Origin of the sequence: Paludibacillus litoralis (assembly GCF_037646705.1) — a bacterium.
In the GTDB taxonomy this organism is placed as follows: domain Bacteria; phylum Pseudomonadota; class Alphaproteobacteria; order Rhodobacterales; family Rhodobacteraceae; genus Pikeienuella; species Pikeienuella litoralis.
This window is the reverse complement of sequence record NZ_JBBHER010000002.1, coordinates 1-230,686: the sequence shown is the minus strand read 5'-3', so window position 1 is coordinate 230,686 and position 230,686 is coordinate 1. Positions and strand designations below refer to the sequence as shown.

Here is a 230,686-nt window from a genome sequence, read left to right as displayed (position 1 = left end):
GACGCCGAACGTCATTCTGTTGACGCCATTGCTTGCGCCGGTCGCCAGTTCGATCGGGCTCGATCCGGTTCATTTCGGGGTGATCTTCGTGGTTACGCTCGCCATCGGCTTCGTGACGCCGCCTGTCGGGCTGAACCTCTTTGTCGCCAGCTCCATCTCACGAACGCCGGTCATGACGATCGCCGGGCGCGCCGCGCCGATGATTGTAGGCCTTTTCGTCAGCCTGATGCTGCTCGCGTTCATTCCCTGGTTCTCGACCGCGCTGCTGTGATCGCGCCGCCGGCCCGGCGGCGCAAGACGTCGGGCGTCGAGGGTCAGCGACCGAACCAGTCGATCAGCGCAGCCGCCACTTCGTCAGGGGATTCCTCGGCGATAAAATGACCGCCCGGAACCTCGACGCCGCTCACCTCGTCGCAGAGCGTCCGCCAGTAGGCGACCGGATCGAACCGGCGGCCGAACTTGCTCTCCCTTCCCCAGAGGGAAAGAAGTGGGGCGGCGATGCGCCCGGCGGGGCCGTCCTCGGCGTCGGCGGTCACGCCGGCCCTGTAATCCTCGCAGGTTGCGTGGATTGAGGCCGGATCGCGGAACGTGCGGATGTACTCCGCGAAGGCTTCCTCCGAAAGCCACCCCTCGCGGCGCCCCCAGGATTCGAGCGTCCATCGGAGAAAGAACTCCGGGTCGGCGCCGATCAGGCGTTCCGGCAGGTCGCAGGGTTGCGACAGGAAGAACCAGTGATAGGTGTCGCGGCCGAAATTGGAGTCGACCTTCTGGAACATGTCGGGCGCGAGCGTCATCGGGATGATGTCGAGGATGGCGACGCGAGAGACGTGTTCCGGATGCGCCTGGGCGATACGCTGGACGACCCGGCCGCCGCGATCATGACCAGCAGCCATGAAGCGCTCAAAACCGAGCCTCTCCATCAGGCCAATCATGTCTTTCGCCATTCTCGCCTTGGAATAGGCCGCATGGTCGCCGCCGCCCTCGGGCTTCCCGCTGTCTCCGTAGCCGCGCAGGTCGGCCGCAACCACCGTGAAGTGTCGTGCGAGCGCCGGCGCGACCTTGTGCCAGCAGACATGCGTTTGAGGATACCCGTGCAACAACAGAACGGGTGGACCTTCACCGCCGACACGCGCGTGAATCTCGCAGCCGTCAACTTCTGTGAGGGTGGATTCGAATCCATCGAAAAGCGGCATTTGTCACCTCTGTGGGTCGATCAGCACTTTGAGATGTCGCTCCGGCGTGTCGCGCAGTTCGCCGTAAGCTTTCGCGAAATCTGACAGTGCGAAGGCGCCGGTTATCATCACCTCCGACGAAATCGCGCCAGCCTCCAGCAACCTGGTGGCTTCGACGAAATCCTCACGCGCGTAGTTTCGCGACAGGATCAGCGACAGTTCCTTTCGGTAGGCCGCCGTGTAGGGGATCGGCGGCTCTTCGTCGCCATGCGGAAAGGCCAGCAACACGAGCGCGCCGTCGATCCGCAGCGCCGCGACGCCGGCGGTGAGCGTCTCGGGAACGCAGACATTGTCGAAAACGATGTCGAACGGCTCATCCGCGAACGCGGACAAGTCCTCAGCGAGGTTCCCGCCCTTGGCGAGGAGGAAACCGTCGAGCCCGAGCGCCTCCACGGCCGCCCTGCGCGCGGGCAGCCGGTCAACCGCAACCACCTGCGCGGCGCCCGCGGCGCGCGCCGCCTGGGCGATGAGCAACCCGATGACGCCGGCGCCGATGATCGCGACGCGGTGTCCCGGCTGGAGCCGCGCCCGCCGGAGCGCGTGCGCCGCGACGGCGGTCGGCTCAATCAGCGCGCCGGCGTCCCCCCGCAGACTCGCCGGGACCGGCAGCAAATGGTCGATCGGAACCACCATTTGTTCGGCAAAGGCGCCGCCGTCGCGATGCACCCCCCATACTCTGAACTCTGGGCAGAAATTCGGCGCGTCCTTGCGGCAGGCGGCGCAATGGCCGCATCCCTGAGTCGGATAGATCGTGACCCAATCGCCCACCTGGTGGCCCGCATCGGCTTCGATCTCTTCGATCCGCGCGACGAATTCATGACCGGGCGTCATCGGAAAGACCGCCATCCGGCTTTGCCCCCGGATCGTGGCGATATCAGTGGCGCAGACGCCAGTGCGATGGATCCGAAGCAGCGCCGAGCCTTTCGCCATTCGGGGCGCCGGCCGGTCGACAACGTCGAAATCGTTCGGAGCGCGAAGTAGCAGCGCCTTCATGTACGATCCTCCGGTTGGTTCGCGGGCACACCCGCCGCCGACACGCTAGTGGATGGCGTCGTCGCAGGCAAGAAATAATAGTTGTTGTTACAACTACTAATTTCATCTAGAAAGTGACGGGAGATTTTCGCCGAATCCCGGCCATTATCGGAGGTGCCGACGTGCCGGCCTTCACCGTCCTCGCCATCCACCATGTCAAGGCGGGCATGCGCCCCAGTTGGGCGAAGCTTGCGGCAGTCAACGCGGAAGCGGCAAGGAGCGAGCCGGGCTGTCTTCAGTTTGATGTGGTTCTATCCGATGAAGAGCCGAATACGGCGTTTCTCATCGAGATGTATGTCGATCGGGCGGCGTGGGACGCCCACTTTCAGCAACCCTATTGCAAGTCCTTCATGAGCGCGATCGAGACAATGCTTGTCGATCGCACCAGAATGCTCGGTGGAAGGGTCGAGATATGAGCGCGCCGCCCAAGGCTATTGTCGCAGGCGCAACCGGCCATGTCGGGTCGGGGCTGATGGAGCAGCTCGCGCGCGAGGGTGTGGCGGCGCTTGGCGTCACCCGCAGCGCGCGGCCGGGGACGGCGAACGCGCATGTCGCGATTGACCTTCTCGATCGGGGAGCGGTGCGCGCCGCGCTTGCAGACGCGCTCGCCGATGTGACCCATGTCTTCTATTGCGCGCGCGCCCCTTTCCGGGACGGCGGCGGCGAAGACGTCGCGGAAAATGTCGCGATGTTGCGCAACCTCGTCGAATCGGCGGACGACATGGCGCCGCTGCTCTCGGATGTTCATATCGTCGAGGGCGGGAAATGGTACGACTTCGCGTCCGGCTCCGCCGCGACGCCCGCGCGGGAGGATCAGCCGCTCCCGGCGGCGCGAAATTTCTATCACGCGCAACAGGAATGGCTGCAGGATTTCCAGTCGGGGAAACGCTGGCGCTGGACCGCGTCGAGACCGAGCTATGTCTGCGCCGTGCGGCCAGGGCATGGCCGAAATCTGGTGTCGACGCTCGGCGCCTATGCGGCGATCCGCCGTGAAGAGTCCACCGTGCTCGATTTTCCTGGCGACGGGGCGGCGTTCCATGCCTTGACGGAAGTGACCGAGCGGAATCTGCTCGGGCGATCCATCCTCCATCTGACCTCAGGCTCCAGGGCGCGGAATGCGGCCTTCAACGTCACCAATGGCGATCATTTCACCTGGGCGGAGTTCTGGCCGCGGCTGGCCGCCAGGTTCGGGATGACGCCAGGCGAACCCCGCGCGCGCGCGTTGGCGCCGTGGATGACGGAGAAGGCCGGCCTCTGGACCGATATCGTCAGAAAATCGTCGCTCCAGCAGCTTCCGCTCGACGCCGTCGCGCATTTCCCGTTCGCGGATTTTCTCTTCGGCCAGAAACATGACGTCGCATCGAATACGGACAGACTGCATGACGCCGGGTTTCCTGACCGAATTGACAGCCTCGCGATGCTGGAGGCGATGCTCGATGAATATCGCGCTCTTCGAATCCTGCCGTAACTTCAGCCCATGATCGTCCATACCGCTCATATCGTGTGTCGGCCCGAGGCCATGGAGGCGTTCAAAAATCGCCTGATGGCGCATGCGCGAAACTCGATGGAGCGCGAGCCCGGCTGTTTGTCGTTTCGCTTCCATCAGAGCGCCGAAAATCCGGCGTTGTTCCTGCTCTTCGAGACCTATGTCGATCAGGCCGCCTTCGACGCTCATCGGGCCACGGCGCATCTGGCCGAATTCAGAGCGGACACCGCCGAAATGGTGATCTCACGCGACTGGTGGTTCTGGAGCCAAGAGCTGGGCGGCGCCGACGAAGCCTCGCCGGGCCGCTAGCGGACGGCGTGGCGCATTTCACGTCGCGCGCCACGCCCCGCCTGCGAAGGCTTACGCAAAGACCAGCAGACGCTCCTCGGTCATCGCCCTTACCGTGTCGCGCGGACTTTCCCTGCCGTAGCCGCTCCCGCCCAGCCCGCCATAGGGGAGTTGGTCAGGGCGAAACGCCGTCGCGCCATTGACGATGATCGAGGCGCACCGCAACTCTCGAACCGCCCTCAGGGCGACGGCGTGGGCGGCGGTGAACAGGCCGCAATTCAGGCCAAGGCCGGTGCCGCGTATCCAGCCGAACACTTCGTCCAGGTCGCGGTAAGGTCGGAGCGCAATGACCGGACCGAACACCTCGCGGCAGACGACCTTCATTTCCGGCGTGACATTCGTCATCAGCGTCGGCTCGACCATCGTGCCGTCGCGCCCACCGCCGCATAGCACCTTCGCGCCGGCCTCACGTGCTTCGGCGAGCCATGTGGAGATACGCTCGGCGGCCTGTTCGTCGATGACCGGTCCGATATTGGTCTGGGAATCGGCCGGATCGCCGAGCTTCAGCGTCTTTGTGAACGCGAGGATGCGCGACGTGAAATCCTCTGCGACGTCTTCATGAATGAAGAGGTTCTGAACGGACGCGCAGCTCTGACCCGCGAGACGAAAGCCGGCTTGCGCGCATATCGGGACCGCCTTTTCGATGTCGGCGTCGGAATGAACGATGGTCGGCCCCACGCCGCCGAGTTCGAGTATGCAGCCACGCGTTCCGGCGGCCGCCTTGATCTCCGCGCCGACGCCGGCCGACCCGGTGAAGGATATGAAATCGACCCGCGGATCGCGCACGAAGGCCCGGCCAAGCTCCGCATCGCCGTGCAGAAGGCCGATCGCGCCGGTGGGGAACCCCGCGTCCACGCAGACCTGCGCCAACAATTGCAGCGTGTATGCCGCCTGCGGCGGCGCCTTGATCACGATTGGGGCGCCAGCCGCCAGCGCCGGCCCGATCTTGTGACATGCGAGGTTGACCGGCGCGTTGAACGGGACGATTCCAGCGACGACCCCAACCGGGAAACGAAGGCCGATCGCGACCTTTCCAACGCCCAACGCGCTGCCGTCCAACGGAATGTGACGCCCTTCGATGCGGATCGCTTCCTCCGCGCAAAAGCCGAGGACCTCGACGGCGCGCGACAATTCCTGGTTGGCGTCGCTGATGGCTTTTCCGGTTTCCCTGCTCATCATGCCGGCGATTTCGGCCTTTCGCTCGTCCAGGAGCCCCGCCGCGCGGCGCAGGATGCTGGCGCGCTCATACCCCGGCAAGCCCGCCACGACCGGCCGCGCCGCCACCGCAGCGTCGAGCGCGCGATCGAGATCGGCGAGATCGGCGAAATTCACCCTAGTGGCGACCTGACCGCGGAACGGTTCGCGCCATTCGAAAATTCGCTTCGACAAGACCCATTCGTCGCCGATCCTGGACATCGCCGAGTTGGCGCTTTCCAGGTTGGCCGGAGCGTTTTCAGTTTGCACGGGCTTTCCTCAAGATGCGTATCGGGGACTGGTCCGATCGATTGTGGCTGATGGTGGCGATCATTGCTACGGCCGCCAGGGCGCTACAGGGAGGCGGGAGCCGGACCGGGCTCCCGTGGCGGCGGATCGGCGCGCGGTCTCACAGCACCTCCGCCTGATCGTTGTCGAGGGCGACGTCATAAGCCTTGGCGTGGATGCTCATGAACGCATCGATCAGATCGCGGTCAGCCTCGTCCGAAGCCGACTTGATCCCCCATCCACGAGGGTCGGCGCGAACATAGGCGCCGCAGAAATGCACGCCTATGACGGAATCCGCGGTGAGCGCCGCACGCAGATAGCGGATGTAGGCGTCGCCGCGGTTTTTCTGCTGCGGCGGCTCGAAATATTGCGGAGGCATCACGGCATCGCAAAGCAGTATCGGCTTGCCGCAGCGCTCTCGCCAATTGCGGAGTTGCACCCTTTCCTCGTCGAAATTCCCTCCGGACTGAACCGAGAGAACATCGACATGATCCTTCATCGCAAGGAGCGCCGAATCTGGCAGCGCGCGGCCGCAGAGGAAGCGATCACCCAGCAAAAGGTGGTTCGGATCATAGCGGCGGATCGCGGCGGCGGTTGTTTTGAAATAGTAGTTTGCGATGGCGGCGATCCGCGCATCGGCGTCGCTGTAAAAGGCGCCTTCCACGGATCGCGCCCAGTGACGCGAATGAACTTCACCCGACCAGTCAGGAACGTCAGAAAAGAAATAGCCGATCAGGTTCGGGTCATCCCGCATGCTTCCGGCATAGGTTCGGGCGAGATGGTCGCAGTGGTCCTCAAAATATGGATCAAAAACATCCGGGTAATGCATCGAGTCGCCCAGGGCGCTGATCGATCCATCATAGTAATATGCGTTGTTCACGAAATTCAGTGAATGACAGTACGGCATGCCCGCCCACTGATAACGTTCGTGCTCCCATGGCCGATCATGAAGGAGAGCGAAATTGGCGCCCCAGCCGCGGCGCGGATCTGGCGCGTCCACCCGCTTCAGCGGATCTTGCGGCGCGTATCGCTGCGCGACTTCCTGGGTCCAGCCGATCGAGTTGAACCCCCATGACCTGAGATCCGGAGCGACCGCATCGCGAATCCAGCCTTCGTCGCCGCCATATTTGGCGAGGAAGTCCTTTAAGGTCTCCGGCCCGCGCAGGGCGCCGCTGGATATATGATTGAGGCCCAAAGAAAAGAATGCATTGCCCTCGGGGGTGATGAACCACCACCGGCCCGCGAGATTCTCAATCCTGAAAAATCCGGTCGCATGCGATCCCAGTTTTTTCGAACCACCGAAACGGTCAAAGCCGCCAGTGCTCGATCCGCCGTCTCCATCTGTCATGCGTCGATGCTTTCGCGGGCTGACCGGCAGGTCGAACGGGCGCGAACCACGGGCGGCGCCGCGCCGATTTTCATCGCTTCGTCCGAGCTTTCGACATTCCTCATCCAGACGAATCTTCCTCTGCGCGTATCCCTTCGGCGGGCCATTAGAGGATATGAGTGGTTGTAATTGCAACGTCTATTTGACGGCCAGCCCACAAGGCTGCGCATGGAGGCGGCCGGCCTATCGCATCGGCGGAAGCCGGCGCATTCGCGAAGGAACCCGGCGAGGCGGCGCACGCCGGCCATCGGACCGCCAAATCAGGAAATTGGAGAAAGGCGCCCGCCGTTTCACCGGCGGGCGTTGCCTAACGCAGTCCGGTCTTGTCCCTGAACGAGGACGCCTGTTCCGGCGAAAAGGTTCGCAGACGCAAATCGCGAAGATAGGGGCCGAACACCGCGTCAATCTGATCGCCGAACCGGACGTAGATCTCCGCCATATAATAATCGTGCCGGAGCAGGGACTCCGCCATGCGCACGACCGCCCGATTGCGGGTGTAGGACGCGGTCATTTCGTCTTCGATGACCGCGGTCAGCATCTCGTCATGATCGATCGCCAGGGTGAACAGATTGTCCGCCGACCCCATGCGAACGCCGTTGCCCTCATGCAGATAGACGCTGCAGTTTTCACCAAAGTTGAATTCGTCCGCGTCGCCGCCAAACAGGATGATGAATATCTCGACACCCCGTTCGGCGGCGGCGCGAAGCGCCTTCGCATGGACGCGCAGAACATCGTCCGCCGCCTTCACCCAGATCGAGACCTTGCTCGCATCGAGCAGAGAGTCGATCTTGTCGCGGACGCTGGTCTCGCCGTGCAATGTCCAGACGTAAGTATCGTTGGCGGCGGGCGTCAGCTTGGATAGTCGCCGCACAAGATCATCGCAAAGGGCGAGCGTCGTTCGACCGATGTGATCTATGTGTTTGTCGGGCGCCGCGGCGATATACCGGACCGGGCTTTCGCTCACAGGAAGAACAGCGCCCCGCTGCGACAGAGCTTCGAGCGCATTATAGGTGTTGGGACGCGGGACGCCGCTGGCTTTCGCGACCTCATACGCAGTCGCGGGGCTTTGCAAAAGCAGCTGAAAGTATACCCGCGCCTCGTATTCGGTGAATCCCAGGCGTTTGAGGTCGACCAGAAGGTCATCGGGCACGGATTGTCGCGCAACCACAGTCATACCCATAACGCATGTCTCCCAAGTTTCAGGCGCCGTCTTCGCGCCTCCCTTCACTGTAGCTCCCCGCAAGACGATCGGCGATGAAATCTTCGTAGTATCGGAATCGCGACAGCGCCGACACCGCCTGAGGCAATTCGTCGTAACAGGGGACCCTTCGCGCCGTCGCGGCGGACCGGAACGTTCGCCTCCATGCATCCACCTCTTCGCTTCCGTCGGAGCGCAGGGCGAGAACAAGATGTGGCGCCGCTGTCGCACTGGATCCGATCTTGAGCAATGCCTCGATCAGATTCGGCATGAAATTCTCAATGTGGCGATAGCCCATGATCACCGGCAGGTTGAGATGCGCGATAACGGCGTGCGGTTTGGCGTGTCGGCGCACGATTTCGAGTATATGGCCGGCGATGCGGCCCTGCTGTTCCTGCAACACGCTCGCGGGAAGGTCGATCGGATTGACAACGCTCGCACCGGGCGGCAGCCGCAGTTCGGCGATCTCGGCGAGCGCGGCCGGCGGCATTCCCGTGAGGCCGAAGCCTGCGCGGGCGACGGCGTCCGACGCCAGAACGCTGGTTCCGCCGCCGTTTCCAAAGAGGACGATTCCCGCTGCGGACGACGTGGGCTTCGGCGTCAGCCAGGCGCAGGTCTGCAATGTTTCAAGAAAGTCGTCGAGCGTGAAGGTGAGTATGGCGCCGGTCTGACGGGCCAGCGCCTCCCACGCGCGGCCGCCGCCGGTCATGGCGCCCGTATGCGAGGCGGCCGCCGCTCCGCCGAGCGTCGTCAGGCCGCCGACCAGCAAGACCACGGGCTTGGCGCCTGCGTTCGCGTCAAGCAGGGCGCGAAATCTGGCGCCGTCCTTCACGTCTTCGATGTAGAGGCCTATCGCGCGCGTCTCGGGGTCGTCGAGAAAGTAGTCGAGCATGTCTACCGGCGTGACGTCGATGCTGTTGCCGAGGGTGACGAGGCCGCTAAAGCGAAGACCGGACGCCTGGCCCCGGCGCAGGATGTCCATGCCGAGCCCTCCGCTCTGCGCCGCCACCCCGACGTCGCCCGGCTCGAGACGCGCGCCCTCCATGAAGGTGTATCCGCCTCGCGGCGAATGCGTGCCCATGCAGTTCGGACCGATCAGGCGCACCCCCGCCGACTTCGCCGCGCCCAGAAGCTCTCGCTCCCAAGCCGCCAGATTGTCCGGGGCGATGCTGGCCATGACTTGCGCGAAAGCGACGCGGCCGCGCGCCGCCGCGAGAAGTTCGGGCACATGCGCCGCAGGAATCGTGATGTAGGCGTAGTCGACCGGACGCGGCGTTTCGGCCAGCGACCGGTAGGCGGGAACACCCTCGATGGTTTCCGCCCTCGGGTGAATCGCGTAAATCTCGCCGCGAAAATTCCAATGCCGCAACAGCCGGATGAAACGGTTGCCCGCAGTGACCTGCGACGCCGACGCGCCGGCGACCGCGATCGTTTGCGGATTGAAAAGCGCTGCGAAGCGCGCCTGCGCGGCGCCCGGGTTCTTGCGATCCTGCATCACGCCACGCTTCCGATAACCATGCGCGCATCCACGGCGACGATTCCAGCCGGACTGACGAAGATCGGGTTCAGATCGAACTCCCGAACGATGTCCGCGTTATGTGTGAAAAAGCCGTCGGGCCCGCCGAGGACGATCAGCGCGTCGACCAGCGCGTCCATCGCGACGGGTTCTCGCCCGCGCGCTCCGGCGAGAATCGGATAGACCTTGAGCTCCCGCAACATTCTCTGCGCGTCGTTTCGACTGATCGGACAGAGACCGAACGCAGTGTCGTCGAGGATCTCGGCGAAAATTCCGCCCGCGCCGAGCATGAGCATCGGCCCGAGTTGCGGATCGATGACTCCGCCGATCACAATCTCGACGCCGGGCGAAGCCATCTCCTCCACGAGGTATCCGGTGACGGCTATTTTTGAGCTTGCGAGGCGCGCGGCGATTTTCTCTCTGGCCTCCTCGACGCTGGCTGCCGATCGCAGGTGGAGGCTGACCGCGCCAATGTCGCTCTTGTGCAGAGGAGCGCTCGCCAGCGCCTTGAGCGCGAACGGGGCGGATAAATCCCGGAGGCGCGGGGAGATTTCCTCCTCTTCGCCTACGCGCACCCCCCTTGGTACGGCGATGCCGAGACGGACGAGGACGTTTTTCGCATGATATTCGTCGAGCGCCGAAGCGCCTCCATCCCGCGCGACGATGATGTCGCTCCGGAGACGTCTCCATGCCGGGGGGTGCGGATCGCTCATTGCGCCACCTTCTCAGTAGCTGGTCGGCCAGTTGGCGAGGTGATGGCTCCCGACGCCGTTGGTCGGGCCGCCACAGTGGATGTCCAGCGCGCTGGTGATGAATTTGCTCGTGTCCCGCGGATCCAGAACCGTATGGCTCTCGAAAAGGGCCGCCAACGCATATGCGGAGCTATCGTTCGATATCTCCTTCACCAGCCGATCAAAGCGTTCCGGGTCGTCTTCGCGTTTGAGGCCGTAGAGAACATTGACGCCGACATGCGGATCCATGAACCCGAAATCGGCTGAGGGCCAGGCTGCGGAGGCGTCGGAATTGCGCCCGCCGCCCATGTTCAGATAGGCCTGCCCGTAATTCTTGCGCAGCGTGATGGCGATGCGGGGAACGGTGACGAGAGAAAGCGCGTTCATCCAGTTCATGATGCGCCCGGGCGCCCAGCGTTTCTCGCCGTCGACGCCGATCAGGAAGCCGGGCTGATCCACCAGAAAAACGAGCGGAATGTTGAAGGAATCGCAGTGGACCACGAAGCTGGTCGCCTTGCGCATCGCATCGACGTCAATCGCTCCGCCTCGAACCATCGGGTTGTTGGCGATGACGCCGACAACCCGGCCGCTGACGCGCGCCAGCGCCGTCACGATCGACCTGCCGAACCGGGGCTTCATCTCGAAGACGCTTCCCTCATCGACGATCGCAGCGACGACTTTCCGGGAATCGTAAACCTGGGAGCGGCCTTCGGGCAGAAGGTCGAGAATGGCTTCGCGCGCGCCGTCGGAGCGGACCGGAGCATCGGTGGACGGCGGAACCTCCCCCTGATGTTGCGGCATGTAGCTGAGATAGCGCTTGACGACCGCCAGCGCTTCTTCGTCGCTCGCTTCCGCATAGTCGACGAGGCCGGTCTTCTCCGTATGCAGACGCCAGCCGCCGAGCTCCTCGGGATCGACGGTCTGATTGATCGCGATGGAGGTTACGCGCGAACTCGCGACCGCCATCGTCGCGCCTTTGCGCATCACCGTGAAGTCAGACAGGCACGCGTACCACGTCGACGAGCCATAGCAGTCGCCCAGAAGCGCGGAGACCAGCGGCATTTCGCGGCATCGGCGGAACTCGACCGGGTCCTGCCCGAGGAGCGCGCGGCCGCTCGCGCCCATGCGGTCAGGCATCCGCGCGCCGGCGGATTCGCCGAGGCACACCATCGGTATGCCGCGCGAAACCGCGACGTCCTTGATATGCTTCACCTTCTTGCCGTTGATGACGCTCGACGACGCGCCCAGAACCGTGAAGTCGTTCGAAACGACCGCGACGGGCCGACCGTTGACGCGCCCGAAGCCGGCGATCTTGCCGTCCGCCGGGGTTTTCTCCCGCATCTCCGGGCGGTGCGACGTGGCGAAAAGGCCGAACTCGGTGAAACTGTCCTCATCGAGAAAGCAATCGAGGCGCTCACGGGCGTTCAGCACGCCGGCCTTGCGGCGCGCATCGAGTTTCTCCGGATTTCCCATGGCGAGCGCCTTGGCGCGCCGGCGTTCGAATTCGTCCAATGATGCTCTGAAATTCGCGCCCTGCGGATCGCCCTTCATGTGCCTCGGTGCCTCCCGTCATATTTCGTAGGTGTTATCGCTACTACTCTTTGATTCGACTGTCCACAATCCCGTAGAGGGCTTTGTCAGCCGAAACCGGCTTGAGCACCGGAGGCCCGGCGCGCAGCCGCGCCGGATAAGCGCATGCAGATCCTTCTGAAATTTCAAAAGCCCGGCCATCACCCGTCTGACCATGACCACGCAACTCCGGCTCCCGCTATCGTCGCGGGGCCTCCTCCACGGGAGGAGAATCGGCGTGAGCCGCGAGACGATCCGATTCTGGGGGACCGGGTTCGGCCCGATGTTCGCCGCCGAGATCCGTCGCAAACGCGCAAACGCGATGCGCGCGTTCCCCAACTGGCGCTGGCGCGCCGTCGATCACGATGGAGAGACGCTCGAGGTCGTGGCGACCAGGCGTCGAGACAAGCGCGCCGCGCTCAGGACACTTGGCGCAGGGGGCAGGCGGTTGACCGGCCGCTGGCCGAACAACCGGACCGCAAGCTCCCTCCAGCTTTATCCGACGACGCGCCCGGGCCGCGCGATCACTCGTTCTGAGCGGGCCGGGCGAGGCGTCGCGGCCCGATGGGCGGCGTGACGAAGCGGCGGCGCGCCTTCATCTCTTCGAGGTGACGAAGGCGTTGAACTTCTGGAAAAAGAGGATCGCTACGGGGGACGCGCAGCGGTGGCGGTTGTAGAATGTCTGCGCATCCGCCTTGGCCGAGGCCTCAGCTTCAGCGCCCTGAAGGGTCCCCTGAAGCCCGGCCGCCATACCGTCTCCGAACGCGTCGTCTCTCCCGTCGCTGCCGCGTTTATGCGCGTCGAAGAGGGGGCCGAGGATCTTCTGAAGGGCGTCGACCGAGCCGAGCGCCACAAGCGCGCCGCGCGCCCGCGGCCCGACGAGAACCTGGCAGGCGCGATCCTCCGCGTTGATGAACATTGTCGCGAACGTGCTGAGGTAGAACCCGTACGGCGCCGGGTCCACGCCCCTGGTGCGCCCTTCATAAATCGCGGAGAGGAGATTTCCTTTCCGGTAGCCGGTTTTCGGAAACGGAGACTCCGCGGCGCCGCGGGACTCGTCGCGCGTCGTCGATCGCGCTCTGGCGCCCTTCTCCGCCTTCTCGATGCGGTTCAGGAAGTCCTTTGCGCTTTTGGAGCCTTCTTTCATGGCGGCGAGAACCAGCGCCCTGCCCTCCTTCGGGTTCGCCTTCGTTCCGGTTCCGAAATAGGTTCTCACGCCGAGTTCCGCGGTCGCGTCGGCGATGTCGGCCTTGTGCGCCTTCTGGAAATAGCTGAACGCCTTGCGCTCGTCCTTCAGGTCGTCGCCGGCGTAGGCGTAGAGATAGCCAAGATAATAGTTCGCCCAGTTCAGCTCCTGCTCTCGGGCCCTCTCGAGCGGTTTGACCGCCTTCTTGAAATTCTTCTCCACGCCCCAGCCGTAGATGAGCGTCATCCCGTAATAGAGATTTCCGTAGGCGAAGTCGGCGGCCGAGGCGCGTTCGAAATAATCGTGGGCGCGGGGCAAATCGGCGGCGACGCCGGTTCCGTAAAGAAGAATGCGCCCGGCCGCATAGTAACCGCCGGGATGGCGTTTTGCGCCGTCGAGGGCGAAATTCAGGGCTTCGCCCGGGCCGAGCGCGCCGCTCCCGTTCACCGACTGATCCGCCGCGACGATGCCGGCGATCCAGTTCCCGGCGCGCGCCGCCTCGGCCATCTCCCGATAGCCGTCGTCCGGCGTCGCGCCTGGCCAGTCTCCAAGGGCCATGAAGCTCGTCTTGAGATAGGCTCCGAGCGTGTCGCCGTCATCAGCCAGCTCCGCGATGATCTCCCGCGCCTCCCGCTCCCCGCCATTGTTCTGAAGCGCGCGCGCCAGGGCGATCCGGACGGAAGGCGACGCGCCCGGCAGCGCCGCGGCGCGCCGACAGATGTCGATCGCATCCGCTTCGATCTCGTCGGCGGGGACGCCGTTCCGGTAGTCCGGCGCGAGCTTGCGCACCTCGGGGTCATAGACATGCCCCGCCCAGGCCAGGCAATTGTCATGATAGGCCGCGAGGCGCAGCCGCTCCTTTTCCGCTCTCGTCGAGGCGATGCGGAAAAACGGGGTGAAGCCGGCGGTTTTCATCTCGTCGAAGCTGTCGTCTTCGAAAGCGGCTTCGATGATCATGCGGGCCTGGATGGCGGTCTTCGCTTTCACGGCGCCATCGCTTCCGACTTCGACGCCAAGGTGGGGAAGCGCGGCTTTCGTCTCCGCGGAGAGCGAAAGCGCAGCGATGGAGATCTCCCGCTTTCCGGTCATTCTCGCGAAAAAGCCGTTCCAGGGATCTCCGCCCTCATCGCGAAACTGCATGAAGAGGAGGCCATCCCTCCCCGGAATCTCGTGGAAGGAGATCGTGAGCCCGCCCGAGCGGTCCCCCTCCGACGACAGCAGATAGCCCGCTTGCTGGAGCTTGAGGACGCCGACCTCATCCCCCGCCTTGGACTTCTTCGGAAAGCCGCCTTTTCCGAGCACGACGACGAGGGCGTCGTCGCCGGCCAGCGCGACGCCTTCCGCTGGGTCGAACGGAGGTTCGTCGAACTGAATAAAGCAGGCCGACAGGATCAAGGAAAGAAAGAGCGCGCAGGCCAAACGCGCGAACGGCGCAAAAAAGTCCATGATCCGCCCCACCCCCCGATGGCCAATCCAGTAAAGGTAAACGAGAATCAACGATTCACCAAAACAGAAGCGCGGATTTCCACACGCCCAGGCGCCCACCATGGTGTCCGCGCGCGCGCAATAAGGGCTGAACACGTGATCCGGCAGGCGGTTGGCGCGCATGGGCCGCCTGAGATTTTCCGCCGGATTCAATTCGGACGAGCGCGGCGATGGCGGTGTCCGGGGGGGATCTCTGAGATGGCGAGCTTGCCGGGGGCGCGCCAGCCGGCCTTACGCCCCGCCCCTCGTCGGAAGCAAAGACCGGATCAGAGCCAAGCCGAAATCAACCAGGTCAGACCGCGCGATGCCCGCCTCCGCCGCGCCTCGGGGCTGATGCGCCGCGATGTGGATTTCGGAATCCGACTAAGACTCATATGACCTTGTGTCGGGGACCGCCCGCCACGTAAGCCTTTACAGACACCCGCCACAGGATACGCTCCCGAATGTGTCGGCGTATGGTGGAGGTGTTCAGACGGGTTCGATGTTCAGCTTCATTCACACATCCGATCTTCATCTCGGAAAGCGGTTCGGGCGCATGCCCGAGGCGCTGCGGGGGCGCCTGACCGAGGCGCGTCACGCCAGCATCCAGACCCTCGCCGAGCTCGCGAAGACCGAGGGGGCGGCGGCGGTTCTCGTCGCCGGCGATGTCTTCGACGCCGAAACCCCGTCGCCTGCGGTCGTGCGTCAGGCGCTGCGCGCCATGGGCGCGGCGGCGGATATCCGATGGGTCCTTCTTCCCGGCAACCACGACTCCCTCGCCGCCGATCCGCTCTGGTCCTCGATCGGCGCCCAAAGGCCGGACAACGTCATTCTCGCGCTCACGCCGACGCCGATCGAAATCGCGGCGGGCGTGGTCATCCTCCCTGCGCCCTGCACGGCGCGGCGCCCCGGGCGCGACCTGACGGAATGGATGTCCGACGCGGAGGTCGACCCATCGGCGATCCGGATCGGCCTCGCTCATGGAGCGGTCCAGAGCTTCGGCGAGGACGGCGCGTCGGACGTGATCGCGCCGGACCGCGCCGAGCGGTCCGGGCTCGACTATCTCGCGCTCGGGGATTGGCACGGGCAGATGCGGATCGGCGAGCGCACGTGGTATTCCGGAGCTCCGGAGCCCGATCGTTTCAAGCATCGCGCGCCGGGCCGCGCCCTCGTCGTGAGCATCGGCGAGCGGGGCGCGCCGCCGGTGGCGGCGCCCGCCGACACCGGCGCCTTCGACTGGAGAACGTGCGACGTCTCTCTCCAGCCCGGCGCCGACGCCGGCGCCCGGCTCACGGACTCGCTGCCGGAGATCGGCCGCCGGCGGCAGACGCTCGCGCGGGTCGTTGTCGAGGGGCGCTGCAGCCTCGCGGAGCGGGCGGCGCTGATCGGAGCGAGCGCGGCCGTCGAAGCCGATTTCGCCTGGTTCGAGCTTCGCGAGGACGATCTTGGGCTGGATTACGAGGTCGACGATCTCGACGTCATCGACAAGGCGGGCGCGCTGCGGGAGGCGGCGGAAGCGCTGCTGGCGGACGCCCGCTCCGACGCGCTCTCCGCTCCAGAGCGCGAAGCGGCGAAGGCCGCGCTCTCCCGGCTCTACGACTACGTGACGGAGGCGTCGTGAAGCTCAGGGCGCTCAGGCTCTGGAATGTGCGCCGCTTCGCCGGCCGCGGCGTCGCCATGGAGGAGATCGGCGACGGCGTGAACGTGCTCACCGCGCCGAACGAGCACGGCAAATCGACAAGTTTCGATGCGCTGCACGCGCTCTTCTTTCAGGCGCACACCAGCACCGCGGCCGCAGTGCGCCAGCTTCGCCCCTATAGCGGCGGCAGTCCGGTGATCGAGGCGGACGTGGAGACGGACGCGGGGCTTTTTCGCCTGCGAAAGCAATATTACGCGGGCAAACGCGCGGCGGTGACCGATCTCTCGGCCAACCGGCTGATCGCGCAGGCGGACGAAGCGGAACGCTGGATCGACGCGCTCGTCGCCGGCGGCGCCGGCGGCCCGGCGGGTCTGCTCTGGGTCCGGCAGGGCGTCACCGAGATGGGGGGCGGGACGAGAGGCGAGCAGGACGCCGAACGCCGAGCCCGCGAGGATGTTCTGACGTCGGTCGCGGGCGGCGAGGTGGAGGCCCTCACCGGCGGGCGCCGGATGATGCGCGCGCTTGACCGATCCGGCGAGGAGCTTGGGCGCCTCGTGACCAACACCGGGCGGCCGAAGGCCGGCGGCCCCTACGCGGCCGCGATCGACGAGGCCGCCAGGCTTTCGGGCGAGGAGGACGCGCTGCGTCTCGATGTCGAAAACCTCAGGAGCGCGCTCGATGAACGCCGCGCCAAGCGCGAGCGCCTCAAGCGGTTGACCGACCCGGAGACGCTGGCGGCGCAGAAGATGGAGATGGACCGCGCGGCGGCCGCGTTGACAGCCGCGGAGGCCCACGCGTCGAAGCTCTCCGAAGCCGAAAAATCATCGCAGCTTGCGGCGGCCCGGCATGACGCCGCGCATGGCGCGCTCGAGACCTACCGCGCCGCGCTGGCGGCTGCGGCGGATCAGGCCGCGGCCGTCTCCCGGCTGGAGCGCGCGCACGCGGAAGCCGTCGCCCGGCTGGACGCCGCGCGGAGATCGGAAGAGCAAGCCGCCGCGGAGCAAGCCGCCGCCGAAAAGGCCGCCGGGAGGACGCGCGCCGCATACGCGACCGCGCAGAAGGCGTCTCTCGCCGCCGAGGCCACGATCAATTTGAAGGCGCTGAAAGAGAACCTGAAACACGCCGAGGAGGCGCGCCGCCGCGTCGAAGAGGAGACGGCCGCCTTCGAGGCGCTGAAGGCGCGCCCCGAAGACATCGACGCTCTGGAGAGCCTCGAGCGCCGGATCGGCGCGCTTCGCGCCGCCGCCGAAGCGAAAGCGGCCGTGATCGAGATCGCCTATGAGAAAGGCGGGGAGGGGCGCGTGCTGGAGGGCGGCGCGCCGCTCGCCGGCGGCGCACGACGCGTCCTGACCGGCCCGGTCACGCTGGAGATGGCGGGGATCGGGTCCATGATCGTCTCTCCCGGCGGGGGCGAAGACGCCGGAGCCGCAGTGAGCGCGCTCGTCAAAGCGGAGCGCGACCACGCCGATCTCCTCGAACTGCTCGATGTCGAAAGCCTCTCCGCCCTGCGCAAGCGACAGCAGCTCGCGGCGGTGAAGGCGGAGGCGGTGAAGGCGGCCCGGGACGAGCTTCGCGTCCGGGCGCCCGAGGGTCTGGAGGCCCTGCGGGCCGAGGTCGGGCGAATGTCGAAGAAGGCGGAGGCGGTCGATCCGGAGGCCGGAGACCCTGACGCGCTCGCGCGAGAACTGGATGAAGCGGCGGCGACGCTCGCCGGCGCTCAGGCCGCGAAGGACGCGGCGACCGCGGCGCGCGTCACCGCGAGCGAGGCCTGTATCCGCATCGAGGCGGCGCTCAAGGCGGCGCGGGCGGAGATCGACAGGACCGACGCCGTTCTGGGCCCCGCCGACATGCGGGAGCAGGAACTGGAGACGCGCCGCGAAGCCGCGCGCGGCGCGGCGCGCGCCGTGGAGGCGGAGACCGCGCAGGCGGCGGCGCTGCGCGCGGCCGCTCCCGATCTCGAGAGCGCCGCGGCCGCCGCGAGGCGCGCGGCTTCCGTCGTCGAGCGGACGCATGCGGAATCTCAGGCCCTCCGCGTCGAGATCGAGGGCCTGTCCGGCCGGATACGGACGCGGTCCGAAGACGCCGTGGAGGAGGTCTACGAAGAGATCAGGGGCCGCCGCCAGGCGGCGGAGGAGCGCGTGCGCCTCTTCGAAGCCGAGGTCGCCGCGTTGACGCGGCTGCGGCGCGCGCTGACCGAAGCGCGGAGCGCGGCGCGAGATCAGTATTTCGGCCCGGTGATGGCCGAGCTCAAGCCGCTGCTCGCGCTTTTGCTGGAGGAGGCGTCGATCACGTTCGACGACGCGAGCCTTCTGCCGCAATCTCTGGAGCGGAAGGGCCAGGCGGAAGACGTCGGCGATCTTAGCGGCGGCATGCGTGAGCAGCTGACGGTCCTCACTCGCCTCGCCTTCGCCCGGCTTCTCGCGCGGAACGGCGCGCCGGTTCCGGTGATCCTGGACGACGCGCTCGTCTATTCGGACGATGACCGGATCGAGAAGATGTTCGACGCGCTGCACCGGCAGGCGCGCGACCTGCAGATCATCGTCTTCACCTGCCGCCAACGCGCATTTCAGGCGCTGGGCGGCCAAGGGCTGCGGATGATCGACTGGAGCCCGGAGCCCTGAGGCCGGCGGTCACGGGCGGGCTCTCGCCGCAGCGCGTCATCGGGCGCCTCCCGCCCGCCGAGGCGGCGGAAAATTCCGTGCGGCGCGGGAGCAAACAAGAATGGCTGCGGAGCCGTCTCCGGAGCGCCCGTGCGGCTCAGGCCGCCGCCTCACTCTCCATGAAGGGGCGGATCACGGAGAAGCGGAGGTTGATGACGGATGGCGCGCTCGCGCAGATCCTTGACCGAAACGAGAAGCGCCAGAAAAATCACGAATGAAATCAGCCCGAACCCGACAATCATCGCCGCCGACCACGACGCCGCCGCGAGCGAGAAAAACGTCGCCGCGGTGATAATCGCGATTCCAACAGCCGTGCCGATACGCTGGCCGGTCTGCATGATGGCCCCCGAACTCCCCGCATAATCGAGCGGCACATCCTCGAGCGTCAGCGTCTGGTTGGGACTGATGACCATCCCCTGCGCCAGCCCGACGAAGGACAACGAAACCATGAGCCACCAGACGCTCACACGGCCCGCCTCGTGCATGATGACCACGACAATGCTCAGCCCGAGGCCGAGCAGCGCCAGAAGAAGGCCGCCAATGACCAGCTTGCGGCCAAGCCGCGAGACCCGGCTTCCGGCCCAATAGGCCGCATAGGCCGAAAGCAGGGCGGCCGGAATTCCGAAGGTCCCGGATTGCAGCGCCGTTTTTCCACCGCCCTCCTGCACATAGAGCGCGACCAGCACCCAGATGCTGGTCATCCCCATGAAATAGAGCGCCATGATCGTGATGCCGTTGGTGTAGCTGCCGGTCGAGAAGATCTTGAGATCGACCATCGGGCTCAGGCCCAGACGGACATAGCGCCGCTCCCATCCGACCCAGAGGCGAACCAGCAGGAAACCGAGCGGCAGCAGCAGCCAGAGAGCCGCGTCGCCGCCCCCTTCGACAAACGGGAACAGGATCGCCAGCACGGCCAGCCCCAGGAGAAGCGCGCCCACCGGGTCGAGCGAACGCAGACCGCTTCCCATTCGAGGCAGGCGCTTGATCAGGGGGCGCGGAAACCACAACAACCCCAGGACGATGGCCGTGGCGCCAATCGGGACATTCACGAGAAACGTCAACCGCCACCCCAGTTCGGGTCCGCCAAGCTCGATCAGAAAGCCGCCGAGGACGGGGCCGACCGCCACCGAAAACCCGACAGCCGCGCCGAAATACCCGAAAGCGCGCCCGCGCGCTTCGCCCCGAAAATAGTGCTGGATCATCCCGAGCCCCTGCGGGTTCAGCAATCCCGAGCCGATCCCCTGCACAAACCGGGCGATATTGAGCCATGTGGCGTCAGGCGCCAGACCAGCCGCGACCGAAGCAGCGGTGAAGACGCCCGCGCCGACAAGGAACAGCCCGCCACGGCCCATGATGTCCCCGGCCCGCCCGGCGGCCACCAGAACGACGCCGAAGGTCAGCGCGTAGCCCGACAGCACCCATTGCAGATCGGATTGCGACGCGCCGAGGCCCAGCCGGATCGAGGGCAAGGCCACGTTCACGATGCTGACGCCAACCAGCGTCATGAAAATCGAGACCAACAGCACGAAAAGGATGCGCCACCTTACCGGATCCGTCTCCGGATCCGCGTCCAACCCTGTGGAAATATTCGCGCTCGCATCCGACGAAACCATGATTCATAACTTTCCGTGTGCGAAACCAATGAGTCATGTACCCCATGCCTCATCCTATTCCCATTCGCCAGGCTCAGAGCCGGGTCAAAAATCCACTTTACCTGGCAATACTTTACAATCCTCCGCGGCATGAAGCGGATGCCGGCGAAGCAGGCTCAGGCGGCTGATCTCTCGATTCCGGTCTCCCGATTTGCGGACGAACCGCGGCGACTTCCGACCCATGTGAAAATACGCTCAACACTTCGCCTCAACACGAAACATCAAAGCCCTGAGCGGCGTCGGAGCGTTCAGTCATGCGGCGGGGCGGTGAGATCATCGTGAAACGCGGTCCGCGCTCAGATTGACATATCAGTCAACAATGTTTACCAAAATATAGTCACCTTTCGCTGAGGCTTCCTCCACAATGACTCCAGATTCGAGCCGCAGTGGGCCCCCGAGCGCCGGTTCCGACGCCCTTCTCCGCGTCAGGGATCTGGTCGTCAGATTTCCGATTCCCGGCGGGCATCATACGGCGGTCGACGCCGTAAGCTTCAACGTGAAGCCTGGGGAGATTCTGGGGCTCGTAGGCGAATCCGGCAGCGGCAAGTCGGTGACCGCCACATCCCTGCTGCGCCTGATCGACCCGCCAGGCGAGATCGCCGGCGGCAGCATCGAGCTCAGGGGCACGGACCTGCTCTCGCTGAGCGAGCGGCGAATGCGGCCGTATCGGGGCGGCGATATCTCGATGATCTGGCAAGACCCGATGGCGTCGCTCAACCCTGTTCGAAAGATCGGCGGCCAACTGGCGGAAGCGGTCCGTCTGCACTGGCGGCGTGTCGGGACAGGGCGCGCGAGCGACGCCGCGGTGCGCGAACGCATTCTGGCGGGACTTCGCGCGGTCAACCTCCAGGATCCGGAGGAGAGGGTGCGCGAATATCCGCACCAGCTCTCCGGCGGCATGCAGCAGCGTGTTATGATCGCGATGAGCCTGGCGTGCGATCCCTCGCTTCTGATCGCGGATGAGCCGACCACCGCGCTCGACGTGACCATTCAGGCCCAGATTCTGGAATTGCTCGTGCGGCTGCGAAACGAGCGCGACATGGCCATCATCCTGATCACCCATGATCTCGGGGTCGTCGCCGAGACCTGCGACCGGGTCGCCGTGATGTATGCGGGGCAGATCGTCGAGCAGATACAGGCCAACAGGCTGTTTCGTCGCCCCCGCCACCCCTACACGGTCGGCCTGCTCGATTCCATTCCACGACGCACGACCCGCCGCGGCGAACTCAAGTCGATCCCCGGCGCCGTTCCGGAGGCCGGGAGCCGCGTGACCGGCTGCCGCTACCATGCCCGCTGCCCGCGCGCGATGCGGATCTGCCGCGAGGTCGCGCCGCCCGCCGTCGAGATGGACGACGGCGACAGTGTTCGGTGCCATCTCTATGGTTGAAGACGCGGCGATCAATGCGCGGCCCCTTCTGGAGGTCGATGGGCTCAAGAAGCATTATCCGATGCGTCGGAGCCTTGCAGACGCGCTGCGCGGCAAGCCCAGGCGGATGCTGCGCGCCGTCGATGGCGTCAGCTTCGACGTGGCCGAGGGGCAGACGGTCGGCATCGTCGGCGAGTCGGGATGCGGCAAGTCGACCGCCGGGCTGGCGATTCTGCAACTGCTCGCGGTCGATGGCGGCGACGTGCGTTTTCGCGGCCGCAGCATCGTCGGTCTCCCCGCGAAGGAAAACCGGCGTCTCAGGCGACATATGCAGATCGTGCTGCAGAACCCGTATTCCTCGCTCAACCCGAGGATGAAGGTGGCGGACATCGTCGCCGAGCCGCTTCGCGCCTTCGGGGTCGGAACGCCGGCGGAGCAGGCGGAGCGCGTCGCCTGGCTCCTCGAGAGAGTGGGGCTGACCGCCCGTCACGGCGAGCGGCGCCCGCACGAATTCAGCGGCGGCCAGCGCCAGCGGATCGGGATCGCCCGCGCGCTTGCGCTCAACCCGGCGCTGATCGTCGCTGACGAGGCGGTGTCCGCGCTGGATGTCAGCGTGCAGGCTCAGATCCTCGCGCTCCTCCTCGAATTGCGCGAGGAGTTCGGCCTGACTTATCTGTTCATCTCCCACGACCTTTCGGTCGTTCGCTACATCAGCGATCGAATAATCGTGATGTATCTTGGCCGTATCGTCGAGACCGGCCCCGCGGACGACGTCTATCTGTCGCCGAGCCATCCCTACACGCAGGCGTTGATGTCGGCCATTCCAGACCCTGACGTCGAGAGCAGGCCGCGCCGGATCGTGCTCGAGGGAGAGCTGCCAAGCGCTGTCGAGCAACCCTCCGGTTGCCCGTTCCACACGCGCTGTTTTCGCGCCGAGCTTCGGTGCCGCGAAGAGGTTCCCGCCTTTCGCGACCTTGGCGGCGGACACGCCGCCGCTTGCCATTTCGCCTGAAGGAGACGGTAGATGACCTGGTCAATTCTTGCAAAGGACCCCGAGACAGGCGCGCTTGGCTGCGCGGTCACGAGCTGTTTCTTCGCCGTCGGCGCCATGGTGCCGCATGTCGAGGCGGGAGTGGGCGCCGTCGCGACGCAGGCCATCGTCAACCGCGCCCTTGGCCCGCGCGCGCTTCGGCTTCTCTCGGACGGCGAGACCCCAGATGCGGTCGTCAAGCGCCTGTTGGATAGCGATCCTGGCGCGGACGTGCGCCAGCTTCATGTCCTGGCGGAAGACGGCGCCACCGCCGGCCATACCGGCGGGCGCTGCCCCTACTGGTCGGGCCGGGTCCAGCGACCGGGCGTCTCCGTCGCGGGCAACACACTGGCGGGCGAGGAGGTGGCGCAGGCGACTCTGGACGGCTTCCTGAGCGCCTCCGGCGGTTTCGGCGAACGGTTGATCGCGGCGCTGCAGGCCGGCGAACGCGTCGGCGGCGATTGCCGAGGGCGGCAATCGGCGGCGCTTCTGGTCCGGGGTCGCCCCGGCCATCCGGACATCGACATCAGGGCGGACGATCACGCCGCCCCGCTCGACGAGCTGGAGCGGCTCTTGCGCGTCCACGTCCATGACTTTCTGCCTGTCGCGCGCCATTTTCCCGGCGTCGCGGGAGAGCATGGCGCCTTCGATGCGGCCACGCTCGAAGCCGCCCGCTCGGAGCGGCTTGAGAACCGACGGCGCAACCTCACGCCCAGCCACGGCGCGATCCGCGCGGCGCAGTCCGCGCCGAAAGCCATTCGCTGACGACCACACCGAAGACAGGAGCTCAAGAGCATGTCTAAACCCAAGAACTCTCCCCTCATTCCGTCTCGTCGCGAGGTTCTCAAATACGCCGGCGCCGGCGGCGCGGTCGCCGCGGCGGCCGCGCTCCCAGGTTTCTCGACGCGGCCGGCCTTCGCGGCGGAAACCGGCTTCGACGAGTTCCGCATCGGCATCTGGAGCGGCATGCCGAATCTCGATCCCGAGCAGACCAATATCCGCACCTGCATCGTCGCGCAGAACTGGTTGTTCGATCCTCTGGTTTTCCGCGACGGGGAGACGAACGAGCTCAAACCTTATCTCGCTCATGAATACCGCTTCATCGGCGACAACACCTGGCGCTTTCATCTGCGCGAGGGCGGCAAGTTCCATAATGGCGAAGCGCTCGACGCTCACGCCGTCAAGTTTTCCGTCGACCGGCGGCTGGCCGAGGAGACCGGCTCCCCGTATCGCCAATCCTTCTCGGAGGTGGTGGAGGCGAAGGTCGTCGATCAATACACGGTCGACTTCGTCTGCAGGTCGCCATTCCCGATGCTGCCGGCCTTCATGCCGACCCTCTCGATCATGGCGCCGGAATACTACAGCTCCCACGACAAGCAGCACCTGGCCTTGAACCCCGTCGGATCCGGCGCGTTCCGGCTGGTCGAGTTCAAGCCCGACGACGTGTTGCGGGTCGAGCGCAACGACGACTATTGGGGCGAGATGCCCGTCATCCGCAGCGTCAAGGCCACGGTGGTCGAGGAAGACGCGACGCGCATCGCAGCGCTTCTGGCGGGCGACCTGCACATCGCGCCGCGGCCGGTGATGGAGGACTTCGAGCGCATCAATTCGCGCGACGGCACGATGGTTTCAACCAGCATCGGCAACCGCATCGTGCTCGCCGGCCTGAATTACGACATGGAGCCGATGGGCGACAAGCGCGTGCGGCAGGCTCTCAACTACGCCGTGGACGCCGCGCTTCTGAACGAGGTCTATCTTCAGGGAACCGGCGAGACGATGGCGAGCGTCCTTCCCTCGACCGTCCCCGGGCATGATCCCTCCCTCGAGCCCTATCCCTACGACCCCGAAAAGGCGAAGGCGCTTCTGAAGGAGGCCGGCTACCCCGACGGCTTCACCACCACGATCGAGGTCAATCCCGGATGGCTCATCGCAGGCACCGCGGTGACCGAGGCGCTCGCGAACTTTCTGAAGGAGGTCGGCATCAAGGCGGAGCTGCGCGTCTACGACGCCGGCACCCTCGCCACCCGGATCACCAGCCGGAAGGCGGGCCCGATCTACATGCTGTCATGGGGCGGCAACAGCACCTTCGACGCCGACAGCTATATCGGCACCCTGCTCCACGAAGGCGCCTTCTCCTGCAACCACATGCCCGAGGTCGGAAAGCTCATCGAAGCCGGCCGCAGCACCGCGGACCAGCAGGAAAGGGCGGAGATCTACCAGGAAGCGTGCAGAATCGCATATGAGGAGGCGCCGTGGATCTTCATGTACCTGCAGGCCAACACCTACGGGATATCCACGAACCACACGTGGCGGGCGCGACCGGACGAGATGATCCCGCTCCACTATGTGAAGCCGGCCTGATCATCAGATGACCGCCTACATCCTGCGGCGCCTCATGCACGCGATTGTCGTGATATGGGGCGCTGCGACGCTGGTCTTCGTGATCCTCAATTTCGCGCCCGGCGATCCGGCGGTGAATCTCGTGGGAGAAAACGCGACGGACGAGCAGTTTCAGCTCGTCCGTCAATCGCTCGGCCTCGATCTGCCGATGCACGAGCGCTACCTGCGCTACATGGGCAACCTCCTGTCGGGCGACTTCGGCACCTCCTGGTTCGTCGGTCAGCCGACGTTCGACATGCTGGCCGAGCGCCTGCCCAACACGATCGAACTCACGCTTGTCTCGGCGATCGTGTTCGTGCCCCTCGCGGTGCTTCTGGGGGTCGTTTCAGCCGTCTGGCGCAAGACGCCGCTCGACTATGGCGCGAACTTTGTCGCGCTCTTCGGCGTTTCGACGCCCAATTTCTGGCTCGGCGTCATGCTGATCCTGTTCTTTGCGGTGCATCTGCAATGGTTGCCGTCGATGGGGCGAGGCCCCGCCATCACGGAGGCGTTCCGGGCGCTCTTACAGGGCGACGGCGCGCCGCTGATGGAGTGGGCGCGCCATATCATCCTGCCCGCGATCACGCTTGGCACCTTCCTGATGGCGCTCGTCACCAGGCTGACCCGCACCGACATCATGGAGAACCTGCGCAAACCCTATGTGAAGGTCGCGCGGGCCAAGAGCATGAGCCGTAGCGGCGTCATCGTGCGCCACGTCCTGCCGAACTCGCTGATTTCCGTGGTCACATTCGTCGGCCTTGAAGTCGGCGCGCTGCTCGGCGGCGCCGTTGTGACCGAGACCGTTTTCGCCTGGCCGGGAATAGGGCGGTTGATGGTGGAATCGATCATGCGGCGCGACTACCCGGTCATTCAGGCCGGCGTGCTTCTGGTCTCCTTCATCTTCGTCTTCGTGAACCTTCTCGTCGATCTTCTCTATCTCTGGCTCGACCCGAGGATCAGGCTCAAATGACCGACGCCTCCCTTCCCGCCTCCGCTGGACGGCGGCGCGGCCCGTTCGCGGCGCTGGCTCGTGAACTGCGCGGCAACTTCATGGCGCAATTCGCGCTCGCCGTGGTGGCCATCCTGATCGTGACGGTCCTCTTCGGGCCATGGATCGCGCCACATGACCCCAACGGCTTCGCGCTCGTCCACCGCAACAAGCCGCCAGCGTTTCTCGAGGGCGGCTCCTGGACCTATGTGCTCGGAACCGACACCCACGGCCGCGACGTGCTGAGCCGGATCATCTACGGGGCCCGCGTCTCGCTCGGCACCGCGGTGGCCGGCGTCGCGATCGCCGTCGTCATCGGCGTCACGCTCGGGCTTGTCGCGGGCTTCTTCAGCGGGGTGTGGGATACGGTGATCATGCGCTTCGTCGACGTGCTCCTGTCCATCCCCATCATTTTGATGGCGCTTCTCGTGGTGGCGATCCTGGGGCCGAAGATCGGCAACATCATCGCGGTGATGGGCTTCACCGGCTGGATCTGGCACGCGCGGATCGTGCGCGGCAACGCCCTGCGCATCCGCGAAGAGCAGTTCGTGCTGGCGGCGCGAAGCTGCGGCACCCGTCCGTTGGCGATCATGTGGCGGCACGTCTTGCCGAACCTTCTCGCCCCGGTCGTCATCACGGCCAGCATGCAGATCGGCTACATGGTGATACTGGAGAGCGGCCTCGCCTTCTTCGGCATCACCGGGACCACATTGTCATGGGGCTGGGATATCGCGTTCGGGCGACAATACCTGGCGACCGCATGGTGGGTCGCGACCTTCCCGGGCCTCGCGATTTTCGTGACCGTCCTGGCCTTCAACCTGCTTGGCGACGTGCTGCGCGATCTTGTCGACCCGCACCGCCGGTCGGCTGCGACCTGAGCGCCTGAGCCGAAGGGGATTGAAAGTCCCGGACGGCTCTGACGCCCTTGATGGAGGTCCAACGGCGGCGAAGCGATGTCAGGCGGGCAAACCCGCGCTCGAAGCGCTCTCGTCTCGCCCAGACGCGCAAAGCTCGGCCGGGCGTCGATCTGGAGTTGGCGATGTCGATCATCTTGACCGACTCGACCCGCATTTGGCGGCGTCGGCGATCAGCCTCCCGAATAGGTCGCCAATTATTTGACGTCAATTTTCATTTTTGAATCACACGACCTTATGATAGACACCTCTACCCTGAGCCGAGCGCGGGGGGGATCCGCACGGAGGAGACGAAAAGAGGGGGTCGGATGATTGCTCGGAAACTGTGCGCGGCCGCGGCGCTCGCCGGATTCGCGTCTCTCGGCGTCGCCGAAGCGCAGGACGCCGTGGCGGCGGCGGACATGCGCGCGCGGCAAGAGGCGCTCTATGACGCCATGCTGCGCGCGCCCGACGATCTCGACATCATGTTCCAGCACGCGCTCGTCTCGGTGGAGCTTCGGGATTTCGAGGCCGCGATCACCACGCTGGAGCGGATGCTGATTTTCAATCCGGGCCTCGCGCGCGCCAAGGTCGAACTCGGCGCCGCCTATTTCCGGCTCGGCGCCTATGAGAACGCCCGCTATTATTTCGAAGACGTGCTCGCCAACGACGACCCGCCCCCCGAAGTCGCCCGGCGGATCGACGTCTTTCTCTCCCAGATCGACAGGCGGACGCAGACCAGCGGCTTCTCGGCCGTCGCCACCTTCGGCGCCAGTTACTCCTCAAACGCCAATCTCGGCCCGCCCGACCCCAGCGTCCTCGTTCTCGGCAATCCGGCGCTGCTCGATCAGGATTTCGTCGAGGCCGACGATCTCGGCTTTCGCAGCACCCTGCAGGGGCGCCATTTCATCGATCTCGGCCGCCCGAACGACGATGTCTGGCTGACCGATCTTTCGGCCTTCTCCCTTCACTACCTGGAGGAGACCCGCGGCGACATCGACAGCGTGGCGCTCGCCACCGGGCCCCGGCTCTCGCTGGATGAGAAGCGGTTCGGCCCGAAGCTGCGGCCATTCCTCTCGGCGGAGCTCGTGCGCTCCGGCAACGAGCTGCTCTATTACGGCGCCGGGCTCGGCGCCGAATACAGCGACACCCTGAACGACCGGGTGAACGTCTTCGCGGCCATCGAATCGAAATGGCGCGAATATGACGATCGCGACGATTATGACGGGCACAACCACCGCGCCGCGTTCGGCGCGTCCTATTCCCCCGATGAAGCGAACACGCTCTCCGCGTTGGTTTTTTTCGACACCGATCAGGCGCGCGAGGATTACAACACCAATTACGAGACCGGCATCCGGCTCGCCGCCATTCATCGCTATGACAGCGGCCTCTCCCTCACCGACCGGCTCTGGAGCGTCTCCGGTTTCGCCGGCGCCACCTGGCGCTGGTATGAGGACCCCGATCCGGTGGTCGATCCGACGCGGAAGCGGAAGGATATCGACCTGAGGGCGGGCGTCAGCCATGTCTTCCATATAAGCGGCGGCTGGTTCATCCAGGCGGAAGCCGATTATCTCTACCGAGACAGCAATCTGCCGAATTTCGACATCGAGAATTTCGGCGCGGCCCTTTCCGTGGGCCTCACTTTTTGACGCGCCCCCAACGGCGCGGAACAACGGCGCGAAACGACAAGGGAGGGCGGGCCATGACCACGGCGAAGACCCTGAATTTCACCGCCGCGGCGCTCACGGCGTTCCTGGCGGCGCACGCCTCCGGCGCAGCGGCGAACACCGTCGGCGCGGTTGCGGCGGTCAACAGCGATGTCGAAGGCACGCCGCCGGCGGCCACGCCGACGCCGCTCACCCTCGGCGACGACCTCGTGCTCGATGAGCGGATCGAAAGTTCGAGGATCGGCTCGGGGCAGTTCCTGTTTCTCGACCAGTCGTCGCTCACCGTCGCGCCGAACAGCAACCTGGTTCTCGACCGCTACGTCTACGATCCCGCCTCCCAGACCGGCGAGTTCGGCGTCGCCATGACCCGGGGCGTCCTCCGTTTCATCGGCGGCAAGATCTCCAAGACCACCGACGCCGTGGTGCGGACGCCCACGGCGACGATCGGCATCCGCGGCGGCATGTCGATCATCATCGTCGGCGCCGACGGCGCGACCCGGGTGATGCACATCGCCGGCGAATACACCCGGGTGACCACGGTCAACGGCGAGGAGATCGTCATCTCCCGCTCGAACGGCGTCGCCGAAGTCTCGGTCGGCGGCGTCATCACCTATCTCGGGGTGGCGGACCGGCTTCTGATCCGGGAGACGACGCTCGCGCTGATCGGGCGCGGCGAGGCCGGGCAACGCGTCCGTCCCGAAGATCCCGACGTCATCGCCAGCAACCTGCCCGGCGTCAACTCGGAGGCGAAAGGCGCCTCCAGCGACGAGCCGGTCTCGACCTCGGGCGAGAGCGAGAGCAACTTCGGCGAGTCCGACCGGACCACGGAGCGGACCGACGTATCGGTGACGACGCCGATCGACGACGACGCGACCGCCGACCTGCAGGACGATCAGACGACGACCCCTCCGGTCACGCCGCCAGTGACCCCGCCCGTCACCCCGCCGGTGAATCCGCCCGTCAATCCGCCGGTCACGCCGCCAGTTAACCCGCCGGTGACCCCACCCGTCACGCCGCCAGTGACCCCACCCGTCACACCGCCGGTGACCCCGCCCGTCACGCCACCGGTGACCCCGCCCGTCACGCCGCCGGTGACGCCGCCCGTCACGCCGCCGGTGACCCCACCGGTCACCCCGCCAGTCACGCCGCCGGTGAACCCGCTCACGCTGCTTCCCGGCGTGACGGGCGGGGCGTCCGTCGACGATGAGACGTTCGTCTTCACGGAGGTCTTCTCCGGATCGCGCGTCGGAGTGACCGCCAATGGCGAGACTTTCGTGATCCCGACCGCGCCTGGTTTCTTCGATTTTGGTTTCGATGAGGGCGCCTCGCCGCGCGGCGCCATCGCCGGGCGCGGGTTCTTCGACCCCGAGGGCGAGTTCACCTACGCCACCTACGATACGATGGGCGGCGGCGCCGGAGCGTTTCTCAGCGGCGCGATCAGCGGCCCGTTGCTCGACGCCGCCGGAGACGACGTCATGACGCGCGCCTACACCATCTCCCCGGACCTGCTCACCGGCGAGGCCGCGTTCTTTCCCGCCCTGGGCGGCCTGTTCACGAGCGACGGGTTCAGCGATCTCACCCTTGTCGGCAACTCCGGCGGCGCGGCGACCGGCGGCGCCGCGAAGGCCGGGGCGGCCTTCCTGCAGGTCCGCGACACCGGCAACGGCCAAAGCTCCGCTTTCGGCGTGTTCACCGCCAATGTCGGCGCGGCCGGGAAGGGAACGCCGGCGTTCAGCGGCGCTTACGAAGGCTCGGTCTACGTCGATGGCGGCCCCGTCCGCCTCATCACCCCGATCACGACCGTCGAGGACGGCGACGGCGGCTCCGCCTTTGGCCCCGACGCGCAGCATTTCGCGCTTTCGAACAGCTCCAATTTCGGCGACAACACCGGCGACCCGAGCCTCTTGATCAACACGGATGGATCGACCGTCTCGTTCACCAACCACAGCGTCGCCTCGCGCAACGCGGTCGACAGTCTCACAATCGCGGACCGCATGACGCTGCCCGCTTCGAACTTGACCGGCTACGCCGCGACCACCGGGCTCGATCTCGGGACCGGTGTGGAATATGCCGGGTATAGCGGCGGCTCCTTTGGCGCCCTGATAAACTTCAACCCGGCGACCAACTCCGTCACCGCGGATCTCAGTCTCGACAACTTCTTCGACAACGCAGGGTCTGAGGGATCTCCGCAGATCTTCGATCTTTTCGTCCAGTTCGGCGGCGAGGACGACAAGAGCCTGATGATCGACGACCGGCGGTTCGCCGCGCGGGACGCGACCAACGGGCAGAGCAGCGCGAATTTCCAGACGTCCGTCGGCGGCGATCCGAACGTGTTCCGCGGGGCGCTGGCGTCCGCCGCGCTCGTGGGCGATGGCGGGATCTTCCCGGCCGGCGTCACGCCGCGTTCGGAATACCTCACCTGGGGCTGGTGGGCGGGCGAGGCGACCGCCGACCCCGAAAGCGCGCTCATCGCCTGCCAGAACGCGTGCAGCCCGATCACCAACGACCAGCGCTTCCATCTCGGCGCCTTCGTCGCCGGCGACATCACCTCGGGCATCCCGACCAGCGGCGTCGCCAGCTATGACGGTTTCGCCGTCGTCTCCGCGATCGTCGACGGCTCGAACGTGATCGACGGCGCCGACTTCAACTTGCAGTTCGACTTCGGCCAACTGGTCGGCGCCGCCACCTTCACCGACCTTCTCGGCTCGAATGTCGCCGTCGACGTCGGCCCCGGAGACGGAACCGCCATTTCCGGCACCAATCTGCAGGCCGAGATCATGGGGCGCGCCGGCACGCTCAGCATGCAGGGCGACTTTTTCAATGGCCCCGGCGGCGACCCGGCGCGGGCGGCGGCGGGCTCGCTCGAAGTCAGGACGGACGACAATTCGATCATCGGCGCCGGAATCTACGCCGGAGACCGGCTCCCGACCCAGGTCGGGAATCCTTGACAAGACATTGGCGCGGGCGCCCGCGGGCCTCACGGCCCCGCCGCCCGGGCCGATGTCTCTTTTCAGCCGGAGGCCGGCGGCGTAGGCTGCCGTTCTTTTCCGTGCGAGCCATCCCATGTCCTTGACCAAACCCGTCCTCGGCCTCAGCCACTCTCCCGTGCTGGCCACGCCCGACGCCGACTCGCTGAAGGGCTGGATCCGCGCCAACGGGATCGACGAGATCGAATGCGTCACCCCCGATCTCGCCGGGATCGCGCGCGGCAAGGTCATGCCGGCCTCGAAATTCATGCAGGGCGGGGATGTGCGCCTGCCGGTCTCCATCCTGATCTCCACCATCAACGGCGAATACGCCGATGTCTCGCGCCATGATTTCGAGACGGACAGCGACCTCACGCTCCGCCCCGATTTCTCCACCGCGCGGGCCGTCCCCTGGGCCGGGGACCCTTCCCTCGTCATCATCCATGATCTCGCGGACAGCGAGGGGCGCCTCGCCGGCGCCGCGCCGCGCCAGGTGCTGCGCCGCGTCGTCGAGCTCTACGCCGCGAAAGGGCTCCGCCCCGTCGTCGCGCCCGAGATCGAATTCTACCTGACCAAGAAGAACACCGACCCGGATTACCCGCTGGAGCCGCCCGTCGGCCGCTCCGGCCGGCAGTCCACCGGAAGCCAGGCGTTCTCGCTCTCCGCCGTCGATGAATACGAGCGGGTGATCGAGCATATCTACGACTACGCCGAGGCGCAGGGGCTCGAGATCGACACGATCATCCAGGAATCCGGCGCCGCGCAGCTCGAGATCAACCTCGTCCATGGCGACCCGATCGCCCTCGCCGACCAGGTCTTTCTGTTCAAGCGCCTGATCCGCGAAGCGGCGATGCAATGCGATTGCTACGCCACCTTCATGGCCAAGCCGATGGAGAACCAGCCCGGCAGCGCCATGCATGTCCACATGTCGGTGGTCGAGATCGCCAGCGGGCGGAACATCTTCTCGGACGCGGCCGGCGCGCCCACGCCCGCGTTTTATCATTTCATCGGCGGCCAGCAGCGGCATTTCCCCGCCGCGATGGCGATCGCCGCGCCTTATGTGAACTCCTATCGCCGGCTCATCGCCTATCAGTCCGCGCCGATCAATCTCGAATGGGGGGTGGACAACCGTTCCGTCGGCATCCGCATGCCGAGATCCGGCCCCGAGGCGCGGCGGGTGGAGAACCGGGTCATCGGCTCCGACGCCAACCCCTATCTCGCCATCGCCGCCGCTCTCGCCTGCGGCTGGCTCGGCATGGAGGAGAAGGCCGAGCCGCGCCCCCGGGCCACCGGCGACGCCTATCTGATGAAGCGCGACCTGCCTGAAAGCCAGCTCGAGAGCGTGGCCCATCTCGAAGACAACACGGCGCTCCGCGGCGTCCTTGGCGAGGAGTTCGTGCGCATCTATTCTGCGGTGAAGCGCGCCGAGCACGCCGAGTTCATGCGCGTGATCAGCCCGTGGGAGCGCGAGCATCTTCTGCTGAACGTCTGAGAAGCGTCGCCCCGGCGCCGGCTTCGGAGACACGAAATCAGAACCACGGCTCCTAGGGCCTCCCCTCGACGGCGCAGATCGAAGGCGCGGCGCGCAATCGCCTCCGGCCGGCCTTCCCGCGGCTCACGAGTCGCCGAGCTTCGAGCGGATGAACGCGCCCGCCCGGACCAGCGCCTTGTCGGCTTCCGGGATCAAACCGCAGAATATCTGCATCGCATGGGGCGTCCTCGCAAACCATTCGAGCCGGACATCGCCGCCCGCCTCGCGCAGTTTTTCGGCCATCTCCGCCGCCTCATCCTCCAGAAGTTCGATCCGGCTGGCCTGGATCAGGACCGGCGGCGGCGATGGAATGGCGGCCAGTAGAGGCGACGCCGTGGCCGCCCCGGCGTCAGCGGCGGAAACGTAGAGATCCCGCGCCTCCGCGACTCTCGACGCCGGCAGCATCGGGTCTGACCGGGCGTTGCGGCGCAGACTTTTCCGGCTGAGCGTCAGATCGATCCATGGCGAGAAGGCGGCGATGCAGGCCGGGTCCGGAAGCCCCGCCTCCCGCGCCGCGATCAACGTCGCAAACGCCAGCCCGCCGCCGGCGCTGTCTCCGGCGAAGGCGATGCGGCCCGCATCATAACCGGCGTTCAGAAGCTCCCGATAGCAAGAGAGCGCATCCTCGACCGCGCCCGGCCACCGCGTTTCCGGCGCCAGCCGATAAGCCGGAACCAGCGCCCGCGCTTCGGAATGGCCCGCAAGCCGGGCCGCAAGATGGCGATGCGTCGCCGGAGAGCCCATCATATAGGCGCCGCCATGAAGATAGAGCACGACCGAACGCCGGTCCGGCCGCCCTCTGCTCACCCATTCGATCGGGATATCGCCCGCCGGCCCCCTGATGCGGTCGGCGAACAGGTTCGCATCCGGCGGCGTCCGGAAAATCCGCGCCGCCGCCCTCTCGAACGCGGCCCGCGCGTCCATCGGGCTCTTCATCCGCGCAAGGCGCGGTTTCTCCACCAGCCGCAGGAAAAGCGATATGCCGGCGAGACGAAAGGACATCAGCCAGATCGGGCCGCGGCGGCGCGCCGGCGTTCGATCGCATCCCAGATCAGCCCGGCGGCGTTCACGCCCTCGAAGCGCTCAAGCTCCTGAATGCCGGTCGGCGAGGTGACGTTGATCTCGGTCAGGAGCCCGCCGATCACGTCGATCCCCACGAAAATCTGGCCGCGCTCGCGCAGGAGCGGTCCGATCCGGGCGCAGATCTCAAGGTCGCGGTCGTCCATCGCGACCTTTTCCGGCCGGCCGCCCACATGCATGTTGGAGCGGGTCTCGCCGGCCGCGGGCACGCGGTTGATCGCGCCCACCGCCTCGCCGTCCACCAGAATCACGCGTTTGTCTCCCTCGGTGACGGCGGGGAGGTATTTCTGCGCGATCAGCGGCTCGCGGTTCATGCCGGCGAACATCTCATGCAGGGAGTTCAGGTTCCCGTCGCTCTGGGTCAGCTTGAACACGCCAACGCCGCCATTGCCGTAAAGAGGCTTCAGGATCATGTCGCCGTGGCGTTGGCGGAACGCGCGGATATGTTCGAGGCTCCGCGCGATCATCGTCGGCGGCGAGAGATCCGCGAAATCGAGCACAAGGAGCTTTTCCGGATAATTCCGCACCCAGAACGGATCGTTCACCACAAGCGTCTTCGGATGGATCCTCTGAAGAAGATGCGTGTTGGTGATGTAGCTCATGTCGAAGGGTGGATCCTGCCGGAGCAGCACGACATCCATCGTCGCGAGATCGCGCAGCTCCCGCTCGCCAAGCGAGAAATGATCGCCCTTCTTGCGCCGCACGGTCATCGGCCAGCCATAGGCCGCCACCCGCCCCTCGTCATAGGCGAGATCCTCGACGTGATAGTAGAACAGCGAATGCCCGCGCGCTTGCGCCTCCTCGGCGAGCCGGAACGTGCTGTCCGCGTCGATATCGGCCTTTTCGATCGGATCCATCTGAATGGCTACGCTCAGGCTCATCTCGTCCTCCTCCCCCTCTGCGGCGCGGCTCAGCCGGCGACCCGCCGATCGTCGTGCTTCAGCAGCACATGGCTGACGACCTCCTTCACGCCGTCGATCCGGCTGGCGTGGCGCGTCACCCGCTCCAGCTCGGCTTCGCTCCGGGCCACGCCGATCACATGGACCACGCCGTCCACCGTCTCGATATTGTAGTTCACGCCGCTGATATGCTTGTCGGCGAGGATCTTCGCGCGAAGCTGGGTCGAAATCCAGACGTCTCCGCCATAGGAGAGCGCGCCCGAATCCTCCGCCACCGTCACTTCATTGATCAGCTCGACCACATCCGGGGTCGACCAGACCAGCTCCGCCGCGCGGATCCTCTGCTCCGGCTTCGGCACGGTCCCGGTCAGGAGCACCCTGCCCTCCACCACCTCTGTCGAGACGTCCGCGAACAGGCCGTAGTCTTCATTCAGGAGCTTGTTGTCGATCGTCAGCTGGATTTCCGTATCGGTCAGCGCCTGTCGGGTGGAGCGTTCCTGCGCCACCGAAATACCGGTGGCCGTCAGCGCGCCGCCGACAATGGTCGCCCCCACGCAACCCGAAAGAGCCCACCCCATTATCAGCGCCGCGCCGGTGGCGCGCGCGAGCCCGAAGTTTCCGCTCATGTCTCGCCTCTAGCCTCATATGCGGGCGTTTCTGATGATCTCCGCCGTTCCGTCCGCGCCGACGATGGCGAGGTCGAAACGAAGCGGGATGTCGCCCGTTCCGCTCCGCATCATATACATCCCCGCCGCCGCCTCCAAGCGCCGCCACTGCCTTTCTCCCACAGGGTCTTCTTCCGGCGTTTTCACCCGGCGCTTGACCTCGACGAAAACGATCGTCTCCGGCTCGCGGATGATCAGGTCGATCTCGCCGGCCGGGCACCGCCAACGCCGCGCGAGGAGCGCGGCGCCTTCGGCGACGTAGAGCCGCGCGACGCCGGCCTCGGCCGCCATCCCGGCGCGATGGTTCGCCGCGCCGCGCCGCGCGCGGCCCTCGCTCATCTCCTCTCCTCGCCAGCGAGGGCGAGGGCGCGCGCATAGACCGAGCGACGCGGCAGATCGAGCGCGGCGGCGACCGCCGCGGCCGCGTCCCGGACGCCCATCTCCCGCAGCGCCGCCTTGAGCGCCGCGTCAATCTCTTCTTCGCTCGCGGGCGCGGCGAGCGGCGGGCCGACGCAAACGACGATTTCGCCTTTGGGCGGCGGCCCCGCGTAGATGTCCGCAAGCTCGGCCAGGCTTCCGCGCCGCACCTCCTCATGCATCTTGGTGAGCTCCCGGCAGACCGCCGCGCGCCGCGCCCCGCCGAAGACCAGAACCATATCGGCCAGGAGCGCGCCGAGCCGGCGCGGACTCTCATAGAAAACCAGCGTCGCCGGCACGCCCTTGAGGGCGGCGAGATCGGCCCGCCGCGCCGCCTGCTTCGGCGGTGAAAACCCGGCGAACATGAACCGGTCGGTGGGCAGCCCGGCCACCACCAGCGCGGTCAGCAGCGCGGACGCGCCCGGAAGCGCGGTGACGGGGAGCCCCCGCGCGATCGCCTCCTCCGCCAGTTTCCAGCCGGGATCCGCGATCAGCGGCGTTCCCGCGTCGGTGACGCAGATCACGCTCGCTCCGGCCTCGATCCGCGCAAGCAGGCCCGGGCGCGCCTCCCGCCCGTTATGATCGTGGTAAGCGATCAACGGTCGGCCGGCGCGGGCGACGCCGTGGATCATCATCAGCTTCAGCGCGCGCCGCGTATCCTCCGCCGCGATCACATCCGCCCTCGCGAGCGCATCCAGCGTGCGGAGCGTCACGTCGCCGGAGGCGCCGATCGGCGTCGCCGCCAGATAAAGCCCCGCCGGCAAACCGGGCGCGCGCGCCCCGTCGGAGGCTGCGGGCGACGTGGCCGCGGCGGGCGCCGCTCGTTTACTTTGTCCGGTCCGGGCCATAGTCTTCCCTCCTCTTCGCCACCCCCGCCGCGCCCGGCGGGGCCCACCGCCGGACCGGCCGCGGCCCGTCAGAATCAGGAGATCCAGATCATGCGCCAGAGCGCAACCGCCATGACCGAATATTTCATCCGCCGGGCGCGCGGTGCGGTCCGCGCCGCCGCGCTTCTTGTCGGCGTCGCCGCTCTGACGGCCTGCGCCTCATCGCCGTCGTCCCGCGTCGGGGCCAGCGCCCGGACGGGCGGCGGAGGCGCATCCGCCCAGCCCTCGGCCCCGATCGTCAATCCGAACGGCCCGGTCATCATCGCGCTTCTCGCGCCGACGACGGCGCCCAGCCCAGGCGCGAGCCAGGTGGCGCAGGACCTCACCGCCGCCGCCCAGATCGCGCTTTCGGAGCACGCGCCCGCCAACTTGACGATGAAGATCTACGACACCAATGGAAACGCCGCCGACGCGGCCGTGGCGGTCGGGCACGCCGTGCGCGACGGCGCGGCGCTGATCCTCGGCCCGCTTCTCGGCGAGTCCACCGCCGCCGTCGCGCCCGTCGCGGCGCAGGCGGGCCTGAACGTCATCTCATTCTCGAACGACGCCAGCGTCGCGGGCGGCAATGTCTGGGTGCTCGGCCAGTTGCCGGGCGACGAGATGCGGCGCCTGTTCAGCTACGCCGGATCGCAGGGCGTGGGCTCGATCGCGCTTCTTCATCCCCAGGACCGCTACGGCCAGGCCGTGGCCTCGGCCGCGCCGGAAGCGGGGCGGAGCGCCGGGGTCAGGGTCAGGCCGATCCTCGGCTATCAGCGCAGCTTTGAAGGAATCGAAGGCTCGAGCCAAGCCAACGCGAGTGAGATCCGCGCCTCGGGCGTGGACGGCGTTCTGATCACCGACACCGGCGACGCGCTTCGCTCGGTGGCCGCGTTTCTCGGCTATCACGACGTCTCGCCCCGCCAGTACCGCTATCTCGGCCTGAGCCGCTGGGACGACCCGGCCAACGCCTCCGAATCCGTATTGCAAGGCGGCTGGTATGTGAGCGCGGATCCCGAACGCCACGCGGCCTTCGCCGACAAGTTCGCCGCGATGTTGAACCGGCGCCCCTCGCCCCTCGCCACCATCGGGTATGACGCGGTCGTCGCGGCCGCGGACATCGTGCGCGCGGCCGCCGCCGGCGGCCCGCCCGCGTTCAGCGCCGCCGCGATCACCGCCAGCGCGCATGATGGCGCCACGGGCGTGTTCCGCCTCACCAGAGACGGGCTGAACCGGCGCAGCTTCGCCGTCATGGAGATCACCAAGGATGGCCCGATCAAGCTCGATCCCGCGCCAACAAGCGCGCCCGGCGCCTGACGAGCGCGTGGGTCCGACCGGCGCCCCGGGGGAGTCTGAACGATGAAGGCCGCCACCCCTCAGCCCGCCGCCGAGACCGAACCGGACCGCGTCAGCGACGCGCCCCCGCGGCGCCCGACGCGCGAGACGCTCGCGCTCGCGCTCGCGGAAGCGGCGAAGGCCGACGACCCGCGCGCCGCCGCGATCGCCGTGTTGACGGAAAACCTGTCCGAGGGGCGGCGTTTCGCGCGGATGCTCCTTGGCGGCGCGCGCGACAGCGGCCCCCGGACCGCGCGCGCGCTGGCGGAACTGATGGACATCATCGTGACCTGCACGCTGGATTTCGTGGCGGAGACGCTCCATCCCGACCACGAGGAGACCGGAGCCGGGGCCGAGCCTATCGCCGTGGTCGCGACGGGCGGGTACGGCCGGGGCGAAATGGCGCCCTATTCGGATGTCGATCTTCTTTTCCTCACGGCGCGCAGCAAATCGCCCCGGGTCGAGCAGCTGATCAAGGCCACGCTCTATATCCTCTGGGATCTGAAACTGAAGGTCGGGCACGCGGTGCGCAGCATCGCGGAGTGCATGCGGTATTCGAAAAGCGACATCACGGTCCGCACCTCGCTGCTTGAGAAGCGGTTTCTCTGGGGCGATCCGGCGCTGGCGAACAAACTGCGCGACGAGCTGCGCAAGGAGCTTATCCTTTCGACCGGGGCGGAGTTCGTCGAGGCGAAACTGGCGGAGCGTGACGCCCGGCACGCCCGCAACGGCGGCTCCCGGTATCTGGTCGAGCCAAACATCAAGGAGGGCAAGGGGGGCCTTCGCGACCTTCAGACGCTCTTCTGGATCGCCAAGTATATCTACGATGTGGAGGAAGTGTCGGCGCTGATCGAGAAGGGCGTGCTGAAAGCCGACGAGGCCGAGATCTTCTCCGCCGCTTCGACCTTTCTCTGGACCGTCCGTTGCCATCTGCACGACGCGGCCGGCCGCGCGCAGGAACAGCTTACATTCGACTTTCAGGTCGAGATCGCGGCCCGCCTCGGCTTCGAGCCGCAAGGCGGCAAACGCGCGGTCGAGGTCTTCATGCAGCGGTATTATCGCCACGCGAAGGACGTCGGAGACCTCACCCGGTTCTTCTGCGCGGCGCTCGAGGCCGATCAGAAAAAGGCGCGCCCGAGTCTTGGCGCGCTCATCCGCGCCTTCTCGTTCGGGGGGGCCAGAGTCGATTCCGCGGGCCTTTTCCTCCGAGGCGGGCGGATCGACGTCCGCGACGAAAGCTGGTTCGACAACGACCGGCTGAATATCCTCAGGCTGTTTGAAGAGGGGTTGAGGACCGGCGCGCTCATCCATCCGAACGCGCACCGGATGGTGGCGCGGAAACTCCACCTGATCGACGATGAATTCAGGGCGAACCCCGAAGCGAACGCGATTTTTCTCAACATGCTGGTCGGCAGCTCCGATCCGGAGCGCGCCTTGCGGCGGATGAACGAAACCGGCGTTCTCGGCGCCTTTGTGCCGGAATTCGACCGCATCGTCTCGCTCATGCAGTTCAACATGTATCACCACTACACGGTGGACGAGCACACCATTCTCGCGATCGGGAGCCTGCAACAGCTGGCGGCGGGCGAACTGGTCGACGAGCTGCCGGTGGCGAGCGACATCCTCGCCAGAGGCGTCGACATGCGGGTGCTGACGCTCGCGCTGTTCTTTCATGACATCGGCAAGGGCAGCCTGCGCCCGCATGAAGAGGTCGGGGCCGAGATCGCGGCCAGCGTCTGCCCCCGGCTTGGCCTGACCGAAGACCAGACCGAACTGGTCGAATGGCTGGTTCGGCATCATCTGATCATGTCCGACACCGCGCAGAAGCGCGACATCTCGGATCTCGCCACCGTTCGGGCCTTCGCCGAACAGGTGCGGAGCGTGGAGCGGCTGAAGCTGCTTCTGGTCGTCACCGCGCTCGACATTCGCGCGGTCGGCCCGAATGTCTGGAACAACTGGAAGGCGCAGCTCTTGCGCACGCTTTACAGCGAGACGCTCAGCGAGCTCGGCGTCGGCAGCGAAAGATTGAGCCGCGCCTCCCGGGTCACCGAAGCGAAAGAGCGGCTCCGCGCGCGCCTCGTCGCCTGGAAGCCAAACGAGATCGAGGAGTGGCTGGGCCGGCACCAGCCGCCTTATTGGTCGAGCCTCGACATCGACACTCTGGAGCGCCTGGCCGAGATGGGCCGCACCGCAAAGCCGGAAAACGTTCATTCCCGCTTCGACAATGACGATGCGCGCGGCGCGACGCGGTGTTGCCTCTACCTTGCCGATCATCCCGGCCTTTTCGGCAGGATCGCGGGCGCGCTCGCGCTGACGGGCGCGTCGATCCGGGACGCCCGCTTTTTCACCGCATCGGACGGCATGACGACCGCAGTGTTCTGGATTCAGGATCAGGACGGCGCGCCGTTCGAGGCCGAGCGCCACGAGCGGCTGAAGAAATCGATCCACCGCGCGCTTCGCGGCGAATTCGTCGCCCGCGACGCGTTGAAGCCGAAGCGGGAGCTGAAACGGCGGGAGCGGCCATTCAACGTGCCGACGACCATCACCTTCGACAACGACTCGTCGGATCTCTATACGGTGATCGAGGTCGACACCCGTGATCGGGTCGGGCTTCTCTATGATCTGGCGCGGGTGCTGGCGGGGGCGAATCTCAACACCGCTTCGGCCGTCATCATCACCTATGGCGAACAGGCGGTGGACAGCTTCTACGTAAAGGATCTCTTCGGCATGAAGGTCCGCGCCGCCGCCAAGCAGAAGACCATCGAAAAGAAGCTCCGCGACGCGATCCGCCGCGCGGCGGACGAGGCAGAGGACGCTACGTGAGCGCAGACCTGGCGCGGCCGATCCGGCTCCTGCGCGCCTTCGCCACCGTCGGCTCCTGGACGATGGCGAGCCGGGTTCTCGGTTTCATCCGCGATGTGATGATCGCCGGGCTGCTTGGCGCGGGGCCGGTGGCGGAGGCGTTCTTCGTCGCCTTTCGCCTGCCCAACATGTTTCGGCGCTTCTTCGCCGAAGGCGCGTTCAACATGGCCTTCATCCCGCTTTTCTCCAAGAAGCTGGAGAGCGGAGAAGACGCGAAAGCCTTCGCGGAAGACGCGATGGCGGGTTTGATCGCCATATTGCTTCTGCTCACGCTTGCGGCGCTCCTCCTGATGCCGGCGCTGATCTTCGCGCTGGCGGCGGGGTTCGCCGACGATCCGGAGCGGTTCCGCCTCGCGGTTCTCTATGGCCGCATCCAGTTCCCCTATCTTCTCTGCATGGCGCTGACCGCGCTTTTTTCCGGCGTTCTGAACGCGCTGGGTCGGTTCGCCGCGCCGGCGGCGACGCCGCTTCTGCTCAACATCATCCTGATCGGGGCGATGGCGGTCGCGGCGCTCGCGGCGGCGCCGGTCGGCTCCGCGCTCGCGCTCGGGGTGCTCGCCGCCGGATTCGCGCAGGTCTGGCTGGTGGCGCGGGCGGCGCGGCTCTCGGGGTTCGAGCTGAAGCTCCGCCGGCCGCGCTGGTCGCCGGAGATGAGCCGCCTCGTGGCGCTCGGCGTGCCCGGCGCGCTGGCTGGCGGCGTGATGCAGATCAACCTCCTGATCGGCACGGCGATCGCCAGTTTCTTTTCCGGCGCGGTCGCGTGGCTTTCCTACGCCGACCGGCTTTACCAATTGCCGCTTGGCGTCGTCGGCGTCGCCATCGGCGTGGTTCTTCTGCCGGAGCTTTCCCGCCGGGTGCGGGCGGCGGACGAGGCCGGCGCCCGCGCCGCGTTCTGCCGGGCGACGGAATTCTCGATGGCGCTGACGCTGCCGGCCGCCGCGGCGCTGGTCGTCGCGGCGGGGCCGTTCGCCTCCGTCCTTTTCTCGCGCGGCGCCTTCAGCGGCGAGGACGCCGCGGCGGTCGCGGCGGCGGTCGCGCTTTTCGCCTTCGGCCTGCCCGCCTTCGTCATGCAAAAGGTGGTTCAGCCCGCCTATTTCGCCCGCGAAGACACGAAATCCCCGCTGCGCTTCGCCGCGGCGTCCGTCGCGCTCAACACCGCGATCTCTCTCCTTGGCGCGCCGCTCATCGGTTGGCTGGCGATCCCGATCGGCACCACGCTGGCGGGCTGGCTGAACCTCGCCCTGCTCTGGCGCGGCGCGCGCGGCTTTGGCGACGCGGTCCGGCCGGACGCCCGCCTTCGGCGCCGGCTTCCAAGGCTGGTTCTGGCGAGCGCGTTGATGGCGGGCGGGTTGCATCTCGCGATCGGCGCGCTCGCCGACGCGCTGATCGCGCCCGGCGTTCGTTATTTCGCGCTCGCCGGCGTCGTGCTGCTCGGAGGAGCGCTCTACGCCATCCTCGCCTTCGCGTTGGGGGCCCTCGCCATGGCCGACCTGAAAACCGCGCTTCGGCGCTGACGCCGGGTTCAGCCGCCGCGGCGCGCCTGCTTTTTGGCCAGTTTCACCTTTCGGGCCCTCGCCTGCCCCAGCCGCCTTTTCGGTCCGCCGCCGCGCGGCCCGGCGCGGCCCGGCTTGCCAAAGCCTTCCGCCTCCAGCAATTCAAACAGAAGACCGCCGGTCAGGGGCGTCGCCTCCGCCAGCCGCACGCGGGCGCGGGCGCCCATGGCGATGGTCTTGCCCGAGCGCTCCCCGACCAGCGCGGCGCGCGCCTCGTCATGCCGGAAATACTCCGCGCCGAGCGACGAGATCGGCACAAGCCCGTCAGCGCCGCTCTCATCCAGCTTCACGAAAAGCCCGAACCGCGCGACGCCGGAGACCCGGCCTTCGAACTCCGCCCCGACCCGATCCGCGAGAAAGGCCGAAAGATACCGGTCGATCGTGTCACGCTCCGCGTCCATCGAGCGGCGTTCGGTCATCGAGATATGCTCGGCGATCTCGGGCAGGCTCGCCGCCTCCTCCATGGTCTGACCATCGTCGCCCCAGCGATGCGCGGCGATCAACGCCCGATGGACGATCAGATCGGCGTAACGCCGGATCGGCGAAGTGAAATGCGCGTAGGAGCGGAGCGCGAGTCCGAAATGGCTGAAATTTTCGGGCGCGTAATAGGCCTGCGTCTGCGCGCGGAGCACCGCGAGATTGATCAGCTCCGCGTCAGGCGAGCCGGCCGCCGCGTCCAGAAGCGCGTTCAGATGGCGCGTCTCCAGCACCTGCCCCTTCGCCAACCGGTAACCAGCCTCCTCCGCCAGCGTGCGCAGCGCGTCGATCTTCAGCGGGTCCGGCTCTTCGTGAACGCGGTAGAGCAGCGGCCGGCGCTTCTCCTCCAGCACCGTCGCCGCCGCGACATTGGCGAGGATCATGAACTCCTCGATCAGTTTGTGCGCGTCCAGCCGCTCACGCACCCGGACGGCGGTCACCTTCCCCTCAGGCGAAAGCTCGATCCGGCGTTCCGGCAGCTCGAGATGCAGGGGCGCCCGCCGCTCCCGCGCCGCGGCGGCGGCGGCGTATGCGCCGTAAAGCGGCTTCAGGACCGGCTCGACCAGATCCGCCGTCACCTCGTCCGGCGCGCCATCGATCGCGGCCTGCGTCTGTTCATAGGTCAGCGAGGCCGGCGAGCGCATGACGCCGCGATGAAAGCTCCGCCCCCGGAGCGCGCCCTCGGCGGAGAGAACCATCCGCGCCGCGATGCAGGGCCGGTCGGCGCCCGCATGCAGCGAGCAAAGATCGCCCGAAAGCGACTCCGGCAACATCGGCACCACGCGGTCGGGAAAATAGGTGGAGTTGCCCCGCTTCTTCGCCTCCCGGTCCAACGCGGAGCCGGGGCGGACGTAATGCGCGACATCGGCGATCGCCACCCAGACGATCCAGCCGCCCTCGTTCTCCTCATCGGGCGCCGCGCAGACCGCGTCGTCATGGTCGCGCGCGTCCGACGGGTCGATGGTGATCAGCGGCAGATGGCGGAGATCTTCGCGGCCCTTGAAATTCTTCAGCGGCTTGACCGCCGCGGCCTCCTTCAGCGCGGCTTCGGGGAACTCGGTGGGAATGCCGTGCGTGTGCACCGCGATCAGCGATACCGAGCGCGCCGCTCCGGGATCGCCCAGCCGCTCCACCACCCGCGCCCGGCGCAGGCCGAACCGGGGGCCGGGCAGCGCCTCGACCTCGACCAGCTCGCCGTCCCGGGCGTCGCCCGGTTCGGTGATCAGCATCTCGTCCTGCCTGCGGTCGACCGGGACAAGCCGCCCGCCCTCTTCTCCGATCCGGTAGATTCCAAGCGCCCGGCGCGCGCCGGAGGCGATCTTGCGGATCATCCGCGCTTCGAATGTTCCGGCTTCGCGCTCGCTCGGCGCGAGCCGGGCCAGAATCCGATCGCCCTTCGTCAGCGCCGGGTCGCCTCTCTTTTCGATGATGACGATCCGCGGCGGAGGGCTCTCATCCGACCAGTTCTCGGGCGCGGCGAAAAGATCGCCGGAGGCCCCCGTCGCCTCCACCACCAGCATTCCGACCGGCGGCAAGGCGCCATCGCCACGGAAATGTTTCCGGCCGGTCTTCTTTATCGCACCCTCACCTTGCAACTCGCGGATGATTCGCTTCAACTCGACGCGCTCTGCGCCTTTGATGCCGAAGGCTCGAGCGATATCGCGTTTCGACGCCCGACCGGGATTCTCACGGACCCAGGAAAGGATGTCGGATTTTGTGGGGAAATCGCTCATGCGGCGAGATATGAACGAGGCCGTGCGCGAGGTCCAGTGTCGCAATTCGGCCAGCATCCACGTCTCTTCAACAAATTACAGGGCCCAATCCTCTGACGGAAGAGGAGCCGGCGGCCATGTTGATTGAGATCGACGCGCCGTCCGTCATCCTGTTCGCCGGCGTATCCGTGGTCATCGCGCTTGGCATGGGGCTTGCGTTCGACAGGCATATCCGGCGCGATCCGGCCATCCATTGGCTGAATGGAGCCAACCTGTTCTATCTGGTCGGCGTCGTCGCGATTCTGATCCGACCGGAGGTCAATCTCAGATACATGCCGCTGCTCGCCGCGGCGGGCGCATATGGCGGGATGTGCTGCGCCTTCTTCGCGGTCCTTCGGACGGAGAACAACAAGCCGCCGATCGCGGCCCTGACGCTGACCGGGCTCGCGAACCTCGCCGCGCAGGCGGCGCTGGCCGGCGCGCCGACGGCGATGTTGACGACAAGCTCGGTGATCAATGGCGCGCTGACCTTCTACATGATGGTCACGGTCTGGCGGCTCATGCGTCGTCGCGGCCTGCAGATCGCCATTCTGGTCACCCTGCCCTTCAGCGCCTTTTTCTGCGGCTATTCCCTTCGTCTCATCAGCCTCATCGGCGCGCCGGATACGGAATGGCCGCTGGTCCTCACGGTGCTCATCGTCACGATCCTCGCCTGGTCGGCGGTGGTTCTTCAGCTTGGCGTGATCGCGATCCGGGAACGTCAGGCCCGGCGCGAACTCCGCGACGCGCTCACCAGGGTGGAGGCGGCGGCGGAGGCGAAGTCCCGGTTTCTCCTCGGCGTCAGCCATGAGCTTCGCACGCCTCTGAACGGGGTGATCGGCCTCTCCGAGCTGATCCGGACCGAGGCCCTCGGCCCGACATCGGCCGCCTATCGGGAATTTGCGGCCAACATTCACGAGAGCGGCCAGCGGATGCTGGATCTCGTCACCGATCTTCTCGATATCGCCGCGATGGCGACCGGCGGCGCGAAGCTGACGAACACCTCCGTCGATCTCCCCGCAATCCTGCCCGAAATCAAGAATCGCTTCAAACTGGAGGCCGCGAGCCGCAATGTCCGGTTCCGGGTCGAGGCCTCCGCCGACGCGCCGCTTCACGCCGCAGGCGATTCCGACGGGCTGCGCCGGATGCTTTCGCATCTCGCCGAGAACGCCATCAAATACGCGGCCGAGAACGGCGAGGTTCTGGTTCGCCTCTCCCGCGCCGAAAATGGCGGCGCCACATTCACGGTGATGGATGACGGCGTCGGCATGACGGAGCCGGAGATCGCCGTCGCGCTTGAGCTTTTCGGCCGGGTGAACGGCGTGGAGAACGCCGAAAACGGCTCCGGCGTCGGATTGACGCTGGCGCGCGAGATCGCGCGGGCTCACGGCGCAGGATTCACGATCGAGAGCGCGCCCGGCCGAGGGACGACGATCACGATCGACATGCCTCCCGGCGCCGGGGGGGACGGCGCGGCGGCGGCGATTGAATCGGAAGCCCGGCAAGGGCCCCGGGACAGGATCCTCCCCGCCTGAGCCGAGGGCGGCGCGCATCCGACGCATCGCCCTTTCCTCCCCCTCCGCGCCCGGATATACGCGCCCCATGACCCGCGCCCACAACGCCCCGGACCTTCCGCCCGAAATCGCCCGCCGCCGGACATTCGCGATCATCTCGCATCCCGACGCCGGCAAGACGACGCTGACGGAAAAGCTGCTGCTGCATGGCGGCGCGATCAACATGGCCGGACAGGTGCGCGCCAAGGGCGAGGCGCGGCGGACGCGCTCGGATTTCATGAAGATGGAGCAGGAGCGCGGCATCTCCGTCTCCGCTTCGGCGATGTCCTTCGAATTCGGCCCCTACTGGTTCAACCTCGTCGACACCCCGGGCCACGCGGATTTTTCCGAGGACACATACCGGACGCTGACCGCGGTCGACGCGGCGGTGATGGTGATCGACGGCGCGAAGGGCGTCGAGAGCCAGACCCGGAAGCTCTTCGAGGTCTGCCGCCTCCGCGACATGCCGATCCTCTCCTTCTGCAACAAGATGGACCGGGAAAGCCGCGATCCGTTCGACATCATCGACGAGATTCAGGAATTGCTCGCGCTCGACGTCGCGCCGGTGTCCTGGCCGATCGGGGTTGGGCGGGAATTCCTCGGCGCCTATGATCTCGTGAACGACCGGCTGGAGCTGATGGACCGGGCCGAGCGCAACGTGAAGGGGCGCTCGGTGAAGATCGTCGGGCTCGACGACCCCGCGCTCGAGGCGCATGTGCCCGCCGGCCTGCTCGCCACGCTTCGCGAACAGGTGGAGCTGGCGCGCGGGCTCCTGCCCGCATTCGACCGGCAGGCCTTCCTTGACGGGACGATGACGCCGCTCTGGTTCGGCTCCGCGATCAACTCCTTCGGCGTGAAAGAACTTCTGACCGGCCTTGGCGAATTCGCGCCGCCGCCGCAACCTCGCGCGAGCGACAAGCGCCAGATCTCGGCCGACGAAAGCAATGTCACCGGGTTCGTGTTCAAGGTGCAGGCGAACATGGACCCGAAGCATCGCGACCGGGTCGCCTTCGTCCGGCTATGTTCGGGCCATTTCAGGCGCGGCGCCAAACTGCGCCATGTCCGCACGGGCAAGCAGATGGCGATCTCGAGCCCGATGCTGTTTCTCGCCAACGACAGGGAGATCGCGGACGACGCCTGGGCGGGAGACATCATCGGCGTGCCCAATCACGGCCAGCTCCGGATCGGCGACACGCTGACCGAAGGGGAGGATCTGCGCTTCGTCGGCATCCCCTCCTTCGCGCCGGAGCTTTTGCAATCCGTGCGCGCCGGAGACCCGATGAAGGCCAAGCATCTCGACAAGGCGCTGACCCAGTTCGCCGAAGAGGGCGCGGCGAAGCTCTTCAAGCCCGAGATCGGCGCAGGGTGGATCGTCGGCGTCGTCGGCCCGCTTCAGTTCGACGTGCTCGGCAGCCGGATGGAGATCGAGTATGATCTTCCCATCCGCTTCGAGCCGACGCAATACAACTCCGCCCGCTGGGTCCGCGGCGAGGACTCGGATGTCGAGGCGTTCATCAAGGCCAATCGCGGCCAGATGGCGCGCGATCATGACGGCGACCCGGTGTTTCTGATCCGGATCCAGTGGGACATCGACCGCGCCGGAAAGGACTTTCCGAATGTCGAGTTGACCGCGACCAAGGAAATGATGGTCTGAAAACGCGTCCGCCGGGAGCCAGACCAGCTTGGTTCAAGTCTCCACGCCTCGCGCCTGTTCTTCTTCTGGAGTCGACCGCCTGCGACACCATGAAAGGCCTCGCCCAAGCGCGCGAAAGCACGGCCGACGACGCAAAGAAAAATCAAGAACCCCTTCCCCCGGGACCGCCCATTCCGGCGCCTGTTTCTGCGCCGCCGAAATGGCGTATGGGCGCCGCGGAGTTCGCATTCGTTGACTCTTGGCCACATAAGAGTAAATTGCGCCGAATAAGAAGGATGAGCGCCAATACGGGCGCTCGGGACCGCGTTGAAAAAGCGGTCGTCAAACCGCCAAACCAACGCGAAAGGCCCATATGACCACCTTCTCAGATTTATACCTCGATCCCAAGGTTCTTCAGGCTGTCACCGAAGCCGGATACGACACGCCGACCCCGATTCAGGAACAGGCGATCCCTCACGCCCTGATGGGGAAGGATGTGCTCGGCATCGCCCAGACCGGCACCGGCAAGACCGCAGCCTTCACCCTGCCCCTGATCTCGATTCTCGCGCAAGGCCGGGCGCGGGCGCGGATGCCGCGCTCCCTCGTGCTTTGCCCGACGCGGGAACTCGCCGCGCAGGTGGCCGAGAACTTCAAGATTTACGACAAGTATCACAAGCTCACCATGGCCCTCCTGATCGGCGGCGTCAGCTTCAAGGATCAGGACAAGCTCATCGATCGCGGCGTCGACGTCCTGATCGCGACGCCGGGCCGGCTGCTGGACCATTTCGAGCGCGGCAAGCTGATGATGACCGGCATCGAGATCATGGTGGTCGACGAGGCCGACCGCATGCTCGACATGGGGTTCATCCCGGACATCGAGCGGATCTTCAAGCTCACCCCCTTCACCCGGCAAACGCTGTTCTTCTCCGCCACCATGCCGCCGGAGATCACCCGCCTGACGCAGGAATTCCTCAATAATCCGGTGCGTGTCGAGGTCGCGCGGCAGGCGACGACGGGCGAGAACATCACCCAGCGCATCATCGAATGGAAAGCGTCGTCGAAAGAGAACTCGGACCGTGAGAAGCGCGATCTTCTGCGCGCGCTGATCAACGCGGAAGGCGAGAAGCTGACCAACGCGATCGTTTTCTGCAACCGCAAGTCCAATGTCGATATCGTCGCCAAGAGCCTCGCGAAATACGGCTATGACGCCGCGCCGATCCACGGCGATCTCGATCAGAAGGTGCGCACGCGCACCCTGGACGCGTTCCGCGCAAACGAGCTGAAGATCCTCGTGGCGTCGGATGTGGCCGCGCGCGGGCTGGATATTCCGATCGTCAGCCATGTCTTCAACTTCGACGTGCCGATCCATTCGGAAGACTATGTCCACCGGATCGGCCGCACCGGGCGCGCGGGGCGCCCGGGCGACGCGATCACCCTCTGCCTGCCGTTCGAGGAAAAGTACCTCGAGAAGATCGAAGAACTGATCGGAACCAAGATCGAGCGAGCCAGCCCGCCTGAAGGCGCCGTTCGCGCCCATCGCGACGACTCGCGCTCAGACGCACGGGGCGACGAAGGCCGCAAAAGCCGCACGCCCCGGCGGCGCGCTCAACCCAAGGAAGCGGCTCCGGCCGAAGACGCCGCCCCCGCGGCGCCCACCCCCGCGCCTGAGCCGGCCCAGAGTTCAAGCCCTGAAAAGACCGCGGTGGCGGCGGAGCCGAAACGCGCCGCCGAGCCGAAGCGCGCGGCCGCGCCTCAGGCCGGAAAGCCGGCGGCCAGACGCGGCGGCAATGGAAACGGCGACAGGGGCGCCCCGGTGAAAGGCCTTGGCGATCACATGCCGGCCTTCATGACGATCCCGCTGCCGCAACTGAATTCGGCGCGCGCAAAGGCCAAGGACGACGATACGGAAGCGGCCGCCTAACCCCCGCGATCGCCCAGAGGACCGTCATCCGGCGGGATGTCCGGATGGCGCGTTCATGTCGCAGGCGCGTCGGCGGCTTTGAGCGCCGCCCGCGCGCGCGAGCCGTATGGACATCCTCATGAAGCGGAGAGAGCCGGCGCCGGTGGCGGCGGCCATGGCCTTCGGCCGTCCCATCGCGTGGGAAACGGGGCGACCCCGCATTCAAGGAACGTCAGGCCGGCGGCGCCCGAGGAGAACGTCCGCCCCATGCGGCTCCACCGGACGGCCCGAGAGCCGAACCCATATCCCCTGCGCGCACTCCGCGCGTTTCATGCGTCCCTCTCATGGCTCGCGCAGCCGGCATAACAAGACGATGAGCGAGCCATGAATTCTCCGAGGCCTCGGGCGCAATCGCGGCGGCGTTCCATATGTTTTTCAAATATTTCGCCTTGGAATCCATCATCCGGGCGATCTGCGCGCGGCCGGGCCGAAACCGGCGCTTTCGCATCCAGCGTTGATTTTCGTCGGCGACCCTGCCCTAGTGATCAAAAGGGGATGAACCCTGAACAATGGGGAGCAAGCGCCGCATGGCCCGCGTGATGATCGTGGAGGATGAGCCGCATATCGTCGAGAGCCTCACCTTCCTTTTCACAAGGGAGGGATTCACGGTGACGGCGTTCGACGACGGCGACGCGGCGTTCGCGGCGCTCGGCGCGGAGGCGCCGGATGTGCTGGTTCTCGATGTGATGCTGCCGGGATTGAACGGGTTCGAGCTTCTCCGCCGGATCCGCGCCACGCCGCGCATCGCCGCGCTCCCCGTTCTCATGCTGACGGCGAAAGGGCAGCGCCGCGACCGGGAGATCGCAGAGAGCGCCGGCGTCGACTGGTTCATGACCAAGCCGTTCTCCAACGCCGAACTGGTTGCGGCCGTGAAGGCGCTGCTGGTGTGAGCCCCCCGCCGGAAGACAATCCGGCGGAGGATGCGGCGGCCCGACTGACCGCAGGCGACAAGGCCGCGTTTTCGGCGGCGCGCGCCCATGACGCGGCGCTGGCGCTGCCGCTCGCCGGGCTGCTGCTGTTCTCGGCGCCGGTGCTCGAGCTGTTCGTCACGGATATCGCGGTGTTCGGCGCCCCGTTGATCGTCGTGTATCTCTTCGGCGCATGGGGCGCGATGGTCGTCCTCTCCTGGGCGCTGTCGCGCAGGCTGGCGCGCGCGGAACGGCGCCAGAACGCGGGAGAGGGCGGCGCGTGACCATCGGCGCGAACATGATCCTCTCCGTCTCGCTCGGATATGTCGCGCTTCTTTTCGGCCTCGCCTGGTGGGTGGACCGCAGGGCCGCGCGGGGCGGCGCCGCCTGGCTCCGCTCCCCCATCATCTACACGCTCTCGCTCTCCGTCTACTGCACCGCCTGGACTTTTTACGGGGCCGTCGGCTCCGCCGCCCGGAACGGGCTGGAGTTCGCGACGATCTATCTCGGCCCGACCGTGGCCTTCATCGGCTGGTGGTGGCTCATCCGCAAGATCGTCCGGATCGGGCGCATCCACCGGATCACCTCGATCGCCGACATGATCTCGTCGCGTTACGGAAAATCCGGCGCGCTCGCCGCCTTCGCCACCATCGTCGCGGTGACGGCGACCACCCCTTACATCGCGCTCCAGCTTCAGTCGCTGACCCTGAGCTATGAGGTCATCACCGGCGGCGACGCGAGCAAGGATCGGCTGATCGCCTTCGTCGCGGCGCTCGGGCTCGGGCTCTTCACCATTCTGTTCGGAACCCGCTCGCTCGATGAGAACGAGCGCCATTACGGCGTCGTCGCGGCGATCGCGCTTGAGGCCGTGGTCAAGCTCACCGCGCTGATCGCGGTCGGGCTCTATGCGGTCTATTCCGTCGCCGGCGGGCTGGAGGCGACCTTCGCCGGCGCGACGGCGGAAAGCCTCCGGCTCGACCAGACGTTCGGATCCCGCTGGACGGTCCTGATGTTTCTCTCCGCGACGGCGATCATCTGCCTGCCGCGGCAGTTTCAGGTGACGGTCGTGGAGAACACCGATGAGCGGCACCTCTCCACCGCGTCGTGGATGTTCCCCTGCTATCTCCTGCTCATCTCGCTTTTCGTCGTGCCCATCGCGGCCGTCGGCGCCGTCGTCGCGCCCGAGGGCGCCAATCCTGACCTCTACGTGCTGACATTGCCGCTGATGCGCGGCGACAACGCGCTGGCGACCGTCGCTTTCATCGGCGGGTTTTCGGCCGCCACCTCGATGGTGATCGTCTCCACCATCGCGCTCTCGACCATGGTCTCCAATCATATCGTCGCGCCACTATCGGTCCGGCTGATGGCCGGCGCCGGCATGGAGCGGTCAGGCGACGTCAGAAGCGCGCTCCTCATGTCCCGGAGGGGCGCGATCCTCGGGATTCTCGCGCTCGGCTACATCTATTTCCTGATGACGGGCCGGTCGGACGCGCTGGCGTCGACCGGGCTCATCGCCTTTTGCGGCGTCGCGCAATTCCTCCCTCCGCTGGTCGCCGGCGTCTTCTGGCGGGGGGCGACGCGGGCCGGCGCGGCCGCCGGGCTCACCATCGGTTTCGCGCTCTGGCTCTGGACGCTTTACCTGCCGAGCTTCGATGGCGTCGTCGCGTTCCCCGCGTCGATCATGACGGACGGCCCCTTCGGTCTCGGATTCCTCCGCCCCTACGCGCTTTTCGGCGCGTCCGCCGCCGACCCGCTCGTCCATGCGACCGCATGGAGCCTCGGCGCCAATGCGACCGCGCTGGTCCTTGTCAGCCTGTTCAGCCGCATGAGCCCGCTGGAGAGATTGCAATCGGCGCTGTTCACCAACGCCTTCAGCGCCGAGCCGACGCGCGCGTTCGGTCTGGTGCGCCGCTCCGCGGCGTCCTCCGATCTCTACATTCTCGCGCAGCGCATCCTTGGAACCAGCGCAGCCACCTCGGTCTTCCGCGCCGCCGCCAATCGCCAGGGCAAGGTGGACGGATTGCCCGACCCGACTCCCGCCTTCATCTCCAGTCTGGAGCGCAATCTCGCGGGTTCGGTCGGCGCCGCCTCCGCCCACGCGATGGTCAACCGGATCGCGGGCGGCGAACGGATTTCGATGGCCGACCTGGTCGACATGGCGGATGAAAACGCGAAGCTCCGCCGGGCGACGGAGGCGCTCCGCGCGAAAACCGCGGAGGTGGAGCAGACCGCGCGCGAGCTTCGCGCCGCCAACGAGCAATTGAAGACGCTGGACGCGCGCAAGGACGATTTTCTCAGCCAGGTCAGCCATGAATTGCGCACGCCGATGACCTCGGTCCGCTCCTTTGCGGAGATACTGGAGCGCAACCCGGAACTCGACGCCGCGCAGCGCGGCCGCTTCGCCTCGATCATTCAGGGGGAGAGCATCCGCCTCACGCATCTGCTGGACGAGATCCGCGACCTCAGTTTCCTCGACGACCCGCGCGCGGCCGAACACCGCCCGATCGACGCGGAGGCGGCGCTCGCGGCCGCCGTCGAGATCGCCATGGCGCCCTACCGCCCGGAGGATGCGGAGCTGATCTGGACCGTGCGCGCGGGGCCCGTGCTGATCCTCGCGGACCCTGACCGCCTCTCGCAAGTGTACATCAACCTCATTTCGAACGCGATCATCCATAACGACAAGCCCCTTGCCCGGATCGAGCTTCGAACATCGGTCGAGGACGGCGCCTATCGTCTGGACATGATCGACAACGGCCCCGGCGTCGCGCCCGAAGACAGGGAGCGGATCTTCGAGACCTTCTTTCGGCGCTCCACCGCCGGCTCCGCCGGGCTCGGCCTGCCGATCTGCCGAAAATTCATGCGCCTTTTCAACGGCTCGATCGAACTCGCGCCCACGACGGGCGAGGGCGCGCACTTCATTCTCAAGGCGCCGCTGGCCTGAAGCGCGGCGCCGTCATACTCACGTCCGACCTTGCGGCCATGCGGCCAATGCCGCTTTAATCGGCCCATGATAGAATCCTCCAGCACTTCCGACATCGGCGAGCGCCGCGCCCCGGGCCCGGTGCGGCGGCCATGATGAAACCGCTCGAAGGCGTTCTCGTCGTCAGCCTCGAGCAGGCGGTCGCGGCCCCGATGGCGACGCTCCGTCTGGCCGAGGCGGGCGCCCGCGTCATCAAGGTGGAGCGGCCGGAGGGCGATTTCGCGCGCGGCTACGACAAGGCGGCGAACGGCCAGTCCAGCTATTTCACCTGGCTGAATCAGGGGAAGGAGAGCGTCGCTCTCGACCTGAAAGCGCCCGAGGACCGCGCGATCATGGCGCGAATGGTCTCACGGGCGGATATTTTCGTTCAGAATCTGGCGGTCGGCGCGGCCGGACGGCTCGGTCTCGGCGCGACGGAGCTTCGCGCCGCCGATCCGCGTCTCATCGTCTGCGATATTTCCGGCTTCGGCGCGGAGGGGCCATATGCGAAGCGGAAGGCCTATGATCTCCTGATTCAGGCTGAAAGCGGCCTCGCCTCCATCTCCGGAGGGCCGGGAGAGATCGGCCGCGTCGGCGTCTCCGTCGCCGATATCGGGGCCGGGATCACCGCCTTCGGCGCAATCTCCGCCGCGCTGGTCCGGCAGGCGCGGACCGGGCTCGGCGCGCATGTGGAGGTTTCGCTTTTCGACGTTCTGGCCGAATGGATGACGGTGCCGCTCCTCCATCACGCCTATCTCGGCAAAGCGCCGGGGCGGGTTGGCCTCGCGCATCCCTCCATCGCGCCCTATGGCGCGTTCGCCGCGGCGGATGGCCGCCTGATCCTGATCTCCGTGCAGTCGGACCGGGAATGGCGGGCGCTCGCGCGGGAGGTGCTGGGGCGCGAGCGGTTGGCGGAGGATCCGCGCTTCGCGACCAACGACGCCCGCGTCGCCAACCGGGCGGAGACCGACGCCGCCGTCGCCGCCGCCTTCGGCGCGCAGAAGTTCGAGGCCATTCGCGCCGCGCTGGATGACGCCCGGATCGCCTGGGGCGAGGTGAACGATGTCGCCGGATTCGCCGCGCATCCGCATCTTCGCCGCGTCCTCGCCACGTTCGGCGACAGCGGCGCGGAGCTCCCCGCCGCCGCCGCGCGGGCCGATTGGGCGGCGCCCGGCCGAGCGCCGGCGCTGGACGAGCACGGCCCTGCGATCCGGGCGGAGTTCGGCGCGTGAGCGCGGAAGACCTCATCGGGCGCACACGCGCCGCGCATGACCGGATCGACGCCTGGCGCGCGGGCGCGCTTCACGCCGCGCTCGATCTTCCCGGCCCGCCGCCGGCGGCGGGCGCACCGCTGCCTGCGTTTCAGCACTGGATCTATTTTCTCGAAGCCGCGCCTGGGCGCGCGCTCGGGCGCGACGGGCACCCCGCGCGGGGCGGCTTCATCCCCGATCTCGGCCTGCCTCGCCGGATGTGGGCCGGCGGCGCGCTGACCTTTCACCGGCCGCTCCCCATCGGCGCCGAGGCCGAGAGGAAGACCACGATCGAGGCCATCGCGCGCAAGACCGGCCGCTCCGGCCCGCTCGCGTTCGTCACGCTCCGGCATGAGATTTCCACGGCCGGCGCGCTCGCCGTCAGCGAGCGGCAGAATCTGGTCTACCGCGAAGACCCCGCGCCCGGGGCCGCGCCGACGGCGCCCTCCCCCGCGCCGACGGACGAGACCCGCAGCCGCGTCTTCCGCCCGGGGCCGGTCGGGCTCTTCCGGTATTCCGCGCTCACATTCAACGGCCATCGAATTCACTATGACCGCGATTACGCGCGCGATGTTGAAGGCTACCCCGGCCTCTTGATCCACGCGCCGCTGATCGCGCAGGTGATGCTGGGTTTCGCCGAGGAGGCGCACGGCCCCGCCGCCGCTTTCAGCTTTCGCGCCCGCGCGCCCGCCTTCGATTTCGAGGAGATCACGATCGCCGCGAAAGACCGGGATGGCGGCGCGGCGCTCTGGGCGCGCGGGCCGGACGGCCGGCTGGTGATGGAAGGCGAGATGACGAGCGCGGGTTAGCGGCCCGCTCCCCTCGCGCCGGATCGATCGCCGCACTGACCGTTTCCCCACGCCGAACGCGCCGTTCGGCAGCAGCCGGGTGGCGCTTCGCTGGCGGCGGTTTATGTCTTCGGCCGGAAGGAGATTGTTTCATGGGTAAGCTCGTCAACGGCGAATGGCGCGACATCTGGTATGATACGAAGGCCACCGGCGGCGCCTTTGAGCGGCAGGAATCGCAATTCCGGAACTGGGTGACGCCGGATGGCGCGCCCGGCCCATCCGGGGAGGGCGGGTTCAACGCGGAGAGCGGGCGCTACCATCTCTACGTTTCCTACGCCTGCCCGTGGGCGCACCGGACGTTGATCTTCCGGCAGTTGAAGGGGCTCGCGCCGCATGTCAGCGTCGATGTGGTCGACCCGGACATGCTCTCCGAAGGCTGGACGCTGGACGGGACCTTCCCCGGCGCGACGGGCGATACCGTGCTCGGCAAGACCCGGCTTCACCAAGTTTACACCGAGGCGGACCCGCACGCGACGACGCGCGCGACCGTCCCGCTGCTCTGGGACCGGAAACGGAGGACCATCGTCTCCAATGAGAGCGCCGAGATCATCCGCATGTTCAACTCCGCCTTCGACGGGATCACCGGAAATCGGCTGGATTTTCATCCAGCCGCGCTCCACGCCGAGATCGCCGCGCTGAACGAGCGGATCTACGACACCCTGAACAACGGCGTCTACCGCGCCGGATTCGCCACCGAACAGGCCGCTTACGACGAGGCGGTGAACGCGGTGTTCGGAACGCTGGACTGGCTGGAGGAGCGGCTCGCGACGCGCCGGTATCTTCTTGGCGACCGCATCACGGAGGCGGACTGGCGCCTCTTTCCGACCCTGGTCCGGTTCGACCCGGTCTATGTCGGCCATTTCAAATGCGACCGGCGGCGGCTCGTCGACTATCCCGCGCTCTGGGCCTACACGCGCGATCTCTATCAGCATCCCGGAATTTCCGGGACGGTCCATTTCGACCATATTCGGCGGCACTATCTCTACAGCCACGACACGATCAATCCGAACCGGATCATCTCCACCGGCCCGATCATCGACTGGGCCGCGCCGCATGGCCGGGAGCGGCTCGCGGCGTAGGCCCCCGCGCGCCTATCTGGCGATGAAATCGAGCACCGCGTTCAAGAACGCGCGCGGCTGATCCGCATGGATCCAGTGCCCCGCCCCCTCCAGCGCCTGAAACTCCGCCGCCGGGAAGCGCGCGAGAATCTCCGCGTGATGCTTCGGAAGCACGTAATCCGAATCTTCGCCGTGAAGCATCAACACCGGCCCCTCGTACACGCCTCCGATATCGGGGTAGCCGCTGATCGCCTTTATGTTCGCGCTCAGCGCGTCGAGATTGATCGACCAGCGCGGCGTATCGCCCAGAATCGCGCTCTGCGCCAGAAAGGAGCGGACCGGGACGGATCCGATATAGACGCCGAGCGCCGCCTCGACCTCGGCCCGGCGCGCAAGCGGCCCGAGATCCACCGCGCGCATCGCCTCGATCTCCACCATCAGATCGCGCGTGTGCGCATAGGGGACCGGCGCGATATCGGCGACGATCAGCCGCTCGACCAGTTCGGGCCGGGTCTCCGCCAGCACCATCGCCGCCTTGCCGCCCATCGAATGGCCGAGAACCGAGGCGCGCCCTCCGTTCCTCTCGATCACTCCGGCGAGATCACCCGCCATGGCGAGATAATCATGCGCGTCGGCCCAGGGGCTGTCGCCGTGATTGCGCATGTCGACAACGAGCACGCGCCGCTTCGCCGCCAGCCGCTTCGCGATCGCGCGCCAGTTGCGCGCCGAGCCGAAAATACCGTGCGCGATCACCAGCGGCGGCGCCTCCGTCTCTTCCACCGCGGGATATTCGGTTGCGGCGAGTTCGATCATTCCGGCTCTCCTTGCGGTCTGTAACATCATGCGCCGACATGCTAGGTCAACGGGGTTATTCCTTTCCAACGGCATGATTGCAAACGGGATCGGCTGGCGAAACGATGTGGCTCAAGGCGATCTTCGCGCGCGAATTCGGGTTTTCCGACGTTCAGTCGAACTATAGCCGGGTCTACGCCTGGATGGCGAACCAGCTCGGCCACATGACGCTGGGCATGGTGACGACGTTCTTTTTCGTGTGGATCGCAGACACGATCAGCTCGACCGCGCGGCTGATCGTGGATTGGGACGGACGGCCGCGGCAGGCGACCGGGGATTGCGAATTCGCCATCGCCTGCGTTGCGAACAACTTTCTTCTGTTTCTCGCGTCGTTCATCGTTCTCGCGGCGATCGCCGCGGTCTGCGGCCTCGGCGTCTTTGGCCGGGCCGTCGAGATTTCGCCGAATATCGCCGCCCGCTACCGCGCCATCGCGCTCCGGGCGCGGCGCGCGATGCATGGCGTGCTTTTCGGTCTCGCGGTGATTGCGCTCGCCTATCTTCTCTTCAAAGCGATGGCCGCGCCGACCCCCGCCGCCGCGGAGACCTATATCGACCTTATCGGCGTCGCCGCCGCCGCCTTCGCGATCGGCGCCGGGATCGTGATGCTCTGCAAGGATATCCGGTATTTCACCTGCGCGCTGATCGCGGTTTTCGGCGCGTTCTGGATCGCGACCTCCGGCGCCGGCACGGACGAGGTCGCGCGCCGCTGGACCGCCGTCGCTCTGGCGGCGCTGTTCTTCGCCTATGCGATGCGCGCCACCGCCTTCGGGTCCGACATCCCTGAAAAGCTCGGCGGCATCGAACGCGTCATTCAGGCCGGCGTGATCACGATCATGGCGGTGTGGTTCGTTTTCGGCACATGGAACGGGCTGGAAGGGGATTGGCCGATGGCCATCGCGGCCGCCATCGCCTCATGCGCGCTCTGGTGGGTGAAGGAGTTCGGCTCCGACCTGCCCAATGTCCACAAGGAGATCGCGGCTGCGACCGCGCGCCGGCCGCGGGGCGTGCTCGGAGAGAGCGCGCGGGTCGAGGCCGATTATCTCGACGACGCGCGGATGGATGCGCGCACGGACGGGATGTTCTATTTCGCCGGGGCCTGGATTGGCGCGGGCGTTCTCTCCGACACGCCGGTGATGACCGCCACGTCATGGGTATCGGGCTCCGAAGTGATGGGGCTTCTGGTGTTCCTCGCCGTGTTTCTCGGCCTCGGCAAGCCCTGGGCGTTCCGCCAGCAGGCGCTCGATCTCGCCGGTCTGAGCATGGCGAGCCGCCTTGCGGTCTTCCACGCGGCGCTCAGGATCGTGACGATCCCCGTCGAGCAGCCGCTGGAGATGGGGCGCGCCGAGCGCGGCCCGGCCGCGCCCTATCTGCCGGAGCCGCTCGATACGCTCCGCGACTTCGCGCGGGGGACGGGCGACCCCGGATTCGACCATCTGGTGATCTTCGGCGCGCTCGGCTCCGGGCGCTCGCCCCTCGGCCGGGCGCTCGCCTCGGAAGCCGCGCTCGCGGACCTGCCGACCCTGGCCGACTGGCTGGGCGAAAAGGCCCGCGCCCGCCGCACCGCGCGCTACCTGAACGCCGTGCGCCTCGTCGATTTCATGCGCGATATCTCCGTGCGCGAGGATATCGTCGCGACGCCGCCCGCCGATCTTCTGATCGACCGCGAGACCGGCGCGGTGACCCGCCGCAAAGGCGCTTACGACGAGACACGATATGAGCGCGAAGCCGCCGCCACGCTGGTGGTGATCGACGACGTCGAGCCCGGCGGCGGCGTGACGCCGCGCGCCATCGTCGCCAATCTGGCGATCGAAGATGGGCAGGCGTCGGTCTGGTTGATCTCTGACAATCGGTTCGATCCGACCGACGGCTGCGCCGATCAGGCCGACATCGACCGATGGGAGCCCGACTATCGGGAGGTTGAGGATGAACTGGCCGCGATTCGCGCCGCCCTGACCGTGAACGGGCGGGTTCCGCGCCTCGGCGTCGGATTCACGCGACGCTTCGCATCGCCAGCGCGCCGTTGAGCGCGTCGGCCATGTTGCGCCCCGCCCGGCTCGGCGTCGCGCCGCCAATCCCGACGCGGCGCCCGAACCGCCACCAGAGACCGGGCGACCAGCCGCGCCCGCGCGGCGCTTTCAGGGTCAGCACAAAGCCGGAGGACGGTTTGAAGAGGGCGAACCCGCGCTCGACCTTCTCGATCTCGTCGAGCCGGCAAATCTCCCGGCCGGAGTCGTCGACAAGGCGTCCCCCATCGAAGATGACCCGCGCCGCATCGGTCAGAAACAGCGCCCGGCCGAGCCCGATCAGCGCCACCATGAACACCGCCATGAGGATGACCGTCGCAAGCGAGCCGCCGATCGCCGTGAAGCCGATCACCCCGCAGAGCAGCGTCAGGCAGAAGAGCGTGACGAGGATCGCCCAGCGCATCGCTTCGGGTCGGCGGATCTCGATCGTCTGAGCCAGCTCCGTCTCCGGCGAATATTCCACCCGGCGTCTCCTTCGATCGTTGCGCAAGCACGCGAGCATCGGCGCCGCGGAGGAAATGTCCAGTCCTTGTCATCGACCGCGGATCACAGCATCGTCTCCCCGCAACGCAAGGAGAGCGAAATGATCGAAGGGCCAGCCACATTAACCATTCGTCGCCCTGACCGGCGCCCGACCGCCAGCCAGATCGCGGCGTTTCAGAACACGCCGTCGAGCTTCGTCGCGGATGCGATGTACGGCTCCGGCGCGCTTCTCGGGCTTCGGCCGCTCGGCGACGGGCTGGATATCCGCTGCGTCGCCGCCGGTCCGGCGCTGACCGTGGATTGCGGGGCGGGCGAAATTCTGGCGCTGATCGCGTCGCTCGCCTTCATCCAGCCGGGCGATATCGTGGTCTCCGCCTTCGGCGCCCATCAGGGCGCCGCCGCGGCGGGCGACCGGGCGACGGGAATGATGAAGAACGCCGGCGCCGCGGGATTCGTGACCGATGGGCCCATGCGCGACTATGCGGGCCTTGTCGAGGTCGGGCTCCCGGTCTGGTGCACGGGCCTGAATCCCGCCTCGCCGGTCTCCAACGGGCCGGGCCGGATCGGCCTGCCGATCCAGATCGGCGGACGCGAGGTCGAGACCGGCGACATGATCGTCGCGGACCGCGACGGCGTCGTCGTCGTTCCTTTCGAGCAGCTGGACAGCGTGCTCGCCCAACTCGAAGTCGTCCGCCAGCTGGAGGCGGATCTCGACGCCGAAGTCGCCAAGGGGCTCAAGCTGCCCGAGTCGATCGCCGAGCTGCTCGCCAGCGACAACACCCGCTATGTCGACTGACGGCGATGGCCGCGGGCTGACGACAAACCGCGCCGGGGCCGTCAGGCCCCGGACGACTCGCCGAGATCCATGGTGAAGGCGTCGATATCGCCTTTCCGCTTCTCGAGCATTCCGCCGAACGTCTCCCGAAGCGTGATCGCGAGCGAGACCCCCTCGAACACCACATCCGAAAGAAGCGGCTTTCCGCTCCGATCCGTGACCAGCCATTCAAGGTCGACCGGCTCCGCCGAGGCCCGCGTCAGCTTGCTCTTGACCAGAATTCCCTTCGCGCCGGCGTCGACCGCGCCCGAGACGATGATATCCTCACCGTTATACTCGTCGAAACGGTTCTGGTAGGTGCGCGAGATATAGCCTCTGAACGCCTTCTGATAGGCGTCGCGCTGCGCCGGGCTCATTTCCCGCCAGGTGCGGCCGACCGCGAATTTGCCAACGGCGTCAAGCGCGCTTTTCCGCTCCAGAAGCGCGAGAAACTCCGCCGCCCCCTCGGCGCCGTCGCGCCCGTCGTTTATCAGCTTGCGCAGATCTTCGATCACGCCGGTGACGAAGCGCTCCGCATCGTCCGTCGAGAGCGCCGAAGCCCGGACGGCGCGGAGCGCGAGAAAACCGCCGCATGCGAGCGCGAGCGCCCCCCGCCGTGAAAGATCCATCATCTTCATCTGCGCCTCCACGCGCCGGACGCCCGCCTCACTCAGCGAATATGTCCGGCAATTCATCCACGTTCGTCTCTCCGGCGACCTGCCGTCGGCGAGATTGAACATACCCGCTGCGAATCGAAATATAGCTATCTTCGGATTCGTAGAGGAGCTGATCCACAAGCTCCGCATTCTCGTAGCGGCTGTTCACGGGGTCCATGCCCAAACGGCCGTATTCCAGCGTTGTGACCGTAGCCGGCGCGTCCACGACGCCGAACGTGATGAGGATGGCCGGATCGAGCAAGACCTGACCGACGAGTCCGACCGCATCGCGTGACGTTCTCGGCCCGAAGATCGGAACCTCATGATAGACGCCCTCCTCGGCGCCCCACGCCGCGAGAGTGACGCCGAAATCGGTCTGCGTATGCGGCAGCCCGAATTCCGTCGCCGGATCGAGCAGCCCGACCGCGCCGATCGTGGTGTTGAGCGCGAACCGCGCCAGCGCGGCGCCCGCCTCCTCTAGATCGCCCTGCAACAGACGATTGAGAAAAATCCTCGGCAGGCTCAGATAGTTCAGCTCATTGCTGACCAGGAATTTGACCAGATCCGGCGTGAACAAGTCATATCCCTCCGCCACCGGCCGCAGGAGGAGGGTGTCGACGTCCTTGTTGAAGGCGTGGACCGCTCTGTTCGTCTCTTCATAGGGATCGGCGATCAGTTCTCCGTCCACCGCCGGCGCAGCGACGCAACCGGCCGTGAAAAGAGCCGTGACGCCAAACGACGCCCGGAGTGCGGTTCGCAAACAATCGCTTTTCATCCACGTCTCTCCAGACCTTTTAACGTCACCCATCAAATTCGCGCCCGCCCTATTGCCCCAGCCGCCGCCGCCGCGCAAGTTGCGCCGTGATTCGCGGCTGTGATCATGATCACAGTGTGCGCAGCGACGTTCCGCCACGGCGCAGCGATGTACAGTAAGCGCACCATACACGAGTCGGGGGCAGGCTCAGTTAACATCCCGAGTGTTATAGAGGCGTTATGTCAGACACAGAGTCCACCGCCGGCCGGCGCGAATTACGCGGCGCGCTCTTCGCCTCCAAGCGGCTTCTGGCGGGCGTCGGCGTGTTCAGCGCGTTCGTCAACATCCTGATGCTGACGGGGCCGCTCTTCATGCTGCAGGTCTATGACCGGGTGCTCGCCTCGAACTCGGAGGCGACGCTGGTCGCGCTTTTCGGGCTGGTCACGGCGCTTTTCCTGTTCATGGGCCTTCTGGACTACGCGCGCACCCGCGTGCTGGCCCGCGCCGGCGCGCGCTTCCAGGATCTGTTGGACAAGCGGGTGTTCGACGCCGTTCTTCGCCGCGCCGTGGCGCCCTCGGAAAGATCGCGGCCGCAGAGCGGGTTGCGTGATCTCGAGACCATCCAGCGGGTTCTCTCCTCGCCGGCGCCTTTCGCCATTTTCGACATGCCATGGGCGCCGATCTTCATCGTCGTCATCTTCATTTTCCACTGGCAGCTCGGGGTGCTGGCGATTGTCGGCGGCGCGCTTCTTCTTGGCATCACGATCCTGAACGAATGGGCGTCGCGCAAACCGATGGCGGAAAGCCAACGCGCTTCCGCGCAGTCCGAGGCGTTCTCGGAAGCGCTTCGGCGCGAGGGCGAGACGGTGCAGGCGCTCGGGATGCGCGGCGCCGCGCTCGGCAAATGGCGCAAGCACCGGGAACTCGCGCTCGACTCGAGCGTGCGCGCCTCCGACAGCACGGGAAGCTACGCCACCACGTCGAAGACGCTGCGGTTCTTCCTCCAGTCGGCGATGCTCGCGCTCGGCGCGTGGCTGGCGATCCAGCATATCATCACGCCCGGCATGATGATCGCCGGCTCCATCCTCCTCGGCCGCGCGCTCTCGCCGGTGGAGCAGGCGATCGGCCAATGGTCCAACATTCAGCGCGCGAAGGACAGCTGGAACAATCTCTCGGATTTGCTGGCCCGGACCCCCGCTCAGCGGCCGCGGACCCCGCTCCCGGCCCCGAAAGGGCGAATCGACGTGCAGAACCTTTCGATCGTCGCGCCGGGGGAGCGGGAGCCGACGCTTCGCGGCGTCAACTTCAGCATCGAGCCGGGCTCCGCGCTCGGCGTGATCGGGCCTTCGGCCTCCGGGAAATCGACATTGGCGCGGGCGCTGGTCAATATCTGGAGGCCTGCGCAAGGCGTAATTCGCCTCGATGGCGCCGCGCTCGACCAGTTCGACGACGACACGCTCGGCAGGCACATGGGCTACCTGCCCCAGGACGTCTCGCTGTTCGAAGCGACCGTGGCCGAAAACATCGCCAGACTCGATGATGAGATGGACCCCGAAGCGGTGGTGCTGGCGGCGAAACGCGCCGGCGCGCATGACATGATCCTCCATCTGCCAAACGGCTATGACACGCCGGCGGGCCCGTCCGGGGGCCGGCTCTCCGGCGGCCAGCGCCAGCGGATCGCGTTGGCGCGCGCGCTCTATCGGGATCCGGCGGTTCTGGTTCTCGACGAGCCGAACTCCAATCTGGACGCAGAGGGCGAACAGGCGCTGGTCACCGCCATCATCGAGGCGAAAAAGCGGGGGCGCACCGTCATCATCATGGCGCACCGGCCGAGCGCCATCGCCGCGTGCGATCTTCTCCTGATGGTGGAGCGAGGGCAGCCGCGGGCGTTCGGCCCGAAGAACGACGTGTTGCGTCAGACGACCGCCAACCATCGGCGCCTGGCCCAGGAGCGGCCTAAACCTCCGGCCGAGAAGCCGGTCGGCGCCGTGAAGACCCAACCCACCCCCACCGCGAGTAAAGAAAATGACTAGAGCGGTGACCGACAACGCCGAACTTCGCCGGGAGACCGCGCGCCGCTGGTCGGCCAACCGTCATCTCTGGCTGGGCGTCCTGACCCTTGCGGCGCTCGTCCTCGGCGTCGGGGGCTGGTCCACCTTCACCTCGATCTCCGGCGCCATCGTCGCGCAGGGCAAGCTGAAGGTCGAATCCGAACGTCAGGTCGTCGAGCATCCCGAAGGCGGCGTCGTGAAGGAAATCCTCGTCAGGGAAGGCCAGACGGTCGCCGCCGGCGAGCCGCTGATCCGCCTCGACGACAAGCTGATCCGCGCCGAACTCGCCATTGTCGAGGGCCAGCTCTATGAGCTGATGGCCCGGCGCGGGCGCCTCGCCGCCGAACAACTCGACCGGGAAGAGCCGGTGTTCGACGAGGAATTGCTCGCCCTCGGCGCCACCGACCCCAAGATCGCATCGCTGATCGAAGGCCAGCGGCAGATGTTCATCGCCCGCGCCGTCACGGCGAAGAGCCAGATCCAGCAGCTCCGCGAACGTCAGGCGCAGGTCCGCGAGGAAATCGTGGGCGCGGAGGCGCAGCAGGAAGCGATGGTCAAACAGCTCGAATTCGTCGAGCAGGAGCTCAACAACCTGAAAGAGCTGCAGAAGAAGGGCCTCGCGCAGGCGAGCCGCGTGCTCTCGCTCGAGCGTGAAAACGCGCGGCTCCTCGGGCAGCGGGGCGATCTGATCGCCAATATCGCGCGCCTTCGCGGCCAGATCTCCGAAATCGAGATGCAGATCCTCGGCATCGGCTCCACAACCCGGGAGGCGGCGATCACCGAGATGCGCGACAACGAAGCCCGAGAGAACGAATTGCGCGAGAAGCGAAATTCGCTTCTCGAGCGGATCGACAGGCTGGAGATCCGCGCGCCTCGTCCCGGCCGGGTCATCGGCATGACCGTCTTCGCGCTCCGGAGCGTCGTCCGGGCGGCGGAGCCGATTCTCTACATCGTCCCTTCGGACGCCGGCCTGATCGTCGAAGCCGAGCTCGAGACCAGCAACATCGACCAGGTCTATCCCGGCCAGGCCTCGCGTCTTCGGTTCTCGGCCTTCTCCGCGCGGACGACGCCCGACGTCGCCGGCAAAGTCATCCAGATTTCGCCCGACGCGTTCACGAACGAGCAGATCGGACGGTCCTATTATCTCATACAGTTGAAGATCGACCCGGGCGAACTCGACAAGCTCGGCGATGTGGAGCTGATCGCCGGCATGCCGGTCGAGGTCTATATCCGGACCGGAGACCGGTCCCCGTTCTCCTATCTCACCAAGCCGTTCACCGATTATTTCAACAAGGCGTTCCGCGAGGATTGACCCTTCGACGCCGCGGCGTCGAAGGCTGGACAAAAACTCTCCGAAGACTGTTAAGTGAGACCGCGTTTACAGAGGCAGGGGGAGCGAACCAATGGTGGATCAAACGAACAGAAAGCTCCGTTCGCGGATCACGACGGATGGGATCGATCGCGCGCCGCACCGCGCCTTCATGCGCGCGATGGGGCTGGACGACGCCGCGATCGCGCGGCCGATGATCGGCGTCGTCAGCCAGAAGGGTGAGCAGACTCCCTGCAACATGACCCATGAATCGCAGGTGCGATACGCCAAGGACGGCGTCCACATCGCCGGCGGAACGCCGCGCGAGTTCACCACCATCTCGGTCTCCGACGGAATCGGGATGAACCACGAGGGCATGAAATTCTCCCTCGTCAGCCGCGAGCTGATCGCCGACAGCATCGAGGCGGTGATGCATGGCCACGCCTATGACGGGCTGGTCGGGTTCGGCGGCTGCGACAAGACCCTGCCCGGCGTGATGATGGGCATGGTCCGCTGCAACGTGCCGTCGGTCTTCATCTATGGCGGCTCCGCGCTCCCCGGGCGGTTTCAGGGGCGGGACGTCTCCGTCCTCGACGCCTATGAGGGCGTCGGCGCGGTGCAGGCCGGGCGGATGACGGAGGCCGAGCTTCAGGTGATGGAGCATTCCTGCCTGCCGAGCATCGGCTCCTGCGCCGGGCAGTTCACCGCCAACACGATGGGGATGGTCTCGGAGGCGCTCGGCCTCACGGTTCCCAACGTGTCGATGATTCCCGGCGTCTATTCGGAGCGCATCATCGCCTGCAAGCGCGCGGGCGAACTGGTGATGCGGGCGATCGAGGGCGGCGGGCCGCTCCCGCGCGACATCGTCACCCGGAAGGCGCTGGAGAACGCCGCCGCCATCGTCGCGGCGACCGGCGGCTCCACCAACGCCGCGCTTCATATCCCGGCCATCGCGCATGAGGCCGGCATCCGGTTCACCATGGCGGACGTGGCCGAGGTGCTCCAGCGCACGCCGTTCATCGGCGATCTGAAGCCCGGCGGCCAGTATCACGCCAAGGACGTTTTCGACATCGGCGGCGCGCTGGTCGTGATCCGCGAGCTGATCAACGCCGGCTACATGCATGGCGACACGCTGACGGTCACCGGCCGCACCCTCGCCGAGGAAGCCGCCGGCGCGCCCGCCCCCGACGGAAAGGTGATCCGCCCGCTCTCGAACCCGATCATGAAGAGCGGGGGCGTCACCGTGCTGAAGGGCAATCTTTGCCCCGATGGCGCGCTCCTGAAGGTCGCGGGGCTGAAATCCCATCGTTTCGAAGGAACCGCGCGCGTTTTCGAGAGCGAGGACGAGGCCATCGCCGTCATCTCCAAGCGCGACTACCAGAAGGGCGAAGTGCTCATCGTCCGGAACGAAGGGCCGAGAGGCGGCCCCGGCATGCGGGAGATGCTCGGCCTCACCGCGGTGATCTACGGCCACGGCATGGGCGAGGATGTCGCGTTGCTGACCGACGGGCGGTTTTCCGGCGCCTCCCGGGGCATGTGCATCGGCTACGCGTCGCCCGAGGCCGCCATCGGCGGGCCGATCGCCCTGGTCGAGAACGGCGACCGGATCACCATCGACGCCGACGCGTCGACGATCACGATCGCTGTCTCGGATGCGGAGATGAAGGCGCGCCGCGAGCGGTGGACCCCGCGCGAGCCAAATCATCCCGCGGGATTGCTGGCCAAATACGCCGCGACCGTCGGCCAGGCGCATGAAGGCGCCGTGACTCACGCCGGCGGGGCGGTCTGGCCTGAAAAGCCGCACTGGTGAGGCCGCGCGCCAGGGAAAGAGACCGATGGTGAAGGAAACTCCCACGCCGAGGCTCGGCTATATCGGCCTCGGGCTGATGGGCGCGCCGATGGCGCGGCGGCTGCTCGCCGCCGGCTATCCGCTCACAGTCTGGAACCGGACCGAGGCGAAGGCCGCGCCGCTGATCGCGGCGGGCGCGCGAGGCGCAAGCGGCCCGGCGGGCGTCGCCGCGGACACGGATATCGTCTTCACCTGCCTGACCGACACCGCGGCGATGGAGGCCGCCGTCTTCGGCCCCGGCGGCGTCGCCGAAGGCGCGCGAAAGGGCGCCGTCCTGGTCGACTTCTCGTCGATCTCGCCCGACGCCACCCGGGAGATGGCCGCGCGGCTGGAGCGGGAGAGTGGAATGATCTGGATCGACGCGCCGGTCTCCGGCGGCGTTCCGGGCGCGGAGAAGGGCGACCTCGCGATCATGGCCGGAGGGCCGGAGGCGGCGTTCGAGCGCGTGAAGCCGGTCGTCCTCGCCATGGCCGCGCGCTTCACGCTGATGGGGCCGAGCGGCGCCGGGCAGACCACCAAGCTCTGCAATCAGGTGATCGTCGGCTGCACCATGGCGGTGCTGGCGGAGGCGACCCGGCTCGCCGTCAACGCCGGGGTCGACGCCGCGCGGCTGCCGGAGGCGCTCAGCGGCGGTTTCGCGGATTCGGCGCCTCTGCAGCTTTTCGTGCCGCGGATGGTGGCGGCGATCCACGAGCCGCCGCTCGGCCACGCCTACACCATGCTGAAAGATCTCGATTCGGTCGCGGCGCTCGCGCAAGCGACGAAAACACCAACGCCCTTCACCGCGCTCGCCGCGGCCCAGTTCCGCCTCCTGACGGCGCGGGGCGGCGATGAGGCGGACGCCCTGAAAATCTATCAACTGTCGGCGCCGACGCCGCTCTGACCGCGTCCGGCGGCCCCGACGCACGACCAATACAAGGGAGACGAGAATGCACATGACAAGAATGACGGCGATCGCCGCGGCCCTCGCGGCCACATGGGCGATGGCGGGCGCCGCGTCGGCGGCGGACGAGGTCGCCACGCTCCGGGTCGGCACCTGGCTGCCGGCGCATCATCTGATCGTCGCGGGCATCATCAGGCCCTGGGCCGACGCCATCGAGGCGGAGACCGACGGCTCGCTGAAATTCGAGATCATGACCTCGCCGCTCGGCCCGCCGCCGGCGCAATTCGACCTGCTGCTCGATCAGGCCTTCGATGTCGGCTACGGGGTCAGCGGCCACAATGTCGGCCGCTTCACCATGACCCAGATCATGGACCTTCCCTTCGCCTCGCCCGATCCGTGGTCCGGCTCCGCCGCGGCCTGGGCGACCTATGAGCGGTTCGGGTCGGATTATCACGAGCATGAGGGCGCGCATGTCGTCGGGCTCTTCACCCATTCGAATCCGAGCATCAACATGGCCAAGGGCCGGATCGAGAAGATCTCCGATCTCGAGGGGCGGACGATCCGCGTCGGCGGCGGGGTCACCGGGCGCATCATGAGCCAGCTCGGCGCGACGCCGGTGCAGTTGCCGCCGACCGAGGCGCAGACCGCGATGTCGCGCGGCGTCGCCGACGGCATCACCTTCCCGCTCGAATCGATCGATTTCTTCGGCATCACGCCGGTGATCACCTCGATCACCCGGATTCCGGGCGGGCTCTACACCGATACGTTCTGGATCGCCTTCAATCAGGACAGCTGGGACGCGCTCAGCCCCGAGCAGCAGGCGGCCGTGACCAAGCATAGCGGCATGGCGATCGCCCTTCTCGCCGGCTGGGCCTGGACCAATGGCGACGCCGTCGGCGAAAAGGCGTTGAAGGAGGCCGGGGTCGAGTTCATCACCCTGTCCGACGAGGAGGTCGCCATCGCGCGCGACCGCCTGTCCGACATGGAGGCGGAATGGCTCCAGGAGGCGGAGGCGCGCGGGCTCGACGGCCAGAAAATTCTCGACTACTCCCGCGCGATCGTCGCCGCCTATCGCGCCGACAAGGTCGTGAACAAGGCTCAATAGGCCGCGACGAACGGCGCAGCCCCGTCCCGCGCCGTTCCCGCCATCCGCAAAAGGCGAACACCCATGAAATCCGGGATGAATCCGCTCATCTCCGCTCTCGACCTCGGCTTTCTCGTACTCGCTTGGGTCGCGGCCGCCTTTGGCGCGCTGATGATGTGCGTCACCTTCGCGGATGTCGTGATGCGCTACCTGTTCAGAAGTCCGATTCCCGGCTCGTTCGAGATCACCGAGATTTCGATGGGCCTGATCGTCTTCTTCGCCTTGCCGCAGATGGTCCGGAGCCGGGGCAATATCTGCGTCACGGTCCTCTTCGACCGGTTCTCCCCGCCGGTGCGACGCTACGCGACATTCGCGACCGAGCTTCTCGGCGCGGCGATCTCGGTCTTCATCGCCTGGCGGATGTGGCTCTATGGCGCGCGTATCCTGCGTTACGGCGAAATCACGATGGAGTTGCGCATCCCCAAGGGGCTCATCGCGCAATCGATGGCGTTGCTTCTCATCGTGACCGCGCTGGCCTTCATCCTTAGCGCGCGCGACGCGCTTCGCGGAGAAACCGGCGCCCGCCCGGTGGGGCCCGGCCTGTGAGCGGCGTCTGGGAGATCTCCGGGCTGGCCTTCGCCGGGGTTTTCGGCCTGATGATGCTCGGCATGCCGATCGCTTTCGCCATGCTTCTGATCGGGCTCGGCGGCATCGCCGTCGGCGTCTCGACGCGCACCGCGCTCGGCATGATCGGGCAGATGCCGTTCAACGCGACCATGTCCTATGAGCTTTCGGTCGTGCCGATGTTCATCCTGATGGGCGCGCTGGTGACGCGCGCGCGGATGTCGGAGGATCTGTATCGACTTTGTCACGGCTTCGTCGGGCATCGGCGGGGCGGGCTGGCGTCGGCCACCATTCTCGCCTGCGGCGGCTTCGCCGCGCTCAGCGGCTCCTCCATCGCGACCGCGGCGACGATGGCGAAGGTCGCGGTGCCGGAGATGCGCCGCTACGGCTATTCCGACGGGCTCGCCGCGTCCTCGGTGGCTGCGGGCGGCACGCTCGGCATCCTCATTCCTCCTTCGGTCATTCTTGTGCTCTACGGCATCGCGACCGGCACGGATATCGGCAAGCTGTTCATCGCCGGGATCGCGCCGGGACTCGTCGCCGTCCTGCTCTACATGGCGGCGGTCAGCATCGTCGCGCGGCTCGACCCGGCGGCCGCGCCGGCCGCCCCGCGCGTCCCCTGGCCGGCGCGGCTCAGGAGATTCCGCAGCGTCGGCCCGGTTCTCCTGCTGTTCGTCCTGATAATCGGCGGGCTCTATCAGGGCGTCTTCACTCCGACCGAGGCGGGCGGCGTCGGCGCCTTCGGCGCGCTCCTGTTCGCGCTCTGGCGGCGCGCCCTCCCTTTCTCCGGCCTCATGGACGCGCTGGTGGAGACGGCGACGACGACCGCGAGCCTCTTTCTCGTCCTGATCGGCGCGCTGGTCTTCTCCAATTTCATGAACCTGATCGGGTTGCCCGCGGCGCTCTCGGACCTGATCACATCGCTCAACCTCACGCCGCTCACGGTGATCCTGATCATCTTCCTGATCTATATCGTCCTTGGCATGTTCATGGAGAGCCTCTCGATGATCCTGCTGACGATCCCGATCTTCTTCCCGATCGTGGTCGGGCTTGGCTACGATCCGATCTGGTTCGGCATCTTCGCCGTGATGGTGACCGAGCTTTCGCTGATCACGCCGCCGGTCGGGCTCAATCTCTTCGTCATCCGGGGGGTGATCGGCGATGTCTCGATCGGGGCGATCTATCGCGGCGTCATCCCGTTCATCATCGCCGACCTGGTGCGGGTCCTGCTGATCATCGCGTTTCCGGCGCTGGTCATGTTCCTGCCGCTCTCGTCCGGCTGAAGCCCGGGCTCAGAACGGAAGGCCCGCGTAATTCTCCGCAAGCACCTTCTGCGCGGCGCGCGAATGCTCCAGATAATCGACCTCGCTCTCGCGAATGCGCTGATCGAAGGCGTCCTGATCGGGGAAGCGATGCAGCATCGTCGTCATCCACCAGCTGAAGCGCACCGATTTCCAGACCCGCGCGAGCGCGCGCGCGGAATAATCGTCGATCCCCTCATCGGACTTGTCCCGATACCGCCGGACCAGCGCCCGATGCAGATAATGCACATCCGACACCGCGAGGTTCAGCCCCTTCGCGCCGGTCGGCGGCACGATATGCGCGGCGTCCCCGACCAGAAACAACCGCCCCCAGCGCATCGGCTCCGCGACATAGCTTCGAAGCGGCGTGATCGATTTCTCGATGGTCGGGCCGGTTATAAGCGTCGCGGCCGCCTCTTCGGGAATCCTGCGCTTCAACTCGTCCCAGAACGCGGCGTCGCTCCATGACGCCGGGTCGTCGCCGAGCTCGGTCTGGATATAGTAGCGGCTCAGATGGGCGTGCCGCATCGAACAGAGCGCGAAGCCCCGCTCGTGATTCGCGTAGATCAGCTCCTCGCTCACCGGCGGCGTCTCCGACAGCACGCCAAGCCAGCCGAACGGGTAGATCCGCTCATACTCCCGCAACACCGCCTTCGGGATCGTCTCCCGGCTCACGCCGTGCGATCCGTCGCAGCCGATCACGAACTCGCAATCGACCCGATGCTCGGCGCCGTTCTTCTGATAGGTGACATACGGCGCCTCGGTCTCGACCCCATGGATCGCCACCCCGTCGACGCTGGCGATCACCACCCCGCCCATGGCGTCCCGCGCGGCGTAGAGATCCTTGGTGACCTCGGTCTGGCCATAGACCATGACCGGCCGCCCGGTGAGCTCCTTGAGCGGAATCCGGATGCCCCGGTTCTGCGCGGCGATGAACACGCCTTCATGGATGAAGCCCTCGGCGTCCGCCCGCGCGCCGACGCCCGCCTCGCGCAGGGTCTCCACCGTTCCCCATTCCAGAACCCCGGCGCGGATCCGGTTCAGGACATAGGCGCGGGAGCGCCGCTCCAGAACAATGGTGTCGATCCCGCTCCGGTGCAGCATCTGGCTAAGCAGAAGGCCCGAAGGCCCGGCGCCGATTATGACGATTTCCGTGCGCATGCGGCCCCCACTCTCAGGCGCCGCCAAATGTCGCCCTGGCTGCAATGAAGAAGAAGTCGATTATGGCGATGCCAAACGCCGCGCGCAACCAGGCGAATTTCCGCAGAAGGATCGTCGCCATCGCCTGATTGCTGCGCGCGACCGAGATCATCAGTTGCGAGACCTGCGCGCTTTGCATGAAGTCCGCATAGCTGTCGGCGGAGACGCCCTTCGCGGTGAGGGCGGGCCAGGAAAACCGTTCGCTGGCCGCAAGCCTCGTCCGGAGCGCGCCGCCGGCGTAACGCGGGAAAAGAACCACCATGCAGGAAATCAGCGCCGCCGCGTGCAATGCGATGGCGACCAGTTGATCGCCGCCCCCGCCGGCGACGAAGCTCGCGCCCGGCCCCCGCGTGGCGAGCAGCCCGATGATCGCAAGCAGCGCCCCAGCCTTCGCGTCGGCGAATTGCGTCTGCGCCACCATCGCCTGATTCTGGCCAAGGAGAAAGGCGAGCCGGACCCGCGCGGCCTGATCGATGGAGATCCCCTCGCGCGAGGTGATGTCGCGGTCCAGCGGCACATCTTCGAGTGGCCTGTCGATCACGGCCCGCCCCTTTCGCGGAAACTCGTCTGAATGACTGCGGGACTGAAACAGCATCATCCGCTCAGGGCAAGATTCGATCCGCTCGTCAGCGGAGAATCGGCCCGCCCAGCACCCGCACGCCGCCGCTTCCTCCGTCTATGACAAGGCAGGAGAGCGGCCCGCCATACCCCGCGCCGGTGTCGATGGCGATCCGGTTTCCGTGGTCCTCGACCGCCTCGACCGGCGTATGCCCGTGAACGACGACGGCGCCGTGGTCGGCGGCGCTTGAGAGGAACTCGTCCCTGATCCAGATCAGGTCGTCCTCGTCCTGCGCGCTCAACGCCACGCCGGGGCGCACGCCGGCGTGGACGAAGAACCACTCCCGCCAGAACCAGTAGCGCCGGAGCCCGGCGAGAAAGGCCAGATGGCGCGCCGGCACCACCTCTCGCGCGGCGCGGTGAAGGGCGACGCCCCGCTCCGCCGTCGCGCCGTCGGGCAGGGTCAGCCCATAGGAGCGAAGCGTGTCGAGCCCGCCGATCCGCTCGTGAAGCCACCAGAGCTCGGGGTCGAGCTGGTGGTCCCGGCCGCCGGGCGCGATGAGATACCGAAAGAACATCCGGTCATGGTTGCCCATGAGGTTGATCCAGGGCTCGCCAGCGTCGGCGCCCGCGACGAGGCGGGCAAGGACGCCGGCGCTGTCCGGCCCGCGGTCGACATAATCGCCGATATGGACGATGACGTATTCCGTCACCGGACTCGCCGCCAGATCCCGCTCGATCCGGGCGTGCGCGTCGAGGAGAAGATCAAGTTGGCCGTGAACGTCTCCGATCGCGTAAACTCGATCGGGCCCGCTCATGCGCCGGCGTAGACCTGAAGCGTCTCCACCTCCAGCTCGCCGTCGAGCCGATTCTCGATCGCCCGCGCCGCCGCCTGCGCGCCCGCGGCTGTCGTGTAGTAGGGCGTTCTCATCGCCAGCGCGGTCCGGCGGAGGCTGGCGCTGTCCCGGATCGATTGCGGCAGGTCGGTGGTGTTGAAGACCAGCGCGATCTCGCCGTCCTTCATCATGTCGACGATGTTCGGGCGCCCTTCATAGACCTTCTTCACCACCGTCGCCGGGACGCCGTTTTCAGAAAGATACGCCGCCGTCCCCGCCGTCGCGGCGAAACTGAAGCCGAGCTTCGCGAGGCGGCTCACCGCGTCGAGAATGGCGGGCTTGTCCGCATCCTTCACCGAGACGAAGACCCGCCCCTCTTTCGGCAGCGCGACGCCGGCGGCGATCTGGCTCTTGAGGAAGGCCCGGGCGAAGCCCTTGTCGATCCCCATCACCTCGCCGGTGGAGCGCATCTCCGGGCCGAGCAGCGTGTCGACGCCGGGGAACCGGGCGAAGGGGAGCACCGCCTCCTTCACCGCGACATGCGCGGGATCGCTGGTCGGAAGGTCGAAGGCGGAGAGCTTCTCGCCGGCCATCAGCCGCGCGGCGATGGCCGCGATCGGCGCGCCGATCGCCTTCGCCACGAACGGCACCGTGCGCGACGCGCGCGGGTTCACCTCCAGCACATAGATCTCGTCGCCCTTGATCGCGAACTGGACGTTCATCAACCCGACGACGCCGAGACCGCGCGCCATCTCCGCCGTCTGGCGCTTCAGTTCCGCGATCACCTCCGGCGAAAGCGAATACGGCGGCAGCGAACAGGCGCTGTCTCCCGAATGGACGCCAGCCTCCTCGATATGCTCCATCACGCCCGCGACATGGACCGCCTCGCCATCCGAGAGCGCGTCGACATCGACTTCGACGGCGCCGGAGAGATAACCGTCGATCAGAACCGGGCTCGAGCCGGAGACGACCACCGCCTCGCGAATATACCGCTCCAGCTCCGCGTCGGCGCGAACGATCTCCATCGCCCGCCCGCCCAGCACATAGGAGGGCCGGATCACCACCGGATAGCCGACCTCATGCGCGACCGCGAACGCCTCGTCGCGGCTATGGGCGATGCCGTTTTCGGGCTGCTTCAGGCCGAGCTTGCGCAGAAGCTGCTGAAAGCGGGAGCGATCCTCGGCGAGGTCGATGGCGTCGGGCGTCGTGCCCAGAATGGGAATTCCCGCCTCCTCCAGCGCATTGGCGAGCTTCAGCGGGGTCTGGCCGCCGAACTGCACGATGACGCCGTGAAGCTCCCCCGCCTCCTGCTCCACGCGCAGGATCTCCATCACATGCTCGATGGTCAGCGGCTCGAAATAGAGCCGGTCGGAGGTGTCGTAATCGGTCGAGACCGTTTCGGGGTTGCAGTTGACCATGATCGTCTCATAGCCCGCTTCGGTCAGCGCGTAGCAGGCGTGGCAGCAGCAGTAATCGAACTCGATCCCCTGCCCGATCCGGTTCGGCCCGCCGCCAAGGATCACGACCTTCTTGCGGGTCGAGGGGCGCGACTCGCATTCGACGACGCCCATCGCGTCGGCCTCGTAGGTCGAATACATGTAGGGCGTCTGCGCCTCGAACTCCGCCGCGCAGGTGTCGATCCTCTTGAACACCGCCTTGACGCCGAGGGCGAGCCGGCGCGCGCGGACCTCCGCTTCGTCGAGGCCGGCCAGCGTCCCGAGGCGCGCATCCGAGAACCCCATGCCCTTCAGCGTCCGCATCGCCGCGGCGTCGCTCGGCAAGCCGTCGGCCCGCACGCCCTCTTCCGCCGCCAGAATCTCGCCGATCCGCTCAAGGTACCAGGGGTCGTATGCGGTCGCGGCGCGGATATCGTCCTGGCTCAGGCCTTCACGCATCGCCTGCGCGATGACGCGGATCCGGTCCGGCGTGGCGCGCCCCAGCGCCGCCATGATCGTGGCTTTCCGCTCATCCGCCCCGCTCGCCTCCGTCAGCCCGTCGATGGCGATCTCATCGAGGCCGGTGAGCCCGGTCTCCATCGAGACGAGCGCCTTCTGGAAGCTTTCGTTGAAACTCCGTCCGACCGCCATCGCCTCGCCGACGGATTTCATCGACGTGGTGAGGTCGTTGGTCGCGCCCGGGAACTTCTCGAAAGTGAAGCGCGGGATCTTGGTGACGACGTAATCGATCGTCGGCTCGAAGCTCGCCGGCGTCACTCCGGTGATGTCGTTGTCCAACTCGTCGAGCGTATAGCCGATGGCGAGCTTCGCGGCGATCTTGGCGATCGGAAAGCCCGTGGCTTTCGAGGCGAGCGCCGAGGACCGCGAGACGCGAGGGTTCATCTCGATCACCACGAGCCGCCCGTCTTCGGGGTTGACCGCGAACTGGACGTTGGAGCCGCCGGTCTCCACCCCGATCTCCCGCAGCACCGCGATCGAGGCGGACCGCATCATCTGGTATTCCTTGTCGGTCAGCGTCAGCGCCGGCGCGACGGTGATGCTGTCTCCGGTGTGAACGCCCATCGGATCGATGTTCTCGATCGAGCAGATGATGATCGCGTTGTCCGCCTTGTCGCGGACCACCTCCATTTCGAACTCTTTCCAGCCGAGAAGGCTCTCGTCGATCAGGATCTGGTTGACCGGGGAGGCGTCCAGTCCGCCTGCGCAGATCCGGAGATAATCCTCCCGGTTATAGGCGATGCCGCCGCCGGTGCCGCCGAGCGTGAACGCCGGCCGGATGATCGCCGGCAGGCCGATATCGTCCAGCGCGGCCATGCAATCTTCCATGGTCTCGGCGATGGTGGCGCGCGGATTCTCCAGCCCGATCCGGTCCATCGCCTCGCGGAAGAGTTTCCGGTCTTCGGCCATGGCGATGGCCTCGCGCTTCGCGCCGATCAGTTCGACGCCGAGCCGCTCCAGCACGCCCGATTCCGCCAGGCTCATGGCGGTGTTGAGCCCGGTCTGCCCGCCCATGGTCGGCAGCAGCGCCATCTTCTCGCCCGGATGGCGCTCCTGTTCCTGCCGGATGATCCGCTCGACCACCTCCGGCGTGATCGGCTCGATATAGGTGGCGTCGGCGAGGGCGGGGTCGGTCATGATCGTCGCCGGATTCGAGTTGACCAGAATGACGCGATATCCCTCCTCGCGCAGCGCCTTGCACGCCTGCGCCCCCGAATAGTCGAATTCGCACGCCTGGCCGATGATGATAGGTCCCGCGCCGATGATGAGGACGCTGTGGATATCGGCGCGTTTCGGCATGATGGGCTCCCGCAATGATCGGACTCGCGATCCTCATGTGGGATCGCGCCGGTTTATAGGGATTGCGGGTTGCAGCGCAAGGCGGCGCGCCATGCGAACGCCGCGGCGCGCGGGGGCCCCGGATCAACCAGCCGCCGCGCCGCCCCCACCCTGTTCGCGCAGGCGCGCCTGATGGCGGAGCGTCCCCTCCCCGGTTTCGCCGCCGCCGCGGCCACGCCGCCCTCGCTGATCGACAGGTCGATAAGGACGGCCGGTCCGGGTCGATCCCGTCCTCCATGACGCCTGAACAGCTTTCGATTGTGCCTGATTCCCATATCGCGCAATTTGAGGTCACGCCCCGTGATAAGGTCGCGCCGCGTGCAAAGAGGCATTTCATCAAGAAGGACCGATTCCCATGGGACTGAAAATTATCGGCTCCGGTTTTGGCCGGACAGGCACGATGTCCACCAAGATGGCCCTCGAACACCTCGGCTTCGGTCCGTGCCATCACATGATCGAGGTGATGAGGAACCCGGCTCAACCCGCACACTGGGCCGCGCTCGCCGACGGGCGTGACGTCGACTGGGAGGAGGTCTTCGCAGGCTACGCGAGCCAGGTCGACTTTCCCGGCGCCGCGGTCTGGCCGGCGCTTTCGACTGCTTTTCCCGACGCCAGGGTGATCCACACCGAACGCCCCGAAGAGGACTGGTGGAGCAGCTACTCCACCACGATCGGCAAATTCTTCGCCAATCGCGAAAGCATCCCGCTGCCGCCGCCCGTCGCCGCGATCTTCGAGACGATGGACAAGCTCCTCGTGCGCGACACATTCGGCGGGCTGGATCGCGACCGCTCGATCGCGGCGTACCGCCGGAACAACGAAAAGGTCCGCGCGACCATCCCGGCGGAACGCCTCCTGGTCTTCACGCCCACAGATGGATGGGAGCCGATCTGTCGGTTCCTTGGCGCGCCCGTCCCGTCGACCGACTTCCCGCGCAGCAACGCGCGCGATGAGTTCTGGGCGGTTTTCGGAGGCGAGCCCGAGGCGACCTGAAACGGCGCCCTTTCGACGGTCATCGAGCTGAAGCCGCCCCTGGGCGCCGATGGATCAGGCCCGGCCCGGCCCCGGGCGCGGGCCACCGCTTTCGAGACATGTCTTCTCTTTTCGGCCGCTACACGTCAGAATGGCGACCCCACTCTGGAAAGGAACGAATGGCAGATCCTGCCGCCGCACTCGTCGCCGCCGACCCGCTCCTGATAGAGGCGTCGGCCTTTCTTGGCGCGACCGTGCTGGCGGTGCCGCTTTTCAAGCGTCTCGGCCTCGGCTCCATTCTCGGATATCTCGCCGCCGGCGCGCTGGTCGGGCCGTTCGGCCTGAAGCTCCTGCCCGATGTGCTGGCGGTGCGCCATATCTCCGAATTCGGGGTCGTGCTGCTGCTTTTCGTCATCGGGCTGGAGCTTCAGCCGCGACGGCTCTGGCGGCTCCGGGCGGAGATATTCGGTCTCGGCTTCGCGCAGGTGACGCTGACGGCGCTGGCGCTGGCGGGGCTTGGCTGGCTGGTCGGCGGCTCATGGGGCGCGGCCGCCGTCATCGGTCTCGCGCTCGCGCTCTCCTCGACCGCGTTCGGCATCCAGATCCTGCGCGACCAGAAGGCGCTCTCCACCCCATATGGCGACCGGGCGTTCTCCATTCTTCTCTTTCAGGACATCGCCGTCGTTCCCATCCTCGCCCTCACGACCGTGATCGGCGGCGCGAGCGCGGGGATGACGTTGAACGACGCCTATGTCGCGATCGCCGCGCTGCTCGGGCTGTTTCTGGTCGGGCATTTCGGGCTGAAACACGTCTTCCGGCTGATCGCGCTCGTTCGGGCGGACGAAGTCTTCACCGCGGCGGCGCTTCTCGTCGTCGCGCTCGCCGCGCTGGCGATGCAATGGGCCGGGCTCTCGATGGCGCTTGGCGCCTTCATCGCCGGCGTCCTCCTGGCGGGAACGGAGTTTCGCCACCAGCTCGAAAGCGACATCGAGCCGTTTCGCGCGCTTTTTCTCGGGCTTTTTTTCGTCGGCGTCGGCATGTCGGTGGACTGGGGCGTCGCCGCGGCCTGGTGGTGGCTGGTGATATCGGGCGCGCTGGCGCTCTTCGCGGTGAAGATGGCGGTCCTCTTCGGCCTGACGCGGGCTTTCGGCTCGGGCCGTGAAGATTCGCTCCGGATCGCAGCGACGCTGGGTCAGGCCGGCGAGTTCGGCTTCGTCGTCTTCGCGCTCGCCGCCTCCGACCGGCTCATCACCTCCGAGGAGGAAAGCGTCCTGACGATCGCCGTCGCGCTCTCCATGGCGATGACGCCCTTCGTGGTGAAAGGCGTCGAGCGTTGGCTGGCGCGCGTCGCGCAGAAACGCGAGGACGACGCCCTCATCAAGGAGAACGGAGAAATTCCGCCCGCCAGCATCATCGTCGCCGGATTCGGGCGTTTCGGTCAGGTCGTCGCCCGGATCATGCGGATGCGCGGCTATTCCGTGACGCTGATCGACAATGCGCCGCGCCGCATCCGCCTCGCGCGGACCTTCGGCTCCGAAGTGTTCTACGGCGACGCGACGAAGCCGGACGTGATGAAGGCCTCGGGCGCCGAGACGGCGGAGGCGATCTTTTTCTGCATCAACGACCGCGAGGGCGTGAAGCTCGCGGTTCAGCGGCTGAAGCATCGCTATCCGCATGTGACGTTCTTCGTCGCGGCGTATGACCGGTTTCAGGAGCTCGAGCTGCGCGCCGCCGGCGCCGACTACGTCATCCGCGAGACCCGCGAAAGCGCGATCTCCCTCGCCTCCGACTGCCTCCGGGCGATGGGAGACGAGGCGGCGGTCGACGAGATCATCGAGGAGTTCCGCCGGCGCGACGCCGAGCTTCTGCGCCTTCAGGCCGAGCACGGCATGGAGGAAGGCGCGGAGAAGATGCGCATCCGCTACGAAGTGACATGAGCGGCGCCGCGCCGCCAGCCCGGCCATCGGCCCGGCCGGGAGGTGACGGATGACCGCGATCCAGGCGCTGGACTATCTCGGCGTCGCGGTCTTCGCCGCATCCGGCGCGCTGGTCGCCAGCCGGAAGCAGCTGGACCTGATCGGCTTCGGTCTACTCGCCACTCTCGCCGGGATCGGCGGCGGCACGCTCCGCGATCTCCTGATCGCGCGCCCGGTGTTCTGGGTGAACGACCAGGGGTATCTCGCCGCTTGCCTCATCGTCGCGCTGGCGGTCTACCTCTATTGCCCGTTCATCGCGCAGCGCTATCGGTGGGTTCTCTGGGCCGACGCGCTCGGCCTCGCGGCTTACGGCGTGCTCGGCGCGGATATCGCGCTGAAGGCGGGCGTCGGCCCGCTGGTCGCCATCGTCATGGGGGTGTTGACCTCGACATTCGGCGGCATCGCGCGCGACCTGATCGCGGGCGAGCCTCCCGTCGCGCTCCAGCAGGAGATACACGCCACGGCCGCCCTTGTCGCCGCCGCCGCCTTCGTGGGATTGACGCTGGCGGGGGTGGGCGCCCTCATCGCCTTTCCGCTCTGCGCCCTCGCCGGGTTCGCCCTTCGCGCCGGCGCGATCCTGCGGGGATGGGAGCTTCCACGCTATCGGCCCCGGCCTGGCGGCGAGCATTGAGGCGCCGGCCTTCGCTTGACTCGCATCGCCGCGCGCCATAAATCCCGCGCCACGCCTCCGCCCGTTAGGACGGAGGATTCACTGGCGTTTGCGGCCGTCGAAAGGCGGACCCTGTCGTCCGGGACAGCCCCGGAAGAGGAAAACGCCTCAATGCTGCAGCGGCGATTTCGCGCCGCATGATATTATGGAGACCGCCGGTGACCAAGCGCACCTCAGCGAAATACAAGATCGATCGCCGGATGGGTGAAAACATCTGGGGCCGCCCGAAATCCCCGGTCAATCGCCGCGAATACGGCCCCGGCCAGCATGGGCAGCGCCGCAAGGGCAAGATGTCCGATTTCGGGCTCCAGCTTCGCGCCAAGCAGAAGCTGAAGGGCTATTACGGCGACCTGACCGAGAAGCAGTTCCGGAAGATCTACACCGAAGCCGAGCGGATCCGCGGCGACACCGGCGAAAATCTCGTCGGCCTGCTCGAGTCGCGCCTCGACGCCGTCATCTATCGCGCGAAATTCGCGCCGACCGTCTTCGCCGCCCGGCAATTCGTCAACCACGGCCATCTTCTCGTGAACGGCAAGCGGGTGAACATCCCGTCCTACCGCGTCAGGCCCGGCGACGTGGTCGAGGTGCGGGAGAAATCGCGCCAGCTCGTCGTCCTGCTCGAGGCCGTGCAGCTTCCGGAGCGTGACGTTCCGGAATACATCTCCGCCGATCACTCCAAGATGACCGCGACTTTTGTGCGCATGCCCGCGTTCTCGGATGTGCCCTACCCGGCCGCGATGGAGCCCAATCTGGTCGTCGAGTACTACGCGAAGAACTGATCCAATCCAAACCGATGACAGGGCCCTTCCGATGGAGGGGCCCTGCGCGGACGACGGTGCGAAGCAGCCCGTCAGCCCGCCAAACCTTGGCTCACAACCCGATCAAGCGATTGAACGTCCGGGACGGCTCTGATTCCGTTGGGGAAGATCCAACGGGAGCGGAGCGGCATCGGGCGCGCATCGGCTTGCGATCGAGCCGCCGCCGCCCCCGCCTCAAATCCGCCTGCGCGGCGCGCCGATGAGCGCCGGGCGATCGGCGGCGCCCGTTCACGCCCTCAAATCAGGGCCGCCGATGGAAGGGCAACCCGGAGGCCCACGCATCGCCGCGCCCCGCCGCCCGGCCGCCTATCTGTAGATCAAGGTCGGCAGCCACATCGTCAACGCCGGGACGAACGTCACCAGCAGAAGGACGATGACCAGCGGAATGAGGAAAGGCGCCGTCGCCACCACGCAGAGTTCGAACGGCACCTTGGCGACCCGCGAGAGGACATAGAGCACCAGACCGACCGGCGGCGTCAGCAGCCCGAGCATCAGGTTCAGCACCATGATGACGCCGAAATGAACCGGATCGACCCCCATCTGCGTCGTGATCGGGAGAAGAACCGGCACGAGAATGGTGATCGCAGCCACCGTCTCCATGAAGCAGCCGACGATCAGCAGGATCACGTTGACCAGAATGAGGACGAGAAACGGATTGTCCGAAACCGAAAGGATCAGGCTGGCGAATTGCTCGGGCACACGGTGCGCGGTCAACAGCCAGGCGAAGATCGACGCCGCTCCGACGATGAACAGGATGACGGCGGTCGTCTCGATCGTGTCGAAGGAGACGCGGACGAAGCGCTTCCAGGTCAGCGTCCGATAGATGAAGAGCCCGAGGACCATCGCCCAGGCGCAGGCGGCGATCGCGGCCTCCGTCGGCGTGAAGACGCCCGTGAGGATGCCGCCGACGATGATCGCGGGCGTGAGAAGCGAGAGAAACGCCCGGACGAAGGTGCGCGCCAGCGTCGGGAGATGAAACGGCTGGTCGCGTTTGAACCCCTTCCGCCGCGCGTACCACGCGACCATCAGCATCAGCGAGACCGCCATGATCAGACCGGGAATGAAGCCCGCGGCGAAGAGCTGACCGATGGAGGCGCCCGCGATCACGCCATAGATGATCATCGGCAGCGAGGGCGGGATGATCGGGCCGATGGTCGATGAGGCGGCGGTGATCCCGACTGCGAAGCCCACGTCGTAATCCGCGTCCCGCATCGCCTTGATCTCGATCGCGCCGAGGCCGCCGGCGTCGGCCACCGCCGCGCCCGACATGCCCGCGAATATGACCGAAGCGCCGATATTGACGTGGCCGAGCCCGCCGCGCATCCAGCCGACCAGCGCCTTGGCGAATTCGAAGATCCGCTCGGTGATCCCGGCGGTGTTCATCAGGTTGCCGGCGAGAATGAAGAACGGAACCGCCAGAAGCGGAAAACTGTCCACGCCGTTGATCATCCGGTGCGCGACGACCATCGCGGGCACGGAGCCGGACGCGATGATGAAGATCGCCGACGAACCGGCGAGCGCGATGGCGACGGGAACCCCGACGATGATCATGCCGAAAAGCATGACGAAGAGATATGCGATGTCCACGAACGGGCGCTCCTAGTCGATCGACTTGATGGTGTGGGCGTATTTCTCGGGGTCGATCAGCGGGCTCGACCCGGTTCGGAGGTTTCGCCACGCATTGCGCAACGCATAGAGGGTCATCACCGCGAAACACGCCGCGACCCCCCAGTAGATCAGGGACTTCGGCACGTCGATCGAGACCATCATCTGCCGCGTGCGCCCGGCGAGGATGATGCAGAACCAGGTGAGAGCGCCGAAAAAGACGATGTTGACGACGTCGATCGCGGCCTGACAGACGCGCCGGACCGGACGCGGAACCCATCGATAGAGGAACTCCACCGCGATGTGGCTGCGGGTCCTTACCGCCATGATCGAGCCGATGAAGGTGACGGCGATCAGCAGGAACCGCGCGATCTCCTCGGTCCAGCCAAGACTGTCGTTCAGCACGTAACGGGTGAAGAACTGAAGGAAGACGACGAACGCCAACACCCAAAATACAAGGAGAACGAGATAATCGTCCTTCTTGACGTCGGAGATGTCGATCTCCTCCTCGAGGTCATTCAGATCATTCATTTCCGTTTTCCCGAAATCGCGAAACAGACGACCGCCCCCGTCTGGCGGCTGGCGAGGGCGGTCGGCATGAGGCGCGCCCGCGCGCCCCATTCCGTCAGAAAGACGCCGAGGCGTTCAGTTCACTCAAGCGCCTGAAGACGGTCATAGGTTTCCTGATCCCAGGTCGCCATGTCGCCGTTATGGAGCTTTTTCGTGGCTTCGATGAACGGGCCGCGATCGACCTCGTTCACGGTGACGCCCTGTTCGCGGAACCACGCGACCAGTTCCTTCTCCTGCTGGATGATCTGATCCGTCGAGCAGACGGCGGCGTCCTGAAGCACGCCGACAAGCGCGTCGCGGTCGGCTTCATCCATCATGTCCCAGCGCGGGCCGCCGATGATCGTGAGAAGCGCGTCGGTGATATGCGCGGTCAGGTTGATGTCCGACTGCACCTCGTAGAACTTCTTCGCCTTGATCGTCGGCAGCGGGTTCTCCTGCCCGTCGACCGTCCCTTGCTGAAGCGCGAGATACACCTCGGCGAAGGCGATCGGCGTCGGATTCGCGCCGACCGCGCGCGGGAACATCATGTAGAGCGGCGCGTTCGGCACGCGGATCTTCATGCCCTGCATGTCTTCCGGCTTCAGGATGGGCTTGTTCGACGTGACATGGCGCGCGCCGTAATAGGTCATCGCGACGATGTGGTTGCCGCTCGCGTCGGCGTAGCCGTCGGCCAGCTCCTTGAACAGATCGGACTTCCGGTATTTGTCCCAGTGATCGAAATCGCGGAACATGAACGGCGCGCCGCCAATCGCGACCGGGCCGTAGGCGCGGCCGGCGAACAGCTGGCCCGTGTAGATGATGTCGACGGTGCCGAAGCCCAGACCTTCGTTGATGTCGACCTCCTTGCCGAGCGACGAAGCCGGGAAGACGTCGATGCTGTAGCGCCCGTCCGTCGCGCCCATCAGCGCGTCGCTCGCGGCGACGGCGCAGGTGTGATAGGGCTCGCTCGACTCGTAGACATGCGCGAATTTCAGCACCGTTTCCGCATTCGCCGACAGCGGCAGAACCATCGCCGCCGCTGCGGCCGCGACCGCGAGACGGGCGGCTCCACGTTTTGTAAATGGCGTCATTCCGTTTCCTCCAAGTATTGATTATCCGGGGTGTCGTCTTTTTGTAGGGCTGAACATCAGCCTAATGAAAAGGCCGCGCTCCGCAAACAAAATCTGCGCCGCCGCTCTCAGCGTCGCCGCGCGGGAAGCGGAATCAGCGTCATCAGAATCGACGCCACCACCATGGTCAGCGAAAGCGCCTTCTGCCAGGTGACCGGGTCGCCCAGAAGAACCATGGACGACACCACCCCGACGACTGGCGCGGTCAGGGTCGAGAGCGCCGCGACCGTCGCGCTCATCCGTCCGACCAGGGTCGTGAAGAGCGCATAGCAGACCACCATCGGGCCCAGCACATGAAAGACCATGGTCCAGAGCACCGGCGCGCTCGGCCATGTCTGCCGCCACGGCGGCTCGAACGCGAAAACGAGCGCCCAGCAACAGAGCGCGGAGACGACGAAGAACCAGACCGTCCGCGCCAGCGGCGACAGGGTCCAGGCGCGGGCCTTCAGCGCGATATTGCCGAGCGCCCATGAGAACGCCGCCGCGAACATGATCGCGGGGCCGAGCGGGGCGGCCGCCAGAGCGGCGAAGCTTTCCGACGCCAGCACCACCAGCCCCGCCATCCCGAGCGCGAGCGCCGCGATCAGGCGCGCGCCCAGCCGCTCGCCCAGAAAGACCACCGCGAGCCCCGCGGTGAGCGCCGGCATCGTGTAGGCGATGATCGCCGCTTTCGAGGTTTCCGTCAGCAGCTGCCCAAGCGATGTCAGGGCGTTGAAGCCGAAGACCATGAAAAAGCCGGTCGCCGCCAGCGCGACCCGCTCCCTGCGGGCCGGGCGGAGGTCATGTCCCAGAGCCCGCGCGACGGCCACGAGCATCAGGGCCGCAAGCGTGAAGGCGACCGCGCGGATGGTGATCGGTGGGATTTCGGTGAGCATGAACTTCACCGCGGGCCAGTTCAGCCCCCAGAGAAGCCCGATCAGCAGAACGAAAAGAATGGTTCCCCGGCCGGCGCGATCCGTCATCCCGGCGCGCGCCCCCGCCCGGCCGCCGGCGCCCGGCTCGCGCGTTTCGTCTTCATCCGCCACCGCCCCGCATTCGGCGTCTCCGATCACTCGCGCCGATTGGCGGGGCTTCCCGGTGCGATGTCAAGCCGCGCGGCGCCGCTCATGTCGGTTCGGGCGCGCCGAAAACGCTGCGCGGGTCAGGCCGGGCGCGCGCCCGCCGAAGCGGTGCGTTTCGCGACCGGACCGAGCCGGACTCAATCGTCGCGGTAGACTTTCTCCCTCCGCTCGTGGCGCTCCTGCGCTTCGAGGCTCAGGGTCGCGATCGGCCGCGCATCCAGCCGTTTGAGGCTGATCGGAACGCCGCTGTCCTCGCAATACCCGTAGGTGCCCTCCTCGATACGCCGCAACGCGGCGTCGATCTTGCCGATCAGCTTGCGCTGGCGGTCGCGGGTTCTCAACTCCAGCGCGCGGTCCGTCTCCTCCGAGGCGCGATCTGCGATATCAGGGATGTTGCGCGCGACTTCGCGCATGTCGCGCACGGTTCCGCGGCTCTCGTCGTAAATCGACTCCTTCCACTTCTTGAGCTTGCGACGGAAATATTCCTTGTGCCGCTCACACATGAACGGCTCGTCCTCCGACGGGAAATAGTCAGAGGCAAGTTTGACATGCTTGTTCATGGTTCCATCGTCCCCAACACATACACGGCGAAATGGCGCCGCTCAGGTCTCGCGGGCGCGTTATAGGGTGAATTCGCCGAGAATGTCACCCAAAACTCTCCCCCCGGTAAATCAATTTTCCTTCAACGCTGCGAGGCGTTAGAACCCCTCCCTGAGACAGGAAGGAATCAGAAGTGCGATTCGACGGAACCAGAGACTACGTCGCCACCGGCGACCTCACCGTGGCGGTGAACGCCGCGATCACGCTTGAGCGGCCGCTTCTCGTGAAGGGCGAGCCGGGCACCGGCAAGACCGAGCTGGCGCGACAGATCGCGAAGGCGCTCGACCTGCCCTTGCTGGAATGGAATGTGAAATCGACCACCCGCGCGCAGCAGGGGCTTTATGAATATGACGCCGTCAGCCGGCTCCGCGACAGCCAGCTCGGCGACGACCGCGTCGGCGACGTCGCCAACTACATCCGCAAGGGAAAGCTCTGGGAGGCGTTCGAAGCCGACGGCAAGGTCGTTCTCCTGATCGACGAGATCGACAAGGCCGATATCGAGTTTCCGAACGATCTTCTTCAGGAGCTCGACCGGATGGAGTTCTTCGTCTACGAGACCGGAGAGACCATTCGCGCGAAGCAGCGCCCGATCGTCATCATCACCTCGAACAACGAGAAGGAGCTTCCGGACGCGTTCCTGCGCCGCTGCTTCTTCCACTACATCCGCTTCCCCGACGCCGACGTGATGCAGGAGATCGTCGACGTTCATTACCCCGGCATCAAGAAAAGCCTGGTCCACGCCGCGCTGACGCAGTTCTACGAGCTTCGCGAGACGCCCGGCCTGAAGAAGAAGCCCTCGACCTCGGAGGCGCTGGACTGGCTTCGCCTGCTGATGGCGGAGGAGCTGTCCGCCGCCGACCTGAAAGGCGACTCGACCGACGCCCTCCCCCGGCTTCACGGCGCCTTGCTGAAAAACGAGCAGGACGTTCATCTGCTCGAGAGGCTGGCGTTCATGAACCGGAGACGCCAGAACCAATAGCGTGGAATGGAGCGGCCGGCGCTCGCGTCGCCGGCCCGGGCGCCCCCGTTCCGCAAGACGCCCCTCCATTCGGCGAAGGCGCCTCCACGTCGAGCAGAGCGCCATGCGCGACGCCGAACCGAAACAACCTTCGGGCGCAAAAGTTGAAACACCGGGCTTTTCCGTTGGTCGGGCGGGGATACCGCATTGTGCATCAAGAACATATAAAGGTATGTTTCTTTCAAACCAGAAAACGGGGAGGTTTCATGCGTAGTCTTGTGTATGCGGCGGCGCTATCCATATGCGCCGGCGCCGCCCAATCGGCGACGTTCGAGCCGCTGACGCCAGGCCCGCTTGGAATCAATTCCGGAACGCAAATCAGAGGCGGCGTAACGGTTCTTGATCCGACGCGTCAGGAGCGCTTCAACACCGTTTCGACCGGCGCCCAGAACGCCGAGCGGACGCTCCTGGACGGCGCATTCAAGAACCGGGCCAGTCTCGCGACCGGCGAGGTGGGCGCGTTTCTGGGCGTCACCCCCAGCACGAGTTTCGCCGGCGCGTCGACCGATGCGGTTCTCTTCGACGTCCTGAGCTTCGATTTCGGGGGCGCGACAAGCGGAAACATCAGCTACGCGGTCGACTATGACGGCGTCCTCTCCAACACCGATGACGGAGCGGGTTCCGACAACCTCGTCGCGGGGTCCACCTCGATCAGAATATTCGACGTGACCGACCTCGCTTCGGCCTTCCTGGTGTTTGGTCAGGTGGGGAGCCTCGGCAATCTCGTCGCTCCGAATTCGATCGGAGAGTACGATTTCGACCTGGACGAGTTCGTTTTCGAGAATCTCGTCTCGAGCACCAGCGGCGGCCTCGCCGTGGTTGGGGCCGGGCTCGAGGACGATGTCGCGAGCGGCGATTTCGGGATCGGCGGCGCGGATCGTTTCATCGTCGATGGAAGCGGCGCCGCGACCCCGTTCGAAGGCGTCCTCACGGACACCTTCTTCGCCGAGGAAGGCCGCACATATGCGCTTTCCCTCTCGTCATCCGTGTTCACCAGCGGCGATCAGCCGAGCATCGGCGACCTGTTCTCGACGTCGGCGCTCTCATTTTCCGCCGATCCGGGCGCGACGATCTTCAGCGCATCCGGCATGCTGCCCGGGACGGCCGCCGCGCCAGGCGTCGGCGCGGTGCCGCTGCCCGCCTCGGGGGTTCTTCTTCTCGGCGCGCTTGCGCTCCTTTCGGGAGGCTTGGTCAAGCGTCGCAGGGAAGCCGCGTAGATCGCAGAACGGTGTGACCGGCCGGACGGGGCGCGCTCCCGAAGAACGAATGGACTCTTCACCTTCGGGAGCCGCCGGGCTCCCTGAGCCGGAGAACCTCGACCTGACAGGCCGCGCCTGATGGAGGCTCTGCTCGGTCCGCTGCAATACGCGATTCTGCCGGTCTTCGCCTTTCCGGCGCTCGGCTTCGTTCTGGGGCTGCGCGGCGCGTTCAGCCGGACGGCGGCGGAGGGGACGAACACCTTCGTCGTCAGCGTCGCGGTTCCCTGTCTCCTCTTCCGGCTGATCGCCCTCGCCGATCTCTCGAAGATCGACTGGCCGGTTCTCATCGCCTATGAGGGCAGCCTGATCGCGCTCTACGCGCTCGGCTATCTCATCTGCCGCCACGTCTTTCGGCTCGCGCCGCTGGAGGCGCTGCTGGTCGGCATGACCGGCGCCTTTCCGAACCACGTCTTCTTCATCCTTCCCATCGTCGAGACGCTCTACGGCCAGGGCGCCACGCTTCCGGTGGCGACGACGGTCGTGTTCGACACGATGATCATCTTCGCCGGGACGATCATGATTCTGGAGGCGATGACCGGCGGCGCCGGGCCGCTGGCGACGCTGGGCTCGATCCTGAAGAACCCGCTGATCATGGCGATCTTCGGCGGCTTCGCGGTGAACTGGGCGGGGATCGGGCTTCATGACGGGCTCGAGCGCTTTCTCGCCCTCGCCGGCGCCGCCGCCGCGCCGGGCTCGCTCTTCGCGCTCGGCGTCATCCTCTCCGGCGCCGATCTGCGCCGCGTCGGCGGGCCCGCATGGTCGGCGACCATCCTCAAGACCTTCGTCCACCCGCTCTGCGCGCTCGCGCTTTTCGGGACGGTCGTTCCGGTCTCGCCCGAATGGGAGGACCCGGCGCGCCTCGTCTTCGCCGCGCCCTGCGGCGCGATGGCCTTCATCCTCGGCCTCCGCTACGGAGTTCCGGTGGACAGCGTCGCGAAGGCGGTTATTCTCTCCACCGTGCTGTCCGTCTTCACCGTCTCGCTGCTCGCCTGAGGTCCCATGCTCAAGATCCGCCCGCTCGAAGCCGCCGATCACGCCGAATGGCGCAGACTCTGGACGCTCTATCTGGAGTTTTACGAGACGAGCGTTTCCGAGGAGGTCTATGAGACGTTCTGGCGGCGCCTGCTCGGCGACGACCCGCAGGATTTCCACGGCCTGATCGCGGAGAAGGACGGGCGCGCGGTCGGGCTCACCCATTACCTTTATCATCGTCATGGCTGGAAAGTGGAGAATGTCTGTTATCTGCAGGATCTCTATGTCGAGCCGGACACCCGCGGGACCGGCGCCGGCCGGGCGTTGATCGAAGCGGTGTACGCGGCCGCGGACACGGCCGGCTGCCCCTCGGTCTATTGGCTGACGCAGGAGTTCAACCATACGGCGCGGAAGCTTTACGACCGGATCGGCGCGCTGACGCCGTTCATCAAATATCAGCGCTGATCCCGCCTTGAGCGCGGGCTTTGCGGCGATGAGTCTCCCCTCCCGCCGCGGAACAGCCCTTGCCGAAGCCGCCCGGATCGGTCAGGGCTGACGCGCACCGAGTTCAGGAAGGACCATGTTTCCGTGCTTGCATTGATTTCATTCGTCGGCGGCCTGATTTTCGGCTGGAGCCGCGCCAGGCGCCGTGGCGGCGGGATCGCCGATCGGGCGCAATACGCCATCGGCCACGGAATCCTGTTCGGGCTGATCGGGCTGGCGGTGGCGATCCTGATCGTCAGGCTCCGCCTTTTTGGCTCGGCCTGAATCAGATAGGCTGCCGCCATGTTCAACCGTTTCTTTCTCTCACTCCGCGACGCGAAGGTGCCGGTTTCGCTCCGTGAGTATCTCATGCTGCTGGAGGCGCTCGACAAGGGCGTCGCCATGTATGACGTCGAGGCGTTCTATTACCTCGCCCGCGCCGCGCTGGTGAAGGATGAGCGCCATATCGACCGCTTCGATCAGGTGTTCGCGACCTGCTTCAAGGGGCTGGAGGGCGCCAATCTCGCCGAGGCGGTGGCCGAGGTCGATCTGCCCGAGGAATGGTTGCGAAAGCTCGCCGAGAAGCATCTGAGCCCCGAGGAGATGGCGGAGATCGAAAGCCTCGGCGGCTGGGACAAGCTGATGGAGACGCTGCGCCAGCGCCTCGCCGAGCAGGAGAAGCGCCACCAGGGCGGCTCGAAATGGATCGGGACCGCGGGCACCTCGCCGTTCGGGGCCTATGGCTACAACCCCGAAGGGGTCCGGATCGGCCAGAAGGAGAGCCGCCACCGGCGGGCGGTGAAGGTCTGGGACAAGCGGGAATACCGCAATCTCGACGACACGGTGGAGATCGGCACCCGCAACATCAAGATCGCGCTCCGGCGCCTGCGCCGCTGGGCGCGGGACGGGGCGGAGGAGGAGCTGGACCTCGACGGCACGATCCGGGCGACGGCGGAGCACGGCTATCTGGACGTGAAGACCCGGCCCGAGCGGCGGAACGCGGTGAAGGTGCTGCTCTTTCTCGACAATGGCGGCTCGATGGACGGCCATGTGAAGATCGTGGAGGAGCTGTTTTCCGCGGCCTCGTCGGAATTCAAGCACATGGAGCATTTCTACTTCCACAACTGCCTCTATGAGGGCGTCTGGAAGGACAACCGCCGGCGCTGGGAGCAGCAGACCCCGACCTGGGAGGCGCTGCGGACATACGGGCCGGATTACCGCGTGGTCTTCGTCGGCGACGCGGCGATGAGCCCCTATGAGATCGTGCAGCCCGGCGGCGCGGTCGAGCACTGGAACCCGGAATCGGGCGAGACCTGGCTCCGCCGCGCGCTCGATCACTGGCCGAACAGCGTCTGGATCAACCCGACGCCGGAGAAGCACTGGCGCTACACCCATTCGACGCAGATCATCCACGAGATCTTCGGCGGGCGGATGTATCCGATGACGCTTCGGGGGATCGAGTCCGCGATGCGGGAGCTGACGCGCTGACCACCCGCCTCTGGGCGCGCGGCGTGCGTTATCGCACGCGATAAGGGGGTCAACCCATTGATTTATATAGATTCCCCGTGCGTTACGTTTTTTGACGCGCGCCAGAAGGCCCTCCGGCGGCGGCGCGGAGGGGGGGGTTGCGGTCGCCGCGCCCCCCGATATCGCGCGCCGGATTTGGCGTGTGGACAGGGCCGGCGTTCTGGTTGGAGAGGTGTGGGGCGTTGTGGCCCTAGCGTCGGGTTCAGGCGTGTTCGCAAGCCGCGTTGGTCGGCTTGGGATGTAGGGTGGCTAGTGCCGCGAGTGCGGTCCGTGGCTGCGAAGAGCGGAGATTGGTTGTTCGCTGCGCCTCGCACGAATGTAAGCAATACGCAGAAATAACCCCTCACAAATGATCAGTACAATTAATTAATTAATGAGGTACTTAGATTGAACAGCCATCGAATGAAGAATTCATTTTGACTTTATAACTTTCAAAACAGAACTTTTTTGTCTACATTATCTCGAATCTCTGGCTCAGAGGCGGACGGAAACAGGTATTTTTCCAGCTTCGATTTCGATTCCACCGATATAACATCACCATAATTTTTCAATATATTCATATAGAATGATCGCACATCTTTATCGCTAATAATCCAGTTCACTTGAGAGTTTAAATCTAAGCTCTCCGAAAGGTCTTCGACTTGTGATTTCGAGAAATCACTATATGCTGAAAGTGATGCAATTACCGAATGCGTCGTTGCAAATGATTCACTACTGGAAAGACGCTCAATAAGCCTATTAACCTCAACATCACCAGTAAGATTGATGTGCGGAAATTTTACCTTTAAGAAATCGGACAGTGACTTAAAAAACTCTATGCGTGACTTTTTCTTCTCTTTCCATTCATCTGATAGAAATGAATTTATATTATTATTATCTATAGGAGAGCAATAATCTCCGTCACCAGAAATAAATATTAAATCCTCCCCATCCGGAACCCCCTTTAACATACTCTCCCAATTCAACTCATCTCCAAGAGTAACCTTTTTCTTTCCCGGAGGGTTTCCCATACGAAATCTTTTTAATGCAGAATGATACGTGTTATCATCCAACTCTATATTATTTGATTTATCGAGAAGATCTTTAATTACCGAATCCGCTGCAAGTGATGACCTTTGCACATCATCCATCGCCTTAGAATATAACTCCGAGTGCCTTTTATTGGCATCATTCATTAGACTTCTGATCTCCTTGTATTGACCGTACTGCTTACAAAATGCAGGAAAAGAAACCTTAAAATTTACCCTCTTAAACTCTCTCATTGATTCACTTACTTTTCCGTCTCTATTTCTTTTAATTTCTTCTCTAAGCTGATTACAGGAGAATAAAATCATCTCTTTTTTCTCAAGAAGGTCGACTAACTTATTAAGTTCCTCAATATCTCCTCCACTTAAATGATAAAAATCTAGAAAAATATTTGCGTCTATGAACAGGTTCATTTCGAATACCACCAACTTTATCCCATATGAACAATACGATCATATTCACATCGGCTCAACCACCTAGTGTGCAGAACCAGTAATCATAATGTGGGACAAATGGCCGCTTCTATCTGCTTTCAAGGCTTCTCTGCTCTCGGTTCGATGAACGATTATAGCCCGCAAGCAAACCCCGCAAACGGCGGCCCCGTCTCGATAGCCGCCCTCTGCGCGCCGCCGCCCTCCCCGCGCCGCGCTCAGCCGATCCCGTCGCCGCCCGAACGCTCACCTACTTGCCCCCGATCCATCAGGATGTGATCGAGGAGGACGCAGGCCATCATCGCCTCGCCGACCGGGACGGCGCGGATGCCGACGCAGGGGTCGTGGCGGCCGCGGGTCCGGATCTCGGTCTCTTCGCCCGCCTTGTCCACCGTGGCGCGGGGGGCCATGATCGAGGAGGTCGGTTTCACCGCGAAGCGGGCGACCACGTCCTGCCCGGTGGAGATGCCGCCGAGAACGCCGCCGGCGTTGTTGGAGGTGAAGACCGGGCCGTCGGCGCCGGCGCGCATCTCGTCGGCGTTCTCCTCGCCGGTGAGTTCGGCCGCGCCCATGCCGGCGCCGATCTCGACGCCTTTCACCGCGTTGATCGACATCATCGCCGCGGCGAGATCCTGATCCAGCTTGGCGTAGATCGGGGCGCCGAGCCCGGCGGGAACGCCGGAGGCGGTGATCTCGATCACGGCGCCGATGGAGGAGCCGGATTTGCGGATCCCGTCGAGATACTCGGCCCAGAGCGCGGCGGCCTTCGCGTCTCCGGTCCAGAACGGATTGCGCTCGACCTCGGCCCAGTCCCAGCCCTCGCGGCTGGCGGCGTGGGCGCCCATCCGGACCATGGCGCCGCGGATGCGAAGATCGGGGAGGAGCGATTTCAGCGCCGCGCGGGCGACGCCGCCGGCGGCGACGCGGGCCGCGGTCTCGCGCGCCGAAGCGCGCCCGCCGCCGCGGGGGTCGCGGACCCCGTATTTCACCCAGTAGGTGTAGTCGGCGTGGCCGGGGCGGAACTTGTCCTCGATCTCGGAATAGTCCTTCGAGCGCTGATCGGTGTTGCGGATCATCAGCTGGATCGGGGTTCCGGTGGTCACGCCTTCATAGACGCCGGAGAGGATCTCGACCTCGTCGGGCTCGCGGCGCTGGGTGGTGTACTTGTTCTGGCCGGGTTTCCGGCGGTCGAGCCAGTGCTGGAGCATTCCCGGCTCGAGGCGGATGCGGGGCGGGCAGCCGTCCACCACCGCGCCGAGCGCGGGGCCGTGGCTTTCGCCCCAGGTGGTGACGCGGAAAAGGCGGCCGAAGGTGTTGAAGGACATGGCGGAGCGCTCCTTTCCCACGGGGATGTAGCGGAGCGGCGAAGCGAAGGAAAGCGGCTCAGCCGGCGACCATCGCCTCGGCGCGGGTGAGATCGACGGAGACGAGCTGGCTCACGCCCTGCTCGGCCATGGTGACGCCGAAGAGCCGGTCCATCCGGCTCATGGTCACGGCGTGGTGGGTGATGACGAGAAAGCGGGTTTCGGTCAGCTCGGTCATCTCGTCGAGCAGGTCGCAGAAGCGGGTGACGTTGGAATCGTCGAGCGGGGCGTCCACCTCGTCGAGCACGCAGATCGGCGAGGGATTGGCGAGGAAGACGGCGAAGATCAGGCTGAGCGCGGTCAGCGTCTGCTCGCCGCCCGAGAGGAGCGAGAGCGTGGAGAGCTTCTTGCCCGGCGGCATGCACATGATCTCGAGCCCGGCCTCCAGCGGATCGTCGCTCTCGACCAGCACCAGCCGCGCCTCGCCGCCGCCGAAGAGATGCTGGAAGAGCGTGCCGAAATTCTCGTTCACCTCGTTGAAGGCGTTGAGGAGCCGCTGGCGGCCTTCGCCGTTCAGCTCGCCGATCGCATGGCGGAGACGGGCGATGGCGGCTTCGAGATCGGCCTTCTCGGCGGTGAGGGCGGCGTGCTCCTCCTCGGCGGCGGCGGCGTCCTCCTCGGCCCGGAGATTGACCGCGCCGAGCCCGTCGCGCTGGCGGCGGAGGCGGGCGATCTCGAGCTCCATCGCCTCGGCGTCCGGCAGGGCCTCCGCCGGGCCGATCCGGGAGAGGAGCGCCTCGGGCGCCACGTTCAGCTCCTCGTGGATGCGGGCGACGCTTTCAACGAGCCGCTCGGCGGCGGCCTCGCTCCGCGTCTCGGCGCGGGCGCGGGCCTCGCGGGCGGCGGAGGCGGCGCGCTCGGCCTCGCGGGCGGCGGTCTCGGCGGTGCGGGCGGCGGTCTCGGCTTCGGCCAGCGCGTCGGCGGCGGCCTTGCTCCGGGTCTCGGCGCGGCGGATCTCCTCGGCGAGCGCCTCGCGCCGCCCGGCGAGCTCGCCCGGGATCGCGGCGGCGGCGGCGCGCGCGGCCTCGGCCTCGGCGGCGCGGGATTCGAGATCGGCGATGCGCCGGGCCGCGCTCTCGCGCCGGGCGCGCCAGCTCGCGCGCTCCTTCACGGCCTCCGCGAGGCGGGCTTCGCGGGTCTCGCCGGCGCGGCGGAGATCGTCGGCGGCGCCTCTGGCGGCCATCATCTCGGCGCGCGCGGCGCCGAGGGTGAGCTTCGCGGCCTCCGCCGCGTCCCGCGCCGCGTTCGGGTCGGCGACGGCGGCGCCGGCCTCGATCGCTTCGGCCTCGGCGGCTTCTGCGGCGCGGAGATCTTCGGCGCGGCGGGCCCGGGTGGCGGCCAGCGCCTCGCTCCGGCCGGTCGCCATGTCGAGATCGGCCTCGGCTCTCGCGGCGGCGCGGGCGGTCTCGGCGGCGGCCTGATCGGCGGCGCGGCGGGCGGCGCGGCGGGCCTGATCCTCGGCGGCGGCGGCGTCGAGCCGGGCCTTCGCCTCGGCGTGGGCGGCGGCGGCCTTTTCGGCGGCCTGGGCGGCCTTCGCTTCGGCGGCGCGCATCTCGGCGAGCTGGTTGCGCCGGCGGAGCCGCTCGGCCGCGGCGGAGGGCGCGTCCGCCGCCAGCGCGCGGTAGCCGTCCCAGCGCCAGAGATCGCCCTCGACGCTGACCAGCCGCCAGCCGGGGCCGAGGCCGGCCTGCATCGCCGGCGCGGCCTCGCGGGGGGCGATGGCGGTGCGGGCGAGCCGGCGGGCGAGCGCGGGGGGCGCCTCGACATGAGGGCCGAGCGGCTCCGCGCCCTCGGGCGGGGCGCCGGCGGGCCCGAGGGCGGGAAGCTCGGCCCAGCCGGAGCCGGAGTCCGCCATCGGGGCCTTCAGATCGTCGCCGAGCGCGGCGCCGAGCGCGGCCTCGAAGCCGGGCGCGACCGAGATCCGGTCGAGAAGCGCGCCCTTCGCGCCCTCGCTCCGCGCCAGCAGCCGCTCCAGCGCCGTCGCCTCGGCGCGAAGCGCGGCGAGCTCGCCCGCGGCGGCGGAGGCGGCGGCGCGGCTCTCTCCCTCAAGGGTCTGGGCGTCGGCGCGGGCGGCCTCCGCCGCGCCGAGCGCGGCCTCCGCCGCCGCCGCCGCCGCCGCCGCGGCTTCGGCGGCGCGGGCCGTCGTCTCCCGGCGCGCGCCGGCCTCGGCGAGGCGCGCGCCATGCGCGGCGGCCTCGGCCTCGGCCTCGCCGGCGGCGCGCCGGGCGCGGGCGGTGGCGGCCCCGGCCTCGGCGACGCGGCGGCGCGCGGCCTCGGCCGCGGCGGCGAGGCGGGCGGCCTCGGCGGTCAGCCGGTCGGCCTCCTCCTCCGCGATCCGCAGGCGCTCTCCGGCGGCCCGCGCCTCGTCCGCCGCCGCGGCCGCGGCCTCGTCATGGCCGGCGCGGGCCGCGATCAGGCTCTCCTCCTCCGCCGCCAGCCGGTCGATGACGGCGGCGGCGTCGGTCTGCAATTGGGCCTCGCGCTCGCGGTCGGCGGCGATCTGCGCGACGCTGGCGGCGAGACGCTCGAGCGCGGCCTCGGCCTCGGCGGCGCGCTCGGCGAGGCGGTCGCGCTCGACATGGAGGCGCTGGAGGATGGCGGCGGCGGTCATCTCCTCGTCGCGGGCCGGGGAGATGGCGGCGGCGGCGGCGTCGCGGGCGGCGCCGGCGGCGCGCGCGGCGCGCTCGGCCCGGCCCGCCTCCCCCGCGGCTTCGGCGAGCGCGCGCTCGGCGGCGACGCGGGCGGCGTCCGCCTCGCGCCAGCGGAGGAAGAGGAAGCCGGCCTCGGCCCGGCGCAGCGCCGCGGCGACCTCCCGGTAGCGGGCGGCCTGGCGCGCCTGACGCGCGAGAGAGGCGATCTGGGCCGCGAGCTGATCGATCACGTCGCCGACGCGGGCGAGATTGGCTTCGGCGGCGCTGAGCTTCAGCTCGGCCTCGTGGCGGCGCTGGTAGAGCCCGCCGATGCCGGCGGCGTCCTCCAGAATCACCCGGCGCTGGGTCGGCTTCGCGTTGATCAGATCGGAGATCTGCCCCTGCCGGACCAGCGCCGGCGAATGCGCGCCGGTGGCGGCGTCGGCGAAGAGCATGCGGATGTCGCGGGCGCGGACGTCGTCGCCGTTGGCCTTGAAGGCGCTGCCGGCGTCGCGGGTGATCCGGCGGATCACGTCCAGGGTCTCGTGGCGGTTGAAGGCGGCGGGGGCGCGGTGGGCCGAATTGTCGATCGTGAGCGCGACTTCGGCGAAATTTCGCGCCGGACGGGAGGAGGCGCCGCCGAAGATCACGTCCTCCATGCCGGCGCCGCGCATGGCTTTCGCGGAGGTCTCGCCCATCACCCAGCGGAGCGCTTCGAGGAGATTGGACTTGCCGCAGCCGTTCGGCCCGACGACGCCGGTGAGGCCGGGCTCGATCCGGAGCTCCGTCGGATCGACGAAGCTCTTGAAGCCATGCAACCGGAGCTTGGTGAAGATCACCCGCAACCCCTCTCTCGCCACGCCCTATTCGGGTACGGGGCGACGGGGGCGAGGTCAAGCCGTTTGACGCTTGATCTGGCGGCCCTGCGCGGGCGCGGACCCAGATATGGCGCCTGATTCAGGCGAGCGGCCGCGCCTCCTCGACCAGCATGATCGGGATTCCGTCACGGATCGGGAAGGCGAGTCCGGCCGCGCGCGAGACCAGCTCGCCCGTCTCGCGGTCATAGTCGAGCGGCTTCTGCGTCACCGGGCAGACGAGGCTCTCCAGCATCTTCCGGTCGACGCTGGCCGGCGCGGAGCCGGCCTCGCGGCGGGGGGCGTCTTCGGTCATTGCAGCGCTCCGTCCTCTCCATGGCTGGCGATGGCGAACTCCATCAGCGCGATCAGGCTGGCGCGCCGGTCGCCGAGCATCTCGGCCTCCAGAAGCGCCTGTTTCTCCTCGCCCGAGAACGGGCAGAGCATCGCCAGGGAATTGACCAGCATCTCCTCGTCCGCCTCCTTCAGGCTGTCCCAGTCGGTCGAGAGGCCGGCGGCGGCGAAATAGCGCTTCAGAAGCGCGAGAAACGCCGGCCGGTCGAAGGCGTCGTCCCGCTCGCGCGGGCCGAGATCGCGCGCCCACGGGGTCCAGTCGGGGCGGACCCGGCGGTAAGGGGTGAAGCCCTCGATCTCCTCGACCGGGCTGAAACGGCAGATTCCGGCCAGAATGACCAGATAGCGGCCGTCCTCGGTCTCTGAAAAGCTGACGATCCGCCCGGCGCAGCCGACCGAGCGCAGCCCCGGCTCGCCGCGAAACTCGTCGACCGCGGCGTCATCGGGCTGAATCACGCCGAGGAGCCGCCGGTCGGTCTTCAACACGTCGTCGATCATCGCCAGATAGCGCGGTTCGAACACGTTGAGCGGCAACCGGCCGCGCGGCAGCAGCAGCGAGTCCGCCAGAGGAAACACCGGCAGCGCGTCGGGCAGATCCGCAAGGCCGAAATGGCGGGACATCAAGCCCTCATGCGAAGATCATCGAGGAGAGCCGCCGGCGGCCTTTCAGCGCCAGAGCGCTCTTTTCGCCGAGGCTGTCGAAAATCCGGAACAGCTGCGCCCTCGCGGCGCCGTCATCCCATTCGCGGTCGCGGCGGAACAGCTCCAGCAGCTCCTCGATCGCGCCCTCCTGATCGCCGGCGCCGAGAAGCGCCAGCGCGAGGTCGAAGCGGGCCTGATGATCGTCGGGATCCGCCGCCAGCTTCTCGCGGAGCGCGTCCGCCTCGCCGACGCCGGAGGTCTGCTCGGCGAGGTCGAGCTGGGCGCGGACCGCGGTGAGCGCGGGGTCGTCCCGGATCGCCTCGGGCGCGGCGTCGAGCGCGGCGCGGGCCTGATCCGCCCGCCCGGCGGCGGCGAAGGCGCCGGCGAGGCCGGCGTGGGCGCGCGCGTTTTCCGGCGCGGCCTCGACCACGGCGGCGAAGGTCTCGATCGCGTCGGCGACGGCGCCCTCGGCCAGCATCGCGTCGGCGGCGTCGAGCGCCTCGGCGAGGCTTTCGGCTTCGGACGCGCCGGCGCCGCCCTGGGCGGCCACGCGGTCGACGAAGGCCTTCAGCTCGGACGGGGGCAGCGCGCCCATGAACCCGTCGATCGGCTGGCCGTCGACGAAGGCGAACACCGCCGGGATCGACTGGACGCGAAGCTGCGCGGCGAATTGCGGGTTCTGGTCGATATCGACCTTGACCAGCTTCACCTTGCCGCCGGCGGCCTTCACCGCGCTCTCCAACGCGGGGCCGAGGGTCTTGCAGGGGCCGCACCATTCGGCGTGGAAGTCGACGATGACCGCGGCGCCCTTCGACGCCTCGATCACATCGGCCATGAAGCTGGCGTCGGTTCCGTCCTTGACCAGATCGCCGGCGGGGGCGGGCGCGGCGGCGCCAGATCCGAGATTGAGCATGTCCGCTTCTCCATAGGTTTGCCACGACATAGTGCGTGAGGGGGCGAAAGGACAATGCTTCAGCCGGTCTTTTCCTCCCGTGCGGCGGCCAGACGCTCCAGCGCGTCGAAATCCACCTCCTCCGCCTCGCGGCCGATCCGGGCGAGGAAGGCGCGAAATCCGGCGGCGGAGATGGCGAAGGTCGCCTTGTTGTGAAGCGGATGAAAGTTGAGCGGCTCCCGCGCCATCATGCCGGCGTCGAGGATCAGGCGCACCCGGCGCGCGGAATCGTTGATCAGCGCGAACGGCGTCACCGAGCCGGGCGCGACGCCGAGCGCCTCTTCGAGAAGCGGCGGCGGCGCGAAGCTCAACCGGCGCGCGCCGATGGCCTTTTCGAGATCGGCGATCCGGATCCGGCGATGGTCGAGGCAAGAGACCAGCGTGAGCGCGCCCTTGCGGTCCTTCAGGAACAGGTTCTTGGTGTGCGCGCCGGGGAGAGCGGCGATCTCGGCGCGGCTCTCCTCGACGGTGAAGAGCGGCTTGTGGCGATGCGCCCGGACGGCGATCCCGGCGTCGAGAAGGAGAGCGGCGAGCTTTTTCTCGCCGGCGGATTCGGCTGGGGTCGGCGCGGCTTCGGTCATGAGCTTCCTTTCGATGCGGCGATTGCGGGCTCAAGAGAAACGCGCGGAATCGCGCTTGCCAAGAGCCGACGAATCCTTATAACCCGCGTCTGTCTGATGACGCGGGCGTAGCTCAGGGGTAGAGCACAACCTTGCCAAGGTTGGGGTCGTGAGTTCGAATCTCATCGCCCGCTCCATTTTTGGAATCAGACCGCAAAAGGCCAGCCGGGCGATCCGGCTGGCCTTTTTGGTTTTGAAAACGCTTGCGCGCATCGCGGGAGGCGGCCGCATGAGCGGCATATCCGGCCTCGCCGCCCGGGATGCCCGGCCCCGGCCCGATTCGGGCGGAGGGGGCCGGGCGCGGCGCCGGCTCAGGCGCGCCTCAATCGACCAGTTCGTATCTCACCGTGGTGACGACGCGGATGCGTTTTCGCCGCTCGTTCCGCTCGGTGTAGTCGCCGTCGGCGGCGGAAATCTCGACCACGCCCTGATTGGCGCCGACGATCCGGCCGACGGCGGAGCCGCTGTCTTCGGCGAAGCGCCGCGCCGCGTCGCGCGCGTTTTTCGTCGCCTCCTCGATCATGTCGGGCTTGATCTCGTTCAGTCCGGTGAAGGTGTAGACCGGGCGGGCGGCGCTGTCGTAATCGCCGCCGCCGAGCAGGACGCCGCCATCCAGCAGTTCCGCCGTCCGCCCGCTCAGCGCCTCGATCACCCCGGCGTCGGCGGAGCGCATCCGCACCGCGCCGGCCGAGACGTAGCGCGCCTTCTCGACCTGGCCGCCGCCGGGCTGCTGCAGGAACGTCCGCTCGATCGAGAGCGTGAACGGCTCGACGCTCATCGCCTCCGGCGGAAGGCCGCCGTCGCGGCCAAGGGCCAGAACCGCGTCGCGCGCGCCGATCGCCTGTTCGATCGCCGCCTCGCGCGTCTCGCCGACGCCGCGAAACGGCGCGCGCCAGGTCGCCGCGTCCGCTTCGACCACCCGCTCCGCGAGCCCCTTCACGGTGACGACCCGCTCCGGCGCCCGCGCCTCGATCAACGCCGCGCCGAGAATCCACGCCCCCAGAGCGGCGCCGCCGCCAAGGCAAAGCCCCGCGAAGCCGAGCCCCGCGCCCACACGCCCATCCGCCATGTTCAGCTCCTCTCGTCCGCTCTTACGACGGACGGAACCCCATCCGTCGCGCGGATACGCGGCGCGCGCGTCAAGATTTCGCGCAATTGGGCCTGAACGGGCGGGAGCGAGGCGGCGCGCGCCGGAGCGCGCGCCGGTTTCATCGCGTCGTCAGACGCTCAAAGCGCCGCCGAAAGCGCCTGAATCGCGGCGACATAGGTGGACGGGATATAGCGTTCGTCATCCGCGACCGCCGCGTAGACCGCCTCCATCGTCGACGAGATCTTCTTGTAGGCCGCCGCGTCGATATAGCCGGCGACGCGCATCGCCTCGACGATCGAGCCCATCGCCATCGTCGCCTGCTCGGCGGTCTCGTAATCGGCGAAATAGCCCTTGGTTCCGCGCGCGATCAGCACGTCCATGACGCCGCGCATCTCCGCCGCGTCGATCTTCTTCGCCGCGAGCGCGTTCACCGCGGCGCGCGCGGTCGCCTTCGTCTTGGCCGCCGCCTCCAGCACCGCCTCGCGCGAGGTCTGGCTCGCCTTGTGAAGGGCGAGGATGTCGGCGCGCATCGCCTCGACCATGTCGGGCCCGGCCATGGTCAACGCGATCTCCAGCATCAGCATGTTGGCGTCGTTGAACTTCGGAACGCCCGGGGCGAGGCCGACGCCGGGACGCGGCGACCAGGCGGCGGGGAACGCCCCACTCGCATCCGGCAGCGCGTCCGACATCGGATGATGGCAGGCGTGGCAGTCGAAAAAGGCCAGTTCGGGGAAGAGCCCGCTCGGCGAATATTTCGGGTCGGTGAGCAGATCCATCCGCCGCTCGACCATCAGCGCCTGCCCGATCGCCCAGGTCCGGACCCCGTCGACCACTTTCTTGCGCTTGCGGTAATCGTCGTCGACGACGAAATGCGCCGGCTGGAAATCGGTGAAGCTGTCCATCTCGAAGCTGATCCGCGGATGGCCGGCGCCCATGATCTGATGGGTCGCGAAGCGGGTCTCGTCGCCGAGATGGCAGTCGAGGCACACGCCGGCGCGGACGATCGGGTCCTCCAGCGGCACGAGGCCGTTCTCGACGTTCCGCTCATGCGGCGATCCGCCGATATGGAGCCCCATCCATGGCGCGGCGCCCGCGCCGTGGCACGCCTCGCAGCCGACGCCGTCGGCCAGCACGAACTGGGGGCCGCGTTTCTCTTCGGGCACATTGTCGGCGTGGCAATCGAGGCAGATCTTGGCCTCATGCGCGTTCGGCAGGCCGAGATTGCGCGCGATCCTCTGCGAGCGCGGCTCCATCAGCACTTTATAGGCGGTGGCGTGGCTGTCGTATTTCTGCCAGGTGACGTATTCGTTCAGGAGAACCGGCGATGAGGACGACGCGACCTGCCCATGGCACCCGCTGGAGCCGCAGCTTTTCACTCCGAGATGCACGTCCTGAGCGGCGGCGGGAGGCGCCAGCCACCCGAACCCCATCATTAAGGCAGCTATCGCGCCAAGCCTCACCATCGTTCCCTCCTTCGTCGCAATTGGCCGGGTGACAAGCCCCTACACCCCAAGCCGCTTTCGTGTGACGATACGGGTTGCGCGCCGATACGCCAAACTCGAATATGGCCGCAAAGTGGAAAAAGGACGCAAATTCCGCGATGGAGACGCCAGAATCGCCGGTTGACGCATGCGTTCGGACGCTGGTGGAGGCGCGCGCGCTCAGCCCGGAGGACGCCGCGCGCGCCCGGAAAGCCGCGCGCGGCGGGGAATCCGCGCTCGCGGCGGCCTGCCGTCTCGGCCTGATTCCCGCCTCCAGGGCGGCGGCGGCGGCGGCGGAGGCGCTCGACCTTCCGCTCATGAGCGACGATGCGGTCGCGGCGCTGCCCGGGCCGCCCGACGCGGGAGCCCCGCAGCGCGGGTTCGTCGCCGCGCATCAGCTGGCGCTGGCCCCGACGGAGGACGGCGGCCTCGTCGCGGCGCTCGCGGATCCGTTCGACGACCATCTCCGCCGCGCGATCTCGATGGCGACGGACCGGCCGGTCGCGTTCAAGGTGGCGACGGCGGCCGGGATCGCCGCCTGGCGCGCCGCGCGGCTCGCCCCGCGCCCGAGCGCCGCCCCCGCCGACGCGGCGCCGGCGGCGGCGGGCGCGGCGGTCGAGGCGATCGACGCGCTGCTCGAGACCGCGGCGCGGCTCGGCGCCTCCGACCTTCATCTGGAGCCGGCGGGCGAGGGGGGCGCGGGGCGGGCGCGGGCGCGCGTCGACGGCGCGATGCGGGTGATCGGCGCGCTCGACGCCGCGACCTACCCCGCCGCGCTCGCCCGGGCCAAGGTGCTCGCCCGGCTCGACGTGGCGGAGCGGAGGCTGCCGCAGGACGGGCGGGCGCGGCTGACCCTGGCGGGGCGGCGCATCGACCTTCGGCTCTCCACCGCGCCGGCGATCGGCGGCGAGACGCTGGCGATCCGCCTTCTCGACCCGGAAGCGGCGCCGGGCGACCTCTCCCTCCTCGGCTTTCCGGCGGAATACGCCGATGTCGTCGCCGCGGCGAGCGCCGCCCCGCACGGGCTCTTCCTGCTCACCGGGCCGACCGGCGCCGGCAAGACGACGACGCTCCACGCCGCGCTCTCCGGCCTCAACAGCGCGGAGCGCAAGATCATGACGGTGGAGGACCCGGTCGAATACGCGCTGCCGGGCGTGGTGCAGATGCAGGTTCGCCCCGAGATCGGCTTCGATTTCGCGCGCGCGCAGCGGGCGATGCTGCGCCACAATCCGGACGTGATGATGGTGGGCGAGATCCGCGACCGGGAGAGCGCGTCGATCGCGGTTCAGGCGGCGCTGACCGGGCATCTCGTGCTCTCCACGGTTCACGCCAATTCCGCCGCCGGGGCGGCGATCCGGCTTCTGGATCTCGGGGTCGAGCCCTTTCTCCTCGCGGCGGCGCTGATCGGCGCGGGCGCGCAGCGGCTCGCGCGGCGGCTCTGCCCCGATTGCGCCGAGCCGGTCGCGCCCGACCCCGCGGCGCTGGCCCGGATCGGCGCGCCGCCGGCCGGCGACTGGCGGCGCGCGCCGGGATGCGCGCGCTGCGGCGGAACCGGGGTCCGGGGCCGGGCGCCGGTGGCGGAGGCGTTTCTCGCCAGCCGGGCCTTCAGCGACGCGGCGCGCGGCCCCGCGCCGTCGGAGGCCGCGCTTTCGGCGCTGACCGGCGCGACCTCCCTGCGCCAGGCGGCGCTGACGCTGGCGGCGTCCGGGACCATCTCGCTCGAGGAAGCGCTCCGCGTCGCGCCGCCGCCCGCCGCATGAGCGCCGCGCTCTATCGATACCGGGCGACGGCGCCGGGGGGCGGGCGCCGCCGCGGGGTCCTGAACGCGGGCTCCGAAGCCGAGGCGGCGCTGATGCTGGAGCGGGCCGGCCTGACCGCGCTCTCGATCTCGCCGGGGCGCGCGCCCTCGCGGCCGCGCGCGCGGCTCCCGCACCGGGCCGCCGCCATGCGCCGGCTCGCCTCGCTGGCGGCGGCGCGGGCGCCGCTCGACCGGGCGCTGCGGCTCGCGGGCGGGACCGAGAGCGCGGGCGGGCTTTTCGCCGATCTCGCCATCGCCGTCGCCTCGGGGCGCCCGCTCTCCGAGGCGATGGCGGCCTGGCCCGCGGATTTCTCCGAAGCCGAGGTCGCGCTCATCGCCTCGGGCGAGACGTCGGGCGAGCTCGCGCGCGCGGCGGACGCCGCCGCGACGCTGGTGGAGCGCCGCGTCGCCGGGCGGGGCGCCGTCGCCTCCGCGCTGGCCTATCCCGCCTTCGTCCTGATCGCGGCGCTTCTGGCGCTCGCGGTGTTCGTCGGCTTCGCGCAACCCCGGTTCGAGGAGGTTCTCCGCGCGGCGGGCGCCGAGGTCTCCGGCGCGACGGCGTGGTTCTTCGCGGCCTCGCGGGCGCTTCGCGAATGGGGCGGCCCGCTGCTCGCTGGTCTCGGCGTCCTCGGCGTCGGCGCGCTGATCCTGTCCGGCGCGGAGGCCGGAAAGCGGCGGCTGGCGGGGGCCGCGCTCCGCGCGCCGCTGATCGGCCCGCTGATCCGGGACCGCGCGCTCGAATCCTACGCCGGCGCGCTCGGCGCGATGCTGGAGGGCGGCGCGCCGCTGCCGGACGCCGCGCGCCTCGCCGCGCGCACGCTCGGCGCGCCGCGGCTGGAGGCGGCGGGCGCGGCGGCGGCGCGCATGGTGACCGAAGGGCGCCCCTTCTCCGCCGCGCTGGCCGAGAGCGGGCGCTTCCCCGAGACCTTCGTCGCCTTCGCCGAGATCGGCGAGGAGACCGGCGCCCTCGCCCCGCTGATGACCAGCGCCGCGCGCCATTTCGGCCAGGAGGCGGAAAGCCGGGCCCGGCGGCTCTCCGCCGTCGCCGCCCCGGCCGCGACCGCGATCCTCGGGCTGTTGATCGGCGTCGGCGCATACCTGATGATGACCGCCGTGCTCGACGTCTACGACGCCGCCCTCTGAGGATCGCCCGGATGCGCTTTTTCCCTCTCGCCCTTCGCCGCCGCCCGCGCCGCGCCCGCCGCCGGAGGGACGCCGAGGCCGGCTATTCGCTGATGGAGATCCTGATCGGCCTCGCGATCATCGCGCTTCTGGTCGGCGTCGCCGGGCCGCGCGTCTTCGCGCTTTTTGAACGCGGCAAGGAGAAGGTCGCGGTGATCCAGATGGAGCAGATCCAGGCCGGCCTCGATCTCTACCGGCTCGACATGCGCCGCTATCCCAGCACCGAGGAGGGCCTGCCGGCGCTGATGTCCCGGCCGGCGGTGGGCGCGGAGCGCTGGTCCGGGCCCTATCTCGACAAGGCGTCCGGCCTGATCGACCCCTGGGGCGCGCCCTATCGATATGTGCTGACCGGAGCCGGGGCTTATGAATTGAGCAGCTATGGCGCCGACAACGCGCCGGGGGGCGATGGCGAAAACCGCGACATCAAGGCTGAATGACCCCGAGCGCGGGGCGGCGCTGCTCGAAGCGGCGCTGGCGCTCGGCCTCGTCGCGTTCATCGCGGCGGCGGGGCTCTCCGCGTTCAGCGGGGCCGCCCGCACCGGCGCGGCGGCCGAGGCGCGGCTTCTCGCCCTCGCCGACGCGTCGAGCGCGCTGGAGCGGGCGTCGGCGCCGACATTCCTCGCCGAGGCCCTCCTCGCCGGCGGCGCGGAGCTGAGCGGCGACGGCTGGCGCGTCGAGGCCGCGCCCTACGCCAACGAGGGGGCCGAAGAGGGGATGGAGGACGGCCCGCTGGCGCTGATCCGCCTCACCGCCAGCGCCGGGCCGCCCGAGGCGCCCCTGGTCACGCTCACAACGCTGCGGAGCCTGCCGCGATGAGGCCGGCGGAGCGCGGCGCGGCGCTTCTGGAGGTGCTGATCGCCGTCGCGCTCACCGCGCTGCTGGCCGGGGCGGCGGGCGGGATCGTCCGGTTCGGGCTCGGCGCGCTCGAGCGCGCGGGCGCCGCGTCGGACCGGGGCGCGGAGGCGCTGGCGCTCCGGCGCGAGATTTTTGAGATGCTGGCGCGGATCGACCGGGAGACGCCGGAGGCGGCCGCGATCTCGGGCGACGCGGACGCCGCGACATGGCGGGGCGTCGTCCCCGGAGCGGACGGCGAATGGCGGAGCGGAATCTGGCGCCTCTCCGGGCGCGGGCTCGCCCTCGAACGGTGCGAGACGCTGCGCGGCCCCTGCGCGCCCGACCCGGCGGCGCGAAAGAGAGAGGCCGCCGCCCGCTTCTCCTATGGCGACGGCGCCGGGGGCTGGCGGGACGACTGGCCGGCCGGCGGCGCGCCGGAGCTGATCCGGCTGCGCTTCGGCGCCGGCGCGCCCCTGGACGAGATCGTCGTCGCGCCCCGCGTGCGCGGAGCCGCCAGATGAGGCGCGAGCGCGGCGCGGCGTTTCTGATCGCGCTCGGCGCGCTGGCGCTGATCTCGGCCCTCGCGGCGGCGGCGCTGTCGCTCGCCTCGGGGCCGGCGACGCGCGCGGCGGCGGCGGTGGAGCAGGCGGCGGCGACCCGGGCGGCGGAGGCGGCGCTTCACCGGCTTTTCGCCGCGGCGGCGAGCGCGGAGTTCAGGGCGGCGGCGCCCCTGGACGGCGCGGTGATCTCCACGACGTTTTTCGGCGCGCGAATCGATTTTTCCGCGCAGGACGCCGGCGGGCTGGTCGATCTCAACGCGGCGCCGGCGGCGGTTCTCCACCGGCTGCTGACGCTGACCGGCGCGCGCGGCGCCGACGCCGACGCCATCGCCCGCGCATGGGTCGGCGCGCGGAGCGCGCGCGCGGGGCGCGCCGGCTTTCCGACCCCCGAAGCCGCCGTCGCGGCGCTGCCCCCCCGGCTTCGCCCGGCGGCGGAGGCGGCGATCGGCCATGCGACCACCTGGTCGGGGCGGGCCGCGGTCGACCCATGGGTCGCCACCGCGCCCGCGCTCGCGGCCTCGGCCGATCTGACGCTGGCGGAGGCGCAGGCCTTCGTCGCCCGCCGCGCGCTGGAGGGGCGCGCGACGCCGCCGCCGCCGGGCGCCGATCTCGACGGGCTCGCGGCGTCGGACGGGCGGGTGGCGCGGCTCACCGTCCGGGCCGAGACCGAGGGCGGCGGGCGCGCCGCGCTGAGCGCGGTCGTCCGCGTGACCGAATCGCCCCGCGCCCCGGTCGCCATTCTCGCCTGGCGATAGCGCGGCCCCGCCCGATCCACCATGGACAGAGCCGTCGCCCCGCCTATCATGGCCGCCGCCGCGACAGGACGACGCCGCGGAGCAAGACGGAGCGAGCGAAAGAAAGGCGACGCATGGGCGGGCCCGAGCGGATCGGCGACTTTTTCATCTGGATCGGCGAGACCATGGCGGCGTTTCGCCCCGCCCGCGCGCCGCGCCGCGCGCTTGGCGTCGCGGGGGAGGAGGCGCTGCTCTATCGATTTGAAGCCGGACGCTACGCCCCGCTTCGCCCCGCCCGCGCGGGCGACGCCGCGCCGCTGCTTCTCTCATCGGAGCAAGCCTTCGCGATGCGGCTGATCATCGACGCCGAGGCGGCCGCGCATGGGGCGGGCCCGGCCCGGCTGGAGGCCGCGCGCCGCTCCCCCTTCCCGCTCGCGGAGGCCGACTGGGCGCTCAGCCGCGCGCCGGAGGCCTGGGTCGAGGGGGCGCCCTGGCGATTCGCCGCCGCGCCGAAGCGCCGGCTCGAGTCGCTCCGCGCGACGCTTCGCGCCGCCGGCGCCCGGCCCGGCCCGGCGTTCACCCTGCTCGAAGGCGCGCCGCTTCGGCTCGCCCCCGGCGGGCCGCGCGCGCCCCGCGCCCCGATCTGGGCCGGCGCCGGCGCCGCGCTCGCCGTCGCCGCGGCGCTGCTTTCGACCTCGCTCGGCGCGACCCGGATCGAAGCCGCGGCCGAGGCGCGGCTCGCCGCCGCCGGAGCGCTGCTGGACGCCGCCGAAGCCGAGGCCGCCGCCGCCAGCGGGCTCCGCGACGCGAAAACCGCCCCGATCCGCGCCGCGGCGGCGGCGAAGGCGCTCCTCGCCGCGCATCCGCCGGCGGCGGCCGCGCTCGCCGGCCTCTCCGCCGCGACGCCGGACGCCGCGCACGCCGTCCGCGTCTCGATCCGCCCGGCCCGCGTCGTGGGGGAGTTCATCGCGCCCGACGCCGCCCAGCTCGCCGCCCAGCTCGCCGCCGCGCCCGGTTTCAAAGCCGCGCGGCTCCAGGGCGCCGCCCGCGCCGAGGCGAGCGGGCTCCAGCGCGCGACGATCGAGCTGACGCTCGCGCCCGAGTTACGATGAGCGCCGCGCCCCCCTGGCGCCGGCGCGCGCCCACCAGCGCCGGCGCGCGGCTCGCGGCGCTCGGCGCGCTCGGGATCGGGTTGCTCTTTCTCGCGGTCTTCGTCGCGCGCCCGCTCGTCGAGCGGGTGGACGCGGCCCGGGAGCGCGCGGCGCGGCTCGATCTTCGCGCCGGCGCGCTCATCGCCGCCGCGCAGGCGCGAAAGGCCGAGGCCGGGCTGGCGGAGACCGATCGGGCCGCGCTCGCCGCCGCGACCGAATGGCTCGCCCGGAACGCGCCGATCCAGGACGAGGGCGCGGCGACGCTCGAGCTTCTCTCCTCGCTTCGGCTGCTCGCCGACGCGGCGGGCGTCGAGCTGAGCTCGGCCGCGCCCCTCGACGCCGGCCGCGCGGATGGCGGCTTTTTCGCCGGCGACGCCCCCGCCGCGCCGCATGTCGCGGCGGCGGAGGCGCGGATCGCGGCCGACCACGCGGGCCTCGCCCGGTTTCTCATGGCGATCGAGGCGGCGCGCCCGCCGCTTCGCGCCGCCGCGCTCGACATCACGGCGAGAAGCGCCGCGCCGGTCGATGAAGACGCGCGCCTCACCGTCAGCGTGATCGTCGGCGCGCTCTCGCGCCCCAGGGCCGGGGACTGACGCGATGCGCCCGGGCCCGCTCGCCGCCACCCTTCTCGCGCTCTCGATCGCGGCCGGCTTCAGCTGGATCGCCGCCCGCCCCTGGACGCAGGCGCCGGGCGCGCCGCCGCCGCCGCGCCCCGCCGCCGCGCCCGAAGCGCCGGACGCCCCGCCCCCGGCGCCCGCGGCGCCCCCGCAAGCGACGGATCTTTCCGATTTCACGCGCCGCCCGCTTTTTTCGGCCGCCCGCCGCCCGCCGCCGCCGGAGACGCCGGGGATCGCGGTCGAGGCGCCCGCGCCCGATCTTCTGTTCGGGCGCTATGAGATCGCCGGCGTCGTGGTGCTCGGCGAGTCCGCGCTGGCGCTGCTCAGGGATTCCGACGGCAAGCTCATCCGGCTGCGCGCGGGGGACCGCATCCCGGCGGGCGGCCCCGGCGCGGGCGAGGCGAGGATCACTGAAATATCGCTCGATTCCTTGACCTTCACGCATCAGGGAGCGACGGTCACCGCGCCGGTCAGACGCGAGGGGGCGAAGACGGAATGATCTGGGTTTTCACGGGCGCCGCCGGCCCGCGTCGTCTACTGATCCTCGGGGCCGCGCTCACGCTCGGCGCCTGCGTCGAAGGCGAGGGCCTCGCGCCGCCATTCTCGAGCGCGGGCCATCTCGGGGCCGGGCCGCCCTCGGCCGCGCCCGCCGCGCCGCCGAACGCCGCCGTCATCTCCGAGGCCGGCTCCGACTGGGCGAAGGGCGGCGCGACGCTGCTCGGCCAGTCCCGCGCGGCGGCGCCCGGCGGCGCGCTCCTCGCGGGGGATCCGCCGCTGGCCGGCGAGCCGGCGAGCCTCGCCATCGAGGACGCGACGATCGCCGACGCCGCCGCCATCGTGCTCGGCGAGGCGCTGAAGCTGCCTTTCGTCGTCGATCCCGGCGCGACCGGCGTGATCAGCTTCCGGACCGCGGCGCCGCTTCCGCCGAACCAGCTTCTGTCGGCGTTCCGCACGGCGCTGGAGGCGCGCGGCCTGTCGCTTTTCCGCGCGGACGGCGTCTGGCGCGTGGCGCCCGCCGGCGCCGTTCCCACGGCGGCCGGCGACACCGAGATGATCCCGCTTCGCTTCATCGCGCCTGAGGAGGCGGCGAAGGCGCTCGAGCTGGCGATGCCGGCGGATCAGGTGCGCGTGATCTCGGGCCCGGGCGGAAACGCCGTTCTCGTCAGCGGCTCGACCGAAGAGCGGGGCCTCGCGCGCGCGACGATCGCCGCGCTCGACATCGACGCGCTGGCGGGAAATTCGGTGATGCTGGTCGGCCTCACCCATGCGCCGGCGGCCTCGCTCGCCGCCGAACTCTCCGCGATCTTCGGCGGCGACGCCTCGCCCGGCGTGCGCGCCGACGGCGGGCCCGGCGGCGCGCCGGGGGGCGCCCCGATCGAGGCCGGCGGGCTCCGCATCGTGCCGCTGGACCGGCTCGGCGCGGTCATGCTCTTGGCGCGCGACGGCGCGACGCTCGACCGCGCCTTCTCCTGGGTTCGCCGGCTCGATCAGCCGCGCGCGGCGGAGGCGCGGCGGCTCTTCGTCTACCGGGTCCAGAACCGGCCGGCGGCGTCGCTCGCCGAATCGCTGAACGCGCTCTTTTCCGGCCAGCCGGTGGAGGGGGCCGAGGCGGCCCCGGTCGACCCCGGCGACGACGCCCCGCCGCGCATCGTCGTCGACGCGGAGAAGAACGCGCTGGTGATCTCCGCAGAATCGCGCCAGTTCGACACGCTGGTGGATCTGATCCGCCAACTCGACAGCGCGCCCCTGCAGGTGCTGGTGGAGACCACGATCCTCGAGGTCACGCTCGGCGATTCGCTGCGCTATGGCGTGCAGTACGCGTTCTCGGTCGGCTCTCTCTTCAATGGCCGCGACGGGGCGGTGACGCTGACCGACACCAATGCGAACATCACCCCGGATTTCCCGGGATTCGCCTTCACCATCGGCTCCAATCTCGGCCCCGAGGCGATCATCGAGGCGCTGGACAGCGTCACCAGCCTCACCGTCGTCTCCTCGCCCAAGCTGCTGGTGCGCGACGGGCAGACGGCGGTGCTCCAGATCGGCGATCAGGTGCCCATCGTCACCCGCACCGCGGAAGGGTTCGATGACAACGCCCGCATCGTCAACGCGGTCGAATACCGGGACACCGGCGTCACGCTTCAGGTGACGCCGCGGGTCAACTCCGGCGGTTTCGTCTCGCTGGAGGTGGAGCAGGAGGTCTCTTCGGTCACGGCGACCACGACATCGGGCATCGACAGCCCGACCATCAGCCGCCGCTCCGTCACCACCGACGTCACCATCCGGTCCGGGCAGACGGTGGTTCTCGGCGGCCTGATCCAGGACTCCTCCTCCTCCGGGCGGAACGGCGTGCCGGTGCTGGACGAGATTCCGATCCTCGGCGCGGCGTTCGGCCGGCGGGATCAGTCCGCCGGGCGAACCGAACTGCTGGCGCTGCTGCGCCCGCATATCCTCTCGTCTCCCGAACAGGCGGAGGATCTGACGGCGCGGCTCCGGGCCGAGTTCGACGCGATCTCCCGCGCGAGCGATGTCCAGCTCAGGACGCCGGGGCGCACGAAGCTGCCGAATTTCAACACGGCGGACTGACCGGGCCGCCGGGGATCAGGCCGCGGCGCCCTCGGTGAACTGGAGCCGCGCGAGGCGGGCGTAGAGGCCGCCTTCGGCGACCAGCGCGTCATGCTTGCCGATGGCGGCGATGCGCCCGGCCTCCATCACCACGATGCGATCCGCCTGTTTCACCGTCGCGAGCCGATGGGCGATGACGATCGTGGTCCGGCCTCTGGCCAGCGCCGCCACCGCCTGCTGCACCAGGCGCTCCGATTCGGCGTCGAGCGCGGAGGTCGCCTCGTCGAGCAGGAGAACCGGCGCATCGCGGAGAATCGCGCGGGCGATGGCGATTCGCTGTTTCTGCCCGCCGGAGAGCATCACGCCGCGCTCGCCGACGAAGCTGTCATACCCTTGGGGAAGCGCGGCGATGAATTCATGCGCGGCGGCGGCGCGGGCGGCGGCCTCCACCTCCGCATCCGTGGCGCCGGGGCGGCCGAAGCGGATGTTCTCCCTCGCCGACGTCGCGAAGATCGCCGGCTCCTGCTGAACCAGCGCGATGCGCGCCCGCAGCGCCTCGGCGCCCACGGCGGCGACATTGACGCCGTCGAGAAAGACGCCGCCCCGGTCCACGTCGTAGAACCGCTGAAGCAGCTGGAAGACCGTGGTCTTCCCCGCCCCCGAAGGGCCGACGAGCGCGACGGTCTCCCCCGGCTGAATGGAGAGGTCGAACCCGTCCAGCGCCGCGACCTCGGGGCGTTGCGGGTAGCGAAACGAGACATCGTCGAAGCGGATCGCGCCCTTGATCGGCGTCGGCAACGGCGCCGGGCTCGCGGGCTCGGCGACCGGATCCTCGGCGCTCAGCAGATCGATCAGCCGCTCGGTCGCGCCGGCGGCGCGCTGCAATTCGCCCCAGATCTCCGCCAGCGCCGCGACCGCGCCGGAGACGAGCACCGCGTAGATCAGGAATTGCGCCAGCTCGCCCGGGGACATCACGTCCGCGCGCACGTCCCGCGCCCCGATCCAGAGCACGCCGACGACGCCGGTGAAGACGAGGAAGATGACGATCGCCGTCATCCAGGCGCGGACCGCGACCCGCCGGCGCGCGGCGCCGAAGGCCTGCTCGGTCAGGTCGCCGAAGCGCGCCCGGCTGGCGCCCTCCCCGGTGAAGGCCTGCACCGTTTGCGCCGCGAGCAGGGTCTCGGACGCCTGCGCCGCGCTTTCGGCGATCCGGTCCTGGCTCTCGCGGCTGAGCCGACGGACCTTGCGGCCGAGAATCAGGATCGGCGCCACCACGAGGGGGACGATCAGAAACGTGAACCCGGTCAGCTTCGGCGAGGTCCAGACCATCAGCCCCATGCCGCCCACGAGCATCAGCGCGTTGCGGAGCGCGATCGAGACCGATGAGGAGATCACCGAGAGCAGGAGCGTCGTATCGGTGGTCAGCCGCGAGATCACCTCGCCGGTCAGGACTTTTTCGTAAAATCCCGGGCTCATGCCGATCACGCGGTCATAGACCGCGCGCCGGATATCGGCGATCACCCGCTCGCCCAGCCGCGTCACGAGCCAGTACCGGAGCGCGGTGGCCACGGCCAGCAGCGCCGCGATGGCGATGGCGGCGGCGAAATACTTGTCCATCAGCGCCGCGCTCTCCTCGGAGAACCCGTCGATCACCCGGCGCACCGCGAGCGGCAAGATCAGGCTGAGCGTCGCGGTGGAGATCAACGCCGCGAGCGCCCCGAAGACCCAGATCCGATAGGGCGCGAGGAACGGCGCGAGCGCCTTCAGAGGCGCCACCGTTTTCGATTTGTCGCGTAATTCGGCCATGCACCCTCCTCGGACGCGCCGATGTAACCGGGGCCGGGCGGGCGCCGCAAGGCGACGGGGCGCCACGCCGCCGCGGAAGGCGGCGCGGCGTGCGCGTTCAGGCCAGCGCAGGCGCGTCGCCGGCCGCGATCATCGCTTTCAGAATGGTCGCGGCGCCGGCCTGCCGGGAGACGGCGTTCGGGTCGTAGACGCCGTCCTTCACATATTTTCCGGACGTGTACTGGGTGGAGAAGCTCCAGAGATACGGGCTGGGCGCGCGCCGATAACGATAGCCGAACCCGTTGAACCGCTCGATCTCATAGAGCGTCCGGGCGAGGGTCCAGTCCTCAATCCGGTGCAATCCATGCCCGCGCAGCGCGTCCGCCGCGCTCTCCTCCCAGGTGAACGGCGGCGTTCCGGTCGCGGGCCGCCCGGCCGGCACCCGCCGCGTGCGCGCCGTCAGCGGATCGCCATTGTGAAGATGGCGTGAGAAATCGAATCCCGCCTCCAGCCCGTGAAGAACCCCGACCACCGCCCAGGGCGCCCCGATCTCGGCCTCGATCGCCTGATAGGCCGCGCGCCCCCGGAGCACGCGGCCGACCACGGCCTCGATCTCCCGGCGATGCGCGGGGCGCGGGCGGGCCGCATGAAACATCGCCTCGTACTCCGCGGCGATCTCGGAGAATTTGGTGGAGCGAATCACGGTTGGCGCAGGCTCTGGCGCCGCGTCCTCCGGCGCGTCCTCCGGCTCCGGCGCCGGCGCGCCCTCCACCGCGCGGCGGGCGGCGGCGAGCCTGTCGGCGGCGGCGGCGCGAAGCGCGCGGCGCGCCGCCGCCCGGTCCGCGTCCGGCGCCCGCGGGTCGCGGGCCAGCGCATTGATCTCGGCGGGCTCAAGCCCGGACAGGTCCGCGCGCGCGCTCATTCGTCGCCCGTCGCGGCGTCCGCCCGCGCATCGAGATAGGCCGAATACTCGGCGAGCGCCGCGCCGGCCGGGGCCGGGGCCGCGGCCCGCTCCCACGCCGCGAGAGCGCGCTCCGCCTCGGCGACGAGCGGCGCGAGCGCCGCCGCCTCCTCCGGGCTCAACGGCGCGCCGGCCGGGTTCATCAGCTCTTCAAGTCCGGTCGCGCCATATCCCGGCGCGGCGCGCGCGAGCAGCGCGCGGAGCCGCGCGTCCGCGGCCGCGACCGCCGCGCCGGCCGCGCGCGCCTCCGGCAGGCCGCGGCCCGCCGTCGCCGCGAACACCGCGTCGACCGCCGTCAGCCAGCGCTCGTCCGCCTCGGCGAGCGCGTCGCCCCGTGTGGCCGACGCGAGAGCCATGAGCGGCGCGAGCCCGGCGCGAAGCGCCTCCGCATCCTTCGCCAGATCGGCGCAGCGCGCGCGCAGCGTCTCCACCTCGTAGCGCGCGTCGCAGGGCGCGCCCGGAATCGCCATTCCGCCCCAGGCCGCGGCCAACGAGTCCAACGCACGCATCCCGGCGTCCCGCGCGTCCGCGGCGCTCGGCGCGGCGAACGGCGCCGTCGCGACGGCCGGCGACGGTGGGACGCAGGCCGTCAGAGTAAGGAAAGCCAGCGCCGCGCCCGCGGCGCGGCGAGTATGTTGCATGTTCATCTGATGTCTCCGCTTGCCGGATCGCGCTCGCGACCCCTGAGCAGGGAGAGTGTTAGCAAGAAGTTCTTAGAATTCGATTAAACTTGCTTCTATCCAGACGGTGTTGCGCGCGCCGCCTCGCCCCGCCCGGCCCGATCCGCTATACCCCGCGCGAGTCAGCATCGGAGGCCCACATGGCGCGCATACTCATCACATCGGCGCTGCCCTATATCAACGGGATCAAGCATCTCGGCAATCTCATCGGCTCGCAGCTGCCGGCGGACGTCTACGCCCGCTTCATGCGCCAGCGCGGGAATGAGGTTCTGTTCATCTGCGCGACGGACGAACATGGCACGCCGGCCGAGCTCGCCGCCGCGAAAGCCGGCGTTCCCGTCGCCGAGTTCTGCGAACGCATGTGGCGGACCCAAAAGGACATCGCGGACGGGTTCCGTCTCTCCTTCGATCATTTCGGCCGCTCCTCGTCCGAGCGCAATCACCGGCTGGTCCAGCATTTCGCCGAACGGCTCGCCGGCGCGGGCCTGATCGACGAAGTCTCCGAGAAGCAGGTCTACTCCCGCGCCGACAAGCGCTTCCTTCCGGACCGCTATATCGAGGGAACCTGCCCGAATTGCGGCTATGAGCGCGCGCGCGGCGACCAGTGCGAGAACTGCACCAAGCAGCTCGACCCGACCGACCTGATCGAGCCGCGCTCCGCCATCTCCGGCTCCACAGATCTCGAAGTGAGAGAGACGAAGCATCTCTATCTGCGCCAGTCCGCGATGCGCGAACATCTGAGGGAATGGATCGACAGCCAGAGCGGCTGGCCGATCCTCAGCACCTCGATCGCGCGGAAATGGCTGGACGACGGCGAGGGGCTTCAGGACCGCTCGATCACCCGCGATCTCGACTGGGGCATCCCGGTCAGAAAGGGCGAGAAGCCCTGGCCGGGCATGGAGGGCAAGGTATTCTACGTCTGGTTCGACGCGCCGATCGAATATATCGGCGCGACCGCGGAATGGGCGGACGCGCGCGGAGAGGACGACGCCGCATGGCGGCGCTGGTGGCGCACCGACGAGGGCGCGGACGACGTTCGTTACGTGCAGTTCATGGCCAAGGACAACATTCCATTCCACACGCTCAGCTTCCCGGCGACGCTGATGGGCTCGGCCGAGCCGTGGAAGCTGGTCGACTACGTCAAGGGGTTCAACTGGCTGCTCTATGAGGGCGGGAAATTCTCCACCAGCGAGGGCCGGGGCGTGTTCATGGATCAGGCGCTGGAGATCCTGCCGTCCGATTACTGGCGCTGGTGGCTGCTGTCGAACGCGCCGGAGAGCGGGGACGCCGATTTCACCTGGGAGAGTTTTCAGGCCGGCGTCAACAAGGACCTCGCGGACGTTCTCGGCAATTTCGTCTCCCGGATCACCAAGTTCTGCCGCGCCCGCTTCGGCGAGACGCTGCCCGAGGGCGGCGCTCCGGGGCCGGAGGAGGAGGCGCTCGCCGCGGAGATCGACGCGCGGATGGCCGATTATGCAGCTGCGATGGAGGCGATCGAAATCCGCCGCGCCGCGCAGGCGCTCCGCGCGATATGGGCCGCCGGGAACGAGTATCTGCAAAAGGCGGCGCCCTGGACCAGGATCAAGACCGACCCGGAGGGCGCGGCGATGACGGTCCGGACCGGGTTGAACCTCGTCCGGCTCTATGGCGTCATCTCGCAGCCGTTCATTCCCGACGCCGCCGGCGCGATGCTCGCGGCGCTGGGGCTCGGTCCGGATCAGCCGTGGCCGCGAAACGCGGCGGAGGCGTTGTCCGCCCTTCCGGCCGGACACGCGTTCACCGTGCCCGACGTGCTGTTCGCCAAGATCGACGACGAACGGCGCGCCGAGCTGGAGAAGAGATTCGCCGGCGCGCATTGAGCGCGCGGGCGCGGCCGCCCGCGGGATCGGCGCTCACGAGACCGGGAAGCCGGCGGATCTGGCGCCCGTGGGCGCGGAGGCCTATTCTCTCGCCCATGGCCCATGACGGACTCATAGAAGATATCGAACGCTGGCTGATCGACACCTCGCTCGGCGAGCCGGATATCGAGCAGCTTTTCGACGCGCTCTGCGCGCGCCTGCTCGGGGTCGGCCCGCCGATCCACCGCGCGGTGCTGACATGGCCGACCCTGCATCCGCTTTTTCAGGCCGAGCAGATATTCTGGAAGCCGGATGACGGGGCGAAGCTCCTGCAATACTCCCACGCCAACCGGGCGACGGAGAGCTGGCTGAAGAGCCCGTTCCACTATGTGCTCACCCACCGTCTGGATTGCCTGCGCCGCCGGCTCACCGGCCCGGACGCCCTGCTCGACTTCGAGGTGCTGGAGGAGTTCCGCGCTCAGGGCTTCACCGACTACCTGATGACGGCGTCGGAGTTCCGCATCGGCGAGGTCGCGCCTTTCGCCGAGCGCAACACCGGCATCATCGCCTCCTGGGCGACCAAGCGCGAGGCCGGATTCACCCGGGGCGACCTGGACGCCCTGAACCGGATCCAGAGGATCTTCGCGGTCGCCTGCCGGGTGGCGATCCAGCGCCGCGTCACCGCCAATCTCGTCAACACCTATCTCGGCCCGACCGCCGGCGCGAAGGCGCTGGCGGGAAATATCCGCCGCGGCGACGGGGCGCGGATCCGGGCCGTCGTCTATTATGCGGATCTCCGCGGCTCCACCATGCTGTCGGAATCCATGCCGGCGGACGAATATCTGGAGTTCCTGCGCGGCTATTTCGATTGCGCGGCGCAGCCCGTGATCGACGAAGGCGGGGAGATCCTCGATTATATCGGCGACGCGGTGCTCGCGATCTTCCCGATTGAGAGCGAGTTCGGCGGGCAGGCCGCGGTGCGCGCCGCCACCCGCGCGATGGAGCGGGCGCTGGCGCTCCGGCGCGAGGCGATGGAGCGGGCGCCCGAGCCCGAGATGCGGTTCTGCGTCTCGCTGGCGGCGGGCGAGGTGATGTTCGGGAACATCGGCGTGCCGTCGCGGCTCTCCTTCTCCGTCATCGGCTCGGTCGTCAACGAGGTCGCGCGGATGGACGACGCCTCGAAGGCGCTCGGCCGGTCGGTTCTGGCGACGCGCGACATCGCTTCGGTCGATCCCGATTCCTGGGTCAGCCTCGGCGAGCGGAGCCTTCCCGGCATGGCGGCGCCGAGCGAACTTTTCGTTCGCCGGTGCGAGCTCGACGCCTTCGAGCCCACCCCGATCACCCTCCCGCGGCCGCCGGCGGTCAGCGCCCGAGCGAACGGATCCGTTCCAGAAGCCACGGATCTTTGACGCCAAGCTCGAAGGCGCGGCGGAAGCGGCGATTCGCCTCCTCCGTCCGGGCGAGCCGATCAAGGAGGAGGCCGGACGCGACGAACGGCGCGCCCCATTCCGGGCTGAGGGCGATCGCCTGATCGAAATCGGCCAGCGCGCCCGCCGGATCCGTGGCCTCGCGGGCGCGGGCGCGCTGAAAATAAGCGCCGGAATCGCTCGGATCTCCATGGATCACCGCGGTGAAATCCGAGACCGCCGCCGCGCCGCGCCCGAGCGCGATCAGGGTCAGGCCGCGGTTGAACCGCGCGTCCACGTTCTGGGCGTCGAGCTGAACGGCGGCGTCGAATTCGGCCAGCGCCGCCTCGGACCGCCCGGCCCGAAGATGGAACGCCCCCCGCGCGAGCCGCACGTCGATGCTCGACGGCGCCAGCGCCAGCGCGCGGTCCAGATCCGCGGCGGCGGCCGCCTGATCGCCGAGATCCTCCTCCGCCTCGGCGCGCCCGATATAGAGCTCGACCCGCTCAAGCCCGGTCGCGGCGGCGGCGGCGAACGCGTCCCGCGCCGGTCCGGGCCGACCCGCGCTCAACAGCGCGTCGGCGAGATTGAGATTCACGGCGAATTCCTGCGTTTTCGACAGCCCCCCCTGCGAGAGCGCGCGGCGGCAATGATGGATCACGTCGGCCACGGGCGCCGAAAGCGAACCGCACCGCGCCAGCGAGCCGTCCTGCGCGGCGCCCGCCGTTGGCGCGGCCGCGAAGCCCGCGACGACGAGGGGAGCTATGAATTTCAATCTCATATCATCGATGATAGCGCGCGGCGCCTTCAACGCCAATCGCTCCGTCGTCGCCCGGGCCCCGCCATGCGCGGCGCCCATGGAAAGCTTGCGCGCGGCCCCGGCCTCCCGCATGCTTTCGTCGCGGGCCTGACGCGCGGGCTTGATCGCCGCAAGGCGGGACATTCACTGGCGCTCACAAGATGGGGAGACAAAGATGGCGGGCGAATCCGACAAGTTCGAGGTTTATCAGGACAAACGCGGCGAATGGCGCTGGCGGCGCAAGGCGTCGAACGGGCAGATCGTCGGCGCGGCCTCCGAAGGCTACACCAGCAGAGCCGACGCGGAGGCGAATATGAACCGCGGCCCGAATCCCAAGGACAAGTGGGAATTTTACGAAGACAAGCGCGGCGAGTGGCGCTGGCGGCGCAAGGCGTCGAACGGGCAGATCGTCGGCGCGGCCTCCGAAGGCTACACCAGACGCGCAGACGCGGAAGCCAACGCCGCGCGGCAGGGATGGTCCGCCTGAGCGCATCGACGTCGACAGCGGCGCGCCTCGACGCCGATTTCGAATGAGAGAGGCGCGCCCACGCTTCATGCGGATTGCGAAACCGGCGCGCGCCGGCCTATACGGGCGCAACCCAACCGGAGCCGCACCGGAGCCGCCATGACCCGCCTTTCCCTTCGCCGCCCAGACGACTGGCATCTGCATCTTCGGGACGGCGCCGTGCTGAGGGCGACGGCCCCCGAAAGCGCGCGCGACTTCGCGCGGGCCATCATCATGCCGAATCTCGTCCCGCCGGTGGTGACGGCGGCGGACGCGCGCGCCTATCGGAGCAGGATCGGAGCGGCGGCGGGCGCGCGCTTCGCGCCGCTGATGACGCTTTACCTCACCGAGACCACCGACCCCGAGGACGTCGCCGCGGCGCACGCCGAGGGCCTGATCGCCGCGGTCAAGCTCTACCCCGCGGGCGCCACCACCAATTCCGCCTCCGGCGTCCGCGACTTCGACAAGGTGCGCGGGGTGCTGGAGCGCATGGCCGAGATCGGCCTGCCGCTCTGCGTCCATGGCGAGGTCACCGACCCCGAGATCGACATCTTCGACCGGGAGGCGGTGTTCATCGACCGGGTGCTCGACCCGCTCCGCCGGGCGATCCCCGGCCTTCGGGTGGTGATGGAGCATGTGACCACCAGCGACGGCGTGGATTACGCCGACGCGGGGGGCGACGATCTCGCCGCGACGATCACCACGCATCATCTGATCATCAACCGGAACCATCTCTTCGCAGGCGGGATCCGGCCGCATTATTATTGCCTGCCCATCGCCAAGCGCGAACGCCACCGCCTCGCGCTCCGCGCCGCGGCCACGAGCGGGCGGCGCGGATTCTTCCTCGGGACCGATTCCGCGCCGCATATCGACCCGCTGAAGCTTTCCGCCTGCGGGTGCGCCGGGGTCTTCTCGGCGACGAACACGCTGTCCTGCCTCGCGCATGTCTTCGAGGAGGAGAACGCGCTTGACCGGCTGGAGGCGTTCACGTCTCTCAACGGGCCGGCGTTCTACGGCCTGCCGGTGAACGAGGAGCGGATCGAGCTTGAAAAATCGGCCGATCCGGTCGACTACCCGGCCCGTATCGAAACCGGGGACGGGCCGGTCACGGTGTTCGACCCCGGCTTTCCCCTTTTCTGGCGGGTGGTGAGGTAGCGCTATGTTTCAGAACAGCTTTCCCGACGATGAGCTGATGGCGCGGCAGACCGCGCGGATGCTGCTGGAGGTGGAGGCGGTGCATTTTCGCAGCGCGGACCCGTTCCGGCTCACCTCCGGCCTGCTCAGCCCGGTCTATATCGATTGCCGGAAGCTGATCTCCTATCCGCGGATTCGCGGCGCGCTGATGGATTTCGCCGTCTCGAAACTCATGCGCTCCGCCGGGTTCGAGGCGTTCGACGCCGTCGCCGGCGGCGAGACGGCGGGCATCCCCTTCGCCGCCTGGATCGCGGAGCGCATGGCGCTCCCGATGCAATATGTCCGAAAGAAGCCGAAGGGGTTCGGGCGCAACGCGCAGATCGAAGGCGTGATCGAGGAGGGCCAGCGGGTTCTCCTCGTCGAGGATCTGACGACCGACGGCGGCTCGAAGCTGAACTTCGCCGAGGCGATCCGGGCCACGGGCGCGCGCTGCGATCACACGCTCGTCATCTTCTTCTACGACATCTTCGACGGCTCGACCGAACGGCTCGCCGACGCGGGATTGACGCTCCATCATCTCGCGACATGGCGCGACGTGCTGGCGGAGGCGCGCGCGGGCGCCCATTTCGACAAGCGCACGCTCGACGCGGTCGGGGACTTCCTGTCCGACCCGATCGGCTGGTCCGAGGCGGCGGGCGCGCCCGAGGCCTGATCCCGCCCGCTGATATTCCCCTTGCCCTCGGCGCGCTTCTCCGGTTCCTTTGTTCCCACGGGAGCGGAGGGGGCGATGACGACATTGATGCAGGGCTTTCCACCGGCGGAGGCCGACCGCGCCACGCTGGCCAACTGGCGAACGGGGCCTTACTGCGCCTGGGCGTTTCATCATGTGCGCGAACTGGTGCCGAGCGCCGAGATCGAGAACGATCCGGACGACGTCTGGCGGCTGGAGCCGGGGCGGATCGATCTTTCCGGCGTCGATCTGGAAAGAGCGATGGACGCCACCTCGACCGACGCGGTGGCGATCATCCATGAAGGCCGGCTCGCGCATGAGGTCTACCGGAACGGAATGACCGCGCGCGCGCCGCATATCCTGATGTCGGTCTCGAAATCCATGCTCGGTCTCGTCGCCGGCTCGGCGATGGAGCGGGGGGAGATCGGCGAGGACGCCCTCGCCACCGATTACGTGCCGGAACTGGCTGAGACCGCCTATGCCGGCGCGACGATCCGCAACCTTCTCGACATGCGCGCCGGCGTGAAATTCGATGAAGATTATCTCGCCACCGCCGGCCCGATCATCGACTATCGCTTCGCCGCGAACTGGAACCCGACCCCGCCGGGCCGGGAGGCGGGGGATCTGCGCTCCTTCATGAACAAGATGCAGGACTCGGACGGGCCTCATGGCGGCCGGTTCCATTACGTCTCTCCCAATACGGATCTCCTCGGATGGATCCTGGAGCGGGCGACGGGCCTGCGCTACGCCGATCTCGTCGCGGAGCGGCTCTGGCGGCCGCTCGGCGCGGAGCGGCCCGGCTACATCACCGTGGACCGGATCGGCGGCGCGCGCGCGGCCGGCGGCGTGTGCCTCACCGCGCGCGACCTCGCCCGGGTCGGCATGATGATGGCCGATGGCGGCGTGCGGGACGGGCGCCGCGTGATCCCCGAATCCTGGATCGAGGACATCGAGACGGCGGGCGACGCCGACGCCTGGCGAAAGGGCGATTTCAAGGATCTCTTCGGCGATATCGACGTCGCCTATCGCTCCAAATGGTATATCCGGCTGGGCGAGACGCCGCTCATATTCGGGCTCGGCATCCACGGCCAGTATCTTTTCATCGACCGCAGGCGCCGACTCTCGATCGCGTGGTTCTCCAGCGGGCATGAACCGATCGACGAGGGCAAGATCTTGAAGGTGATGGATACTGTGGAAAAAATCAGAAAGGCTGCGTCATGAACGATCTTTGGCGGTTTGGCGCGGCGGAGACCGCGCGCATGGTGAAGGCGGGCGAGGCGACGGCGGTCGAGGCAACCCGCTCCGCGCTCGGCCGGATCGACGCGGTGAACCAGAAATTGAACGCGGTGGTCCGGCGGATGGATGAAGAGGCGCTGACCGCGGCGGCGGCCGTCGACGCGGCGCGCGCGGCCGGGGAGCCGCTCGGCCCGCTCGCCGGGGTTCCGGTGACGGTGAAGGAGAATGTCGACCAGGTCGGCCATCCCACCACCAACGGGCTCCGGACGCAGCGCGACCTGATCGCCACGGAGGACAGCCCCGTCATCTCGAACTTGAGGCGCGCGGGCGCGATCATCATCGGGCGGACGAACACGCCTGCGTTCTCGCTGCGCTGGTTCACCCGCAATTCGCTCCACGGCGCGACGCTGAACCCGTGGAACCCGGCGCTGACGCCGGGCGGCTCCTCCGGCGGCGCCGCCTCCGCGACGGCGGCCGGCATCGGCGCGATGGGGCACGGGACGGATATCGCCGGCTCGGTCAGGTATCCGGCCTATTCCTGCGGCGTTCAGGGCGTCCGCCCGACCCAGGGCCGGGTGCCGGCCTGGAACCCCTCGGCGCCCGACCGCCATATCGGCGGCCAGCTGATGGCGGTCTCCGGCCCCCACGCCCGCAGCATCGAGGATCTGCGCCTGACGCTGACGGCGATGGCCCAGCCGGATCTTCGCGACCCATGGCATTCGCCCGCCCCGCTCGACAGCGGCCCCTTCGCGCGCCGCGCCGCGCTTTGCGTCGCGCCGGAGGGCATGCCGACGGATCCCGCGGTCGAGGCCGCGCTTCGCGACGCCGCCCAGCGGCTCAGCGACGCCGGCTGGGAGGTGGAGGAGACGCCCTGCCCGCCGCTGCGCGAACCGGCGCGGCTCCAGCTCCAGCTCTGGCTCGCGGAGATGCGCCTCGGCGGCGGCGCCGCCGTGGCGAAGGAAGGCGACAGCGACGCCATCCATGTTTTCGCCGAAATGCAGAAGCTCAGCCCCGACCCGACGAAGGAGGACATTCTGAGCGCGCTGCAGAAGCGGCTCACGCTTCTGCGCGAATGGCAGACGTTCCTCGCCGAGCGGCCGGTGCTGATCTGCCCGGTCTCGGCCGAGCCGCCCTTTCCGGTTCAACTCGATATCGAGGATTTCCCGCGCGCGCTGGAGGCGCAACTGGTGCAGGTCGGCCTGCCGCTCATGGGGATTCCGGCGGTCAGCGTCTTCACCGGCTTCACCGAAACCGCGCATGGGCGCGCGCCGCTCGGCGCGCAGCTGGTCGGCGCCCGGTATCGAGAGGATGTGCTCTTCGCCGCCGCGACCGAAATCGAGGCGAGAGGGCCGAAAGTGGAGATCGCGGAGCCCTGAGCGGGGCGCGGCGCGCCAGCCCTTCTTCCGCCTCCCGCCATGCGCGGCGACGCGCAGCGAAAAGGACATGAGATGAAGGACTTCGAAGGCCGCATCGCCCTGGTCACAGGATCGGCCACCGGGCTCGGCCGGTCCATGGCGATCAAGCTGGCGGAGCGCGGCGCGACCGTGATCGTCAACTACACCCGAAGCGAAGCGGAGGCGCGGGAGACGGCGGAGACCATCGCCGCCGCCGGCGCCGGCGTCGCGATCGTCAAGGCGGACGTCTCGACGAAGGAAGGCTGCGCGCTTCTTCACGAAGCCGCGGCGCCCTTCGGCCGCCTCGACATTCTCATGAACAACGCGGGGATCACCCGCCACGCCCGCAATCACGGCGACCTCGACGCGCTGTCGAAAGACGACTTCATGGCGACCTACGCGGTGAACGTCGTCGGCCCGTTTCTCGCCCTGCAGGCGTTGAAGCCTCTGCTCCTCGCCGCCCACGCCGCGACCGGCAGGGCCAGCGCGGTTCTCAACACGTCATCCATCGCCGGCACGACGGGCATCGGCTCCTCCGTCGCCTACGCGGCCTCGAAAGGCGCGCTGAATACGATGACGCTCAGTCTCGCGCGGGGGCTCGCGCCGGCGATCCGGGTCAATTCCGTCTGTCCGGGGTTTATCGGCACGCGCTGGTTTCAGGACGCGATGGACGAGAGCGCCTACGCCGCCGTGGTCAAGCGGGTCGAGGCGACGACGCCGCTCAACGCCGCCGCCGGCCCGGACGATATCGCGGACGCCGCTCTCTTTTTCGTCTCCGACGCCGCGCGCCACGTGACCGGCGAGTTGCTGCATGTCGACGCCGGACTTCATCTCGGCTTCTCCTCCCTCAAGGCGCGCTGAACGCGCGCCCGCCATATCGGCGCCCGGCCGGATTTGACGCGCCCCGGCCCTCGACAGAGCGCCGGACGGCGACTAAATCGTCACTGGGTCCAGGGTTCAGGATCTTAAAAACGGCAAGGAGACATTTCATGACCCTTCGCATCGGCGACATCGCCCCCGACTTCAAGGCCGAGACGACGGAAGGCCCGATTCAATTTCACGAATGGCTCGGCGATAGTTGGGCGCTCCTCTTTTCGCATCCCAAGGATTTTACGCCGGTCTGCACCACGGAACTTGGGCGGATCGCAAACCTGAAGCCCGAGTTCGACCGCCGCGGCGTGAAACTGATGGGGCTGTCGGTCGATCCGGTCGAAAATCACGCGAAATGGGGACAGGACATCGCCGATGTCTGCGGCGCCGCGCCGAACTATCCGATGATCGGCGACACCGACCTGAAGGTCGCCAAGCTTTACAACATGCTTCCCGCCGGCGCGGGCGAGAGCTCCGACGGGCGCACCGCCGCCGATAACGCCACCGTCCGCACGGTCTATATCATCGGCCCGGACAAGACGATCCGCCTCATGCTGATCTATCCGATGAGCACCGGCCGGAATTTCGACGAGATCCTGCGCGTGATCGACGCGATGCAGCTCGCCGCCAAACACAAGGTCGCGACGCCGTCCGACTGGAAACCGGGCGAGGATGTGATCATCTCCCCCGCGATGTCCAATGAAGACGCGGAAAAGACCTTCCCGGGCTACAAGACCGTGAAGCCCTATCTGAGGACGACGCCGCAGCCGAAATGAGGGCCGCCTGTCGCGGATGGCGATCGGCGATCGCTCCGCGCGGCCGCGGTTGACCGGGGCGGGGAAGGCGCTTCCCCGCCCCGGCCCCATCGGCCCGCATCTCGCGGCCGCGGCGAGACGCCGGCCGGGCGCTTTCAGGACCGACGCCCGAGGCCGCCCCGCGGCGGTCAGACCGAAAGCGAGCCGGTCTGCATCATTCCCGAGGCCAGATAACCGCCGTCGACCGCCAGGACATGGCCGTTGACATAGCGCGCCTGACGCGAGGCCAGAAAGACGATGGCGGCCGCGATATCCTCGGGATCGGCCAGAAAGCCGGAGGGGATCATCGGGATCAGCGAGGCCCGCGTCTCATCGGTATAGACCGCCTCGGTCATCGCGGTCACCGTGGCGCCGGGCGCGACCGCGTTGGCGGTGACGCCGTGGCGGCCAAGCTCCAGCGCCATCTGCCGGGTCAGCCCGGCGATGGCGGCCTTGGACGTTCCGTAGGCCGTGCGTCCGACCCCGGCGCGAAACCCGCTGATCGAGGAGAGATTGACGATCCGGCCATAGCCGGCGGCCTTCATGCCCGGCGCGGCGCGCTGGCCGCAGAGGAAGCTGCCGGTGACATTGACCGCGAACACCCGGTTCCATGTCTCGACGTCGAACTCGTCAAAGGGTTCGACCCTGAGAATGCCGGCGCTGTTCACCAGGATCGAGGCCGGCCCGCGCCAGGCCTCGACCCGGTCGAAGGCGGCGCTCACGGACGCCTTGTCCTGCACGTCGATCTGAACGGCCAGAGCCTCGCCCCCGGCCTCGCGAACGCCGGCGGCGGTCTCCTCGACCGCGGCGGCGTCGATATCCGCGACCGCCACCGGCGCGCCCATCCGGGCCAGCGCCGTCGCCGCCGCGCGGCCGATCCCCGACCCGCCGCCGGTGATCATGGCGGCGCCTTTTTCAAGCGAAAACATCGGATCTCCCTCCCTCATCGGATCACGGCGCCATCATCTGCGGCAGCCAAGTGATGATCGCCGGAAATGCGAAGAGGGTCGCGATCGTGACGAACTCCATCAGGACGAACCAGAGCGCCCCCCTGAATATCTCCGGCAACGGCGTCTCCCGGTCGATCCCGGCGATGACATAGACGTTCAGCCCCACCGGCGGCGTGATCAGGCCGATCTCGCACATCTTGACGGTCAGAATGCCGAACCAGATCGGGTCGAACCCGAGCGATATCACCGTGGGGAACATGATCGGAATCGTGATGACCATCATCGAGAACGCATCGAGGAACATGCCCATCGGCACGAAGACGAGGAGCAGCATCGCGACGATCAGATACGGCGGCAGGCCGGACTGGACCACCGCCTCCGCCAACTGGTTCGGAACCTGGATCAGGGTCAGGAAATAGCTGAAGATCGCGGCGCCGATGATGGTGAAGAGGATCATCACCGTCGTGTCGATGGTGGAGCGGAAACTGTCGACGATCCGGCCCATCAGCCCCGGCCAGGAGGCGCGGTGCGCCAGCAGCATGAGGAACGCGGCGAACGCGCCGAGCGCGCCGGCCTCGGTCGGGGTGACGAGGCCGAGATAGATCCCGCCCATGACCACGAGGAAGAGAACGGCCACCTGCCACGCCTTGCCGGTTTCGCTGAGCGCGTCGGCCCAGGTCGCGCGCGCGGAGACCGCCTTCCGCGCCTCGCCGCGCCGGGCGATGAAATAGATCCCGATCATGAACATGGCCGTCGTCAGCAGACCGGGGAGGATGCCGGCGATCAGCATCGCGCCGGCGGAGGTTTCGGTCAGCGCGGCGTAGAAGATCAGGAGGACGCTGGGCGGAATGAGAACCCCGAGCACGCCGCCGGCGGCCACCGCCCCGGCCGCCAGGCTGCCGGCGTATCCGGCCTTTTTCATCTCCGGGATCGCGACCGAGCCGACGGTCGCCGCCGTCGCCACGCTGGAGCCCGAGGTCGCGGCGAAGCCCGCGCTGGTCAGGATCGCCGCCATCGCCAGACCGCCGGGCAGATGGCCGACCCATCGGCTGGCCACGTCGAACAGCTTCTTGCCCACCTGGGCGTGCTGCGCGAAACTGCCCATCAGGATGAACAAGGGAATGATCGTCAGGGTGTAGACGGCCGTCGTCGCATAGGAGATCGACTTGAGCCGGGTCATCAGGAAGTGGAGATCCTCGACCATGACGATCCCGGCCGCCCCCGACAGGGCCAGCGCGGCGAAGACCGGCGTTCCAAGCCCCATCAGCAGAAAGATCAGCGCCACGGAGAGATAGGCGGCGATGCTGGGATCCATCACGGTCTCCTCGGTCAGGCGACGCCGGTTCCGGGGCGCGCGCGCCGCTCCGGTTCACCGAAGAGAAGGGTCTGAATCGACTGGATCGCCATCTGGATGCAGGCGAACCACAGCCCGATCGCCATGCTGGCCTTGGTCCACCAGATCGGAATCTTGACGTATCCCCAGCGGAATTCCCAGATCGAGATGGAGTAGATCGCCTCGTTCGTCGCCGGGAGCGCCAGCATCAGCAGCGCCAGCGCGCCGATGGCCCAGGCGACGCCCGTGACGCGGGCGCGGGCGGCGCCGGAGAGTCTGTCGGTCAGGACGGTCACGCGGATATGCGCGTCGCCGCGCTGCGCCCAGCCGGCGCCGAGGAAGACCAGCATCACCAGAGCGAGCTCGGTGAATTCGAACACGCCGGAGATCGGGTTGCCGGTGACGGCGCGCACGATCACGTCCAGCGTGGTGCCGAACATCAGAAAGGCGAGAAACAGCATGGCGACCGCGCCGAGCACGTCGGACACGATGGTGAGGATCCTGTTCAGAACCCGCATCACCCGGTCTTTCGTCTCACGCGGCCGCCGCCGTTCATCAGGACGCCTGGCTGATTTCATAGGGCCGCTTCAGCGTGCCCTTGGGGTCGTGTTTGGCGATCGCCGCGTCGACCAGCGACTGCATCTTCTCGCCGTCGATCCCCGCCGGTTTCGCCGTGTCTTCCAGCCATGAGTTGACCTGAGCGGGCTGCACGATCTTCTTGGCCATCGCCTTCTGATCGTCCGGGATCGTGCTGAGCGTCACGCCCTCGGCCTCGGCGGTCTTGACGTATCGCGCCAGCACCTCCTCGTAGATCGCGCTGAACTGGCCGCCATAGATCTCGCTCACGATCTCGTCCGAGACCTTGCGCACATCCTCGGGCAGCCCGTCATAGACCTGCTTGTTCATGATCGTGGCGGCCGGCGCGTGCGGGCCGTCGCCGATATCATAGAATTGCGGCGCGATCTCGTGGAGCTTGTAGGCGATCGCGGTCACGAAATCGAAGCCGTAGACCCCGTCGAGAATGCCGCGCTCCAGCGCCTGATAGACCTCGGGCGCCGCCATCGGGATCGCGGCGCCGCCAAGCCCCTCGACCACGTCGGCCGACACGCCATAGGCCCGGATCCGCTTGCCCTTGATCTCCTCGATGGAGCTGATCGGCGTGCGCAGGATCATCGGCGCGTAGTTCCAGTTGGTCCAGTAAAGCACCTTGGAGCGATGGCGCTCCTCCCATTCGGCCCTGAGCGGGTCGAACTGCTCGTAGACGTCGCGGCAGACCTGTTGCAGCGCGTCGGCCCGGTTCATGCGGAAATACCATTCCAGCCCGCGCGTCACCGGCAGTTCGGCCTGATAGTAGCCCGGCGAGATCAGGGTGATCTCCGAGGTTCCGTCACGCGCGGCGGCCAGATGCTCGCCCACCTTGTTCAGCGAGCCCGACCAGTAGCGGCGGATGGTCACCTCGCCCGCGGTGCGTTTCTCCAGCTCGTCCAGATACCAGCGGTCGATCCAGGAGGGGCCGGCGGAATCGGAGACGTAGCTGTCGAATTTCAGCGACGTCGCCGCCCGCGCCAGCGACGGCGCGCCGAGAAGCATGGCGCCCGAAGCGGCGGCTCCCGATTTCAGAAAAGTCCTGCGTTTCATGTCGATCTCCCCTTTATCGGGCGTCCGCACCTCAGAGCGCCCTGGTTCCTCCCGCGCGGCTCACGCCCGCCGTTCCGATTTCGAAAGCAGCGCGGCGCGTTCCCGCAGATTGGTTTTCAAGACCTTCCCGTAACTGTTCTTCGGGAGATCCTGCACGAAATGATAGTGTTTCGGCTTCTTGAACGACGCCATGCGGCTCCTGCACCAGGCGTCGAGATCAGGGGCGGCGCAGGACTTTCCCGCGCGGGGCACGATGAAGGCGACGACATCCTCGCCCCATTCCGCGCTCGGCGTTCCGATCACCGACACCTCGAACACGGCGTCATGCGCCAGAAGCGCCTCCTCCACCTCGCGGGGATAGATGTTCGAGCCGCCGGAGATGATGACGTCCTTCGAGCGGTCGGTCAGGGTCACGAACCCGTCCCGGTCCATCGACCCGAGATCGCCGGTGCGCAGCCAGCCGTCCACGATGGTCTCGGCGGTGGCCTTGTCGTTGCGCCAGTAGCCTTTCATCACCGCATCGCCCGCGGCGACGATCTCTCCGGTCTCGCCGGGGGCCACCTCGCGCATCTCGGAGTCCACCACCCGGACCTGCATGCAGGCCTGCGCGAACCCGACCGAGGCGCGCCGGGCGCTGGCCTCGGGGTGCGTGGTGTCGGCGACGAGGTCGCGGGGCAGCACGGTGATCGTCATCGGGCTTTCGCCCTGACCGTAGATCTGGACGAAGCGCGCGCCGAACCGGCGCAGCGCCTCATCGATATCGGCGAGATACATCGGGCCGCCGCCATAGATGATCGTCTTGATCCCCGCGCCGTCATAACCGGCGTCGGCGGCGTAGGCGATCAGGCGCTTGACCATGGTGGGCGCGGCGAAGAACACCAGATCGCCGAGGTCCCGGGCCAGCCCGGCGATTTCCTCGGGATCGAAGCCGCAGGACCGCGGCACGACATGGACGCCGCCCGCGCGGATGATCGGAAAGTGATAGAGCCCGGCGCCATGCGAGAGGGGAGCGGCGTAAAGCGCGTTGTCCCGCGGCGAGACCGTGTCCACGTCGATCGCATAGGCGAGGGACATCGCGACGAGATTGCGGTGGGTCAGCATGACCCCCTTCGGCCGCCCCGTCGTGCCCGAGGTGTAGAACAGCCAGGCGACCTCGTCAGGGTCCATCGCGGCCGGCGGGGCCATCGGCGGGGCCTCCCGCGCGGCCCTGGCCAGATCCGCGCTTCCGATGCTCAGCTCGACGCAGCCGCCGATCAGATCGTCCTCATCGGCGTAGAGCCGCCCGGTTTCGGTGATCGCGACGCTGGCGCCGGAATCGCCGATGATCCACGCGGCCTCGCGCGGGTGCAGCTTGTAATTGATCGGCACGACGATGGCGCCGATCCACAAGACCGCGTGCAGCGCCTCCAGATAGTCCGGGCGGTTGCCGACGAACAGCGCGACCCGGTCCCCCCGGCCGACGCCGAGCGTGTCGGCCAGATAGCGCCCCATGGCCGCGCTTCGCCGCGCGAAATCGCCATAGCTCGCGTGCAGGTCGGCGCCGAACCGGATCGCTGGGGCATCCGGTCGGACCAACGCGGTCTGATGGAGCCAGCGCGAGATATTCATCGCTTCTCAGCCCTTTCGCGCTTCCAGAACCGAGACGTAATTGGCGACCGCCGCCCCGCCCATATTGCAGATCAGCCCCAGATTGGCGCCCGGTTTCTGAATGCCGCCGGCCTGATCGGTCAGCTGGCGGTAGGCGAGCACATGCATGGAGACGCCGGTCGCGCCGACCGGATGGCCCTTCGCCTTGAGTCCGCCGGAGAGGTTCACCGGCAACGCGCCGTCGCGGTAGACCGCGCCCTCCTCCAGCGCGCGCGCGCCCTGCCCTTTCGCCGTCAGCCCCATCGCCTCGTACATCAGCAGCTCGGCGATGGTGAAACAATCGTGCACCTCGGCGAAATCGATGTCCTTCAACGTGACGCCGGCCGATTTGAACGCCTCGGCGAAGGCCCGCTCCGGCCCCTCGAAGGCCAGGAAATCGCGGCTCGACATCGGCAGAAAGTCGCTCACATGCGTCGCGGCGCGAACCGCGACCGATTTTGGGAAATTCGCCGCGTTCTCGTCCGTCGTCAGCACCAGCGCGGCGGCGCCGTCGGTGACCAGGGAGCAATCGGTCAGCCGCAGCGGCGGCGCGATCTCCGGGTTGGAGTTGGACACCGTGCTGCAATGCTCGAAGGAGAACTCCTTGTGCATCTGGGCAAGCGGGTTGGCCATGGCGTTGGCGTGATTCTTGACCGCGATCCGCGCCATCGCGTCCAGCGGGTCGGCGTAGCGCGCCGCGTAATCGCGGGCCGCGACGCCGAACACCTGCGGAAAGCTCAGCGCCGCCTCGTCCGCGTCGTTCTGATAACCCGCGCCGGCCAGCGCCGCGGTCACCTCGCGGGTCGAGCGGTTGGTCATCTTCTCGGCGCCGACCACCAGAACCGTGCGCGCCCCGCCCGCCCGGATCGCGTTCATTCCGGCGTGGATCGCCGCCGAGCCGGACGCGCAGGCGTTCTCCGCCCGCGCCGCCGGCTTGAACCGCAATTCGGGATACGCCTGATGGATCAGCGACGACGCGAAGCCGTCCGAGACCAGACCCGAGTTGAAGTGCCCCAGGAACACCGCGTCGATATCCGCCGGGTCGACGCCCGAGTCCTCGACCGCTTCACGCGCCGCGGCGACGATCAGCTCCTCGAGATTCTCATCCAGCCGCCCAAATTTCGTGTGGCCGCCGCCGACGATCGAGATTCCGGTGCTCATGGTATTCTCCTTGTACTTGCCGAACTGGATGACGCGGCGTCAGACAAGTGATATCCGTGAAACCACGCAATGCAACATCTAGTCCACAACATGACGGGCGTCCATATTCGACATGTTCACCGCCCAGGAGCGGCGACGCTGGACGGATGAGCGATGGGCGGCCTCGGCGACCGGCCCCTCCCGCGCGACCACTTCATCCAGCGATGGGCGCGGCCCTGCGCGAACGCGCGCTCAAGCGGGCCGAGGGGGCCATGACCGGCGCGTTGGACCGGCTTTCGCGGGGCCGGTCATGACGCCCGCAAGGCGGCCTCGACGCGTGTCCGGAGGTCGGGCGGCAGGGCGTCGATCGCGCGCGCCATGGCGAGCAGATCCCGCCGCGCGCCATGCAGCTGATCGATGAGCGAGATCACCACTTCGAGCGCGGTTTCGTCCATCTCGAAATCTTCGGACAAGTCGCAGAGAAGCTCCAGCCTCGCGATGTCTATGCGGCGAAACACATAGCCGCCGCCCTCTTTTTGAGGCTTGACGAACTCCACTTCGATGAAACGGACGAGTTGGCTGCGGGTCAGTCGTTCGACTGTGGTGATGACTTCATCTTCTGAAAATCGGTCCTTCATGTCCCGGCCCCTTTCAACAGTTCCGACCGCGGGTCGAACGGATGGGTCTTGCGCCATTCGGTGAGGAACTCGCGCAGGCCGTCATCGGTTTCGGGCGGAGCCACGATCCTGAGTTCGACCCGCTGGTCGCCTTTCGTCTTCCGGCCCGCGCGCGCGACCCCGCGGCCGCGCAGGCGCAGAACCTGGCCCGAACTGGCGCCCTCGGGGATCGTGAGCTTGACGGGCCCGTCGATCGTCGGCGCCGTCACCTTGCCGCCGAGCACCGCCTCGTCGATGGTGATGGGCAGCGCGATCACAATGTCGTCACCCTCGCGCCGGAACACCGGATGGGGGCGCACCGAAACGGTGATCAGCGCATCCCCGGCCGGCCCGCCGCCGAAGCCGGGACGCCCCTTGCCGCGCAGCCGCAATGTCTGGCCGTCATCCGTGCCCTGAGGGATCTTGACCGCGAGGCCCTGGCCGTCCGGCAGGGTGATGCGGGTCTCGGCGCCGCGCGCCGCGTCCAGAAACGGCACTTCGAGGGAATAGCGGGCGTCGGGGCCGGGGGCGGAAAACCCTCTGTCGCCAAACTCGTCGCCGCCGGCGGCGCGCGCCCGGTTGCGCAGGATCTCGGCGAAGATATCCGCAGGGTCGGCGTCGCGGCCAAACCCGCGCGTCTGCTGATAGACGTTGTCCGGGGCCTCCGCGAAATCGCGATAATAGTGGCGCTGCGGGCGCTCCGCGCCCAGCCCGTCAATTTCTCCGGCGTCATAGCGCGCGCGGGTTTCGGGGTCTTTCAGCACCTCGTAGGCGGCGGTTATCTTCTTGAACCGCGCCTCCGCGCCGGGATCGTCGGGGTGAATGTCCGGATGGCAGGTGCGCACCAGTTTCCGGTAGGCCTTCTTGATGTCGGCCGCCGTCGCCGCCTTGTCGAGGCCCAGCGCTTCATAGGGATCATTTTGCATTCAGGACTTTCTCCGCCATGACCAGAACCGGGCGTCTCGCCACCCCGCCGCAATTTCCCGACCGCGCGTGATCGATCCGGCCTCCGCGGCCGCCGGTCGGATGCGCCATGCCGCGCAGGGCTCGCCTTACCACAAAACCTCCGCCAGATTCGCGCCTCTTATCAGGTTTCCGCGCCGTCGTCATTGGGAGGGCCGGGCCCGTTTCCGGCCAGATCGGACGCAGACTTCCATCTGCGCGGATCGATGTGGATGCGGTCTTTGTTCGGCGGCCGGCGCCGGCGGGAGGCGGAGATCCGCCGGCCTTGCGCGGGGCGGTGTCGTAAAACTGTAACGCAACTGTCACGAAAGCGTAGCGTATGGCGACGAGACAGGCCTCGGGATCACCATGGAGGTGGTCAGCGAACCGAACCTGACAGGAGTCACCATGCCACTTGCAAAGCTCACAGCGTCCACGCTGGTCCTTGCAGTCGTCTCCGCCACGGGCGCCGCCGCCCGCGACACCGTGCAGATCGCAGGGTCGTCCACCGTGCTTCCCTATGCGGCCATCGTCGCCGAAGCCTTCGGCGAGAATTTCGACTTCCCGACCCCGGTGGTCGAATCGGGAGGATCTTCCGCCGGGCTCAAGCGCTTCTGTGAGGGCGTCGGGGAGAACACGATCGATATCGCGAACGCCAGCCGCGCCATCAAACCCTCCGAGATCGAAGCCTGCGCCGAAAACGGCGTGACCGACATCATCGAGGTGCGCATCGGCTATGACGGAATCGTCTTCGCCAGCGACATCAACCGCGACGGCTTCGCCTTTACGCCCGCCGACTGGTACCTGGCGCTGGCCGCCGAGACGCCCCGCGACGGGGCCATGGTCGCCAACGCCAGCGCCGCCTGGAGCGAGGTGAACGCCCGGCTGCCCGATCAGCCGATCCGCGCGTTCATCCCCGGCACCAAGCACGGCACCCGGGAGGTGTTCGAGGAGAAGGTGCTGCTCGAAGGCTGCAAGGAAGCAGGCGCGATGGACGCGATCATGAAGATCAACGGGGGCGACGAAGACGCCGCTGAAGCCGCCTGCATGAAGGTGCGCGCCGATGGCGTGTCCGTCGATATCGACGGCGACTACACGGAGACGCTGGCCCGCATCGAGGCGGACGCCAACGGCATCGGCGTGTTCGGCCTTTCCTTCTATGAGAACAACACCGCCAGACTGCGGGTTGCGACCATGTCCGGCGTCGTCCCGACCACTGAAAGCATCTCCACCGGCGATTACCCGGTGTCGCGGCCGCTGTATTTCTACATCAAGGCGGCCCATCTGGACGATGTTCCGGGGCTGCGGGAGTACGCCGCGTTTTTCGTCAGCGACGAGATCGCCGGGCCGGACGGGCCTCTGGCCGAATACGGCCTGGTCTCCGACCCGCAGCTGACCGCGGCCCAGAACGCGGTCGCGAACCACACCCTGTTGGGCGGCATGTGAGACAGATCGCGGGGCCGGCGCGATCCGGCCCCGCGATCGCCAACGGGAGAGCCGCTCAGATGTGGATCTTGAACGCCGTCTTCTCATTGCCAGCGCTGGTGATCGGCCTCGCCGTACTCGGGCTTTTCGGCGCCAGAACGCGCGCGCGCGTCGCCGCGGGCGGCGACATCCGCGCCCTGGCGGCCCTGCCCCGGGCGCATGGAGCGAACGCCGCTCTCAGCGTTCTCGTCCCCGCGGCCGCCAGCTTCGCGGCGCTGTCCCTTCTCGGGCTGATCGGACACCGGCAGGGCGTTGAAATCCTCTCCGCCCGGTCCGTGTTCTGGATGGTGCTGGCCGTCGCCGCGATCGGCTGCCTCGGCGCGATCCTGCGCTCCTCGACCGGCTTTCGCGCGCGGGCGGCGTCCGAAGTCTGGATCAGGCTGCTGCTGGTCGCCGCCTCCACCATCGCGATCCTGACCACCGTGGGCATCGTGTGGTCGATGCTGTTCGAAGCGGCGCGTTTCTTTCATCAGTATGACTGGCGCGATTTCTTCTTCTCCACCGACTGGGCCCCGAACTTTCGCGGCGACAGCGCTCTCGGCGTCCTGCCGCTGCTGTGGGGCACTCTCTATGTCAGTTTCATCGCGCTGGCGTTCGCGGCGCCGGTGGGCCTGTTCGCCGCGATCTACCTGTCCGAATACGCCGGACCGCGGATGCGCGGCGTCGCCAAGCCGCTGATTGAGATACTCGCCGGAATTCCGACGATCGTTTACGGGCTCTTCGCCCTGATCACCGTCGGCCCGGTCTTGCGCGACTATTTCGCGCAACCGCTGGGACTGGGCGACGGCGCCTCGTCGGTCATGACCGCCGGCCTGGTCATGGGCGTCATGCTGATCCCATTCGTCTCCTCGCTGTCGGACGACATCATCAATGCGGTGCCCCAGGCGATGAGAGACGGATCCTACGCGCTGGGCGCGACCCGGTCGGAGACCATCCGCCAGGTGGTCATCCCCGCCGCCCTGCCCGGCATCGTCGGGGCTCTGCTGCTGGCGACCAGCCGCGCCATCGGCGAGACGATGATCGTCGTTCTGGGGGCCGGGGCCGCCGCCCGGCTGTCGTTGAACCCGTTCGAGGCCATGACCACCATCACCGTCAAGATCGTCAGCCAACTGACCGGCGACACCGATTTTGTCAGCCCCGAAACGCTGGTCGCCTTCGCGCTCGGGCTGACGCTTTTCGCGATCACGCTCTGCCTGAACGTGCTGGCGCTGGCGATCGTCCGCAAATACCGGGAGCATTACGAATGACCGTCCCGCCGAAGTCCCGTCTGGAGCGGGACGCCCGCATCCGACGCCGCAACGCCGCCGAAGCGCGCTTTCGCGCCTGCGGGCTCGGGGCGATCGCGATCGCGGCGCTGGCCCTCGTGATGCTGCTGACCTCGGTCGTCTCCAGCGGAATCAATTCATTTCGCCAGACCTACATCACCCTGGAGATCGCGTTGCCCGAGGCCAGACTGGACAAGTCCGGGCTGCGCGATCCCGCCGTCATGGCGAAGGTCTCGACATTTGGCTACGCGCCGCTGCTGCGGGACGCGCTGCTGGCCACGATAGAGCGGCTGGGGATCGCCAACCCGCTGTCCAAAAAGGACGTCGGCGGGATCATCAGCAAGGAGGCGGCGGCGACCCTGCGCGATCATGTGCTGGCGAATCCCGAGCTGATCGGCGGCGCGGTCGCCATGGACGTCCTGGCCGAAGGGCGGATCGACGGATATTTCAAGGGCCGCGTGACGCTGGAGAGCGCCGCGCTGGACGGCAACACCTCGCCAGAAGTCCTGCGTGTCGCCCAGCAACTTGCCGATCACGGCGTGATCGAGACCCGCTTCAACTGGCGGTTCCTGACGGCGCCCGACGCCAGCGACCAGCGCCCGGAAGCGGCCGGGTTGGGCGTCGCCATCCTCGGGTCGCTCTACATGATGCTGGTGGTGGTGGCGCTGGCCCTGCCCATCGGCGTCGCCACCTCGATCTATCTGGAGGAATTCGCGCCAAGGAACCGCTTTTCCGACCTGATCGAGGTGAATATCAGCAATCTGGCCGCCGTGCCGTCGATCGTCTTCGGGATCCTCGGCCTGGCGATCTTCATCAATTTCGCCGGGTTGCGGCAGTCCTCGCCGCTGGTCGGCGGGCTGGTGCTGAGCCTGATGACCCTGCCGACGATCATCATCTCGACCCGCGCGGCGCTGAAAGCGGCGCCGCCCTCGATCCGCGACGCCGCGCTGGCGGTCGGAGCCACCAGGATGCAGGCGGTCTTCCACCATGTCCTCCCGCTCGCCGCTCCCGGCATTCTGACCGGCGCCATTATCGGCCTCGCGCAGGCTCTCGGAGAGACCGCGCCGCTGCTGTTGATCGGCATGGTCGCGTTTGTGCGCGAGTATCCGGCCCCCTACAGCGATGAAGCGGGGCTGTTCGGCGAGGCCGCGACGGCGTTGCCGGTGCAGATCTTCAACTGGACCCAACGGGCCGACCCCGGATTCGGCGAACGCGCCTCCGGGGCGATCATCGCGCTGCTGGTGTTCCTGGCGCTGATGAACGCGGCGGCCATCCTGCTGCGCCGCCGATTCGAACGGCGCTGGTGAGGATGAATCGGATCCTGACTCAGGGCTGACCCGGATCACGCGGCGCCGGTTGCGCGCCCGGGCGGCGGCGGACGATCCGCGCCGCCCGGGCGAGCGCGCCGGCCTTCGGGGATCGCGGCGTCAGCCGACGCGGTTCCCCGCCGCGTCGATCAGCAACGCGCCATCCTCTTTCGCCAGCGGGCCGGGAGGCAGGCGGTCGAGAAGATCCAGCACGACCTCGCTCGGGCGGCAGAGCCGGACGCCCTTCGGCGAGCAGACGATGGGGCGATTGACCAGAACAGGGTGCTCCAGCATCGCCGCAAGCAGCGTCTCGTCGCTCACGGAAGGATCAAGCAACCCCAGCTCCTCCGCCGGCGATTTCGATGTCCGAAGGGCCGTGCGGGGGGTGAGACCGGCGGCGGCGAACAGCGCCAGAAGCTGCGGGCGGGTCCAGCCCGTGTCGAGATAGGGGATGACCACCGGCGTCTCTCCCGACGCTTCGATGATCGCCAGCACGTTGCGCGATGTGCCGCAGGCCGGATTGTGATGAATGACGATGGTCACGACGCGTCTCCTTCAGGTGAACGCCAACGCCTGGTCCTGCCGGCGAAGGCGACGAGCGAGAGGGGCGCCTGAGCCAAGCCCGAACAGGCGGGCCGCGCCTCCGCCTCCCGCTCAAGGACGGTGGAGGGGGCGATCAAGGCCCGAGACGCGCTTCTAATATCCATAAACCATGGAATATAGATATACCGACCCCCGGTCAAACCTCGATCGGCCCGGAAGCCGCGCATGAGGCGGACGGCGATGCGCATGGCGCCTTGTGGGAGCCGTCATCCCGCGCCATCCTTCGACGCTCAAGATACCGCCAACTGCTTGCGAGGCCCCGATGCTGACCCGCGACGAATGGATGAAACAGGACCTTGTCGGGCTCGCCGCGCTGGTCGAGACAGGCGCGCTTTCGCCGCGCGAGGTGTTGCTGACCGCCATCCGCGAGATCGAAGCGGCCAACCCGAAGGTCAACGCGGTCGTCGTCCAGTGTTTCGAGGAGGCGCTGGCGGAGCTCGACGCGCGCGAGGCGGCGCCGCGTTTTCTCGGCATGCCCTATCTCGCCAAGGATCTGCACGCGCCGGTCCGGGGCTTGCCGCTCGCCAATGGCAGCCGACGCTTCAAGGATCAGGTGTTCGATTTCGATTCCACCATGTTCGCGCGCATCCGCGCCGCCGGATTCGGGATTCTCGGGCGCACGAACTCGCCGGAATTCGGCCTTTCGATTTCGACCGAGCCCGAGCTCTGGGGGCCGACGCGCAACCCGTGGAGCCCGGAGCGGAGCGCCGGCGGCTCCAGCGGCGGCGCGGGCGCGGCTGTCGCCGCGGGCATGCTCCCGGCGGCGCATGCGACCGACAGCGCCGGCTCGATCCGGATCCCCGCCTCCTGCAACGGCCTCGTCGGCCTGAAGCCGACGCGCGGGCTCAATCCCTTCGGCCCGCACCGGGGCGACCCCTCCCACGGGATCAGCCATGAGCACGCCCTCACCCGCTCGGTCCGCGATTGCGCCGTCCTGCTCGACATCACCGCCGGCCCGGATGTGGGCGCGCCCTATTTCACGCAAAAGCCCGCCAGTTCGTTCGAGAGCCTGATCGAGCGGCCGCCTTCGAGCCTCCGCATCGGCTTCACCACACACACGTTCGATGGCGGCGACGCGCATCCCGAATGCGTGGCCGCGGTGGAGAAAACGGCGGCGCTTCTGGCGGAGATGGGCCATCGGGTGAGCGAAGCCGCCCCGAACTTCGACGCCCCGCTTCTCGCGGACACGATGATCCGGATCCTGATCGCCTCTCTCGCCGCGATGTTTCCGGCCGACGAAGCGGGGGACGACGCGGGCCTCGAGCCGCTGACCCGCGCCGCCATCGCCTTCGCGAGAGAGACCTCCCTCGCCGAGCATCTTGCGCGGACGGTGGTGATGAACCGCGAGGCGAGGCGCCTTTCGGCATTCTGGGAGGAGTTCGACATTCTCGTCACGCCGACCATCGCGTCGCCGCCGATCCCGCTTGGCGCGCTCGACACCAGCGTGGGCGATCTCGACCTGTTTTTGAAGGCCCTTTTCGACGTCTCCCCCTTTGTGGCGCCGTTCAACACCACCGGCCAGCCGGCGATCAGCCTGCCGATGCACATGACGCCGGATCGGCTCCCGGTCGGGGTTCAGCTCGTCGGGCGATTCGGACGGGACGATACCCTCCTCAGCCTCTCGCGGGCGCTGGAGATCGCGGCGCCATGGCCGACGCTGTCGCGGGCGGTCTAGGCGCCCGTCCTCCATATCCGAATGCGCGCCCGCGCGGCCCCGGCCAGCGTTATGTCCGACCGTGTCTCTGGGCGCGCCCGGCGTCGAAGCGCCCGCCACGGCGCAGCTCGCCCCCCATGGGCCTTTCGGGCGCAGAGGTCCGTGATGAACGCCGCGCATCTGGCGTTCTGGTCCAAGCTGTGGCAAGTCAGAGCGTAGCAGGCATCGATCAGGACAGTATTCATGAAGTTGGCGATGATCGGCACGGGCTATGTCGGGCTCGTTTCAGGCGTGTGCTTTTCCGATTTCGGCCATGACGTGATCTGCGTCGACAAGAACCCGGCCAAGATAGAAGCGTTGGAAAAGGGCGAGGTTCCGATTTACGAGCCCGGCCTCGATGAGATGATGCGCCGCAACGTGGCGGCGGGACGTCTGGAATTCACGTTGGATCTGGCGACCGCGCTGAAAGACGCCGATGCGGTTTTCATCGGCGTCGGCACGCCGACCCGGCGCGGCGATGGCCATGCCGATCTGAGCTATGTCTACGCCGCCGCCAGGGAAATAGCCGAAAGCCTCGATGGCTACACCGTGGTGGTGACCAAATCGACCGTGCCTGTGGGCGCCAACCGCGAAGTGGCGCGGATCATCCGCGAAACCAACCCGGACGCCGATTTCGACGTCGCCTCGAACCCCGAATTCCTGCGCGAGGGCGCCGCGATCGAGGATTTCATGCGCCCTGACCGTGTCGTCGTCGGCGTCGAGAGCAACCGCGCCCGCGACATGATGGCCCAGATCTACCGCCCGCTGTCTTTGCGAAACGCGCCGGTGCTCTACACCAGCCTGGAGACCGCGGAGATGATCAAATACGCCGCCAACGCGTTTCTGGCGACGAAGATCACCTTCATCAACGAGATCGCCAATCTTTGCGAAAAGGTCGGCGCCGATGTTCAGGCTGTGGCCGACGGCATGGGCCGCGATGGGCGGATCGGCTCGAAATTCCTGCATGCCGGGCCGGGATATGGCGGATCGTGCTTCCCGAAAGACACAAACGCGCTGGCCAGAATCGGTCAGAAACACTCGGCGCCGCAACGCATTGTCGAGGCGGTGATCGAGATCAACGAGGCGCGCAAGCGCCAGATGACCGAGCGCATTCTTGAAATGCTCGATTTCTCGGCCAACGGGAAAAAGATCGCGGTCTTCGGCGTGACCTTCAAACCCAACACCGACGACATGCGCGACAGCCCGGCCCTGACCATCGTGCCGGCGCTGGTGGGCGCGGGCGCGCGGGTGCATGCGGTCGATCCGCAGGGCCGCAAGGAAGGCGAGGCGCTGCTGCCCGGCGTCACCTGGGAGACGAACCCCTACGACGCGGCCAAGGGCGCCGACGCGGTTGTCATCATTACCGAATGGAACGAGTTCCGGGCGCTGGACCTGGCTCGGCTGGCGTCGGTGATGACGTCGCCGAAAATGGTCGACTTGCGCAACATCTATAGCCTGCAGGAAGTGGCCGACGCCGGCTTCACCTATCGCTCGATCGGGCGTTGAGCCGCGGGCTGGCGCGATCCGGACAGGCGCGGCGCAAACAGCCCGACCCGCGACAAATTCTGGGGAGATAAGAGGGGCGGGGAAGCCGGCTCGCGCCGACTTCCCCTTGATCACCGCCACCCAAGTGGCCGTTGTTGGTATCCCGTAGGGGAATCGAACCCCTGTTTACGCCGTGAGAGGGCGTTGTCCTGACCGCTAGACGAACGGGACGCAATCAGCAGCCGCTCATCTAGAAAAAGAACTGCGCCGCGTCAAGGGCGATCGCGCCGTCGCCGCCCGTTTCACCATGAAAATCGCGAAACCCGTCGCTCAGCGCCGCTCGATCAGCGTCTCGCCGATGGCGGCGCCGGTCTTCGGGTCGAACACCCGCAGCCGTTCCTGACCGGCCGGATCCCGAGTCGCGATCGAGAGGCCGCCCGCCGCAGCGCCGACGGCGACGATCTCCTCGCCGACAGGCAGCGCGACCCGATCCGCGTCGATCTGCGCGATGGCGGGGCGCTCCGGCTCCATCAATATCCGGATGACAAGCGTCGCCGCGATGGTTACGACCCCGATGACAAGCGTCGCCATCATGATGACGACCATGCGCCGAAGAGTTCGGAACTGCGGCGGCTCGGCCCAATTCCGAGATTCGGCGCTCTCTCTGGGGTTGACCGACGGCATGATTGACGACACCTCCGAAGACATGATCCGCCTCACCGTCCCGGAGGATAGCCGCGGCGGGCGGTTGGACCGCGCGCTGGCGGAGCTCGCGCCCGAGGGGCTCAGCCGCACCCGGATCGCGGCGCTGATCCGCGACGGCGCGGTGGCGGAAGACGGCGCGACGGTCACGGACCCCGCCGGCAAAGTCAAGCCGGGGCGAACCTATGAGCTGACCCTCCCGGCGCCCGAGGCGCCGGTCCCGCAGCCTGAGGCGATCCCGCTGGACGTGATCTTCGAGGACGCGCATCTCATCGTGGTCGACAAGCCGGCGGGGATGGTCGTCCACCCGGCGCCCGGCTCCCGGAACGGCACGCTGGTGAACGCGCTCCTGCATCATTGCGGCGCGACGCTTTCGGGCATCGGGGGCGTCCGCCGCCCCGGCATCGTGCACCGGATCGACAAGGACACGTCCGGGCTTCTGGTCGTCGCCAAGACCGATATCGCGCATCACGGGCTTTCGGCGCTGTTCGCCGCGCATGACCTGACCCGCGAATACCTCGCCCTCGTCCGCGGCGTTCCGGACCGCGCCGATCCGCGCCTGATGGGAACGCCCGGCGTCTCGGTCGACGGGCCCTGGCTCCGGATCGAGACCCTGATCGGGCGCCACAGGACCGACCGGAAGAAAATGGCGGTGACGAAGGGCGGCCCCGCCCGGCGCGCCGTCACCCGGTTTCGGATCGAGCGCAAGCTGAACGGCGCGGCGCTGCTCCGCTGCCGGCTGGAGACGGGCCGGACGCATCAGATCCGGGTCCACATGGCGCATCTCGGCCATGGGCTGATCGGCGATCAGACCTATGGCAGATCCGCCCGCGCCGGCCTGCCCCCCCTCGCCGCCGCGTTCCCGCGGCAGGCGCTTCACGCCGCAACCCTTGAGTTCAGGCACCCCGTCACTCACAATATGCTGAAATTCTTCACGGAACCGCCGACGGACTTCCGCGCTCTTGTCGTATATATGGACGAAACATGAGCGATCGCGGCCGACGAGAAATCTTGAAACGGCTGCGTTCGGATCCCACGTAAGTGGTTGCGGCGTCGTCGCACAAGGAGGTGACATGAGCTATTCGAATCTTCCCGCACCGACCCCTGAAGCCGGCCTGAGCCGCTATCTCACCGAGATTCGCAAGTTTCCGATGCTGGAGCCGGAAGAGGAATACATGCTGGCGAAGGCCTGGGTCGATCATGGAGACAAGGAATCGGCTCATCGGCTCGTAACCTCGCATCTCCGGCTCGCCGCCAAGATCGCCATGGGCTATCGCGGCTACGGCCTGCCGATCTCCGAGGTGGTCTCGGAGGCGAATGTCGGCTTGATGCAGGCGGTGAAACGGTTCGATCCCGAACGGGGCTTCCGCCTCGCGACCTATGCGATGTGGTGGATTCGCGCCTCGATCCAGGAATACATCCTGCGGTCGTGGAGCCTCGTGAAGATGGGCACCACCGCGGGGCAGAAGAAGCTGTTCTTCAACCTGCGGAAGGCGAAAAACCGGATTGGCGCGCTCGAGGAAGGCGATCTTCATCCCGACAATGTGGAAAAGATCGCGACGCAGCTGAACGTGACCGAGGCGGAAGTCATCTCCATGAACCGCCGGATGGGCGGCGGGGGAGACGCTTCGCTCAACGCCCCCCTTGGCGGGGCGGACGGCGAAGGCTCCGCGGAGTGGCAGGACTGGCTGACCGACGACGATGCGGATCAGGCCAAGAATTACGCCGAGCAAGACGAGCTGAGCGGCCGGCGCGACGTCCTGATCGAAGCGATGTCCACGCTCAACGAGCGGGAGCGCCACATCCTGACCGAGCGGCGCCTGAAGGACGACCCGCCGACGCTGGAGACGCTTTCCCTCGAATATGGCGTCAGCCGGGAGCGGATCCGCCAGATCGAGGTGCGCGCCTTCGAAAAGCTGCAGCGCCGGATGCGGGAGCTCGCGGCGGAGAAAGGGCTGTTGCGGCCCGTCAACTGAACGCGCCGCCGCCCTCCACCGCCGAGATCGCCGCGCGCACGGCCTGCGACGGCGTGACCAGCCGCGAGCGGGCGAGGATGATCGGCTCCGTCGCGCGCGGATCGATGATCGGAACCGCGAGAACCGGCGCGCCGTCATAGCTCACGCTCGAGGGCGGCGCGGTGTAGCCGACCCCGACCCCTTCCCCGTTCGCCGCCAGGCTTCGCATCACCTCAAGCGACGCCACCCGATGCGCGACGCGGGGCCGGAGCTTTTCGGCGCGAAACAGCCCGAGCATGTGGTGGATCGACAGGCCCTCGCTGAACAGGATCAGCGGCCGCTCCGCCAGATCCGCCAGCCGCAACGAGCGCGCGCCAGCGAACGGGTCATCCGCGGCGATGAACGCATGCGCCGTGGCCGCGCCGAGCGGCCGGCGCTCGAAGCTGCCGTCGAGCCCGAGATCGTATGTGATCGAGAAATCCAGCCGCCCGCGCAGCATCTCATCGGCCAGCGTCTCGAAATCCGCCACCATCGGCCGGATCTCCAGATCCGGCGCCGCGGCCCGCACCGCCCGCATGACCGGGGCGAGGAATTTCGGCGCCAGATCGGCGAAACAGCCGATGGCGATGCGCTCGATGCGAATCGCCGCGAAGGCCGCCGGGTCCTCCAGCCGCGCGGCCCGGCGCAGCACGTCCTCCGCCCCCGCGAGAAAGGCCGACGCCTGCGGGGCGAGCGCGATGGCCATGCCCTTGCGGCGCAGGAACAGCTTCGCGCCGAGCCGTTCCTCCACCTGCGCCAGCGCGACGGAAAGCGAGGGCTGAGAGACGTTCAGCGTCAACGCCGCCTCCGAGAGGCTCCCCGCGCGCGCGATCGCCACGACATATTCGAGCTGTCTGAGCGTGATGTATAGCATCAGCCTATATATTACTTAGATATCTATTATTTGAAACTACATTCGGCCGCCGCCAACATGCGCGCAACGCTCAGGAGGCCCGCATGACCAACCCGCTCATCACCGAAGACGACATCGAAACCTTTCAGCGCGACGGCGTCGTCCTGATCAAGGGCCTGTTCCGCGACCAGGTGGAGACGATCCGCGCCGGCATCGAGGTCAATATGGCCGAGCCGAGCCAATACGCGGCGGAGAACCTGAAATCCGGCGAAAAGGGCCGCTTTTTCGACGATTACTGCAACTGGACGCGCATCGCGCACTTCGAACAGGCGATCCGCAACTCGCCTGCGGGCGAGGTCGCGGCGGATCTGATGCGCTCCTGGGAGGTTCAGGTGTTCCACGACCATGTGCTGGTGAAGGAGCCGGGGACCGCGAAACCCACGCCCTGGCATCAGGATTCGCCCTACTACTTCGTCGAGGGGACGCAGACGATCAGCTTCTGGTCGCCGATGGACCCGGTGAAGGAGGCGTCGCTCCGCTGCGTCGCCGGCTCCCACCGCTGGGAAAAGCAGGTGCTGCCGACGCGTTGGCTTTCGGAAGAGAATTTCTATCCGGACGCCAGCGCATACATGCCGGTCCCGGATCCGGATGCGGAAGGCATGCGCGTCGTCGAATTCGAGATGGAGCCGGGCGATGCGGTCGGCTTCGATTTCCGGACTCTTCACGGCGCGCGCGGCAATCAAGCCGCCGCCCGCCGCCGGGCGTTCTCGCTCCGGCTGGTCGGCGACGACGCCCGCTATGTCGAGCGGCCGGGCAGAACGTCGCCGCCGTTCCCGGGCCATGACATGAAACCGGGCGACCGCCTGCGCGAAGACTGGTTCCCGGTGATCCACAGCCGCTGATCCGGCGGGCGCGGCCCGGACGCTCCCCCCCGAGCCGTTGACGTCGCCCAGGCCGCCCCTTGTCCGCTTCCGGGGACAAGGGACGGCGGCGTCTTACGCTGGAGGCGCGCCGCGCGCTCTGCCGCCATCATCCTCCCAGCGGGCGATGCAGGCCATGCTCGGCGCCGGCGCGGCGGGCTCCGGCCCCGTCGAGAGGGCCGTCAGGGCGTCTCGTTCGGACCCGCGGCGGGCGTCGTCGCGCCGGCTCCCTGCGATCAACTCGCCGGCGGTCGCGCGTGCGTGAGCGAAGGGCGCTCAGGCGGCCTCCCGAAGCGCGTTCCGGTCCGGCTCCGGCGCGCGATCGGACTCCGCCGGCGCCGGGGACAGGCGCGGCCGGCGCGTCTCGAGCGCGGCCGCGACATGCGGAATGTCGTCCCGGTGGATCCCGATATCGGCGAGCATCCGGTCGTCCAGGCTTTCAAGCGCCTGAATCGTCTTCCGCCGCCGCCACCGCTGCACGGTCGCGCTCAGCCAACGGCGAAGAGCGCCGGCGCCGCGCCGGACGGCCCCGTTATCCGCCGCGTTCCGGAAGGAGACCGGATCGAGCATGTGTTTCGTGAGATAGTTCGACATATGATTCTCCATTTCAGAGGTGACTGACGCTGGAACGGAACGAAAGCGCCGCTTGGGGCGGGGCCGCGGAAATCCAGAGATCGGACCGGCGGCGCGCACGCATCCGCCCGTTCAGCTGTTCGTTGTGATGGGGTGTATGACGCTAGATCGTCCCCGGAGCGCTGGCGCGACAAGCGCCGCCGGCGCTCCGGGTCACCTGCGGTTCAGCAGCGATCCTGCGACCAGCAGGACCCTCATATGAAGGCTAATCCGTGTCATGACCTTCATATGAGCATGTCAATTGAGGGTTTCAACCTGACCGCCGGCGCCTGCGACATTTCGGCCTGAAGGCCGCGAAAGCGCGCTCCGGAGCCCGAAAATCGCCCGTGCGCGCCCGCCCGATTTCGCCGGTCACTCCCGCCCGCCCCGCGTCGCCGCCCCGCCGCCGGGCCGCGCCAGAAGCGCCGCCGCCGCGATCAGGGGCGCCGCCGCCGTGACCAGAAAGCCTGCGGCGTAACCCCCGGTGGCGCTGAACACGCCCTGGATCGCCAGCGGGCTGACGACATAGCCGAAAAAGATCACGAAGGTGCCCGCCGATGTGATCTCGCCGACCCGCCCTTCCGGCGCGGCGCTGGCGAGATCCGAAAGAAAGACCCCATTCCATGAAATCACGGTGAGCCCCGCCAGCCCGGAGACCGCCCCGACCCAGAGCGCCGAGCTCTCCGGCCCGAGGGTCGCAAGGAGCGCCATCGTCCCGGCGGAAATGAAACAGAGCCAGAGCGTCGCCCGGCCCGGCGCCGCGATCCGGTCGCTCAGCCAGCCCATGAAAACGCGCCCGCCGACCCCCATCCCCTGCAAAAGCGCGAAGGCGACGCCGACCGCGGCCAGCGACCAGCCGACATGATCGCTGAGGAAGACGGGAAAATACCCCATCAGCACCCCTTGCGCCACGCCGAGGCCGAACCCCGCGATGGTGACCGCGCGCAGCTGCGGCGAGGCGAGCATGATCCGCGCCATCCTGAGCGGCGCGCCCAGGAGCGCCCCGAAATCGAGGGGGCGCCGCAGGCCGCCGGGCCCGTCCGCGCCCTCCATCTCGCCGCGCCAGCGCCCGAGGAGAAACGCCGCGCCAATCGCCATGAGCGCCGAAAGCCAGAGCGCCGCCTCCACCCCGCCCCAGACCGCGACCGACGGCAGGATCAACCCCGCCACAAGACCGCCGAGCGGGACCCCGGCCTGCTTGATCGAAAAGGCGAACGCCCGGCGCCGGGGCGGCGCCGCCCGCATCATGATGTCGCTCCCCGCCGGGGTGGAGGGGCCGTATCCGACGCCGATCAGAAACGCGGAAAGGAGCATGAAGCTCCAGCTTTCGTGCAGGCAAAGGAGGACCGCGAGCCCGGTCAGGACGCTTCCCGCCTGTAACTGGCGCATCGCCGAAAACCCGCTCAGAAGCGACGGGCCCCAGAGGAAAAACACCATGCTTCCGAAGCTGGTCGCCGCGGCGAGCTGGCCGACCGACTCGGGCGGGACGCCCGCCGCCAACGTCAGCGGCAGGCCGAAGAGCGGCAACACCCGCGTCATCAGCGCCAGCGCCGCCTGGATCGAGGTGATGACCGCGACGAGCCCGATCCAGCCGCCGCGCGATGGCGCGATCACGCCCCCCATCTGGACCTGCGGGCGACGCGGGACCGCGCCCACACGGGGCCGGGAGCGTTCGCGCCAGCCGACGCGCAGCCGACGCCGCGGCCGTCTGTCGTCGCAATCGCGGTGTTGGTCATTGCGGCTCTCCCCAGCTTCATATCCGGGGTCTCATCTTCCCGATGAAATGGCAAGCGCATGGCGCGCAAACAAAAACGGCCCGCCCCGAAGGGCGAGCCGCTCGCAGTCGCGTTGTCCCGTCTTCGGGCGCGTGTCGGCTCAGGCGGCCTTCCGGCCGAGCGGCCACATGCCGGCCGCGCCCTCGCGGAGCGCCTCGGCGCCTTCGGTCATCACATCGCGCGTCGCGCTGGCGACATTGCGGACGCGGTCAAAATTCGCCGTCGCGTTTTCGCGGACGAAATCGGCCTGAATCCGCGCCGCCTCGGTGAGGTCCTTCGCCTGCGCGATCTTCTCGACCGCGTCCATCGCGGTGACGAAGTTGGCGCGGGTCGCTTCGGTGACTTCGCCGAGAACGCCGACATAGCCGGTGAGGATCCGGCTCATCGTCGTCTCGAGGCTGGAATTGAACTTCGCGGCGCCTTCATAGACGTCGTCGGCGTGCGTCTTCGCGGCGGCGGCGGCGCGCTGAACCTGAGCGCGCGCGGCGTCGGCGACCTTGCCGGCGTCGAATTCGGCGGCGGATTTGGCGGATTTACGGGTGCTGGTCTTTTTCGTGGTCGTGGTCATCTCAAAATACTCCATTCTTGCTGGAAGCCATGGGGCCCGCCCCGTTCGCTCATCGACCCGGGACACCGCATATATAGGCAATCTGTTCGCACTTGCAACATAACTTTTCGCGCACAGCTCGCGTAACTCTTTATCGTTATATATCAATGTACTAATGAGGGATAATTGACCGATCCGGCCTTTTCTCTCTGGATCGGCCGTCAGGATTCGCAATAATTATGCTGCACTGCAACATAATCGAAGCCGACGAAACCCGGCGTTCAGCTCCCGTCATCCGGTTTCGGCGGGCGCTTCCGCGGACGCCGGGGCGCGGCGGGCCTCCGGCTCGCGCCGGCGCGGGGCTTCGCCGGGGCCTTGGCGGCGGGTTTCTCCGTCGGCGCTTTCTTCCGCTTCGTCTTCTCGGGGCTCGACGCGGCCGGTTCAGCCACGGGCTTCGCGCGCCGGGGCGGGGGCGGGGCGGGGCGCGCGATCCGGCGAGGCGCCGCCGGGCGCTTGCGCGCGCCCAGAACTGCGGCCCGAAGCTCCTCGAAGGCCATGACCAGACAGTCGCCGAGCCGCCCCGCATCCGGAACCGACGCCCGATCCGCCGTCACGCCGAACGCCAGAGAATCGCAATAACTCTGCGCGGTGATGTTCAGCCCGACCCCGTGCATCGGGACCGACACCGGATAAAGGGCCGTCGCCTTCGCTCCGGCGCAATAGAGCGGCGCCGGCGGCCCGGCGGTGTTGGAGACCACCACATTCGCCAGATCCGGCATGAACTGCGCCAGCCCGGTCCGGTGATACAACTGCATCAGCCCCGGCAGCAGCATCGGCGGCCCGAACACGGTGTAGGCCGAGGGCGGGATCTCCTTCACCCCGCCCGCCATCATCTTCGAGACGCGGGCGCCGGCGTGAATTCTCATCAGCCGCTCCACCGGATCGTCGCACTCGGTGGCGAGCGCGCAGGTCATTCCGAACGCCTGGCTGCTGAGCCCTGCGGCCCCGACCTCCCGCATCGCCACCGGCGCGAACGCGACCAGAGACTGTTCGGACAACTGGTCCATCTCGCTCAGATACCGCCTCAGCGCCCCGGACGAGACCGCCATCGCGACATCGTTGAGCTTCACCTTCGACGCCTCCGCGACCGCCTTCGCCTCCGGCAGCGAGACCGACCGCGCGGCGTAGGAGCGCGCCTGGCCGATGGCGCCGCCGAACGGCGTCTTCGGCGCCGGGACCGCCGCCGCCGCCCCCTCGCCGGAAAACGCGGGCGCCAACAGGTCCGCGATGCGCCCCGCCGCCATCGGCGCCGCGGTCATCAGATTGAGCTGCTGGCGAAAGAGCGTCCCCGCCATATCCTGAAACCCGAGGAGCGCGCGCTCCGCCGGGCTCAGCCGGCGCGGCGCCGGCTTCGGCTCGGGCGGCGGCGCGGCGCGCGGCGTCGCCGTCAGATCGAAAAGCGCGTCGGCGACCGCCGTGCCGGCGCCATCGTCGATCGCGGCGTGATGCGCCTTCGAGTAGAGCGCGACCTGGCCCGAGGCCAGCCCCTCGATCACCGTGAACCGCCAGAGCGGCCGGCTGCGATCCAGCGGCTCCGAGTGAAGCGCGCCGACCAGCGCCTCCAGCTCCGCCCGCCCGCCGGGCGCCGGGACGCGCCGCGCCTCGATATGCCAATCGAGATCGAGCTCGCCCGCATCGACCCAGCCGGGATGATCCAGCGCGAAGATCGGCGCCGCCAGCTTCCGGCCGAAGATCGGGATCAGATGAACCCGCCCCGCGAAGAACTGCTTGAAATGCGCGTGGAACGAGCCGGAAAGCCCCTCCGGCGGGTCGAAGAGCGCCAGCAGGCCGATATGCATCGGCGTCTCCGGCGTCTCCAGATAAAGGAAGGAAGCATCGATTCCCGAAAGCCGATTCATCGCCACCGCGCTCCCCTGAACGAACTCCGCATGCAGTCTCCGCGATTTCGCGCGTCTTGGCAAACAATGCCGTGATCGGCGGGCGGCTTTTCGCCGGGTCGATTGACAGCCGGCGCGATCGGCTCTATCCCCGCCGCGATCATGTAATCACATCACATTCTCTTCACCGCCCCCGGAGGCTTTCAGGACCCGATGACCGCGCGAGACTCCGACTCTCCGGCGATGCAGGCGCATGATCACGCCGCCTGCGTGCGCCGCGCGCTCGCGGAGGCCGGAGCCGCCGCGGCGGCGACCGGCGCGAACTTCACTCCGGTCCGGCGGCGCGCGCTGGAGATTCTGCTCGAAAGCCACGTCGCGCTCGGCGCCTACGACCTTCTGAGGCGGCTGGACGCGGAAGGGTTCGGCGCGCAGCCGCCGGTCGCATACCGCGCGCTGGATTTTCTGGTCGCCAACGGATTCGCCCACCGGATCGAGCGGCTGAACGCCTTCGTCGCCTGCATGCGCCCCGGCGAAGGCCACGCTCCCGCCTTCATGATCTGCCGGAAATGCCGCGCGGTGGCGGAGACCGAAGCGCGCCCGGCGCAAACCGCGCTCGGGCGGAACGCGCGCGAGCTCGGCTTCGAGATCGAAAGGACGGTGGTCGAGGCGGAGGGGCTTTGCCCGACATGCCAGACGGCGCCTCCTCGATGATTCCGGCCGCGGAGGCGCTGATCGAGGCGGCCGACGTCAGCGTCGCGCTCGGCGGGCGGCGCGTGCTCGACGGGATCGATTTCGCCATCGCCCGAGGCGAGATCGTGACCATCGTCGGGCCGAACGGCTCCGGCAAGTCGACGTTCCTGCGCGTGCTCGTCGGCGCGGCGCGCCCCGACTCGGGGAACGTCCGGCGCGCGCCGGCGCTGCGCATCGGCTATGCGCCCCAGCGCCTCCATATCGACCCGACGATGCCTATCACGGTCCGCCGGTTTCTCGACCTTCCGGCCCGGCTCGGCGACGACGCGGCCGCCATGGCCGCGCTGGCGGAGACCGGCGTCGCCCATCTCGCCGGGCGGCAGATGGCGGGGCTCTCCGGCGGGCAGACGCAGCGCGTTCTGCTGGCGCGGGCGCTGACGGCGACGCCCGATCTCCTGATCCTCGACGAGCCGACGCAAGGGCTGGACCAGCCCGGCGCGGCCGACTTCTACCGCCTGATCGAATCGGTCCGCGCGCGCACCGGCGCCGCCGTCCTGATGGTCAGCCATGATCTTCACGTGGTGATGAGCGCCTCCGACCGGGTGATCTGCCTCAACGGCCATATCTGCTGCGAAGGCGCGCCGAGCGTCGTCTCCTCCGCGCCCGAATACCGCGCGCTGTTCGGCTACGGCACCGGCGGCGCGCTCGCCCTCTATCAGCATGACCACGATCATGCGCACGAACATGAGCGCCCGGGGGCGGCCGATGCTGGATGATTTCATGGTCCGCGCCGGGCTCGCCGGGCTCGGGGTCGCGCTCGCGGCGGGGCCGCTCGGCTGTTTCGTGGTCTGGCGGCGGATGGCGTATTTCGGCGACGCGACCGCGCACGCCGCCATTCTCGGCGTCGCGCTCAGCCTCGCGTTCTCGTTTTCGATCACCTTCGGCGTCCTGCTCGCGGCTTTCGCCATGGCGATGGCGATCTCGTCGCTGTCGGGGCGCGGGCTGGCGGTGGACACGCTGCTCGGCGTCGCCGCGCACGCCGCGCTCGCCATCGGGCTGGTGGCGATGGCGCTGACCTCGGACCGGACCATCGACATCGACGCGTATCTGTTCGGGGAGATCCTGGCGGTCGGGCGGCTCGATCTCGCGCTGATCTGGGCCGGCGCCGCGCTGGTTCTCGGGTTGCTCTACTGGCGCTGGTCGGCGCTTCTGACCGCGACGATCAACGAGGAGCTCGCCTGCGCCTCCGGCGTCGATCCGCGGCGGGAGCGGCTGATCCTCACGCTCGCGCTCGCGCTCGTCGTCGCGGCGGCGCTGAAGGTGGTCGGCGCGCTGCTGATCACCGCGATGCTGATCATCCCCGCCGCCGCCGCGCGCCGCTACGCCCGCGGGCCGGAAGCGATGGCGGCGACGGCGGCGCTGATCGGGGCGGTCGCCGTCGCCGGCGGGCTTCGCGCGTCCTGGGTCCTCGACACGCCGACCGGCCCGACCATCGTCGTCGCCGCCACGGTTCTCTTTCTCGGCTCGACGCTCTTCCCCTTCGGGCGGCGGTGACGCGCGGCCGGCTTCGGCGACTCGCCGAGACATGCGGTTGACATGCCCGAGTGTTTCGCTAAGGCTTTGGCCACCCCCATGATCCGGGCCCCTCTGGCCCCGACACGAGAACCGGCGCTGAGAAGGAATGACGGGATGCCAGACCGGAGCAACCTGGAGCCGCCAACGGCGGGGGGAGCGTCATGATCGTCTGCTCCTGCACGGGAATCACCTCGAAAGACATCAGCGCCGCCATCTCATGGATGCGCGCCGCCGATCCCACCGCGATCATCACTCCGGGCAAGGTCTACCGCGCGCTCGGAAGACGCCCAGAATGTGGTGGCTGTATCCGCCTTTTCGTGGCAAACATGCGCTCCGAACTCGGTTCGGACCTGCCGGAAGAACTGCGCGGCCTGCGCAGAGGCAAGACAGCAGGAGAAGGCCTATGAAAGGCGACGCGAAAGCCATCGAATATCTCAACCGCGCGCTTCGCAGCGAGTTGACCGCGATCAACCAGTACTGGCTTCACTATCGGCTTCAGGCCGACTGGGGCGTCGGCAAGCTGGCGAAGAAATCGCGCGAGGAGAGCGTCGAAGAGATGCATCACGCCGACAAGCTGATGGATCGGATCATCTTTCTCGAAGGCCACCCGAATCTTCAATCGCTCGATCCGCTCCGAATCGGCGAGACGGTGAAGGAGACGCTGGAATGCGACCTCGCCGCCGAACAGGAGGCGCGCGCGCTCTACAAGGAGGCCCGCGAGCATTGCGAGAAGGTCGGCGATTACGTCTCGAAGGCGCTCTTCGAGGAGTTGATGGCGGACGAGGAAGGCCATATCGACTATCTTGAAACGCAGCTCGACCTCATGAGCAAGATCGGTGAGGAGAGATACGCCCAGCTCAACGCGAACTCCGCCGACGAAGCGGAGGACTGACGCCGGCCCCTACGCCGGGCGGGGGCGCCGCATCTCCCCCGACCGGCGCTGATATTGATACAGCCTCTTCCGCCGCACTGCGCCGCGCGCGCCCGGATCGTCGCTCTTCACCATTCCGAAAAGAGGTCGGCGCCAGCGCGGCGGCGACACGTTGTTTTTTCGCGCGATCGGAGGGGGCGCCCGACCGAAACAGGAGATCTACATGGAAAAATCGATCGGATCACGCCTGACGCCAACCCGGCGCGGAGCGCTGAAGACCATCGGCGCCGGCGCCGGGCTTGCGGCCGCGCTGCCACGCCTCATCGGGCCGGCGGGCGCCGAAAGCGCCGAGCCGATCAGAATCGGCTTCCAGGTTCATCGCACCGGCATCGGCGCCTCTTACGGCCACTGGTACGACCGGACGACCGAGGCCGCGATGAAGCGGATCAACGCCATGGGCGGGATCAACGGGCGCATGGTCGAGATCATCGCGGAGGATGACGGCACCGACCCGAAACGCGGCGCCGAAGTGGTGGAGAAATTCGCCACCCAGCACCGCTGCGACATCGCCTACGGCACGCTCTTCAGCCATGTCGTCGTCGGCTCGGCGCCGCGCGCGGCGGAGCTGAAGATCCCCTATTTCGTCGTCTCGGAAGGCCATCACGTCGCCGCCGGAAAGACCAATCGCTGGACCCTTCAGCCCGGCATCACCGACGTGAAGAGCCAGGTTCAGGCGATGGGGCCGTTCGTCGTCGGGAATCTCGGCAAGAAGATCACCATGATCTATCCCGATTACGGCTTCGGCTACGATCACCGCGACTTCTTCCCGCCCTCGGTCGAAGCCGCCGGCGGCGAGGTGATCGCGAAGATCGCGATCCCGCCGACCGAGACCTCCTTCACCCGCTACTTTCCGAAGATCCCCCGCGAGACCGAGGTGATCTACCACGTCATGGTCGGCCCGTCCGTCCTGACCTTCGTGCGGGAGCTGGGGGAGTTCTACGGGCCGAACGCGCCGGCGCTCTTCGGCTTCATCGACAGCCTCGAAGCCGTCGATCTCGCGACGCCCGGTCTCGAATTCCTCGAGAACAGTCATTTCTGGGAGGGATATCCGCGCTACGCGCAGGCGAACCAGACCAGCCATGACGCGCTGTACCGCGCCGCCGTCGGCGTCGACGCCAACGGCGCTTCGGTCACGGACCCCTCGGACATCTCGACCTACGGCCACATGTTCGGCTGCTGGGAGACCCTGAACGTGATCAAGGCGGGGATGGAGGCTGCGGGCTACAAGGGGCCGGAGGATCGCATCGCGCTGATCGAGGCCGTGGAGGCGATGACCGAATGGCCGCATTCGGACGATTATCCGCAAGGCCCGAAGCTCTTCAACGGCCGGACCCATCAGGTGTTCGGCCCCCAGTACATCTCCAGGGTCGAGGGCGGCAAGCTGGTGGTGAAACACACGGCCGGCATCGAGGACACCCTCTATCCCGACGAGGTCGATTACGCCAAGATGAGCTTCTGAGCCGCCGCGGCGCCGCGCTTTCGGACCCGCCCGCGGGCGGGCCGGCGCGGCGCCAATCCGACGAAGAGTGAACGCGCCACATGGATCTCGGGCCCTATCTTCTGCTCGCCACGCTCGAGGGCGCGGTCGCCGCGGCCGTGCTCGCGCTGATCGCGGTCGGGCTCAGCCTCGTCTTCGGGGTGATGCGGGTGGTGAACGTCGCGCATGGCGAATTCTTCATGCTCGGCGCCGTCGTCGCCTGGTGGATCGGAGACCGGATCGGCGGCGCGCCGGCCTGGGGCTTCGTCGCGGCGCTGATCGCGGCGCCGCTGATCGTCGCCGGCGTCGCCGCGCTGGCGGATCGGCTGGTGCTGCAAAGGCTGAACTACGACCCGGAGGCGACGATCGTCGCCACCATCGGGCTCCTCTACATCATCCAGCAGACCGTCCTGATGACCTACGGGCCGGACGCGCGCCCGGTGGCGGCGCCGTTCAGCCACCGGATCTATTTCCCGTGGTTCGGCTATTCCAGCTACAAATTCTTCGTCATCGGCGCCGCGGTCGTGGTGCTGGCGGGCGTCTGGCTCGCGATGACGCGCACTAAGGTCGGCCTGCTCCTTCGCGCCAGCCAGCTCGACGCCGAGATGGCCCGCGCCTTCGGCGTGAATGTCGGCAGGGTCTATGCGCTCACCTTCGGGCTCGGCGCCGGGCTGGCGGCGCTGGCGGCGGTTCTGGTCGCGCCGATCCAGCAGGCGCATTACCTGATGGGCGGCGACCCGCTCCTTCTCGCCTTCATCGTCGTGATCATCGGCGGGCTCGGCTCGATCCCCGGCACGATGCTCGCCGCCCTCCTGATCGGCATGTCCGACGGGATCATCTCGGTCTTCTTCTCCCCGACGCTGGCGAAGATCATCGCGACGCTTCTGGTCGCGTTCACGCTGGTCTTCCGCCCGCAAGGTCTGTTCGGAAAGCCCTCGGCGTGAGCGGCGGGGCGAAAGCCGCGCTCCTTCATGGCGCGCTTCTCGTCCTGCTGGCGGCGGCGCCCTTTCTCCTGCCGGACTACCATTCCGGCAACCTCGCCCGGATCATGGTCCTCGCGGTCTATGCGATGGGCTACAATGTCCTCTTCGGCTACACGGGGCTGCTCAGCCTCGGGCACGCGCTCTTCTTCGCCGCCGGCATGTACGGGCTCGGGCTGACGATGACGCATCTCGGCGCCCCGCCCGCGCCCGCCTTTCTCGCCGGGCTGATCGCCGCGCTCGCGACCTCCGCCGTCATCGGGTTCCTCGCGCTTCGCACCAGCGGCGTCGCCTTCATGATCGTCACGCTGATGTTCGCGCAGGCGGGCTATCTCACCATCCTGCTGTTCAGCGACTGGACCCAGGGCGATGAGGGATTCGTGATCCCGCAGGCGGCGCGACAGCTCGCCGGGGTCGATCTCTCGAACGGCGCCAACCGCTATTTCGCGGCGCTCGTGATCTTCGCCGCCGCCTTCGCCCTGCTCTCGAAACTGACGCAGGCGCCGTTCGGGCGCGCGCTGGTCGCGATCCGCGAGAACGAGGAGCGCGCGCGGATGCTCGGCTACGATGTGAAGCGGCTGAAGCTCTGGGCGATCGTCATCTCCGGCGGCCTCTCGGGCGCGGCCGGCGCCGCCTATGCGTTGCTTTTCGGCTATGCGGGGGCGAGCTTCGCCGCCGTCCAGTACTCCATCCTGCCCCTGCTCTGGGTGCTTCTTGGCGGCGCCGGCACGCTGATCGGGCCGCTGCTCGGCGTCGGGCTGATGTTCTACCTGATCGACCTCTCCTCCAGCCTCACCACCGCTCATATGCTGATCGCCGGAGCCGCGCTCGTGCTCCTGACGCTTTTCGCCCCGCAGGGCCTCGCCGGGGAGCTTCGCCGCCGGTTCTGGGGCTGGCTGCCATGAGCCTTCTGGAGACGACCGGGCTCACCCGCCGCTTCGGCGGGCTGACGGCGGTGAACGCCGTCGACTTCACGCTTCAGGCGGGGGAGATCCGGGCGCTGATCGGGCCGAACGGCGCGGGAAAATCCACCCTCGTCGGGCTGATATCCGGGCGGATTCCAGCCGACGCCGGGCGGGTGCGCCTTGACGGCGCCGACATCACCGCCCTGCCCGCCCATCGGCGGATCCGGCTCGGCATGGCCTATACGTTCCAGATCACCTCGATCTTCGCGCGGCTCTCCATTTTCGAGAATGTCGCCCTCGCCGCCCGCCCCCGGCTCGGCGACGACGCGGCCGCCCTCGCGCGCGAAGTGGAGGCGGCGCTGGCGCGCGTCGGGCTGGACGAGCGGAGCGAGGCGCGCGCCGGGGCGCTTTCCTACGGGCATCAGCGGCTTCTCGAGATCGCCATGGGCCTCGCGCAGGCGCCGCGGCTCCTGATCCTCGACGAACCGACGCAGGGCCTCGCGGAGAGCGAAATCATGCGCTTCAAGGCGCTGGTGCGTGGGCTCAAAGGCGCCGTCGCCATCCTTCTGATCGAGCACAACATGGACGTGGTGATGGAGACCGCGGACCGGATCACCGTGATGGACGCCGGCGCGGTTCTGGCCGAGGGGCCGCCGGCGGAGATCCGCGCGAGCGCCGCGGTCCAACGCGCCTATCTCGGGGCCGGCTGATGCTCAGGGTCGAAAATCTCGACGCCGGCTACGGCGATCTCAACATCCTCTTCGGCCTCGATCTGGAGGCGCGCCCGGGCGAGATCCTCTGCCTTCTCGGCCGGAACGGCGCCGGCAAGACCACGGCGATGAAGGCGATCATGGGCCTGATCCCCGCGCGCGCCGGGCGGATCACGCTCGACGGGGCGGAGATTCAGGGCCTCCCCCCGCATGAGATCCCGCGCCGGCGCATCGGCTATGTGCCGCAGGGCCGCCGGCTTTTCGCGGAGATGACCGTCGCCGAGAACATCGAGATCGGCCTGATGGCGCGCGGCTCCGGGCCCGAGGCGCGCGCGCGCGCGCTGGCGCTCTTTCCCCGCCTCCGCGAGCGGCTGGATCAGCGCGCGGACACCCTCTCGGGCGGCGAGCAACAGATGCTCGCCACTGCGCGCGCGCTCTGCCTCGAGCCCCGCGTGCTCCTCCTCGACGAGCCGACCGAAGGGCTGCAACCCTCGATGGTCGATCTGATGCGCGAGGTCACGCTGAAGCTGAAGGCCGCCGGCGTCGCCATCATCCTCGTCGAGCAGCGGATCGACACCATCCTCGCGCTCGCCGACCGGGCCGCCTTCATCGAGAATGGCCGCAACCGCGAGATGGTGAGCGGCGACGCCCTCCGCGCCGACCGGAGCCTTCTGGAAGCGCGGCTCGGCATCTGAGGCGCGGCCGGCGGCCGAGCGTCCGACCCTCACGTTTGAGTGATCATTCAATTTGAGACTTGAGCAATCGCTCAAATGCACCATATGCCGTCTACAGCGTTCGGGACCGCGCCGGGCGAGCATGATGAAGGTGACGCAACATGAATCGTCCCGGCGGCTGTGATCGCCCGATCCCAGCCTGAATCGGCGCCGCCTTCTCGCGGCGCCCCACGCCGCCACTCACGCCAACACCCCTCATTCTCAGGAGAGACCCATGACCGAGTTCACCATTCACACCGAAGAATCCGCCCCTGAAGCCTCCAAGCCGCTGATCGCCAAATCCATGGCCGCCAATGGCCGCCTGCCGGGACTGCACGCCGTGATGGCCGAGGCGCCCGGCTTGCTGGAGGCCTACCAGCGGACGCACGAACTGTTCGTCAACTCCAGCTTCGACAAGGACGAGCTGACCGTCGTGTGGCAGACCATCAACGTTGAAAACGAATGCCATTACTGCGTTCCCGCCCACACCGGCATCGCCAAGATGATGAAGGTGGACGACGCGATCACGGACGCGTTGCGCAATGAGACCCCGCTGCCGAATGCTCGGCTCGAAGCGCTCCGCACCTTCACGCTGAAGCTGGTCCGTGATCGCGGCGTCGTGTCCGATGAGGATGTGCAGGCCTTCCTCGACGCGGGCTTCACCAAACGCAATATTCTCGAAGTGATCCTGGGATACGCTCAGAAGATCATGTCCAACTACACCAACCATCTGGCGAACACGCCGGTGGACAAGGTGTTCGAGAAGTTTTCCTGGTCGCGGACCGACAAGGCCGCCTGATCCGGACCGCGGCCCCCAGCGGGGGCCGCGCGCCCCGGCGTGCGGAAAAGGGCGCCTGACACGCCCCGCGCGCCGGGACCCCGGCGCCCCTTCGATCCTCCATCGCGATTTGGAGACCGGCCCGGATGGTCCTGCGCCACCCCTCGCCGAGCTTCGTTCGCGCCGGGAGCCAGAGACCGCTCTTGACGCCGCCCCTTGCCGTCGGGCCATTCTCGTTTGCGTTCGACATCTGCGATCTTCGACTGTGGTTTCATGGGAAAGCCAGTCCTGAAAGGAAAACGACATGACGCCCCAACCGCTTCGCATCGACATCGTATCGGACGTGATGTGCCCCTGGTGCATCATAGGCTACCGCCAGCTCGCCCAGGCGCTGGAGGAGACCGGCGCCCCGCATGAGGTTCATTGGCACCCGTTCGAATTGAATCCGGAGATGCCCCCCGAGGGGCAGAACATGCGTGAGCATATCGTCGAGAAATATGGCTCCACCCCCGAACAATCCGCCCAAAGCCGCGCGCAGATGACGGCGCTCGGCGCCGATCTGGGCTTCGATTTCCGCTTTTCGGACGCCATGCGGATGCACAACACTTTCGCCGCCCACCAGCTGCTGCATTGGGCGGACCAAGAGGGCCGCAAACACGATCTGAAGATGGCCCTGTTCACGGCCCATTTCACCAACCGGCGCGATCTGTCGGACATCGCCGTGCTGGCGGATGTCGCGGGCGAAATCGGGCTGGACCGGGACGAAGCGCTGGCCGTGCTTGAGGATCGGCGCTTTGCGGACGCGGTGCGGGAACAGGAGAAATTCTGGCTGCGTCAGGGGATTCAGGGCGTTCCGGCCGTAATCTTCGATCGCAAGCATCTGGTCACGGGCGCCCAGGGCGTGGAGAATTACACCAGCATCCTGCGCCAGCTCGCAAAGCAGGAGGCCTGACCACATGCCCCGCGCCGCCCCCTATGACCGTGACGCGGCGCTCGACGCGGCCATGTCCCTGTTCTGGGACAAGGGGTACCACGCGACATCGCTCAAGGAGCTGGAATCGGCGCTGCGCATGAAGCCGGGCAGCATCTACGCCGCGTTCAAAAGCAAGGAAAACCTCTATCTTCTCGCGCTCGAGAGGTATTTCACGAACTCGCGTCGGCGGTTCCGCAAACAGGTGGCGCAGGCGGCGTCGCCGTTGCAGGGACTGGCGGATCATCTGCGCTCCTACGCCCGCCTATCCGGCGATGACGCGGCGCGAAAGGCCTGCATGCTGACCAAGACGATGATCGACACACGGTCGACCGACCCGGCGATCGCGGAACGCTCTCGCGCGTATCTGCGCGCCATGCGGGCTGAGATCGCCGGAGCGTTCGAGGCGGCGAAGGCGCGCGGCGAACTTCCTCCGAACGCCGACCCCGACCGGCATGCGCGCCGCTACCAGGCGAACCTCACCGCCCTGCGGTTGGAGCTTCACCAAGGCGCGGGACAGGCCGACCTTGAGGATCTGGCCGAGGACATGGCGCGCGAGGTTGAAGCGCTCGCACCCTGACGCGGCCGCCTCGGGCGCCGGGCTTTCAGCGCATCAAGCGGGCTGTCGGCGCCGTTGGCGCAGCGTTTCATCCCGGTCATGGGCCCGTGGCCGGTCCCGGCCCGCGTCAGGCGCCTGGCCCGCAGTCGATGCTGCGCGGCGGGTGTCCGCCCCGGCGGCCGAGATTCACGCTCAGGTCGCGCAGGGCCGTGCGCAGCCCCTCCTCGATCACCGGGTGATAAAAGGGCATCTCCAGCGCCGTATCCACGTCCATCCCGGCCTGTATCGCCCAGGCCAGCAGATGCGCCAGATGCTCGCCCCCCGGCGCGATCATCTCCGCGCCGAGCAGGCGGCCGGTGGCGCGCTCGCCATAGATGCGCAGCAGGCCGCGGTTCCGGCGCAGCACGCGCGCGCGGCCCTGATCGACGAAATCCACCTCGCCGATGGCGAAGCCCCGCGCGCCTTCGCAGAGGTCCGCGAAGGACGCGCCCACCGTGGCGATGTTGGGATCGGTGAAGACGATCCCCAGAGGCGTGCGGCGGCGATGGGGCGTCACATCGGGAAAGCGCCCGGCGTTGGCGCCCGCGATGCGGCCGTCGTCGGCGGCTTCGTGCAGCAGCGGGATGCGGGCGGCGACATCGCCCGCGAAGAAGATATGGCCGCCCTCCGCCTGCATGGTCAGCGGATCGACCTCCGGCGCGCCGCGGTCATCGAGCCGGAGGCCGGAGGCCGCGAGGTTGAGCCCGTCGAGCGCCGGCGCCCTGCCCGTCGCGGCCAGAAGCCAGTCGAAGCGCTCTTCATGTGTGACGCCGCCTTCATCGAACCGCACCACCACCCTGTCGCCCTCGCGCGTGATCTCCCGCACGTCGGCGTCTGGAAGGAACGGCAGGGCGGCCCCGATGACGGCGGCGGCGGCGGCGCGCACCGCGGGATCGCGAAGCGGGCCGACGCCGCCGCCGCGGCCGAAAAGCCTGACCCGCACGCCCAGCCGCGCGAGCGCCAGCGCGAGCTCCAGCCCGATCGAGCCGGCGCCGAAGACCGCAACCGATTCAGGCAGGTCGGTCCAGTCGAACACGTCGTCATTGACGATGAGCCTGTCGCCGACCGCGTCGAAGACAGACGGCCGGACCGGGACCGACCCGGTGGCGACGACGATGCGCCGGGCGCGCACGGTCTCGCCAGTGTCGAGCCGCAGGGTATGCGGATCCTCGAACCGCGCGCCGCCCTTCAGGCGCTGGGAGGGATCGAACCCCTCCACCGTCTCGATCACGAAGCCGACGAAGCGGTCGCGCTCCCGCCGGACCCGGTTCATCACCTCGGCCCCGTCGACGCGCGGCGCGCCGGCGTGGACGCCGAAACCGGCGGCTTCGCGCACCGCCTCGGCCGCTTCGGCCGCCGCGATCAACAGTTTCGAGGGCATGCAGCCCACACGGGCGCAGGTGGTGCCATAGGGCCCGCCCTCGATCAGGACGACCCGGTCGGTGTGCTTGCGCGCCGCGTGATAGGCCCCCATGCCGGCGGTGCCTGCGCCGATGACGGCGACATCAACCTCACGCATGGCTCACGCCATCCGCCAACCGCCCATGCGCGCCGGCGCCGCCGGCGATGGCGCGGTTCTTTCCGTCGAGTGTCATGCGCGTTTCGCCCTTCTCTGCTGTCGAAGAGACTCTGTGACTGCGGGCGCTGAAATCAAGCTGTTCCGTCAGGTTTTTCCGTTTCGCTCCTTGCGGGTCACGCGCGTCTCTTCGCGCTCGGCGCCTCTTCGTCAGCCGTGGCCTGCTGGCGGAGACGCGCGAAGAGTCGCCTGAGCCGCGTCAGATCCAGTCAGAAGGATGGATGGATCGGCGCGGGCCGCATCGCCCGTTTCCGTGCGGTTGAGGCCGGAGAGGCCGCAACCGCAATCAAGGGCGGGCTCACTCCGCGCGGCGCGGCGACCCCAGCAGAAACTCGGTGACGACCTGGTTGAACAACGCGGGCCGCTCCAGATGCGCGATATGCGCACAGTCCGGCAGAATGGCCAGTTGCGCGTCCGGCAGGCCGCGGCGCAAGCCGACGAACTGCTCCAGCGAAAAGGATCGATCACGCTCGCCGGCGATGACCAAAGTCGGCATCGTGATCTCGGCCAGGCGCGCGCGAATGTCCCAATCGCTGCAGGCGGCGAGCGTCGCGGCCGCCTTCTCCACCTCGACATTCGTCAATGCTTCGCGGCAGAGGTGAAAATACGGGGTGTCCGCTCCCTCGACGAACCAGGTTTCGGCGATGCGCGTCGCCGTCGCGGCCAGCCCGTCCCGGCGGAAGCGCGCCACCGACTCTTCGACGGTCTCGAAGCGCGCGGCGGTGTCGATGAAGGCGGAGCTGCCATAGATCACCAGACGCTCAACGCGGTCCGGTTGCGCCAGCGCCATCTCCTGCACGATGAAGCCGCCTATCGAGCTGCCGACAAGATGGAAGCGCTCGACTCCAAGCGCGTCCAGCTGTTCGAACACGGCTGCGCTGAAGTCGCGCGGCGCGCCCGGCGCAGGCGCCGCGGCGCTGGCCCCGAAACCCGGCAGATCGACGGCGATCGTGTCAAAGAAGCGGGCGAAATGCGCTATCGCCGGCCGCCAGAGGCAGCTGCCGCCGAGAAAGCCATGCACCAGAACCAGCGTCGGCCCTTGCCCGCGTCGGACGTAGTTGATCATCGTTTCACCTCAGTACGTTTGGCAGCCAGAGCGCCAGGTTGGGGAACAGGAACAGCAATACGATCATCACCGCCAGCATCGCGACGAAGGGCAGGCTGCCGACGATGACATCGGTGATCGACACCTTGTCGGGGGCCAGCCCCTGGATGACGAACAGGTTGAGCCCGACCGGAGGCGTCAACACCGCGATCTCCATGGTGATGGTGAAGACGATGCCGAACCAAACCAGATCGAAGCCGAGCGCCTGCACGATGGGGAACACCGTCGGCAAGGTGATGAACAGCATCGAGGTCGGCTCAAGGAACATGCCGATCACCAGATAAAAGAGAATGATCAGGCAAATCAGCACGGTCGGCGGCAACGCCGTCGCGGTCAGCGCGGCGGCCAACTCCTGCGGCACGCCATAGAAATTCAGCACGTAGCCGAACAGCAGCGCCCCCGCCAGCATCAACCCCAGAAAGCCCATGGTGCGCATGGTCGCCAGCAGCGCCTGGCCGAGAGCCGCGACGGTGAGGCCGCCGAACGCGAAGGCGAGCAGCAAGGTGAACACCACCGCGACGGCGGCCGCTTCGGTGGGCGTGGCGACGCCGAAGTAGATCGAGGCGATGATGACGAAGCCGATGATGAGAACCGGCGACACGCCGACCACAAGATCGCGCCAATCGAAGCGCTGCCCGTCGGCGCGCGCGGGCACGCCGGCCGGGTCGAACAGGCGCCAGCCGAACACCACCAGCGCGAAGAGCAGGGTCATCACCAGGCCCGGCGCGACGCCGGCGACGAAAAGCTGGCCGATCGAGGTGTCGGTGATGATGCCGAAGTAAAGCAGGATAAGGCTGGGCGGAAGCAGCACGCTGAGCGTGCCGCCGGCCGCGACGACGCCGGCGGCCAGGCGCCGGTCATAGCCGAGCCGCAGCATCTCCGGCAGCGCGACCCCGCCGATGGTGAGCGCCCCGATCATGCTTGAGCCGCAGACGGCGCCGAAACCGGCGCAGGCGCCGACGCTGCCGATGGCCGCCGATCCCGGCATGCGGACCCCGCGATGCATCGCGCGGTAGAGCGCCGTGCCGATATTCGAGCGGCCGACCAGCTCCCCCAGGAAGACGAACAGCGGCACCGCCAGCAGGATGTAGTTGAACCAGGTCTGCCAGATCATGAACTCCGCGCCCATCAGGGCCCGGCGCAGATCCTGGACATGCCAGAAGAACGGGATCGCGGCGCCGGCCAGCGCGAAGGGCAGCGGAAGGCCGATGGCGACGAGCACAAGCAACAGCGCCAGAATGCCGGCGAGCGCCTCGTACCACTCCATCTCAACGCTCCCCGCCGAGGAAATTCTCGGCAAGACGGATCATCGCAAGACCTATGAAGACGACGAACGCCAGCGCGACCGGGATCCACAACCAGAATTCGGGCCACTCGATCACGTTGGAGACCGAACCGTTGCGCCATGTGCGCGAGACGGCTTTGACCGCGACGGTGGCGAAGAAGACGCCGATCGCCGCCATCAGCATCAGGTTGAAGATATCCAGGGCCCGCTTCACCGGCCCCGGCAGCACGTCGAGCAGCAGCGTGACCCGCGGCAACGCGTCGCTTTTGAATGCATGGGCGAGCCCGAGAAACGCAATCGGCACCAGCAGCAGCGCCGTGGCCTCGGTGACCAGCGCGTCGGGCGCGCGGAACGCATAGCGCGCCACGACGCCGTAACTGATCCACAAGGTCACGACCGCCATCAAGGCGGCGCCGAACCAGGCGAGCCCGTCCGCCGCCCATGCGAAACCACGACGCATCCGCCCCACGCCGCCTTGACGCGCGCCGCCGCCGTCGTCAGCCGTCAGTCTCAAAATGCGTAGGCCTTGAACAAGGCTTCGACCTCGGCGCCGAGCTCGGGCCCGCAATTCTCATCCTGCTTGACCTCGTCCCACCAGCCGTCCTGAAGCTGCGCCACCATGCGGGCGCGGTCGTCCTTGCTGACGGAACGGGCGTTCAGGCCGCCGTTCATCACCGCGTCGCCGACCTTGCGGTCGATCCAGTCGGTATAGCGCGGAGATGTCCATTCCTCGGCCTCGCTGGCCGCCGCCAGAACCGCCTTCTGATCCTCCGGCGAGAGCTCGTCGAAGCGGTCCTTGTTCATGGTGTAGACGGTGTTGCCGTAGTAGAGGTCGGCGTTCACCATATACGGCAGCACTTCGAAGAGGCCGAGCGACGAGGATGTCGCCACGCCCATATTGATGCTGTCGACGACGCCGCGCTCGGCGGCCTGATAGGTTTCGGCCGGCGGAATGAACACCGGCGAGCCGCCCCACAGCTCGATCGTCCTGGTCACGATCGGGCTGACCGAGCGAACCAGGCGCTCTTCGAGTTGGTCGAGCTTCTCGATTGGTTCACGGAAGAACCATTCCTGATCATAGGAGAAGTTCGAGGACATCAGCACCACCGCGCCGGCTTCCTCGAACTGCTTGCCGATAAGCGCCATCAGCTTTCTGTCGAATTCGACGTGCTTGCTGTAGTCGATCGGAGTTGGCGCGAAAAACACCTTCCTGTAGCAGGACACCCGAGCGTCGACGAGGGGCGTCGCCGCGGCGTCGGCCAGGCCGGCGGTCACGGCGTCCCAGGCCTTGGGCAGCGGCGCCAGCGTGCTGGACGGGAACAGCTTGAACGTGACCCGCCCGTCCGTCTTCTGCTTCACCAGGTCGGCGAATTTCTCCAGTCCCTTGTAGCGGATATCGGCGGTGGTCACGTAAGTGCCGAGATGCAGCTCCGTCGCGTTCGCGGCCGTTGTCGCCGCTGCGGCGCCGAAGGCCATCAGCGCCGCGCTCAAGGTGGTGCGCATTGTCTTCATTGCAGTCTCCCGGTTGCTTGTTGTTGCGGTATTCGTGTTCGGCCGAAACATTCAGGCGCGACATGCAGTCAGCGCAGCCGAATCTCCATGAGGATCAAGCCCGCCCTCTCGCGTTCGCGGGGGGCGGATACGCCCGTCCGCGCCGCGCCTGAGAATGGCGTGCGGCCCTTCAAGCGCATGCAGGTCATTATCGCTGGCGCGCGCCGGCGACGAAGCAGGCGCGGCGGCGGATGGCGCCGCGCCCGGCCCCCATCACCATGGTCGCCGAGGCCCCGACTTTGGATGCGGGTAAGGCGCGCCAGAGCCCCCGCGGGGCGCACAGCGGCTTGACCATGACGTCCATGTTTCCCTCCAGCGCATTTTGAACTATATAGGACTGTAGCAGTGCGGCGTTTCCCCGTCTAGAATTTTCGTCGTCGCTGGCAACTGGGAGGCGGTTCGTGCCAATCAAATCCTTGGATGAAATCTCGCACTCCCTCGCCATGGCGAACGGCGTTCGCGGCGCTGGGCCGAAATACCGGCTGCTCTATGACCAGATCCTGCGGTTTATCGAGCTTGGCCGCTGGAAGGCGGGCGACCGGCTGCCTCCGGAAGCCGAGTTCGCCCAGCGCATGCCGGTCAGTCTCGGCACCGTGCAGAAGGCGCTGCGGCTCTTGGCCGAGGATGGCCTGCTGGTGCGCCGGCACGGCGACGGCACCTATGTCGCCGCGCCTGCGGTCAACGCCGCTGAAATCCGCTATTTCCGCTTTGTCGACGACGCCGGCCGCCAGTTGCCGGTGTATCCCAAGGTGCTGTCCGTCGAGCGCACCGGCGAGGCGGGCCCGTGGTGCGACTTTTTCCGTGATGAAAAGGATTTCGTGCGCATTACGCGGCTGGTCAGCGTGAACCGGGAATTCTCCGCCTTTGGCGAGTTCTATCTGCCTGCGAGCCGCTTCGCGATGTTCCTGGACTACACGCCGCAGGCGCTGGACGGCGTCGCTTTCACCCATCTGCTCGCCACGCGCTTCAATGCGCCGGCGCTTCGTATCTCGCAACGGATCGACTTCGCCGCGATCCCGGCGCGGGCCTGCGCGCTGATCGGGGTCGAGCCGGGCACCGCCGGCCTGCTGTGGTCGAACCGCGCCCATAGCTTCCGCGACGTGCCGCTCTACTTCCAGCGCTTCCACCTGCCGCCCAACGGGCGCAGTCTGGAGCTCTGGGACCATGTCGCCTAGAGGCGCAGCCAAAAATCCGGGCGCATTCGCCGACAGATCATCGGCCGGCATGGAGCGCGCAACGACCTGAATCCGCCCGCCGAATCGGGGCGAGATCGCCGAAGATCGACATTGCTTAGCATAGCTAATCTGAGGCTGAAAATTTGATCCATTAAGTCCTGAGGCCTGTTCCGATATCCTCCGGAGGGAGGCGCATCGACGTCATCGCTCTGGAGGAAACGAGAACATGAATCTCAGCAAGATGCTGCACCGCCGTGATGAGGAGGGCCGGCCGATCCGGGTCGGCGTCATCGGGGCCGGGAAATTCGGCGCGATGTTCCTCGCGCAGGCCCGCCTGACGAAGGGCATGCATGTGGTCGGCATCGCCGATCTGAATGTGGAGCGGGCGCGTGAGACCTGCCGCCGGACCGGCTGGCCAGATGCGCAATACCGCGCAGCCAACGCCGCCGACGCCATGGCGGCGCAGTCGACCTGGATCACCGACGACTCCGCCGCGCTGATCGAGACCGATGGCGTCGACATCATCGTCGAGGCGACAGGAAACCCCGCGGCGGGGATCGCGCATTGCCTGAAGACGATCGGCTCCGGCAAGCATATCGTGATGGTGAATGTGGAGGCGGACGCCGTCGCAGGCCCGCTTTTGGCGAAGAAGGCGCGCGACGCCGGGGTCATATACAGCCTCGCCTATGGCGACCAGCCGTCGATCATCTGCGAGCAGGTCGATTGGGCGCGCGCATGCGGCTTCCGCGTCGTCAGCGCCGGCAAGGGCACGCGCTATCTGCCCAAATTCCACCAGTCGACGCCCGACACGGTGTGGGACAATTTCGGCCTCGCCCCCGAAATCGCCGAGCGCGGGGGCATGAACCCCAAGATGTACAATTCCTTCATCGACGGCACCAAATCGGGCATCGAGATGACCGCCGTCTGCAACGCGACGGGCCTGACGCCGCAGCCGAACGGGCTCAATTTCTCGCCGGCCTCTTGTTACGAACTCGCCGAGATCTGCAAGCCGAAGCAGGAGGGCGGAACGCTGAGCCATATGGGAACGACGGAAGTCGTCTCGTCGCTCCATCGCGACGGCTCTCCCGTCGAGCATCATCTGCAGATCGGCACCTATGTCGTCGTCGAAGCGGAGACGGAGTATGTCCGCAACTGCAACGAGGAGTTCAACTTCCTGCCCGACAGCAGTTTCCGCTTCTCGGCGCAGTACCGCCCGACCCATCTGATCGGGCTGGAGCTGGGGATATCCATCGCTTCAATCGCGCTCCGCGGCGAAGCGACGGGCGCGCCGGACGGATTCCGCTCGGACTGCGTCGCCACGGCGAAGCGCGACCTTGCGGCTGGCGAGATGCTGGACGGCGAGGGCGGCTATTGCGTCTGGGGCAAACAGATGCCGGCGGAAGCCTCGCTGGAGATCGGCGCCCTGCCGCTGGGCCTCGCCGCCGACGTCAAGCTGAAGAACGCCAAGAAGGCGGGAGAGACAGTGACCTGGGCGGATGTCGTCGTGGATGAGGCTGACGTCGCCGTCACGACGCGCCGAGAGATGGAGCGGACATTCGGGCCGAAGGCGCGCTGAAGCGCCTGACGGCGGGTTGAACAGGAAATCCGGAATCGGAACTGGGAGGAAAACATGAAAATCAACGGAACAGGCTTCAATCGGCGTGAATGGATCGCTGGAGTCGGCGTCGCATCGCTGCTGTCGCTGACGGCGCTTGAGGCGTCGGCGCAGCAGCACACCTGGATTGCAGGAACGGCGACGCCGCCGAATGATCCGATCGCTCTCTCGACCGACTATTTCGCGGAGCGCGTCGAGGCTCTGACGGACGGGGCGATCGTCATGGAGGTCCATCACGGCGCCGCGCTCGGCGGCGACCGTGATCTGGTGGAGACGATCCTCCAGCAGGGCATTCAGGTCGCGACTCCGGGGCAGGCGCTGCTCTCGGGCTGGTACAAGCCGGCCGAGATCTGGATTTTCCCCTATCTCTTCAACGACGTGGACCACAAGGACCGGGTCTGGGACACGGTGAAGGCCGAATACGCCGACACGGTCGGCCGGGAGGCCGGCCTCCGGCCGCTGGTTGCGGTGCCGCGCGGCCCGCGCATGCTGAGCGCGAACAAGGTGGTGAAAACCCCCGCCGACATGGAGGGCATGAAGGTCAGGGTTCCCGAAACCCAGCTCTGGCTCAAGACCTTCGAGCGCTTCGGCGCCTCTCCGACCCCGCTGCCCTTTCCCGAGGTGTACCAGGCGCTCCGCGCCGGCGTGATCGACGGACAGGACAACCCGGTCTCCCTGACCTTCAACAGCGGCTTCTTTGAGGTGAACACCCATCTCAACCTCACCGAGCACATGATGCAGGACAATGTCATCGTGGTCGGCGAAGCCGCCTGGCAGGCGCTTACGCCGGAGTTGCAGGCGGCGGTCACACAGGCCGCGACCGAGACCGAGCTGGAGTTCCGCAAGCGGCTGAAGGCCGACAGCGAGGCCCTGCTTCAGAAAGTGAAGGACGCCGGCGTCGTCGTGACCGAGGTTGACAAGGCCGCGTTCCGCAAGAGCGTCGAAGGGCTCGAAGCGGACTTCCCGCACATCCAGGAATGGCTTGAAAAGATCCGGGCGATCGACTGAACCCGGTGCGGCGCGAGGACCCCGGCGGCGTGACTGCGCCGCCGGGGCCTTCCGCTTCGCCCCCTTACGGGATGACGCCGATGACCTCCGCACAAAAGTCGCGGTCAGCGCCGGTCCGTGCGCTCGACCTTGTCGAGAAAGCCGTAGCTCTCCTTGTCGGCCTGCTTCTCGCAGGGATCGTGTTCATCATGCTGCTCGCGATCTGGAGCCGCTATATCGAAAATGACTCGCTCGCCTGGACCGAGCAGGTCAGCCGCATTCTTTTCGTCTGGATCACCTTTCTCGGCGCCGCCGTGCTCTATCGGCGGGGCGCGCATATCGCGATCGACTTCTTTCTCGACCTCATGCCAAGGCGGCTCGCGGCCATCGTGCGGGCGGCGAACGAGACCATGATGCTGGGGCTTTTCCTGGTGCTCCTGATCTACGGCGCCAAGCTGTCGATCTCGAATCTCGGCCAGACCTATGGCGCGCTCGACGTCTCTCCAAGCACCCATTATTTCGCGGCGCCCGTCTCGGCCGCCCTGATGATCCTCTTCTGGCTCGAGCGGGCCGCGATCGGCCTGGAACGGGCCCGCCGCCCAGGCGCGAGAGAGGATTCGGCATGATTGCGTTTCTTGTCGGCGGTTTCTTCGTCTTGCTCGCTCTTGGCGTGCCGCTCGCCTTCGCGATGGGCCTGGCGGCGATACTGGGCATACTCGATCATGGCGTCTTTCCTCTGGTTCTGGTGCCGCAGCGGGCCCTGATCGGCGCCGACGCGTTTTCCCTGCTCGCCGTCCCGTTCTTCATACTGGCCGGCAACCTGATGAACCGCGGGGGCATGACCCAGCGCATGATCGATCTCGCGAACGCCATCGTGGGGCGGTTCACAGGCGGGCTCAGCCTCGGCAATGTCGTGGCGAGCCTGTTCTTCGGCGGCGTCTCGGGCTCCGCCGTCGCGGACACCACGGCGCTCGGCAGCACGTTGATCCCCGCGATGAAGAAGGAAGGGTATGGCGGCGCTTTCAGCGCGGCGGTGACCGCGGCTTCGTCGATCTGCGGGCCGATCATTCCGCCCAGCATCCCCCTCGTCCTCTACGCGTTGATCGCGGGCGGGGGCGTTTCGGTCGGCGCGCTCTTTCTCGCCGGTGTCGCGCCCGGGTTCATGCTCGGGTTCGGTCTGATGGCGCTTTGCTGGTGGATATCGAAGCGTCGGGGCTATCCCGCCCATGGCGCCGTCACCCTGCGGGAGTTTGCGCGGCGCTTGCTTTCGGCGAGCCTGGCGATGGTGATGCCGGTCATCATCGTGGCGGGCGTGATCGGCGGCGTCTTTACGGTGACCGAAAGCGCGGCGGTCGCCGTGCTCTACGCGCTTTTCGTCGGTCTCGTCTGTTATCGGGAGCTGAAGCTCCGCGACATTCCGGAAGTTCTGCAGCGCAGCGCGCTAGAATCCGCCGCGGTGATGATCATCGTCTCCATGGCCGGCCTTTTCGGCTGGCTGCTGGCGATCAGCGGCTTTCCGAAAATCCTGGGGCAGGCGCTGCTCTGGATCACCGAAGATCCGCTCATGATGCTGCTGGTGATCAATGTCTTTCTGCTCATCGTCGGCGTTTTCCTGGAGGCGATCGCGGCGCTGACCATTTTCGTCCCGATCCTCGTGCCGATCGCTTCCACTCATGGCATCGATCTGACGCATCTGGGCATTGTCGTCGTGTTCAATCTGATGCTGGGCTTGCTCACGCCGCCCGTGGGAATTTGCCTCTATATCGCGGGGCAGTTCGCCGAGGTCAGGATCGAAAAGGTGTTCAGGGAAGTGTTGCCCTTCTTCGCATTGGGCGTCGGGGTCCTTCTGCTGATCACCGTCTTTCCCGCTCTCGTGCTATTCCTCCCCAACCTCGTGTCCTGATGGGCCCGCGCCCATCGGGCGATCCGCCAGCGCCAGCACCGCGCCGGGACTGTCGCTGACTTCGGGATGGTTGAGAATCCACGCGCGAAAGCGGCTGGTCTTGTCGCTCTTGAGATTGGCTGGAGGGCAGACGAGCCAGTACATGGTTCGAAGAAAGACCTTCGCGCCCGCAACGGGGGAAACCAGCTCCCGGCGCTTCAACGCCTCCTGCGCGAGGATCTGGCCCTCCAACGCGACGCCCATGCCCATGCGCGCCGCTTCGATGGACATGTGGGAGCGGTCGAAACGCGGCCCCCGCAACAATGGCGGGTATTTGACGCCGTGGGTTTCGAACCACGTCTCCCAGGAGATGGGGCATTTGACAGAGTGGATCAGCGTCACGCCGCTCGCGAGATCCTTGGGGTGCAAAATTCCGAGCTGTCGGGCGAGAAGCGGGGAGGCGAGCGGCGTGATCCGTTCCGTCGAGAGCGGCTCGATATGGAGCGACGCAGTCTCCGGTTTGCCGAAACGTATCTCGATATCGACCGCCTCGCGCACGAAATCGGTGGTTTCGTTGGAAGCGTCCAGCCGCACGTCGAGATCCGAATTCGCGGCCATGAATTCCGGGAGGCGCGGCAGGAGCCAGTTGGTCGCGAAGCTTGGCGCGGAGCGCACCATGATGATCTGAGGCTGAAGGTCGGTCGCGATCCGCGCCGTGGCTTCGGAAATTCTGGCGAAGGCGGGCGAAATGGCGGCATGATAAAGCTCGCCGGCTTCAGTCAGCAGCACACGCCGGTTGAGCCGCCGGAACAGGCGAATGGCCAGATATTTCTCAAGGAGCATGATCTGCTGGCTGATCGCCGATGGCGTCACGTTCAGCTCCGCCGCCGCCTTCGCGAAGCTCATGTTGCGCGCGGCCGCTTCAAACGCGGCGAGCGCCTTCAGCGGCGGGATGCTCGGAAACTGTGTTCGCTTCATCAGGACCGTTGGTTTGGTGGCGCCCTCAATCAGTCATCGCAACATCTGCGTGCCAGGATCTGCATTCTGCGTGTCAGGCGAATGGACGTCCAGCGCTTCGTCGCGGGTTCTGGCGCGTGCAGGAACAAACCGGCGGCCCGCAACCGTGACGCTCGCGATAAAGGCGCATGCGGTTGAGGTTTCGGCCGATGGTTCGGACCTGTCGGGAATCTCGCGTGCGAGGCCGGTTCTGGTCAGAGGCCCTCGCCCGCCGCAAAACCATGCTTCGAAAGAGGGAACGGAAGGGGCATGGACGGCGCGTCCATGCCCCTTCCGGATCAGGCCGATTTCACATCGATGCGCTTCATCCGCGCCCTGGCCTCTTCAGTCTTGGGCAACGTCACGGTCAGCACGCCGCGCTTGAATTCAGCCTCGGCCCTTTCGGGATCGACGCCCGGCGGCACCGGGATCATCCGGTGGTAGCTGCGCCGCGACCGCGAGGTGAAGCCGTCCGTCTCCTTCTTCTCTTCGCGCTCGGCGCGGATCGTCAGCATGTCGTCGGTGACGTTGACCTCGACATCCTCGTCGTCGAGGCCCGGCAGATCGACCGAAACCAGCATCGCCTTGTCGGTCTCGGAAATGTCGGTCCGCGGGTCGCCCGACGCCAGCGCTCCGCCGAAGGGATTGTCGAAGCGGTTCCAGAAATCCTCGAACACGCGGTTCAGATCGCGCTGCAACGAGACCATCGGGCTTTCATCGTCGTTGCTTCGGGCCGGCATCCGGTTGCGGTCCCTGCCCCAGGGAATGAGATCACTGAATGACATGTCTTTGCCTCCTTTCGCTCATGATCAGGCGACGCAGCCGCTCAGGCGGCCTTGACCTTGATCTGCTTCGGTTTGGCGGCCTCGCTCTTTTTCAGGACAAGCGTCAGCACGCCGTCACGGTGACTGGCTTCGATCGAGTCCGCATCGATCGCCTCGGGCAGGCTGAAGGCCCGCTCGAAGACGCCCGGCGGGTATTCGCCGTAGATGCGCCAACAGCCCTCGGGAGCCGCCGCGTCGATCTCGCCGCGCACGGTCAGCGACCGCTTGTAGACCGAAACATCGACAGTATCCGGTTTGACCCCCGGCATATCGATCGCAAGCGTAATCTTGTCATCCTTCTCGAAAATGTCGGTCGCCGGCCGTAAGATGGGGCCCGCGTCGCGCGTCCCGGACTGAACAGCGTCGCCGTCACTCTTTTTCAGCTCTTGCGCCATGGCTCTTCCCTCCTTTCTCTGAAGTCGCTCAGCTTGTCCTGATCTCGATCTTGCGCGGCAGATCGGCGTCAGGGCGTCCCATTTCGATCTCGAGAACACCGTTCTTCGCGTGGGCCTGAACCTTGTCGGGATCGACGCGCAACGGCAGGCGAATACTGCGCGAGAATTCGCCCGATGGGCGCTCACGCCGAAGCCACATGGCGTCCTCGTCCTCAGCGGCGGGCGCGCGCTTGCCGGAGATGACCAGAGCGTTCTCGCGCACTGTCAGGTCGATATCGCCCACGGAGACACCGGGCATTTCGGCGGAGACGACCACGTTGTCGTCGCTCATCCACATGTTGATGGGCGGCCAGGCGTTGTCGCCGCCAAGGCGCGCGCCACCCTCGAATGTGCGGTTCAACTGGGACTGCAGCCGCCGCAATTCGGCGAACGGATCCCGTTGTGTGCTTGGCAGGCCGAAGCTCAACATCTTCTCCTCCTTCCATTCTGGACATTCACCAAGCCCGCGCTGACGGCGCGGACGAACGAGCAGGCGCGGAAATGGCGAGAGGAGGAAGGTCCGGACTCGAACCGGCGCGAAGACGCATGACGACTGCGTTTTTCGATCCACAGGGCCGGATCGCCGCACCCTGCGTTCGATGACGCGATCAACGTGCCGCCCAAGGGCGCGCTCCGTAATTCCGCCACCGTCTCCGGGACCCCTCGAAGCGGCATCCCGCACCCAACCAGCTGGGAATGTGGGGGCGCCGTGTCAAGAGGCGCCCGCGCCTCCTGAGAGCGGCTCCCGATCAACCCGCATCATGGCGCGCCCCGGGCGCTCCGGTGGCTCCGATCCGGGAGATGAACCCCCGCCTGCGAGCAGGGCCAGAACCTGATTTTCGCCTGCGGCCGGCGACGCCCGCGCAGTCTTGCGCACCCTGAAGGAGGCGCGCTCCACCCTCATGAACGAGCCCGCCGCCAACGGCGGACAAATCGCCGCGCTTCTCCTCGAACAGGGCGTCAACGCCGGGCGCCCGCTCGCGCCGCGGCGCGCGCGGCGGCCCGCTCAGCGCAATATTCGCTCGAGCAGATCGGGCAGAGGCTCCGTCGCGCCGCCGTCCGCCGGCTGGGCGGGAGCAAGCTTTCGGCCCAGCTCCACCGCCTTGAAGGTCGCGCCCGTGTTGGCCTCGCCTTTTCCGGCGATGTCGTAGGCGGTTCCGTGGGCGGGGGTCACGATCGGGAACGGGTAGCCCGCGATCAAGGTGACGCCCCGGTCGAAGCCGAGCAGCTTCATCGCGATCTGGCCCTGATCGTGATACATCGTCATCACGGCGTCGAACTCGCCCTTCACCGCCCGGACGAAGACCGTGTCGGAAGGGATCGGCCCGGTCGCGGCGATCTGCGCGTCCTGCGCGCGCCTGACCGCCGGAGCGATGATGTCGTCATCCTCGACCCCGAAATTGCGGCCGTCGCCCGCATGAGGGTTCAGCGCGGCGACGCCGATGCGGGGATGAGGGAATCCCGATCCTTTCATCACCTCGGCGGTCAGCATGAGGCTGTCGAATATCCGCTCCTCGGTGAGCGCGTCGGCGACCTCCCGCAGAGGAATGTGAGAGGTGACGCGGGCGTTCCACACCTCGTCGAGCACGTTGAATTCACGGCCGCTGCGAACCGCGCCGATCGTTTCGTTCACGAAGCCGATCTCGTCGACGTAATCGCTCTTCGCCAGGCGCATCGCGTGCTTGTTGAACGGGGTGAAGAACGCCGCCCGCGCGAAACCCGCCTTGGCCGCCAGAAGCGCCGCGCGGAAATTCTGGAGGGCGGCGCGCCCGCCCTCGACGCTGGAGCTCCCAAGCGGCGCCGTCTCCGGATCGCAATTCGCCAGATCGATGAAAAATGTCCCCTCGGGCGCGTCCGCCGGCGCGCTCGTCGCCGATATGGTCGGGATGTCGAGGGTGACGTCCGCCTGACGCGCGCCGAGGTCGAGCAGCCGCCGATCGCCAAAGACGATCATGTCGTCCCGGTTTACGCTCTCATCCGCGAGAACGCGCGCCGAGAGCTCGGGGCTGATCCCGCCCGCATCGCCGATGGCGAATGCTATTTTGTGCCGCTCACCCATTTTGGTTCCTCATCCGGATATTGCGTTGTCTGATCATTTCGGCGCGTCTTCGCCGCTCGCCGGGCCCGCCCTCTCCGTCCGCGCGCGTCTCAGCCATGTGATGACCGGAGCCGCCCACATCATGATGATCGCGATGGCCAGCAGAGCCGCCAACGGGCGAGAGAACAGGATCATCGGATCTCCGTGCGACTTCAACATGGAGGTGACAAAGTTGAACTCCACCATTCCGCCGAGAACGATGCCGAGGATGGCGGGCGCCACCGGAATCCCGTTTTCCTCGAACAGCCAGCCGACAAGGCCGAAAACCAGCATGATCCCGACGCCGAAGGCGGTGTTGTTGATCGCAAAGCTGCCGATGATGCAAGAGGCGAGCACGATCGGCAGAAAATAGCTCTGCGGAATCCGGAGGAGATGGCGCGACGCGCGGATGACCGCCCAGCCGAGCGGAAGCAGCAGAAGATTCGCCAGCAGGAACGCGATGAAGATCGCGTAGACGAGCTCCGGCGTCTTGATGAAGATGATCGGGCCGGGCTCGAGCCCTTTCAGGTAAAGCACCCCGATCACGATCGCGGTGATGCTGTCCCCCGGAATCCCGAAAACCAGCGTCGGCACCCAGGCCGCCGAGAGCGCGCCGTTGTTCGCCGCGCCCGCCTCGATGATCCCCTCGTCGTGGCCCGCGCCGAATTTCTCCGGTTCGGACGAGCGCCGCTTGGCGATGGCGTAGGAGACCCACGCCGCGATATCGGCGCCGGCGCCGGGAAGCGCGCCGACAAGCGAGCCGGTCAGCCCGCCGCGCAGGAGATTGACGCGCCGGCGGAGCAGAACGCGCCCGAGTCCGGCGAAAACCGGGCCGAGCGTCGGCGGCGCCTCGGCAGGGCGCGGGTTTCCCGCATTGTGAATGAGCTCCGACAGCGCGAACATGCCAATCATCGCCGGAATGAAGCTGACGCCGCCCATGAGCTCCATCGAGCCGAAGGTGAACCGCGCCTGCCCCGCAACCTCGTCAATGCCGATCATCGCCACCCAAAGGCCGAAAAGCAGGGAAAGAAGCCCCTTCAGAGGCGACCCGCGCGAGACGATGGCCGCGCAGCTCAGGCCGAGCAGCGCCAGCCAGAAATACTCGACGGATGAAAAGTTCGTCGCGAAACGGGCGAGAAGCGGCGCGGCCGCCATGAGCAGGATCACGCCGGTGACCCCGCCGAAACACGCGGCGGAAAGCGACAGGCCGAGCCCGCGCTCCGGCTTGCCGGCCCGGGTCATCGCATAGGCGTCGTCCACATAGGCCGCCGAAGCCGGCGTTCCGGGGATGCGCATGAGCGCGCCCGGAATATCGCCCGCGAAGATCGCCGTCGCCGCGAGCGCCGCGATCGCGGCGATCGCCGGAATGGGATCCATGAAGAACGTGATCGGGATGAGCAGCGCCACTCCCATCACCGCCGTCAGCCCCGGGATCGCGCCGATGACGATCCCGAGCGCGCTCGCCGCCAGAATGGTGGCGAGAACGTCCCATGTCAGAACAAGCGAGAGAGCCTCGTAAAAAACGCTCATGACAACAGCGCCTCGATCACGCCCCGGGGCAGCGGCACGCGGAGCAGTTCGACGAAGATCATATGAAAGAGCGCGGTCGCGCCCGCCGCGACGATGAGCGCGATCCAGATCCGCCCGCCGAGCAGAACCGCGAGACTGGAGATCAGGATCCAGGTCGCGAGCAGGAACCCGAGCGCCTCCACCGCCGCGATCCAGCAGATCACGGCCGCGACGACGCCAGCCGCCGCGACGCCGCCCCCGCCCCGCATCCACTTCGGCAGGCGCAGATACGGCGCGGGAGCGGCGGTCGCGATCAGCGCCGCGCCGGTCAGGACGAAGACGCCCGCGATGATGCGCGGAAAGAACGCCGACCCCAACGCCTGCCCCGGCACCTCGCGCAGGCCGAGCGTCCCGGTGAAGATCAGAACGCCGGCCAGGACCGTGAGAAGGCCGATGATTCGGTCATTCAGCTCCAAGTTCCGGCCTCCTCACAGCACAGCCGCCGCGGAAATGGCCCGCAGCGGCGGCCGTCACTTCGCGATGCCCAGTTCCGTGAGCAACGCGCGCGCCTCGATGGCGAAATTCGCGGCGTACGCCGAAAACGCCTCGGGGCCCTCGAACACCGGCGTGATGCCCCGCTGCGCGAACGTCTGCTGGACTGCGTCCGAGGCGTGCGCCTTCGTCGCCGCGGCGACGATCGCCGCCTTCGCATCTTCGGGAAGGCCGCTCGGCGCGCAGAGGGCGAACCAGTTCGAGATAGAGAAATCGACGCCCTGCTCCTTCAGGGTCGGCACGTCGGGAAACGCATCCGAGCGCTCATCCGCCATGATCCCGAGGATTCTGACCTCGCCCGCCTCGGCGAGAGATTTCGCTTCGACCGGAGAGCCGGTGAACATGGTGAGCCCGCCGGACACGAGATCCTGCAGGGATGGCGCGCCGCCCTTCGAGGGAACGAAGTTGACCGTGTCGGCGGGTTTGCCGACCGCCTTCATCATGCCGGCCGCGGCCATGTGCCATACGCCGCCGATGCCCGACCCGGACGAGGTGTATTCCCCCCTCTCGCCCGCCTTCAGCGCATCGAACAGCTCTTCGAGCGAGCCGTAGGAGCTGTCGGCCGCGACCGTCACGCCCGCGGGCAATTCCGCGAGACGCAGGAGCAATTCGTAATTGTCCGGCGTCAGCGGCGCGAGTCCGACCACGTCGAAATACGTGATCTCCGGGGTGCAGGCCCCCAATGTGTAGCCGTCCGGATTGGCCTGCGCGATCGCGGCGTGCCCGACGACGCCCGATCCGCCGGTGCGGTTGACCACGTTGATCGGCTGACCGAGCTCCTGCTCGAATTCAGCGGCGAAGATGCGGATGATCGTATCCGTGCCGCCCCCGGCGCCCCATGGCACGATGATCGTCACCGGCCTCTCCGGGTAGTCCGCGTGGGCGTAGCCGCCCATGGTCGCCAGCGCCGCCGCGGCGGCCAGCGTCATCCCGATCTTGTGAAATCGCATGCCGGTTTCCTCCTATCTGGATGCGAGACGATATAGCTCCCCCCGTCCGAACAGTGCTCCGCGCCGTCGATGATACAGGCGGATCTCGTCCTCCGTCACGCTTTTCGCGCCACCGAAATCATCAGCCCGACGACCATGAGCCCCATGAGGGCGAGGAGCGCGATGCTGATGGAGCTGGAGAAGAAAATGCTGACGCTCCCATTCGATATGTCGAATGACTGCCGAATGCTGGTTTCGAGCTTCGGCGTCAGCACAAAGGCGAGGACGAGCGGCGCGGCGGGATATTTCGCCAGCTTCATCAGATAGGCCAACACGCCGAACCCGAGCATCAGCCAGACATCGAACATCGCGCCCGCCACCGAATACGCGGCGATCACGCAAACGCCGGCGATGATCGGGATCAGGATCTGCTGGCGCACCCAGAGAATGCGCATCAGAAAAGGAATGATCGCGACGCCCGCCAGAATGGCGACGAAATTGCCGACATACATCGACGACACCAGCCCCCAGACGAACTCCGGCTGCATCGTGAACAGAAGCGGGCCGGGCTGCAGGCCCCACATCATGAAACCGCCGAGGAGCACCGCCGACGTGCCGGATCCCGGAATGCCGAGGGAGAGAAGCGGCGCGAAGGAGGCCGCCGCAGCGGCGTTGTTGCCGGATTCCGCCGCGGCCACGCCCTCGATGACGCCGGTTCCCATCTTGTCGCGGTTGCGCCCGATCTTGCGCTCCAGGATGTAGGAAAGAAACGCCGCCGTGGTCGCGCCGGCGCCGGGCAGCACGCCGATGAACGTGCCGAGAAACCCGGACCGGATCCCGGTCGGCAGAATGCGCGCCGCGTCCTTGCGCGTCAGAAGGGATTCCCGGAAGCCGATCTGCTTGGCGGGCTTTTCCGCGCGAAAGGCGCCGCTGGCCATTTCAAGAACCTGCGCGAAGCCGAACATGCCGATCACGAGCGGTATGAAGGAGATGCCGTTCAGAAGCTCCATCGCGCCGAAGCTGAAGCGCTGCGTGCCGAACGTCATGCCGATTCCGACCGTCGCGAGCAAGACGCCGAGAAAGGTCGACGCCAACCCCTTGACCGCATCCTCGCCGAGGAGCCAGCCGATGGAGGAAAGCGCGAAAAGGATGAGAAGCGCAGTCTCCGGCGGTCCGAATTTCAGCCCGAAATCGGCGAGGCTCGGCCCGAGAAAGGTCAGGATCACGATCCCGATCGCGCCGCCGATGAAGGACGAGAGATTCGCCGTGAACAGCGCCTTGCCGCCCTGCCCCTTGCGCGACATCGGATAGCCGTCCAGCGTCGTCATCACCGCCGGGGTGTCGCCGGGGATGTTCATCAGGATCGCGCTGTAGGCGCCGCCGAACACGCAGCCGAAATAGACCGCGGTCAGCATGATGATCGCGATGTTCGGATCCATGCCGAAGGTGAGCGGCAGCAGCAACGCGACCGCCGTGACCGAGCCGAGCCCGGGGATCGCGCCGATCAGGACGCCGAGCGTCGCGCCGCCGAACGCCGCGCCGAGCGCGAAGGGCTGCAACGAGACGGAGAATCCGTTCAGAAGATGAGCGAGCGCGTCCATCACCAGACATCTCCGAAGACCAGACGGCCGAGCGCGCCAAAATCGAAATTCACGCCGAGCCAGCGCCAGAAGATGAAGTAGACGAAGAGGAAGAACCCCGCCCCGACGGCGAGCGAGAGCAGCGCGCGCTCACGGCCGACGAATCTGATCCACGCGACGACGGTCAGGGAGAGCGCGACGATGACCCCCATGAGATAGCTCGCGAAGATCGCGAGCGCCATGGCGGCGAGCGGCTGAAGCGAAGCGGCGGTGGGAGCCTCGCGGGAGGCTCGCCGGACACGAATGCGCAGCAGGCCGCACACCATCGCGCCGACGCCGAAAATCGTCGGAAAGAACCCGCTCCCCGGGCCGTTGTTCCGCCAGAACCCGTATTCGAAGAACCCGAAGCCGGCGAAAAACGCGCCAGTCAGCACCACGATCGCCGCGATGAAACGTTCGTTGGCGGCCGCGCCGGGAGAATGGCCGCTGTTATCCTGCTGCATGTGTGAGAGCCTTTTCGTTCATGCGGCGTCGGGAATGAGGATCGGACGGTGAAGGGGCGGCCGCCCCTCCACCATGCGGCGACTCTTACTCGATTATCCCGATGGCGGTGAGGAGCTTGATGTAACGCGCCTTCTCCTCTCGCCAGAACGTCGCGCTCTCCTCGGCGTTCATATACGACGCAACCAGGCTGTTCTTGCTGATGTAGTCCTTCCATTCCGGCGTTTCCGCCACTTTCGCGAGCACGCCGTCCCAATAGGCGAGGGCTTCAGGGTCCATATCCGCCGGGCCGACATAACCGCGGAACGTCACCAGTTTCGCATCCGGATAGCCGAGTTCGGTGAAGGTCGGCGTGTCCGCGTACGCGCCGCCGAGCCGCTCGGCCGCGAACGCGCCGATCGGCGTCACGTTGCCGGACCGCACCTGCGACTCCATCTCCGACGGATTGAAGATCCCCGCGGTGATATGCCCGCCGAGCAGGGCGGCGAGCACCTGGCCGCCGCCGTCGAAGGGCACATACTGCAAGGGCGAGTCGCCCATCTCGTTCAGCATCTCGAAGACCATGTTGTCTTCCGCGCCGCGCCCGGTGCCGCCGATCGTCACCGAATTCGGCGCCGCTTCCGCCGCCTCAAGCAGATCGGCGAAGCTCTCTATTCCGCTCTCCTTCGTGACGACGAGCAGCAACGTGTCGAGCGCAAGCGTGCCGATCGGCGTGAAATCCTCGAGGGTCACATCGGCGTTGGTTGCGGCCGCGATCATCACCTGCCCGGAGACGTATGACATGAGCGTCATCCCGTCGCCGGGCCGGCTCGCGACATAGGTGGCCGCCACGGCGCCCGACCCGCCGGTCATGTTCTTGACGATGATATTCGCGTCCGTGAGATCGTTGCTGCGGATCGCATCCACCAGAACGCGCGCGTTGACGTCGCTGCCGCCGCCCGGGCTGAAAGGAACGATGAGCTGCACCGCGCCCTTCGGCTCCCATGCGTGCGCGGCCGTCGCCATGCCGACCATCGCGGCGGCCATGATGATGGATCTCGTCAGTCTTCGCATATGTCCCCCCTTGGTTGGTTTTCCAGGATTTTGAACGGTGGCCCTGTTTCGTTCCGTGGGTCCGCCCGCTTCGTCGATGGGCGCCCGGAAAAGGCGCCCGCGTCTTCTCAAGCTCCGGTCCAGCGCGGCTTGCGCCCTTCACTGAACGCGCGCACGCCCTCCTTGAAGTCGGCGCTCCCGTAACAGGAACGGATGAAATCCTCCTCCTCGGGCCGCTCTCCGGCGCGGGCGAGCCGCGAAAACGCGGTCTTGCTCGCCATCATGCTGAGCGGCGCGTTCGCCAGAAGCCGGGCGACGACGCGCTCCACCGTCTCATCCATCGCTTCGGGCTCCACGACCCGGGCGAGAAAGCCCGACGCGTAAAGCTCATCCGCGTCTATGAGGTCGCCGAGGATCAGCATGCGCTTGGCGCGCCCCTCGCCGAACGCGGCGAGGACGCCGGCGTAATTCGACATGGAGAGGCAGTTGCCGACCGTCCGCGCGATCGGCACGCCGAAGCGGGCGCCTTTCGCGGCGATCCGGATGTCGCATTGCGCCACCATGCTCAGCCCGCCGCCGACGGCGAGGCCGTCGACGACGCCGACGATCGGAGCCCTGACCGCCGAGAGCCCCCCGACGATGCGCTCCATCTTGCGCTCATAGTCGAGCCCGTCCTCCGCCGAGGCAAACGCGCCGAACTGCTTGATGTCCGAACCTGCGATGAAGGCCCGGCCGCCGGCCCCGCGCAGAACCACCACCCTGACCTCGTCGGATTCGGCGAGCGTCCGGCAATGCGCCTCGAACTGGTCGTACATCGCCCAGGTCATGGCGTTCATCGCCTCCGGGCGCGCGAAGGTCATGCGGGCGACGCCGCCGTCGATCGCCAGAGTGACGTCGCCGGCGCTCATCCGAACGCTCCTGAAGCGCGAAGCTCCGCGAGCTCGTCCCCCAGCCCGATCTCGGCGACGATCTCGTCCACATGCTGGCCGAGCAATGGCGCGGGATGTCGAACCTTCTGCGGCGTGCCGGAGAGCTTGACCGGGAAGCCGAGCGACTTCATGCGGCCCTCGACCGGATGATCGATCTCCATCACCATATCGCGGGCGATGGTGTGGTCAGCCGCGAACACCTGCCCGAAATCGTTGATCGGCCCGGCGGGCACCCCGGCGGAGAGGAACAGATTCACCCATTCTTCGGCGGTCTTGTGAATGAAGACGCGCGAAAGCTCCTCCACCAGCGCGTCGCGGTTGGCGACGCGCCCCTTGTTGGTCTCGAAACGAGGGTCGGCGCGAAGATCCTCCCGGCCGATCACGCCGCAGAACAGCTTCCAGAGCTTTTCATTCGCCGCGCCGACGACGAACATGCCGTCGCTGGCGGTGAAGGCCTGGTAGGGCGCGCTCATCCTGTTCGCGGTGCCTAGCGGTTTGGGCGAGACTCCGGTCGCCCAGAATTCCGTCGCCTCCCATACGGAGAGCGCGAGAGCGGCCTCGAACAGCGACGCGTCGATATACTGGCCCCGCCCGGTCTTCTGGCGGCCGATCACCGCGCTCAGGACGCCGTAGAGCGCGAACAGGCCCGCGCCGAGATCGCCGACCGAAACGCCGGATTTGACCGGCCCGCTGTCCGGATGCCCCATCGCGCTCATCACGCCCGACATCGCCTGCGCCATCAGGTCGAAGCCGGGACGTTGCGACCAGGGCCCGGTCTGCCCGAACCCCGAGATGCTCGCATAGACAAGCTTCGGATTGAGCTTCGAGAGCGCCTCATAATCAATTCCAAGTTTCGCCGCGATGCCCGGACGAAAGTTCTCCAGCACGATATCGGCGGTCTTGACCAGTTCGAAGAAGACCTTCCGCGCGCCTTCGGTCTTGAGATCCAGCGTGATCGACCGCTTGTTCCGGTTCAGCGCGAGGAATCCCGGGCTGTCCTCGCCCTTCATGCGAAACCCCATGGAGGCGCGGGTCTGATCGCCCGCCGGAGATTCGATCTTGATGACGTCGGCGCCCATGTCGCCAAGCATCATCGAACAGAACGGCCCGGCCATGACCCGCGTCAGATCCAGAACTCTCAGTCCGGTCAGCGGCGGCTCCCCTCCAGTCTGCGAAGCGCCTTGCATATTGGTCATGGCTTTTCCTATCGTCGGGGTCGGAAATTCTTAGTTGAGCCCTTATTCTTGTATACACGATTGAGCGAGTCAATGCGGATCCTGGCGAGCGGAACTGCTCGCTGGAGGCTCTCCGGCGCCCGCTCGTGTCGATGATCTGATCGGATGCGACCCGTGACAAGACAATCGAAATTGAATGGCCCCCCTCTCCTGCAGAAAGGGGAGCTCCACGCCCGAACCGTGGTCAAACTCAGAAAAATGATCACATCCGGCGAGCTGCGGCCGGGGGAACGCATCAGGGAATCTCATTTCAGCAAGGTGCTGAACGTGTCCCGAACACCATTTCGCGAGGCTGTTCGAACCCTCGCGGCGGAAGGATTGATCAATATATCCCCCAATCGCTCCCCCGTCGTCGCCAATCTCGACGCGGCGGACATAGAACATCTCTACGACGTCGTGGCGACGCTGGAGGCGATGGCGGGCGAACAGGCGTGCCGGGTGATCACCCAGGCCGAACTGGCCGACATCATCACCATTCACCGCCGCATGCTGGAGAGTTACGAGAAACAGGAGCGCGCCGAATACCTGAAGCTGAACTTCCGCATTCATCAGAGAACTGTGGAGATCGCCGGCAATCCCGTTCTGCTCGCGAGCTGGCTGGCGCTGATGCCCCGGATGGAACGCGCGCGCGCGCTGGCCAATCTCGACGGCGACCGCTGGCTCGGAGCCGTGACCGAACATTCAAGAATGCTCTCCGCTCTCGCCGAAAGGGACGAAGCGTTGCTCGCGGCGCTGACGCGGGCGCATTTCCGAAACGGCCTGATCGTCTCCAAGCGATATTTGCCCTCTGCCGCGTCGGCGCGCAATGTGGACGCGGCGCGTCAAAGATATTGATTTTCAAAATTCATGCATGCAAGTTGATGGAAATCAGAACAAGCACATGGGAGAAATCAAATGGATCGCAGGCGTTTCAACATGCTCGCCGCGGCGGGCGGAATCGGCGCTCTGACCGCAGGATGGATTCGCCCCGCCGCGGCTGCGACGAATCTCCGTTACGCGCATGTCGGCTCCGAGGGAGACATCCAGTACTGGTACGCGGCGCGCGTCGCGGAGCGCCTGCCTGACGCCACCGGCGGCGATGTCACCGTCACGGTCTTCCCCAATTCGCAGCTTGGCGGGGTGCGGGAGACGATTGACGGCGTGCGGTCCGGCTCGATTTCGCTGGCGCATCATGAATTCGCCTCCCTCGCCCAGCTCGTCCCCGACATCGCGGTCTTCAACGCGCCTTTCGTCTATCGGGACGGTGAGCACGCGCTGAAAGCCACGGACCCGCGGAACTCGGACGTCCTTCAGGAGTTCAACGAGAAGCTGGTCGAGAACGGCAACATGCGGATCATCGGGCGCCTTTATCGCGGCGCGCGGCAGATGACCGCGAAATTCGCGGTCTATTCGCCGGAGGATCTCAAGGGCAAGGCGTTCCGCGGGGTGCCGCTCAAACTCTGGACCTCGATGATCCAGGGCTTCGGCGCCGTTCCGACGCCGGTCGAAGTGAGCGAGCTTCCGACCGCGCTCATGACCGGCATGGTGATCGGGCAGGAAAACCCCCTGACCATGATCAACGCCAACAAGCTCTACGAAGTGCAGAGCTACGTCATGATGACCAGCCACATGCAGAACGTGCTTCCGGTCTTCATCAACGAGGATGTCTGGTCCTCGTTGCCCGAAAAGGATCGGACCGCGACCTACGAGGTGCTCGACAAGCTCGCCTACGAGACGCTGGCCACCGCCGAGAGCGCGCAGACCGAACTCGTCTCCACGCTCGAGGGCGAGGGCATGACCTTCATCACCGAGGCTGACGGCCTGAAGCTGGATGAATTCCGCACGGACGTGATCGCGCAGGTCAACGAGGATTTCCCGACCTGGGGCCCGTATATCGAGCGTATCGCCGCCATAAAATGATCCGGATCGGCGGGCGGCGTCGATCCGCCGCCCGCGCCTCGCAGCGGGAAGCAACATGAGCGCACACCCCGGACCTGACGGGCCGGAGGAGCAGGCCGATCTCAGGATCGACCTGCTCCTCCATCCTTTCCGCGTGACGTTGCGCATCGCCGGCCTGTGCGTGCTGGCGCTGTTGGTCGCCACGCCTGCGCTCCAGGTCTTCATGCGTCAGGTCCTCAACATGCCGATGATGGGCGCCGAAGAATTCTCGCGGTTCCTGCTGATCAACGTCGTGATGCTTGCGATCCCCTATACGGTTTCATCCGGCGCGAGCATACGTATGGAAGAATTCATGCTCATTCTTCCCGAGCGCGTCCGCGCCTGGCTGATGATCCTGATCTCGGCGGTGTGTTTCGCCGCATTCGCCTTCGCGTCGTGGTCGGTGCTGGTGGCGATGGCGGCGAACATGAACAACAAGACCCCGACCTTGGGGATTCCCTACTACATCTTCTTTGCGTCGGGCGGGATCGGTTTTCTCCTCGCTTCGCTCGAGTTCATCGCCGTCGGCGCGAAAGCCGCCTTGCGGCTGCCTCTGTATCGAAGTTTCGAAGCGGAGCTGCCCTCGGAGGAGCTGAAACTATGACGTTTCCCGAGATTGCGTCCTCTGGAAACGCCCGATGAGCCTGATCGTCATAGCCACGTTCTCGGTGATGTTCGTGATGGGGTTTCCCGTCGCGCTGGCGATCCTGGTCCCGTCCATCATCTACATCGCGTTCTCCGGCTTTCCGATCGAGCTGATCGGGCAGAGAATGACCTACGCGCTGGATTCCTTTCCGCTGGTCGCCGTTCCGGTGTTCATCTTCGTCGGCAATCTCATGAATCAGGCCGGCGTGACGGTGCGGATCTTTCGCTTCGCGGAAACGCTCGTCGGCCGCGTGCCGGGCGGCCTCGCCCAGGTCAACATCTTCTCCAGCCTCATCTTTTCGGGTATGAGCGGCGCCGCCCTCGCCGATGTCGGGGGGTTGGGCAAGGTGGAGGTGAAGGCGATGACCGAACGCGGTTTCACCCCGGCGTTCTCCGGCGCCGTCACCGTCGCTTCGGCTGTGGTCGGGCCGATCTTCCCGCCCTCGATTCCGCTCATCATCTACGGTTCGGTCACCGGCGTCTCGATCGTCCAGCTTCTGATCGCCGGGATCATCCCGGCCGTCGTCTGCATTTTCATGTTGATGCTCATGACCGCGCTGATCGCGACGCGTCGGAATTATCCGCGCGCCGAACGCTGGGCCCGGCCCTGCGAGATCTGGCGCGCGTTCGTGCCCGCCTCTCCCGCGCTCGCCGCGCCGATCCTGCTGGTCGGCGGGATGTTGCTCGGGCTGTTCACGCCGACCGAGGCGGCCTCGGTCACGGTTGTCTACATCCTTCTGATCAGCAGCCTCGTCTACCGCGAACTCACCGTCGCGCACCTTCTTCATTCGGCGTACGAGACCATCAAGAGCACGGCGGCCATCCTCGTCATCGTCTCGGCGGCCGCTCTCTTCGGCTGGATTCTGGCCGTGGAGCAGGCGCCCCAGGCGTTCGCCGGGATTCTGCTCGGACTTTCGAAAGACCCGCTCACGCTGCTCCTGATCGCCAATGTGATCTTGCTGATCACCGGGATGTTTCTCGACAGCACCACCGCCACGCTCCTCGTCATCCCGATCATCGCCGGCCCGCTCCATATGGCGGGGGTCGACCCGGTCCATCTCGGCATCGTGGCGATTTTCAACCTGATGCTCGGTCTGGTGACGCCGCCGATGGGCCTCTCGCTCTTTCTCATCATGGATATAGCGCAAGTCTCCCTCCGCGCCGTTCTGCGGGCGCTGCTGCCTCTCTACATCCCGCTTTTCGCCACGCTCGCGCTCCTGACTTTCTTCCCCGAAATCTCGCTCCTTCTGCCCAAGCTCATGCGGTGACCTCATGAAAATCATCGACGCGCACCACCACTTCTGGGATCTGGACCAGAACTACCTGCCCTGGCTCCGGGACGAGCCGCCGATTCCCTTCCGCTATGGCGACTATTCCGCGCTGAAGCGGAATTTCATGCCGGCGGATTACAGGGCCCTGACCGGCAGGTTCGACGTGATCGGCTCGGTTTATATCGAAGCCGAGTTCGACCCGAACGCGCCGCTGGCGGAGACCGCGTGGGTGGCTGAGGTGAAGGAGGAACACGGGCTGCCGAGCGTCATGGTCGCGCAGGCGTGGCTGGACCGCGGCGACGCGCCCGACCTGCTGTCCGCTTACGGCCGCGATCCGCTGGTCCGGGGGATCCGCCACAAGCCGGCCTCGGCGCCGGACCCGAGGGATGCGAAACGCGGCGCGCCCGGCTCGATGGACGATCCTCGCTGGCGCGACGGGTATTCCCTGCTGGAGCCGAACGGCCTGTCCTTCGACCTCCAGACCCCCTACTGGCATCTCGACGCCGCCTACGAGCTGGCGAAGGATTTTCCCGACACCCGCATCATCGTCAATCATACCGGCCTGCCCGCGGATCGAAGCGATGACGGGTTGAAGCAATGGCGAAAGGCGCTGTCTCTGATCGCCGACGCGCCCAACGCCGCGCTGAAGATTTCAGGGATCGGCCTGCCCGGCCGGCCTTGGACCGTCGAGGATAATGAACCGGTCGTGCTGGACGCGATCAGCATCTTCGGCTCTGACCGGATCATGTTCGCCTCGAATTTCCCGGTCGATGGCCTCACGGCCTCGTTCGAGACCATCTTCTCCGGGTTCGACCGGATCACCGCCGGCTTTTCGGATGAAAACCGCGCCGCGATGTTCTGCGAGAACGCGCGGCGCATCTACAGAATGGAGATTTGAACATGACCGAGCGTAAATTGCGGTTGGGTTTCGTCGGCCTTGGCATAATGGGAGCGCCGATGGTGCGCCGGCTCCTCTCCCAGGGCTTTGACGTCACCGTCTGGAATCTCGAACCGGAGCGGGCCGCCGAAGTGACGCCTCATGGCGCGGTCTGGGCGGAGAGCCCGGCAGAGGTCTGGGCCGCCAGCGACATTCAGCTTCTCTGCGTCCTTCATGGCGCGGCGGTGGAGGCCTGCTGCTTTGGCGACAACGGCTTCGTGAAGGCGAAGGGCGGCGCCGATCTGGTGATCGACTTCTCCACGGTCCCGCCAGGCAAGACCGTCGAAATCGCGACCCGGTTCAAGGAGGCCCACGGCGCGAACTGGATCGACAGCCCGGTCTCCGGCGGCCCTGGCGCCGCCGAAGACGGAGGCTTGACCGCGATGCTCGGAGGCGACGAAGCCGACATCGAGCGCGCAAGGCCCGTCCTGAACGCCCTGACGCAAAACGCGACCCGCATGGGGCCGCTCGGAGCCGGCCAAGCCACCAAGACGCTCAATCAGGCCATCGTCGGCGTCAATTTCGTCATGTTGGCCGAGATGCTGGCGCTCGCCAAGAAATCCGGGATCGACGCGTCCCTCCTTCCGGCCGCCCTCGCAGGCGGCATGGCGGACTCGGTGGCCCTGAAGCGGATCTACACTCAAATGCAGGCCGAGGATTTCGATCCGCCGAAAGCCTACGCGCGGCAGATGGCGAAAGACCTGCGTGCGGTCTCGGCCTATATGGAGGAAAAGGAGCTGAGCCTGCCATTCATCGAGCATTCAATCTCCGCCTACCTCGAATTCGCCGAGGGGAACGAGATGAAGGACGCCGCATCGATCAGCCAGTTTGTGGCCAAGCGCGGGTCCGGCGCGGCGTGATCGGCCCGATCTGACGCATTTACGGCTCGGGCCGGGCGGCGCTTTCCGGCGCCGCCCGCCGGACGCGCATCCAGCTCCATCCTCCAAAGGCTCCCCGGCGGCGCCTTCTTCTGCTCTCCGGCAGGATCATCCTTCACGCATAAATCCCGCGCGGCGCCGCGGGCGGGCTTGATTCCGCCAACTTTAACATCCATATGCCATCCACAGGGATGGATAGTGGAAATATGAGCGACATCAGACACCAGCGGGACAAGACGCCGGACAGTGAAAAAATCACCATCAATCTCGGCTATGTCGATCTGGGACGCATCGATCTGCTGGTGAAGGAGGGATTCTATTCCAACCGCAGCGACCTGATCCGGACAGCGATCCGCAATCAGCTCGACAGCCACGTCGAGGCGGTCAGAAACTCCATCGAACGCCATACGATGGAGCTTGGTTTGCGAACTTACACGCGCGCCGATCTGGAGGCGCTGCGGGACGCGGGCGAAATGCTGCATGTCAGGGTCGTGGGGCTCGCACGCATCGATTCCGACGTCACGCCCGAACTCGCCAGAGAGACCATCGGCTCCATCGCCGTTCTGGGAGCCTTGCAGGCCAGCCCGGACATCAGAAAAGCGCTTGCAGACCGCATCAATTAGCCTGCGCCACCCGAATTAGGGACAAAAACGATGATCGATCACACCGCCGGCGCTCAGCGCCGGGCGACCGGCGACGCACGCAGCGCGCGCACCGCATCCGCCGCCGATCTGGTGCGGCGCACGCTCGCGCAGCACGGGCTGACGCCGGGCCTGGACTGGGGGCCGGCCGGAACCGTCCAGACGGGCGCGTCGGCGATGGAAGACCTGTTGACCCGGTTCACATCGCCGCTTGGCGACGCTTCCATGAAGGAGGCTCCGATTCCCGAAGGGGCGGAGTTTCGAACGGAGCGGTTTTCATGCGCGGCGGGCAGCCGGGCGTACCGCACTTACGTCCCATCCACTGCGGCGGAAGGCGTGGCGGGCGTTCTGGTCATGCTGCACGGCTGCACGCAGAACCCCGAGGATTTCGCCGCCGGAACAGGCATGAACGCCCTGGCGGAGACGCGCCGCCTGATCGTGATCTATCCGCAGCAGTCGCGGGGCGACAACGCCCAGTCGTGCTGGAACTGGTTCAGCCGCGGCGATCAGCGCCGGGACCGGGGCGAACCCGCCATCCTCGCCGGCATGACCCGGAAAGCGATGGCGGAGCATGGCGCGCCGAGCGACCGGACCTTTGTCGCGGGCCTTTCCGCCGGCGCGGCGATGGCCGTGATCCTTGGCGAGACCTATCCGGACGTCTTTTCCGCCGTGGGCGCTCATTCCGGTCTGCCGTTCGGCGCGGCGAAGGACGTCGCCTCCGCGTTCGCGGCCATGTCTGGCGGCGCGCAAGGCGCGGCCGGCGGCCGCCCGCACACGCCGGCGGTTCGCACCATCGTCTTTCACGGATCGGCGGATTCGACGGTGCATCCCTCGAACGGGGAGCGCATCGCTCAACAGGTGATGGACCGCGGAGCGTGGCGAACGATCGAGACCGACGCGCGCGCATACGGGCCGGGGCGAAGCTTCACCCGTAAAATCGCGACGACGGCGGACGGTGTGATCGAACTCGAGCATTGGGTCGTGGACGGGCTGGCGCATGCGTGGTCCGGCGGGCGGCCGGGGGGCTCCTACACGGACGCCAAAGGCCCGGACGCCAGCGCCGAGATGGTCCGGTTTTTCCTCGGCGCGCCCGACCAGGGCGTCTGAGATGACGAACATGGCTCTGACGTTCGACGCGATAGACGAGCCCGCTCCCGGGCCGAAATGGGCCGCGCGGTGGCGGCGGTCATGGCCCGCCTACGAGGCGTGGTTCATCGCTCATGGCGGCGACCGGGGACCGTCGAGATCTGAATGCCGGTCCGCCATGCGGCGCCACATGCCTGAGCTGGCGCCGATCCATGATCGACTGGTCGCGATCGCGGGCGGATCGGATCGCGCCGCGCGGTTTCTGTCCACATGGCGCCCGCCAACCTATTTCGGCGGATGTTCGCTGGCCGCGGCGGCGGACGGGAAAGACGTGAGGCTGGTCCGAAACTATGACCTGTCGCCCGACCTGAACGAGGGCCTCCTGCTGCGGAGCGAATGGTCCGGGCGCGCGGTGATGGGCATGGTCGAATTCTTGTGGGGGCTTTCCGACGGGATCAACGACGCCGGCCTCAGCGTGGCGCTGGCCTATGGCGGCAGAACGGAGACCGGGCGCGGGTTCGGCGTGACCACGATCCTGCGCTATGCGCTGGAGACGTGCTCCTCCGTCGATGAGGCGGTGAAGGTTTTCGAGCGCGTGCCGTCGCACATGGCCTACAATCTTGTCCTCGCCGACGCGTCGGGCGCCGTCGCGAGCCTGGAATTGTCTCCGGGAGGCGGCGCGCGGCTGATGCCGCAGGCGATCGCCACAAACCATCAGAGCGGCCATTCGATGGCGGACCGGCCCGGTTTCACGCGGAGCCATGAGCGTCATGCTCATCTCGCCCGCATGCGGGTCGAGCCGCGAAACCTGAACCGACAGTTCCTCAGAAGCCCCCTGCTTCAGGATCGTTACGCCGAAGGGTTCGGAACCTTGTTCACCGCCGAATACTCGCCGAGGGCCCGCTCCCTCGGCCTGACGATGCGCGGCGCGCGGTGGAACCAGACGCTCGATGCGTTCGAGGAGGGGCGAAGGATCGTCGACTATTCCCGCCGGGAGGCGCCGTCCGCCGCCGCCCCCGCAGACCATCAGCGCGGCTTCACCGGCCCGGACTGGACGCTGGCCGCCCGGATCGACTGGACCGCCGCCGCATGGGGCTACGCGACCGGCTGGGCCGCGCCGCCGACACCCGCCTCTCCAAAAGCGCCTGACAGGGGATAGCCGGCTTCCGCTCCAAATGCCGTCGAGATCTTCCGGCCGAAGATCATCCTGCGCGATCTCCGCGCCTCTGATCGATGCGAGATGTCGTTCAGGAGCACGAAAGAGACCAAGCGACAAAGGGTCGAGCCCCGCGCCCGGCGCTTTCGCGCCGAGCGTCGGCCATGGGAGCCAGGCCGGCGCGGGCGATCTCGGCCCCCTCAGGCCCCCCTTTGACAGATGAAAGGGCTGACCGTCCGAGACGCCCGCCGGCGGCGGTTCAGGCGTCCGGCGTCATAGCGCCGGCCGCCGTTCATGCCAGTTCGTCATGCGCTGATAGGCGTCGCAGAGCCGGATCGCGGTGGTTTCCGCGAAAGGCCGGGCGATCGCCTGGAAGCCGACCGGCAATCCGCCTTCGGTGAAGCCGCACGGCGTCGAGATCGACGGCAGACCGATGATGTTGGCGGGAGCGGACAGGCGGACATAGACCCAGGTCACCGGCTCATCCACGCCGCCGAGCCTCATCGTCGCCTGCCCGGCCGGCGCGGCCGGCGCCGGGACTGTGGGCGCGACCATGACGTCGATCCCCTCGTAGATCTTCGCCCATTCCCGCTGCATCAGCTGGCGGATGCGCAGCGCCTGAAGATATTTGGTCGCCGGCAGGAACTCCCCCGCCTCCAGCAGGACGCGCACGTCCTCCTCGTAAAGATCGGGGCCGTTCCGGAGCATCCAGCGATGATATTCGCTGGCCTCGGCGAGAATGATGGCGAACTCCACGCCCATGATCTGGTCGGGATAGGGGATCTCCACCTCCGAGATGATCGCGCCTTCGGCCGCGAACGCGTCGATGGCGGCGCGGACATGGGCCTCGACCTCCGGATCGACATTGTCGAAGAAATAGTTCTTCGGCACGCCGATCCGCATGCCTTTCACATCCTTCCCGAGGGCGGACATGTAATCGTCAGCCGGAATGTCCACGCTGCCCGGGTCGCGTGGATCATACCCGGCGAGCGGGCCGAGGCATGCGGCCGCGTCCGCGACCGTGCGCGCGAGCGGCCCGACATGATCGAGCGACCAGGAGAGGGAGGTGACGCCGGCGCGGCTGCAGCGCCCATAGGTCGGCTTCAGGCCGACAGTGCCGCAGACCGCGGCCGGGATGCGGATCGAGCCGCCGGTGTCCGTGCCGAGGGACATGTAGGTGCTGCCGGCCGCGACCGACGCGCCTGACCCGCCGGAGGAGCCGCCGGGGCTGTGGTCCGCGCCCCAGGGGTTGCGGGATTTCGGCGTCGAGATCCCATAGGCGAATTCATGCGTATGGGTCTTGCCGAGGATCACCGCCCCGGCCTTCCGCAGCCGCGCGACCGCGGCGCAATCGGCGTCCGCGACCCAGTTCTCCCGCTGGCGCGAGGACGCGGTGGTCGGCGCGCCCTTCACGCCGTACAGCTCCTTGACGCCGACCGGGACGCCGTGGAGCTCCCCCCGCCAGTTTCCCTTCGCGATCTCGGCTTCCGCCGCGCGGGCTTCGGCGCGCGCGCTCTCCGCCATGAGACGCGAGAAGGCGGACAGCTTTCCCTCCGTCGCTTCGGCCCGCGCGAGGCAGGCTTCAGTCACTTCGACCGGAGAGACCTCTTTCGCCTTGATCTTCGCGGCGACTTCTCTGAGCGACAAATCTGCGAGCGCGGTCATGACTGCGGCCTCCAGCGGGGGTCGAATGCGTTCGTGGGGGCCACCTCTCCGACATCCACCGCGTCGAGCGCGTCGAACGCGGCGAGAATGCCCTCAAGCGCGGGCGCGACGATCTCGGCGCGGCTCGCCGAAAGATCGAGGCGCGCGATCTTCGCTGCGGCGCTCAGGTCCTGAGGGGTGAGAGGCTTGGGAGTAACTGGGGACATGTCGGGAACTCCTTCACTCGACGGTTGCTGGGTGGAGGTAGACTCCATGGAATACGCAACACGGCAAGGGCCTGCCGCAGGGGAGTAAAAACCAGCGCGGCGCGACCCGGATTAATCTTGCGCAACCATTTAATCTATGCTCCCGTAATGCAAGGGAATTTTTCTGACCGCGAACAAGGAACCTGCATCGTGCACGACGTTATCAAGCTTTTGTTTGATGTCGCCGCCTTCGCGTCGATCATGGTTCTGGTGGTTTCCGGCCTCGCGGTGATCGCGAGCCTGATGGGAATCTTCAATCTCGGACATGGCGAATTCGTCCTGCTCGGGGCCTACACCGTCTTTCTCTTTCGTGAATGGGGGCTGCCGGTCTGGCTCGGCATGATCGCCGCGCCCTTCGTCGTCGGCGCGTTCGGCGCGGGCGTGGAGCGGACCGTGATCCGGCGCTTATACGCGAAGCCGATAACCGCGATGCTCGCGACCTATGCGATCGGCCTGATCGTGCGCGAGGTCGTGCGCGGGCTGATCGGCGGGCAGTATTACGCGATCGAGGAGCCGCTTTCCGGCGCCTTCGCCCTCGGCGGGATCAATTTCTCGATCTGGCGCACCGTGATCATCGGCGCGACGATGGCGGTGATGCTCGCCGCCTATCTCTTTCTGACGCGGAGCGCGACCGGCCTTCAGATCCGGGGGGCGCTGGAGAACCCGGCCCTCGCGCGGGCGTCGGGCGTCTCCACGACGCGGCTCTACGCGCTCACCTTCGCGCTGGGCGCCGGGCTCGCCGGGCTGGCGGGCGCGCTGATGGTGCCGCTGTTCTCACTCTCGGCCGATCTCGGGGTCCGCTTCCTCGTGCAGTCGTTCCTCTCGGTCATGCTGGGGGGCGTCGGCTCATTCGAGGGACCACTTCTCGGCGCCGCGCTCGTCGGATCGATGGTGCCGGGCTTCCAGTGGCTGCGTCAGATTCCGGGGCTGGAGGGAGCCATCAGCCCGGTGGCGGCCGAGGTTCTGGTCTTCGTGACTGCGCTTCTCATCGTCAAATTCAGGCCGAACGGCCTTTTGAGTTCAGGGAGGAAATGAAATGAACCCCGACCAGGTTTCTCGCCGTGGGTTTTTGAGAGGCTCCGGCGCTCTCGCCGCCGCCGGATGGGCCGCCGTCGCCGGCGGCTGGGTGCTTCGCCCCGACTGGGCGCACGCCGCGTCCCCGATCAAGATCGGCATCGCGACCGACGTCACCGGCGCGCTCGCGCCCTCCGGCAACTCCTGCTGGCAAACCGCGCAGCTCGCGGTGAAGCGGATCAACGACGCCGGCGGCATTCTCGGCCGGCCGGTCGAGCTTCATCTCGAGGACACCGCGAGCGACAACGGCGTCGCGGTGAGCAACGCCCGCCGCCTGGTTCAGCAGAGCCAGGTCGACGTCGTGCTCGGCGGGATCCTCTCCTCGACCCGCGAGGCGCTGATCAACCCGATCGCGCGCCGCGGCAAGACCCTCTACATCTACCCGCAGCTTTACGAAGGCGGCGAATGCACCAAGAATGTCTTCTGCACCGGCCCGACCCCGGCGCAGCAGGCCGAACCGATCCTGCGCTATCTGATCGAGGAGCAGGGCAGCAAGCGGTTCGCGCTGCCGGCCGCGAACTACATCTGGCCGCAGGTCCTGAACAAGTTCGCGCGGAAGGTGATCGAGGATCTGGGCGCCGAGGTGGTGATGGAGGATTACTTCCCGATCGACCAGCTCGAATATTCAGCCGTGGTCGCCAAGATCAACTCCGAGAAGGTGGACCACGTCTTCAACACCACGATCCCGCCGGGGCTTCAGGGCTTCACCAAGCAGCTCTACGAGTCCGGCTATTACGATCATGGCGGCTTCAGCACCGTCTATTTCGACGAAAATTCGGTCAACTTCGTCCCGCAGCGGGAGCTGGAGAACGTCTATTCCTGCCTCGACATGTTCCAGACCGTGGACGATCCGTTCACCCAGCAGATGCTGGCCGACTATCGCGAGATGTTCCCCGACACGCTCTACAAGCTCACCGCAGGCTCGACCTCGACCGGGACCTATCGCGGCATCAAGTTCTATGAGCAGGCCGTGATCGCGACGAACGGCGACCTCTCCCTCGAGGCGGTCAGCGAAGCGATGCAGAACGCGGAGATCAAGGAAGGGCCGGGCGGCCCGGCCCGAATGGTTCCGGGCACGGGCCATGCGGAGATGAACATGTACATCGCCCAGTCGAAGGGCGGGGTCTGGAACATCATCTCGCAGAACACCGGCGTCGCGCCGCAGGAATGCGCCTGATCCCGTCATCCCATCATTGACCCCCGCGGCCGCCCCCGATCTTCCCTCGGGCGGCGGCCGCCCCTTCCTTCAGGATGATTCATGGCCGGTGCGAAACCCAGGACTCGGCGCAAGGTTCTGCCTTTTCTCGAAATCGCGGTTCTGATCGGGCTGGTTGCGGTTCCGCACCTGACCTCCGATTTTCAGACGATCATCGCTTCGCGGATGCTGATCCTCGCCATGCTCGCGATCAGCTTCGACCTTTGCTGGGGGTATTCCGGCATCATGACCTTCGGGCAGGCGCTGTTTTTCGGCTCGGCCGGCTACGTGGCGGCGATGCTGGCCAACAACGCCGGCGTCGTGCAGATCTGGGCGATCGTGCCAGCCTCCATGCTGGTCGGGCTGGTCGGGTCGTTCCTGGTCGGCTGGTTCCTCCTGCTCGGGAAACGCACCCCGACCCTGATCTTTATCGCGCTCGGCACGTTGACGGCGTCCTATGCGGCGGAGCGCTTGCTGGCGGGGTGGCAATGGGTCGGCGCGGCCAACGGCATGTCGATCTGGGGCTTCCTCCAGATCGGCTCCCATGAGCTGGAGCCGGGCGTCCTCTTCTACTATATCCTCCTCGCGCTGCTTCTCGCCGTCTATCTGGCGAGCCGCTGGATCGTGCGCTCGCAATTCGGGCTGGTGCTGGCGGGGATGCGCCAGAACGAGGAGCGCCTCGCCTATTTCGGCTACCGGGTGCAGGCGTTCAAGGCGCTGATCTTCTCCTTCGCGGGGATGATCGCCGGGATGGCCGGCGGTCTCTACGCGTTCCACGAAGGCTTCATCGGGCCGTCCTCGGTCGGCATCGGCCTCTCGACCTATGCGGTGCTCTACGGGCTTTTCGGCGGGGTGGGAACGCTGCTCGGCGCGGTGTTCGGCGTCGGCGCGATCGAGACGATGGCCTTCGTGCTCTCCGATATCGACATGCTGAAGCCCTATTGGCCGGTGATCCTCGGCGTCATCCTGCTGGTGGTCGTCGTCTATCGCCCCACCGGGCTGCTCGGCCTCTTCCTGTTCGAGCGCGAGCGGATCGGCTCGTTCGGAATCGGCGGCGCGGCGCGGCGGAAGGCCGACGCCGCGCGCAAGACGGAGGACGGGAATGGCGCTGCTTGAGGTCAGAGCCGTCACCAAGACGTTCGGGAGCCTGAAGGCGCTCGACGGGATCGACGTGACCGTGGCGGCGAACAGCTTTCACGGGCTGATCGGCCCGAACGGCTCCGGCAAGAGCACGCTTCTGAAGGCCATCGCCGGGGTTCACTTCCCCACCTTCGGCACGGTGACCTGCGATGGGCGCGACATCACGCATGCGGCGCCCGCCGCGCGCTCGCGCGCCGGCGTCAGCCTGAAATTCCAGATCACCGCCGTGCTGAACCAGCTCTCCGTCTATGACAACGTGCTGCTCGCGCTTCAGGCGCATCGCTCGATCTGGGGGCTCCTGCGGTCGGCCTCGCGGACGGCGCTGCATGACGAGGTGATGGACGCGCTGGAGCAGTTCCGCCTCGCGGACCGCGCCGACGATCTCGCCGGCGAGCTCAGCCACGGCCAGCAGCAATGGCTGGAGATCGCGATGGCGTTAACCCAGAAGCCGAAGCTCCTGCTGCTCGACGAGCCGACCGGCGGCATGAGCCCCGAGGAGCGCCGCGCCACCGGCGACCTGCTGGCGCCGATCAAGGCGCGGTGCGCGATGGTCATCGTCGAGCACGACCTCGATTTCATCCGCGACATCTGCGACCGGCTGACGGTGCTGGACAATGGCCGGGTGCTGGATGACGGCGCCGTCGCCGAGATCCAGCGCTCGAAGAAGGTTCAGGAGGTTTACACCACCCGTGTCTGATCCGATTCTCAGCGTTCGCGACCTCAGGTCCGGCTATGGCCGCAGCCAGGTGCTGTTCGGCGTCTCGCTTTCCGTCCCGGCGCAGGGCGCGGTCGCGGTGCTCGGGCGAAACGGCGCCGGCAAGACCACGCTCCTCAAGACGCTGGCCGGGGAGATCCGGCCGATGGGCGGCGCCGTCGTCTTCGACGGCGCCGATTGCGCGGATGAAGGCACGGAGCGGCGCGTCCGCCGCGGTCTCGGCTATGTTCCGCAGGATCAGGCGGTGTTCACCTCGCTCACCGTGCGCGAGAATCTCATGCTCGGCGCGATGGCCGATCCGTCCGGCGACGGCTTCGACATGGCGCTGGATTTCTTCCCGAAGCTCGCCGGCCGCCTCGGGCAGCAGGCCGGAACGCTGTCCGGGGGTGAGCGCAAGATGCTGGCCATCGGCCGCGCGATCCTTGGAAAGCCGCGGCTCCTGATGCTCGACGAGCCGACGGAAGGCGTGTGGATCGGCGTCATCGAGGAGATCTCGGAGCGGCTGATCGAACTCTCGAAGGAGATCGCGCTCATCGTGGTCGAGCAGCATGTCGCGCTGGCGCTTCAGGTCGCGTCGCACGCCTATGTCATGGGCCGGGGCGATATCGTGCTGGAGGGGGCGACGGCGGAAATCCGCGACAATCCGGACCTCGCGCGCCATCTCGCGCCATGACCCCGTGAGGGGACGTCTGTGGACGCCCCCCTGGGCGCATGCGGCGTTTTCGGCGGGATCGGCCAGGCGATCGGGCGCGCCGGGCCGTCCATTCCCTGACGACGCGAAGCGATCCGCCGCCCCCGAACCCCGTCAGGCGCCGGCTTGCGCCGCCACCCAGAGCTGAAACAAAAGCCCTGACGCGAGGGCGCCGGTGAACGCCAGGCCGATATAGAGCGCAAAGACGCGCGGTCGGGCCAGCACCCAGACCGCCATCGCCGCCGGGATAGAGGTGACGCCGCCCGCGACGAGGAACGCCATGCCCGCGCCCGGCGCCATGCCCTGTTCGATCAGCCCGCCAACCAGCGGCAGCGCGGCGTAGCCGTTCAGATAGGCCGGCGCGCCCACAAGCGTGGCGGTCAGGATGGGCAGGAGCCCCTCGCCTCCAAGCGCGGCCGTGACCGCCTCGGCCGGGATCCAGGCCAGCATCAGGCTTTCGAGGATGAAGGCCAGCGTCAGCCATTTGGCCAGGAACAGCGTCGTGGCGAGGGCGGTGTCGACAAAACGCGCGCTGCGCTCAGGCTCGCGCCAGAAGCGCCAGACCACCGGCTTCGGCGCGCGGATCTTGGCCCCGCCGCAGCCGCCATCGCCGATGCCCTCGCGGAGCGGATCGGCCAGCGCGCCGCCACGCGACAGGACATGAACGACGGAGCCGCCGAACACGCCCAGCCCGATGGCCGCGACGGTCTTGGCCACCGCGAATTCCAGGTCGAGCACGCCCGCCGTCAACACGAACATCGACGGATCCATGATCGGCGACGCCAACCAGAACGCCATCACCGCGGACAGGGGCACGCCCATCGCCAAGAGCGCCGCGATCAGCGGGATCACCCCGCAGGAGCAAAACGGCGAGACCCCGCCCGCCAGCGCCCCCAACCCGATCATCAGTAGCGGCGCGCCGATGAAAGCCTTGGCGATCAGGTTGTCCGCGCCGGTCGCGCCCGCCCATGCGGCGATGGCGATCGACAGGACCAGAAACGGCGCGGTGTGCAAAAGCGCATCTCCCGCGAAGAGCGCGCTCTCGGCGGCCTGCGTCGGATCGAAGACCGCCAACGCCGCAAGGATCAGCGCCGAGGCGAGCCATACCCGCTGGTCCCGCCAAAGCCGCCTCATCGAGGACTGGAAGCCAGGGGTGAAAAGGGTTGCGTTAATCATCACCAAGTTCCCGGTTTTCTGGTGGTTTCTGGGAAAGAAAAAGCGCCTTCATGCGTCACGCGGCGTCCTCCGCGGGCCGCACCGTCACGCCGGAACAGCATTCCGACGTCAGAAAGGCGAGCACCCCGCGCATCGCCGGGAAATCGACCCGGTTGAACACCTCGCGCCCCTCCCTGTGCTGCAGGACAAGGCCCGCCTGAACCAGCGTGGACAGGTGATGCGCGAGCGTCGAAGGGGCGAGGCCGAGATGGTCGCCGATATCGCCGACCCTGAGGCCTTCGTCGCCCGCCTTCACCAGCAGGCGAAAGATCGCAAGGCGGGCGTCATGTCCAAGGGCGGCGAGCGCGCGGGCGTTGGAGCTGATCGTCGTCATGCGGCTAAAATAACCACAATTCTAGTTTTGTAAATGAGTCTCGCGCGCGCGGGCGAAAAAATGTGCGCGGCCCCGCGTTCAACGGCGCCGACAGCCGACTCCCCGCGCGCGCTCATTCAAGGCGGTGAGGGGCCGACCCTCCCCGGCTCAAGGCGGTCTTGTCGGATGGGGCCGATCGACCCGTCAGACGCCGGCGCCGCCATCCACTCTGAGTTCGACTCCGGTGATGAACCCCGCTTCGTCCGATGCGAGGAAGACCGCGGCGCGGGCGATGTCCCAGCCGGTTCCCTGTCGCTTCATCGGGACCATTTCGGCCCGGGCGCTGGCGAAGGCGGCGGGGTCGTTGTCGCCGGCGACGAAGACGTCCACATGCGGCGTTGCGATCATGCCCGGAAGGATGACGTTCGAGCGCACCCCGTGGGCCGCGTATTCCGCCGCGATGGATCCGGACAGGCGATTGAGGCCCGCCTTGGACGCTTCGTAGGAGACATAACTGTAAGGCCCGGCCTTGATCGACGCGACGGTGGAGATGAAGACCAGCGCGCCCGAGCCGCGCTTTCGCATCCCGGGCAGCACGGCTTTGCTGGTGAGATAAGCGCTCCTCAGATTGACGTTGAAGACGCGGTCCCACTCGGCGGGCTCGGTCGCCTCGACGCCGCCTTTCGTGCTGATCCCGATGTTGAAATGCAGGATGTCGATCCGGCCCCAGGTCGAGATGGCGTGGGCGACCGCGGCCTCGACATCGTCCTCCAGCGTCATGTCGCCGGCGAAGATCTCGGCCTCGCCGCCTTCTCCGACAATGACGCCGCGGGTCTCCTCCGCCGCCGCCTCCGAGCGATCCACGGCCAGAACCTTCGCCCCCTCCCGCGCGTAGAGGACGGCCGCGGCCTTGCCGTTGCCCCACCCCGGGCCGACCGAGCCGGCGCCGATCACCATCGCAACCTTGCCTTCAACCCGTTTCGTCATCAGACGCCCTTTCAGTTCAGAACCAGTTCCGGCAGCCAGAGCGAAAGCCCCGGCGCAAGCGAGAGCGCAGCCAGAAGCGTAAGGCCGATCGCGATGAAGGGCGCGATGTCGCGAAGGCTCTTCTCAAGCGGAAGATCGCCCAGTTTGCATGCGACGTTCAGGCAGAGCCCGATCGGCGGCGTGATCAACCCGAGGCAGAGATTGACCACGATGATCACTCCGAGCTGGGTGGGATCGACGCCAAGCGCCATTCCCGCCGGATGCAGGATGGGGACCAGCATCACCATCGCCGCGTTCGCCTCCATGAACGTGCCGACCATCAGCATCAGGATATTGACCAGGAGGAGAAAGAGGAGCGGATCGCCGCCGATCGCGGTGATCCAGGCCACCGCCGCCTGCGGAACCTGCGCCTGCGCGAGAACCCAAGCGAAAAGCTTCGCCGCGCCGACGATGATCATGATGACGGCGGTCAGCTCCGCCGTCTCGCGGAGGCTGGCGACGACGCCGCGCCATGTCAGCTCCCGGTAGACGGCGGCGCCGACGATCAGCGCGTAAACCACCGCGACCGCCGAACATTCGGTGACCGTGAACGCGCCGCTGAAGATGCCGACGAGGATGAACACCGGCAGGAACAGCGCCGGCGCGGCGGCGGCGAAGGTGCGCCAGAGCTCGCCCGGCCCGCTCGGCCGGTGCACCGGATAGTTTCTGACCCGCGCGAGACGCCAGGTGATCACGAGAGCGGCGAGGCTGAACAGCGCGCCGGGGACGATGCCGGCGAGAAAGAGCTTGATGATCGACTGTTCGGTGATGACGCCGTAGACGATGAAGCCGATCGACGGCGGAATGATCGGCGCCACCACCGATGACGCCGCCGTCACCGCCACGCTGAAGGAGCGGCCATAGCCGAGGCGCGTCATTTCGGGGATGAAAATTCGCCCGAAGACGCTGGTGTCCGCCACCGCGGAGCCGGAGATTCCGCTGAAGAACGTCGAGGCGACGATATTGCTCATCGCAAGCCCGCCCGAAAACCGGCCGACGAGCGCGTTGGCGAAATCGATCAGCCGCGTGGTCATCCCGGTCGAGGACATGAGCGAGCCGGCAAGCAGAAAGAACGGGATCGCCAGCAACGTGAAGCTGTCCATCCCCGCGAAAAGCCGCTGGCCGATGATCACGGGGTTGATGCCCCCATCGATCCAGATGATCGACAGGCAGGCGATGATGATCGCGAACCCGAGCGGCGTCCCGATCAGGATGAGCGCGACGATGACGCCGCCGAGCGTTCCGATCATGGCTCCACCTCACCGGCGAGCCGCCCCGCGCGGGAGAGCACGAGCAACACCGCGATCAGCGCCGCGCCGACGGGGATGGCGAGATAGGGATAATACATCGGGATCTCGAGCGCGGGAGAATCTCGCCGGCCGCCGAGCGTGGCGAAGGCGTAGCCGTAATAGGCGAGCGCCGCCGCCATCATCAGGATCAGCGAATCGCGCACCCAGCCGACCGCGAGCCGGAGCCCCTCCGGCAGGGCGTCGAAGGCGACCGTCACCGCGATATGGCCTTCACGCCGGATGATCAGGGCGCTGCCGATCATCGTCACCCAGGCGACGAGAAAGCGCGCGACCTCCTCGGTCCAGCTCGGCGTGTGGCCGAAGATATAGCGGCCGGCGACCTGAATGCAGATACTCGCCACCATCAGGCCGAGCGCACCCAGAAGAAAAAGATCCAGAGCGCGCTCGATCCGGCGCGCGACACCCAAAAAGCTCACGATAAACCTCTCTGGCCGGAGCGGCGGACGCGCCGCTCCGGCGGGCGAGCGCCAATGGCGGCGCTCATTCCATGGCGTTGATGCGCTCGACCCAGTCTTTCAGCTCCGGGAAGTCGTCCTTGATCGGCGCCACCGCGGCGCGGAACGCCGCGACGTCCGGCGTGATGAACTCCATCCCCCGCTCGGTCAGGGTGGTCTTGTAATCGGCCTCCTGCTTGAGCATCTGGTCGGTGCCCCAAAGCATGGCCTTGTCGCCTTCCTCGATCAGGATCTGCTGAAGCTCCTCGGGAAAGGAGGCGAAGCGCGCCGCGTCGAAGATGAACGTCATCGCGCCGATCACGTGATCCGTCTCGACCACATATTTCTGAACCTCGTCGAGGCGCTTGCTCTCGATCACTTCGAGCGGGTTCTCCTGCCCGTCGATCACGCCCTGCTGGAGCGAGGTGAACACTTCGAGGAAGGGCATCGGCACCGGGCTGGCGCCCAGAAGCTCCCAGGTGCGGCGATACATCTTGAGGGGCGGCACCCGCAATTTGAGCCCGCTCAGATCCTCCAGCGTCGAGACCGGACGATTGGAGGTGAGTTTGCGCGCCCCGCGATAGCCGGCGCCGACGATGCGGAACCCGGTGCGTTCCTCGATCTCCGCGAAGAGTTCTTCGCCGGTCGGGCCGTAGAAGAGCGCCTTGAAATGATCCAGATCGCGGATCAGGTAAGGGAACGCCTCGATCCCCGGCAGCGGGTCGTAGCGGTCGAGCGTGCCGATCGACTGGATCACGATGTCATTGGTGCCGATCTGGAGCGCCTCGATCGATTCCGCCCAGGTCCCGGTCGTGCCGCTTGCGGCGACCTTGAACGTGACCTTGCCATCGGTGCGGGCTTCGACGCCTTCGATGAGTTTTTCCGTGACCTCGTACCAGATGTTCCCCGGATCGTAGATATGCGCCACCTGCAGCGACATTTCCTTGATCTCGGCGCGGGCCTCCTGCCCGAAGCCGACGCTGGCGAGGACCGCCGTCGCCAGAAGCGCGGCGCAAGCGCCGCCGAAGCGCGAAGCCGGCCGGCCTCGTGAATGGATCGTCATGAGCGTTTCCCTTGTCTTGTCGCGCGCGTCACGCGCCGCGATCCTGATCTTCAACAGTTTCCAAACCGGGCGCGCACCAGCTTTCGGCGTGGTTGCGCGCGCCTATCGCCTGCAAACGACGCGGAGATCGTTCTCGCAGTCTGCAAGTCCTCCTGGCGCGCCGCCTCGCGTCGTCCTCCCCTCATCGCCCGGTTCATCCGGACGCATTTTGTAAACAATCAGAGCAATCGACGCGCCCTGTCAACCGCCCTCTGCGGTCGCGCGCCGCGTGCTGCGCTTTGACCCAGTGTACGGGCGTGAATTCCTCAGTCGCCCAGTCCTCGCTGAAGCGCCCGAGGCCAGAGGCGCGTGTCGTTCCCGCCGCCGAAGGGCGCATCGGGGGCGTCATTGGCCGCGTGATCGCCGAAAGCCGGGGCGCGCCGGCGGCCTCGTTTCAGATGGAGGGAGGGCGCCCCTCGCAGGGCGCGGGCGCCGGGGAGCATCGGCCATGACGGCTTGGCGGCCCCTCTCGGCGGAGCCGCCGCGTTGACGGCCGCGTTCACCCGGTTCTGTTCATTCTCCGGGCGCGCTCACTTCAGCGACCACTTGATCTGGAACTCGACCTCCTCTTCCTCCTCGCTTCTTTCATGCTCGATCGAAAATGTGGCGCGCGCCGGCACTGATATCCGCTCGCCCGCGATCTGGATTTCGAAGCGTTTCCCGGCTTCCAAAGCGTCCGCAAGCCGGCGCAGCTTGTCGATGAACTCCGGGATAGGATAATTCTTCTCGATGTCTCGTTCAGGTTTCCGCGCCATCTCTCACTCGCTCACTGTTGTGTTGGGGCTCTTCGCTCAGACTTTCCGATTCTGCGCCGCCTGCGCGGCGCAGATGGCTGACGAAATCGTCGGGCGACGTCAAGGACCGCGCCTCGCCCTGGAAGCGGAGAGGGCGTCGGGAGGGGCCGGCCAAAGCCCCGCCGCGATCCGCCGGATCACCCGGAGCCGGCGCGCCTCTCGGCGCCCTGCTGAATCCGTCCGGCCGGCCCCGCCCTCAGGCGGCCGTCAGCCTGCGACCTTTCCCTTGAACTCGGGATCGGCGGCGCGGGCCTTGGGCAGCGCCCCGTCGAACATGGTCAGCGGCGGATAGGCGTAGGGATCGGTGACGACCTCGATCAGATGCGGTTTGCGGCTGCCCATCGCATCCGACAGAACCTTGGACAGTTCCGCCGGGTCGCTGACCCGGGAGGCGGCGCAACCACACGCGCGGGCGATGGCGCGATGGTCCACGTCGTTGAAATAGACCGCGCGCGAATGGCGCCCGAACTTGACGTGTTCGGCGTCCTTCTGGAAGCCGAGCGCGCCGTTGTTCAGCACGATCAGCGTGACCGGAATGTCTTCGCGCACGGCGGTTTCCAGTTCGGACCAGCAATGGCCGAAACCGCCATCCCCGACCACGCACACGACGCGGTGATCGGGTTCCGCAAGACTGGCGCCCAAGGCCATCGGAAAGCCCCAGCCCAGCCCCGCGAGGCCCCGCGGCGACAGGAAGCGGTGCCCTGGCGCGCGCGACGTCAGGAACGCGTTGATCCAGACCGAAGAATAGCTGGCGTCGGCGACAACGGTGGTTTTCGCATCCATCAGCTGTTCGAGCTCCGCCATGACCCGCTCAGGCCGGATCGGCGCCGCGTCGAAGGGGATGAGGCGCTCGCGGTCCGCCTCGGTCGCGGCGCGGGCCGCGGCGATCTGGGCTTCGACCGCTGCGCGAGCCGCCCGGCGCTTTGAGAGGTCCGCGCCGGCCAGGGCGGCGCGCAGCGCCTCCAGCGTGGCGCGCACGTCGCCGACGAGGCGCAGCGCGGGATAGGAGCGGTCGACCTCCTGCCCGTCGATATCCAGATGGATGATCTTCGCGGACTTCGGATAAAGCGACCAGCTGTCGGTGCCGTTCTGATTGGCGCGCGACCCGATCAGGAAGATCACGTCGGCGTCTTGCAACATCGGCCGGGAATGGCGGCCGGTGGCGCGGTCTCCCATGGCGTTGCCCATCAGGCCCGCGCTCAACGGATGCGTCTCGTCGACGCCGCCCTTGCCCATCATGGTCGTGCCCACGGGAAGGGCGGCGCTCTCCTGCAGCTTCGCGAGGCTGTCCGACGCGCGGGAGCCATGCACGCCGCCGCCCGCGATGATCAGGGGCGAGGTCGCCTCGGCCAGCATCCTCGCGGCCTCGGCGATGCGGGCGGGGTCGGCGGCGGGCCGATCCAGCGGCCAGCCGCCCAGCTGTTCGACGGTCTCGTCCGCCGGAGCCGCCGCTTCCAGCAGGAGATCGGCGGGCAGCAATAGCGCGACAGGGCCGGGACGGCCCGAGGTCGCGGCCACAAAAGCCTGGCGGACATAATCCTTGACCCGGCCGGCGTCGCGGATCGTGCGCGTCCATTTCGTGCAGGAGGCGAAGAGCGCGTGGTGGTCAAACTCCTGAAAGGCGTTCTTGTCGGCCTGATCCCGATTGACCTCCTGCACCAGAGCGACCACCGGCACGCTGGCCTTGAGCGCTTCCGCCAATGGCGGGACGAGCAGGGTCGCCGCCGGGCCATTCTGGGCGCAGACCACGCCGACGCGGTTGGATATCCGGGCAAAGCCGTCCGCCATGGCGCCGCCCGCATTTTCCATGCGGTAGACAACCTGGCGGATCCCGATGTCCTCGCAGGCCAGCACCAGACGACTGGGCAGGCTCTGACTGAACATATGGGTCACGCCATAGCTGACAAGCTGGGCCGCGATCTGGTCGGCAACGGTCGCGCGATCAGTCATATCATGTCTTTCTGTTCGGAGGGATCAGGCTGAACGTTCGGCGATGGAGGCGGTGATGCGGTCCGCCGCGTCGGGCATCTGCTCGAGGACGTCGCGCAGGGCCGACAGGAACGCGTCGATATCGGCCGTGGTCATCGACGTGGAGCAGCAGGCCGAGCTGTCGCTGGGGATCATGTAGCCGCGGACCAGAAGGCCGTTTGCGATCTCCTTCATCAGCGCTTCGGCCTTTGGCGGGGTCCAGGCGGAGCGATAGTTGGTCGGCTGAACGGGCAACAGATGAATCCGGAAGATCGAACCGCCGCCGGTCGCGCAGATCGGCAGGTCCAGATCTGCGGCGATCGCCGCGATTCCGGCCCGGACCCGGTCGCCAAGCGCGGCCAGGCGTTCGAAGACATTCGGCGTCAGGCTCAGCATCGACGTATAGCCCGCCACCATGGACAGGGGGTTCGCCGCAAAGGTGCCGCCCTGCTTCAGCTTGGGCTCGCCTTCGGAGGAATCGAAGACTTTCATCACCTCGTCGCGGCCGCCGACCGCGCCGATGGGAAGCCCGCCGCCGATGATCTTGCCAAAGCTGATCAGATCGGGCCTGAAGCCAAAGGCCTCGGAGATTCCGCGATAGCCGTAGCGGAAGTTCAGCACCTCGTCCGAAATCAGGACGACGCCATGCGCCTTCGCCATCTCGTGCAGCATGTCGATATACGCGGGCGTCAACGGAATCAGGCCTGTGCGGCTTGGCATCATGTCGACGATGACGCAGGCCAGCCGGTCCGCGTTGGCCGCGATGATGCGGCGGCTTTTCTCCACATCGTTCATCGGCAGGACGACAGTCTCGTCAAGAACCGATTGCGGCATCCCATCGTAATAGGGCGTGGACGCCGGCGCGTCTTCGCCCCAGTTCTCGGGCGTGCTGGCCTCGCTCACCTCAACCCAGTCGTAACCGCCGTGATAGGCACCTTCCAGCTTCGCGATCGCGGGACGGCCAGTAAAGGCGCGCGCCGCCTTGACGGCGAAAAGAACGGCTTCGGTGCCGCTGTTCATGAAGCGCACCTTCTGAACCGCGGGCACGCGGTCGGCCAACACGCCGGCCAGCTTGATTTCCCATTCCGTCGGGTTGGCGTAGCAGGCGCCCAGGTCGAGCTGCCGCTTCAGCGCCTCGGCCACCGGGGGGAAGAGGCTGCCGTGAATGGCTGCGGTGTAGTTGCCGACGAAATCCAGATACCGGTTGCCATCCACATCGAAGAGATGCGCGCCCTCGGCATGGCTCATGTAGATCGGCACGGGCGTCCGCTTGATCGTCACGCGGGTCGTGCCGCCCGGAAGCACCTTTCCGGCATCGGCGTAGTTCTTTCTGGACTGGTCCAGCGCCAGTTCCTTGCCGCTGTTATGTCCCGGTCTGGCGGCTTCCTGACCGATCTCTTCGTTCATCTTATCGCTCATCTTTTAGTCCCGCTCCGGCGGCTTGCGCCTTTGTATTGACGTATTATGCTTGATGCATCATTTTAGTGCAATTGGATTTCATCCCCCGCCCGCCCTGCGAAGGGCGGACGATTTCAGGCGTGCTCCTCTCGCTGGAGCACCATGTTCTTCAACCGTTCGTAGCCGAACTCCAGATCATTGCGGATGGCGACGGCGACCTTCTCGCCATCGCGGCCCTCCAGCCCCTCGATGGCCATGTCGTGGAAACCAAGCGGTCGCTTGGGGATCCGCTTTTCGTCCAACAGCAGGTTGAACGACGGCCCCACCTGCACCCAGAGCGTTTCTATGAAGCCGACGAGGCGGGGCATCCCCGAGGCCCGGTAGATCGTGAAATGGAACTCTTCATTCAATGTCAGCGACTTTGTGAAATTTTCCTTGGTGCGCAACTGTTCGTAAGCCCGCTCCACCTTCTTTAGCCGATCCAGCGTATCCTTGGTTATGCAGGCCGCCGCCGCCTCCGCGGCCATGGTTTCAAGCGACAGGCGCAACTTGGTGATTTCGTCCAGGGCTTCGATACGCAGATGCGGGACAACGACGGATTTCGGGCTGATCTGCACCAGCGCGCCATCGGCGATCAACCGGGCGATGGCTTCGCGGGCGGGCGTGAAACTGACGCCGGCGGATTCCGCCACGGCCCGGGTCGCGACCTTTTCACCGGGCTTCAAAGACCCCGTGACAATCGCCTTGCGAAGGCTCTGATACAGGTCTTCAGCCAAGGTATTGGCGCGCTCGACAGGTTCAATTCCCGGCAGTCCCATGACGCTTCTCACGATTCCGATTGTCCCAGCTTATTTCACTGCGATTTTTTTAGCATATAATACATTATCTTCTATACTCCCAATTTGAAAATGGCGGGTGACCGACCGTCACCCGCCTGTATGGACTTCAGGCCGCGGCCTTGAGAGCCGCGCGTTTTTCTCGCGTCGCGCTTTCGTCGACGACCCAATTGTCGAGATCTGCGACGAGACCATAAACCTCCTCCGCAGTTCTCCGACTGATCAAACCGTCGCGCAGATCGCGCAGCACGCGGGCCGGGTCGCGCTCCAACGGATCGCCATAGCCGCCGCCGCCCGGCGAGGTGATATGGACCTTGGCCGCGTCCAGCTTGCTCACGCCGTATTGCGGCACGTCGAACGCGCTTCCATCGGACAGGAAGTTGAGAAGCAGCTGGCCTTTCTTGCCGTCGCCGCCGCCGACGATGCCGTAGCCCGTGGGCTTGCGAGAGCCTTCGCCCCGGAAGGAGTATTGCGTCGGAACGAAGGTCGTGGCCGAGTAATCCAGCCCCGTGCCGCCACGGTATTTGCCCGCGCCCGACGCATCCTCGCGCATCTGATGGTGATGCACCTGGATCGGATAGGCCTGCTCGTAGCTCTCGACATTCGGCAGGCTCATGCCCCCGAGGGTGCAGAGCTGACCGGCGGCGGGAATGCCGTCGCGCCCGTCCACCGCCCCTGCTCCGGAAGAGCCGTGCCAATGGTACATCACGAAGGTCCGGCCATTGTCGCCCCGCCCCGAGGTGATGCAGTGCGAGGTCTTTCCCCAGCCGGCGAGCGCCTGGGACGGGACCGCCTGCGCCAGGGCCTTCCAGACCGCGTGAACGATGTCGCTGGCCGGGTGCACCGTGTTCATCGTCATCGGCGCCGGAGGCAGCGCGTTGACGACAGTGCCTTCGGGGGCCGTGATCTCGATCTGGCGCATCGCGCCCTGATTTCGCGGCGGGCGCCCGTCGAAGAACGACATGACCGCCATGAAGACCGCGGAATGGGTGTTGGCCAGCGAGCTGTTCTTGAACCCCATGATCTGCGGCGACGAGCCGGTGAAGTCCACGTGCATCTTGCCGCCCGCGACGGTGAGCTTGACCTTGACCGGGACGTCCACGGTCTTGAAGCAGTCGTTGTCCGACACTTCCTCACCGTAGAAAACGCCTTCGGGAAGGGTCTCGATCTGCTCCTTCATCAGAAGCTGGGCATGGTCGAGCACCGCGTCAAAGATTTTTTCCGTGGTTTCAAAGCCCAACTCATCCACGATATCCGCGATTCGATCGCGGCCCGTCCGGGTCGAGCCAAGCATCGCCGCAAGGTCGCCATCCAGCAGTTCCGGGCAGCGGGAGTTCAGCAACAACAGCTTCCACAGATCCTTGCGCACCTCGCCCTTTTCGACCAGGCGCAGAACCGGAAGCCGAATGCCTTCGTGATAGATTTCGGTCGCGGCGGCGTTGTAGGTGCCGGCGGCCCCCCCGCCGATATCGGATTGGTGCGCCCGGTTGGTGGCGAAGCCAGCCAGGCGGCCTCCGACCACGACCGGACGGATCAGAGTCCAGTCCGGCAAGTGGTTGCCGCCAGCCTCGTAAGGATCGGACAACAGGAAGACGTCGCCGTCATGGATATCGTCGCCATACTCGCGCAGGAGCGCCCGCACGGCGAAGTTGCCGCCGCCGGTATGGATCGGCAGACCGTCCGCCACCGACAGGGCGTCGCCGCGCGCATTCGACAAGAAGCACGAGAAGTCGTGGCTTTCGCTGAAGATCGGGCTTTGCGCCGTGCGCATCATCGCCCAACCCATGTATTTCGAGATGTGGTCAAGACGCTTCTGGATCAGCGTCAGCATGATGGGGTCGACGGACATGATCAGTTCGCCTCCTTGCCTTGTACGAAAATCTTGAAGTCGCCGTTGACGTCGACCGTGAAGGTTTCATCCTTTCCGACCAGAACCGTGGTGGTCGGAACTTCAACCACCGCGGGGCCGGTCAGGCTGACCGGGCCGGTGAAATCCAGGTTTCGATAGATCGGCGTTTCGACAAACCCGGTCTCGGGGTCGATCCAGACGCGGCGGGTGTCATAGGCCTCGGCCTTGGCGTCGGCGGCGTCCGCCGTCTTGGTCGAGAAGGCGCCGAAGACGCCGCGACCGACCACGAGGCAGGTCACGATCTGGATGGTCTCCGGCCCCTGAACGTAGCCATAGATCTTGCGGAACTCGGCCTCAAAATTGGCGCGGACATCCGCGGGCGTGTCGTTCGCAGGATCGTAGGGCACCTTGATGGCCCATTGCTGCCCCGCGTATTTCAGCTCGAGGAAAGCCTCGATCCGAATGGCGTCGCTGGCGAACTGGGCCGAGAGCTTGGCCGTCAGATCGGCGCTGTCGCGGCCCACACCCTTGGCGATGGTGGCCAGAGCCTCTTCCGTCAGCCCGTGAGAAACCGAGCGCACCAGATCGTGCCGCACGTCGGAATTGCACATGCCGAAGGCGCAGAAGACCCCGGCGAGCCCCGGAACGAAGACGTTCTTCGCGCCAAGCATCCGCGCAACCGACGAGGCGTGCAGAGCGCCCGCCCCGCCGCAGGCCACCAACTCGAACCCTGACGGGTTCACGCCGCGTTCGGAAGAGATCCGTTCGAGCGCGTGAAGAACCGTCTGGTCGGCGACCCGCAAGATGCCGATGGCCGCGTCTTCGACGGAGAGGCCGAGAGGTTTGGCGATCTTTTCCTCGATGGCCTTGAAGGCCAGGTCCCTGTCAATCGAGATCGATCCATCCGCGTAACTCCCCGGCCGCAGGCGCCCCAGCACCACATGCGCGTCCGAGATCGTCGGATCTTCGCCGCCCTTGCCATAGCAGGCCGGGCCTGGAACCGACCCCGCGCCCTTCGGCCCGACATGCAGCATGCCGCCGGCATCGACATAGGCGATCGTGCCGCCGCCGATCGCGATGGAGTTGATCTCCACGCTCGGGGTCATGGCGGGATAGCCGGCGATGTCCAGACGGGCGGTCTCGGCGACCTTGCCCTGCTCATAGAGCATCACGTCGCAACTGGTGCCGCCGATCTCCATCGTGATGAAGTTGCTCTGGCCCTCGGGCCCCGCATAATGATCCAGCGCGCCCACGCCCGCGGCGGGCCCGGAAAGCAGCAAGGACAACGGCCGCGCGCCGATTTCGTCCACCGAGCAGACGCCGCCATTGCTTTGCACCAGCAGAATCTCCTGCGGGAGGCCATAGTCCCGCAACTTGGAGTTCAGGCGCGACAGATAGGGCAACACGCGCGGGGCGAGATAGGCGTTCACCACAGTGGTGGACCAGCGTTCGTATTCGCCCATGATCGGGGCCAGATCGGCCGAGCCGCTGACATACGCCTCCGGCATCAGCTCGCGCACCCGCTTGATCACCGCGCGTTCATTTTCAGCGTTGAGGTAGCTGTTGATGAAGCAGACGGCCACGGCGGCGACGTCTTCCTTGCGAAAGAGCTCGACCGCCTCTTCGATTTCCTCCAGCGCCGCGGGGGTGCTGATGCTTCCGTCCTTCAGCACCCGTTCCGTGATCGGCATGCGCAGGTAGCGCGGCACCAGGACTTCGGGCCAGGGGGTGCGTTGATCCCACACATGCTCCCGCAGGCCGCGCCGGATCTCGATCGCGTCGCGGAACCCACGCGTCGTCAGCATGCCGACCCGGGCCCCCTTGCCTTCCAGCAGGGTATTGGTCGCGATGGTCGTGCCATGCACGAATTGCGCGCACCTGGCCAGCAGCTCTCCGAGGCCCAGATCCAGCTTGTCAGCCAACCCGGCCATGCCCGCCATCACGCCGGTCGAGGGGTCGGACGGGTTGGACGCGGACTTGTGAACGGTCACGCCGGAGGCGCTGCCCACAGCCACGATGTCGGTAAACGTCCCTCCGACATCCACACCGATCCGCCAGGTTTCTTTTTGCACCGAACGCACTCCTATTCTTGTCGTTTCAGCCCCGGCCCCTGCCGGGGGCGCTATGGGTCCGTCAGCCGAACAACAGATTCGGCAGAACGAGGATGATGGAGGGGAAGGCCGCGCAGAGAACGATTCCGAGCAGCATCAGAAGAATGAAGGGGATGACGGATTTGTAGATATCGACCATCGTCACCCCGGCGGGCGCCACGCCCTTGAGGTAGAAGAGGTTGTAACCGAAGGGCGGCGTGAGAAACCCGATCTCCATGTTGATGATGTAGAGAATGCCGAACCACACCGGATCGAAGCCCAGGCTGTTCGCTATCGGCGCAAAGATCGGCAACGTGATCAGGATAATGCCGACGGTGTCCAGCACCATGCCCAGCATCAGCAGGATCATCATCATGATCGCCAGGATCACGTAGCGGTTCAGCTCCAGTCCCAGCACCATGCCTTCGATGAAGCGCGAAGCGCCGATGGTCGTGTAGAAGGTCGAGAAGGCCGACGCGAGGATGATGATCCAAAAGATCATGCAGGTGTATTTCATCGTCTCGGCGCAGGTCTTCGACAGCGTCTGACGCCAGGTCGCCTTGCGATACATCGAGGGAGCCATCAGCGCCGCGCCGAACGCGCCGAGGGCCGCGGCCTCTCCAATGCTGGCGAAGCCGACGAGGATCGAGCCGAGCACCACCACGATCAGCACCATCGGCGCGAAGAAGCCGACGACATAGGTCGAGAGGGTCGCCTTGGCTTCGGAGGTTTCGGTGGCGATCTTTTCCTTGCGGAACCATGAAAGGACCAGAACGTAGATCACGAAAAGTCCGGCGATCAACAGCCCAGGGAGGAGACCCGCCGAATAGAGCCGCCCGATCGACGTGCCGGAGGTCACGCCATAGATGATCATCGTCACGCTTGGCGGGATCAGGATGCCCAGCGACCCGCCCGCGGCGACGCTGCCGAGGGCGATCTGCTTGGAGTAGCCTCGGCTCAGCATCGCCGGCACGGCGATGATGCCCATGGAGATCGTGGCCGCGCCGGAAATCCCCGACATGGCGGCGAAGATGGTGGCGACGCCGATGGTGCCCGCCGCAAGCCCCCCGCGCAGCTTTCCGAAAAGCGAATGCATCGCGCTGAACAGCCGTTCCGCGATGCCGGAATGCTGGAGCATCGACGCCATGAAGATGAACAGTGGGATCGCGGTGTATTCGAAGGCGGTGGCGGCGCGAAACGCCCGCAGCGGAACCATGCCGAGCGCACCCGGCCCAAGGTAGAAATAGATGAAGGCGATGGAGACTCCGCCCAGCGCGAAGGCGACATGGACGCCCAGGAACAGAGTCGTCAGAAGCGCGCCGAAGAGGTAAATCGTCGTCAGCAGATGATCCATCTTACAGACTTTCCGATTCTGAATTCTGATGGTCGGTCCGTGTTCCGCGCAGAACCTGGATATTCTTGAGGCTGATCGACACCCAGGCGAGGCTCAGCAGCACGCCGCTGACCGGCAGCAGGGACTTGGCGATCCAGACCGGCCCGCCCCAGGACGCGGAAGAGGTTTCCATCCGCTTGATCGACATCATCGCGAACGTGCCGCCGTACTGGATCAGAACATAGGCGACCAGCACGAAGCAGGCGGTGCCGAGGGTCAGGTCCACCAGCGCGCGGGTCCTGGGCGGCATCGCGCCATAGATCACATCCACGCGGACGAATTTGTTGTCGATCAGCGCATGGGCGCCGCCGATCAGGATGATCCCGGCTCCAATCCACTGCGCGATTTCCCGCGTCCAGGTGAATGAGGCGTTGAACAGCGCGCGGCTGACGACCTCGATCAACACCAGAGCAATGATCAAAAGAACGGAATATTTAACCGCATCGCCTATGGCGGCGATAATTCTATCTATGACGTCGATAATCTTTTGCATCTAGCCCTCGATCGATGAAGGGGCGCGCCCGCGCCCCTTCATTCAGTTTGCGTTCAGGAGCGGCCGAGTTCTGCGAGGAAGGCGTCCAGCATTTCGACGCCGCGTTTCGAGAGATCGTCCTGATCCGCATACGCACGCCAATATCCGCGAGCCTTGGCTTCCATCTCGCTCCACACGGCGGGGTCGATATGGATGACCTCCATGCCGGCTTCCTGCATTTTTGTCAGAGCCTGCGCATCCTTCATGCCGGCCAGGCTGACGTATTCCAGCGAGGAAATGATCGCCGCCTGCTCGAGGATGGCCTTCAGGTCGTCAGGCAACTGCTCCCACGCGCCGCGATTGACCGCGAAGAAATTGTTCGGCGCGGCGATGGTCGAGGGCTGAATGTAGTACTTGGCCACCTCCTGGAAGGAGTTGTTGTAATTGCCCGCCGGGCTGGCCCACCTGGCCGCATCGACGACGCCGGTCGCGAGGTTGGTGTAAATCTCGCCGCCGCCGAAGAAGACGGTCGACGCGCCCATTGAGGAAAACCATTCGGCCTCGACCCCGTAGGAGCGTATGCGCAAGCCGTCGAAATCCTCGGGGCCCCTGATCGGCTTTGTGGAGACCAGGTCCCAGCCAGACGACAGCTGCGGCCCGAGATAGTGAATGTTGAACGGCTCGAACGCCTCCTGGCAGAGTTCCAGAAAGCCGCCGTGGTAGAAAAAGCTGTAGCGCTCGACAGGTGTGCGCAACGACCCCGGCACGCCGGTCTCCAGCGTTCCGAATGGGCCGATCTGGCCGGTATAGATCGCGCCGGTCAACATGCCGGCCTCGATGACGCCGCCGCCAATCGCGTCCAGACCATCGACCACGGGATAGATCGCGTCGACAGGAAAGACCTGCATGGTCATCTGCCCGGCGGACATGTCCTCGACGATCTCGGCGAACCGTTCGAGCGCGACATAGCCCGGCTCTCCGGCCTGCACGTTGCTCTGTATGCGCCAGTTGAAATCCTGGGCCGTGACGGTCCCGGCGAACAAGAGGCTGCTCGCGACCGCACCCACAATCGACATGGCTTTCCAATGAGTCACGAAATGTCTCCCCGTGATGATGTTGCTTTGCTTCATGCTCCGACCGCATCCCCGTTCCGGGCGCGACCCGATTCACTTTGGATGCGTCATCCATCATATGTCAACAGACTCGTTAACAATCTCGAGAGCGAACGAGACGGCCATAATCTCAAAATAATCAATACATTAAACCCTCATCATTTCCCCATATTTGGCTTCATATGACTAATATATATGCTGCACTATAATATTTAGGTGACAAGATATACATCTATACGTATGGCCTTATTGCCCATATATACAAATGCATTTACTCATATTGACACGCAAATAGATGCGTCCGGCGGGCCGTATGCTCTACATTCGCATTTACATAATGTATTACTAATGATTCCTCTCCGAATAATCATCTACTCCGGGTGATCGGATGGATTGCGGGCGACGTCTCGGCGGGGATGGCCGGCGCGTTCAGCGCGGCTTGCGCGCCGTCCGGCCGGCGCTCGATCACGCCAAGGCGGGCTGGCGGTCGACGAGCCCCCGCCCCCGCGCCACTCTGCGGGCGACAGGTTCAGGGCCAACCTCGCGCATCGAAAGCCGCGGTCAGGTCGGGCGCTCACGCCCGATCCGCGAGGCGCCGCGCGCGTCCCCGACAAGGGGATTGCCAAAGCGGGAGGCGTGACCAATACTCAATTGATCACGCTCTCGAGGATGCCGCCGTGAGAGAAATTCGCTTCGACGAGAGCGCCGCGCCGCAGGGCGCCCTGGCCGTGCGCAACCATCTGATGGCGCTCATCCGCGGGCCCGATCTGCCGCAAGACGGGCGTTTGCCGACTGAGCGGGAGCTTGTCGGGCGTCTGGGCGCCAGCCGCCGCGCGGTGCGCAGAGCGATCGCCGCTCTGGAATCCGAGGGGCTGGTTTGGCGGCGCCAGGGCAAGGGCACATTCGCCGGTCAGCCGCGGGACCCCATGGGCGCCCTCGCCGCCGAGATCGGCGGCGAGGCCACGATGCTGGAGGTGATGGAGGCGCGCGCCTGCATCGAGCCGGAATTGGCGGCGCTCGCGGCGCAGCGCGCCGCGCCGGAAGAGATCGCCAGGATGCGCCGCCTGTCCCGCCGGCACATCGAGGCGGCGGACCCTGAAGCGCTGGAGCTATGGGACGGCGCGCTGCACCGGCTGATCGCACAGGCGGCGCGCAACCGGCCATTGATGATCGCCTGCGCGATGCTGGACGAGATCCGCGCCAGCGCGGATTGGATGGCGCTTCGGATCCGGGCGCGGTCGGAGGCGTCTCTGCGCGATACGGGCGCGCAACATTCAGGCATCATCGACGCGATCGCGGCCGGAGACGCCGCGGCCGCACGCGAGACGATGGGCGCGCATCTGCGGATGCACCGGAGGGCGATGCTGAACGCATCGCAAGGAGGGAACGGATAATGGCCGACGACATCAGAATCACCGAAGCCGACATCGCGGCCGCCGAGCGGCTGATGGGATTGACCTACACGCAAGCCGAGCGCCGCCAGATGGCCGGAAATCTCTTCGGCCAGATCGAGCAGGCCCGCGCCCGCCGCGCGGTCGATCTTCCGAATTCGACGCCGACGGCCTCGCGTTTCGATCCGCGCCCGCCCGGTTTCGAGATGCCCGCCGGGGTCGGCGTGACGCCCAGCCGCTCGACCCGCGCCCTGCCGGATGACGACGCCGACATCGCCTTCGCCACCCTGCCCGATCTCTCGGCCTGGATCGCGTCCGGCGCGCTCAGCAGCCGCAGGTTGACCGAAATCTATCTGGCCCGCATCGACGCGATCGGCGACAGCCTGGAATGCTGGGCCGCCGTCACCCCGGACCGCGCGTTGGCCGAGGCCGACGCCATGGACGCGCTGAGCCGCGGCGGCGTGAATCTCGGCCCGCTGCACGGCATTCCTTATGGGCTGAAGGATCTCTTCGACACGCGCGGCGTCGTCACCGGCTGGGGGGCCGAACCCTATCGCGACCGCGTGCCCGAAACGGACGCAAGGATCGTCACGCTGCTGCGTCAGGCGGGCGCGGTTCTGCTGGGCAAGACCACGCTTGGCGCGCTGGCCTATAACGACATCTGGTATGGCGGCGTCACCCGCAACCCGTGGAACCTGAACGAGGGGTCGAGCGGCTCCTCCGCCGGCTCGGCCTCGGCGACGGCCGCGGGCCTTTGCGCGTTCGCCATCGGCACCGAAACGCTGGGCTCGATCACATCGCCGAGCCAGCGCTGCGGCACGACCGGCCTGCGCCCCACATTCGGGCGCGTCAGCCGCGCCGGCGGCATGACGCTCTGCTGGTCGCTGGACAAGGTCGGGCCGATCTGCCGCGGCGTCGAGGACACCGGGCTGGTCCTGGCGGCGCTGAACGGCGCCGACCGGGACGACCTCGGAAGCATCGCCGCGCCCTTCGCCTATGACGCCGGCGGGAGCATCGAAGGGATGCGCGTCGGCTATCTGCCTGAGGCGTTCGAAGACGGCGCGACGGATGTCGACCGCGCGGCGCTGGACGCGGCCCGGCGGCTCGGCGTCGAGGTGGTCGAGGTCTCGCTGCCCGATCTGCCTTATGGCGCGTTGATGAACGTGGTTTACGCCGAGGCCGCGGCGAGCTTCGAGCATCTGACGCTGACCGGTCTCGACGACACGCTGACCTGGCAGGATGACGGCGCATGGCCCAACACCTTCCGGAAGGCGCGCTTCCTTTCGGCGGTGGATCATGTCCAGTTGGACCGGCTGCGCTGGTTGGTGATGCAGGCGCTGGACGAGATGTTCTCGCAGGTGGACGCGCTGATCGGGCCGTTCATGACCGGGCCGATGCTCGTCGCCAGCAATTTCACCGGCCATCCCTGCCTGCATCTGCGCGCCGGCTTCGAGGAGCTGGGCACGCGCAGCCCCGCCTCGCTGGGGGCCGGCAAGCTGACCGTGGGCGAGGCGCAAGAGGGCCCGCGCTTCACCGTGCCCCAGGGAATCTCGCTTTGGGGAGGGCTGTTCCGCGAGGGGCGGCTGCTGAATCTGGGCCAGGCGCTGGAGCGCGAACTGAACGTGGCGCATCTTCGCCCCGGCCTGCCGCGTTAGAACGCGGCGCGAAGCCAGAACTCGGAAGCCCGGGCCGCGCCCGGACGCGACACCGCAACCGGCGCCTCGGCGCCACGACAAAGTGGAGAACGACATGAAACGCAGGGAGTTCCTGATCGCCACCACCGCGTTGGTGGGAACCACCACCGTGCATGGCCTTCTGTCGCCGGCGCTGGCGCAAGCCGAGCCGAAGACCGGCGGGACGCTCATCTGGGGGCATTCCGAGACCACGCAGAACCTCGACATGCACCAGACCGGCACCGCCTCGACCGGCCGGGTGCTGCAAAACGTCCACAACTCGGTCGTCACGGTGGACAAGGATCTGAAGGTGATCCCGATGCTGGCCGAAAGCTTCGAGCAGAGCGACGACGGGTTGACCTACACCTTCCACCTGCGGCCGGGCGTGAAGTTCCACAACGGGGCGGATATGACCTCGGCGGACGTGAAATACTCGTTCGAGCGCTGCAAGGATCCGGCGACCGGCGCGGTCAATTTCGAGGTCTTCAACGCCGTCGAGGCCATCGAGACGCCCGATCCGCTGACCGTGGTGGTGCGGCTCTCCTCGGTCAACGCGCCCTTCCTGAGCCGGCTGGCGGAGAATGGCGCCGGCGTGGTGATGCCCGAGGGGTCGGGCGACATTCAGGGCGAGACGCCGGTCGGCGCCGGGCCGTTCCGCTTCGTGCGGCGCGAGTTCGGCAACGAGGTCGAGCTGGAGCGGTTCGACGACTACTGGGACGGACCCGCCTATCTGGACCGCATCATCGCGCGCGAGATTTCCGAATCCACCGTGCGGCTGACCGGATTGCGCACCGGCGAATTGCACATGATCAACGACATCCCCGCCGACCGCATGGCCGAGATCGAGGGAGATGGCGATCTTCAGGTGGTCAAGTGGTTCCCGCTGAACTGGGATTTCGTCAATCTCAACCACAATTTCGAGCCGTTCAAGGACCCCCGCGTCCGCCTGGCTTTCGATCTGATCATCGACAAGGAGATGCTGCTTCAGGGCGCGCTCTGGGGACAGGGCGCCACCACCGCCACCGCCTGCTTCCCGTCCTCGCCGAGCTATAACTCGGAGCTGACGCAACGCGGCCAGGACATCGCCCGCGCCCGCGCCCTGCTGGACGAGGCGGGCTATCCCGCGGGCGAGCTCGACGTGGTGTTCAAGGCGACGACCAACTATCCCTACCATATCGAAGCGGCGCAGATCATGGTGGAGTGGTTCCGTCAGGCCGGCGTCAAGCTCACCATCGAACAGCTGACCTGGGCGGACTGGCTGAGCCAGGTCTGGGTGGATCATGATTTTCAGATGTCGATGATGAACTTCTTCACGCTCTGGGAGCCCGACTTCCTGTTCTACAGCATGTGGAACTCGACCGGCGCCTTCAACTACCGCGGCGTCAACGATCCCGAGATCGACCGCCTGACCGAAGAGGCCCGGGTGACGCTCGACCCGGTCGCGCGAGCGGATATCTACAAGGCGGTGCAACAGCGCGTTCATGATGAAGTGCATGACGTCATGCTGTGGTTCCGCAACGGATCGATCGGGGCGCAGCCGTCCGTCGGCGGGCTCGACACGGTGGTGCACCCCAACGGGTCGAACCTGAATTTCCACAAGGTCTGGCTGAACGCCTGATGTGCCGCGGGGCGGCGGCGCGCCGCCCCGCACGCCCCTTGTCCCGACCTTACGCGCGGAAGCCCCTTGATGGCGTATGTCCTGAACCGACTGGTGTCTCTCGTGGTCACGCTGTTGCTGATCTCGATCATCACTTTCGCTGTGACCAACGTCCTGCCCGGCGACGTGGCGATGATGATCATGGGCACGCAGTCCAACCCCGAAGCGCTGGCCGGGCTGCGCGAGAGCCTCGGGCTGAACGATCCGCTGGTGGTTCAATACGGCCGCTGGATCGGCGGCATGTTGACTGGCGACTGGGGCGTCTCGCTCGTGTTCAAGACCCAGATCGGCCCGCTCCTCGCGCAGAAGATCACCGCCAGCGCGCTGATCGTGGTGATGTCGATGACCATCGCGCTCAGCCTCGCGGTGCCGCTGGGGGTCTGGGCGGCGGTGCATCGCGACCGCTGGCAGGACACCGGCAGCAGCTTCGCCGCGCTGCTGGGCGTGAGCCTGCCGGATTTCTTCTGGGGGATCCTTCTGATCCTGCTGTTCGCGCGCGGCCTCGGCTGGTTTCCCTCGTCCGGCTTCGTCGATCCGGGCGACGACTTTCTCGGCGCGATGGCGCACGCCTTCCTGCCGTCTCTCGCGCTCGGCCTCGGGTTGATGGCGCATCTGACACGGATGACCCGGGCCACCATGACCGGCATTCTGACGCAGGAGTTCATCCGCGTCGCCCGCGCCAAGGGGCTGACCGAGCGCACCGTGATCTGGCGTTACGGGCTCGCCAACGCGATCGGCCCGGTGCTGACGGTCGCGGGGCTGCAGGTGGGGTATCTCTTCGGCTCGATCATCGTGGTGGAGAGCCTGTTCAACTACACCGGCATGGGGTGGTTGACCTATCAGGCGCTGCTCAACCGCGACGCGCCGCTGATCCTGGCCACGGTCTTCGTGATCGCCGCCGTGGTCATGCTGACCAATCTCATCGTCGATCTGCTCTATCTGGTGATCGACCCGCGAATTCGGCTGGAGTGACCATGCGCAGGTTTCTCAACACCAAGGGCGTCGTCGGCGGGCTGCTGGTGGTGGCGATTCTGGCTGTCGCGCTGCTGGCGCCGCTGTTCGTGAGCCCCGAGATGGCGACGCAGATGAACATGCGGGCGCGGCTTTCCCCGCCGACATGGGCCTATCCGCTGGGCACCGACCAGCTGGGCCGCGACCTGCTGTGGCGGGTGCTGCTGGGGACGAAGACCTCGATCCTGATCGCGGTCTCGGCGGTTCTGATGAGCATCGTGGTCGGCCTGCCGCTGGGGCTGATCTCGGGCTATGTCGGCGGGCGCACCGACAACATCCTGATGCGGCTCGTGGACACGCTGCTGGCCTTCCCGGCGCTGCTGCTCGCGTTGACCATCTCCGCGGTGCTCGGGCCCAGCCTGCCCAACACGATCATCGCGATCGGCGTGGCCTTCACGCCGTATCTCGCGCGGATCGTGCGGGGCGAGGCGCTGCGGGTGGCGCAGATGCCGTTTGTCGAGGGCGCGCGCGCCGCGGGCGCGACCCACAGGCGGATCGTGATCCTGCACGTCTTGCCCAACATCATGCCGCCGGTGATCGTGCAGGCGACAATCAGCCTCGCCTTCGCCATCCTTGCCGAGGCGGGGCTCTCCTTTCTGGGTCTGGGCACGCAGCCGCCCAACGCCTCCTGGGGGCTGATGATCCAGACCAGCCGCGACTTTCTGGATGTCGCGCCATGGACGGCGCTGGCGCCGGGCGCGGCGGTGGCGTTGTCGGTGCTGGGGCTGAACATGTTCGGCGACGTGCTGCGCGACGCCCTGGACCCGAGGGCGAAATCATGAGCGGCGCCGCCCGGACTCCCCTTTTGGAGATCGACCGCCTGCGCGTGGAGTTCGACACGGACAGCGGCGCCGTGACCGGCGTCGAGGATGTGAGCTTCACCGTCGACCCCGGCGAGACGGTCTGCGTCGTGGGTGAAAGCGGCTCGGGAAAATCGGTCACCTCACTGTCGTTGATGCGGCTGGTGGAATTCGGCGGCGGGCGGATCACCGGCGGCGCGCTGAGGCTGATGCGGCCCGGCGGGGCGCTGGATCTCGCTCAGGCGGACGCCGCCACCATGCGCTCGATACGGGGCGGCGAGATCGGCATGATCTTTCAGGAGCCGATGACCAGCCTCAACCCGGTCTTCACCATCGAGCGCCAGTTGACCGATGGGTTGCGCCTGCACCGCCATCTCACCCGCGAGGCGGCGCGCGCCCGCGCGCTGGAGCTTCTGCGCGAGGTGCGCATCCCCGAGCCCGAACGGCGGCTCCGACAGTATCCGCACGAGCTCTCCGGCGGCATGCGCCAGCGGATCGTCATCGCCATCGCCATGGCCTGCAAGCCGCGCCTGCTGATCGCGGACGAGCCGACCACGGCGCTCGACGTGACCATCCAGGCGGAAATTCTCGGGCTGATCAACCGGCTCAAGCGCGAAACCGGCATGGCGGTGCTGTTCATCACGCATGATATGGCCGTAGTGGCGCAGATGGCCGACCGCGTGGTGGTGATGTATCGCGGCGCCAAGGTCGAGGAGGGGCCGGTCGAGGAGATCTTCGCCGCCCCGAAGCAGGAATACACGCGGGCGCTGCTGGCGGCGGTTCCGCGTCTGGGCGAGATGCGCGGCCGTCCCGGGCCGGAGCCGATGCGCGCGCCCGGCCAACCGGCGCAGCCCGCGCCGCGCCCGCCCGACCACGCCGCGGAGCCGCTGTTGACGGTGCGGAATCTGACCACGCGCTTCGCCGTCAGGGGCGGGGCGCTGCGCCGCCATGTGGCCAATGTGCACGCGGTCGAGGACGTCTCGTTCACGATCGCGCGCGGCGAGACGCTGGCGCTGGTGGGGGAATCGGGCTGCGGCAAGTCGACCTGCGGCAGGTCGATCCTGCGGCTGGTCGAGCCGACCTCGGGCGCGATCACCCTTGACGGGCGCGATCTGCTGGCGCTGGACGACCACGACCTGCGCATGGCCCGGCGCGAGATGCAAATGGTGTTCCAGGACCCCTTCGCCTCGCTCAACCCCTATATGCGGCTGCAGGCGCTGGTGGCCGAGCCGATGCGCAATTTCGATCTGGCGCGGGGGAGCGAGCTGACGGACCGGGTGGCCGACCTCTTCGACCGGGTGCATCTGCCGCGAAGCTTCATGCGGCGGTTCCCGCACGAGCTGAGCGGCGGCCAGCGTCAGCGGGTCGCCATCGCCCGCGCCCTGGCCGCAGATCCGCGCCTGATCGTCGCCGACGAGGCGGTCAGCGCGCTGGACGTGAGCGTGCAGGCGCAGGTGCTCAACCTGTTGATGGAGTTGCAGGCCGATATGGGGCTGTCCTTCCTGTTCATCAGCCACGACATGGCGGTGGTCGAGCGCGTCGCGCATCGTGTGGGCGTGATGTATCTCGGCCGCCTCGTCGAGAGCGGCAGCCGCGCGCAGGTGATGTACGAGCCGAGGCACAGTTATACGCGCGCATTGCTCTCGGCGGTGCCGGTCGCCGATCCGACTCGCCGCCATATGCAGGAGGAGCGCGCGTTCCGGCCCATCGCTTCGCCGGTGTATCCGGTGGGTCACGACGCCGGCGCCTCAGTCTATGACGAGCCGGTGCCCGGACATCTGGTGCTCCGCGACGCTCCGGACAGGACGGCCTGAACCGGCTGAATGGCTGATCTGAAACACGGCCGGCCGACATGACGCTCAGGCCCATCGCGCAGCCACCGAGCGCTCAGAGCCCGCCCCGAGACGAATTGAGCGATATCAGACGATTGTGATTCACGTCGGTTTGCAAACGACTGACGGAGGCCCGATGCTGCGGGATGGCGCCGCGCGCGGATATCCGCGCGCTGATGGACGATGAGGAGCGGAACGTTGGTCGCTTGTCGGGCGTGGTCGAGATTGACGAGGTCCCGGTCGGCGGCGCCCCGCAGAGCTTTCATCAGAAATGGCCGAAGCCGGATCCGCCGACGCCCCGGCCTTCGGCGGCGGGCCGGCGGGTGCGGCCCGCTACCGCAACCCCGCATGACCGCAACGAGGAAGGCCCAGCCGACATGCCTGATGCAATCGAGTATTTTTACTCTATCCGATCCTCCTTCGCCTATCTCGGGGCGGCACGGCTCAACGCGCTGGCGGCTGAGTTCGGCGTCAGGGTCTCTCACTATCCGATCGATCTGTTGGCTCTGATCGAGCGTCATGACGCGGTCGAAGGCGCGGCGGCGACGGACCGCCCGCACGCCGGCGCGCGCGTTCTGGAGAAGGACCCGGTTCGCGAAAGCTACACCCAGCTCGAATATCGCCGCTGGGGAAAGCATCTCGGCATCGAGATCAATGTCGATCCTTCCCATCATTACGGCCCGCGCGAACTGCCCTCCGGCGCCGTTATCGCAGCGCAGCGCCGCGGGTTGGGCGCCGGCCGGCTCAGCCACGCGCTCCTCGAGGCGCTCTGGCGCGACGACCGCGACATAGCAGCCCCGGAGATCGTCGCCGAGATCATCGACCGGCTTGACCTCGGCGTCGCGGGCGCCTCGCTCTGCGAGGAGGCGATGCGCCCCGACATTCAGGAAGAACTGCAGGCCAACACGCGTGACGCCGCGACGCGCGGCGTCTTCGGCTCGCCGACCTATATCTGGAAGGGCGAGCCATTTTTCGGTCAGGACAGGTTGGATTTTCTCCGCCGCGCGGTCAGCGGCTCGGAGCGCCCGCCCGCCTGAGCGGCGCGTGGGTCTGCTGAAGCGGACCAGAATTGAATCGCTCTGGCGCTGAGATCCGGCCCGTGCGGATCTCTCCGCAAGCACCGAAGCCGGGACGACAGGCCCTGCGCTGGTCGCCGTCAGACCGACGAAATCGCGGGCTCGACCCGGAGCCGACCCGCGCGGTCGCGCCCCGTGGATTCCCGCTTCCATTAACCGGTCGACAACCAAGTTCAGCCCATCGCCGGCTTGACGGCTTATAATTTCATCAAGATCACGCGAAATATCATTAATAATAAAACGCGTAAAACACGATAAAAACAAAACTTCTCTTATTCATGCAAATAGAATTTTTTGTTAATGACGGCGTTTCTCAAAATTATACATACTTACATATGGATATTATAGGTCCACATACATATAGATACATATGTCGATCCGTATCTTGACTTGTATGTAGTTGATTAAAAAAGTCGGCCGGCGAGCTTCGTGTCATATTTTTAACACGAAAAGCCGCCATCCGAACCCTGTGCAGCGTATCAAAGGTGTATGTAATGAGTGGTGTGAATGATCAGGCAGGCGGTTCCGCCACGCGGATTCTGGTCGCCAATCAGCAGGAGCTTGACGCCGCTCTGGCGGCCGCGACGGGGGGCGAGACGATCGCGCTGCTTTCCGGGGAGTATGACTCGATCAGGCTATGGTCGCGCAATTTCGACTCGGATGTGAGACTCGTCTCCGCCGACCCCGATGCGCCGGCCACGATCACCGGCGACATCCGCGTCAGTTCGGTTTCGAACTTCAGCATCGAAGGCGTCGACCTGATCGGAGACGCGCCCCTGGCGGCGTATGGCTCCCGCATCACGATCCAGGACAGCTCGAATGTCCGCGTCGCGGACATGACGCTGACGGGAACCGTCCCGGATTCCGGCGTCGACCCGAACGACCCGTCGCTGTCTCCAATCGAAGCGCTGCGCGGAATGCCGCACGAATACGGCGTCAAGATCACCGGCTCATCAGGCGTCACCCTTGACGCCCTCGACATCACAACGATGTACAAGGGCGTTATTGTCGACAAGAGCGCCGACATCGCCATCACAAATTCCGAATTTCACGACCTGCGCAGCGATGGCGTCAACTTCGTCGACACGAGCGACCTTCGGATCGAAGGCAACTACTTTCACGACTTCACCCCCTGGCTGAACCAGGGGAACGGGACCGGCGATCACCCGGATTTCATCCAGTATTGGGGCGCGCCCGGCGGCGCGGGGATCGACGGCGTCGTGATCCGCGACAACATCATGCTGCAGGGCGAGGGGGACCTCGTCCAGTCGATCTTCGGCCATTTCGGGCCTCGCGGCGCGGATTCCGATCCGTTCACCAATTTCGAGGTTTCCGGAAACTTCATCCAGACCAACCATGTCCATGGCATCGCGCTCGGCGATGTCTCCGGCGGGCAGATCTTCGGGAACGTCCTGATCCCTTCGGGGATGGACATCGCCTCCCCGGGCGACGGCGGC

206 protein-coding genes and 2 tRNA genes (1 of these 208 cut by a window edge) are annotated in these 230,686 nt (G+C 67.1%); 115 read left to right on the top strand and 93 right to left on the bottom strand.

The window, feature by feature from the left end; genetic code table 11:
• Positions 1-271, top strand: the 3' end of a protein-coding gene (locus WG921_RS02130; protein ID WP_340107550.1) for a TRAP transporter large permease. The gene continues 1,001 nt to the left of window position 1, outside the view; 271 of the gene's 1,272 nt are visible here — the last part of the coding sequence; its start codon lies off the left edge, out of view; its stop codon occupies positions 269-271.
• Between the two features lie 43 nt (positions 272-314).
• Here the strand turns inward: WG921_RS02130 and WG921_RS02125 are convergent, their stop codons facing one another.
• On the bottom strand, positions 315-1,193 hold the full coding sequence (locus WG921_RS02125) for an alpha/beta fold hydrolase (RefSeq protein ID WP_340107549.1): 879 nt from the start codon (positions 1,191-1,193) through the stop codon (positions 315-317).
• 3 nt (positions 1,194-1,196) lie between these two features.
• Positions 1,197-2,225 (bottom strand): zinc-dependent alcohol dehydrogenase, encoded by a 1,029-nt coding sequence (locus WG921_RS02120; RefSeq protein WP_340107548.1) that lies wholly within the window; start codon positions 2,223-2,225, stop codon positions 1,197-1,199.
• A 161-nt stretch (positions 2,226-2,386) separates the two neighbouring features.
• Between WG921_RS02120 and WG921_RS02115 the strand changes: the two genes are divergently transcribed.
• The 3 genes from WG921_RS02115 to WG921_RS02105 are packed head-to-tail and all read left to right on the top strand — an operon-like array spanning position 2,387 to position 4,059.
• Complete coding sequence (locus WG921_RS02115) at positions 2,387-2,680, top strand: putative quinol monooxygenase (RefSeq protein WP_340107547.1); 294 nt, start codon at positions 2,387-2,389, stop codon at positions 2,678-2,680.
• Positions 2,677-3,732: an NAD-dependent epimerase/dehydratase family protein gene (locus WG921_RS02110; protein ID WP_340107546.1), complete on the top strand. Its 1,056-nt coding sequence runs from the start codon at positions 2,677-2,679 to the stop codon at positions 3,730-3,732. The genes WG921_RS02115 and WG921_RS02110 overlap by 4 nt, the downstream gene beginning before the upstream one ends.
• A gap of 9 nt (positions 3,733-3,741) precedes the next feature.
• A complete protein-coding gene (locus WG921_RS02105; RefSeq protein ID WP_340107545.1) occupies positions 3,742-4,059 on the top strand; it encodes a putative quinol monooxygenase in 318 nt (105 codons plus the stop codon).
• Positions 4,060-4,110: 51 nt separating this feature from the next.
• Here the strand turns inward: WG921_RS02105 and WG921_RS02100 are convergent, their stop codons facing one another.
• The 6 genes from WG921_RS02100 to WG921_RS02075 all read right to left on the bottom strand — a co-directional run bounded on the left by WG921_RS02100 (position 4,111) and on the right by WG921_RS02075 (position 11,924).
• The gene (locus tag WG921_RS02100) at positions 4,111-5,562 is read right to left on the bottom strand and encodes an aldehyde dehydrogenase family protein (protein WP_340107544.1); all 1,452 of its coding nucleotides are present in this window, start codon (positions 5,560-5,562) and stop codon (positions 4,111-4,113) included.
• 139 nt (positions 5,563-5,701) lie between these two features.
• Positions 5,702-6,928, bottom strand: a complete 1,227-nt coding sequence (locus WG921_RS02095; RefSeq protein ID WP_340107543.1) for a hypothetical protein — start codon at positions 6,926-6,928, stop codon at positions 5,702-5,704.
• A gap of 346 nt (positions 6,929-7,274) precedes the next feature.
• Positions 7,275-8,117 (bottom strand): TrmB family transcriptional regulator, encoded by an 843-nt coding sequence (locus tag WG921_RS02090; protein ID WP_340107542.1) that lies wholly within the window; start codon positions 8,115-8,117, stop codon positions 7,275-7,277.
• A gap of 49 nt (positions 8,118-8,166) precedes the next feature.
• Positions 8,167-9,660: a CoA-binding protein gene (locus WG921_RS02085; RefSeq protein WP_340107541.1), complete on the bottom strand. Its 1,494-nt coding sequence runs from the start codon at positions 9,658-9,660 to the stop codon at positions 8,167-8,169.
• Positions 9,660-10,394 (bottom strand): acetate--CoA ligase family protein, encoded by a 735-nt coding sequence (locus WG921_RS02080; protein ID WP_340107540.1) that lies wholly within the window; start codon positions 10,392-10,394, stop codon positions 9,660-9,662. Before WG921_RS02080 ends, WG921_RS02085 begins: the two co-directional genes overlap by 1 nt.
• A 12-nt stretch (positions 10,395-10,406) precedes the next feature.
• Complete coding sequence (locus tag WG921_RS02075; protein ID WP_340107539.1) at positions 10,407-11,924, bottom strand: acyl-CoA carboxylase subunit beta; 1,518 nt, start codon at positions 11,922-11,924, stop codon at positions 10,407-10,409.
• Between the two features lie 295 nt (positions 11,925-12,219).
• Between WG921_RS02075 and WG921_RS02070 the strand changes: the two genes are divergently transcribed.
• The gene (locus WG921_RS02070) at positions 12,220-12,558 is read left to right on the top strand and encodes a DDE-type integrase/transposase/recombinase (RefSeq protein ID WP_340107538.1); all 339 of its coding nucleotides are present in this window, start codon (positions 12,220-12,222) and stop codon (positions 12,556-12,558) included.
• An 18-nt stretch (positions 12,559-12,576) separates the two neighbouring features.
• On the opposite strand, the gene WG921_RS02065 is transcribed toward WG921_RS02070, so the two are convergent.
• The gene (locus WG921_RS02065; protein WP_340107537.1) at positions 12,577-14,613 is read right to left on the bottom strand and encodes a tetratricopeptide repeat protein; all 2,037 of its coding nucleotides are present in this window, start codon (positions 14,611-14,613) and stop codon (positions 12,577-12,579) included.
• A gap of 520 nt (positions 14,614-15,133) precedes the next feature.
• Here WG921_RS02065 and WG921_RS02060 point away from each other — a divergent pair.
• Together WG921_RS02060 and WG921_RS02055 are read left to right on the top strand one after the other, a co-directional pair.
• Positions 15,134-16,252, top strand: a complete 1,119-nt coding sequence (locus tag WG921_RS02060; protein WP_340107536.1) for a metallophosphoesterase family protein — start codon at positions 15,134-15,136, stop codon at positions 16,250-16,252.
• On the top strand, positions 16,249-18,891 hold the full coding sequence (locus WG921_RS02055; protein ID WP_340107535.1) for an AAA family ATPase: 2,643 nt from the start codon (positions 16,249-16,251) through the stop codon (positions 18,889-18,891). Before WG921_RS02060 ends, WG921_RS02055 begins: the two co-directional genes overlap by 4 nt.
• A gap of 149 nt (positions 18,892-19,040) precedes the next feature.
• Here the strand turns inward: WG921_RS02055 and WG921_RS02050 are convergent, their stop codons facing one another.
• A complete protein-coding gene (locus tag WG921_RS02050) occupies positions 19,041-20,543 on the bottom strand; it encodes an MFS transporter (RefSeq protein ID WP_340107534.1) in 1,503 nt (500 codons plus the stop codon).
• A 403-nt stretch (positions 20,544-20,946) separates the two neighbouring features.
• Between WG921_RS02050 and WG921_RS02045 the strand changes: the two genes are divergently transcribed.
• The 9 genes from WG921_RS02045 to WG921_RS02005 all read left to right on the top strand — a co-directional run bounded on the left by WG921_RS02045 (position 20,947) and on the right by WG921_RS02005 (position 33,363).
• Positions 20,947-21,969, top strand: a complete 1,023-nt coding sequence (locus WG921_RS02045) for an ABC transporter ATP-binding protein (protein WP_340107533.1) — start codon at positions 20,947-20,949, stop codon at positions 21,967-21,969.
• The gene (locus WG921_RS02040; protein ID WP_340107532.1) at positions 21,962-22,960 is read left to right on the top strand and encodes an ABC transporter ATP-binding protein; all 999 of its coding nucleotides are present in this window, start codon (positions 21,962-21,964) and stop codon (positions 22,958-22,960) included. The genes WG921_RS02045 and WG921_RS02040 overlap by 8 nt, the downstream gene beginning before the upstream one ends.
• Positions 22,961-22,972: 12 nt before the next feature.
• Complete coding sequence (locus tag WG921_RS02035) at positions 22,973-23,743, top strand: DUF1028 domain-containing protein (protein ID WP_340107531.1); 771 nt, start codon at positions 22,973-22,975, stop codon at positions 23,741-23,743.
• Positions 23,744-23,773: 30 nt separating this feature from the next.
• Entirely contained in the window at positions 23,774-25,339 is a 1,566-nt protein-coding gene (locus tag WG921_RS02030; RefSeq protein ID WP_340107530.1) for an ABC transporter substrate-binding protein, read from the top strand.
• A 7-nt stretch (positions 25,340-25,346) separates the two neighbouring features.
• Positions 25,347-26,327, top strand: a complete 981-nt coding sequence (locus WG921_RS02025) for an ABC transporter permease (RefSeq protein ID WP_340107529.1) — start codon at positions 25,347-25,349, stop codon at positions 26,325-26,327.
• Positions 26,324-27,223 (top strand): ABC transporter permease, encoded by a 900-nt coding sequence (locus tag WG921_RS02020; RefSeq protein ID WP_340107528.1) that lies wholly within the window; start codon positions 26,324-26,326, stop codon positions 27,221-27,223. Before WG921_RS02025 ends, WG921_RS02020 begins: the two co-directional genes overlap by 4 nt.
• A gap of 344 nt (positions 27,224-27,567) precedes the next feature.
• Positions 27,568-28,887 carry a tetratricopeptide repeat protein gene (locus WG921_RS02015; RefSeq protein ID WP_340107527.1) on the top strand — a complete coding sequence of 440 codons (1,320 nt, stop codon included), beginning with the start codon at positions 27,568-27,570 and terminating at the stop codon, positions 28,885-28,887.
• A 53-nt stretch (positions 28,888-28,940) separates the two neighbouring features.
• Positions 28,941-31,853: a FecR family protein gene (locus WG921_RS02010; protein ID WP_340107526.1), complete on the top strand. Its 2,913-nt coding sequence runs from the start codon at positions 28,941-28,943 to the stop codon at positions 31,851-31,853.
• 115 nt (positions 31,854-31,968) lie between these two features.
• Positions 31,969-33,363, top strand: a complete 1,395-nt coding sequence (locus WG921_RS02005) for a glutamine synthetase family protein (RefSeq protein ID WP_340107525.1) — start codon at positions 31,969-31,971, stop codon at positions 33,361-33,363.
• Between the two features lie 123 nt (positions 33,364-33,486).
• On the opposite strand, the gene WG921_RS02000 is transcribed toward WG921_RS02005, so the two are convergent.
• The 5 genes from WG921_RS02000 to rsmI are packed head-to-tail and all read right to left on the bottom strand — an operon-like array spanning position 33,487 to position 37,311.
• Positions 33,487-34,404 carry an alpha/beta hydrolase gene (locus tag WG921_RS02000; RefSeq protein ID WP_340107524.1) on the bottom strand — a complete coding sequence of 306 codons (918 nt, stop codon included), beginning with the start codon at positions 34,402-34,404 and terminating at the stop codon, positions 33,487-33,489.
• On the bottom strand, positions 34,404-35,363 hold the full coding sequence (gshB, locus tag WG921_RS01995; RefSeq protein ID WP_340107523.1) for a glutathione synthase: 960 nt from the start codon (positions 35,361-35,363) through the stop codon (positions 34,404-34,406). The genes WG921_RS02000 and gshB overlap by 1 nt, the downstream gene beginning before the upstream one ends.
• A gap of 29 nt (positions 35,364-35,392) precedes the next feature.
• A complete protein-coding gene (locus WG921_RS01990) occupies positions 35,393-36,007 on the bottom strand; it encodes a BON domain-containing protein (RefSeq protein ID WP_340107522.1) in 615 nt (204 codons plus the stop codon).
• A 15-nt stretch (positions 36,008-36,022) separates the two neighbouring features.
• A complete protein-coding gene (locus tag WG921_RS01985) occupies positions 36,023-36,385 on the bottom strand; it encodes a YraN family protein (protein ID WP_340107521.1) in 363 nt (120 codons plus the stop codon).
• Positions 36,382-37,311: a 16S rRNA (cytidine(1402)-2'-O)-methyltransferase gene (gene rsmI, locus WG921_RS01980; RefSeq protein ID WP_340107520.1), complete on the bottom strand. Its 930-nt coding sequence runs from the start codon at positions 37,309-37,311 to the stop codon at positions 36,382-36,384. The genes WG921_RS01985 and rsmI overlap by 4 nt, the downstream gene beginning before the upstream one ends.
• Positions 37,312-37,401: 90 nt before the next feature.
• On the opposite strand from rsmI, the gene WG921_RS01975 reads away from it, so the two are divergent.
• Genes WG921_RS01975 through murJ form a run of 3 tightly spaced genes read left to right on the top strand, consistent with a single transcriptional unit; the run spans position 37,402 to position 43,037 of the window.
• Entirely contained in the window at positions 37,402-38,643 is a 1,242-nt protein-coding gene (locus WG921_RS01975) for a penicillin-binding protein activator (protein ID WP_340107519.1), read from the top strand.
• A 42-nt stretch (positions 38,644-38,685) separates the two neighbouring features.
• On the top strand, positions 38,686-41,484 hold the full coding sequence (locus WG921_RS01970) for a [protein-PII] uridylyltransferase (protein ID WP_340107518.1): 2,799 nt from the start codon (positions 38,686-38,688) through the stop codon (positions 41,482-41,484).
• Positions 41,481-43,037 (top strand): murein biosynthesis integral membrane protein MurJ, encoded by a 1,557-nt coding sequence (gene murJ, locus WG921_RS01965; protein ID WP_340107517.1) that lies wholly within the window; start codon positions 41,481-41,483, stop codon positions 43,035-43,037. Before WG921_RS01970 ends, murJ begins: the two co-directional genes overlap by 4 nt.
• Positions 43,038-43,045: 8 nt before the next feature.
• Here murJ and rnr read toward each other — a convergent pair whose 3' ends face one another.
• Positions 43,046-45,286 carry a ribonuclease R gene (gene rnr / locus WG921_RS01960; protein ID WP_340107999.1) on the bottom strand — a complete coding sequence of 747 codons (2,241 nt, stop codon included), beginning with the start codon at positions 45,284-45,286 and terminating at the stop codon, positions 43,046-43,048.
• A 116-nt stretch (positions 45,287-45,402) separates the two neighbouring features.
• Between rnr and WG921_RS01955 the strand changes: the two genes are divergently transcribed.
• The 9 genes from WG921_RS01955 to WG921_RS01915 all read left to right on the top strand — a co-directional run bounded on the left by WG921_RS01955 (position 45,403) and on the right by WG921_RS01915 (position 57,494).
• Entirely contained in the window at positions 45,403-46,839 is a 1,437-nt protein-coding gene (locus WG921_RS01955) for a sensor histidine kinase (RefSeq protein ID WP_340107516.1), read from the top strand.
• Positions 46,840-46,906: 67 nt separating this feature from the next.
• Positions 46,907-48,511, top strand: a complete 1,605-nt coding sequence (locus tag WG921_RS01950) for a peptide chain release factor 3 (protein ID WP_340107515.1) — start codon at positions 46,907-46,909, stop codon at positions 48,509-48,511.
• Positions 48,512-48,863: 352 nt separating this feature from the next.
• Positions 48,864-50,411 carry a DEAD/DEAH box helicase gene (locus tag WG921_RS01945; RefSeq protein WP_340107514.1) on the top strand — a complete coding sequence of 516 codons (1,548 nt, stop codon included), beginning with the start codon at positions 48,864-48,866 and terminating at the stop codon, positions 50,409-50,411.
• A 566-nt stretch (positions 50,412-50,977) separates the two neighbouring features.
• The gene (locus WG921_RS01940) at positions 50,978-51,340 is read left to right on the top strand and encodes a response regulator transcription factor (protein ID WP_340107513.1); all 363 of its coding nucleotides are present in this window, start codon (positions 50,978-50,980) and stop codon (positions 51,338-51,340) included.
• A complete protein-coding gene (locus WG921_RS01935; protein ID WP_340107512.1) occupies positions 51,337-51,642 on the top strand; it encodes a hypothetical protein in 306 nt (101 codons plus the stop codon). Before WG921_RS01940 ends, WG921_RS01935 begins: the two co-directional genes overlap by 4 nt.
• A complete protein-coding gene (locus tag WG921_RS01930) occupies positions 51,639-54,299 on the top strand; it encodes an ATP-binding protein (RefSeq protein WP_340107511.1) in 2,661 nt (886 codons plus the stop codon). The genes WG921_RS01935 and WG921_RS01930 overlap by 4 nt, the downstream gene beginning before the upstream one ends.
• Before the next feature lie 134 nt (positions 54,300-54,433).
• On the top strand, positions 54,434-55,549 hold the full coding sequence (locus WG921_RS01925; protein WP_340107510.1) for a CaiB/BaiF CoA transferase family protein: 1,116 nt from the start codon (positions 54,434-54,436) through the stop codon (positions 55,547-55,549).
• Positions 55,546-56,376, top strand: a complete 831-nt coding sequence (locus WG921_RS01920) for an HTD2 family dehydratase (protein ID WP_340107509.1) — start codon at positions 55,546-55,548, stop codon at positions 56,374-56,376. The genes WG921_RS01925 and WG921_RS01920 overlap by 4 nt, the downstream gene beginning before the upstream one ends.
• Before the next feature lie 131 nt (positions 56,377-56,507).
• The gene (locus WG921_RS01915) at positions 56,508-57,494 is read left to right on the top strand and encodes a glutathione S-transferase family protein (protein ID WP_340107508.1); all 987 of its coding nucleotides are present in this window, start codon (positions 56,508-56,510) and stop codon (positions 57,492-57,494) included.
• Positions 57,495-57,506: 12 nt separating this feature from the next.
• Here WG921_RS01915 and WG921_RS01910 read toward each other — a convergent pair whose 3' ends face one another.
• Positions 57,507-58,286 carry an alpha/beta fold hydrolase gene (locus WG921_RS01910; RefSeq protein WP_340107507.1) on the bottom strand — a complete coding sequence of 260 codons (780 nt, stop codon included), beginning with the start codon at positions 58,284-58,286 and terminating at the stop codon, positions 57,507-57,509.
• A gap of 104 nt (positions 58,287-58,390) precedes the next feature.
• Here WG921_RS01910 and WG921_RS01905 point away from each other — a divergent pair, with 104 nt between their 5' ends.
• Complete coding sequence (locus WG921_RS01905; protein ID WP_340107506.1) at positions 58,391-60,349, top strand: hypothetical protein; 1,959 nt, start codon at positions 58,391-58,393, stop codon at positions 60,347-60,349.
• On the opposite strand, the gene WG921_RS01900 is transcribed toward WG921_RS01905, so the two are convergent.
• Positions 60,315-60,812, bottom strand: coding sequence for a hypothetical protein (locus WG921_RS01900; protein ID WP_340107505.1), 498 nt, complete (start codon positions 60,810-60,812; stop codon positions 60,315-60,317). The two genes, WG921_RS01905 and WG921_RS01900, sit on opposite strands and share 35 nt — an antisense overlap.
• Positions 60,813-60,932: 120 nt before the next feature.
• Between WG921_RS01900 and WG921_RS01895 the strand changes: the two genes are divergently transcribed.
• A complete protein-coding gene (locus tag WG921_RS01895; RefSeq protein ID WP_340107504.1) occupies positions 60,933-61,628 on the top strand; it encodes an RraA family protein in 696 nt (231 codons plus the stop codon).
• Between the two features lie 41 nt (positions 61,629-61,669).
• Here the strand turns inward: WG921_RS01895 and WG921_RS01890 are convergent, their stop codons facing one another.
• Together WG921_RS01890 and WG921_RS01885 are read right to left on the bottom strand one after the other, a co-directional pair.
• The gene (locus WG921_RS01890) at positions 61,670-62,284 is read right to left on the bottom strand and encodes an MlaC/ttg2D family ABC transporter substrate-binding protein (protein WP_340107503.1); all 615 of its coding nucleotides are present in this window, start codon (positions 62,282-62,284) and stop codon (positions 61,670-61,672) included.
• 28 nt (positions 62,285-62,312) lie between these two features.
• Entirely contained in the window at positions 62,313-63,077 is a 765-nt protein-coding gene (locus WG921_RS01885; protein ID WP_340107502.1) for an MlaA family lipoprotein, read from the bottom strand.
• A gap of 218 nt (positions 63,078-63,295) precedes the next feature.
• Here WG921_RS01885 and WG921_RS01880 point away from each other — a divergent pair, with 218 nt between their 5' ends.
• From WG921_RS01880 to WG921_RS01850, 7 genes are all read left to right on the top strand, one after another.
• Positions 63,296-65,089 carry a type I secretion system permease/ATPase gene (locus WG921_RS01880; protein WP_340107501.1) on the top strand — a complete coding sequence of 598 codons (1,794 nt, stop codon included), beginning with the start codon at positions 63,296-63,298 and terminating at the stop codon, positions 65,087-65,089.
• A gap of 4 nt (positions 65,090-65,093) precedes the next feature.
• On the top strand, positions 65,094-66,419 hold the full coding sequence (locus tag WG921_RS01875; RefSeq protein ID WP_340107500.1) for an HlyD family type I secretion periplasmic adaptor subunit: 1,326 nt from the start codon (positions 65,094-65,096) through the stop codon (positions 66,417-66,419).
• 91 nt (positions 66,420-66,510) lie between these two features.
• On the top strand, positions 66,511-68,226 hold the full coding sequence (ilvD, locus tag WG921_RS01870) for a dihydroxy-acid dehydratase (RefSeq protein ID WP_340107499.1): 1,716 nt from the start codon (positions 66,511-66,513) through the stop codon (positions 68,224-68,226).
• A gap of 25 nt (positions 68,227-68,251) precedes the next feature.
• The gene (locus WG921_RS01865) at positions 68,252-69,148 is read left to right on the top strand and encodes an NAD(P)-dependent oxidoreductase (protein ID WP_340107498.1); all 897 of its coding nucleotides are present in this window, start codon (positions 68,252-68,254) and stop codon (positions 69,146-69,148) included.
• 46 nt (positions 69,149-69,194) lie between these two features.
• Positions 69,195-70,253 carry a TRAP transporter substrate-binding protein gene (locus tag WG921_RS01860; protein ID WP_340107497.1) on the top strand — a complete coding sequence of 353 codons (1,059 nt, stop codon included), beginning with the start codon at positions 69,195-69,197 and terminating at the stop codon, positions 70,251-70,253.
• Positions 70,254-70,316: 63 nt separating this feature from the next.
• A complete protein-coding gene (locus WG921_RS01855) occupies positions 70,317-70,838 on the top strand; it encodes a TRAP transporter small permease (protein ID WP_340107496.1) in 522 nt (173 codons plus the stop codon).
• On the top strand, positions 70,835-72,139 hold the full coding sequence (locus WG921_RS01850) for a TRAP transporter large permease (protein WP_340107495.1): 1,305 nt from the start codon (positions 70,835-70,837) through the stop codon (positions 72,137-72,139). Before WG921_RS01855 ends, WG921_RS01850 begins: the two co-directional genes overlap by 4 nt.
• Before the next feature lie 9 nt (positions 72,140-72,148).
• Here WG921_RS01850 and pobA read toward each other — a convergent pair whose 3' ends face one another.
• From pobA to carB, 4 genes are all read right to left on the bottom strand, one after another.
• Positions 72,149-73,318 (bottom strand): 4-hydroxybenzoate 3-monooxygenase, encoded by a 1,170-nt coding sequence (gene pobA / locus WG921_RS01845; RefSeq protein WP_340107494.1) that lies wholly within the window; start codon positions 73,316-73,318, stop codon positions 72,149-72,151.
• 13 nt (positions 73,319-73,331) lie between these two features.
• Complete coding sequence (locus WG921_RS01840) at positions 73,332-73,898, bottom strand: hypothetical protein (protein WP_340107493.1); 567 nt, start codon at positions 73,896-73,898, stop codon at positions 73,332-73,334.
• An 85-nt stretch (positions 73,899-73,983) separates the two neighbouring features.
• Positions 73,984-74,733, bottom strand: a complete 750-nt coding sequence (locus WG921_RS01835) for a metallophosphoesterase (protein WP_340107492.1) — start codon at positions 74,731-74,733, stop codon at positions 73,984-73,986.
• Positions 74,730-78,005: a carbamoyl-phosphate synthase large subunit gene (gene carB, locus WG921_RS01830; RefSeq protein WP_340107491.1), complete on the bottom strand. Its 3,276-nt coding sequence runs from the start codon at positions 78,003-78,005 to the stop codon at positions 74,730-74,732. The genes WG921_RS01835 and carB overlap by 4 nt, the downstream gene beginning before the upstream one ends.
• A gap of 394 nt (positions 78,006-78,399) precedes the next feature.
• On the opposite strand from carB, the gene WG921_RS01825 reads away from it, so the two are divergent.
• The 4 genes from WG921_RS01825 (at position 78,400) to rpsD (ending at position 82,439) form a co-directional block, all read left to right on the top strand.
• On the top strand, positions 78,400-79,035 hold the full coding sequence (locus WG921_RS01825; RefSeq protein ID WP_340107490.1) for a sulfotransferase family protein: 636 nt from the start codon (positions 78,400-78,402) through the stop codon (positions 79,033-79,035).
• Positions 79,036-79,193: 158 nt separating this feature from the next.
• Complete coding sequence (locus WG921_RS01820) at positions 79,194-80,951, top strand: monovalent cation:proton antiporter-2 (CPA2) family protein (RefSeq protein ID WP_340107489.1); 1,758 nt, start codon at positions 79,194-79,196, stop codon at positions 80,949-80,951.
• A gap of 49 nt (positions 80,952-81,000) precedes the next feature.
• Positions 81,001-81,621 carry a trimeric intracellular cation channel family protein gene (locus WG921_RS01815; RefSeq protein ID WP_340107488.1) on the top strand — a complete coding sequence of 207 codons (621 nt, stop codon included), beginning with the start codon at positions 81,001-81,003 and terminating at the stop codon, positions 81,619-81,621.
• A gap of 197 nt (positions 81,622-81,818) precedes the next feature.
• Positions 81,819-82,439 (top strand): 30S ribosomal protein S4, encoded by a 621-nt coding sequence (rpsD, locus tag WG921_RS01810; RefSeq protein ID WP_340107487.1) that lies wholly within the window; start codon positions 81,819-81,821, stop codon positions 82,437-82,439.
• A gap of 345 nt (positions 82,440-82,784) precedes the next feature.
• Here the strand turns inward: rpsD and WG921_RS01805 are convergent, their stop codons facing one another.
• The 5 genes from WG921_RS01805 to dksA all read right to left on the bottom strand — a co-directional run bounded on the left by WG921_RS01805 (position 82,785) and on the right by dksA (position 87,383).
• Entirely contained in the window at positions 82,785-84,065 is a 1,281-nt protein-coding gene (locus tag WG921_RS01805; RefSeq protein ID WP_340107486.1) for a TRAP transporter large permease, read from the bottom strand.
• A 12-nt stretch (positions 84,066-84,077) separates the two neighbouring features.
• Positions 84,078-84,614 carry a TRAP transporter small permease gene (locus WG921_RS01800; protein ID WP_340107485.1) on the bottom strand — a complete coding sequence of 179 codons (537 nt, stop codon included), beginning with the start codon at positions 84,612-84,614 and terminating at the stop codon, positions 84,078-84,080.
• Positions 84,615-84,733: 119 nt separating this feature from the next.
• On the bottom strand, positions 84,734-85,723 hold the full coding sequence (locus WG921_RS01795; protein WP_340107484.1) for a sialic acid TRAP transporter substrate-binding protein SiaP: 990 nt from the start codon (positions 85,721-85,723) through the stop codon (positions 84,734-84,736).
• 107 nt (positions 85,724-85,830) lie between these two features.
• A complete protein-coding gene (locus WG921_RS01790) occupies positions 85,831-86,787 on the bottom strand; it encodes a DMT family transporter (protein WP_340107483.1) in 957 nt (318 codons plus the stop codon).
• A gap of 173 nt (positions 86,788-86,960) precedes the next feature.
• Entirely contained in the window at positions 86,961-87,383 is a 423-nt protein-coding gene (gene dksA / locus WG921_RS01785; RefSeq protein ID WP_340107482.1) for an RNA polymerase-binding protein DksA, read from the bottom strand.
• A gap of 173 nt (positions 87,384-87,556) precedes the next feature.
• Between dksA and WG921_RS01780 the strand changes: the two genes are divergently transcribed.
• From WG921_RS01780 to WG921_RS01755, 6 genes are all read left to right on the top strand, one after another.
• Entirely contained in the window at positions 87,557-88,402 is an 846-nt protein-coding gene (locus tag WG921_RS01780; RefSeq protein WP_340107481.1) for an AAA family ATPase, read from the top strand.
• A 245-nt stretch (positions 88,403-88,647) separates the two neighbouring features.
• Positions 88,648-89,658, top strand: a complete 1,011-nt coding sequence (locus WG921_RS01775) for a hypothetical protein (RefSeq protein WP_340107480.1) — start codon at positions 88,648-88,650, stop codon at positions 89,656-89,658.
• Between the two features lie 120 nt (positions 89,659-89,778).
• The gene (locus tag WG921_RS01770) at positions 89,779-90,693 is read left to right on the top strand and encodes an AEC family transporter (protein ID WP_340107479.1); all 915 of its coding nucleotides are present in this window, start codon (positions 89,779-89,781) and stop codon (positions 90,691-90,693) included.
• A 6-nt stretch (positions 90,694-90,699) separates the two neighbouring features.
• Positions 90,700-91,137, top strand: coding sequence for a GNAT family N-acetyltransferase (locus WG921_RS01765; RefSeq protein WP_340107478.1), 438 nt, complete (start codon positions 90,700-90,702; stop codon positions 91,135-91,137).
• A gap of 123 nt (positions 91,138-91,260) precedes the next feature.
• Positions 91,261-91,440: a hypothetical protein gene (locus WG921_RS01760; RefSeq protein ID WP_340107477.1), complete on the top strand. Its 180-nt coding sequence runs from the start codon at positions 91,261-91,263 to the stop codon at positions 91,438-91,440.
• 18 nt (positions 91,441-91,458) lie between these two features.
• On the top strand, positions 91,459-92,643 hold the full coding sequence (locus tag WG921_RS01755) for a vWA domain-containing protein (protein WP_340107476.1): 1,185 nt from the start codon (positions 91,459-91,461) through the stop codon (positions 92,641-92,643).
• A 470-nt stretch (positions 92,644-93,113) separates the two neighbouring features.
• On the opposite strand, the gene WG921_RS01750 is transcribed toward WG921_RS01755, so the two are convergent.
• From WG921_RS01750 to WG921_RS01720, 7 genes are all read right to left on the bottom strand, one after another.
• A complete protein-coding gene (locus tag WG921_RS01750; protein ID WP_340107475.1) occupies positions 93,114-94,133 on the bottom strand; it encodes a PIN domain-containing protein in 1,020 nt (339 codons plus the stop codon).
• Between the two features lie 224 nt (positions 94,134-94,357).
• Positions 94,358-95,464 (bottom strand): chorismate synthase, encoded by a 1,107-nt coding sequence (aroC, locus tag WG921_RS01745; RefSeq protein WP_340107474.1) that lies wholly within the window; start codon positions 95,462-95,464, stop codon positions 94,358-94,360.
• A gap of 58 nt (positions 95,465-95,522) precedes the next feature.
• The gene (locus WG921_RS01740) at positions 95,523-98,972 is read right to left on the bottom strand and encodes a chromosome segregation SMC family protein (RefSeq protein WP_340107473.1); all 3,450 of its coding nucleotides are present in this window, start codon (positions 98,970-98,972) and stop codon (positions 95,523-95,525) included.
• Between the two features lie 118 nt (positions 98,973-99,090).
• The gene (locus WG921_RS01735) at positions 99,091-99,303 is read right to left on the bottom strand and encodes a Trm112 family protein (RefSeq protein WP_340107472.1); all 213 of its coding nucleotides are present in this window, start codon (positions 99,301-99,303) and stop codon (positions 99,091-99,093) included.
• On the bottom strand, positions 99,300-99,962 hold the full coding sequence (locus WG921_RS01730) for an LON peptidase substrate-binding domain-containing protein (protein ID WP_340107471.1): 663 nt from the start codon (positions 99,960-99,962) through the stop codon (positions 99,300-99,302). The genes WG921_RS01735 and WG921_RS01730 overlap by 4 nt, the downstream gene beginning before the upstream one ends.
• Positions 99,963-99,969: 7 nt before the next feature.
• Positions 99,970-100,896 (bottom strand): tetratricopeptide repeat protein, encoded by a 927-nt coding sequence (locus WG921_RS01725; RefSeq protein WP_340107470.1) that lies wholly within the window; start codon positions 100,894-100,896, stop codon positions 99,970-99,972.
• A 59-nt stretch (positions 100,897-100,955) separates the two neighbouring features.
• Positions 100,956-101,516 (bottom strand): prolyl-tRNA synthetase associated domain-containing protein, encoded by a 561-nt coding sequence (locus WG921_RS01720; RefSeq protein ID WP_340107469.1) that lies wholly within the window; start codon positions 101,514-101,516, stop codon positions 100,956-100,958.
• Between the two features lie 101 nt (positions 101,517-101,617).
• Between WG921_RS01720 and WG921_RS01715 the strand changes: the two genes are divergently transcribed.
• Positions 101,618-101,692, top strand: a tRNA-Gly gene (locus WG921_RS01715).
• A 185-nt stretch (positions 101,693-101,877) separates the two neighbouring features.
• Here WG921_RS01715 and WG921_RS01710 read toward each other — a convergent pair.
• Both WG921_RS01710 and WG921_RS01705 read right to left on the bottom strand, forming a co-directional pair.
• Positions 101,878-102,624 (bottom strand): SIMPL domain-containing protein, encoded by a 747-nt coding sequence (locus WG921_RS01710; protein ID WP_340107468.1) that lies wholly within the window; start codon positions 102,622-102,624, stop codon positions 101,878-101,880.
• A gap of 158 nt (positions 102,625-102,782) precedes the next feature.
• On the bottom strand, positions 102,783-104,108 hold the full coding sequence (locus WG921_RS01705; RefSeq protein ID WP_340107467.1) for a multiheme c-type cytochrome: 1,326 nt from the start codon (positions 104,106-104,108) through the stop codon (positions 102,783-102,785).
• 137 nt (positions 104,109-104,245) lie between these two features.
• On the opposite strand from WG921_RS01705, the gene WG921_RS01700 reads away from it, so the two are divergent.
• From WG921_RS01700 to WG921_RS01655, 10 genes are all read left to right on the top strand, one after another.
• Positions 104,246-105,886 carry a GspE/PulE family protein gene (locus tag WG921_RS01700; protein ID WP_340107466.1) on the top strand — a complete coding sequence of 547 codons (1,641 nt, stop codon included), beginning with the start codon at positions 104,246-104,248 and terminating at the stop codon, positions 105,884-105,886.
• The gene (locus tag WG921_RS01695; RefSeq protein ID WP_340107465.1) at positions 105,883-107,067 is read left to right on the top strand and encodes a type II secretion system F family protein; all 1,185 of its coding nucleotides are present in this window, start codon (positions 105,883-105,885) and stop codon (positions 107,065-107,067) included. Before WG921_RS01700 ends, WG921_RS01695 begins: the two co-directional genes overlap by 4 nt.
• An 11-nt stretch (positions 107,068-107,078) precedes the next feature.
• Positions 107,079-107,543, top strand: a complete 465-nt coding sequence (gspG, locus tag WG921_RS01690; protein ID WP_340107464.1) for a type II secretion system major pseudopilin GspG — start codon at positions 107,079-107,081, stop codon at positions 107,541-107,543.
• Entirely contained in the window at positions 107,512-107,922 is a 411-nt protein-coding gene (locus WG921_RS01685; protein WP_340107463.1) for a hypothetical protein, read from the top strand. Before gspG ends, WG921_RS01685 begins: the two co-directional genes overlap by 32 nt.
• A complete protein-coding gene (locus tag WG921_RS01680; RefSeq protein WP_340107462.1) occupies positions 107,919-108,461 on the top strand; it encodes a hypothetical protein in 543 nt (180 codons plus the stop codon). Before WG921_RS01685 ends, WG921_RS01680 begins: the two co-directional genes overlap by 4 nt.
• Positions 108,458-109,255 carry a hypothetical protein gene (locus WG921_RS01675; protein WP_340107461.1) on the top strand — a complete coding sequence of 266 codons (798 nt, stop codon included), beginning with the start codon at positions 108,458-108,460 and terminating at the stop codon, positions 109,253-109,255. The genes WG921_RS01680 and WG921_RS01675 overlap by 4 nt, the downstream gene beginning before the upstream one ends.
• A gap of 113 nt (positions 109,256-109,368) precedes the next feature.
• Positions 109,369-110,346: a hypothetical protein gene (locus WG921_RS01670; RefSeq protein WP_340107460.1), complete on the top strand. Its 978-nt coding sequence runs from the start codon at positions 109,369-109,371 to the stop codon at positions 110,344-110,346.
• On the top strand, positions 110,343-110,978 hold the full coding sequence (locus WG921_RS01665) for a hypothetical protein (RefSeq protein WP_340107459.1): 636 nt from the start codon (positions 110,343-110,345) through the stop codon (positions 110,976-110,978). The genes WG921_RS01670 and WG921_RS01665 overlap by 4 nt, the downstream gene beginning before the upstream one ends.
• A 4-nt stretch (positions 110,979-110,982) precedes the next feature.
• Positions 110,983-111,501, top strand: coding sequence for a hypothetical protein (locus WG921_RS01660; protein ID WP_340107458.1), 519 nt, complete (start codon positions 110,983-110,985; stop codon positions 111,499-111,501).
• Positions 111,498-113,585 (top strand): secretin N-terminal domain-containing protein, encoded by a 2,088-nt coding sequence (locus WG921_RS01655; RefSeq protein ID WP_340107457.1) that lies wholly within the window; start codon positions 111,498-111,500, stop codon positions 113,583-113,585. The genes WG921_RS01660 and WG921_RS01655 overlap by 4 nt, the downstream gene beginning before the upstream one ends.
• Before the next feature lie 15 nt (positions 113,586-113,600).
• On the opposite strand, the gene WG921_RS01650 is transcribed toward WG921_RS01655, so the two are convergent.
• The 3 genes from WG921_RS01650 to WG921_RS01640 form a co-directional block, all read right to left on the bottom strand.
• Entirely contained in the window at positions 113,601-115,370 is a 1,770-nt protein-coding gene (locus WG921_RS01650) for an ABC transporter transmembrane domain-containing protein (RefSeq protein ID WP_340107456.1), read from the bottom strand.
• A 97-nt stretch (positions 115,371-115,467) separates the two neighbouring features.
• Positions 115,468-116,271, bottom strand: coding sequence for a hypothetical protein (locus WG921_RS01645; RefSeq protein ID WP_340107455.1), 804 nt, complete (start codon positions 116,269-116,271; stop codon positions 115,468-115,470).
• Positions 116,268-116,819, bottom strand: a complete 552-nt coding sequence (locus WG921_RS01640; protein WP_340107454.1) for a hypothetical protein — start codon at positions 116,817-116,819, stop codon at positions 116,268-116,270. Before WG921_RS01640 ends, WG921_RS01645 begins: the two co-directional genes overlap by 4 nt.
• Before the next feature lie 311 nt (positions 116,820-117,130).
• On the opposite strand from WG921_RS01640, the gene metG reads away from it, so the two are divergent.
• Both metG and WG921_RS01630 read left to right on the top strand, forming a co-directional pair.
• Complete coding sequence (metG, locus tag WG921_RS01635) at positions 117,131-118,849, top strand: methionine--tRNA ligase (RefSeq protein WP_340107453.1); 1,719 nt, start codon at positions 117,131-117,133, stop codon at positions 118,847-118,849.
• A gap of 95 nt (positions 118,850-118,944) precedes the next feature.
• Positions 118,945-120,237: an adenylate/guanylate cyclase domain-containing protein gene (locus WG921_RS01630; RefSeq protein WP_340107452.1), complete on the top strand. Its 1,293-nt coding sequence runs from the start codon at positions 118,945-118,947 to the stop codon at positions 120,235-120,237.
• Here the strand turns inward: WG921_RS01630 and WG921_RS01625 are convergent.
• The gene (locus WG921_RS01625) at positions 120,191-121,009 is read right to left on the bottom strand and encodes a tetratricopeptide repeat protein (RefSeq protein WP_340107451.1); all 819 of its coding nucleotides are present in this window, start codon (positions 121,007-121,009) and stop codon (positions 120,191-120,193) included. The two genes, WG921_RS01630 and WG921_RS01625, sit on opposite strands and share 47 nt — an antisense overlap.
• A gap of 199 nt (positions 121,010-121,208) precedes the next feature.
• On the opposite strand from WG921_RS01625, the gene WG921_RS01620 reads away from it, so the two are divergent.
• The 7 genes from WG921_RS01620 to WG921_RS01590 all read left to right on the top strand — a co-directional run bounded on the left by WG921_RS01620 (position 121,209) and on the right by WG921_RS01590 (position 127,678).
• Positions 121,209-121,520 carry a YegP family protein gene (locus WG921_RS01620; protein WP_340107450.1) on the top strand — a complete coding sequence of 104 codons (312 nt, stop codon included), beginning with the start codon at positions 121,209-121,211 and terminating at the stop codon, positions 121,518-121,520.
• A 138-nt stretch (positions 121,521-121,658) separates the two neighbouring features.
• Positions 121,659-122,693: a dihydroorotase gene (gene pyrC, locus WG921_RS01615; RefSeq protein ID WP_340107449.1), complete on the top strand. Its 1,035-nt coding sequence runs from the start codon at positions 121,659-121,661 to the stop codon at positions 122,691-122,693.
• Positions 122,694-122,697: 4 nt separating this feature from the next.
• Complete coding sequence (locus WG921_RS01610) at positions 122,698-123,384, top strand: orotate phosphoribosyltransferase (protein WP_340107448.1); 687 nt, start codon at positions 122,698-122,700, stop codon at positions 123,382-123,384.
• Positions 123,385-123,459: 75 nt separating this feature from the next.
• Complete coding sequence (locus WG921_RS01605; protein WP_340107447.1) at positions 123,460-124,623, top strand: serine hydrolase domain-containing protein; 1,164 nt, start codon at positions 123,460-123,462, stop codon at positions 124,621-124,623.
• A complete protein-coding gene (locus tag WG921_RS01600; protein ID WP_340107446.1) occupies positions 124,620-126,014 on the top strand; it encodes an amidase family protein in 1,395 nt (464 codons plus the stop codon). The genes WG921_RS01605 and WG921_RS01600 overlap by 4 nt, the downstream gene beginning before the upstream one ends.
• 72 nt (positions 126,015-126,086) lie before the next feature.
• Positions 126,087-126,893 carry an SDR family NAD(P)-dependent oxidoreductase gene (locus WG921_RS01595; RefSeq protein ID WP_340107445.1) on the top strand — a complete coding sequence of 269 codons (807 nt, stop codon included), beginning with the start codon at positions 126,087-126,089 and terminating at the stop codon, positions 126,891-126,893.
• Between the two features lie 128 nt (positions 126,894-127,021).
• Positions 127,022-127,678 (top strand): peroxiredoxin, encoded by a 657-nt coding sequence (locus WG921_RS01590; RefSeq protein ID WP_340107444.1) that lies wholly within the window; start codon positions 127,022-127,024, stop codon positions 127,676-127,678.
• A gap of 167 nt (positions 127,679-127,845) precedes the next feature.
• Here the strand turns inward: WG921_RS01590 and WG921_RS01585 are convergent, their stop codons facing one another.
• The 8 genes from WG921_RS01585 to WG921_RS01550 form a co-directional block, all read right to left on the bottom strand.
• A complete protein-coding gene (locus WG921_RS01585; protein ID WP_340107443.1) occupies positions 127,846-128,625 on the bottom strand; it encodes an SDR family NAD(P)-dependent oxidoreductase in 780 nt (259 codons plus the stop codon).
• 22 nt (positions 128,626-128,647) lie between these two features.
• The gene (locus tag WG921_RS01580) at positions 128,648-129,961 is read right to left on the bottom strand and encodes a TRAP transporter large permease (RefSeq protein ID WP_340107442.1); all 1,314 of its coding nucleotides are present in this window, start codon (positions 129,959-129,961) and stop codon (positions 128,648-128,650) included.
• A gap of 14 nt (positions 129,962-129,975) precedes the next feature.
• Positions 129,976-130,497, bottom strand: coding sequence for a TRAP transporter small permease (locus WG921_RS01575; protein WP_340107441.1), 522 nt, complete (start codon positions 130,495-130,497; stop codon positions 129,976-129,978).
• 37 nt (positions 130,498-130,534) lie between these two features.
• A complete protein-coding gene (dctP, locus tag WG921_RS01570; protein ID WP_340107440.1) occupies positions 130,535-131,617 on the bottom strand; it encodes a TRAP transporter substrate-binding protein DctP in 1,083 nt (360 codons plus the stop codon).
• A gap of 60 nt (positions 131,618-131,677) precedes the next feature.
• Positions 131,678-133,225 carry a class I adenylate-forming enzyme family protein gene (locus tag WG921_RS01565; RefSeq protein WP_340107438.1) on the bottom strand — a complete coding sequence of 516 codons (1,548 nt, stop codon included), beginning with the start codon at positions 133,223-133,225 and terminating at the stop codon, positions 131,678-131,680.
• Between the two features lie 6 nt (positions 133,226-133,231).
• Entirely contained in the window at positions 133,232-134,404 is a 1,173-nt protein-coding gene (locus tag WG921_RS01560; RefSeq protein WP_340107436.1) for a thiolase domain-containing protein, read from the bottom strand.
• Between the two features lie 287 nt (positions 134,405-134,691).
• Positions 134,692-135,021, bottom strand: a complete 330-nt coding sequence (locus WG921_RS01555; protein WP_340107434.1) for a hypothetical protein — start codon at positions 135,019-135,021, stop codon at positions 134,692-134,694.
• Complete coding sequence (locus WG921_RS01550) at positions 135,018-135,965, bottom strand: J domain-containing protein (protein ID WP_340107432.1); 948 nt, start codon at positions 135,963-135,965, stop codon at positions 135,018-135,020. The genes WG921_RS01555 and WG921_RS01550 overlap by 4 nt, the downstream gene beginning before the upstream one ends.
• 424 nt (positions 135,966-136,389) lie before the next feature.
• On the opposite strand from WG921_RS01550, the gene WG921_RS01545 reads away from it, so the two are divergent.
• Genes WG921_RS01545 through pstA form a run of 3 tightly spaced genes read left to right on the top strand, consistent with a single transcriptional unit; the run spans position 136,390 to position 140,038 of the window.
• Positions 136,390-137,427 carry a substrate-binding domain-containing protein gene (locus WG921_RS01545; protein WP_340107430.1) on the top strand — a complete coding sequence of 346 codons (1,038 nt, stop codon included), beginning with the start codon at positions 136,390-136,392 and terminating at the stop codon, positions 137,425-137,427.
• Between the two features lie 59 nt (positions 137,428-137,486).
• On the top strand, positions 137,487-138,713 hold the full coding sequence (pstC, locus tag WG921_RS01540; RefSeq protein ID WP_340107428.1) for a phosphate ABC transporter permease subunit PstC: 1,227 nt from the start codon (positions 137,487-137,489) through the stop codon (positions 138,711-138,713).
• Positions 138,710-140,038, top strand: a complete 1,329-nt coding sequence (gene pstA / locus WG921_RS01535; protein WP_340107426.1) for a phosphate ABC transporter permease PstA — start codon at positions 138,710-138,712, stop codon at positions 140,036-140,038. Before pstC ends, pstA begins: the two co-directional genes overlap by 4 nt.
• A 120-nt stretch (positions 140,039-140,158) precedes the next feature.
• Here pstA and arsC read toward each other — a convergent pair whose 3' ends face one another.
• Positions 140,159-140,581, bottom strand: a complete 423-nt coding sequence (gene arsC / locus WG921_RS01530) for an arsenate reductase (glutaredoxin) (RefSeq protein WP_340107424.1) — start codon at positions 140,579-140,581, stop codon at positions 140,159-140,161.
• A gap of 322 nt (positions 140,582-140,903) precedes the next feature.
• Between arsC and WG921_RS01525 the strand changes: the two genes are divergently transcribed.
• Together WG921_RS01525 and WG921_RS01520 are read left to right on the top strand one after the other, a co-directional pair.
• Positions 140,904-142,316 carry an amidase gene (locus tag WG921_RS01525; protein WP_340107423.1) on the top strand — a complete coding sequence of 471 codons (1,413 nt, stop codon included), beginning with the start codon at positions 140,904-140,906 and terminating at the stop codon, positions 142,314-142,316.
• Positions 142,317-142,538: 222 nt separating this feature from the next.
• Entirely contained in the window at positions 142,539-143,840 is a 1,302-nt protein-coding gene (locus WG921_RS01520; protein ID WP_340107422.1) for a UDP-glucose dehydrogenase family protein, read from the top strand.
• A gap of 135 nt (positions 143,841-143,975) precedes the next feature.
• Here the strand turns inward: WG921_RS01520 and WG921_RS01515 are convergent.
• Positions 143,976-144,050 (bottom strand) — tRNA-Glu (locus WG921_RS01515).
• A gap of 99 nt (positions 144,051-144,149) precedes the next feature.
• Positions 144,150-144,413 carry a DUF6476 family protein gene (locus WG921_RS01510; protein WP_340107421.1) on the bottom strand — a complete coding sequence of 88 codons (264 nt, stop codon included), beginning with the start codon at positions 144,411-144,413 and terminating at the stop codon, positions 144,150-144,152.
• Positions 144,414-144,525: 112 nt separating this feature from the next.
• Here WG921_RS01510 and WG921_RS01505 point away from each other — a divergent pair, with 112 nt between their 5' ends.
• On the top strand, positions 144,526-145,509 hold the full coding sequence (locus tag WG921_RS01505) for an RluA family pseudouridine synthase (protein ID WP_340107998.1): 984 nt from the start codon (positions 144,526-144,528) through the stop codon (positions 145,507-145,509).
• An 85-nt stretch (positions 145,510-145,594) separates the two neighbouring features.
• On the top strand, positions 145,595-146,497 hold the full coding sequence (gene rpoH / locus WG921_RS01500) for an RNA polymerase sigma factor RpoH (RefSeq protein ID WP_340107419.1): 903 nt from the start codon (positions 145,595-145,597) through the stop codon (positions 146,495-146,497).
• Here the strand turns inward: rpoH and WG921_RS01495 are convergent.
• The gene (locus WG921_RS01495; protein WP_340107417.1) at positions 146,490-147,389 is read right to left on the bottom strand and encodes a LysR family transcriptional regulator; all 900 of its coding nucleotides are present in this window, start codon (positions 147,387-147,389) and stop codon (positions 146,490-146,492) included. The two genes, rpoH and WG921_RS01495, sit on opposite strands and share 8 nt — an antisense overlap.
• Before the next feature lie 83 nt (positions 147,390-147,472).
• On the opposite strand from WG921_RS01495, the gene WG921_RS01490 reads away from it, so the two are divergent.
• On the top strand, positions 147,473-148,270 hold the full coding sequence (locus tag WG921_RS01490; RefSeq protein ID WP_340107416.1) for a phytanoyl-CoA dioxygenase family protein: 798 nt from the start codon (positions 147,473-147,475) through the stop codon (positions 148,268-148,270).
• A 294-nt stretch (positions 148,271-148,564) separates the two neighbouring features.
• Here the strand turns inward: WG921_RS01490 and WG921_RS01485 are convergent, their stop codons facing one another.
• The 4 genes from WG921_RS01485 to WG921_RS01470 all read right to left on the bottom strand — a co-directional run bounded on the left by WG921_RS01485 (position 148,565) and on the right by WG921_RS01470 (position 153,141).
• On the bottom strand, positions 148,565-148,882 hold the full coding sequence (locus tag WG921_RS01485; protein ID WP_340107414.1) for a DUF1127 domain-containing protein: 318 nt from the start codon (positions 148,880-148,882) through the stop codon (positions 148,565-148,567).
• A gap of 390 nt (positions 148,883-149,272) precedes the next feature.
• The gene (locus WG921_RS01480) at positions 149,273-150,514 is read right to left on the bottom strand and encodes an MFS transporter (protein ID WP_340107413.1); all 1,242 of its coding nucleotides are present in this window, start codon (positions 150,512-150,514) and stop codon (positions 149,273-149,275) included.
• A gap of 261 nt (positions 150,515-150,775) precedes the next feature.
• Positions 150,776-151,243: a phasin family protein gene (locus WG921_RS01475; RefSeq protein WP_340107411.1), complete on the bottom strand. Its 468-nt coding sequence runs from the start codon at positions 151,241-151,243 to the stop codon at positions 150,776-150,778.
• A 260-nt stretch (positions 151,244-151,503) separates the two neighbouring features.
• Positions 151,504-153,141 (bottom strand): WS/DGAT/MGAT family O-acyltransferase, encoded by a 1,638-nt coding sequence (locus WG921_RS01470; protein ID WP_340107409.1) that lies wholly within the window; start codon positions 153,139-153,141, stop codon positions 151,504-151,506.
• Positions 153,142-153,333: 192 nt separating this feature from the next.
• Between WG921_RS01470 and WG921_RS01465 the strand changes: the two genes are divergently transcribed.
• The 13 genes from WG921_RS01465 to WG921_RS01405 all read left to right on the top strand — a co-directional run bounded on the left by WG921_RS01465 (position 153,334) and on the right by WG921_RS01405 (position 163,429).
• Positions 153,334-153,831, top strand: coding sequence for a Fur family transcriptional regulator (locus tag WG921_RS01465; protein WP_340107408.1), 498 nt, complete (start codon positions 153,334-153,336; stop codon positions 153,829-153,831).
• Positions 153,807-154,586, top strand: coding sequence for a metal ABC transporter ATP-binding protein (locus WG921_RS01460; protein WP_340107997.1), 780 nt, complete (start codon positions 153,807-153,809; stop codon positions 154,584-154,586). Before WG921_RS01465 ends, WG921_RS01460 begins: the two co-directional genes overlap by 25 nt.
• The gene (locus tag WG921_RS01455; protein WP_340107407.1) at positions 154,576-155,364 is read left to right on the top strand and encodes an iron chelate uptake ABC transporter family permease subunit; all 789 of its coding nucleotides are present in this window, start codon (positions 154,576-154,578) and stop codon (positions 155,362-155,364) included. Before WG921_RS01460 ends, WG921_RS01455 begins: the two co-directional genes overlap by 11 nt.
• Positions 155,365-155,546: 182 nt before the next feature.
• Entirely contained in the window at positions 155,547-155,792 is a 246-nt protein-coding gene (locus WG921_RS01450; protein WP_340107406.1) for a (2Fe-2S)-binding protein, read from the top strand.
• Complete coding sequence (gene bfr, locus WG921_RS01445; protein WP_340107405.1) at positions 155,789-156,277, top strand: bacterioferritin; 489 nt, start codon at positions 155,789-155,791, stop codon at positions 156,275-156,277. Before WG921_RS01450 ends, bfr begins: the two co-directional genes overlap by 4 nt.
• Positions 156,278-156,479: 202 nt before the next feature.
• On the top strand, positions 156,480-157,775 hold the full coding sequence (locus WG921_RS01440; RefSeq protein ID WP_340107404.1) for an ABC transporter substrate-binding protein: 1,296 nt from the start codon (positions 156,480-156,482) through the stop codon (positions 157,773-157,775).
• An 80-nt stretch (positions 157,776-157,855) separates the two neighbouring features.
• The gene (locus WG921_RS01435; RefSeq protein WP_340107403.1) at positions 157,856-158,737 is read left to right on the top strand and encodes a branched-chain amino acid ABC transporter permease; all 882 of its coding nucleotides are present in this window, start codon (positions 157,856-157,858) and stop codon (positions 158,735-158,737) included.
• On the top strand, positions 158,734-159,678 hold the full coding sequence (locus WG921_RS01430; RefSeq protein ID WP_340107401.1) for a branched-chain amino acid ABC transporter permease: 945 nt from the start codon (positions 158,734-158,736) through the stop codon (positions 159,676-159,678). Before WG921_RS01435 ends, WG921_RS01430 begins: the two co-directional genes overlap by 4 nt.
• A complete protein-coding gene (locus WG921_RS01425; RefSeq protein ID WP_340107400.1) occupies positions 159,675-160,388 on the top strand; it encodes an ABC transporter ATP-binding protein in 714 nt (237 codons plus the stop codon). The genes WG921_RS01430 and WG921_RS01425 overlap by 4 nt, the downstream gene beginning before the upstream one ends.
• Positions 160,388-161,083 (top strand): ABC transporter ATP-binding protein, encoded by a 696-nt coding sequence (locus WG921_RS01420; RefSeq protein WP_340107399.1) that lies wholly within the window; start codon positions 160,388-160,390, stop codon positions 161,081-161,083. The genes WG921_RS01425 and WG921_RS01420 overlap by 1 nt, the downstream gene beginning before the upstream one ends.
• A 253-nt stretch (positions 161,084-161,336) precedes the next feature.
• On the top strand, positions 161,337-161,900 hold the full coding sequence (locus WG921_RS01415) for a carboxymuconolactone decarboxylase family protein (RefSeq protein WP_340107398.1): 564 nt from the start codon (positions 161,337-161,339) through the stop codon (positions 161,898-161,900).
• A 283-nt stretch (positions 161,901-162,183) separates the two neighbouring features.
• Positions 162,184-162,831, top strand: coding sequence for a DsbA family oxidoreductase (locus WG921_RS01410; RefSeq protein ID WP_340107397.1), 648 nt, complete (start codon positions 162,184-162,186; stop codon positions 162,829-162,831).
• A 4-nt stretch (positions 162,832-162,835) separates the two neighbouring features.
• A complete protein-coding gene (locus WG921_RS01405; protein ID WP_340107396.1) occupies positions 162,836-163,429 on the top strand; it encodes a TetR/AcrR family transcriptional regulator in 594 nt (197 codons plus the stop codon).
• 106 nt (positions 163,430-163,535) lie between these two features.
• Here the strand turns inward: WG921_RS01405 and WG921_RS01400 are convergent, their stop codons facing one another.
• The 5 genes from WG921_RS01400 to dctP (WG921_RS01380) form a co-directional block, all read right to left on the bottom strand.
• Positions 163,536-164,966: a dihydrolipoyl dehydrogenase gene (locus WG921_RS01400; protein WP_340107395.1), complete on the bottom strand. Its 1,431-nt coding sequence runs from the start codon at positions 164,964-164,966 to the stop codon at positions 163,536-163,538.
• Positions 164,967-165,321: 355 nt separating this feature from the next.
• Entirely contained in the window at positions 165,322-166,089 is a 768-nt protein-coding gene (locus WG921_RS01395; RefSeq protein ID WP_340107394.1) for an alpha/beta fold hydrolase, read from the bottom strand.
• A gap of 4 nt (positions 166,090-166,093) precedes the next feature.
• Positions 166,094-167,395: a TRAP transporter large permease gene (locus tag WG921_RS01390; RefSeq protein WP_340107393.1), complete on the bottom strand. Its 1,302-nt coding sequence runs from the start codon at positions 167,393-167,395 to the stop codon at positions 166,094-166,096.
• Between the two features lies 1 nt (position 167,396).
• Positions 167,397-167,873 carry a TRAP transporter small permease gene (locus tag WG921_RS01385; protein ID WP_340107392.1) on the bottom strand — a complete coding sequence of 159 codons (477 nt, stop codon included), beginning with the start codon at positions 167,871-167,873 and terminating at the stop codon, positions 167,397-167,399.
• 50 nt (positions 167,874-167,923) lie between these two features.
• Positions 167,924-168,925, bottom strand: a complete 1,002-nt coding sequence (gene dctP, locus WG921_RS01380; protein ID WP_340107390.1) for a TRAP transporter substrate-binding protein DctP — start codon at positions 168,923-168,925, stop codon at positions 167,924-167,926.
• A 455-nt stretch (positions 168,926-169,380) separates the two neighbouring features.
• On the opposite strand from dctP (WG921_RS01380), the gene WG921_RS01375 reads away from it, so the two are divergent.
• The 5 genes from WG921_RS01375 (at position 169,381) to WG921_RS01355 (ending at position 174,644) form a co-directional block, all read left to right on the top strand.
• Positions 169,381-170,139, top strand: coding sequence for a GntR family transcriptional regulator (locus tag WG921_RS01375; protein WP_340107388.1), 759 nt, complete (start codon positions 169,381-169,383; stop codon positions 170,137-170,139).
• 226 nt (positions 170,140-170,365) lie between these two features.
• The gene (locus WG921_RS01370) at positions 170,366-171,715 is read left to right on the top strand and encodes an NAD(P)H-dependent oxidoreductase (protein WP_340107387.1); all 1,350 of its coding nucleotides are present in this window, start codon (positions 170,366-170,368) and stop codon (positions 171,713-171,715) included.
• A 54-nt stretch (positions 171,716-171,769) separates the two neighbouring features.
• On the top strand, positions 171,770-172,762 hold the full coding sequence (locus WG921_RS01365) for a TRAP transporter substrate-binding protein (protein ID WP_340107386.1): 993 nt from the start codon (positions 171,770-171,772) through the stop codon (positions 172,760-172,762).
• An 80-nt stretch (positions 172,763-172,842) separates the two neighbouring features.
• Positions 172,843-173,367, top strand: coding sequence for a TRAP transporter small permease (locus WG921_RS01360; protein WP_340107385.1), 525 nt, complete (start codon positions 172,843-172,845; stop codon positions 173,365-173,367).
• Positions 173,364-174,644: a TRAP transporter large permease gene (locus tag WG921_RS01355; RefSeq protein ID WP_340107383.1), complete on the top strand. Its 1,281-nt coding sequence runs from the start codon at positions 173,364-173,366 to the stop codon at positions 174,642-174,644. The genes WG921_RS01360 and WG921_RS01355 overlap by 4 nt, the downstream gene beginning before the upstream one ends.
• On the opposite strand, the gene WG921_RS01350 is transcribed toward WG921_RS01355, so the two are convergent.
• The 13 genes from WG921_RS01350 to WG921_RS01290 form a co-directional block, all read right to left on the bottom strand.
• Complete coding sequence (locus tag WG921_RS01350; protein WP_340107381.1) at positions 174,618-175,601, bottom strand: LysR substrate-binding domain-containing protein; 984 nt, start codon at positions 175,599-175,601, stop codon at positions 174,618-174,620. The two genes, WG921_RS01355 and WG921_RS01350, sit on opposite strands and share 27 nt — an antisense overlap.
• Positions 175,602-175,918: 317 nt before the next feature.
• Complete coding sequence (locus WG921_RS01345) at positions 175,919-176,404, bottom strand: Hsp20/alpha crystallin family protein (protein WP_340107379.1); 486 nt, start codon at positions 176,402-176,404, stop codon at positions 175,919-175,921.
• Between the two features lie 41 nt (positions 176,405-176,445).
• Positions 176,446-176,838: an Hsp20/alpha crystallin family protein gene (locus WG921_RS01340; RefSeq protein ID WP_340107378.1), complete on the bottom strand. Its 393-nt coding sequence runs from the start codon at positions 176,836-176,838 to the stop codon at positions 176,446-176,448.
• Between the two features lie 28 nt (positions 176,839-176,866).
• Positions 176,867-177,307: an Hsp20/alpha crystallin family protein gene (locus WG921_RS01335; RefSeq protein WP_340107377.1), complete on the bottom strand. Its 441-nt coding sequence runs from the start codon at positions 177,305-177,307 to the stop codon at positions 176,867-176,869.
• A 576-nt stretch (positions 177,308-177,883) separates the two neighbouring features.
• Positions 177,884-178,936 carry a 4-hydroxythreonine-4-phosphate dehydrogenase PdxA gene (locus WG921_RS01330; protein WP_340107376.1) on the bottom strand — a complete coding sequence of 351 codons (1,053 nt, stop codon included), beginning with the start codon at positions 178,934-178,936 and terminating at the stop codon, positions 177,884-177,886.
• Positions 178,937-178,969: 33 nt separating this feature from the next.
• Positions 178,970-180,484 carry a tripartite tricarboxylate transporter permease gene (locus WG921_RS01325; protein ID WP_340107375.1) on the bottom strand — a complete coding sequence of 505 codons (1,515 nt, stop codon included), beginning with the start codon at positions 180,482-180,484 and terminating at the stop codon, positions 178,970-178,972.
• On the bottom strand, positions 180,481-180,939 hold the full coding sequence (locus tag WG921_RS01320) for a tripartite tricarboxylate transporter TctB family protein (protein ID WP_340107374.1): 459 nt from the start codon (positions 180,937-180,939) through the stop codon (positions 180,481-180,483). The genes WG921_RS01325 and WG921_RS01320 overlap by 4 nt, the downstream gene beginning before the upstream one ends.
• 54 nt (positions 180,940-180,993) lie before the next feature.
• Complete coding sequence (locus tag WG921_RS01315) at positions 180,994-181,965, bottom strand: tripartite tricarboxylate transporter substrate binding protein (RefSeq protein ID WP_340107373.1); 972 nt, start codon at positions 181,963-181,965, stop codon at positions 180,994-180,996.
• Between the two features lie 95 nt (positions 181,966-182,060).
• Positions 182,061-183,545 carry a tripartite tricarboxylate transporter permease gene (locus WG921_RS01310; protein ID WP_340107372.1) on the bottom strand — a complete coding sequence of 495 codons (1,485 nt, stop codon included), beginning with the start codon at positions 183,543-183,545 and terminating at the stop codon, positions 182,061-182,063.
• Entirely contained in the window at positions 183,545-184,027 is a 483-nt protein-coding gene (locus WG921_RS01305; protein WP_340107371.1) for a tripartite tricarboxylate transporter TctB family protein, read from the bottom strand. Before WG921_RS01305 ends, WG921_RS01310 begins: the two co-directional genes overlap by 1 nt.
• 85 nt (positions 184,028-184,112) lie before the next feature.
• Positions 184,113-185,078 carry a Bug family tripartite tricarboxylate transporter substrate binding protein gene (locus tag WG921_RS01300; protein WP_340107370.1) on the bottom strand — a complete coding sequence of 322 codons (966 nt, stop codon included), beginning with the start codon at positions 185,076-185,078 and terminating at the stop codon, positions 184,113-184,115.
• 107 nt (positions 185,079-185,185) lie between these two features.
• Complete coding sequence (locus WG921_RS01295) at positions 185,186-185,965, bottom strand: enoyl-CoA hydratase (RefSeq protein ID WP_340107369.1); 780 nt, start codon at positions 185,963-185,965, stop codon at positions 185,186-185,188.
• Positions 185,962-187,182: a CaiB/BaiF CoA transferase family protein gene (locus tag WG921_RS01290; RefSeq protein WP_340107367.1), complete on the bottom strand. Its 1,221-nt coding sequence runs from the start codon at positions 187,180-187,182 to the stop codon at positions 185,962-185,964. The genes WG921_RS01295 and WG921_RS01290 overlap by 4 nt, the downstream gene beginning before the upstream one ends.
• Before the next feature lie 144 nt (positions 187,183-187,326).
• Between WG921_RS01290 and WG921_RS01285 the strand changes: the two genes are divergently transcribed.
• The 9 genes from WG921_RS01285 (at position 187,327) to WG921_RS01245 (ending at position 195,755) form a co-directional block, all read left to right on the top strand.
• The gene (locus tag WG921_RS01285) at positions 187,327-188,055 is read left to right on the top strand and encodes a GntR family transcriptional regulator (protein WP_340107366.1); all 729 of its coding nucleotides are present in this window, start codon (positions 187,327-187,329) and stop codon (positions 188,053-188,055) included.
• 60 nt (positions 188,056-188,115) lie between these two features.
• Entirely contained in the window at positions 188,116-189,120 is a 1,005-nt protein-coding gene (locus tag WG921_RS01280; protein ID WP_340107364.1) for a TRAP transporter substrate-binding protein, read from the top strand.
• 55 nt (positions 189,121-189,175) lie between these two features.
• The gene (locus tag WG921_RS01275; RefSeq protein ID WP_340107363.1) at positions 189,176-189,742 is read left to right on the top strand and encodes a TRAP transporter small permease; all 567 of its coding nucleotides are present in this window, start codon (positions 189,176-189,178) and stop codon (positions 189,740-189,742) included.
• A 34-nt stretch (positions 189,743-189,776) separates the two neighbouring features.
• Positions 189,777-191,051, top strand: a complete 1,275-nt coding sequence (locus tag WG921_RS01270) for a TRAP transporter large permease (RefSeq protein WP_340107362.1) — start codon at positions 189,777-189,779, stop codon at positions 191,049-191,051.
• A 4-nt stretch (positions 191,052-191,055) separates the two neighbouring features.
• The gene (locus WG921_RS01265; RefSeq protein WP_340107361.1) at positions 191,056-191,952 is read left to right on the top strand and encodes an amidohydrolase family protein; all 897 of its coding nucleotides are present in this window, start codon (positions 191,056-191,058) and stop codon (positions 191,950-191,952) included.
• 2 nt (positions 191,953-191,954) lie between these two features.
• Complete coding sequence (locus WG921_RS01260) at positions 191,955-192,851, top strand: NAD(P)-dependent oxidoreductase (protein ID WP_340107360.1); 897 nt, start codon at positions 191,955-191,957, stop codon at positions 192,849-192,851.
• Positions 192,852-193,075: 224 nt separating this feature from the next.
• Entirely contained in the window at positions 193,076-193,492 is a 417-nt protein-coding gene (locus WG921_RS01255) for a CopG family transcriptional regulator (protein WP_340107359.1), read from the top strand.
• A 30-nt stretch (positions 193,493-193,522) separates the two neighbouring features.
• A complete protein-coding gene (locus WG921_RS01250; RefSeq protein WP_340107358.1) occupies positions 193,523-194,617 on the top strand; it encodes an extracellular catalytic domain type 1 short-chain-length polyhydroxyalkanoate depolymerase in 1,095 nt (364 codons plus the stop codon).
• Between the two features lies 1 nt (position 194,618).
• Positions 194,619-195,755 (top strand): C45 family peptidase, encoded by a 1,137-nt coding sequence (locus tag WG921_RS01245; protein WP_340107357.1) that lies wholly within the window; start codon positions 194,619-194,621, stop codon positions 195,753-195,755.
• A gap of 270 nt (positions 195,756-196,025) precedes the next feature.
• On the opposite strand, the gene WG921_RS01240 is transcribed toward WG921_RS01245, so the two are convergent.
• Positions 196,026-197,417: an amidase gene (locus tag WG921_RS01240; RefSeq protein ID WP_340107356.1), complete on the bottom strand. Its 1,392-nt coding sequence runs from the start codon at positions 197,415-197,417 to the stop codon at positions 196,026-196,028.
• On the bottom strand, positions 197,414-197,623 hold the full coding sequence (locus WG921_RS01235) for an Asp-tRNA(Asn)/Glu-tRNA(Gln) amidotransferase subunit GatC (RefSeq protein ID WP_340107355.1): 210 nt from the start codon (positions 197,621-197,623) through the stop codon (positions 197,414-197,416). Before WG921_RS01235 ends, WG921_RS01240 begins: the two co-directional genes overlap by 4 nt.
• Positions 197,624-197,812: 189 nt before the next feature.
• Here WG921_RS01235 and WG921_RS01230 point away from each other — a divergent pair, with 189 nt between their 5' ends.
• From WG921_RS01230 to WG921_RS01210, 5 genes are all read left to right on the top strand, one after another.
• Positions 197,813-198,697 carry a branched-chain amino acid ABC transporter permease gene (locus WG921_RS01230; RefSeq protein ID WP_340107354.1) on the top strand — a complete coding sequence of 295 codons (885 nt, stop codon included), beginning with the start codon at positions 197,813-197,815 and terminating at the stop codon, positions 198,695-198,697.
• A 1-nt stretch (position 198,698) separates the two neighbouring features.
• The gene (locus tag WG921_RS01225; protein WP_340107353.1) at positions 198,699-199,913 is read left to right on the top strand and encodes a substrate-binding protein; all 1,215 of its coding nucleotides are present in this window, start codon (positions 198,699-198,701) and stop codon (positions 199,911-199,913) included.
• Positions 199,914-199,994: 81 nt separating this feature from the next.
• The gene (locus WG921_RS01220) at positions 199,995-201,047 is read left to right on the top strand and encodes a branched-chain amino acid ABC transporter permease (RefSeq protein WP_340107352.1); all 1,053 of its coding nucleotides are present in this window, start codon (positions 199,995-199,997) and stop codon (positions 201,045-201,047) included.
• On the top strand, positions 201,034-201,768 hold the full coding sequence (locus WG921_RS01215) for an ABC transporter ATP-binding protein (RefSeq protein WP_340107351.1): 735 nt from the start codon (positions 201,034-201,036) through the stop codon (positions 201,766-201,768). Before WG921_RS01220 ends, WG921_RS01215 begins: the two co-directional genes overlap by 14 nt.
• The gene (locus WG921_RS01210; protein WP_340107350.1) at positions 201,761-202,459 is read left to right on the top strand and encodes an ABC transporter ATP-binding protein; all 699 of its coding nucleotides are present in this window, start codon (positions 201,761-201,763) and stop codon (positions 202,457-202,459) included. The genes WG921_RS01215 and WG921_RS01210 overlap by 8 nt, the downstream gene beginning before the upstream one ends.
• Positions 202,460-202,591: 132 nt before the next feature.
• On the opposite strand, the gene WG921_RS01205 is transcribed toward WG921_RS01210, so the two are convergent.
• From WG921_RS01205 to dctP (WG921_RS01135), 15 genes are all read right to left on the bottom strand, one after another.
• Positions 202,592-203,653, bottom strand: a complete 1,062-nt coding sequence (locus tag WG921_RS01205; protein WP_340107349.1) for a permease — start codon at positions 203,651-203,653, stop codon at positions 202,592-202,594.
• 55 nt (positions 203,654-203,708) lie between these two features.
• Entirely contained in the window at positions 203,709-204,026 is a 318-nt protein-coding gene (locus tag WG921_RS01200; RefSeq protein WP_340107348.1) for an ArsR/SmtB family transcription factor, read from the bottom strand.
• A gap of 183 nt (positions 204,027-204,209) precedes the next feature.
• Positions 204,210-204,992 (bottom strand): SDR family NAD(P)-dependent oxidoreductase, encoded by a 783-nt coding sequence (locus WG921_RS01195; protein ID WP_340107346.1) that lies wholly within the window; start codon positions 204,990-204,992, stop codon positions 204,210-204,212.
• Positions 204,993-205,003: 11 nt separating this feature from the next.
• The gene (locus tag WG921_RS01190) at positions 205,004-206,281 is read right to left on the bottom strand and encodes a TRAP transporter large permease (RefSeq protein ID WP_340107345.1); all 1,278 of its coding nucleotides are present in this window, start codon (positions 206,279-206,281) and stop codon (positions 205,004-205,006) included.
• Positions 206,278-206,757 (bottom strand): TRAP transporter small permease, encoded by a 480-nt coding sequence (locus WG921_RS01185; protein WP_340107344.1) that lies wholly within the window; start codon positions 206,755-206,757, stop codon positions 206,278-206,280. The genes WG921_RS01190 and WG921_RS01185 overlap by 4 nt, the downstream gene beginning before the upstream one ends.
• A 64-nt stretch (positions 206,758-206,821) precedes the next feature.
• The gene (locus WG921_RS01180; RefSeq protein WP_340107343.1) at positions 206,822-207,838 is read right to left on the bottom strand and encodes a TRAP transporter substrate-binding protein; all 1,017 of its coding nucleotides are present in this window, start codon (positions 207,836-207,838) and stop codon (positions 206,822-206,824) included.
• A gap of 569 nt (positions 207,839-208,407) precedes the next feature.
• Positions 208,408-208,632, bottom strand: coding sequence for an amphi-Trp domain-containing protein (locus WG921_RS01175; protein WP_340107341.1), 225 nt, complete (start codon positions 208,630-208,632; stop codon positions 208,408-208,410).
• A 246-nt stretch (positions 208,633-208,878) separates the two neighbouring features.
• Positions 208,879-210,621: an acetolactate synthase catalytic subunit gene (locus WG921_RS01170; protein WP_340107340.1), complete on the bottom strand. Its 1,743-nt coding sequence runs from the start codon at positions 210,619-210,621 to the stop codon at positions 208,879-208,881.
• Positions 210,622-210,645: 24 nt separating this feature from the next.
• Positions 210,646-212,058 (bottom strand): aspartate aminotransferase family protein, encoded by a 1,413-nt coding sequence (locus WG921_RS01165; protein WP_340107339.1) that lies wholly within the window; start codon positions 212,056-212,058, stop codon positions 210,646-210,648.
• Positions 212,059-212,171: 113 nt separating this feature from the next.
• Positions 212,172-212,855 carry a GntR family transcriptional regulator gene (locus WG921_RS01160; RefSeq protein ID WP_340107338.1) on the bottom strand — a complete coding sequence of 228 codons (684 nt, stop codon included), beginning with the start codon at positions 212,853-212,855 and terminating at the stop codon, positions 212,172-212,174.
• Between the two features lie 127 nt (positions 212,856-212,982).
• Positions 212,983-214,722, bottom strand: a complete 1,740-nt coding sequence (locus WG921_RS01155) for a hydantoinase B/oxoprolinase family protein (RefSeq protein WP_340107337.1) — start codon at positions 214,720-214,722, stop codon at positions 212,983-212,985.
• 2 nt (positions 214,723-214,724) lie between these two features.
• Complete coding sequence (locus WG921_RS01150) at positions 214,725-216,794, bottom strand: hydantoinase/oxoprolinase family protein (RefSeq protein ID WP_340107336.1); 2,070 nt, start codon at positions 216,792-216,794, stop codon at positions 214,725-214,727.
• Between the two features lie 61 nt (positions 216,795-216,855).
• Positions 216,856-218,166: a TRAP transporter large permease gene (locus tag WG921_RS01145; RefSeq protein WP_340107335.1), complete on the bottom strand. Its 1,311-nt coding sequence runs from the start codon at positions 218,164-218,166 to the stop codon at positions 216,856-216,858.
• Between the two features lies 1 nt (position 218,167).
• Positions 218,168-218,698: a TRAP transporter small permease subunit gene (locus tag WG921_RS01140; RefSeq protein ID WP_340107334.1), complete on the bottom strand. Its 531-nt coding sequence runs from the start codon at positions 218,696-218,698 to the stop codon at positions 218,168-218,170.
• A 53-nt stretch (positions 218,699-218,751) separates the two neighbouring features.
• Complete coding sequence (dctP, locus tag WG921_RS01135) at positions 218,752-219,771, bottom strand: TRAP transporter substrate-binding protein DctP (RefSeq protein ID WP_340107333.1); 1,020 nt, start codon at positions 219,769-219,771, stop codon at positions 218,752-218,754.
• Between the two features lie 695 nt (positions 219,772-220,466).
• Between dctP (WG921_RS01135) and WG921_RS01130 the strand changes: the two genes are divergently transcribed.
• From WG921_RS01130 to WG921_RS01095, 8 genes are all read left to right on the top strand, one after another.
• A complete protein-coding gene (locus WG921_RS01130) occupies positions 220,467-221,183 on the top strand; it encodes a FadR/GntR family transcriptional regulator (protein ID WP_340107332.1) in 717 nt (238 codons plus the stop codon).
• Positions 221,183-222,835, top strand: a complete 1,653-nt coding sequence (locus WG921_RS01125) for an amidase (protein WP_340107331.1) — start codon at positions 221,183-221,185, stop codon at positions 222,833-222,835. The genes WG921_RS01130 and WG921_RS01125 overlap by 1 nt, the downstream gene beginning before the upstream one ends.
• 94 nt (positions 222,836-222,929) lie before the next feature.
• Positions 222,930-224,471, top strand: coding sequence for an ABC transporter substrate-binding protein (locus tag WG921_RS01120; RefSeq protein WP_340107330.1), 1,542 nt, complete (start codon positions 222,930-222,932; stop codon positions 224,469-224,471).
• 69 nt (positions 224,472-224,540) lie between these two features.
• Positions 224,541-225,482 (top strand): ABC transporter permease, encoded by a 942-nt coding sequence (locus tag WG921_RS01115; RefSeq protein WP_340107329.1) that lies wholly within the window; start codon positions 224,541-224,543, stop codon positions 225,480-225,482.
• A 2-nt stretch (positions 225,483-225,484) separates the two neighbouring features.
• Complete coding sequence (locus tag WG921_RS01110; RefSeq protein WP_340107328.1) at positions 225,485-226,303, top strand: ABC transporter permease; 819 nt, start codon at positions 225,485-225,487, stop codon at positions 226,301-226,303.
• Positions 226,300-228,135: an ABC transporter ATP-binding protein gene (locus WG921_RS01105; RefSeq protein ID WP_340107327.1), complete on the top strand. Its 1,836-nt coding sequence runs from the start codon at positions 226,300-226,302 to the stop codon at positions 228,133-228,135. The genes WG921_RS01110 and WG921_RS01105 overlap by 4 nt, the downstream gene beginning before the upstream one ends.
• 395 nt (positions 228,136-228,530) lie before the next feature.
• Complete coding sequence (locus tag WG921_RS01100; RefSeq protein WP_340107326.1) at positions 228,531-229,190, top strand: 2-hydroxychromene-2-carboxylate isomerase; 660 nt, start codon at positions 228,531-228,533, stop codon at positions 229,188-229,190.
• A gap of 542 nt (positions 229,191-229,732) precedes the next feature.
• A partial coding sequence (locus tag WG921_RS01095; RefSeq protein ID WP_340107325.1) for a right-handed parallel beta-helix repeat-containing protein occupies positions 229,733-230,686 on the top strand: 954 nt, incomplete at its 3' end.

Coding starts and splice junctions, on each gene's coding strand:
- WG921_RS02060 (WP_340107536.1), top strand. CDS start 15,134: ATGTTCAGCTTCATTCACACATCCGATCTTCATCTCGGAAAGCGGTTC.
- WG921_RS01265 (WP_340107361.1), top strand. CDS start 191,056: ATGAAAATCATCGACGCGCACCACCACTTCTGGGATCTGGACCAGAAC.
- WG921_RS01670 (WP_340107460.1), top strand. CDS start 109,369: ATGGGCGGGCCCGAGCGGATCGGCGACTTTTTCATCTGGATCGGCGAG.
- WG921_RS01345 (WP_340107379.1), bottom strand. CDS start 176,404: ATGTCATTCAGTGATCTCATTCCCTGGGGCAGGGACCGCAACCGGATG.
- WG921_RS01485 (WP_340107414.1), bottom strand. CDS start 148,882: ATGTCGAACTATCTCACGAAACACATGCTCGATCCGGTCTCCTTCCGG.
- WG921_RS01350 (WP_340107381.1), bottom strand. CDS start 175,601: ATGAAGCGAACACAGTTTCCGAGCATCCCGCCGCTGAAGGCGCTCGCC.
- WG921_RS01820 (WP_340107489.1), top strand. CDS start 79,194: ATGGCAGATCCTGCCGCCGCACTCGTCGCCGCCGACCCGCTCCTGATA.
- WG921_RS02015 (WP_340107527.1), top strand. CDS start 27,568: ATGATTGCTCGGAAACTGTGCGCGGCCGCGGCGCTCGCCGGATTCGCG.
- WG921_RS01575 (WP_340107441.1), bottom strand. CDS start 130,497: ATGCGGGTTCTGAACAGGATCCTCACCATCGTGTCCGACGTGCTCGGC.
- gspG (WP_340107464.1), top strand. CDS start 107,079: ATGCGCTTTTTCCCTCTCGCCCTTCGCCGCCGCCCGCGCCGCGCCCGC.
- WG921_RS01255 (WP_340107359.1), top strand. CDS start 193,076: ATGAGCGACATCAGACACCAGCGGGACAAGACGCCGGACAGTGAAAAA.
- WG921_RS01645 (WP_340107455.1), bottom strand. CDS start 116,271: ATGAGCGCGCGCGCGGACCTGTCCGGGCTTGAGCCCGCCGAGATCAAT.
- WG921_RS01180 (WP_340107343.1), bottom strand. CDS start 207,838: ATGACGATCCATTCACGAGGCCGGCCGGCTTCGCGCTTCGGCGGCGCT.
- bfr (WP_340107405.1), top strand. CDS start 155,789: ATGAAAGGCGACGCGAAAGCCATCGAATATCTCAACCGCGCGCTTCGC.
- WG921_RS01465 (WP_340107408.1), top strand. CDS start 153,334: ATGACCGCGCGAGACTCCGACTCTCCGGCGATGCAGGCGCATGATCAC.
- pyrC (WP_340107449.1), top strand. CDS start 121,659: ATGACCCGCCTTTCCCTTCGCCGCCCAGACGACTGGCATCTGCATCTT.
- WG921_RS01915 (WP_340107508.1), top strand. CDS start 56,508: ATGGGTAAGCTCGTCAACGGCGAATGGCGCGACATCTGGTATGATACG.
- WG921_RS01460 (WP_340107997.1), top strand. CDS start 153,807: ATGCCAGACGGCGCCTCCTCGATGATTCCGGCCGCGGAGGCGCTGATC.
- rnr (WP_340107999.1), bottom strand. CDS start 45,286: ATGAGCGATTTCCCCACAAAATCCGACATCCTTTCCTGGGTCCGTGAG.
- WG921_RS01390 (WP_340107393.1), bottom strand. CDS start 167,395: ATGGAGTGGTACGAGGCGCTCGCCGGCATTCTGGCGCTGTTGCTTGTG.
- WG921_RS02030 (WP_340107530.1), top strand. CDS start 23,774: ATGTCTAAACCCAAGAACTCTCCCCTCATTCCGTCTCGTCGCGAGGTT.
- WG921_RS01550 (WP_340107432.1), bottom strand. CDS start 135,965: ATGCAAAATGATCCCTATGAAGCGCTGGGCCTCGACAAGGCGGCGACG.
- WG921_RS01720 (WP_340107469.1), bottom strand. CDS start 101,516: ATGACCGAAGCCGCGCCGACCCCAGCCGAATCCGCCGGCGAGAAAAAG.
- WG921_RS01395 (WP_340107394.1), bottom strand. CDS start 166,089: ATGATCAACTACGTCCGACGCGGGCAAGGGCCGACGCTGGTTCTGGTG.
- WG921_RS01630 (WP_340107452.1), top strand. CDS start 118,945: ATGGCCCATGACGGACTCATAGAAGATATCGAACGCTGGCTGATCGAC.
- WG921_RS01945 (WP_340107514.1), top strand. CDS start 48,864: ATGACCACCTTCTCAGATTTATACCTCGATCCCAAGGTTCTTCAGGCT.
- WG921_RS01680 (WP_340107462.1), top strand. CDS start 107,919: ATGAGGCCGGCGGAGCGCGGCGCGGCGCTTCTGGAGGTGCTGATCGCC.
- WG921_RS02035 (WP_340107531.1), top strand. CDS start 22,973: ATGACCTGGTCAATTCTTGCAAAGGACCCCGAGACAGGCGCGCTTGGC.
- WG921_RS01310 (WP_340107372.1), bottom strand. CDS start 183,545: ATGGACGCGCTCGCTCATCTTCTGAACGGATTCTCCGTCTCGTTGCAG.
- WG921_RS01925 (WP_340107510.1), top strand. CDS start 54,434: ATGAAACCGCTCGAAGGCGTTCTCGTCGTCAGCCTCGAGCAGGCGGTC.
- rpoH (WP_340107419.1), top strand. CDS start 145,595: ATGAGCTATTCGAATCTTCCCGCACCGACCCCTGAAGCCGGCCTGAGC.
- WG921_RS01225 (WP_340107353.1), top strand. CDS start 198,699: ATGAACCCCGACCAGGTTTCTCGCCGTGGGTTTTTGAGAGGCTCCGGC.
- WG921_RS01410 (WP_340107397.1), top strand. CDS start 162,184: ATGACGCCCCAACCGCTTCGCATCGACATCGTATCGGACGTGATGTGC.
- WG921_RS01865 (WP_340107498.1), top strand. CDS start 68,252: ATGGTGAAGGAAACTCCCACGCCGAGGCTCGGCTATATCGGCCTCGGG.
- WG921_RS01890 (WP_340107503.1), bottom strand. CDS start 62,284: ATGAAGATGATGGATCTTTCACGGCGGGGGGCGCTCGCGCTCGCATGC.
- WG921_RS01815 (WP_340107488.1), top strand. CDS start 81,001: ATGACCGCGATCCAGGCGCTGGACTATCTCGGCGTCGCGGTCTTCGCC.
- WG921_RS01505 (WP_340107998.1), top strand. CDS start 144,526: ATGATCCGCCTCACCGTCCCGGAGGATAGCCGCGGCGGGCGGTTGGAC.
- WG921_RS01755 (WP_340107476.1), top strand. CDS start 91,459: ATGTTCAACCGTTTCTTTCTCTCACTCCGCGACGCGAAGGTGCCGGTT.
- dctP (WP_340107440.1), bottom strand. CDS start 131,617: ATGAAACGCAGGACTTTTCTGAAATCGGGAGCCGCCGCTTCGGGCGCC.
- WG921_RS01605 (WP_340107447.1), top strand. CDS start 123,460: ATGACGACATTGATGCAGGGCTTTCCACCGGCGGAGGCCGACCGCGCC.
- WG921_RS02010 (WP_340107526.1), top strand. CDS start 28,941: ATGACCACGGCGAAGACCCTGAATTTCACCGCCGCGGCGCTCACGGCG.
- WG921_RS02120 (WP_340107548.1), bottom strand. CDS start 2,225: ATGAAGGCGCTGCTACTTCGCGCTCCGAACGATTTCGACGTTGTCGAC.
- WG921_RS01725 (WP_340107470.1), bottom strand. CDS start 100,896: ATGCTCAATCTCGGATCTGGCGCCGCCGCGCCCGCCCCCGCCGGCGAT.
- WG921_RS01315 (WP_340107373.1), bottom strand. CDS start 181,965: ATGCGATTTCACAAGATCGGGATGACGCTGGCCGCCGCGGCGGCGCTG.
- WG921_RS01100 (WP_340107326.1), top strand. CDS start 228,531: ATGCCTGATGCAATCGAGTATTTTTACTCTATCCGATCCTCCTTCGCC.
- WG921_RS01140 (WP_340107334.1), bottom strand. CDS start 218,698: ATGCAAAAGATTATCGACGTCATAGATAGAATTATCGCCGCCATAGGC.
- WG921_RS02095 (WP_340107543.1), bottom strand. CDS start 6,928: ATGACAGATGGAGACGGCGGATCGAGCACTGGCGGCTTTGACCGTTTC.
- WG921_RS01595 (WP_340107445.1), top strand. CDS start 126,087: ATGAAGGACTTCGAAGGCCGCATCGCCCTGGTCACAGGATCGGCCACC.
- WG921_RS01495 (WP_340107417.1), bottom strand. CDS start 147,389: ATGCTATACATCACGCTCAGACAGCTCGAATATGTCGTGGCGATCGCG.
- WG921_RS01525 (WP_340107423.1), top strand. CDS start 140,904: ATGCTGACCCGCGACGAATGGATGAAACAGGACCTTGTCGGGCTCGCC.
- WG921_RS01655 (WP_340107457.1), top strand. CDS start 111,498: ATGATCTGGGTTTTCACGGGCGCCGCCGGCCCGCGTCGTCTACTGATC.
- WG921_RS01450 (WP_340107406.1), top strand. CDS start 155,547: ATGATCGTCTGCTCCTGCACGGGAATCACCTCGAAAGACATCAGCGCC.
- WG921_RS01705 (WP_340107467.1), bottom strand. CDS start 104,108: ATGGTGAGGCTTGGCGCGATAGCTGCCTTAATGATGGGGTTCGGGTGG.
- WG921_RS01765 (WP_340107478.1), top strand. CDS start 90,700: ATGCTCAAGATCCGCCCGCTCGAAGCCGCCGATCACGCCGAATGGCGC.
- WG921_RS01640 (WP_340107454.1), bottom strand. CDS start 116,819: ATGCGTGCGTTGGACTCGTTGGCCGCGGCCTGGGGCGGAATGGCGATT.
- WG921_RS01385 (WP_340107392.1), bottom strand. CDS start 167,873: ATGCGTCGTGGTTTCGCATGGGCGGCGGACGGGCTCGCCTGGTTCGGC.
- WG921_RS01330 (WP_340107376.1), bottom strand. CDS start 178,936: ATGGGTGAGCGGCACAAAATAGCATTCGCCATCGGCGATGCGGGCGGG.
- WG921_RS01200 (WP_340107348.1), bottom strand. CDS start 204,026: ATGACGACGATCAGCTCCAACGCCCGCGCGCTCGCCGCCCTTGGACAT.
- WG921_RS01440 (WP_340107404.1), top strand. CDS start 156,480: ATGGAAAAATCGATCGGATCACGCCTGACGCCAACCCGGCGCGGAGCG.
- WG921_RS02000 (WP_340107524.1), bottom strand. CDS start 34,404: ATGTCCTTTCGTCTCGCCGGCATATCGCTTTTCCTGCGGCTGGTGGAG.
- metG (WP_340107453.1), top strand. CDS start 117,131: ATGGCGCGCATACTCATCACATCGGCGCTGCCCTATATCAACGGGATC.
- WG921_RS01610 (WP_340107448.1), top strand. CDS start 122,698: ATGTTTCAGAACAGCTTTCCCGACGATGAGCTGATGGCGCGGCAGACC.
- WG921_RS01910 (WP_340107507.1), bottom strand. CDS start 58,286: ATGATCGAACTCGCCGCAACCGAATATCCCGCGGTGGAAGAGACGGAG.
- WG921_RS01825 (WP_340107490.1), top strand. CDS start 78,400: ATGGGACTGAAAATTATCGGCTCCGGTTTTGGCCGGACAGGCACGATG.
- WG921_RS01860 (WP_340107497.1), top strand. CDS start 69,195: ATGCACATGACAAGAATGACGGCGATCGCCGCGGCCCTCGCGGCCACA.
- WG921_RS01110 (WP_340107328.1), top strand. CDS start 225,485: ATGCGCAGGTTTCTCAACACCAAGGGCGTCGTCGGCGGGCTGCTGGTG.
- WG921_RS01170 (WP_340107340.1), bottom strand. CDS start 210,621: ATGACTGATCGCGCGACCGTTGCCGACCAGATCGCGGCCCAGCTTGTC.
- WG921_RS01240 (WP_340107356.1), bottom strand. CDS start 197,417: ATGACCGCGCTCGCAGATTTGTCGCTCAGAGAAGTCGCCGCGAAGATC.
- WG921_RS01115 (WP_340107329.1), top strand. CDS start 224,541: ATGGCGTATGTCCTGAACCGACTGGTGTCTCTCGTGGTCACGCTGTTG.
- WG921_RS01325 (WP_340107375.1), bottom strand. CDS start 180,484: ATGAGCGTTTTTTACGAGGCTCTCTCGCTTGTTCTGACATGGGACGTT.
- WG921_RS01475 (WP_340107411.1), bottom strand. CDS start 151,243: ATGACCACGACCACGAAAAAGACCAGCACCCGTAAATCCGCCAAATCC.
- WG921_RS01400 (WP_340107395.1), bottom strand. CDS start 164,966: ATGCGTGAGGTTGATGTCGCCGTCATCGGCGCAGGCACCGCCGGCATG.
- WG921_RS01290 (WP_340107367.1), bottom strand. CDS start 187,182: ATGACCAATATGCAAGGCGCTTCGCAGACTGGAGGGGAGCCGCCGCTG.
- WG921_RS01360 (WP_340107385.1), top strand. CDS start 172,843: ATGACCTCCGCACAAAAGTCGCGGTCAGCGCCGGTCCGTGCGCTCGAC.
- WG921_RS01950 (WP_340107515.1), top strand. CDS start 46,907: ATGACCCGCGCCCACAACGCCCCGGACCTTCCGCCCGAAATCGCCCGC.
- WG921_RS01905 (WP_340107506.1), top strand. CDS start 58,391: ATGTGGCTCAAGGCGATCTTCGCGCGCGAATTCGGGTTTTCCGACGTT.
- pobA (WP_340107494.1), bottom strand. CDS start 73,318: ATGCGCACGGAAATCGTCATAATCGGCGCCGGGCCTTCGGGCCTTCTG.
- dctP (WP_340107390.1), bottom strand. CDS start 168,925: ATGAAGACAATGCGCACCACCTTGAGCGCGGCGCTGATGGCCTTCGGC.
- WG921_RS01470 (WP_340107409.1), bottom strand. CDS start 153,141: ATGAATCGGCTTTCGGGAATCGATGCTTCCTTCCTTTATCTGGAGACG.
- WG921_RS01120 (WP_340107330.1), top strand. CDS start 222,930: ATGAAACGCAGGGAGTTCCTGATCGCCACCACCGCGTTGGTGGGAACC.
- WG921_RS01520 (WP_340107422.1), top strand. CDS start 142,539: ATGAAGTTGGCGATGATCGGCACGGGCTATGTCGGGCTCGTTTCAGGC.
- WG921_RS01490 (WP_340107416.1), top strand. CDS start 147,473: ATGACCAACCCGCTCATCACCGAAGACGACATCGAAACCTTTCAGCGC.
- WG921_RS01660 (WP_340107458.1), top strand. CDS start 110,983: ATGCGCCCGGGCCCGCTCGCCGCCACCCTTCTCGCGCTCTCGATCGCG.
- WG921_RS01105 (WP_340107327.1), top strand. CDS start 226,300: ATGAGCGGCGCCGCCCGGACTCCCCTTTTGGAGATCGACCGCCTGCGC.
- WG921_RS01565 (WP_340107438.1), bottom strand. CDS start 133,225: ATGAATATCTCGCGCTGGCTCCATCAGACCGCGTTGGTCCGACCGGAT.
- WG921_RS02025 (WP_340107529.1), top strand. CDS start 25,347: ATGACCGCCTACATCCTGCGGCGCCTCATGCACGCGATTGTCGTGATA.
- WG921_RS01125 (WP_340107331.1), top strand. CDS start 221,183: ATGGCCGACGACATCAGAATCACCGAAGCCGACATCGCGGCCGCCGAG.
- WG921_RS01205 (WP_340107349.1), bottom strand. CDS start 203,653: ATGATTAACGCAACCCTTTTCACCCCTGGCTTCCAGTCCTCGATGAGG.
- WG921_RS01455 (WP_340107407.1), top strand. CDS start 154,576: ATGCTGGATGATTTCATGGTCCGCGCCGGGCTCGCCGGGCTCGGGGTC.
- WG921_RS01895 (WP_340107504.1), top strand. CDS start 60,933: ATGATCGAAGGGCCAGCCACATTAACCATTCGTCGCCCTGACCGGCGC.
- WG921_RS01370 (WP_340107387.1), top strand. CDS start 170,366: ATGAATCTCAGCAAGATGCTGCACCGCCGTGATGAGGAGGGCCGGCCG.
- WG921_RS01275 (WP_340107363.1), top strand. CDS start 189,176: ATGAGCGCACACCCCGGACCTGACGGGCCGGAGGAGCAGGCCGATCTC.
- WG921_RS01940 (WP_340107513.1), top strand. CDS start 50,978: ATGGCCCGCGTGATGATCGTGGAGGATGAGCCGCATATCGTCGAGAGC.
- WG921_RS01795 (WP_340107484.1), bottom strand. CDS start 85,723: ATGACGCCATTTACAAAACGTGGAGCCGCCCGTCTCGCGGTCGCGGCC.
- pstC (WP_340107428.1), top strand. CDS start 137,487: ATGTGGATCTTGAACGCCGTCTTCTCATTGCCAGCGCTGGTGATCGGC.
- WG921_RS01650 (WP_340107456.1), bottom strand. CDS start 115,370: ATGGCCGAATTACGCGACAAATCGAAAACGGTGGCGCCTCTGAAGGCG.
- WG921_RS01885 (WP_340107502.1), bottom strand. CDS start 63,077: ATGAAAAGCGATTGTTTGCGAACCGCACTCCGGGCGTCGTTTGGCGTC.
- WG921_RS01415 (WP_340107398.1), top strand. CDS start 161,337: ATGACCGAGTTCACCATTCACACCGAAGAATCCGCCCCTGAAGCCTCC.
- WG921_RS01985 (WP_340107521.1), bottom strand. CDS start 36,385: ATGAGCGAGGGCCGCGCGCGGCGCGGCGCGGCGAACCATCGCGCCGGG.
- WG921_RS01560 (WP_340107436.1), bottom strand. CDS start 134,404: ATGAGCACCGGAATCTCGATCGTCGGCGGCGGCCACACGAAATTTGGG.
- WG921_RS02125 (WP_340107549.1), bottom strand. CDS start 1,193: ATGCCGCTTTTCGATGGATTCGAATCCACCCTCACAGAAGTTGACGGC.
- carB (WP_340107491.1), bottom strand. CDS start 78,005: ATGCCGAAACGCGCCGATATCCACAGCGTCCTCATCATCGGCGCGGGA.
- WG921_RS01800 (WP_340107485.1), bottom strand. CDS start 84,614: ATGAATGATCTGAATGACCTCGAGGAGGAGATCGACATCTCCGACGTC.
- WG921_RS01305 (WP_340107371.1), bottom strand. CDS start 184,027: ATGCAGCAGGATAACAGCGGCCATTCTCCCGGCGCGGCCGCCAACGAA.
- WG921_RS02085 (WP_340107541.1), bottom strand. CDS start 9,660: ATGCAGGATCGCAAGAACCCGGGCGCCGCGCAGGCGCGCTTCGCAGCG.
- WG921_RS01975 (WP_340107519.1), top strand. CDS start 37,402: ATGCGCCAGAGCGCAACCGCCATGACCGAATATTTCATCCGCCGGGCG.
- WG921_RS01675 (WP_340107461.1), top strand. CDS start 108,458: ATGAGGCGCGAGCGCGGCGCGGCGTTTCTGATCGCGCTCGGCGCGCTG.
- WG921_RS01880 (WP_340107501.1), top strand. CDS start 63,296: ATGTCAGACACAGAGTCCACCGCCGGCCGGCGCGAATTACGCGGCGCG.
- WG921_RS01770 (WP_340107479.1), top strand. CDS start 89,779: ATGGAGGCTCTGCTCGGTCCGCTGCAATACGCGATTCTGCCGGTCTTC.
- WG921_RS01555 (WP_340107434.1), bottom strand. CDS start 135,021: ATGAAGGACCGATTTTCAGAAGATGAAGTCATCACCACAGTCGAACGA.
- WG921_RS01695 (WP_340107465.1), top strand. CDS start 105,883: ATGAGCGCCGCGCTCTATCGATACCGGGCGACGGCGCCGGGGGGCGGG.
- WG921_RS01970 (WP_340107518.1), top strand. CDS start 38,686: ATGAAGGCCGCCACCCCTCAGCCCGCCGCCGAGACCGAACCGGACCGC.
- WG921_RS01735 (WP_340107472.1), bottom strand. CDS start 99,303: ATGACCGAAGACGCCCCCCGCCGCGAGGCCGGCTCCGCGCCGGCCAGC.
- WG921_RS01665 (WP_340107459.1), top strand. CDS start 110,343: ATGAGCGCCGCGCCCCCCTGGCGCCGGCGCGCGCCCACCAGCGCCGGC.
- WG921_RS01160 (WP_340107338.1), bottom strand. CDS start 212,855: ATGGGACTGCCGGGAATTGAACCTGTCGAGCGCGCCAATACCTTGGCT.
- WG921_RS01220 (WP_340107352.1), top strand. CDS start 199,995: ATGGCCGGTGCGAAACCCAGGACTCGGCGCAAGGTTCTGCCTTTTCTC.
- dksA (WP_340107482.1), bottom strand. CDS start 87,383: ATGAACAAGCATGTCAAACTTGCCTCTGACTATTTCCCGTCGGAGGAC.
- WG921_RS01545 (WP_340107430.1), top strand. CDS start 136,390: ATGCCACTTGCAAAGCTCACAGCGTCCACGCTGGTCCTTGCAGTCGTC.
- WG921_RS01335 (WP_340107377.1), bottom strand. CDS start 177,307: ATGTTGAGCTTCGGCCTGCCAAGCACACAACGGGATCCGTTCGCCGAA.
- WG921_RS01425 (WP_340107400.1), top strand. CDS start 159,675: ATGAGCCTTCTGGAGACGACCGGGCTCACCCGCCGCTTCGGCGGGCTG.
- WG921_RS01590 (WP_340107444.1), top strand. CDS start 127,022: ATGACCCTTCGCATCGGCGACATCGCCCCCGACTTCAAGGCCGAGACG.
- aroC (WP_340107474.1), bottom strand. CDS start 95,464: ATGTCCTTCAACACCTTCGGCCGCCTTTTCCGCGTCACCACCTGGGGC.
- WG921_RS01215 (WP_340107351.1), top strand. CDS start 201,034: ATGGCGCTGCTTGAGGTCAGAGCCGTCACCAAGACGTTCGGGAGCCTG.
- WG921_RS01340 (WP_340107378.1), bottom strand. CDS start 176,838: ATGGCGCAAGAGCTGAAAAAGAGTGACGGCGACGCTGTTCAGTCCGGG.
- WG921_RS02105 (WP_340107545.1), top strand. CDS start 3,742: ATGATCGTCCATACCGCTCATATCGTGTGTCGGCCCGAGGCCATGGAG.
- WG921_RS01250 (WP_340107358.1), top strand. CDS start 193,523: ATGATCGATCACACCGCCGGCGCTCAGCGCCGGGCGACCGGCGACGCA.
- ilvD (WP_340107499.1), top strand. CDS start 66,511: ATGGTGGATCAAACGAACAGAAAGCTCCGTTCGCGGATCACGACGGAT.
- WG921_RS02110 (WP_340107546.1), top strand. CDS start 2,677: ATGAGCGCGCCGCCCAAGGCTATTGTCGCAGGCGCAACCGGCCATGTC.
- WG921_RS01270 (WP_340107362.1), top strand. CDS start 189,777: ATGAGCCTGATCGTCATAGCCACGTTCTCGGTGATGTTCGTGATGGGG.
- WG921_RS01855 (WP_340107496.1), top strand. CDS start 70,317: ATGAAATCCGGGATGAATCCGCTCATCTCCGCTCTCGACCTCGGCTTT.
- WG921_RS01365 (WP_340107386.1), top strand. CDS start 171,770: ATGAAAATCAACGGAACAGGCTTCAATCGGCGTGAATGGATCGCTGGA.
- WG921_RS01700 (WP_340107466.1), top strand. CDS start 104,246: ATGGAGACGCCAGAATCGCCGGTTGACGCATGCGTTCGGACGCTGGTG.
- WG921_RS02020 (WP_340107528.1), top strand. CDS start 26,324: ATGACCGACGCCTCCCTTCCCGCCTCCGCTGGACGGCGGCGCGGCCCG.
- WG921_RS01245 (WP_340107357.1), top strand. CDS start 194,619: ATGACGAACATGGCTCTGACGTTCGACGCGATAGACGAGCCCGCTCCC.
- WG921_RS01730 (WP_340107471.1), bottom strand. CDS start 99,962: ATGTCCCGCCATTTCGGCCTTGCGGATCTGCCCGACGCGCTGCCGGTG.
- WG921_RS01295 (WP_340107369.1), bottom strand. CDS start 185,965: ATGAGCGCCGGCGACGTCACTCTGGCGATCGACGGCGGCGTCGCCCGC.
- WG921_RS01280 (WP_340107364.1), top strand. CDS start 188,116: ATGGATCGCAGGCGTTTCAACATGCTCGCCGCGGCGGGCGGAATCGGC.
- WG921_RS01585 (WP_340107443.1), bottom strand. CDS start 128,625: ATGTTTTCGCTTGAAAAAGGCGCCGCCATGATCACCGGCGGCGGGTCG.
- rsmI (WP_340107520.1), bottom strand. CDS start 37,311: ATGGCCCGGACCGGACAAAGTAAACGAGCGGCGCCCGCCGCGGCCACG.
- WG921_RS02080 (WP_340107540.1), bottom strand. CDS start 10,394: ATGAGCGATCCGCACCCCCCGGCATGGAGACGTCTCCGGAGCGACATC.
- WG921_RS01165 (WP_340107339.1), bottom strand. CDS start 212,058: ATGAGCGATAAGATGAACGAAGAGATCGGTCAGGAAGCCGCCAGACCG.
- WG921_RS01710 (WP_340107468.1), bottom strand. CDS start 102,624: ATGGCGGATGGGCGTGTGGGCGCGGGGCTCGGCTTCGCGGGGCTTTGC.
- WG921_RS02005 (WP_340107525.1), top strand. CDS start 31,969: ATGTCCTTGACCAAACCCGTCCTCGGCCTCAGCCACTCTCCCGTGCTG.
- WG921_RS02065 (WP_340107537.1), bottom strand. CDS start 14,613: ATGGACTTTTTTGCGCCGTTCGCGCGTTTGGCCTGCGCGCTCTTTCTT.
- WG921_RS01190 (WP_340107345.1), bottom strand. CDS start 206,281: ATGATCGGAACGCTCGGCGGCGTCATCGTCGCGCTCATCCTGATCGGG.
- WG921_RS01510 (WP_340107421.1), bottom strand. CDS start 144,413: ATGATGGCGACGCTTGTCATCGGGGTCGTAACCATCGCGGCGACGCTT.
- WG921_RS02050 (WP_340107534.1), bottom strand. CDS start 20,543: ATGGTTTCGTCGGATGCGAGCGCGAATATTTCCACAGGGTTGGACGCG.
- WG921_RS01435 (WP_340107403.1), top strand. CDS start 157,856: ATGGATCTCGGGCCCTATCTTCTGCTCGCCACGCTCGAGGGCGCGGTC.
- WG921_RS01420 (WP_340107399.1), top strand. CDS start 160,388: ATGCTCAGGGTCGAAAATCTCGACGCCGGCTACGGCGATCTCAACATC.
- WG921_RS01685 (WP_340107463.1), top strand. CDS start 107,512: ATGGCGAAAACCGCGACATCAAGGCTGAATGACCCCGAGCGCGGGGCG.
- WG921_RS01260 (WP_340107360.1), top strand. CDS start 191,955: ATGACCGAGCGTAAATTGCGGTTGGGTTTCGTCGGCCTTGGCATAATG.
- WG921_RS02045 (WP_340107533.1), top strand. CDS start 20,947: ATGACTCCAGATTCGAGCCGCAGTGGGCCCCCGAGCGCCGGTTCCGAC.
- WG921_RS01175 (WP_340107341.1), bottom strand. CDS start 208,632: ATGGCGCGGAAACCTGAACGAGACATCGAGAAGAATTATCCTATCCCG.
- WG921_RS01195 (WP_340107346.1), bottom strand. CDS start 204,992: ATGACGAAACGGGTTGAAGGCAAGGTTGCGATGGTGATCGGCGCCGGC.
- WG921_RS02040 (WP_340107532.1), top strand. CDS start 21,962: ATGGTTGAAGACGCGGCGATCAATGCGCGGCCCCTTCTGGAGGTCGAT.
- WG921_RS01775 (WP_340107480.1), top strand. CDS start 88,648: ATGCGTAGTCTTGTGTATGCGGCGGCGCTATCCATATGCGCCGGCGCC.
- WG921_RS01285 (WP_340107366.1), top strand. CDS start 187,327: ATGCGACCCGTGACAAGACAATCGAAATTGAATGGCCCCCCTCTCCTG.
- WG921_RS01620 (WP_340107450.1), top strand. CDS start 121,209: ATGGCGGGCGAATCCGACAAGTTCGAGGTTTATCAGGACAAACGCGGC.
- WG921_RS01405 (WP_340107396.1), top strand. CDS start 162,836: ATGCCCCGCGCCGCCCCCTATGACCGTGACGCGGCGCTCGACGCGGCC.
- WG921_RS01600 (WP_340107446.1), top strand. CDS start 124,620: ATGAACGATCTTTGGCGGTTTGGCGCGGCGGAGACCGCGCGCATGGTG.
- WG921_RS01145 (WP_340107335.1), bottom strand. CDS start 218,166: ATGGATCATCTGCTGACGACGATTTACCTCTTCGGCGCGCTTCTGACG.
- pstA (WP_340107426.1), top strand. CDS start 138,710: ATGACCGTCCCGCCGAAGTCCCGTCTGGAGCGGGACGCCCGCATCCGA.
- WG921_RS01955 (WP_340107516.1), top strand. CDS start 45,403: ATGTTGATTGAGATCGACGCGCCGTCCGTCATCCTGTTCGCCGGCGTA.
- WG921_RS01990 (WP_340107522.1), bottom strand. CDS start 36,007: ATGAGCGGAAACTTCGGGCTCGCGCGCGCCACCGGCGCGGCGCTGATA.
- gshB (WP_340107523.1), bottom strand. CDS start 35,363: ATGAGCCTGAGCGTAGCCATTCAGATGGATCCGATCGAAAAGGCCGAT.
- WG921_RS01155 (WP_340107337.1), bottom strand. CDS start 214,722: ATGTCCGTCGACCCCATCATGCTGACGCTGATCCAGAAGCGTCTTGAC.
- WG921_RS01835 (WP_340107492.1), bottom strand. CDS start 74,733: ATGAGCGGGCCCGATCGAGTTTACGCGATCGGAGACGTTCACGGCCAA.
- WG921_RS01580 (WP_340107442.1), bottom strand. CDS start 129,961: ATGGATCCCAGCATCGCCGCCTATCTCTCCGTGGCGCTGATCTTTCTG.
- WG921_RS01300 (WP_340107370.1), bottom strand. CDS start 185,078: ATGCGAAGACTGACGAGATCCATCATCATGGCCGCCGCGATGGTCGGC.
- WG921_RS01355 (WP_340107383.1), top strand. CDS start 173,364: ATGATTGCGTTTCTTGTCGGCGGTTTCTTCGTCTTGCTCGCTCTTGGC.
- WG921_RS01235 (WP_340107355.1), bottom strand. CDS start 197,623: ATGTCCCCAGTTACTCCCAAGCCTCTCACCCCTCAGGACCTGAGCGCC.